Raw genomic sequence first — 230,686 nt, 5'->3', positions numbered from 1 at the left:
ACCAATTCAGGAGGTAAAAACCGTGGTGTTGCCGCGTATTTCTGTCACAATTCGTATGTGGCCAATGTGGTTGACATTGCCAACAAAGATGGAATGCCGGTAATCGAAAAAGTATATGCTTCGGTAGATTGCGGAATTGTAGTCAATCCCGATGCTGCTGTGAATATGACGGAAGGAAGTATTGTGGATGGAATCGGTCATGCGATGTACAGTGGGTTGACTTTTAGCGAAGGTCAACCTGAACAAAACAATTTCGACATGTACCGGATGATCAGGCACGGCGAGGCACCCAAAGAAATTGAAGTACATTTTGTAGAAAACAATATCGACCCAACCGGATTGGGAGAACCACCTTATCCGCCGGTAATGGGAGCGCTTGCCAATGCTTTGTATAAAGCTACCGGCGATCGTTATTATCATCAGCCATTTGTAAAAAACAGTATTGGAATATAGATCTGTTCAAACATAAAAGATGACAACTGCAAAAATAACATTCGGTAGACGTTCATTTATTAGAAATACGATACTTGCTGGTGGTGGATTGACACTTGGTTTTAGTATGTTGTCTTCATGCAATGCAAAAGCTGAAGAAGGTCTGCAAATGCCAGATGAATGGTTTGAGATAAATGCCTATTTAAAAATTGGTGAAAATGGCGTAGTAACCATAATGTCAACAAATCCTGAATTTGGTCAGGGAGTTATCACTTCTATGCCGATGGTTGTTGCCGAAGAATTGGATGTTGACTGGAAAAATGTAGTTGTTGAACAGGCTCCATTCAATACCGATATTTACGAACGCCAGTTTACCGGTGGAAGTCAGGCATTACGTCAGGGCTGGCCGGGATTACGAATGGCCGGAGCAACGGCGCGGCATATGTTAAAAGAAGCTGCTGCAAAAGCATGGAACGTTTCCGTTGCGGAGCTAACAACTGCTGCCGGAGTGATACACCACGAGCAGAGTGGTAAATCAGCAGGTTATGGCGAAATGGCTTCGGCAGCTGCACAAATTTCTGTTCCGGAAGAAGTGGAATTAAAAGAACCGAAAGACTTTACAATTGTAGGATCTTCACGTAAAAATGTTGAAGGACTAAAAATTGTAACAGGAAAACCAATGTTTGGTATGGATGTGAAAAGGGAAGGTATGTTATACGCCACCGTTGCATTTCCTCCTGCATTTGGAATGAAACTTAAGTCGTTTGATGCCACTGAGGCAAAAGCAATGCCCGGGATAAAAGATGTTTTTTCATTTAAAACTTACAACGACGATTATAAGAGAAACGGTTTCGACACCGACGCATTTACCGAGCTAATTGCCATTGTTGGTAATTCAACATGGGAAGTAATGACCGCCAAGTTGATGCTGATGGCCGAGTGGGAGCCGTTTGCTGATTACCAGTATACATCCGCAGGGTGGGGAGGAGAGACTATTGTTGATGTGCCTGCCGGGTTGGAAAGTACTGCAGATCATATCTCGAAAATGAAAGAAGCAGCTGCCAAACCTGGTCGGGTGGTTCGCAAAGACGGAAATCCGGAAGAGGCCTTTAAAAATGCAGCAAAAGTTATTGAAAGTACTTACACTGCGCCTTACCTGGCTCATTTTATGATGGAACCGATTAACTTTTTTGCTGATGTAAAAGATGATAAAGTAGTAGTTGTAGGTCCTACACAGGCTCCTGAATTTGTTGAAGGAACGATAGCTGCAAGACTGGGAATACCGGTAGAAAATATTGACGTACAAATGACCCGGATGGGTGGTGGTTTCGGACGTCGTGCGTATAACCACTATGCAACCGAGGCTGCTGTAATTTCGCAGAAAGTGAAAGCCCCGGTAAAATTGGTCTACTCGCGAGAAGATACTACCCGTTTTGGCGTTTTTCGTCCAACATATCATGTAAAGTATCGCGCAGCCCTCGATGAAAATAATAACCTGATTGCTTTTCACGCAAAAGCCGGTGGAATACCTGAAAGCCCGTTACATGCCAACCGTTTCCCGGCAGGTGCGGTTGATAATTACCTGGCTGAAGAATGGTCGATAAACTCCAACATAACCATTGGAGCATTTCGTGCTCCCCGGTCAAATTTTATTGGCCCGGCAGAACAAATGTTTTTGGATGAAGTGGCCGAAGCAGCAGGAAAGGATCCGATACAATTCCGTCTCGACTTATTAAAACGTGCACAGGAAAATCCGGTTGGCGAACGTAATGACTACGATGCAGCCCGTTATGCTGGTGTTCTCGAACTGGTTCGCGATAAATCAGGCTGGGGAAAAGAATCATCGGATAAAAAGCGCGGTGTGGCAGCCTATTTTTGCCATAATAGTTACGCTGCCCACGTAATTGATGTGGTTATGAAAGATGGTGAGCCGAAAGTGGAGAATGTGGTTTCGGCAATGGATTGTGGAATTGTGGTAAATCCTGATGCCGCAAAAAATATGGTAGAAGGAGCTGTCGTTGATGGTATAGGAAATGCCTTGTATGGCGAGATGACATTTGTAAACGGAGAACCGCAACACGAAAACTTCGATAGCTACCGTATGATTCGATACAAGGAAGCCCCGGACAATATTGATGTTCATTTTGTGAAAAACGAAATTGCTCCAACAGGATTGGGTGAACCTCCGTTTCCACCTGCATTTGCTGCATTAGGAAATGCGCTTTACAAAGCCACCGGAGAGCGCTATTACCATCAGCCATTTGTCAAAAACACTTTTGGGTAGTAGCTGACTTAATAGTATTGTCCACTAATTCCACGAATATCAATTCGATACCCCGGCCCCAAAGGGTGCGAATTGATTGTCACTGCTCCCTTTAGGGTTGGGGTGTTCAGGGAGAATCAATTTGCGAACGGGTTGTATAACAAGGAATTCATAAATCAAATTCTAAGAAATTAGTGAAATTCGAGATATTGTGGACTTTTAACAGAATCATTTTTTGAGATAAACAGAGTAGGAATTTTAAAACCGAAACACATTAAACCGGTTATCGCGGATATTAAAAACCAATAGTTTTCCGCTGAGTACCTCTCCGTAACCTGTGACTATTTTAATGATTTCATTGGCTTGTAATGTTCCGGTAATTCCGGGTAAAACACCTAAAAGGCCAATGTCATCTTCCTTGTAAATACCGTCTTTTGGGGTGGTCGGAAACAGATTGGTATAAACAGGACCGTTCTGATAATTAAATACGCTGATTTGCCCCTCGTAATTGAGGACCGAAGCAAAAGCCAGCGGTTTGTTAAGACTTGCCGATTTTAAACCGATCAGCTGGCGGGTTTTATAATTGTCGGTGCAGTCGGCAATCACATCATATTGCTGAAAAAGGTCTTCAGCATTGGTTTCATCCAACCTGGTATCAAATGGCTGAATCTCAATTTCCGGATACAAAGCTTTCATTTTTTGAGCAGCGATCTCCACCTTTTTTTGCCCCACTTCAATTGAGGTATAAAGAATTTGCCGTTGCAGGTTCGATGTGCTTACCACATCGTCATCAACAATGCCAATACTACCTATTCCGGCAGCTGCCAGGTAGACGAGCAACGGACTTCCCAATCCACCGGCACCAATTACCAGCACGTGCGCATTTTTCAGTTTTAGCTGGCCGGTAAGGCCAATTTCCGATAAGGATAAATGACGCGTAAACCGTATCCGGTCTTCATTATTCAGCTCTTTCATAATTGTGATGATGATGGTGGTGATGGTTATCGTCGGTAACACAATCGCAGTTTTGGCCCCATTCGCTGGTGCCGTCAGCAAAAAACTCGTGCTTCCAGATGGGCACTTCATTTTTCACGCGGTCGATGATGTAACGGTTCGCTTCGTATGCTTCTTTTCGGTGGCCGGAACCGGTGATTACCACAACCGCACAACCACTGATTTCAACACGGCCAACTCGATGAACACAAGCTGCCTGATTGAGATTAAAACGCGATTTGGCTTCTTCCAATATCTCACCGATCATTTTATTTGCCATAGGCTCGTAAGCTTCATATTCCAGATGCGTCACGGCTCGGCCTCTGTTGTTATCGCGAACCTCGCCGCTGAACAGTACCACTGCACCACTTTGCGGGTGCCTGAAATCATCAAACAGGTCGCTATAATTAATCGCTGTATTTTGAATGTGCTTCATATCGTTTGATTTATCCTCCGCTTGATGGTGGAATTAAAAACAATGTTGTTTGGTCTTTTATCGTGTCGTTTAAGGGCACAAATTCTTCGTTAACGGCAATCCTGCAGCTGGCCAGTACTTCTTTTGCTTCCGGGTTTAATTCCCCCAGTTGTTCAAGCAAGCCGGCATAACTTTCTCCCGACGCCACTTCAACGCTGGTTTCGTCGCCAAAGAACTTTTTTAGTCCCGCAAAGCATACAATCTTTCTATTCATTTTAGCCTCCTATATTTCTCATTGATAATTCGCTACCATGGAATTTTACCGCTTGTTTAAGCAGTAGTAATCCTTTTAGCTTTTCAGTTAGCAGTTGATCGTTATCGATAAACGGCATCAGTTTTTCGCCATGTGCATTACTCAGGCAACCAAAAAAGTAGCCGTTGCTGTCTAATCGTAAGCGGTTGCAGTCGTGGCAAAAGGGTGTCGACTCGTTAGCGATTATTCCAAAAACTCCACCCTTCGAGGTGCGCCAGTAATGTGCGGTTGAAGCCTGTTCTCGCTTAATTTTTTCAATCTCGTATTTTTCCTGAATCGTTGAAAGTATTTCCTTTTCCGGAAAGAAAAGCCCGTTCTCAGAATGGTATAAATGCCCCATTTTCATCAACTCCAGGTAGCGGATTTTTACTCCCAAATCTGTTGCATAATCAAGCAGCGGAACAATTTGTGAATCATTTTTCCCTCGCATGATAACAGCGTTCAGTTTAATATTCAATCCGGCATTTACTGCTGCTTCAATTCCCTGGAATACTCTCGATGTATCCGCCCGGCGAATAATTTTTCCAAAGGTTTTGTTGTCGATGGCATCCACCGAAATGTTGATTGATTTAACACCGGCACTCACCAGTTTTTCCGCATTTTCTTTTAGAAAAAAGGCATTGGTGGTCAGGCGAATATCGTTGATGCCAAGTTTTTTAATGTTTTCAATAAGCGGGTAAAGATCGGAGTAAAGCAATGGTTCGCCACCGGTAAAGCGAACACTTTTTAGCTTCGTTAAGCGGTGCACCGCCTGAATTGACTGCGTAAATTCTTCTACTGAAATTGGCTTATCAGCGCCGTTTTGATCGAGTTGAAAGTCTGTGTTTTTTTCAAACTCATTATCAACGCAATAAACGCACGAAAAATTACACGAGTTAAGCAGACTTATTCTCAGCTTTTCAAACCTTCTGCCCAGCTTATCTTCAATTTTCAACATGCTTAATTAACTAAAAAACTACTGATTTGTTCAGCTAATTCATACTATTAGGTATTTTGATTACAGCTATCTGAGCTAAGCCGAAAATTTATCCATTTCGATAGGACGTTTTATTGAACAGTATTAATCCTTTTCTTGTTATAGTGTTGGTTTATAAATATTTGATGTATTTTTATTTAGGCGAATCAAAATTTGCCTAACGAAACTAACCTTTAAAAAGTTCAAAAATGACGCACGAGCTGAAACTACTGTTCAACACTCTTAAAACATGGCAGCAACAGGGAAAAAAAGCTGTATTTGTTTCGGTGGTCGATCTGGATGGTTCTTCATACCGCCGGCCCGGTGTTCGGATGCTTATTCGTGAGGATGGCGAATATGCCGGAGCAGTAAGTGGCGGCTGTGTTGAAAATGAAATTGAACGCCAGGCGCAAAGTGTTTTTCGGACCAATAAACCAAAAGTTATTACTTACGATGGTCGTTACCGAATAGGTTGCGAAGGCGTTATTCATATTTTAATAGAACCGGCTTTTTTATCCGATGAACTTTTGGAGGCATTTGAAAATCAATTGGAGAACCGTAAGTCCTTTCAAATGGATTCGTTCTTTTATTCAGAAGTGGGAGAGTACGATGATGTAGGTTCGGTACTTCGTATTAATGGCACTGATTATTCGCTAAATCCCAATTTTAATGGTAATGAAACTGGAAGTCAAAAGTGTTTCTCACAAACTTTCGAACCTTTATTCCAGCTGTATATTTTTGGAGCAGAACATGATGCTGTTCAGCTAAGTCAGGCCGGGAAATTGCTGGGGTGGGAGGTAACAGTAGTAGCTTCTCCGGAAGAATCGAAATCGTGTGATTATTTTCCCGGAGCAGTATCATTAATCACCCCGTCGTTTGATGCTATCGACACGTCAGCCATTGATGAACAAACCGCAGTGGTTTTAATGACACACAGCTTTAATAAGGATGTTCAGTATTTAATGGCTTTAAAGGATATCAATCCGGCCTACATTGGTTTGCTGGGTTCTGTTAACCGAAGGGAGCGAGTAATATCGATGTTACTGGAACAGGTTCCTGATCTTTCGCTGGAGTTTATTGAGCAGATTCATGGTCCGGCAGGGATAAACATTGGAGCTGAAAATGCAGCTGAAATATCCGTTTCTATTCTGGCAGAAATTTTAACTGTGGTAAGGAAACAAAAGCCCGTGGCTTTACGCGAAAAAGTGGGTGCGATTCATGAATAATATTCCAATATTATTGTTGGCAGCAGGTGCTTCCTCAAGAATGGGGCAGCCAAAACCTTTATTGCCCTGGGGCGAAGAAACACTAATCGAACACCAAATAAAAACCTTATCAGCGACAGGGAATCCGGTGGTAGTAGTTTTAGGAAATCAGGCTGAAAGTATTATTCCCTTCATTAAAGATTTACCCGTAAAATTCACTATAAACGAAAGCTGGGAGCAGGGCATGGGAACTTCTATTGCAGCAGGAGTTAAATTCGTAGAACAACAGTTTCCTGAGAGTAAAGGTGTGTTGATTACTTTAATCGACCAGCCGTTGATTACAACTGCACATTTAAACGATTTGATGTTGAATTTCGAGCAGGACAAACAACAGATTATCGTGTCGGAAGCTGATTCAGGCTGGCAGGGAGTTCCGGTATTATTCGATCGATTTTACTTCGATGAACTCTCAAAACTGGGTGGATCAAAAGGTGCAAAAACAATCTTCCGGAATTTCACGCAACATGTAAAAGCTTTACGGTGTGGTGAAATTCCGGAAGATATGGATACGCCCGAAAGTTATCAGCGATTACTTAACCGGGTAAAAAATTCGTAATCGATTTATTTCTATAAACTGATTTCGGTGCTTAGTTTTTTATCTCTCGATGAAGCAGCTGCATGAATATGATAAGTACCTTCTTCAAGGTTCCATTTATTCTCTGATTCGCTCCAGTACGAGAGGTCTGAAATATTCATTTCCAAAGTAATTTCTGCTGTCTCTCCACTTTGCAGCCGCGGGGTTTTGGCAAATGCTTTCAACTCCTGAACTGGCCGGTCAACTTCTGTCTCCGGTTTCGAAACATAGATTTCCACTACTTCTTTTCCGGGCAGATCACCGGTATTTTTCACCTGAACAGTCATTGTTATTGTTTGATCGTTAACCTCAACATTCAGGTTTTCATACTCGAAAGTAGTGTACGATAAACCGTATCCAAATGGATAGGAAACTTCCAATTCTTGCTTGTCGAAATGACGGTAACCCACGTAGATGCCTTCTTCGTAATTGGTATAATCTTCATTCTTTATTAGTTCCGATTCGTCTTTCTCATCACCCGACGACATCATACCCATTCCCATTGGTTTTCCTTCCATTGGGAAGTTAGCACTCGAAGCATGATCTTCCAATGCAATTGGGAAGGTCATCGGAAGCTTTCCGCTTGGCGTAACAGCTCCGCTTAAAATATCAGCAGCCGAATTTCCACCTTCCTGTCCGCCTTGCCATGCCAGCAAAATTGCATCAGGTGCATCTTTCCACGAGGCTGTTTCAATTACTCCTCCAATATTCATCACAACCACTACTTTTTTCCCTGCCGCATGAAATTGATCACAAACTTCAGTAATTAATTCCTGTTCTTCTTTCGAGAGGTTAAAGTCGTTTTCTTTTACACGGTCTGCGCCTTCGCCACTGTTTCGTCCGATGGTTACAATGGCAATATCAGCTTCAACAGCTATTGTTTTCAGCTGGTCGCCGGTTGGTAGAAACTCCGGCGGATTATATGCATTCATCATGGCCTGCAAGGTTCCTTCCGGTTTTTCAAAGGCTTCGGCATTGGCAGCTTTATGCGCCATAAAAGCATCTTTTGCAGTCTGGTTAATCTGATAACCGGCATTTATTAATCCATCTTCAAGCGAAATGGTGTAAGCTTCGTTTACGTCGCCCGAGCCTGTTCCACCGGCAATAAAATCGTAGGAAAACAGACCGAACAAAGCCACGTTTTTGGCAGCTGTCATTGGCAGAGTTGCTGCTTCATTTTTAAGAAGTACCATTCCTTCTGTCGCTGAATTTCGGGTAATGGTGGCGTGCGCTTTTAAATCAGGAGCATCGCTATAAGCATATCCTTCCATTTTCTTCGACTTCATTATTAGTGTAAGGATGCGTTTCACAGCAGTGTCGATATCTTTTTCAGAAAGTTCTCCGCTTTCGGCAGCTTTCATCAGCGATTTATATTGATTTTTGGTTCCCGGTTCAAACAAGTCGTTTCCGGCGCTAAGTTCAACCGGAGGATTGGTTCCGCCAAACCAGTCGGTCATTACAATACCTCGGAAACCCCACTCATCGCGCATAATATCTGTCAAGAGATCTTTGCTGGCAGCTACATAAGTTCCGTTTACCAGGTTGTATGACGACATGATTGTCCAGGGTTGCGCTTCTTTTACAATGATTTCGAAACCTTTTAAATAGATTTCGCGCATGGCACGATCGGAAACAATCGCGTTGTTTTTGTTCCGATTCGTTTCCTGGCTATTGGCAACGAAGTGTTTAACCGATGTTCCAACTCCGTTTGATTCGATACCATTTACCATTGCTGCACCAATTTTACCGGTAACAACCGGATCTTCGGAGTAATATTCAAAATTTCTACCACAAAGTGGATTTCGGTGAATATTGGCGCCGGGTCCTAAAATAACATCAATTCCATATTCACGTGTTTCATTTCCCATGGCCACACCAACTTCTTCTACTAACTCTGTATTCCATGTTGATGATAACAAGGAACCGATTGGGAAAGCCGTACAATATTTGGGATCTTTATTCTTTCCGCCAAAAGTAGTCAGACGCAAACCTGCAGGACCATCCGACAGAAATAGACGGGGTAATCCCAAACGCGGAATGGGAACAATCGTGCCCACAGCACCGGGAATACCGTCTTTTGATCCGAGGCCCATTGCCGAACCCATGCCCGATCCTTTTACCAGCCTGATTTTTTCTTCCAGTGTCATTTGCGACAATACATCGTTTACCCGTGCATTAATATCTTGTCTGGAGTCTTCGTAAATATCTAATTCACCATTTCGGTTGCGGTCTTTAAAAGTGTAACCATCAACCGTAATTTCCTTGATTTCAGCTTTGCTGTATTTGTCTTTTTTATCGATGTTGAGGAAATTCTTGTTCATATAAATGGCTCCAACAAGGGCCACAATAATGAGAAGACCAACAATAACCAATACAATCTTTAAAAGAATTCTGAAGAACTTTTTCATATCAATAAGTTTAAATTTGTTTCAAAAATATGATTTAATTTTTCATTTGAGGCATTATGCCTCAAAAATTAGTTATATTGTAAAATATTTATTTATAGCAGGATGCAAGAAAAAGTTACGGATATACTCAAGAATTATTTTTCTGATGGGATGGATGCATTGCTTCCGCACGTATCAATTAATGTTGTGGTATTTGCTTATGACGACTTTAAATTGAAGGTTTATTTGAAGAATATTTCTCCGTTAAAGAGTTGGTTGTTGCCCGGGGGGCATGTGCGAAAGGATGAAAATCTGGAGGAAGCAGCCTATCGTAATCTCTCGCTTTTTGGTTTGAACAATGTTTTTATCCGGCAAATTAAAAGCTTTGGTGATGTTGATCGTGTGGCAGACATCGTTCCTGCAGATTACAACGCAGAGTTAGTGACAGAAGAATTTGCCAAATGGGCAACGCAACGTTTTATATCGGTGGTTTATTATGGATTGGTCAGACACAACGAGGTTGAACCGGTTACCAGCGATTTTTTGGGAGAAAGCAAATGGATGGATGTGAAGGATCTTGAACCTCTGGCGATGGATCATGCTGAAATCATTCTCGAAACGAAAAAGTTGTTGATCAATGAATTGCTCAATCATCCGGTTGCATTTAACCTCTTACCCGAAACATTTACTTTAAATGAATTAAGAGGTTTGTACGAAGCTATTCTCGACCGCTCTATCGACAGGGGAACTTTCAGAAGAAAAATGCTGAAACAGGGTACGGTAGAAAAGGTAGATTTGCGAAAAGATGCTTTGGGGCGTCCGGCACACCTTTATCGGTTTAATAAGGAGGTTTATTTTAAATCGCTGGACCAGGAAGCTAAGTTTGGATTTTAAAAGATTGATCAACTTCTGATAAAAGTAAAGCGGGAATCAGTTTTCAGACCGATTCCCGCTTTACTTTTAAAGAGGTTTTGCCGTTTATAATATGGAGTTAAGCTCTGAACTGTTTACTGAAAATTCCGGATCAAATGTCTCTGATTCCATATAATTGAGGATGGATTTGTAAAGCTGTGCAGCTTCCGGTTTATCCTTGATTTTATTTAATTGAGACATACAAACCAACAATTTTCCATCGCCAACTTTCAGTTCAAAAATTAGCCCCAGTTTGTGGTTGCGCTCCAGGTTATCTACTACCTGAACGATTGGATAATAATCAGTTGGGAGTTCATCCAAAACAAGTGAATTACTGGCTTTAATAATCGAGAACCATTGCCAGTTGGTATGGAAATCAGTTGGAAAGGCAGTAAACAGCGGGTGTGTTGGATCGGTCAATAAGCCCAGGGTTCCAGGAGAAATCGGTGTTCCGTTATTCTCACAGATGGATTTAAACATTCCGTAATTCCAGAAATCAGGAGGGAATAAACCCGGGAAGCTTTTATCTTTTACATCGGCAGTTTGTGGAAAGAGTAATACTTTTCCTCCGTTATTCAGCTCGTTGAGTACTTTTTTGTCGGCCTTTGTTGACACAAAAATATCTTCAGGAATGTCCAACTCGTTGTCGGCAGGATACACCCAAATCGGATAATCGTTGGAATAATCACTTCCGGCAATAGAAATATGCAGGTGTAGCTTTGCAGCTTGTTTAACCGACGAAAGATTCGCAGTTACATTGCCAAGGTCGGATAGTCCTCCAAAAGGTATTTCAGAGCCTGAAAATGTACCTTCTCCAACCACAGTTCCATCTTCTTGTTTTATTGTCCACGAAATAGCACTTGAAATCGCGTTGTTCGAGTAGTTAGCCACAACGGCTTTGGCATTAAAAGATTCGTTGTTGGTATAGCAGTATTTCGGGAATTCCAGCAACAAAACCACATCGTTACACGATTGTTTCCAGGCTTCGGGAGTGATTACATTTTTGCTGTCCATAAAGGCATCCAGAATACCCACAAGCGCTGTTCCCTGACCCGGGAAATCCTGCAAGTCGAGCAACTGAAATCCTGCAAAACCTTTGGTGCGGATGGCAGCTTCCATCTCGGCTTTGTAACACAGTGCCGACCAAACGCCTGTTGCCTGCTGAAAAATACTGTCTTTGTCGAACATTCCGGCTTTTTCCAAACGGCTTTTGAATATTTCGAGATTGGTAGCTTTTAAAACACCTGTATATTTTTCTATTTCATCGTAATCCGGGAATATCTGGTATTGCCCAATTTCGTGACTGATTATTGGCATATTCATGTGCTCAACCGTATAGCTGAAATCAAAATCGGTTGACGGAGTTACTGCGTTTAACCGGGCTCCCTCTCTTGAGTCGGCAAATGCATGTGTTAATCGTGTGTGCGTAAGAATGGTGTCGTGGGCATAAGATGTACGTGCGCCAACAAAGAATTCCGTAGTTGGAGTTGGTGGAATATAGCCGATGCCGTTGTTGCATCCCATGGTGTAAAGCGGTCGGTCGTCATATGCTTTTAAGGCGGCAATATTGGCCTCCACATTATCAAGGCCTCCCCAAATTTCATTTCCGTGCGAGAACAGTACAAACGATGGGTGGTTGGCATAAGCATTCAACATAGCAAAACCTTCCTCAAGCAACTGAATTGCAATGTTTAAGGAATCTAAACCTCCCCAAAACGGAAGCTCGGGTTGCAAATAAATTCCCTCCTGGTCGGCAGCAATAAAAGCCGCTTCGGGCGGGCAGTACGAGTGAAAACGATAATGGTTGATACCGTAGTTTTTGGCAATTTTAAATACACGCACCCAACCTTCAACATCCATTGGCGGATGTCCGGTTAAAGGAAAAACGCAGGCTTCGTGTTTTCCGCGAAGGAAAGTGGTTCGGCCGTTAATCGAAAATTGTGTTCCGTCAACAGCAAATTCGCGCATACCAAAGGTTTCAGCTTTTGTGTCCTGAATTCCTTCTCCGGTAACAACGGCGGTAAGTTTATAAAGAGGCTGGTTGTATTCGTCCCACAATTGACAACCGTCACCAAAATTGTATTCCAGTTGAATTTTGTCTTGTGCACTCACTGTTGATTTTAATGTTTTTAACTGAGTCTTTTTTCCATTCTCCGTTTTTTCAACATAGAGCTCAATTGCTAATTCTCCTTCCGGCTGATTTTCAATTTTCAGATCAACGAGGGCTTTTTTATTCTGAACATCAGGAGTGATGCGCAAGTCGGAAATATATGTTTTTGGAGTAGCTTCAATTTGGATTTTTCCGATAATACCATTCCAGTTGGTTTGCGTTTCGTCGGTATAAATGTGCACATTTCCGTAGGGCGTTAATTTTAAATCGTTGTTTACCAGTATGGTTATGAAGTGATCGCCGGGAGTAAGAAACTCCGAAAGATCGAACTTTTGCGTTGATTGCAATAAGAATGACGAACCAACAAATTGATCATCAATCCATACTTTCGACGGTTTGGTACGTTCCAGTTGAAGCTCCAGCCGTTTATCCTTCAGGTTTTCAGGAATGGTAACTTTTTTACGGTACCAGGCCATTCCCTCGTAAGTGTATATCCGGTTGAGGTGCATCGTGGTCGGATGTTGATTCAAAAAGCCTTTTTGGTTTGAATCAGTCGTTCCGGGCAACACTACCGAATCATCAAAATCAGAAAGGTACCATTGTTGTTTTTCACCGGTGTTTGCGGTGTCGAGTGCAAATTGCCATTCGCCCTGCAAATCAATTGTAGTTCGGTAATTGGGTGTTTGAGTTGTACACGAAATTATCGCCAACAGAAAAATCAGATAGTAGTTCTTCATCAGTTAAATTTTTAGGACAAAAGGCCCTGTTTTTTATAGCTTATTGTAAAAATAACAAAATAAGTGTTTCTATTCATTTATTTTAATAACGCTCCATCCATTTGAATTACCTATATTTTTTGTGATTAGTTTGTTCGCATCAGTGAAAATAAAAAAAGCAACCCGTTTAATATTGATAACGAGTTGCTTATAAATGGAGTCATATTTTAGTATTCACTATTGCAGCGCTGTTTCTTTAAGTTACAATAGTAGAATATCCGAAACAATTAAGTTTGATCTAGTATCATGTTCTTTTTGTTATTTAACAAAATTAGCATTGTTTAGATACTTAAAGCTTTTGGCAATATCAGTTAAAGCTTTGTCCAGATCATTATCTTCTGAAAGAAACAATTTCATGTATTTATCAGGAATAGGTTCGTTGGTTTTAACACTGTTGAATGACCATTTGGCAACTTCATCAGCCATTTCAATTCCCATATCATTTTCCATTTCCACGTAAAAATCACTATTCCCGTTTTTGTAGAACTGGTCGAAAATACTTTCGTAATCAATTTTTCCACTGGCTCCAATCACATAGTAATCCTTAATGTGTAAAATTTTAATTCGCTCAGGATATTTTTGTAGCCATTTCACCGGATCTTGTCCTCCCTGATAAGCCCAGTAAACATCCATTTCAAAACTTACGTATTCAGGATTTGTATGCTGAATAATGTAATCTTCATACTTTATTTCACTGTCGCCAATTGTGTTGAACTCCGAATTATGGCTGTGATAAGCAAACATCAATCCTTTGTCGTTAGCGAGTTTCCCGATTTTGTCAAACATCTCGCAATTGGCCTGAACAGTTTCTATATCATTTCCCCATTTGTGCGAAGGAATGATAACATATTTGCATCCCATTGCCTTGTGATCATCCAACAGTTTATTCCATGCCGAAAGTGTACCGGCTTCGTCGTTTAAATCAAAAGTAGTATGAGTATGCGACGAAGTAACAGTTAAACCAAGGTCAGACAAATACTTTTTAAAATCGGCTGGTTTCCTACCGAATATTTCTCCGTTTGCATATTCACATATTTCAACGGTACTAAAACCTATTTCCGAGATCGCTTTGAATGCTTTTTCAGGATTATCCCGAATGCCCTTTACCGAATAAGTGGCTAAGCCAATTTGTTTTTGTGCAGTAGCTTGTATGGCAATAAAAAATACAAGACAGAAAGAAATAAATAGATAAGTCTTTTTCATTGTTTTATAGATTTAGTTGGTATGGTAAATATAGAAATCAAATGAATGATATCGATAAAAGCTTAGTACTATTTTCAATTGTTAATATTTTGGGAAAGAAGGTTACTGGCTGGTTAATAAAATAGAAACACATGATTGAATAGGAAAGATGAATAAAAAAAGCCCGATCTGTCAGGAACGGGCTTTCTATTTGAGAAACAATTAAGTTGTTATTTTACAAATGAAGCATTTTTCAGATACACTGCACTTTCAGAAATGGCTTCAAGCGAAACTTTGAGTTTTGCAGGATCAGGAGCACCAAATCCCGGCATTGAACCTGGTTTTGGTCTGAATTCCTTTCCTTCGGCCTGTGCTTTTCTCATTTCTTCCATGAATTTAGCGCGCTGAGCTTTTTCCTCGTCAGTCAGTTTGGCTTCAATCTCTACAAACCAATCCTTGTGTCCGTTTTTGTAAAATTGTTTAAAGATCGCTTCGTAATCAATCTCACCACTTGCACCAATTACGTAGTCATCTTTAATATGAAGCACCTGAATGCGTTTTGGATATTTTTTCAGGTATTCAACCGGATCTTGTCCACCTTGAGTAATCCAGTAAACATCCATTTGGAAAAATACTTTGTCAGGATCAGTATTCGCGATCAAATAATCTTCAAGAATCTGGTCACTGGTTCCGATTTTTTCGAATTCGGCACTGTGGTTATGGTACCCGAATTTCATGCCTAATTTATTTGCTTCAGCACCTATTTTATTCATCAAGTCGCATTGTGCTTTCACGCCTTCCAGGGTATTATCCCACCTGTTTGAAGGAAGTATAACGTATTTGCAACCGGCTGCTTTATGATCCTCAAAAACTTTTTTCCAGGCTGCCAAAGTTCCGGCTTCATCAGCTACATCAAAACTTGCACGTACATGGCTTGAAATTAAATCGATACCATATTTGTCGACAAGTGCTGCATAATCTGTTGGAGAATATTCACCAAACTTTCCAGCCTGAGCATTATAACTAGCAGATTCTGCAACAACATATCCATCATTAGATACTGATTTTAATGAACCTTCCATATCAGAATCCATACCTTTTACAGAATAAAAGGCGATTCCTAATTGTTTGCTTTTAGCTTTATTACCTGCTGTTACACCGGCAGAAAATGACAACAGCACCAAGGCTGCAAATAATAATTGAATTGATTTTTTCATGTATAAAAATTTTAGTTTTGTTTAGATTCTATGTGATTTATTACAATTTCCATCCGTTACGGTATTCGTAGTGGAAGTAGTTATTTGCCTCTTCACAGTTGGTGATTTTCATATTCTCAGCATCGTATTCCAGTGTCTTATTCAGCTGTTGCGAAACCACTGCAATGTTGGTAAGAAGCATTATCTCTGTCAGTTTTGAAGAAATTTCGAAATCGTTGGCAGCTTTGCGGCCTTCTTTAATGGCTTCAATAAAGTCAACATAAACACTGCTCGGACGAGGTAAAGTTTTTTCAGGCTCTTTAAAACCAGGATCTTCCGGAATCAATTCAGGTGCTGCTCCGTGAGTTCCGTGCATCATCATTCCTTTATCGCCAATATAGAGTGCTTCGCGCAACTGGCGGTCGGCTTCCAGTTCGGCAGGACGGGCAGGTTTAATACCACCGTCGCTCCAGGTTACTTTTACCGGAGGCATATTTCCGCGGGCAGGGAATTCGTAAGTTACGCTTTCTGCCTGTGGCAGATAAATACCATTAAAAGGAGTAGTGGTTGCCTGAATTTTTGTTGGCATTCCAAGGTCCAGTGCCCAGATAGGAGCGTCGAAAGTATGTGCGCCCATGTCTCCCATTGCGCCTGTTCCGTAGTCCCACAATCCGCGCCATGCAAAGTGTGTGGTTTCAGGACTGTAAGGTGCATCAGGAGCAGGCCCTAACCAAAGGTCGTATTTCAGATTGTCGGGAACAGCAACGCCTGCCGGACGATCGATATAACCTTGCTTCCAAACCGGACGGTTCGACCACATGTGAACTTCCGATACATTTCCGATAGCTCCGGAGCGGATCCACTCAACGGTTTGCATTGTACCTTCAATGTTGTGTCCCTGATTACCCATTTGACTAACAACACCGGTTTCTTTTGCCAGATCGCGGAGGAAACGTACTTCGTGGATTGTTTTTGCCATTGGCTTCTCTACAAACACGTGTTTGCCTGCACGCATGGCATACGCTGCGATCACTGCATGTGTATGGTCAGGTGTTCCGATCAGCACAGCATCAAGTTCTTTTTCCTTATCGATCATTTCACGGAAATCGTGGTATTTTTTTGCTTTGGGATAACCAGCCATTATATGGCCCGCATAATCGTGATCAACATCGCAAAGGGCATAAATATTGGCATGTTTAAACGATTTGTCTTCGGCAGCATCTCCCATTTGTATCGGAGCATCGGAGTTTGCTACACCACCTCTTTGTCCAAATCCTCTTCTTTCAGGCTTGATACCAGAATAAGGCTGCATTAAGAAGCCGCTCATACTAAATGCTCTTTTGATAGGAACATCGGGAGTGGCAATGTTCTGAATGTCGCCGCCACCCTGGCTACCGACACCGATACCGGCAATGTTTACCATATCACTGGGAGACATGTAACCTGTGCCACCTAAAACGTGACGCGGAACGATTGTAAAACCTGCAGCAGCTGCAGCTGTAGTACCAATAAAAGACCTTCTGGAAAAGTTTCCGGAGTTTTGATTTTTTGCTTTCATTAATTTATGGTTTAGTTACTAAAATGATTTGTTCTGAATACTAATCAGATTATGAGAATGTTATTAGGTTTAATTGTGGTCATATGTTGTTGAACATTATGTGCAAAAAAATGCGAGAGAAGTATTCATTCAATAAAAAAGGCTGCCCTGTACTAACAGAGCAGCCTTAATATTCTGGAATTTTGTTTCGTTTAATTCTTCAGGTATTCAATCCAGTCGAAATCGGCGTTGGCTTCCGATATTTTGCCATTTCCGGTGGCGTACAAACCAACATAAATACCGGTAAAGAAACCAACTGTTTCGGTGGCCAGGAATTTGGCATCGGCGGTTTCAATTGCGGTAAATTCGTCGTTGCCTTGTGCAAACGAAAAGGTGAATGTGGACTTATTTCCACTTACCCGCAGTTTAACAGGACCGGGCTTCAAAGTATATTCTTTTGAAGTGTAAATGGTTTGGCCAAACTGTAATTTTACGGTCAGAATTCGGTCATTTCCTTTTTTGCTCACCAAAATATCGAAGTGCGAGCCGTTGTTTAGCAAGATCAATCCGGCTTCTTCATTTTCATTTTTAGGATCGAATTCCAGTTGAGTAGTAGCAGTAAAATAATGGTCTTTTAAACGGCGTCCAACAAAGGTTGACGGTTTGTTGGTACTGATGGTCTCAGCCGCTCCTTTGAGGCGTAAAAATCCGCTTCTTTCGGTAAGTGAGAAGTTACTTTCTACCGGAGCCTGAATATAGTTCCAGTCTAAACCAAGCTTGTCGCCATCAAACTCAACTTTTGATGGCGGCTCAGCAATCTGTTTCAATGGCAGGGTAGGGCAGGTCATATCAACATCAACTGTTCCGTTGCCGTTAACTACAGGCCAGCCGTTTTTCGGCCATACAACAGGAGCAAGACAAGTCTCACGTCCTAGTATGTGGTGCGTTTTGTCGGAGATATTTCGGTAGCCATGGAAAACGATCCACCACGAATTGTCGTGCGCCTGAATAATATCGGCATGGCCAATTCCCTGTATAGGTTTTCCCTGCCCGGCGGCGTTACATTGCGTAAGAATTGGGTTGGCCGGATTATCGGTGTACGGTCCCCAAATGCTGTTACTGCGTGCAATGGTTTCTGAGTGAGCTTCTTCGGTTCCACCTTCGGCTGCCATCAGGTAATACCAGCCGTCTTTTTTGTAAATGTGAGGACCTTCAGCATATCTGCCACCGGTTCCGTTCCACACTTTCTTACCTTCCGACAATTCACCTGTTTTTAAGTCAACTTCGTACAAAATAAATGGTGAACTGATGATGTAAGCTTTTCCGTCTTCGTCCCAAAACATGTCGGGATCGATTCCCGGAACATCAACCCAAATTGGATCGGACCAGGGGCCGGCAGGGTCTGTTGCTGTTACAAAAAAGTTTCCGCCACCGGTAATGTTGGTAGTGATCATATAAAATGTTCCGTCGTGGTAACGCAGTGTGGCCGCAAATATGTTCAGCCCGTTTGGTATTTGTTCTTTCCGGTGGATACAATGACCGATCTGTTCCCAGTTTACAAGGTCTTTACTGTGGAAAATAGGTACTCCGGGAAAGTATTCAAATGTGCTGGTGATGAGGTAATAATCGTCGCCAACGCGGCAAACACTTGGATCGGAATAGAAACCCGGAAGAATCGGATTATTGTAGGTTACAGTTGCATTTGGCTCGGGTGCTTTTGCAAACGGATTTTGTGCGACTTGCGCAAACAGGTTAAAACTCAGACATAGTGCGATTAACAGGATAAAACCCTTTAATCCTGCTTTAGAGTTCGATTTAGTTTTGTTCATGGTTGTAATTATTTTTAGCCGGTTGTCTAATTTGACAATTCTAAAATACTAAAGTTAAACAGATAAGCGAAACTAATGCTTATTGTATAAACTACAAAATAAGATTAACAGGTTTTAACCGCAGTCCGGTTAGAATAGGCAGGTATTTTAGAAAGAGCATTTCTTAAATCAATAAAACTTATCCTGTTTACCGATTTAAGAAATGCAGCTTCCAATAATTGTGCAGGGAAACTTACCACTAAAAAGTAGCTGTTTTTAGCAGTTTATTTGTAGTTGGCTACACGTTCGTCGTTAATAACCCCACTCCAGTTTAATCCGAAAGCGAAGTCGTAAGTATTACCTTCGGTATCAACGTAACATTCCATGTCTCGCGGAACATCTTCAAACTGTTCTTCAACGGTTTTCATGTTCGCCGGCATTTGCATTGGTAATAGTCCGGTAGGCTCTGCTTTACCACTAATAATATCCATGATGGCCTGATCCTGAACGCCAAAACTTACAACAATTGCGTCAGCCGCTTTTTCAAATTCGGCGAAAACCATCGGGTTGGAAACATTTACCACTACAATTACAGGTTTGTCGCCCATTGCTTTTTTAGTTTCTAAAACAAGGTCGAGATCGCTGGTGTTTGTTGCTGTTGTGGTTTTTCCTTTGTACGAACGGTTGGTAAAATCTTCCAACGGATCGCCACCCGCAATACTTACTTCGCGGGCATTTGTGGCTGTATATTTGCCGTATTGTAAACTAATCGGCACATAACCGTTTCCACCGTCTTTCGCATCTTCCGGGCTGTATCCGCTTCCTCCGTTCGGACTGTCGATAAATACCAGTGCATAATCGGCATCAGCAGCCGTTTCGGTTACCGGCGCATATTTCTTTACAATATCAAGGCTAACCGGGTAATCCCATCTTGCTTCCGAGCCGCCAAAACCGAACATTCCCTGACTTGGTGCATAATATTTTTGCGGCACATATACTTTTGTTTCCGCTTTTATCGGAAGGCTGCTTTGTGCGTTTTTAAGCATCACCACCGACTTAAGTTGTGCCTGGTAACCGGCAGTCATAAATTCAGCTTTACCAACAGTTTCTTCGGTTTTAGCTACTTCCAGATATGGATTTTCGAATAAGCCGGTGCGAAAGATATTTTTCAGTAAACGTACTGCAGATTCTTCAAAACGTTTACGCATAAATTCTTCACCGTGTTCTTCCACGCCCATGTTGTAAGCCTCAATAACAGGGCCCATATCGTTGTTACCACCAAACTGATCGACACCGGCCATAATAATTTTGTAATGTCTTTCTGCTACTGATAAATGCTCAGCTCCCCACGAAGTAGTTCCAAAAGAGTTAATGGCCAGGTTATCTTTGGTAATTCCCCAATCGGTGCACAAAACTCCGTCGTAACCGTATTTGTCGCGCAAAAGATCCTGGATGATATATTTGCTGTAGCTGTTCCCAACATTTTCACCGTTTTCCTGATCGATTCCGAACGAAATGGTGTAGTAAGGCATTACTGCCGATGCCATTCCTGTTGCTCCATCCAATTTGAAAGCTCCTTCAGTAAAAGGAATCAGGTGTTCATCAAAGTTGTTTCCCGGGTAAACGGCGTATTTTCCGTAAGCAAAGTGTGCATCGCGACCGCCTTCTTCAGGTCCGCCACTAGGCCAGTGTTTCACCATGGCGTTTACACTGTTGTAACCCCAACCTCCAGCAATCTCAGCATCTCCTGCTGAAGTTTGAAATCCATCGACATAGGCACGGGCCATATCACGATCAAGCTGCGGATCTTCTCCAAAAGTTCCGTTAAAACGTCCCCAACGAGGTTCAGTTGCAAGGTCGATTTGTGGCGATAATGCAGTGGCAATACCCAAAGCACGGTATTCAACTGACGCAATTTCTCCGAAATTTTTCACCACTTCAGGATCGAAAGTTGCAGCCATTCCCAATGACGTTGGCCACATGGAAATTTGTCCGCCTGCACCTTCGTTAAACTCGGCATCAGCAGAAGTGCGGTGACGTGGATCGGAACTGTTGTTACCAGGAATTCCCAAACCGATACCTTCAACCAGTGCCTGCATGTTGTTGTTCCATTTAGCAGCAACTGCGGGCGATTCCACTGAGGTAACCAAAACATGGCGTAGATTGTCGTCGGTAAGGAATTTTACTTGCTGATCGGTGAGATCGCTGGATTCGGCACCACTTTCGGCCAGTGGTTTTCCGTTGTATGTGGATCCGCCAAAACCTCTTCGTCCTCCACTTCTTCCCGGAATAGATTGATGGGCACTGTACAACATCAATCCGGCAATTTGCTCAACCGACATTTGAGATGCCAAATCCTGAGCTCTTTCGTCAAACGATAAACGCCAGTCTTCGTACTTGTCGAGCGCACCGTTTTTATTCAGGTCTTTAAAAGCAAAGCCTTTATTTTCGATGATACTTACACCCGATGAGGGAGAATAACCAAGGGTTTGACCTCCTTCGTTATAAACCAGGTTGAATCCTTCTTTTTGCTCCTCCGTCCATTTTGATCCACAGCTAAACAGCAGGAATGAAAGGACAACTAATGAAAAGTTTTTGATTGTTGATTTTGAAAATGTTTTCATATAAATAGTTTGATATTAATTAGTTATAAGTATTAAGACCTAAAAATGAACGTGTAGTTAAAGCTGCCAAAAACTTACATAAAATCAGGCACCTGATCCATTCAGGCACCTGATTCGCTTCAACTAAACTAAACCATCCCAAAAGGGATTTTCACTGTTCCCATACACCTTTTTCAATTTTGTTTAGAGAGCCCTATATTCAACACTGACTTCTTGTCCATCACCATTAATCTTTAAAAGGAATTCATTTTCGCCAATCTGCTCAATAGTGCCAACATCGGTTTTTGGTTGTTTTTTACTCGTAAAGATTAAACTACCTTCTCCTTCAGAAGCCTTAACTTTGATTTTATTTTTATCAGCATAGACCTTAATATCTCCATTGGGAGTTGGTATGCTGCTTTCAAACCATTCAAGACCTCCGAGCACCGGTCTGATCTCAAATTCCTGATACCCCGGTTTTGTAGGTTTTACTCCAACAAAATATTTACCCAAAAGGTAGATCGGACTTGCACCCCATGCATGGCAAAGGCTTTTCCCGAAAGGACGTCCATACATAGTATAATGCTCCAATCCTTTGTGCTCAGGATTGTATTTTTCCCAGAATGTGGTGGCGCCAAGTTTCAACATTCCACCCCAGTAGTCTTTTATTTCGGATAAAACATATTCCTGTTCGTTAAGCGAACACATTGCCTCCAACTCATAAAAACGCATATAAGGAGTTGAGATGGCCGGTATATTCGGATTTAAAATGACCGATTTTTTAATTTCTTCTTTTTGTTCAGTTGATACGTAGTCGTAAAAAATAGCAAACATATTGGCATGCTTGGTAACCTGATCGCTGTTCACTCCGTCTTTTCGATTAAAAATAAAAGCTTGTTTTTCTTCGTTCCAGAAGTCACTGAGCTTTGAGCGAACATCTTTTGCCAGCGCATCGTATTTTTGAGCTTCACTGCCAATCCCCAATATTTCAGAACAGAGTGTCATGGTTTCGAGGCTTTTGCAGAATACGATTTGCTCAAAACTCACTTCTCCGGTAATATCTACCTGGTCGTCGAACCAGTCGATATACACCCAGTCGCCTTCAAGCCCTTCCACCAAACCACGATCGTTTCTGCGGTCCAACACAAAATCCATCAACGATTCCATTTTAGGATAGATCTGCTTCAGAAAAGCTACATCGCCGGTGTATTGGTAATAATCGTAAATTCCCATAAACCAGTAGAAAGAATAGTCGAGAATGTTGTTTAGGTGAACCATTACCGGTTCGGAGCCACGCAAAGTGTACATGGTACGTTTGGTGGTTTCAAGGTCGAAAAACATGTAGTAATTCATCAGGTAGCTTTGGTAAGCATCGCCCGACCACGCCCAACGATCGCGTTTTATGCCGTCGATAAATACTTCGCGGGTGGTTAGCTGAAGCGTGTATCTCCCAACTTCCCAAATTTTATTTACCTCTTCATCGTTGCACTTAAAACTTGCACGATATTCAACCGGTGCATATTCGTACAACAAAGAAACATCATCGTATTCAGCATTCTCGGCAGCCACAAAAATGTATCGCAGTGCATTCGACCGCGGCATAGTATAATCCGACTTTCCGGCGGGAATATCTACAATATCGAAGGTTTCGCAATGTTCAGCATCAAGCGCTTCTTCAGCCGTTTCACCATATTGCAGGGTGAGTTTTCCTGTCCCGGAGAGCTGATGGAATTTTACAAATCCAAAGGTTTCTATTCCAAAATCGAATAGTGTTCCCCCTTCCATTTGTTTTGCCTCCACATATTTCATTGGTTTGGTGGGTAATTTGAATTCAGAGGGAAGCGAATTGGGATCATTCAGATTCCCTGTTCCGGCATTCATGAAGTATCCCGATGGAGAATAGGGGTGTTTCATATTTTTTGTAGCGTAGCGGGAGTCAAGAGGACTGGTTATCCAGGTGTCGTCCGAATTGATTGTTTTTCCTTTTACAAAGAGGGCAGGGACCTTTGCATAATTGAGTACTTTGATTTTGATTTCATTTTTACCTGCAGGAACAACCACTTTTAGTGGTTCATTTTTAATTCCCTGGTATTTTATCCTCCAGCCAATTGTAATAATGAATTCACCTTCGGCATAAACTTCTATTTCCTCAGGCTCTTCCAGGTCAACTGTTTTGGTGAAAATCATCAGTGGTTCATGTCCGTCGAGTTTCCATTGAACAGGAATTGTTACCCCACGTTCTGTACGGCGGTTATTCATTTGATTACCCAACCAGTTTTCATAATCGCCCGGAAACCAGATCCAGGTTTGGGCGGAGGCTGATAGCAAAAGTGTGATGAAAAACAGCGTTAAAACAGTCCTGGTAATTTTCATAATTTAGTTTTCAATAGTCGTTCATTTTTACTTATAAGGCACTTGTTTTTGAGTCGTCCGGAAAAACCGAACGTTCATCATTTCTTAGCCTTCTTAGAATATTTTCAAGGTCTATAAAGTTCCTATAAGTTGTACGGGTCCTAATAGTCCGGAAGGCAATAACTGTGAATTTGCCTGGTAAAACGGCATTGTAGTGTAAGTAATCTTCTCACTTACATCTGGTTGAGCATCACCGATTAAACGATTCACCCATAGGTTAACTACTTTTATTTCAAGCTCATTTTCTCCGGCCTGAACTGCATCTTTTATATCGAGCCTAAACGGTTTTTTCCAGATCACGCCCAGCTTTTTACCGTTTAAGGTAACTTCTGCCAAGTTTTGTACATCACCTAAATCCAGGCACAGGTCTTCATTGGCTAAGTCTGCTTCTGAAATTTGGAAGGTGTTGGTGTAAGTAGCTGTTCCCGAAAAATACTTTATACCTTCATCTTCATTTTCAGTATATGATACCAGTTGGTCGAAAGTTGCTTTCGCAGGTGCTCCCCGTTCAGGCTGAAAGGAAATATCCCAGGGACCTTCAACGGTAAGCAATTCTTTTTCCTGAACAACGGGAAGCTCGAGTTTTGTTTTATTCGTTGATTGAGCAAACACAACAAATACAGCATCATTTGGCTTCAAGTTGAGCGAAACAGTGGTTTCTCCGTTTTTCATCTGATACGACACTTCGGATTTTTCGCCTGTCTCGGGTTGCCAGATTTCAGGTTTTTTACCGTCAACCCTGAAAGTGGCCAAAACTGACTCAGCCTGGTCGCTTCTGCTGTTTACCCAGTAAATATCAATATCTCCAAGTTTTCGGTGAACATTTAAGATTTCAGCGTTATTTTCTGAAGTATAGCTAAAGTCGGGGTTCAAGTTCAACGAGGCCAAAACTTGTTGTATACTTTCATTTTCATGAATGTTTTCCTTTCCAGACTTCCATATTTCATCCACCAGTTGATTAAATTCATCCAAATCTCCCTGAAGACTGGCTTTAAATTGTGGACGTTGACCTACAATTATGGCACCATCCTCAGCCAATTGAGCCAATTTTCGTAAAACCGGAAGTGACATTCGTTTTGTGTTTTTGTCGAGTGCCAAAATTTTGTAGCTCATACCACTTGGCGTGGTTATTAAATTGTTGTTTACAACCAGAACATTTACCAAAGCATCGGCATTCACAAAGTCGTAGTTATATCCTTCAGGAATGTCAGGCATTTTTGCTCCAAAAAGTGCGGTAATGTTGTTGTCTTCGCCGTAATAATAAACGATATCGGCAACAAATTTTCCCTGTTGCAGCATGTAACAGCTTCTAGCCAGATAATCCATCCAGGGCTTGGCTTGCTCGGCCCAGGTTTCATGACGTGTAAACCACTGTCCAAAAGGTCCAAGTCCCAGACCGGGGATTTTATCGTCGACGGGCTGATGAACCGATGTATGAATAACAAAACGGTTTAATCCGCATGCCAGTTCCATGTCGGCAGTGGGTTTTAGGGTTTCAGGCGACCATGCCCACGCTGTTCCAATTGCGGTCATCGATTCGGCAGCAACAAGATTTTGTCCGTAAATATGCGATACCGACGCTGATTCACGAACATCGGCTTTGAAGCGTGTTTGTACTTCTGTCTCGTTTCCGGTGGGCGTCCACGTGGCACTCATTGGAACATCTGCACTGCGTTTCACTTCCATACCATCGCCAATAAATGCGCGCATATCTTCATGCGATTCGGAATAGCGTCCCATACCACGTTCTTTTAGAATATCAGTTAAGAGATCGTAATGGTTTTCAGTAGTCAGGTCGGCGATCGTTTTTCGAAGATCCCAAAGGAAACGTTCGCTTGCTTCCGAACTTTGGATAATGTGTCCGGCAACAACCGGCAGCCATGGAATAATGTCGTAGCCCCGTTTTGAAAGAAAATCGGCCGGCATGTTGTCGGTCCAGTTTTGTGTTCCGGCTTCCCAACTGTCGGTGATAATGTACTGCAATCCGTTTTCTCCCATTAATCCGCCGGTAGCATCTTTGTACATGTCGAGGTACTGCGTGAAATAGCTGGTTACATGTTCAGCACTCAGTTTGTCAACTTCCAGACCTGTTGCTTCGGGCGATGCCGGAGAGTTTTTGTGGCCGGTAAGTGTGTAGCCAAATCGCATAATGTTCCAGTTTCCGGCCGGTGCATCCCATTCGATTGTCCCGTCGGCATTCATTTTCGATGTGAGATCTACGATATCATCTTTTGATATAACGGTGGAATTATCAACCGGCTTTGTCATAAGAGAAGCCAGATCCATGTTGACAGTGAAAGCTGCTTTTTCTTCGAAACGGTTGATTTTAGGAGCAGTGTGCAGCACAAGTTCCGCTACATCGGTTCCTTTAGGCTCGGCTGGACCTCCACCCATTCCCATGATCGCTGCCATACCGTTACGACCTGCCGGAAGTGTTTTAAATGCGAAGCGGAAATATTTAGCTGTAACAGGATCGAAAGTCTCGGTTACCTGACCAATCCGATTATTATAAATGCCGGTAACTTTTTCAAAAGTTTTACCATCCTGGCTCGATTCCAGAATAATATTCTCAGGATTTCCGCTTGTCCCAAAACGACCACTGTTTACTCCACCCACGATGGTCAGTGAAAAAATGGTTTCCGGCTTTTCGAATTCATACTGAATCCAGGCTCTTTGTCCAACTTCAACGGGCGGCAAATAAGCAGTCTTTACTAAATCTCCATCAGTAAGCATTTTCAGATTGAAATTACCTCCACTCGATGTTATTTTGGGTTGAAGTTCTGTTAGCGAAATATTCGTCTCGGGAATACGATAAGCAACAACGGCTGCATCGGCATAAAATCCAGCTTCTTTTTCAGCTTCTCGTTCTTCACCAGGCATAAAATTCTCGTTCAAAACCATATTTTGAAAAGGACCGGTTGCAGTAGGAGGATGAGGTAAAGTTCCTGAGAAATATTTTCCACCTTCAATCGGCATTTCGCTCCACACCAGTTTTTTCATGGCCTGCCCAGGTTTAACCCAGGGGCCTCCACTTTCGCTCCAACCCGGTGAACCGGCGATGGCCATTTCAAGCTCCAGCGAATCGGCAAGTTGTGTTGTGAACTGAAAGGCATCTTTCCATTCAGGTGCCATATAAACCAATCTCTTTTCTACGATTTGGGGTGTCATAAATGCGGCGTCGAAATTCTGAAATCCACCAATACCAACACGGTTCATCCACTCCAAATCTTTCTGAATTCCATCTTTGGTAATGTTCCCGTTCATCCAGTGCCACCAAACACGTGGTTTGGCTTCATTTGGCGGATTCACAAAACCGTCTTCCAGGTTTCCCTGAGTATCGGTGTCGCTCATTTTACATTGGGTATTGATTCCCAGAAAGAACAATACTAAGAATACACAGTTAAGTATTTTTTTCATAAGAATAATTGTGATTAATCTTGGTTGATTCAGAAATCGATTTAATTTCAAATTACAAAGCGCTGACGAAACGGTAGTTCCCAGACTTCAACTGGTAAACAGCTTTACCATTTTCGAATTTAAGCAATTCACAACCGTCCGCATCAATCACATCATTTTCAGATTTTGCAGGCAAATACAAGGTTGCCGAGGTATTTGCCGGAACAGTTGCCGTGTAAGTCAGCTGGCCGTTTTCAACTTCCCATTTGCTCTGGATTTTTCCGTACATCGAGTCGTAATAACCTTCTGCCCACTTCATTTCTTCACTTGGATCGGGTGTTGGCTGCAGAATGAACTTCTGGAATCCCGGCTCATCGCGCTGGATACCCAGCGAGTAAGCCATCATCCATTGTCCAACAGCTCCAAACGAATAGTGGTTAAATGAGTTCATGCTGTTGTTGCCGCCAAAACCATTTTCAACGGTGTAACCATTCAGGCGCTCCCATATGGAAGTCGCTCCCTGATCGATGGAATATAACCACGATGGGTACTGATTATTTTGTAGCAATTTATAGGCTTGTTCGTTATAACCGTTATCAGAAAGGGCTTTGCTTACCCACGCAGTTCCGATAAATCCGGTCATTAGCGAATATTCCGGACGAAGAACACCATCATCATCTGTATTTTGTCGTTCGATGGTTGTGGCCAGATTTTTAGCCATTTCTGAAATTACGTTGTCATCAAAAGCTCCCAACGCCAAACCAACCGCATATGAAGTTTGTGTATCGGCCAGTTTAAATTCAGGTTTTGCAGGACCCATTGGCCCAAAACCACGACCGCCACCTACCAGTCCCATGGTTTTTCCGTCTTCGTTAATAAAGGTTTTATTGAAGAAGGCTTTTCGCTCGTTGTACATATTTTCAAAACGTTTAGCATCTGCATCTTTTCCCAAAACGTCAGCTATGTTTTTCATGATATACAAATCGAAAACATGGTAAGCTGTTGTAAGGAAAGGCGTTCCAAGTGCATTATTTTGAGGCCCGAGCCAGTCGCCCAGCTGCCCGTCGCTGGTAATTCCGGTTTCAGGATCTAATGTCGTTTCAAGGTAATCGATATAGGCTACCATTGCATCGTAATGCTCCTCCAACATGGCTACATCGTTGTATTGCTGATAAGCTTCCCAGGGAACGGTAATACCTGCACTTCCCCAAAGTACACCGCCAAAACCACCACCAATTGGTGCTACATCGGTAAATTTTCCGCTAGCCTTTTGCACATCGCGCATGGCAAACATATGTCGGCGCAAAAATTGGTTGGAATTGGAAACATAAGTTGCAGTGCGTGAAAATACTGAGATATCGCCCGACCAGCCCATTCGTTCGTTTCGCTGAGGACAATCGGTTGGTATGGTTAGGAAGTTATCTACGTTCGACCAGGTCAGGTTCGACCACAACTGATTTACCTTCGGATTCGAAGTGTTGTATTCTGCGGTAAGATCCAAAATGGAACTGATTGCAACACCTTCAACAGCCTCCAGTGGCAGCGGTTCATCAATGCCTGTAATTTCTATAAGCTGGTAACCACGAGAGGTAAATTTAGGTTGGAAAACCTGAGCTCCGTCTTTCATAATATAAATGTCCTGACAAAGCGCTGCCCGGTAATTTTCCGTCATTATCATTCCCACGTTGTCTCCTGATTCAGGAAGATCGGGGTATAAAATCTCAGCAACACGTAATACCAGTGTGTCTCCTGCTGTGCCATTGGCCAGAGTAATTTTCGGAACACCAACGAAGTTTTGTCCCATGTCGTACACATATACGCCCGGACGAACCTCTTCAACACTTTTGGCAACCAGTTTTTTGAACTCGCCTGCATTGTTGCCAATCTGTCCGATCAGTTTAAAATCATCGTAATTAAAATAGCTTACTGCCCCGGTAAACTCGCGCTCTTCTCCTGAAAACGATGTTCCTTCAAGCAGAACTTCAGAAGCTTGTTTCCAGTTTGAATCGTCGAAACCAACGGTTGACCAGCCATCGATAGAAGCTTCTTTTGTGGCATCGTAAATTTCACCCAAATCTAAACTGCTGTATTTGATCGGGCCTTCGTTGTAATATTTCCAGTTTTTATCGTTTGAAGTAATCAGTTCTTTTGTTCCGTCCGAGTAGCTGATTTCGAGTTTAGCCAGTAAAGACTGGCGATCACCAAAGTGATTCCAGATAGAACCGAAACTAAGTAAACCACTCCACCAACCTTCGGCTAATAGAGCTCCCATAGCATTATCGCCACTTTGGATCATATCGGTTACATCGTAAGTTTGATAAAAATGCGATTTGTTGTATTGCGTTTGACCCGGATTGTAGTAGTCGCTGCTAACCTTTTCACCATTGATAAACACTTCGTAAATACCCCGTGCTGTGACGTATAAACGAGCTGATTTTACCTTTTTAGCTGCTGTAAATTCGGTGCGTAACATAGGTATTGAATTACGGCTTGGATCGGCAACAACAAACATTCCTTCAGTACCGCCGTCAACTATGTAAGCATTGTTTGAAACCTCAACATTACCCACAAAAATACCGTTGTAATCGCCAGAAAGGCTTTCTTTAAAAAGGGTATTATTGGGCATTCGATCGTTAAAAACTTCAACATCAGTAAAGCTTGCTTTTTGGCCGGCATCTGCTGCAAATCCCATATCGCAAACCATGCCAAATGGAATGTAATTTCCGCCCGATCCTACAGGATTGAGATTTACCGATGCTCCACGGTTACGTCGCATAAAAGCCGGCATTCCACCCTGCGGTTCATCTGTTTTTTCTTTTACAAAAAACTCATCGTTACCGTCAACGCTTATGGTAATTTGTCCGAATGTACTTTTAAATTCAATATTGTGTTTGGTGTATTTATTTCCCGAATTGATTACTGTAGGTTTTATATTGAAGGTTTTAAAAGGTACATCAGGATTGTCGGTTGGATGATAACCGGCGCGGTACACATTAAATTTTGCCAATCCACTGGCCGAACCGTTAACGTCAGAAACATCAAGCTCAAGTTTAATGTAGCTCTCATTTTCTTTGTTTTCAAGCTGGTAAATATTTTTGTATTTATCCATTAGTCGCATGTCGTTGGCACCATAAACCAACGCTGCCTTCGAACTACCTTCACTAATGGTGATTCCATATTTAATCCTGAATATCAGTTGATAATCGGCACTGAATACAAGGTCGTCATCTCCTCCACCAATCCATTGGGCACCTTCCCAGGCTGAAATATCCGGATTCATCAGGCCGGTTTCAAACCACGAAGTCGCCGAATGCTGTTCTCCGTTGTTATCCCAAACTGTTGCGGTCCAGTTGTACTTCGTTTTTGCCTGGAGTTTTTCTCCTTCATATTTTATTGCCAACGCAGTACTTCCGTTTACTTTTCCGGAATTCCATACTACATCGCCTGAAGGATTTTTCACTTCAAGTTGATAAGCCGTTTGGAACATACCACGCACACCTTCAGGTGCCTGCATTTGCCAGCCAAAGCGCGGATTTTCCACGTCGATTCCAAGAGGTGTGGCTGTGTATTCAACAGTTAGATTGTTGACTATATTTTGGTTATTGCTACATCCGAATAAGGTTGAGAGCGTTACCAAAATAATTACGGCATGAATAAAATTAGTTTTTTGAAGGCTGACGAGAAGATTCTTATAGTTCATAATATGGGTTTAATATAGTTTAGGTATTCTCTGAATATCTATTTCCCAAAGGGAAAAATTAATTGTTTTGATGGATCTGATAAAGAATGGTTTAAAAAGAAAAAGGGAATTCTCCCTTTTTCTTTTATAAACATATTAATCGATATTTGGATTATACAGTTTTTCGCTGTCTGGTAATTCAAACTTCGTTCTTGTGTCGGTGAAGGCTGTTGCCACCGGAAGATAACCTCCCTGGAAATAATAATTTTCAGGATTGGCTATTACCCGTGCGCCGTAAGCAGAAATAACTGACTGCATTCTGCCTGTTCGAACCAAATCCCACCAACGTTTTCCTTCAAAGGCAAATTCAACTTGTCTTTCATTGATAATAGCATCCCGAAGGTCTGCTTGCGAGGCAGCCGTTGTATTCGCTAAACCTGCTCTGTTTCTCACCTGGTTCAAATAACCTTGTGCCTCCGCTGTCCGTCCTTGTTCGTTAGCCGCTTCAGCTAAATAAAGCAGTACTTCCGAATAACGGTAGATAGGCAGGTTATCATCCGATTGCCAGTATGTTGAATGCGGATGTAAATATTTGATACACATCGGGAACGTTACACCATTTGCATCATCGATATACATGATAGATGCTGCAAATCTTTCATCTCCATCTTCGTAAGCAGCAATCAATTCTGGAGTAGGAGTATTAAACATTTCTCCCCTTGTTAAGTCCTGCGGATTGCTGATTCCGGTCCATTCAGCCAAGACATCTGCTGAGGTTGGATAAGGGAAATACATGTAAGTAAAGTAACTCGCATAATCGGTTGAGGATGATGAGAACTGAATTTCATAAAGGGATTCGGAATTGTTTTTATTTGCCGGATCAAAAATGTCGGCATAATTATCCATTAACGAATAGCCACTTATGTTTTTTAAGGCAGTTTCCGCTTCAGCCCATTCGCTGTACCACATATGCAGATCAGCTAAAAGCATATAAGCTGTGCCACTGGTTACTCTACCGGCTTCCTGCTCAGCTTTTCCTGGTAATAAACCTGCAGCTGCTGAAGCATCAGCAATAATTTGCGCTTTAATTTCCGACTCCGAAGACAAGGCCTTGCTGGTTTCGTCAAGCGTAGAAACGGGATCGAGGTGAAGGATGGCATCTCCGTACAAACGAACTAACCACCAGTAGCTGTATGCTCTCATAAAAAGTGCCTGACCTTTAAGGTTGGCTTGGGCATCAGCATCAATTTCTACCTCGTCGATTCTGGCGATAATCTGATTACATCTTGAAATCCAGTTATAGAAATCGTTCCAATAGCTTGAGAACATGGTAATTTCAGGCACAAAGTCTGCTGAAGTTTCCGGTCCGGTTGTGGCACGATAGTTTGGATTAAGTGCATATCTTGAATTATCGGAATGAATATCGCCAATAAGGATCAGAGGTGTAGTTGACACATCTCCTCCGGAACCAAACCATTGGCGCATAGCTGCATATGTTCCGTTAACAGCAGCCTGAAAATCGTTCTCCGTTTGAAAATATACGGTTGTTGTTAAAGCCTCTTCAGAAGGAATATCCAGAAAAGACTCGCTGCAGGAGGTAAATAGAATGGCTAAAAGTCCTGCCAGTATTATTTTAACTTTCATCTTTTTCATTTTTTTAAATTGTACCATTTAATTCTATTAATTAAAATCCTACATTAATACCAAAAGTCCACGTACGAGGCACAGGGTATGATGAACGGTCGTCACCAAGATAGAGTACACTGGTTCCTCCATTTGAATCCAGGTCACTTACTTCAGGGTTATTACCTGAATAACCGGTAAATGTGTACAACTGTTGTACACTACCATATACTCTCAGATTTTTAATAAAGCTGATGCGGTTTACATCCACATTATAACCCAATGTTACGTTTTTAATGGTAAGGAAGCTACCATCTTCTATGAAGCGGCTGTTGAACCAGTCGCGCTCCATTCCGGTATTGTACATTGTTGTTCCGTATAAACCAGCTCCAACATTATCAGGAGAGCGCCATCTGTCTTTTACTTCACTTAAAACGTTGAAAACTCCATCGAGGTTAGTTGCTCCGGTTTCAAACCTGTTGGCAATGTCATTTCCGTATGAGCCGGCCATGGTAATTGCCAAATCAAAGTTTTTATAGTTAAAGGTGTTGGTCATACCAAACAGGAATTTTGGAGTAGGATCACCTATAACTGTGCGATCGCCGCCGGTGTCTGTATTCAAGATCTCTCCATCGTCGTTAACATCTTTAAATTTAACAGTACCTACTGCTGATTGTGATGCTTTGGCCGAGCTGTCGTATTCTTGTTGATTATCGTATACTCCATCGTGTACTAATCCCCAGAATAAACCAATTCTGTCTCCAACACGTGTAACGTGTCCTCCGCCATAAATGGCATCAACATTATCAGCCAGCGAAACAACTTCGTTGTCGTTGAATGATATATTAAAATGAGTATTCCATTTAAATTCGCCTACAAGGTTTCTGGACTGGATAGAAATTTCGTGTCCCCAGAATTTAATTTCGCCGGAATTACCCATGAATGAACTAAACCCTGATGATTGAGGAATGGAGAAACTGTACAGCAAGTCGGTAGTTTTTTTATGGTAATAGTCGTATGCCAGATCAACTCTGTTATCGAATATTCCAATATCAATACCAATGTCCAGCTGGTTTGTAGTTTCCCATCCCAGTTCAGTATTGCTAAGGTTTTCTACATAAGATCCAGGTTCGACGTTACTGCCAAAGATCGCATTTTCACCGAGGGTTACCAATGCAAACTGGGTATAGTTACCAATGTTATTGTTACCGGTAACACCCCAACTGGCGCGCATTTTACCCATAGAAATCAGACCTCCCTGAGGGAAGAAACCCTCTTCGGAAAATACCCATGAAGCAGATACTGAAGGGAAATATCCCCAGCGGTTATCTGAACCGAATCGAGAAGAGCCATCAGCTCTGATTACTGCCGATACGTTATAACGTCCCTGATAACTGTAGTTGGCACGTGCCAGGTAAGAGATCAGCGCCCATTCATTATATGAACCATCGGTTCCGTCTTCCAACAGATTTACAGCTGCATCAACATCATTAATCCTGTCATCCGGGAAGTTCTGGGCAGCTATTGAATTTACTTTAATTTTATTTTTCTGAACCGTGTAACCACCAAGAAGATCAATATTATGATCATCAATATCCAGGTTGTAGGTTACCGTATTTTCATTTAACCACGACTGGCTCCAAACATAGCCTAAATTAAGGAAGTTTGTTACCGGTGGTGATGTAGCAAAACCGGTAGATGCAGTGGATGGGTTCCATAGTTTTGACTTTTCAACATTCATTTGCAAGTTGATTGACGATTTAAAAACCAGGTTTTTAACCGGCTCAACTTCAATGTATGCATTCGAAAGCAGTCTCAGATTGTTGGTATTATTTTTAATCTCCTGAGCTCCGCGATAATAGTTAGGAGTTGGGAAACCACCATTTGCCGGACTCCACGCTGCTAATGGCAATGAACCGTCTGCATTTTTGTATTCGTAGATCGGCCAGGCCAGTAAGGCGTTATAGGTTAAGTTACCGGTCCAGAAGTTACCCGATGTATTTGGTGAAAAATCTTTGCTTAACGATGGTGCTACATTGAATCCAAAACGCAATTTTTCGTTTACATCGAAAGTAGAGTTCATACGTAAAGAAAAACGCTCGTAGCCCGAATTCAGCAAAATACCCTCCTGGTTGAAATATCCGGCAACAACCGAAGTGCTAAACCTTTCGGTTGCACTCGACAATGTTAATGTATAATCCTGAATTGGTGCGGGATCAAACATAACATCGTACCAGTCGGTGCCTTCGCCGTATTGCGATGGATTTTGAAACGCTGCAGGAACATCCTGACCTAAATCTTCGTAAGATTCTTTTTTGAATTGGGCAAATTCTGTAGCATTCATTAAATCAGGACGTCCGGCTTGTGGTAAGGTTTGAACACCATAATAAGCCGATAGTTCCACATTTGTTCTTCCTACTCGTGCCTTTTTTGTTTCGATAAGCACAACTCCATTGGCAGCTCTTGAACCGTAAAGTGCGGTTGAAGAAGCATCTTTTAGGATGGTAATATTTTCAATTTCGTCGGGATTAATACCTGACAGGTCGCCGGTAATCGGGAATCCGTCAACTACGTATAGCGGTTCGGTACTTGCATTAATAGACCCGGCTCCTCTGATACGGATGGATAAGGCTTCACCCGGGATACCTGTTCTTTGATTGATCTGAACACCCGTAACTTTACCCTGAAGTGATTGTGCTAACTGCGCCGAAGGAATATCTTTTAAATCTTCTGCGTTAACGGTTTGTATCGAACCGGTTACAGTTCGTTTGGTTTGTGTACCATAACCAACAGCCACCACTTCTTCCAGTCCGATGGTTTCTTCTTCAAGACTCACATAAAATTCAGTTGTTGAACCAATGGGCAGCTCCTGCGCTTTCATTCCTACAAACGATACCTGAAGTATCTCTGCATCTTCTGGAATACTCAATATAAATTTGCCTTCAAAATCGGTTACTGTACCAACTGTAGTTCCTTTTACAACAACAGTAACACCGGGCAAAAATTCGCCTGTGCTTTGTGATGTAACCGTTCCCCGAATTTCCTTCTCTTGCTGAGCAACCAAAATGCCCGTATTTGAAGTTGGTTTTAGAATAATCTGCCTGTTACTGATTTCGTACTCTACATTTGCGGCAGAACAAATGCTTTCAAGGATTTCTTCAACAGTTACCTCTTCCTGGTTGATAGAGTAGTTTTTGGTTTCGTCTAAAATTTCGTCGCGATAAAGAAAAACATAATCAGTTTTGTCTTCGATGGTATTTAAAATCTCTTTTAATGTTGCCTTCCGGAAATCAAGCGAAATCTTTTCTTGTGAGAAACTATTCCCGAAAGAAACAAATACCAGCAGTGTTAGAATTAGTGTTAGTTTCATTTTCCTTAATTGTAGGCTTATATCTCCCATACACGGGAAATATAATTCTCGTTTTTTTTTCATAAGTTTGAACTGTTAAATGGTTATTAAATAAAATTTTAATGCCAAAAAACCGGAGGGTGGTAGTAGACTTTCCGGTTTTTCCGTTTTAATTGGTTATTTCATAGAAATTCTCTCCTTTCCTGTTTATTTTAACTGATGCTGCTGTGGCCACTCTTTGTAAAACTTCCTCGCGGTTATCATCCAAATCGAGTTTCCCTGAAATTTTAAGGGTTCCCAACATTACATCGTTATATTTTATTTGAATATTATAGAAACGTTCAAGCTTTTTAGTCACACGATTTAAATCGGAACTGTCGAATTTAAAGATCCCTTCCTGCCACAAAATGTAGTTCTCTACATCCACATCTTTTACCTTTGTTTCTCTCAAAGTACGATTGAATGTAGCTTTTTGGTTAGGTTCTAAATCAATGGTTTCATCAAAAAGACTGGATTGATTTTGGCGTATTCTAACTTTTCCTTCGGCTAAAACGGTTTCGTAAATATTATCTCCGGCATAAGCCGATAAGTTGAACCTGGTACCCAAGACCTCGATATTGATGTCGGTGGTTTGCACAACAAACGGGTGATCAGCATCTTTATGAACATCGAAGAAGGCCTCTCCAACAAGAAATATTTCGCGTTTTGCTTTTGAAAACTGATCAGGATAAACCAGTTTACTTCCTGCATTTAATGTTACTTTCGTTCCATCGGGCAAGATTAATGTTGTCATTTTACCATGCGGAATAATGAGTTGATTCAATGCATTTTTAGCCTTCTTTTCCTTAGGTTTTGATTCGAGTACATTATTGTTAACTATTACTTGTCCGTTGCTTTTATACTCAATGGTTGACTTTTCTTCTTCGATAATCACATTTTCACCATCAGATCGAATAAGTTGGGCATTATTATTCGCTGCCGGTTCAGAAAAACTCTCGCTAAAAAACTGATGGTTGAGGCTATCTTGTTTGTAAAAAATAATCACTCCAAGCGAGAAAAAGAGAATGGCAACAGCAGCATACCTGGTAAGTACCAGTAATGGTCGTATTTTTTGCTTCCTCTGTTCTTTTGCTTCAACCTGCTTTAAGATTTGTGCAAATAGTTTTAGCTTTTCATCCTGGCTGAGTAGCCTTTCTTTTGTATCGAATTTTTGAAGAATGTTTCGGGCTAAAAGTATGTTTTGTTTTTCTTTTGGATTTTTTATTTCGAATAGTTCCCACCAACTTTCCAGTTCAGGTGTAGGGTTAAATATCCAATCAACAAAATTCTTGTCTTCAAGATATTGGCTGATCCGTTTCATTGAAATCGTTTAGTTTCTATAAAAGGAAACGAATGTGCCGGATATGGACACTATTATCATAAAAAATATTGACGAAATATGTAAGAGTCAGAAATACAGTGCATTAGGTGGTAGAGGAATTCGGCGTGAAAAGCAGAAAAAAATTGATATTCTCGCTTTTTAAAAGTTCTTTTACCGATTTTATAGCCCTGTAAATTTGTTTGCGGGCCGATTCAACAGAGATATTTAACACCTGGGCTACCTCGGTATATTCAAGTGCCTGATTAAATCGCAGGTATATGGCTTCTTTTTGTTTTGCAGGAAGTTGGCTAAGAAGCTTGTTTATCCTCCTGTTTATCTCTTCTTCCTGCTCTTTGTCGATAATCCGGGTTTCGATGCTGTATTCGGGAACAAAATCAATTTCGTTGGTTGTTTCAGTAAAACGCCGTTCTTTTTTTAGTCGTTTTATCAGGTTTCTTTTTAGCGCAAGCAGCAGGTAAAATTTCAATCTGTAGGGATCAGCCGAGTTGGAATTACGTTTAAGGTACAGGTCGAGAAACACTTCCTGAATGGCATCTTTTACCGAATCTTCGTCTGCCATTATTTTAATTCCGTACTGAAAAAGTGCGTCGATGTGAAGATTATAAAAGTAAGCAAATGACTCCTTATTGCCTGAGAGAAAGGCATTCCACTCCAATTCAAGAAGATTTTTGTCACTATACTTCATGCATCGTTTACTCAAAAGTTCCAGGTTCGTCGCAAACAAAATTAAAAATATAGCAATAGGAAACAACCTTTTTTAGGACATAAAAAAAGGAAGCAATTGCTTCCTTTTCTATTTTATAAAACGATATCGCTTATTGTAATTGTACTAAAACAACTGATTTCGATGGTAGCTCAACGGTTAATTTACCGTTTTTAGGTTTTGCTACATCAAAGTCTTTTAAGGTTACCGTTTCCTGCCTGCCAAAATCGTTATAGTTATTCATTTTGTCTGAAGTAATGATCTGTCCTTTTGCTGAAGAAAAGTCATCTCCTGTTACTTCAATTTCGATTGTTTCGCTTTTGTTTGGATCCAGGTTACACAATGTAATTGAAACCACACCGTCTTTTGTTGAAGCCGATGTATGAACTGCCGGTACTGATTTTCCGTCGAATTCGTATTGTTCTGTTTTCAGGTTCGTCGGGATCAGTTTTGCATCCTGGTGAACGCTGTACATTTTGAAAACGTAGTAAGTTGGAGTCAACACCATTTCGTCTTCTTTGGTAAGAATAACCGATTGCAAAACGTTAACAGTTTGTGCAATGTTACTCATCTTTACACGGTCGGCGTTGTTGTTAAAAATATTCAGGTTGATACCGGCTACCAACGCGTCGCGCAAAGTGTTTTGCTGGTAAAGGAAACCTGGATTTGTACCTTCTTCAACGTTGAACCAGTTACCCCATTCATCAACGATCAGACCAACACGTTTTTCAGGATCGTATTTGTCCATAATAGTTGAATGACGGTTAACCAGTGTTTCCATATTCAAGGTATTGTTCATTACCGAAATCCATTCTTTTTCGCCAAAATCAGTTGCGTGTCCTTTGTCTTCCCACGAGTTGGTGAACGTGTAAGCGTGTAACGAAACTCCCTGTACAAGGTGCGGATGACGCATGGTTTTTTGCATTACAACTTCCATCCAGTTGTAATCGGCGATGTTTGGTCCGCCGGCAATTTTATATTCTGCACCACCACAGTAGCTGGCAAAACGGTTGTATAAATCCGAATAATATTCAGGAGTCATGTTTCCACCACATCCCCAGTTTTCGTTACCGATGCCCCAGTATTTTACATCCCATGGCTCTTCACGGCCGTTCTTTTTACGCAAGTCGGTCATTGGGCTAACATTCGACGATGTAACGTATTCTACCCATTCAGAAGCTTCCTGAACGGTTCCTGAACCAACGTTGATGTTGATATAAGGTTCTGCGCCAATAATCGAACAAAAATCAAGGAATTCGTGTGTTCCGAAGCTGTTGTCTTCAGTAACTCCACCCCAGTGAATGTTCACCATCGATGGGCGATCTTCTTTTGGACCAATTCCGTCTTTCCAGTGGTAAGTATCACCAAAACATCCTCCAGGCCAGCGTAGAATCGGAATTTCCATGTCTTGCAATGCACCGATTACGTCGTCGCGGAAACCACGAATATTTGGAATTTCAGAGTCTTCACCCACATAAATTCCGCCATAAATACAGCGGCCAAGGTGCTCGGCAAAGTGCCCGTAAATCTCTTTGTTGATTTGTGTTTCTGCCTGATCGGTGTGTAAAGTAAGTGTACTTTGTGCAAACGACACCGACACCGCTAAAAGAAGCAATGCAGAAAACGTGATTTTAATTTTTAACATGATATAGGTATTTAATATTTGTTTGAACTAATTATTGGCTTCACACAGGTTGTTATGTGATTAATTCCGGAAAACAAAGTTAGGCTTTCTTAACGATGATTCCCAATTGTAACGCTCGCGAACAATGTATTTTAGCTTACGAATGTCCCAGATTTATTCGCGAAGAATTACCGGTTTAACATACCCGTGATCGGACGCTACAATTTAACGACAGGCCAGTTTTCCTTATCCCATTTTATTTCGGTGATAATCAATTTTTGTCGTGCATTGTCGTGTGTGTCGTAGCCATGACAAACCAGGTAGTCGGTGCCGTTAAAAGTATAAGTCGCATTGTGTCCGATAGCATACCAGTTTTTATCTCCCTCAAGCACCAGTGAGCCTCCTCCTGCTTCCAGTGATTTTCCTTCTTTATCAACATACGGGCCTTCAATATTTTTTGAACGACCTACCATAATTTTATAAGTACTTTCCGGTCCGCGACAACAATAATCGAACGACACAAAGAGGTAATAAAAGCCATTCTTTTTGAAAATATAAGGAGCTTCTATTGCGCCGTCTCCGGCTTCGGTATCGTCAATGTCGAAACTTCTTTCACGTTTTGCAATGGTGTACCATTCTTCAGGTTGAGCAATGGTTTTCAGGTCGTCATTCATTTTTACCAGTTTCAAACCATTCCAGAACGAACCAAACGACATCCAAGGTTGCCCGTCGTCATCGAATGCAATGGCCGGATCGATGGCATTCCAGTCATCCCGTCCGGGTACCGACTGAATAATTTTTCCGTGATCAACCCATTTATAATCCGGGTCGTTGGCATCGAGTGTTTTTGTGGTGGCTACACCAATACACGAACTGTTTTTTCCAAACGCAGATACTGAATAGTACATGTAGTACAAACCATTGTGATAAATGATATCAGGTGCCCACATGTGGCCTGCGAAATCATCAATCGATGTATTAACCCACTCCGGAGTTTCTTCAAAAACACGGCCTTCTTTTGTCCAGTTTTCCATATCCGGAGACGACCAGATGGTAATTCCCAACCCGGTACAAAAGAGGTAATAGTTATCGTTTTCCTGTGTAATAACAGGATCGTGAACAAAGATTTGCGAAAATACCTTTCCTGAAAAAAGGATTAAAGCTATGAATATGAAAAGAGTTTGTTTCATTTCGATGTATTTATTGAATTCCTTCAGAGGTCATTACAACCCGCTGCATTGTTCCATCTTCGTTATAGTAAAGTGGGTCGATACAAACCGATCGACGGAAACTTCCGCCATTAGGTTGAATACCGCCTGTGTGGTAGAAGTAGTACCAGTTGTTTTTAAATTCGATAATGGCCTGGTGGTTTGTATTTGAATTACCGGCAAGCTCATTTAAAATGCCTTTGTACTCCCAAGGACCGGTAATCGATTTGCTCATTGCATAAGCCGTTTTTTCAGGAAACTGGTAGGCGTACGACAGGTAATACCAGTCGCCACGTTTATGAATCCATGGAGCTTCGGTGAAATTAGGCAACTCAACAGTGTGAATCTCGCCATCCAGCTCTATCATGTTCTCTTTTAGTTTGGCCCAGTAACAAACGGTATTTCCCCAGTACAGATAGGCCTGACCATCGTCGTCGATATAAACGGTCGGGTCAATGTCGTCCCAGCCAATCTGAGTATATTCAGTTGTCATGTCGTTTGTTACCAGCGCTTTTCCCAAAGCATCTTTAAACGGACCAATCGGGCTGTCGGCAACGGCTACTCCAATCGCTTTTCCGGGAATACTGCCGTGCTCAACGGTTACGTACCAGTAAAATTTGCCATCGCGCTCAATTACCTGAGCGGCCCAGGCGCTGTGTGCTGCCCACTCAAAATCGGAAGGTTTTAATGGTACCGGATGTTCTTCCCAGTTTACCAAATCGGTGGACGAGTAAACTAGCCACTCGTTCATCTCGTAAAAGTTCTTTTCCACCGGAGCCTGATCGTGGCCGGCATATAAATAAACCGTATCGTTGTATACCAAAGCGGCAGGATCGGCAGTGTATTTATCCGTGATTATTGGATTGTTTATCTTGAGTTCCTGTTTTGGGGAGGTAACTGCAACTTGTTGTTTTTCATCTTTTGTTTCCGGGGCGCAATTCCACAGAACTAAACCAAAAAGACAAAGTGTTGCTAAGTTTTTTAATGCGTTCATAATTAAATTTTGTACCAACTGAAACCTGCACTTTTTATGATAACTTGTACCGGCTTCAAAGATTTATTAATAATGGTTCGATTATTCTTTCAAGTAAAAATGTTGATGTTTAACTTATTAGTCTGTACAGCATAACATGCTTAATTTCTACTTCAAAGATTCAAAACAAAAATTATAAACAGGTGGAGTTTTAAATAATCGAGGTGGAGTTTTGGATAAAAATGGGTATAAAATTCATTTTCATCTTACCTTTAAATTACCTGTCTTTATTAAGAATTCAGTCCGATTTTTATCAGCCTGATTGTCAGTCGTAAACGATTATTTTTGATGGTTGTAAAAAAACAGCTAACCGGTAATCAAAGTCTGCTCAAACTTAAATTGAGCAGACTCTGAATTAACATGCATTTACCTAAAAATAATCTCTACCCGAAAACAACATTATTTCGACTTTTTGCCCCAATATGTTGCGTTCAGATTTTTTTCAGTTCCGGCGTAAACTAAGGTTACACGTCGTGGAGATGCTTCCCAGTCAACTTCGCGTTCAACGCAAACAATAACATTGCCCAGCGTAAGTTGCTTTTTGCTTTCATCGTAACTCCAGTTACCTGTTAATGCCCCCGACATTGTTCCGTCAGCTTTCAAGGTTAAGGATGTAGCACCATCTTGCTGAGCATACTTGTATGAGAGGTTGATATGCTCCCATGTTCCCACAAGAGAGTCTTGAGTAATAGTACCGTAATCTGGTACGCCTGCGTAACGTTCGGGCAATGCAATCGGCCATAAATTGTCGGGTTCGTTTACTGATGCAGGACACCAAACAATACGACGTACATGACCCATCATAATGGCATTGGCGTAGGCGTTACCTCCGGCATTAGCCGGTAAACGTCCCTGCGACATGTAAAACCAGTCGTCGGTATCTTCTTCCTGGAAAATACAGCAGTGTGCAATACCCACCCATCCGTTGCTCAAATTGAATTTGTATGGATGCGTAACGATAGGGTAGCAGTCGCCGTTTCCGTTGGTAAAATTACGTCCGGTAATATCGTAGTACGGACCTTCGATATTTTCGCTTCGTACTACACGTGTGTTGTACGGAACATCAAGTCCATCGTAAGCCATAAACAAGTAGTAGTATCCGTCTTTGTAAATTATTTCGGGCGCTTCGCTACCTTGCCAGCGCGATCCGTTGGTTCGTGTTCCAATTCTAACACCATAGCGCGATGTTAGCTCGCTTACACTGTTGGCCCAAGGATTTCCAAGTTCGTTAACCGGTTTTCCCGTGGTGGCATCAACCTGCAACAATGCAAAGCCGCTGTGCCACGAGCCGTGTATCAGGTAGTGGTTTCCATCGGGTGCCACAATATATGTCGGGTCGATGGCATTGTAGTAGAAATAACCACTCCAATCCGACAAACTTGAACGACTGTAGTCTAAACCAAGATCAGACGATGAACAGGTAACAAAACCTTTATCTTCCCAAACAGCTCCGGCCGGATCGCTTGATTCGCACATTCCGATAAATGCACGTTCTGTCCAACTGTTATCGAAGTTTGAAGAGGTGTTTACAGCACCGGTTTTAATGTAGTTATCGATTACAATGCTGTAATACATACGCAACACCTCTTGTCCGCCAACATTAACGCGGCGCACTACAGGTGCCCAGTAGCCATACGAAATGTTTTCTTCGGCAATGGCATCAAGCCCCATACGCGAACGAATCGAGTTCAGCGAGTCGGCTACCCAGGTAGGAGCGTCATAAAATGGTCCGCCTACCCATTCCCAGTTTACCAAATCGGTTGATCGTTTACCCTGAAAATGACCATGTCCCATGGCTTCGTTGCCATACGAGGCATCGGTACCGTACATGTAGTAATATCCATTGTAGTACGCAACTGACGGATCGTGAACGTTGGCCAGGTTCCACTGGTTTCTGTTCGACCAGGACGCGATCGACGAATAATCATCGGCATACGATGGTATGGTGAATTCTGTATCCGGGTCCGGATCAGGATCTTCACCTCCTCCATTTGGTTCAATATCATCTTTGCTACATGATGCAAAAATAAGGGTGGTTAGGCTAATGGCTATAATCGATAAATACTTACGTGTCATGTTTAATTTGTTTTCAAATGAAAAAAAACTTCCTTATCTACACAAAAAATATGCCGATAAGGAAGTCTCTAAAATAAGAGAATAATTCCTAGTCCAAATCTACAACCGGACGAACAGTGTACCCTTTTTCAAAGAAAGCAGGTCCGTTGTCTTCGTTGTTATTTGCTGAGTTACCTACCAAATTAGGGTTGGCATCAAGCGTTGACTGGTATATCGGGAAATATTCGTGTCCTTTATAGTAGTACTGGTACGAAGAACCGCTTGCAGTTTCGGCAGTAAGCTCATCTGTGTTAGCTGTGCCATCAAGCAAATAATAACCGTGTTCAGTAATCTGGTTCAAACGATCAGAGCTGTAGAAGAATCCCCAGCGAAGCAAGTCGATACCACGACCGTTTTCGCAACCAAATTCTTTCGGACGTTCAACGTTTGCAATCTGCTCGAACAATGCATCGGCAGAAGGGAAGTCGGAAAGTTGAAGATCTTCAAGTGCAACACGGTTACGCACCTCGTTAATGTAATCGATAGCTGTTTGTGTTGGACCATTGATTTCGTTTTCGCATTCTGCAGCACGAAGCAATACGTCGCTATAACGCATCATTCGCAGGTTAACACCGCAGTGCAAACCGTTGGTAATAGAAGCGTAGATATTGTTTCTTGCATTGGTAAATTTAGCGATTGATACACCTCCCTGAGAACTGTTCGACAGTGGAGTTGCAGTGATTTCCGCCTGGTAAACAACGTTGCTACGAGGATCGCCATTTGGATATGCATCAGTTTTTAATCCGGTGTAAGTATTATACTCCGGTTCGTAAGTTACCAGTGTCCAGTATAAACGTGGATCAAGACGGCCATCGGTACAATTCTCTTTTTTGAACAGGTTGTACAACCATGGAGAACCTGCAAGGTCACCCCAGCTACCCAGTTCCTGAGAAGCGTAGTTACTTTCTACTGCATGACCCTGAGTTGCTTCAGAGCTGATGTTTACAGGAGTCCACTCTTCGTCGGTACCACCGGTTCCGTAGTCCAAAAACTGAACTTCGAAAAGGCTCTCAGAGTTGTTTTCAGTGTCTTCTTTGAAGTTATCACCATAGTCGGCAGTCAATGCATATTGTCCGTAATTTCCGGCGATGATGTTTTTCAATACGGTATATGCGGCATCGAATTTATGACGGAACATTAATGTACGTGCCAAATATCCGGCAGCAGCACCACTTGTTGCACGACCTCCGGCCCACTCGCCACCTTCATCTTTCGATGGTAACATTTGCATAGCCGAAGTAAAGTCAGCTTCAATTTGGTCAAGAATTTCGTCTTGCGTATTGTTAGCTGCATACATGGTGTTGATATCTGCGTAATCTGCATAATCAGTAATCAGTGGTGCAGTTTGGTAATACGTTGTCAATTGGTAATAAGCCAATGATCTCAGGAACAAAGCTTGTCCGGCAATCTCATTGTACGAATCCTGCGACATTTCAACAGCATCAACTTTCGACAAAACAAAGTTGGTACGGTTAACCACATGGTATAAGTCGCGCCAAGGCCACTCAGCCATAAAGAAAGTAGCCGGACCATTCAGGTTGTCAGCATCTAAATACCACTGTTGAGATGAGTTCCATACTTCGTCGCCACGCACAGCATCCATTGTGTAGCCAACACGTGCAAAAGTACCTTCCAGACGAATACGGTTGTAACACGCAATAATAGCTTCCTGAAGCTCTGATTCAGTATTACCAAAATCGTAAGTAGTCTGGTTATTTGGGTTCGTAACATCGAGTTGGTCATTGCAGGCAGTTATACCTACAAAAAGCGCCAACATTGTTAGAAATATATTTATACGTTTCATGTTTTATACCCTTTATAAGATTATATTTTTAGAATGAGAAGTTTACTCCGAACATTATGGTTCGTGGTGTTGGATACGATGCATAGTTGTAACCCGGGGTGAAAGTACCTCCGGCAAAGTCTACATTGTAACCTTTGTACTTAGACAATGTGGCTAAATTTTGACCTGATGCATATAAACGAACGTTTGTAACATAACCTTTAAACCATTTGTCCGGGAAATTGTAACCCAATTCAACATTGGCAATTTTAAGGTATGTTGCGTCTTGTAAGTAACGCTCGCTGAACATGTCGTTGGTAATTGAACCTGTTGATTTAAATGCTACACGAGGTACATCGGTGTTAGTGTTTTCCGGTGTCCATGCATTCAGTAATTCAGTGCTTTTGTTCAATGCACCATACGAGCCGTTTAATGTCATGTCAACAAAGTCAACCGCTTTAAAACCGGCAGCTCCGTTTGTTGCAATACTCAGGTCGAAACCATTCCATTCGGCACGTGCGTTAAAACCAAAGTTTACACTAGGCAAACCGCTTCCCAGGTAGGTACGGTCGTCGCTGGTAATTTCACCGTCGTTATTAAGGTCGGCATATGCAACGTCTCCGGGCTGTGCACCGTTTTGAGTAATGAACATACCTTCATCGTTCACACGGTTATCAATTTCTTCCTGCGACTGGAAGATACCTTCGTAAACGTAACCATAGAATTCACCAACTTCGCGACCTACTTCTGTACGGCAGAAACCATCGGTACGAGGTTCGTTTGAAACACCTAATTTGGTTACTTCGTTGTTTAAGGTAGATAAATTGGCCGAAAGGTCGAACTTAACAGCGTGCTGACGATTGTGGTAAGCAACCAGGAACTCAAGACCTGAGTTTACCATTGTTGCAGCGTTCATCGTTACTGTTCCGTTGGTAGCACCAGCGTTGGCCGGTACAGCTACACTGTAAAGAAGATCTTCTGAAGTTGATTTATACCAGTCGAAAGTAAATTCCAACATATTGTTGAACATTCCCATGTCAAGACCAAAGTCAAGGGTTTTCTTTTTCTCCCATCTGATGGCAGTATTTACATAGTTTGAAATGGCCGATCCGGTAACTTTATTGTTATCGAAGCTATAAGTATAGTCGCCACGCGCCATAACATCCATGTATTGGTACTCTCCAATGTTTTCGTTACCAAGCTCACCGTAACTACCACGAACTTTCAACAGGTTGATGATTGATTCGTCGATTGCGAAGAAGTTTTCACGCTCCATACGCCAACCGGCAGATACAGATGGGAACCAGTCCCAACGGTCGTCTGAAGAAAGACGACTTGAACCATCGCGACGAACAGTTGCCGAAAGCAGGTATTTATCATCGAAGTTGTAGTTGATACGACCGATGTAAGAAGCTAATACGTGTTCAGTTTCCTGGCTGTAAGCCGAAGTTTCGGCTGCGTTACCTACTTGCAGGTAATATGGTTCCGGCATGTTAACACCTGTACCTGTTAGTGTGTGGAACAGTTCGCGCTGGAAAGTCTGACCACCAAGTACATTAACGTGGTGACGACCAAAAGTACCATCGTATGTTAATGTGTTTTCGATAAGTGCATCGCTATAGCTGCGGTAACCTTGTGTCAGGTTCTCGTTACTTTTCGACAGGTAGTTTGTTGTACTCTGGATAAATGCAGGAACAAACGTAAAGTCTTTAGCAATGGTTTTGCTGTACGACAAGTTAAGGTTGTAGTTTAACTTGTGATTTTCGTTTAATTGTCCAACCATATCCAACAGGTCAACGTTTGCCGATCCTGATGCTACAATACGGTCAACTACTGAGTTACGCTCCAACAAGTTGTTGGTAAGCAATACGTTTGTTACACGCAAGTCGCCGTGTACATCGTCGTAGTAAGTTCCATAACCGTAAGAGTCGTATTGGTATTCTGACGCTGCAGAAATTTTGTCGTCCAATACCCAGGTCGATGCGTCGTAAGCTTTAATACTCGGAGGTAAAAGCAGTGCTGAAGCCATTACCGGATATTGTGCACCGTAAAGACCCTGAACATACTCGTTGGCGTTACTAAGCGCCATATTGTCCTGATCGCTGTGGCTGTATACAATGTTTGTTTTGAATTTGATGAACTTCACATCCATTGTATTATTTACACGTGCAGTGTAACGTTCGAAGTTAGGGCCTGCACCTTCCATTGTTCCTTTTTGACTGTAGTAGTCGAGCGCAATGTTGTAAGTGTTGTTTTCGCCACCACCCGAAAGGTTAATGTTGTGGTTTTGACGAACACCTGTTTTAAATGTCTCGTCGAACCAGTTAGTGTTAATCTCGTTCGGATCAAGGTAATTTTCGCTTGTTGGATCATATCCTGAAGGAACGTCCATGCCACTGTTTCCAAATGCCATTGTAACATACTCGGCATATTGTGTAGCATCCATTACTTCGTATACATCTTTTTGTACCTGGTCGATACCCATGTAACCTTTGTAATCGATCTTCATCGGCTGGTTTTTCTTACCTTGTTTTGTAGTAATAATTACCACACCGTTTGCAGCACGCGAACCGTAGATTGCGGCAGCCGAAGCATCTTTAAGTACCTGAAGTGTTTCGATATCGTTTGGCGAGAAATCGCGGATTGTTGTTCCCATTGGTACTCCGTCAACCACATAAAGTGGCGAAGTGCTACCAAATGAACCAATACCACGAATACGTACTGTTGGATCGGCTCCCGGTTGTCCGTCAGATGTAATCTGTACACCCGATACTTTACCCTGAAGCATGGTTGAGATGTTTGAGTTTGATACTTTTTTCATCTCCTCAGCATCTACTACTGCAACCGAACCGGTAAGGTCAACTTTACGTTGTGTACCGTAACCAACAACCACTACCTGCTCGAGTCCGATCATATCGGGAGCCAATGTGATGTTTCCAAGGTCAGCTTTTCCTTCAACGCTTACTTCAATACTTTTGTATCCGATAAACGATACAAGAAGTGTAGCATCCGAAGGAACCGAAAGAGTGAAGTTACCATCAATGTCGGTAATGGTACCATTTGTTGTATTACTCTGAGATATTGTTGCGCCCGGAAGAGGTTCTCCGCTTTCGTCAACGATTTTACCTTTTACTGTTATGTTCTCTTGTTGAGCCGTTGACATCTGGTCGGGATTACCGTTTCCTTCTGCATAAGCAGCGGTTCCGAATGTCAGTAATCCCAACAGGATTAAATATAAATATTTCATAATTTAAATATGTTTTATCTTATTGATTATTCTACAATTACGAGATATGACACCTCTGTTACAAGTGCACAATTCAAATCAGCACTGTCAACAGTAATTCCTGCATACTTTTGGAAATGTGTTTCACCATTATTATAGGTTACATTGTAAAGTATATCCGCAGTATTGTCACCGTTGTTTGTTACAGTAATAACTACTTTAGAACCATTAATGCTTGATGTGAATATATCCCAGTTCCAGTCAGAAGTTACGGTGGCTGTAGCATAACCGTCGCCCCATCCGAAACTGTCCATTCGAACTACAGCGTTTTCTGTCAAATCTGCTTTGCGAAGAATAGTACATGGACTGTGCCAGTTCGCAAGATTATCTGAGTAACAATACATGGTAATTGTTTTACTCGAACCTGATGGAACATTATAATCATCAGAGAACTGTGTCCACCAACCTGTAGAGAAATCGTAAGCACCTACCTGGCCAATACCTTTTACAAGGTTTACTGAACAAGTTGTAGTAACTGTGCTTGTAGCTCCAACATACGAAATAGTAGCTTCCTGAGTACCTTCGGCAGGTGTAATTCCGCCAAAATTAAGTGATTCGTTTGATAACACTCCTGTTGTACCATCGGAATAATGAGCTGTTACAACTAAACCGGCAGTATTGAAAATAATATCCATGGTGTCGTTGTAGAAGTAATATGTCTGAATGTCAGGCAAAGTAGTAATCTCAAGGCTTGAAACCGAGTTGGTTACTTCCAGCGTATAGTAGGTTGACACAGCTTTAGTGAATTCACCTTGTTTTGTTTTACTGTACGAAACCAGTACTGTTTTTTCTCCAAGCGTAGTCATATCAGGAATTACGTTGAAAGAAAGATCAGCAGTATCAACTTCAGTAGAAGAACCATCGGCAAATGTAACAGTTGCTACACCGTCGCCCCAGAAGTCTTCATCGCCCAATTCAACAAACTCAGGAGTTCCTGAAATTGAAATTGAAACCGGCTCAACATCTTCTACTACAGTCATTTTAGAAGGCAGTAGGTAAGCGTTTTTCATTTCAAACCAGCTCGCGTCGCAAATTAGGAAAACGTTAAGGTCGGCACTGGCAGAAACCGGTTGCTGATAGGTTTCAGTCAGCACGGTACCATTTGTTCCAACAGCAGTTGCTGTTACATAAACATTACCGGTAACCGAATGATCAATTTCCATAGTAACGTTAGCACCGTCCATGGTAGTACGGAAATCGTTCCAGATATCTTCGTCACCGTCAGTGTCGGGATAATCCTGAGTGATCATAGCTCCGTCGTAATCATCGTTACCCCAACCATAAGCGTCAGAACGCAGAACAAAATACTCTGCGTAATTGTCTGCATCGCGATCGCCAGCTTCGTTGGTTACTGCTAAGTTCCAGTTGTTCCAGTTACTTGCGCTACCTCCGTTGTGGTTAATAAATTCCAACACCAATAACTTATTGGTAGGTACAGTAAAGTAATCAGAGAATGCTGTCCACCAGCCTGAACTGTAATCTTCAGCTCCAACAATTGCTGTAGTGATGTTTACATAAGTGGTGTCACCTGTATCGATACTTGCTTTTGCATCTGCTATTGAGTCAATCCTGCTCTGCAGGTCAGAGGGTGCATCAATTGAATAAGTATCCAATTCCTCACACCCAACCAAGCCAAATGCTGCTAAAACTGCTACGCACAAGGCGTATCTAATCAGTTTAGATGTTTTCATAAAATTAAATTTGATTATATTCATTCTTATTGTATTAAAAGATTCTTCGTAGATTTTACGTTCTGAAATTGATTTCAACAAATTACTTAAGCGATTCTAGATGCAATCACCGTGATGAAATCACCATCGATAACTGTCGCTTTTGTTTTGCTAATTTCTGAAAGTGTGGTATTGATTCCGGCATCGAATACTGCGCCGGTTTGAGTGTGTTGTGTAAAACTTACTCCCACAGAAAAAAGGAACAAGCACACAAACAGATAAGTTAAGTTCTTCTTCATAATTAATTAAATTGGTTTTCAAAAAATTCTGTTGGTAAAATTAAATAAGGCACCTGATTGCCGGGTGGACAATTGAATATGCTTAGTGGACGATTGTGGAAAACTGATTTGGAGAGGTATTCCCGGTGTTTAAAGCTGTAATCAGGTCTTTTTTAGATAGTCGCGCGGGCTTATTCCGTAGAATTTCTTGAAGATACGACTGAAGTATTTTGGGTCGTTAAAACCGGTTTTAAAGGCTATTTCGGATATGGATTGATCGGATGATTTAATCAGTTCAACCGATTTTTTCAGTTTGTATGAATTAATAAAATCGGTAATGTTCAGATCGGTTAGGGCCTTGATTTTTTTATACAACAAACTGCGACTTACAAACATTTCGCGTGCAAATTGTTCTACCGAAAAGTCGGGTTCGCTGTAATTTTTCTCCAAAATCTGGTAAGCTTTTGTAATAAATTCCTCATCCAGTTTATTCAACGAAATCTTTTCGGGAGCAACCTCTTCCGGACCACTAAACAGGGTTTTAATTTTTCTGCGCGATTCGATGAGGTTGCGCATTTTTAGTTGCAGAATTTGCAGGTTGAAAGGTTTTGGAATGTAGTCGTCGGCACCGGTTTCCAATCCTTCAATCCAACTTTCCACCATGTTTTTTGCCGTTAGGAGAATAATCGGAATGTGGCTGGTTTGGATGTTCTTTTTCAGTCGGCTGCACAATTCAATTCCGTCCATAACGGGCATCATCACATCGCTGATAATCAATTCGGGTGAATACTTTTTAGCCATTTCAAGGCCAATTTTACCGTTCTCGGCACCCAAAACACGGTATTCCGAGCGCAGCGTTTGCATCAGGAAACTGCGTAAATCGAAATTGTCTTCAACAATTAAAATGGTTGGTTTTGTTTTGTTGTCGCTTGCTTCTTCTTCGTGTTCGTATCCGCTACTGCGGGCAACAATGTGCTCCGAAAGTACATTCACCCGGCCTTCAAGATTAATTTCGGTAGGTACACTGGTTTCGTTAATGTCTTCCGGTTTAAAACGTTCTTTCGAATAAGGCATACAAACCGTAAAAATACTTCCTTTCCGCGGTTCGCTTTGCACTTTAATTTCGCCGTTTAGAGCCTGAACGATTTCGTAGGTAAGTGCCAAACCGATTCCCGAACTGGTAAAATCGGTTTCTTTTCCCGATTCCGCATCTTTATAAAAGCGGTTAAAAATGTGTGGTAAATGCTCTTTTGATATTCCTCTTCCGGTATCGATAATGCTGATGGCTACAAATGGTGCAGCTATGCAGTTCTCACGGCTTTCGAAAATCTTATCAATTTTTAAGGTAATCGATCCTGTAGGAGGGGTGTTTTTAAACGCATTGGAAAGCAGGTTGTAAAAAATGTTTTCAATTTTCTCGGCGTCAAACCAGGTTTCGTCGCTAATGTTGGTTTGTACAAACTGGTAGTTAATTTTTTGGTGTTCTGCCAGGTCTTTAAACGACTCGAAAATGCCATGTAAAAATTCCTGCAGATTGCCTTTACTGACGTTCAGTTTTAGTTTTCCGGTTTCAATTCGGCGGAAATACAGCAGCTGGTTAATCAGGTGCAACAAGCGTTGTGCGTTGCGGTTGATAATGCTTAAAGTGTTGTGTGTATTGGTATCGGCATGCAGGTTTTTCATCAGTTGCTCCAGCGGGTCGATAATCAGTGTTAACGGTGTGCGGAATTCGTGCGAAATATTGGTAAAGAATCGCAAACGCAACTGGTTTACCAGCTTTACTTTTTCGTTCAGAGCGATCACCTCATCGCGTTGTTTGGCAATTTGCTCGTTTTGTTTTTCAAGCTCTTCTTTTTGCTCTTCGATTTTATGGGTGCGTTCGCGTACCTGTTGTTCCAGCTTACGTTTTTGTTCTTTTAAGAATTGTGTTCGGTAACGGATGTAGATTAAAACCAGCGTGATAACCAACATTATTGCCAGCATTTGAAACCATGCCGTTTCCCAAAATGGTGGCACAATGGTAATCGTAAGTGCCGTATAATTCTCCGACCAGATTCCGTCGCTGTTGGCTGCTTTTACTTTAAAAGTGTATTCGCCTCCCGAAAGGTTGGTATAGTTGGCAAAGCGACGGGTAGAAGGCACTTCAACCCAGTCCTGATCAACGCCTTCCATTTGATAGGCGTATTTTATTTTGCCCGGCTGGAAATAATCCAACGCCGAAAATTCGATGGAGAAAACAGCATCTTTATAGGAAAGTGAAATTTTATCGGTTTCGCTTATTGGTGCGTCTAAAAGAACTTTTGAGTGGTATTTCTCGCCAATAACCACCGGATCGCTAAATACCGAAAACTGTGTAAATACGGGTTTCGGAATGTTAGGATACGATTCGAATTCTGCCGGATTAAAATAGTTCAGACCTTCAACACCTCCAAAGTATAAATTTCCCTGCTCGTCGCTGCACGACGACGACCAGTAAAACTGATCGCTCAGCAAACCATCGCTGGAATAGAAATTCTGGAAAGTTTCAGCTTCAGGACTAAATTTCGACAAACCGTTATCTGTCGAAATCCATAAATTACCCTGAGCATCTTCTTCAATGCCATAAGCAACATTATTGCACAAACCGTTTTGTTCGTTATAAGTTACAAAACCACCATTTTCTCCTTCGGTAAACTTACAGATACCGTTTCCGTAGGTGCCCAGCCAAACGGTTCCATCGTGCCCTTCAAACAGCGAAATGACATAATTGCCCGGTATTGAGGCTGAGTCTGCCGGATTTGTTACGTACTTCTCGAAATCGATTTGTAGCGTATTTTCATTAAAAGCGAGTAAATCGGAACGGTTAAAACGGTACAAACCATTTTCGGTACCCACCCAAACCCGGTTTTTGCTGTCGGTTAAAAGGCATCCGATTTCAAGGTCTTCGTCGATGTTCATTTTTTCGTGAACATGCAGGAAAATGCCATTTTCAGGATTGTAAATATCGAGTCCGCCACGTGTGCCGATTAAAATGTTTTTATCGTCGAGGTATTCCAGACTTGATATAAAGCTGCTGCACAACGTTTTTTCGTCGCCGGGAATGTTTACCAGTATTTCGAAACGATTTTGTTTTTCCGACAGCAATTTGTTTAAACCACCACCCCAGGTTCCCACAAGCAGGTGATTTTGGCTATCGCGAAGAAACGAAGTAACAAAGTCGCTGTTTATGCTTTGACTGTCATTGGTAAAATGCCTGAAACGGACAGTTTCGCGGCCATTTTTGCTAATGCGGTTAAGGCCGCCACCGGCTGTTCCAACCCACAAAACATCTTTTTCAGAGTATACCGAGTTAATGGTATTGTGGCTTATGGAATTGGGATTCGACGCTTCGTGCGTAATCGCGTTAAAAGGTTTCTGATAAGAATTGTAGTGGTTTATTCCGCCTTTTTCGGTACCGATCCAAATGTTGCCCAGTTCGTCGGCATAAAGCGAGTTGATAAACGGGTTGTTCAGGTATTTTCGCTCTTCAGTGCTTGCAGGCAGACTCGTAAACCGTTGTGTGGCCGGATCGTAAAAGTTTAAACCGCCCAATGTACCCACCATTATAATTCCGTGACGGTCTTCAATAATGTCGTAAACCGACAAGTGATTCAGGTCGTTTGGATTGTTGTTGTCGGCGCCGTAGTACGTTAGGTTAAGCGTGCTGGTACTGTAATGATACAATCCAACATCAACGGTGCCCAGCCAGATGTCTCCACTTCGGTCTTTAAGAATGGTTAGTATGTTTAAACCGCCAATCCCTTCAGTGTATTCGTAAAGGCGTTCCCACACCGGTTTGGGTTGTGCCCCCGACAAATTAATTACCGTTAATCCGTTGTTGGTGCCGGCCAGCAGATGGTTGTCGGGCAACAGGCATAAAGTATTTACATTTTTATCGGTCAGCTGGTTTTCAAAAACCGATTCAACCGAGCTTATCGTTTGCTGTTCGTAGTTGATTTTCCAGATCCCTTTTCCGGCTGTGGCCACCCAGATGGTATTATTGTGGTCGTTTATAATGTGCGTGATGGATGTTCCGCCGAGTTTCTCTGTTAGTTGTGGTTCTTTAGTAAATTTTAGCCGCGAATAGTCGAAAAAAGCAAGTCCTTTGTTTGTGCCCACCCAGAGGTTTCCGTTTTGGTCTTCGCAAAGTGTTTGTATAAAATTTCCGGGGAGCCACTTTTCCTGCTGGCTCTTAAAAATCTGGAAAGTATACCCGTCGAAACGGCAAAGTCCGTTCCAGGTGCCAAACCACATAAAACCCTTGCTGTCTTTTAAAATGCAGTCGATGGTGTTTTGTGGCAGACCTTCGTTTGTAGTGAGGTAATTCAGGCGGGGTTGTTCAAGAACAGTACTGTTTTGTGCTTCAAGGCCAAAGCAAATACGAAAAAACAGAAAGAAAAGAAAGCCGTATTTCAACACATTTTGCATTAGTACTATTCGTGTAAATTGTTGTCTACAAAACTATGTATTTAAATGAGATTGGGCAAGGAGCTTGGTTAGTAGTGCGTTTTTAAAGATATGTGCAAGTTTTCGAGCTATTTGTTTTAATAATACTTAGTCAATCATTCAGAAAGGGCAGGAGTTTGTTCTAATTTTGAGATAAGCTGTTCAGTGTTTGTTTTCAGTGGATGAATTGAACAGCAAAACTACAACCTTAGCTAAAATGAAAAACTTAAAAAAGAACAACAGCCGCCGAAACTTTATAAAAAAGACGTGTATATCAGGAACCTGTTTTTGTGGCTTTTTATCTGTTGCAAATACTGGTAGGGCAGAAGAATCCGCCAATCCTGAAAAATTACTGATGCAACAGTGGATTTCAGTACTTTTAAAAAGCATCGACGATAACACCAAAGTTTCGCAACAGATTTTGAAAAATTGTGCCCAGGTACATTTTCAGCATTTAGAAATGGAAAAAATACTAAAATCCTTCCGGGGCGACCTTGATAAATTCAATACATTTCTGGAGAACGAGTGGGGCTGGAAGATTGATTTTGATAAAGAGAGCGGAGTGCTGTTGGCCAACGAAAATAAGGACTATTGTGTTTGTCCGATGGTAAATCAGGAAAAAGGAGTGGACTCATCGATTTTGTGCTATTGTTCCGAAGGTTTTGCCGAGCGCATGTTTTCATTTGTTACCGGGCATGAGGTAAAAGCAGAGGTAATATCATCGATACATCGCGGAAATAATACCTGCATTTATAAAGTGCAGATCTAGTCAACGCCGGTTGCCTTTAACGAATATGTACAAGTTTTTACCGATTTGTCCACATAATTTGACCTAAAAGTGCCCGCTGAAAATAAGAGTTTGTTTTACTTTTGTTATGCCAATTGTTTCTCAGAGTGAGTTTTAAGCGAAACGATGAGATTACAATGGCAAATGCCGATAGTAAAATCAAAGAGGCTTTGGGAATGCATGACGCAAAGGCTCAATTTTATTTCTAATCGGTGTTACCATGCGTCAAGCGAATGTTTTGTAAATAAATTCAATAAAAATATGAAGAACTTAAAACTACTATCTATTGCAATTTTCTTTGCACTTTTTGCATGTAACAATCAGAAACAAGTTGAGCCGTTTGCCAAAGGCGAGTTTAAAACCTGGGCCGAAACGCCACCAATGGGGTGGAACAGTTGGGACTGCTACGGGCCAACCGTTGAGGAACACGAGGTAAAAGCCAATGCCGACTACATGGCCGAGAATATGAAGGATTACGGTTGGGAATACATTGTGGTTGACATCCGTTGGTTTGTTGAGAACGACAAAGCCGGTGGTTACAACCAAACCGATCCGATTTATGTAATCGACGAATACGGACGTTACCAACCTGCAGTTAACCGTTTCCCGTCGGCTGCCGATGGAAAGGGTTTTAAGGATCTGGCGGAATACGTGCACGGCAAAGGATTAAAATTTGGTATCCACATTATGCGCGGTATTCCAAAAGTTGCAGTTGAAAATAAATTACCGATTTTAGGAACCGACGGAATCACTGCCGATCAGATTTATTCTACAGAATTGCAATGCCCTTGGTTACGCGATAATTACACCATTGTTGCCGATAAACCAGGCGCGCAGGAGTATTACAACTCGATTATGAATATGTATGCCGACTGGGGAGTTGATTTTATCAAAATCGACGACTTGTCGCGCCCATACCACCAGGGAGAAATTGAACTGATCAGAAACGCTATCGACAATTGTGGCCGCCCGATCGTTTTAAGTACATCGCCGGGTGCTACACCAATTTCAGCTGCCGACCATGTAAAAGAACATGCCAACATGTGGCGTATGGTCGACGATGTTTGGGATTCGTGGTGGCATTTCGATCACCTGATAAAAGTGACTGAAGGATGGTATCCACACATTGCAGCCGGTACCTGGCCTGATTGCGATATGATTCCACTGGGTCGTATTTCGATTCGTGGCGAACGTGGCGAAGATCGTATGACACGTTTAACTCCGAATGAGCAATATTCATTCATGACTTTATTTACCATTTTTAAATCGCCATTGATGTTTGGCGGCGACCTGCCAAGTAACGATGAGTTCACCCTGTCGTTGTTAACCAACGAAGATGTGCTGAAAATGCACCGCGAAAGCGCCGATGTGAAACAACTTTTCCAGGATGAAACGAAAGTGGGTATCACCTCAAAAAATCCAAATACCGGCGAAGTTTACCTGGCATTTTTCAATCTTTCTGATGGCGAAGAGCCGTTAAATGTAGGTGTTGAACTTTCAGCCCTAGGTATCGATGGCGAATGTTCTGCAGTAAATATGTGGACGGGAGAAGACCTTGGAAAATTCTCCGGTTCCATTGATAAAAATCTTTCGGCACACGAAAGTATCTTGTTGAAACTACAACAGTAATCTATTTAAAATGAAGTATACAGCGTTATTCGTATTGTTATTTTTTGCCCTGAATTCATGTGTTAAAGAAGTTGATAATTCGCCGGTTGAGTATTTTAATCTCGGCGATGTAAAACTGCTCGATAGCGAATTTAAAAACGCGCAGGAGCTGGATAAACAATATCTGTTAACGCTCGAACCTGATCGTTTGCTGGCCCCGTTTTTACGCGAAGCCGGCCTCGAAACCAAAGCTGAAAGTTATCCGAACTGGGAAAATACCGGTTTGGACGGGCACATCGGCGGACACTACCTAACAGGTTTGTCGTTGATGTACGCAGCTACCGGCGATAAGGAGATTAAACAGCGATTGGACTATATGATCTCAGAACTAAAACGTTGCCAGGATGCCAACGGAAACGGCTACATTGGTGGTGTTCCCGGTGGACAAACAATGTGGGACGAGGTTAAGAGTGGCGATATCAGGGCCGGAGCATTTAGTCTGAACGAAAAATGGGTACCGCTGTATAATATTCATAAAACCTACGCCGGATTGCGCGATGCGTGGTTGTATGCCCACAGCGAAACAGCAAAACAGATGCTGGTCGATATGACGGATTGGATGCTGGATGTGGTAGCAGCATTAAGCGATGAGCAGATTCAGACCATGCTGAACAGCGAATACGGTGGTTTGAACGAGACTTTTGCTGATGTAGCCGAAATTACCGGCGAGGAGAAATACCTTGAATTGGCCAAAAAGTTCTCACATCATGTAATTCTCGATCCTTTAATTGAGCATCGCGATGATCTGGATGGTAAACATGCCAACACACAAATTCCAAAAGTAATCGGTTACCAGCGTGTTGCCGAATTGGGTGGCGATGCCAGCTGGGCTGATGCGTCGCTGTTTTTCTGGGAAGACGTAGTGAGCGAACGCAGCGTGTGTATCGGCGGAAACAGTGTTCGTGAGCACTTCCACCCGAGAGACGATTTTTCGGGAATGATGAATTACGTGGAAGGCCCCGAAACATGCAATACTTATAACATGCTGAAGTTGACCAAAATGTTGTACAAGGACAATGGCAACGACAGCCGTTTTATGGACTACTACGAAAAAGCATTGTACAACCATATTTTGGCATCGATCAATCCCGATAACGGCGGGCTGGTTTATTTTACGCCCATGCGCCCGAATCATTACCGTGTGTACTCGCAGCCCGAAACCAGCTTTTGGTGTTGTGTAGGTTCCGGTATCGAAAACCACGGAAAATATGGCGAGATGATTTATGCCCACACCGATGAGGCTTTGTTTGTAAACCTCTTTATCCCGTCGGTTCTAAACTGGAAGGCGAAAGAAACCGAAGTGGTTATGGAAACGCAATTTCCGGATAATGACAAAGTTTTCCTGACCATCAATCCAAAAGAAGCCACTAAATTCGAATTGCGTTTGCGCTACCCGTCGTGGGTGGAAGAAGGTGCGTTGAAAGTGTTGGTAAACGGAAGTGAAACGAACTACATCGTTGCTGAAAATGGCTATGCTATTCTCAACAGAAAATGGCAAAAGGGCGATAAAGTGGAGTTGGTTTTACCAATGAAAATTACGCTGGAGCAAATGGAAGACGGCAGTAATAACTACTCTTTTGAATACGGTCCGATTGTTTTGGCTGCAAAAACCGGCACCGAAGATATGGATGGTTTATACGCAGATGCAAGCAGAATGGGACACGTCGCACAAGGTACAATGATTCCATTAAAAGATCGTCCCGTAATTGTAGCATCGGTTGATGATTTGCCGACGACGCTGGCGAAAGAAGCAGGGGACAAGCTGGTTTTTAAACTGAATGGTTTGTATCCCGAAACATATGAAACAGGATTGGAATTGTTGCCGTTTTACCGCGTGCACGATTCGCGCTACAACATCTACTGGCCGTGTGCAACCGAGGACGAATTAAGCGATATGATCAGTGCTGTTGAAGAAGCTGAAAAAGCCCGCATTGCCTTGGACGAAATTACTGTAGATAAAGTGGGGTGTGGCGAGCAGCAACCGGAATCGGATCATTTTATAAAATTTGATGATTCGTGGACAGGTTACTGGAACGATTCACATTTCAGGGAAGCACGCCGCTGGTTTAGTTATAACTTAAAAAATACCGACACAAAAGGTCGCTTTTTATACCTGAAGTATTTTGATAAAGAGGTGGCACGTTCGGCAGAAATTTTGGTGAACGAAACACCCGCCGGAACAATAGAATTAAATGGCGAGGGTGGAAACAATTACCAGGAAAAAGTGATAGCGATTCCGGAGAGCGAAACCGGCAAGCAGGAATTGATCTTAAAAGTTTCAGGTTTAAATAACCACTTTACCATGCAGCTTATTGAAGTGCGGTTGTTAACGAAAAACGAAATTCCATAACCATCAATTTATCAAAAACCTTAACTATGAAAACCAACATTATAACCTTTTTTTTGCTGTTTCTGGCAACTGTATCGTTGCGCGCCAACGAGCCTGATTCGGCCTATGTATTTTCGTATACCTGCGGAAAAAACAACAACACCGCCGGCCTGAATTTTGCCTGGAGTGTCGACCGTGAAAACTGGCATGCAATTGGCCCGGAATTCCGGTTTCTGGCAAGCGATTTTGGAACCTGGGGCGGGCAAAAGAAAATGTTCGATCCGTTTTTGATCCAGGATAACGATGGCTTGTGGCATTGCCTGTGGACACTGAATGTCGACATCCAACAGTTTGCACACGCCGCTTCAACTGATTTATATAACTGGAAACGCCAGTCGTACCCGGAAGTAGTTGAAGAAGGAAATGTTAACAACATTGAAGTTCGTTTTGACGAGCAAACCAAAGTTTATACGATTACCTGGATCAACGAAATCAACGGAGTAGAAAAGATCTTTAAGACGACCACAAACGATTTTAAAACCTATTCGGAAACCGAAGAAGGCGGTGAGGCTGATCGGTTGAATTTGCGCGAAACCGTTCGTATTGATGGTATAGAGCAAACCGGAATGATCAACAAATTATCGTGGAATGAAATCGATGCCTTGATTAAATGGAATGAATGGAGCCGTTTTCACGAGCAACAACGGGCAGACAATACTTCGTTGGATGCGGAGCGGTTTAAGAATCTGAACACTGTGGAAGCAGAAATCTCGGTTCTTCTTGAAAAAAGCAAGGCCATCAGCGATTTGCTGATTGGGATATTTTTCGAAGACATTAACTACGCTGCCGATGGTGGCTTGTATGCCGAACTGGTTCAGAACCGTGGATTTGAATACCAGCTTTCCGACAGAAAAGGAAGCGATCCAACGTGGAACGCCAAAAAAGCATGGAGTTTATCGGGCGATGGAGCAAGTTTTTCCATTGATTCGGTTTCTCCAATCCACATTAACAATAAACATTTTGCAGTGCTCGATATTGAAAAGTCCGGAGTTGCATTGGTGAATGATGGCTTTAATGGAATATCTGTTAAACAAGGTGAGAAATACAATTTTTCTGTTTTTGCAAAAGTGTTGGATGAAGCAAAAATTAACTTACATGTGGCGCTGGTTGATGAAAATGGCGAAGTGCTGACGGAGGTGAAAACAAAATCATTTGCCGGCGATTGGAAAAAGCTGGAAGCACAACTGACAGCAACTAAAACTGTCGCAAAAGCGAAATTGCAGGTCATCCCTCAAGATGCAGGGAAAGTGGCTTTAGACATGATTTCTCTCTTCCCCGAAAACACTTTTCGAAACCGCAAAAATGGTTTGCGTGCCGATTTGGCGCAGACAATTGCCGATATGAAACCACGATTTGTGCGTTTCCCCGGAGGTTGTGTGGCGCATGGCGACGGTCTGGAAAATATCTATCACTGGAATAATACTGTCGGGCCGCTTGAAGCGCGTGTCCATCAGCGAAACATCTGGAATTACCACCAATCTGCAGGATTGGGATATTTCGAGTATTTTCAGTTTTGCGAGGATATTGATGCAGAACCTGTGCCTGTATTAGCAGCTGGGGTTCCTTGTCAGAATTCGTCATGTGGCGGTCACGGACAACAAGGTGGAATCCCGATGTGCGACATGGATGCTTATGTGCAGGAAGTGCTCGATCTGATTGAATGGGCAAACGGCGATGCGACTACCAAATGGGGAAAAGTACGTGCCGAAGCCGGACACCCGGAACCGTTCAATCTGAAATACATTGGTATTGGAAATGAAGACCTGATCACAGATGTTTTCGAAGAGCGTTTTACCATGATCTACAAAGCTGTTCGCGAGAAATATCCTGAAATTACGGTGATCGGAACAGTTGGGCCGTTTTACACCGGAACCGACTATGTTGAAGGTTGGGAGCTGGCTACAAAACTCGAAGTTCCCATGGTTGACGAGCACTACTACCAGCCGCCGGGTTGGTTTATCCACAACCAGGATTATTACGATCGTTACGACCGGAGCAAATCGAAAGTTTACCTCGGAGAATATGCAGCACATTTACCGGGTCGCCCGAACAATATTGAAACGGCACTTTCAGAAGCCCTCTATTTAACCGCTGTTGAACGAAATGCCGATGTGGTTACCATGACTTCGTACGCGCCACTGCTGGCCAAAGAAGGATTTACACAGTGGAATCCTGATCTGATCTATTTTAACAACGAGGAAGTACATCCAACCGTGGGATATTATGTGCAGAAACTATACGGAAACAACGCCGGCGATTCATATATTCCTTCCGAGATCAAACTTTCAGATAACCGCGAAGCCGTTAAAAAACGAGTGGCCATTTCGGTGGTGAAAGACAGTGAAACCAACGATCTTATCGTAAAGTTGGTTAACCTGCTTCCTGCAGAAGTTGATGCTGCTATCGATCTTTCAGGCTTTGAAATCTCAGATTCAGAAGCAGAATTGTCGGTATTAAAAGGCAAACCGGATTCTAAAACTGCAAAACCTGTTGAGAGTAAAATAAGCGTTTCTGAGAAATTTGATTATTCGCTGCCGGCTTATTCTTTTTCAGTGATCCGAATTAAAAACCAATAAAATAGAAACCAATGAGACTCACCTTTCCTGTTGCGATTATCTCTTTATTCTTTATAGTGAGCTGTTCAAGTCAGCCGAAAGAAACAAAATCGGAGCATGCGGAATACCCCATAAATGGGGTGTCGTTTAGCGATGTTCAGGTAAACGATATTTTTTGGTTGCCAAAGATTGAAACCAATCGTAAAGCAACGATACCGGCGTCTTTTCAGAAATGTGAAGAGACCGGTCGCCTCGAAAATTTCCTGATTGCCGGTGGCAAAATGGAAGGCACCGTACGTGGAGATATGCCTTTCGACGATACCGATGTTTATAAAATTATTGAAGGAGCAGCTTATTCGATGACAACCATTCCTGATCCGAAACTGGATGCATATGTTGATTCGTTGATTGAAATTATCAGCATCGGGCAGGAAGAAGATGGTTACCTGACTACCTGGAAAACCATCGATCCAACACATTCACCCGCCGAATGGTGTCCTCCGGGAGAGCGCTGGGAAGGCTTGGCCTGGAGTCATGAATTGTACAACGCCGGTCATATGTACGAAGCTGCCGCAGCACACTATCATGCTACCGGAAAAACAAACTTCCTGGATATTGCCACAAAAAATGCGGATTTACTGGTTTCTGTTTTTGGAGCCGATAAAAATCCGCAGGTGCCGGGGCACCAGATTATTGAAACCGGCCTGATCAAACTGTACCAGATAACCGATAAAAAGGAATACCTCGATTTGGCCAAACATTTTCTGGATTTCAGGGGAGACAGCACCAAGCGTGAGCTTTATGGGGCTTATAATCAAGATCACGTGCCGGTTGTTGAACAGGACGAAGCTGTTGGTCACGCGGTTCGTGCAGCTTATATGTACGCCGGAATGACGGATATTGCCGCCCTATACAAAGATGCGGCTTATGAAAATGCTGTTGACAAACTTTGGGACAATGTGGTGAATAAAAAGATCTATATCACCGGAGGAATCGGTTCGAAACACGATGGTGAAGCTTTTGGCGAAAACTACGAGTTGCCAAACCTTACAGCGTATAACGAAACCTGTGCCGCCATTGCCAATGTGTACTGGAATTACCGCATGTTTTTGCTGCATGGCGATTCAAAATACATCGATGTACTCGAGCGAAGTTTGTACAACGGTGTAATTTCGGGAGTGGCTCTTGATGGAACGAATTTCTTCTATCCAAATCCGCTGTCGTGCGATATGCACTATCATTTTAATAGTGGTGGCAGTCTCACCCGCGAGCCTTGGTTCGATTGCTCATGCTGTCCGTCAAATATGTGTCGTTTTATGCCATCGGTTCCCGGGTATATTTATGCCCAAAAAGACAATGATATCTATGTGAATCTGTTTGTTCAAAGCAGTACTTCAGTAAAAATGGCTGGTTCGGAAGTAAAAATAAATCAGGAGACAAAGTATCCGTGGGATGGAAAGGTGAAGATCTCGGTATCCCTTGAAACAGCGTCGCAGTTTGCTGTGCGTGTTCGTATTCCGGGATGGGCACAGAACCAACCTTTGCCGGGAGATTTATACCGATACGAAAATGTTGCGGCCCAAAAACCCGAAATATTGGTTAACGGCGAAAGTGTAAGCTACGAAACAGAACAAGGCTACGCTGTGTTAGACCGCGAGTGGAACAGCGGCGATGATGTGGAATTGAGTCTGCCAATGCCGGTGCGCACGGTAAAAGCCAGCGAGCTTGTAGAAGCCGACAAAGGAAAAGTTGCTATTGAAAGAGGCCCGATTGTGTATTGTGTGGAAGAAAAGGATAATCCTGAAATTGAATCAATCAAGGTATCTGAAGCAACACAATTTGAAAGCAATTATGATGCTGATTTGCTGGCAGGAGTTGAGGTTATAACAGCTTCGGGCAAAACAAAAGCAGAAACATTTACCGCTATTCCGTATTACGTTTGGAATAATCGTGGGGCCAATAAAATGGATGTTTGGCTTTCGAAAATTGATTAATTCTGTTTTACAGATTCAATAAATTATTGATAAAATCAATCTGTTTTACCCTGAACCCTGAAGGGAACCAGATTGCTTTTTAGGATTTCACCCTTCAGGGATGGGGTAAAATTCCTAAAAAGCATATTTGAAAGATACTCTGTTAAAACAGAATTATAAAGAGTAGATATATAGAGAAAGCCCGTTAACTTACTATTAACGGGCTTTCTTATTAGTTGTGCCAACAATTTTAGTTTGCAGTTGTTTGGGGTAAAAAATATATACGCTATGAAAAAGTTATTTCAAACAAAATTGAACAATACAAGTGTTCACATATCGCTGTTGCTGCTGCGTTTGGCAACGGGAGGATTTATGCTTACCCACGGAATTCCAAAGTTGCAGCGCCTTTTAGCCGGCGAAATGAGATTTGGAGATCCGCTTGGTTTAGGACCTGAAGTTTCGTTGGTTCTGGCTGTTTTTGCCGAGGTTGTTTGTTCCATTCTTATTGTACTTGGATTAGGAACTCGCCTGGCTGTAATTCCATCAATCGTTACCATGGCCGTTGCTGCCTTTATTGCACATGGAGCCGATCCGTTTGGTCGTAAAGAACTCGCTTTGCTGTACCTGGTAGGTTATGTTGTTTTGTTGCTTTCGGGTAGCGGGAAATTTTCGGTTGACCGCTTGATCAGCAAGAAATAGAAGAACAGAATCGATATAATTAGCTGTTTATTTCATTTGTAAGAGGTGTGATTGGTACTTCTTTTAAATAGATTGACTTTTCGCAAATTTAAACTGAATGTAGAAAGAATCAGTTTGTATTTCATAAGTTTATATTTTCTTTGTTGAAAGAACTTATGGAGGATAAACCAAAATACCTACTGAAGAAGCTGAAGTCGGGGGACGAGGGAACTTATATTTCACTTTTTGAAGAGTATTATGTTGGTTTGTGCGCTTACTCCAGAAGATATGTGGGTAGAAAAGACATTGCGGAAGACATCGTTTCGGAGACCTTTTTTAAGATTTGGGAGAACCGCAAAAAGCTGGAAATTACCGGCTCGGTAAAATCATATTTGTTTCAGGCGGTAGCAAATAATTCGCTGAATCATTTGCGAAAACTAAAGAAAGAAGAAAAGTTAGAAGATTATTTTTCGGGCACCGATAATGAAAATATTGGCTTTAAAGAAGTGGCGGAAAGTGTCACCGAAAATAGCCTTTTGATAAAAGAACTGAACTCAAGAATTGAAGAAGCTGTTAATCTTTTACCGCCCCAGCAACAAATGGTTTTTCGGCTAAAAAGATTTGAGGGCAAAAAGAACAAAGAAATTGCAGATGAGATGGGACTGGCTGTAAAAACAGTTGAAATGCACCTCTCAAAAGCGGTTATTTCGTTACGGAAAAACTTACAGGATTACCTTCCGGCTTTTCTTCTTTTTATGCTTCTTAAATAATTTTTTTCAAAAAAGTTTATCTTCCATACAGGGTTTTTTCTCCTCAATGCATCATGGCAATAGAAACACAAAATTTATGTTGGAAGAAAACATACATAATCTGATTATTCGTCTGTTTAGTGGAGAGGCAACCACTAATGAAAAAGCTTCGGTTCAACATTGGATTAATGAGTCTGATGAAAATCGGGAAATGTATGTTGATTTGCAGGAAATCTGGTTAGCAACCGGAGGTCAAAACGAATACAACACCGAAAAAGCCATCCTAAAATTCAAGGATGAAATCCATCAAGAGCAGAAAAAGAATTTCAGAATAGGTGAAGTTTTAAAATACGCGGCTATTGCCGTGCTGCTTATTTCTCTGCCATTTATTTATTTCCTCGGTAAACAGCAAAACCTTAGCGAACCAACATTCACAACTATAACTTGTGCTTTGGGCGACAAATCAACGGTTACGCTGCCCGATGGCTCATTGGTTTACCTGAATTCAGGAAGTGAGCTGCGTTTCAACAATAATTTTCAGCAGGATTACCGCGAAGTGGCAATTAAAGGCGAAGCTTATTTTGAAGTGGAGAAAAACAAGAAGATTCCGTTTCGGGTTGAAGCCGGCGCTGTTACTGTGGAAGTGTTGGGTACCGAATTCAATTTAAAAGCATATCCCGAAGAAAATACCATTGCAACCACTCTGGTGGAAGGAAGTGTGCAGATTAAGAGCGCCTCGCAGCAAGCGATAATGAAGCCAAATCAGAAAATTGTTTTCGACAAGGAAACCAATAAGATGACACTTCAAAACTTAAAAGATGTTGATCCGGAAACCGAATGGAAAGAAGGAAGATTGGTGTTCAGAAATGAATCGTTGGGAGATTTGGAGTTGAAGCTGGAACGCTGGTTTGATGTTGATATCGAATTCAGTGACAATGAAGTAAAGGCCAGACGTTTTACCGGAATTCTGGAGAGAGAAAGTATTCTGGAGGCTTTGGCATATTTCAGTATTTCGGAACGGGTTGGATATAAAATAAACAACAATGAAATAACTTTTTACACTAAGAACTAAAAGAGAGAATAGGATTGGTTTAAAAAAAAGAGGAAGTGTTCCCGCACCTCCCCTTAGTAAAAATTAAACCTAAGTTTAACTTTAAGACAATCAAATTTATGAATTTAAAACGAATTCTTTGGCCCTGCCATGGGCACAAAGTGAAAAAGTATGTACGAATTATGAAATTAACGTGGTTTCTTGTTCTGGTCTTTACCTTACAAACCAATGCCAGCTTGTGGTCTCAAACCACAAAAATGGATGTTAATGTACAAAACACGACTCTGCTCGAGCTGTTTACACACATCGAGAAAAACAGCGAATACCGTTTCTTTTATAGTAATGATGAAGTTGATGTAAATCAGCGCGTTACTTTGCATGCCGAAGACGAAGTGATTGGTGATATTCTTAAATCGGCTTTCGTGGATTTACCATACTCTTTTAAAGAGCTGCAAAGTAATATGATATTGGTTGAGCTAAAAGAAGAACCGGCGCAATCGGGTGCTCAGCAAAATGGCGTGCGCGGATCGGTGAAAGATGAGGCCGGACTGCCACTTCCGGGAGTAACGGTAATTGTAAAAGGAACTACAAACGGAACTGTAACTGATATTGACGGAAACTTTTCGTTGACAGGTGTTGATCAGGGAACAGTCCTGCAAATTTCGTTTGTGGGAATGCGCACTGTTGAACTTGAAGTTGGCGATAAAACGGTTTTTGATGTTACCATGACCGAAGAAAACATTGGTATTGACGAAGTTATTGCCATTGGTTACGGATCACAATCAAAGAGAAATATTACCGGTGCTGTTCAGAATTTAAGCACCGACGAAATTGCCGATATCCCAACAGCACAGCTTTCGCAAAAACTGCAAGGTAAACTGGCCGGTGTTCAAATCAATCAAACATCGGGTATTCCGGGACAGGGAATGTCGATCCGTATTCGTGGACAGGCTTCTATCTCAGCAGGTAGCGATCCCCTTTATGTGGTAGATGGTTTCCCAATTACCGGCGATATCTCAAATATTAACCCGGATGAAATTGAAAGTATTTCGGTTTTGAAAGATGCATCTTCTACTGCACTTTACGGATCGAGAGCTGCAAACGGTGTGGTAATGATTACCACAAAGCAGGCAAAGTTTGGCGAGTCGAAAGTAGATGTAAATGTTTACCAGGGACTTCAGCAAATTCCGGAATACCTGTTGCCGGAAATGATGAATGCAAGAGAATTTGCCCAGTTTAAGAAAGAAATTAATGAGGAAAATGGTTGGGGAGTTCCTGAGATGTTCCAGAATCCGGAACAATACGGAGAAGGCACCGATTGGTTAGATGCAATAACCAGAACGGCGTTAATTCAGAACTACTCAATTCAATACAGCGCAAGTAAAGATAAATTCAAATCATCGGTTGTTGGTGGATTTTTCAGCCAGGAAGGTGTTTTGTTGAACTCAAAATTCAACCGTTTCTCGCTGCGTGCCAATTCTGAATACCAGTTTAACGACCGCATTAAAGTGGGTGTAAACCTTTCGAATACTGTTACGCACAACAAAACTCCTTCCAGCGATGGTGTTTGGTACGAAACAGGAGGTATTCTGCAGGGAGCATTGTTAACTTCTCCATTGGCGCCTTATATTAACGAAGACGGAACAATTCCGATCAATGCAGGAGAGTGGGGAAACGATTATGGCTCAATGCCCGGGCCAAACTGGTACAACCAGGTTCAGGTAGTAAAAAATACAGCTAAAAATATTGGTGTTCTCGCCAATGCTTTTGTTGAAATCGATCTGTGGAAAGGTTTAAAATACAAATCTTCAGTAGGTGTTGATTTGGGAAGTAATGTTGCCGATTCGTTCACTCCTTCTACTGCCGGTGGTATTTTCAATCCTGGTAACGCGACTGATTTCTCACGTATTTCAGGTTCGCATTCCAACTCATTTGGTTACTCGTGGTTATGGGAGAATATCCTGACCTACAAAAAGAGTTTCGACGATCATAATTTCGATGTTTTGGCCGGTTACTCATCGCAAAGTGCACACGGCGAAAGTGGTGTGATGTATGGATCGAGCTATCCTGATAATAATATCGAAACGCTGAATGTGGCAAAAACAATTACCGGTACAACCGACAGACAAGACTGGTCGCTACTTTCATTGATTAGCCGTGTAAACTACAACTACAAACAGCGTTATTTGGTTTCGTTGGCTTATCGTCGCGATGGTTCTTCAAAGTTCGGGTCTGATAACCGTTGGGGAGATTTCCCTTCGGCATCGTTAGGCTGGGTTGCTTCTGAAGAGGAGTTTATGAGCGTAGTTCCTAAAATGTCGTTTTTGAAGTTACGTGCGAGTTATGGTGTAACAGGTAACAATAATATTGGTAATTACACACAGTATGCAAGTATGGTTGCAACCAACTCGCCAATGAACAATGTTTTGGTAAGTGGAAAAAGTCTTGATGGCTTAAACAACACCGAACTGGGATGGGAAAATACTTCGGAATTTGATGTTGGTTTCGATATTGGATTCTTCAATAACCGCGTTTACCTGATTTACGATTACTTCCACAGAAATACCGACAACCTGTTGTATACTGTTGATATTCCGATTTCATCAGGTTTCTACAATTTTACGACCAACATTGGCGAGCTGGAATTTTGGGGACACGAATTTACTGTCAACACCAAAAACTTAACCGGCGAGTTTAAGTGGAGTACTGATTTTAACATCTCTTTCAACCGCAATAAGGCGCTGAAACTGGGTACCTCGAATGCTGCTATTTATGGCGAAAACACGATTACCGAAGTGGGTCAGCCAATTGGTCAGTTGTATGCCTTAAAATGGGAAGGATTGTATTATACACAAGAAGAAATTGACGAAGTTGGCAGAGACGGAGCCCAGGTGGGAACCGTAAAATTTGCCGATAAAGATGGCGACGGCTGGGTGAATAACGACGACCGCGATAAATATGTTCTCGGAAGTTCTGCTCCAAAAGCAACTTACGGTATTACTAACACTTTCAATTATAAAAACTTCGATCTTTCAATTGTTGGTCAGGGAGCTTATGGTCACAAGATCTTCAACCACATCGAGCGTTTTTCAACGAACCTCGACGGTGCATTTAATGTGCTTGAGGCAGTTTCACGCAGATGGCGTTCGCCGGAAGATCCGGGTGATGGCATTTATGGTAAAGTAATCTCGGGAACAACAGGTTACGAGCGCGACTGGATGAGTTCGAAATTCTTATACGATGCAAGTTATTTTGCTATTAAGAACATCACTTTAGGGTATCAGGTACCTTTTAAAAATTCAGGAATTGTAAAAGGCTTACGCGTTTACGGAAGTATTCAGCAAGCTTATGTTTTCACCAAGTATCCGGGTAATAACCCCGAGGTATCAGCAGCCGGTGGTTTGTATGCCGGTAACGATAAAACCGCTTACCCGGTTCCTCGAACATTTACTTTGGGTCTTAACTTGAACTTATAATCCTAAAATGATCAAAACAATGAAAAAATATAATTTAATATACCTGATAATTGCTGCCTTACTTGGAGCAACTTCATGTAACGACGACTTTTTAACGAACCTGCCGGAAACAGTGGTTTCGGCCGGAGATTTCTACAAAACTGAATCCGATTACGCACAAGCCATTATTGGTGTTTATCAGCCGGTGCGCTCACTTTATAACACCGGACTGGCAGGTTACGGCGCCTGGGCGATGGGCGAAATGCGATCGGATAATACCACATTTAGCTACAACGTATCGAACCGTGGTTATGCCGACAGAGAATATGTTGATTTGTTTATTGACGATTCGAATGGCGGATCAACATCGAACAAATACAATAACAACTACATCATTATCGGAAGGGCTAACCAGATTTTGAGTCAGATTGATGATGCAGAAATCAGTGAAGCTTCGAAAAACAATTATAAAGGACAAGCTTTGTTCCTGAGGGCCTTTGCACATTTCGATTTGGTTCAGTATTTCGGCGATGTGCCGTTAATGACTGAGCCTGCAACCAGCTACGAGGAAACATTGAAAAACAGAACGCCTAGAGCAGAGGTGTTGGCACAGATTGTTGCTGATGCTGCACTGGCTGCCGAGTTGTTACCGGCTAAAGATGCGCAGTCAGCAGGTTATGTGGCAAACGGTGCCGCCTATACTTTATTGGGCAATGCATACCTTGTTATGGAAGACTGGGCGAATGCCGAAGCTGCTTTAAAAAATGTTACCGGTTATTCCTTGTTATCGGATTATGCAGCAATCTTCAATCCGGGTAATAAAAACAATGCAGAAATGATTTTTGAAGTTCAGTTTACCGACGATCCAACAGCAGGAGCAGCAAGTAACTGGGCATATAATTTCTTGCCAATTTTAACCAATCCGGGCGTTATTCCAGGATTTCCAAGCGGAAGTACAAACAACTATGCCGGTTGGAATACTCCAACCCCGGACTTGTTAGCAGAATACGAAGATGGTGATTTACGTCTCGACGCATCAATCGGTTTCTACACCGGCGAAGGTTATGTTGATCGTCCTTATGTGAAAAAATATGTACACGGTGCGCAAATTGCACCAAATACAAATAACGACTGGCCGGTTTATCGTTATGCCGAAGTGGTGCTAATGTTAGCAGAGGCATTAAACGAACAAGGCGAAACCGGCGATGCATTGACTTACCTGAATATGGTTCATGCCCACGCCAGAACCGGACTGAGTGAGTTGTCATTGAGCAGCCAGTCGGAATTGAGAGAAGCGATTATGAAAGAAAGACAAATTGAGTTGGCTTTCGAGAATAAACGCTGGTTAGATTTGGTACGTTGGGGAACCGCAGTAGAAGTAATAAATGCTCAGGGAGCAAAAATCAAAGCAAATCCACAGGCGTATTATTATCCTGAAGGTGTTTCGCCAATTAACGAAGCTTATAACGTAACAAGCGATCGTTTGCTTTTCCCAATTCCTGAAAGAGAATTACGTTTGAATCCGGATATGGTACAAAATCCGGGATATTAATTTGTAAGTCTAAAGTAGCGTAAGCAACCGGAGTATGAAAGCATACAATGGTTGCTTACTTTATTTATATTATACCCTCAAAATTTTTCCTGATAATTTCGGCAGTATGTCATCTTTAAAATGGTAAAAATGAAAAAGTTAATAGCAGGAATTATTGTTGCGGTGGTTGGACAATTATTGATTTTCGATCAGGCCTGTTTTGCACAATTCACTTCTTCCGATTTTCTAAAAGCCGCGGGGCCCGTTATCCGCAATCAGTCGGGCGAAGGTGATGTTGTTGCTTTGCGCGGAACAAACTTTGGGTCGTGGCTAAGTATGGAACACTGGATCGGGCCATTGGGATACGGATTGATCAATCGCTCGGAATGGACGATATCGGCTTCTGCCAATGTTTCCGGCGACAATCTGAATTATATCATCGACGGAGATGAAACAACACGATGGAACTCATCAACCAATCAAACTTCGGTGGTTGAACAGTCGCTAACTTTCGATCTTAAAGAGAAAGTTGTTTTCGATAAAATTAGCCTGGTGGGTGGCGACAATGCAAATGAATCGCCATCGCAATACCGCATCGAAATTTCCTCAGATGGAACAAGCTGGACTGAAATTACTTCGGGAAGTGGTTCCTCCAGTATAGTTGTTGATATTGAAATTGGCGCTGTTGAAGCTCAGTACTTGAAAATCACGCTAGCGGCTAGTACGCTTAACACCTGGACCATTTCGGAATTGTACCTTTTGATGAATGACGATTATTCGGTTCGGAACGCGATGTACGATCGTTTTGGTGTGGCAAAAACCGATTCGCTTTGGGATTACTACCAGGATTTGTGGATTACCAGCACTGATTTGGATAGTATAAAAGCAATGGGAATGAATATGGTTCGCGTGCCATTTTACTGGATGGAAGTGATGAACAACGACGGAACCATTAAAGAGATTGCCTTTACCCAACTCGATTGGGTGGTTGAGCAGTGTTCGCAAAGAGAAATTTATGTGATGCTCGATTTGCATGGTGCGCCCGGCGGACTGGATGGTTATATTACAAGTGGACAAGCCGTAACTAATGAATTGTGGAGTAATCAGACTTACCAGCAAATGACTGTTGATCTGTGGAAAGCCGTGGCCGAACATTTTAAAGGCGAACCGGCGGTTTGTGCCTACGATTTTATGAATGAACCGGTTAGTAATAATTCGTCGTTTTCAACCAGTGCCATGTACGATAAAATTTATCAGGCAGTGCGCGAGATCGATCCCGACCACATTATTTCGGTTCAGGCATTTTATAATTTCGATATGATTGATGCTCCCGTTGCCAGAGGCTGGGAAAACGTGTTGTACCAGGCACACTATTACAATACCGATTTTTACAACTGGGATTCACAAAACGGATTTATCCAGTATGCTTTATCCGATATGTCGTGGCACCAAATGCATTGGAATGTGCCTGTTTTGGCCGGCGAGTATAACTTCTGGACGCATCTCGATCTTTGGAGCAAGTGGATGCGGGGGATTAATTCTTTTAGCGGATCGTGGTCGAACTGGTGTTATAAAAACAATACCAGCGAAAAAAACTGGGGATTATACCTGGGTAATTTTAATCCTGCGCCCGATTTGAACTTTGATACCGAAGAAGAGATAAAAGCAAAGTGGGATAAATTTACGACTTCCAATTTCCGGAGAAATGATGATTTGATCGACACCATTGTAAACTTCACGCAAACCGATTCTTACATTGGAATGGGAGATATGGTGTGGTTTGAAGCCTACAATGGCAGTTTCATCAGTTCTGGGAATGGAACATCGTCGATGACCTGCAATACTTTTACTGTTGGCGAAACCGAGGTTTTTACAGTTGTTGATGCCGGCGATGGCAAAATTGCACTGCTCGGAAACAATGGGAAATATGTGAGTTCGAATAGCGGCACCATTTCAATGACTTGTGATAAGGATGAAATTGGCGAAACGGAAAAGTTTTATTGGATAAACCTTTCAGATGGAAAAATGGCACTGTTGGGACAAGGTGGTTTTGTGTCGATGGAAGGTGGAAGTAGTCCGATAAATGCCAATCGAAATGTCATCGACGGATGGGAAATTTATTCGTGGGGTAAAAAGGATGTTCAAACATCCGTAATTGAATACAATCAGTCGATCGATATTTTTCCAAATCCGTTGGGAGATGATCGATTGCTTAATTATAATCTTCAAAACATCAACGATATTCCAATTCATATTTACAATTCGAAAGGGCAAAAAATATATACTGAAAATCTCTCCGGAAGTGGAGTAATCAATCTGTCTTTTCTGTCTTCGGGCACATATATAATTGGTCTTGGTTCAAAAAGAGAAAAACTAATTGTCAGATAAAAAATCAGAAATGAATAAAACTCGAATCTTTACAAAGCATTTAACGGCGTATTTACTGGTAGTGGTTTTGGCTGCTATGTTTGGCTGTTCAAAAGAAAAAGTAGCAATTGATAAGCTTACCGTTGAGTATACGCCAACTCCGTTGGGAATTGATGTTGAACTTCCACGTTTCGGATGGCAAATGAATGCTCCCGAAAATCAACGCGGAGTTTATCAAACTGCCTATCAGTTGCAGGTTAAAAGTGCTGATGGCGAACTCGTTTGGGATTCGGGAAAGGTCGACAATGTAAAAGCCTTGGCGATAACATATGAGGGCAAACCATTAAAAGCCGAAACAAGGTATAACTGGACGGTGAATGTGTGGGATCAGAATGATGAAATGCACACGGCAAGTTCGTGGTTCGAAACGGGCATGATGAATCCAGATATTGCAGCCTGGGACGGTGGCGACTGGATTGGTGGAAGTGACGATGATCTTGTTTTCTTTTCGGATTATCAGTTGCTTTTTGGATTAAAATACAATGTGGCGATTGAAGAAGGAAGTACAAAAGCCGGTTTTGTATATGGCGCCAACGACCTTCGTTTAATGGACAAATACAAAAATATTTACCAGCTCGAAAACAAACTGAACGAAAGTTATATCAAGCTCGAGTTGGATATTTCAGACCTTGAAAATTCGGCAAATGGATCGGCCAAATTGAATATTTACCGTGCAGGTTATACTCCCAACGATAACGCAAACGAACCGTTTAAAACATTTAAAATTAAATCTTCTGTCATTAATTCTGCAACTAAATATGCCCCACACAATATCGCATTCATTAGTGAATACGGAAAAATTTCAATTAGCATTGATGGAGTCGATGAGTTTTTTGTATCAGATAAACCAGACCGCCCAATGGGTGGAATGCCGCCGTTTATGCAACAAAACAGGGGCGCAACTGTAATTCTTAATCCAATAGGATCGAATCACGACTACATTCCGTTCGGAATGATCTGCGATATGGGCTTTTCAATGGAGGCCGGTCAAAAAGCTACTTTTTCCGATCTGAAAATTTTTAATCACAGAACACCAAATAATACCTTGTTTCAGGAAGATCTTTCGGGCAATTACGAAGGAATTTTTGCAGGTAAATTGAAAGTGAAAAACGATGCATATGTTGTTGAAGGAGGCGAGGACGGTAGTTTTATTGTAGCCGATCCGAGTCGTAACTCAACCCCCATGTTGCGCACCGAATTTAACTTGAAAAAAGGAATTGAATCAGCACGTTTATATGTTACTGCCCGCGGTATTTACGAGGTTCAAATAAATGGAGAAAAGGTGGGGAATGATTATTACAATCCAGGGCAGACACAGTACAATAAATCGCATTTTTATCAAACTTACGATGTTACCGATCAGTTGAATGAAGGTGCAAATGCCATGGGAGCCATGCTTTCTGAAGGTTGGTGGAGCGGTCTGCTAAGTTTTGGTTCGTATTGGAATTATTTTGGCGACCGTCAGTCGTTGCTGGCAAAACTAGTAATTACCTACGACGATGGTTCTACAGATATGATTACATCGAACGATAAAGACTGGCAATATTACAACGACGGCCCAATTCAATACAGTAGTCTCGATCTTGGCGAAATTTACGATGCAACAAAGGACGAAAAAGTTACAGGTTGGTCGAAACCCGGATTTGATAATTCTGCATGGAAAACAGCTTCAATTGTTCCTTTGGAAGGCACAACATACTCGGGCGAAGAAAGAGATTTTACCGGTGCTGTAACCCATTTCAATTACGATGAAATGAAACTGATCGGTCAGATTGGAAACAATGCAGGACAATTTGCCACTTTAACAGCAAAAAGTATGGAAGAAGTTCGGCCTGGCGTTTATGTTTACGATATGGGACAGAACTTTGTAGGTGTTCCAAAAATAGCTATTGCAAATGGTGCATCCGGCGATACTCTGATTTTACGATATGCCGAAATTCTTTATCCTGACCTGGACGAATCGGGCGATAATGTGGGAATGATTATGACTGAAAATTACCGTGCTGCCATTAGTCAGGATATGTATATTATGAAAGACGGTACGCAGGTATTTCAACCCAAATTCACCTCGCATGGTTACCAGTATATCGAAATTACCGGTATCGACGAAGCACTTCCAATCGAAGCTGTTCAGGGTGTTTCTATTAGTTCCGTTGTTGATTTGACAGCCGATTATCAAACTTCAAATGCAAAAGTAAATCAACTTTGGTCGAACCTCACATGGTCGAACGTCGACAACTTTTTAACACTACCAACCGATTGTCCTCAGCGCAATGAGCGCATGGGCTGGTCAGGCGATATCTCTGTTTTTTCACGAACTGCGACATACGTTTCCAATACAGCACAGTTTTTGCGCCGACACATGATTGCTATGCGCGATGTTCAAAAAGCAAGTGGTAAGTTTACCGATATTGCTCCGATTGGCGGTGGTTTTGGCGGTCTGCTTTGGGGAAGTGCAGGGATTACCGTACCTTGGGAAGTGTATCAGCAATACAACGATGAAGCTTTGCTGGCCGAGCATTACGATGCAATGGTAGCTTACATCGATTACCTGGAAACGACAATTGATCCCAAAACCGGAATTACCACCGATGGTCAGCTGGGCGACTGGCTCGGGCCGCAAAACAATAAACTGGGCACACCATATTTAACCACTGCCTATCATATTTTCGATTTGTGGATCATGAAAAACGTGGCTGATATTCTTGGAAAAGAAGCAGATGCGGCACGTTTCGAAAAATTATACAGCGATCGCAAAGCATTCTTCAACAAGACTTTTGTGAACGACGAAGGAAAAACCATGGGCTTGATCGGTGGAGGAATGGCATTTGGTCCACGTCCTGCCCCGGCACCTGAATTAAAGCTGGCCGACACACAGACTTCTTATGCGGTTGGTTTGGCTTTGGGAGCTTTTAATGATGATATTACTCCTGACATGGCAAAAAATCTGGCAACAGCCATCGAGCGTAAAAACACTGACGACGACGGTATTGAACGCCCGGAATATTCTTTAATGACCGGTTTTATCGGAACTGCATGGGTGAGTAAAGCACTTTCGGATTATGGGTATAATGAGCAGGCCTATAAATTGCTGCAGAACAATCAGTATCCGTCGTGGTTGTATTCCATCGACCAGGGAGCAACAACAATTTGGGAACGACTGAATGGTTACACCGTTGAAAATGGTTTTGGTGGAAATAACAGCATGAACTCGTTTAACCACTATTCGTTTGGCGCCGTTGGACAATGGATGATTGCATATTCTCTGGGTATTCAAAGAGATGAACCGGGTTTCCAAAAGTTCATTTTGCAACCAACACCCGACCCAACAGGAGAGATGAAATGGGCAGAGGGTTACTATGATTCGATGTACGGAAAAATATATAGCAAATGGGAGATTGATGGTGGCCAGTTGACTTACACAGCAACTGTTCCTGCCAACACTTCAGCAACCTTGTTTTTGCCTGCAAAATCGGAAAATGATGTTATTGATGCCAATGGTTGTGAGCTGGTTAAGTTCGAGAACGGGAAAGCGGTTTATTCGCTAAAATCCGGCAATTATCGTTTCGTTACAAATTTGTAACCGGAATTTCCATCAACTTTTGGAGTTGGAACCTTGAAAAAGAATACTAAAATGTATAGAACTTACCTGAGTTTATTATTAATATTTCTTCTGAGTCAGTGTAAATTAACGGATAAAACGGAGAATCCTGATTATGCTGATTTGGGCGAAAATGCCTACCTGTTTTCACCCGAAATGGAAATGGGAACGATTCAGCATTTAATCGATTCAATATATGCCATTCAAACCACTAATGAGAGTGAATTTAACGAGAATCGCATAGCTTTTTTGTTTCAACCGGGCGAGTATAAGCTAGATGTAAAAGTTGGATATTATACGCATGTTATCGGGTTGGGACAATCTCCCAATGATGTTACTATTAATGGTTCGGTAACAGCAGTTGCACCACCAACCTATAATGGCAGCGTACTAATAAATTTTTGGCGTGCAGTTGAAAACCTGACGATAAATCCATCAATAGATTCGACTAATGTTTGGGGAGTTTCACAAGCGGCTCCGATGCGTAGAGTTCATGTAAAAGGTAATTTACAGCTTCATGATAATGGCGCTGCAAGTGGTGGTTTTTTAGCCGATTCAAAAGTTGATGGACAGGTAGTTTTTGGGGGCCAGCAACAGTGGTTTTCACGCAACAGCGAATGGGAAAGTTGTACAGGAGGTTTGTGGAACATGGTTTCTTTGGGTGTTGTTGGAGCACCTGAGGCAGATTGGCCAGCCAAACCATATCTTTCGATTAATGAAACGCCATTTGTTCGTGAAAAACCGTTTTGGACGATGAATGACGCGGGCGAAATGTGGCTTGAGGTTCCGGTACTAAAAGAGAAGACAAAGGGTGTTAGTTGGGAAAGTGAGGAAAATGGTAACAACACTAAAATTAATAGTTCAGAATTTTATATAGCTAATCCGAAAGTTGATAATGCGGAAAGTATAAATGCCGCCTTGGCGCAGGGAAAAAATATTCTTTTTACTCCCGGAATTTATTGGCTGAAAAATAGCATTGAAGTAAAAAAACCGGGTACAATATTAATTGGAATGGGAATGCCGTCTTTAATTCCCGAAGGAGAAAATCCGGTGATAAAAATTGCCGATGTTGACAATGTAACTTTAAGCAGTATTCTGATTGATGCCGGTTTATTTAAAACAGATCAGCTGATTCAGATTGGGGAACCCGGTGCGGATTCAGATCACAGCGAAAATCCAACTTTCATTTACGATCTTTTTATTCGTGTAGGTGGTTTTCATGCAGGAACAACAAGAAACTGTGTAACCATAAACAGTAACAATGTTGTGGTTGATCATGTTTGGTTGTGGCGCGCAGATCACGGAAACGGCGTGGGTTGGGATATTAACAAGGCGGCTAATGGTTTAACTGTTAACGGCAAAAATGTTACTATTTATGGCTTGTTTAACGAGCATTTTCAGGAATACCAAACGATATGGAATGGCGAAAATGGAACGGTATATTTTTACCAGTGCGAAATGCCTTACTATGTTCCAAGTCCTGAAGCCTGGCAACACGATGGTAAAAATGGATATGCATCGTATAAAGTAGCTGATCATGTTACTAACCATCAAGCGTGGGGACTGGGGATTTACAACGTATTTTTTAACAGTGCAGCCCTTGTTGATTATGCAATTGAAGCGCCACAGAATTTGGAACAAAACTTTCATCAAGCTACTACTATTTGGCTTGGTGGTAACGAGGGAAGTGAAGTTAAAAGTATTATCAACGGTAAGGGAGCAGCCGTAAATAAGGGCAACAGAAAAGCAACCTGGTAGTGCCTCTGGTTTCAAATGCAAATCGCAGAATATAGTTTTCAAAAATAGATAGTTTAGTTAAAGGGGAGGTTGTCGGTTTGGCAACCTCTTTTTTTGGACTAAAATACCAATACAGCCGAAGTATATTTACCGGTAACTGAGCTCACTTTTAGGCTGCCACCGTGTAATTGCATAATCTGTCTGGAAATACTGAGCCCGATGCCGGAGCCATTCTCTTTTGTGGTGAAAAAGGGAACAAATATTTTATCCATCAGCTCATCCGAAATCCCGGGACCATTATCGGTAACTGAAATGGTAGGATGACCGGCGTCATTAACCGTTGCTTTTATCTCGATTCGTGCATTTTTATTGCCATCGTTGGCCTGGTAGGCATTTTTCACGAGGTTGATCAGTACCTGCGAAATCTGCTTTTCGTCGGCGTGTAATTCCAGTTCTTCAGGTGTAATATTACACGTTAATTCAACATGGTCGGCGTTCTCAAACGAAGACGATAGAATACGAATATGATCGATCAGGTTTTTGGCCTGGAAAACTTTCTTTTCAGGAGCCGGAAGTCGTGTAATCTTTCTGTACGACTCCACAAAATTTATCAATCCTTTACCTTGTTCGCGAATAACCTCCAGCCCGCGAATAGTTGTCTCAATCGTTTTTGTATTGATGTCTTCTGGCGCTACCATTGCACCGTCTTTATAAAAATATCCGGCCAGACTTTCTGATAACGAAGTAACAGGAGTAATCGAGTTCATAATTTCGTGCATCATTACACGAATTAGTTTACGCCACGATTCCAGCTCTTTTTCATCCAGCTGATTTTTAATGTCGTGCACCGAAATCAGCATCAATTCATCCTTCTCCGAAATAAATGAGTTCGACTTGATAAGCAGTTGAATAATACCGCTTTTTAAATGCAGTGTTATCAAACGCTGTTCCGTTGGTTGAATTTCTTTTATCGTCTGAAAAAGTTTGGGATCAATGCGTTCCAACTGGTTAATGTGCGTTAGAACATCCACCTCGAAAAGTTGCCGGGCCAGGTTGTTCGAATGCAGAATAAATCCTTTTTTATTAAAGGTAAACATACCTGTGGCAGCATGTTCGAGCAGGGCCTGAAAATACTGTTCCTGCTTTTGGTTTTCGAGGTAGATTTGTTGGATTTGTGAGTTTACTTTTTGCAGACTTAAATTGAGGTCGGTAATAACTTTGTTATTGATGTTATTCGGAAATCGAAGTGTTGAATCTTCGTTTCGTATGGCATCGAAAAAGTAAAATATCCGGCGGTTAATGCGGTTCAGGAAATAGATGAGGTTAATGGTAACACCTAGAATAAACAGCGAGGGGATGATGGCAAAAACATAGGCTTGCTGATCGAAGATCAGCCAACCCAAAAAGAGGGCACTTGCCAGTAAAAGCAGAATACGAACAAGGATTTTAACGTATAAACTTTTGCTGATCATATCCCGTATTTTTTAATTTTATTGTACAGCGTTTGGCGGGTTATGCCAAGCTTCTCGGAAGCCAGACTCATGTTTCCTGCATTTTTATCGATGGCCGAAACGATCATACGTTTTTCCATCTCTTCAATCGTCAGAAGCTCGTCTTCAAACTTCGACGATAAAACCTGTTTGAAAAAGAAATCCTCGGATTTTAGTACCGATGAATCACTTAAAATAACTGCTTTCTCGATGGTGTGTTGCAGTTCGCGAATGTTGCCGGGCCAGTTATATTTCAGTAATTTCTCCTGTGCAGGCTGATTAATTTTTAATCCGTGTTTTTCGTACTTCGCAGCAAATTTCTTTAGAAAGAAATCGGCCAGAACAATGATGTCGTCGCCTCTTTCGCGCAGTGGCGGAACTTCTATTTGAATGGTGTTGATGCGGTACAGCAAATCTTCGCGAAACAAACCTTCGCCTACCATATTTTCCAGGTTTTTATTGGTAGCGCACACCAGCCGGATATCAACCGGAATAGGTTTGTCGGAACCAAGGCGCATAAACTCGCGGTTTTGGATGGCGGCCAGCAACTTGGCCTGCAAATGAAACGATAGGTTTCCGATCTCGTCGAGAAACAGTGTTCCTTTGTGCGCCGTTTCAAATTTCCCGGCGCGGTTTTCACGGGCATCGGTAAAAGCCCCTTTTACGTGGCCAAATAGTTCGCTTTCAAAAAGTGTTTCGCTAATGGCTCCCATGTCAACACTCACCATCACTTCGTTTCGTCGTTGCGAGAGTCGGTGAATTTCGCGGGCGATCAGTTCTTTCCCTGTTCCGTTTTCGCCGGTAATCAGAATATTGGCATTGGTTTTTGCCACTTTACGCACCATGTTCATCACCTGCGTGAGTTGTGGCGACGAGCCAATAATAAACTTCTGGTCGCGGTTGAGCTCCTGTTTTAATCCGGCCTCTTTTTGTTTGAGTTTACCGACTTCGGTTTTCGAGAAGTTAAGCTGAACGGCAGCTTTTATAGTTGCCAGCAATTTGCTGTTGTCCCACGGTTTTGGCACAAAATCGGTAGCTCCCTGTTTTAACGCTTTTACGGCCAGTTCCACTTCGCTATAGGCCGTAATCAGCACCACCGAAATGTCCGGGTAACTCTTTTTAATCTGTTCGAGCCAGTACAAACCTTCGTTTCCGGTATTTATTCCGGCTTGAAAATTCATGTCGAGAATAACAACATTATAATTGCCGGTCCTGAGTTCATTGGGAATAAGGTTCGGGTTGGTAATTCCTTTTACGGCATCGAATTCCTGCCCCAGCAAAATTTCCAGGGTGCTGATGATGCTTTTGTTGTCGTCTACTATTAAGATGTTTCCTTTTGGCATGAGCTTTTTTAATTTGCCCCTTCAGGGCGCTGTTTCTTGTTCGTTTTGTTATCCCAATGCGTTGCATTGGGCTGAAATGAGTTGCCACTTCGTGGCGTAATACGTTAATCTAATTTTGTGTTAGAAAACCACGTTTTATTTTTTCGGGCTGAAAGCCCAACTAAATTAAGCCCGATGGCATCGCCTCGGGAGATTGATCGCAGCACAAAAAAGCGGGCTGAAAGCCCAGCTTAAGGTATTAAGGTCAATCTCTCCAAAGGTATTTTTCATCATATTCAATTCCATATTCTTTTAAAAACAATAAATATTCTTCCTTAAAATTCATTTTTCTGTGATGTTCTTCTTGGTTTTGTATGTATGTTTTGGTTTTGTTGTGAATAGAAGGACTAACAGAAAATCCACCATAACCCCCTTGCCATGCAAAATATTTATAATGATCTCCTTTTGTTTTAATCCATCTGCTGCTGTGACGTTTAATTTCTTCAACCAATTTTGCAAGAGCAATATTTTTCGACATCACACAAAGAATATGAACATGATCTTCAACGCCATTTATAATTATTGGAATTGAATCATTGTCTTTTATAATGGCTCCCATATAAGCATATAGTTCAGAGGAATCTTCTCTCTTGATTTTGACATCATTATTTTTTATATGAAAAATGATGTGTGTAAATAATTTTGAAAGAGATTGTGCCATGATAGCCCTTTAAATTGCCCTTGCAGGGCGTTTTGATATTTGTTTATATTATCCCAACGCGTTGCATTGGGCTGAATTAAGCTGCCACTTCGTGGCGTTTTCGATCAAATGTCTATGTCTATCGGGCTGAAAGCCCAAATTATTTTAGCCCGGGGACAACGCCCCGGGAATTAAGTTTCAGCATAAAAAAGCGGGCTGAAAGCCCAGCTTAATGCTTATGTTTCTCCAATCCAAAATTAGACCAAGCTAAAACCAATTCCAATCAACTGTAAAAATATTTTACAATATTCTGTAAATAATTTTAACGATTTTGAATGTCATGAGTTTTTAAGTGTCACTAAATCAGCAATTAAGCTTTGTGGCATTATTATGGCACTTAATAATGAAACAATTTTATACGATGATTAGAATAAGAATAGCTCTCATTATAATTTTTTATTTGATTATTGGAAATACGGTTCAGGCCCAACAGAATTGGAGCCTGAGCCAATGTATTTCTTATGCCATTGAAAACAACATCAATTTAAAGGACTACGAGATTCTTGAAAAACTGTCGCTGGAAGATGCGCAGCAGGCCAAACGCAATATGTTGCCGGGTATTAGTGCTTCAACCAGTGCGGGATTAAGTTTTGGTCGTTCGGTGGATCCGAATACCAACGCCTATATCAATACCGAGTTTTTTAATAACAGCTACGATTTGTCGTCGTCTATAGCTGTTTTTGATGGATTTCGTATTCAGAACCAGATAAAATACCAGAAATTTAGAAAACAGGCCTCGGAATACAATCGTATAAATGCAACCGACCAATTGGCGTTTGACGTAATGGTGGCCTTTTTTGATGTGGTTTATTATAATGGAATGCTCGGCATTGCCAACGAGCAGGTGGAAGCCTCAAAGCTAAGTTTGAAAACAACAGAAAAGAAAGTGGAAGTCGGGTTAAAAGCCAAAACCGACTTATTGGAAATGCGCGCCAATCTGGAGCGTGAAGAACTCAACAAAATTCAGATTGAAAACTCTCTGGAAACGGCTACATTAACACTAAAGCAGTTGATGAATTTTGTTTCTGCTGAGGAAATGGAACTGGTAGATGAATCGTCGGTGGTAATAAATGAGCAGGTAGCTCAGCCGCGCCAACTTTTTGAGCAGTACACCGGTTGGTCGCCGTATTACCAGTCGATTTATGCCAACGTGAAAGCTACGGAAAAAGGTCTTGCCTTAAGTCGGTCGGCACTTTATCCGTCGATTTATGCCAGTGGATCGATAGGTACAGGTTTTTACGAAACCAATACCGATGGAGATGGTAATACCCTGGCATTTAGCGATCAGTGGAAAAACAATAAAAGCCAGTATGTGGGAGCCTCGTTAAATATCCCGGTTTTTAGCCGATGGGGCAATCGCTCCGAGGTGAAAAAAGCAAAACTGGAATTGGAACGTGCTCAAAATAACCTCGATGATAAACGTCAGGAACTGTTTTTCGAGATGGTGACTAACCTTACTGAACTGGAAGCTTTGTATAAAGAACACAGTCAGTATGTAAAACGCACCGAGGTCGATGAGCTGGCTTTTCAGGCTGCTGAAAAGAAATTCGACCAGGGACTGATTGACATTAACGATTACTACATAGCTAAAAACCGCCTGGCAAATACACAAAGTCAGGTTTTACGCTCGCGCACGCAGTGGGAGATAAAAATGAAAGTACTGCAGTTTTACCGCGGACAGCGCTTCTGGGAATTGGAAGAAGGTTATTAGACATTGGTCATTAGAAAGAAAACCAATGACGAATGACCAGTGACAAATTATTGAAATAAAATAAAAACATATCATAGGAAGTACGGCGCTTTGCCCTCTGCTCCATGCACAAAGCAGGTATATCATGGGAATGGATAAAAAAATTGAAAAGAAGAAAGGCTTAAAAGCCAAGCACATTATTTGGATTGTTGGCGGATTGGCGTTTGCCTTCCTATTGTATAAAGTCGTTTTAGGAAGCAGCGGTTCGGTGTTTCGGGCCGAGAAAGACAAGCTGACCATAAGTTCCGTAACCGACGGCGAGTTTAACGACTACATTACCGTAATTGGCCAGGTGGAGCCCATTACAACCATTTTCCTGGATGTGGAAGAAGGCGGAAAAGTGGAAGAGATTTTTATTGAAGAAGGTGAGATGGTAAAAAAAGGTGACGTTATTCTTCGTTTGAAGAACAACGACCTGAATACCACCATTATGAACAGTGAGTCGGATATGGCTTACCATTCAAACGAGCTGCGGAATACTCAAATAACAATTGAGCAACAGCAGATCAGTAATCAGCGTGCTAAGTTGCAGGTCGACCTTCAGGTAACACAGGCCGAGCGAAAGTACAAACAATATGAAGCCTTGTACGACGATGACCTGATCGCACGCGAAGAATATCTGCAAGCCAAAGAGGACTACGAACTTACTCTAAAAGAAAAGGATCTTACCTATCAGAAGTTTGAACAGGACTCGATTTTCCGTGGCAATCAAAAGGAAAACATGGACGAAAGCCTGGAAAACATGCGCAATAACCTGATAATGGCGCGTATGCGTTTAGATAACCTGAATGTAAAAGCGCCTGCCGATGGACAACTTGGACTTTTAAATGCTGAGATTGGCGAATCGATAGGACGTGGTCAGCGAATAGGAATGGTGAACATTTTAACCGACTTTAAAATCAACGCACTTATTGACGAACATTATATCGATCGAGTGCGCCGTGGATTAAATTCATCGTTCGACCGCAGTGGTGAAAATTACAACCTTACCGTTAAAAAGGTATATCCTGAAGTACGCGAAGGTCAGTTTGAAATTGATATGATCTTTGAAGGTCCAAAACCGGATAACATTCGTACGGGTCAAACCTACCATACAAAATTACAGCTTGGTCAGCCCGAAAAGGCAGTATTGATTCCAAAAGGTGGTTTCTTTCAAAGTACCGGCGGTCAGTGGGTTTATGTGCTAAACGATAACGGAACAGAAGCCGAAAAACGCAGCATCCGGATCGGTAAACAAAACCCACAGTATTACGAAGTACTGGAAGGATTAACACCGGGTGAGAAAGTAATTACTTCCAGCTACGATTTATTTGGCGATAACGACAGGATTGTGTTTAAATAGGAGCAGAGGGCTCGGAGGAAAGCGCTAAGCGATTCGTAGAACATTCAAATGATGTAAGTAAGAAACATTAAATATTTCGACATGGCACATTTTAGGTTTATGGATTTAGACATCTGGAAAGAAGCTATTGTGTTAAACGATGAGCTTTATGATTTGGCGGAAATCTTGGAGCAGGCAAAACATTATAGAATGGCGGAACAATTAAGGGCTGCGTCATTAAGCGTTTCCAATAATATTGCCGAAGGTGCCGGCTCTTTTTCTGACAAGGATTTTGCTAATTTTTTAAAGTTTGCCCGACGTTCAGTTTTTGAAACAGTCAACATTACTTATGTCGCTTTTCGAAGAAAATTTATTACGGAAGATGAGCTAAACAAAAAGCTGGATGACATGGATAAATTGAGTAGAAAAATAACAAATTTCAGAAAAAAGATACTGAGCGAATAGCGCGAAGTGAAAGGTGCTCAGCGCAAGGCAAATTACAGCGGCATACAATTCTTGCTCTTTTCGCCATGCGCCATGCTCTCTGCACTTAGCTAATTGGTTAAATAACAAAACAAAAATATCATGATAAAGACGGAAAATCTGACAAAAGTATTTCGCACTGAAGAGGTGGAAACCAGTGCATTAAATGAAGTAAGCCTGCACGTAAAAAAAGGTGAGTTTGTGGCTATTATGGGACCTTCGGGTTGTGGAAAATCAACCTTAATGAACATCATCGGATTACTGGATAATCCTACCAGCGGTAACTATTATTTCGACGGTTCGGAAGTTGGTCAGTTAAAAGAACGCAACCGCACAATGTTGCGTAAAGGAAATATAGGTTTTGTATTTCAGAGCTTTAACCTCATCGACGAACTGAATGTTTACGAAAATGTGGAGCTTCCGCTGATCTACCTGAAACTAAAAGCCCGCGAGCGTAAAGAAATGGTAGAGAAAGTACTGGAACGTATGAAAATTGCGCATCGTGCAAAACACTTTCCGCAACAACTTTCAGGTGGTCAGCAACAGCGTGTGGCCATTGCCCGTGCGGTAGTTGCCAATCCAAAGCTGATTCTTGCCGATGAGCCTACCGGTAACCTCGACTCGAAAAACGGTTTGGAAGTAATGAACCTGCTTACTGAATTAAACCGTGAAGGAACCACTATTGTAATGGTAACGCACTCGTTGCACGATTCTGAATTTGCCCATCGTGTTGTTAACCTGTTCGATGGTATGATCATTACCGAAGAGGTGAAAAAAGAGATGGGAGAAATCCTGTTGTAATAGATTGAATATTAGGGGTGTCAAAAAAATTACTGCAGAGTGTCATTCTGAGCGGAGTCGAAGAATGTATGACATTAAATACAAGATGTTTCGACTACGCTCAGCATGACGTACTAATTATTTATTTTTTGAATAACCCTGATTGACTATAAAATGATACCCGCCATGAAAAACTTACGATTTATATTCAGAATGTTTCGGCGAAATCCCTTGCTGGTTTTTGTAAACCTGCCCGGATTGGCCATCGGATTAAGTGCAGTTTTGCTGTTGTCCGTTTACCTGAAACACGAGCTAAGTTACGACCAGCATTTTCAAACAAAAAACAATGTTCTTCGTCTTTACAATGCAGTTACCGAAAATGGAAACACCACCAATTACGCCATTTGTTTGCGCAAAGCTTACACCGAAATTCCTTCGCGGGTTCCGGAAATAAGATCGGCAACTCAGATTTATAATGGCTGGAATACGACTGCAGAATTTGAGAAGCAAAAATTCCCGAACGTTCATATGTTATTTGCCGACAAGGATTTCTTTGATGTATTCGGACTGGAGCTGATTCAGGGAAACACCGACGATGCTTTGGTAGGTGAAAACAACGTGGTGATTACCCGGTCAACGGCACTAAAAGTATTCAATACCACGGATTGTATTGGCAAGGTTTTGAATGTTTCGGAAGATCCGGTTACTGTAACGGGGGTAATAAATGATTTACCAAACAACACGCACTTTAATTTCGATTTGCTGGTGTCGATGCAGACAGTTCATCCCGAAAACTGGGGAGGACTGGAACTGTACACCTATTTCAGAATTGATGATAATGCCGATTTAGCTTCAGTTGGTGAAAAAATAGCCGCTGCAAACAACGAGCTTATGAAACCGTGGGGAGAGCCATTTAATCTCACGGTGGAAACAGGAACTGAGCTGCTGGCAGACCTGCATTTGCATACCGTTGTTGATTTCGATCTCTCGCCAAAAGCCAATTTAACGCACGTGTTTATTATTGCCGGTATTGCCTTTTTGGTGCTGCTTATTGCCATGGTAAACTACATTAACCTGTATGTTTTGCATGGCGAAAAACGAATTGCCGAAATTGCGTCACGAAAATCGTTGGGAGCAACGCAAAGCACGCTGAGTCGTTTATTCTTTACTGAAACATCAGTAATCAGTCTATTGTCGTTTGTGCTGGCGTTGGGACTAACAGCGCTTGTTCAGCCCGCGTTTGCCCGTTTAATGAAAAGTCAGATCGAGCTGTCGGACATGTTTTCCTTTTCCGGCATTTTGCTGGTGTTGGGCATTCTTGTCGTTTTGATACTGGTTTCGGGTGCTTATCCAAGCTATTATTTGTCGAAACTGAACCTTGTAAATGCGCTTAAAGGAAAGTCTTCGAAAGTAAAGCGCAAAAGCACGTTGTCGCGCATTGCGGTTATTTCGCAGTTTTCCATATCGGTTTTTCTCATTAGTGCACTGGTAATTGTTTTTGCCCAGGTGAACTATTTAAAGGAAGTGCCACTTGGTTTTAATCCCGAGAATGTAATCGGCATTACCAACCTTAATAACGAGGTACGAAGAAGTTCGTCGTCTATCGCTGATGAATTGTCGCAACTGGCATTTGTCGAGGATGTGGCGTCTTCCGATCATGGCATGGGACAAGGCTCAAGCGGACAGGGAATTAAAAAATATGGCGCTCCCGGGAATTTTAAAAGTATTGATGAATACCGTGTACATCCCGGATTTGCAAAAACCATGCAGCTGGAATTGATCGACGGTCGTTATTTTAATAATTCGGAAGCTGATAAAAGGGCAGTAATTCTTAATGAAGCTGCGGCAAAAATGCTGGGTCCCGATGTAAAAGTGGGCAGCTTACTTGATATGTTCGATGAGCCTTTAACGGTAATCGCCATTGCAAAAGATTTTTACTACATCGATCATCCGGGGGCACCAATTGGGCCACTTGTTCTTACCAACTACCGAGGCAACGTAAACAACATGTATGTGCGGACAAAAGCGGGAACTACACCTGCACAACTGGCCCAAATTGATGAGGTGATTAAAAGTTATTCGCCGGAACTTATTATCAGTAAGTTTCAGCTAACCGATGTTTACGCCAATAAATACACCAACGAAGAGCGCATGATAAAACTGGTTACTACCGGTGCCGGACTGGCCATCATCATCAGTTTTATTGGATTAATGGCGCTTTCGGTGCTGAATGTGAACCGACGAAGAAAAGAGATTGGAATACGAAAGGTAATTGGCAGTACCGAAACGCAGGTTGTTCGCGAGTTACTGAAAGAAACGTTTGTCCTGGTGCTGATTGCTATTGTTATCGCTTTTGTTGGCAGCTATTTTACCATGCATCAATGGTTACAACATTTTGTAAACCGCGTATCCATCAGTCCTGTATATTTTCTGGTTAGCGCTGCTTTTGCACTGTTTATCGCCTTTCTGGCAGTGGGCTGGCAAAGTTGGCGGGCAGCTACTCGAAATCCTGTTGAGGCGCTCAGATATGAATAAGCTAGTTTTTACCCCAAACCCCTAAAGGGGCTTTTGACCGGAGTAAAAAGTGAATATTTGAATTTAAAATGAAACAAAATAGAAAAAAGGAGATTACACCAATCGGAGATACGAAAAAGTCCCCTTTAGGGGATTTAGGGGTAAATGTAACTGGAGAGTTGGCGAGTTGAAATGCGAAATCCCGATCGAAGTTCTCCGGTATGAGTAAGATTAAAAAACGAAAGATTATATATGAGTTTTAAAAATAACCTGATAGTAAGTCTGCGGCATTTAAAGGCCGATAAAACAAATACCTTCATTAGTGTGTTCGGATTAATTCTGGGACTGGGAATTGTGGCCGTGATTTTGGTTTATGTGCTGAACGAGTACGGATACAACTCGTCGTTTGCCAATAACGACCGTATTTACAGAGTCTTAAATTATAGTAAAAATGATAACAATACCTGGGCAAATACACCATTTGTAATTGGCGAGACAGCCAAAGAACGTTTTGCCGAGGTAACCGATTATGCACACCAGTACAACATTGGGAATATTGATGTGAAAAAGAATTCCGAGTTTATTCCCGAGCCGGATGTTATTTGTACCGAAAGCTCATTTTTTAGCATGTTTGGTGTTGACATTTTGCAGGGGAGTCTGGATGATTTCGACGATACCGAAGGCCAGATACTTCTGAGCAAAAAAATGGCGGAGAAGTATTTTGGAACTGAAGATCCGCTTGGAAGAACGCTTACTCTTCGTTATAACGGCAAAGAATCGGATATGGAAGTGGCGGCTGTTTTCCGCGACATCCCGCAGAATTCAAGTATTAAAGCAACATTGGTGACCAGTATTGATTATGGGATGAAACATTTGGCCGATAACATAACCACCAATGGCGATACTCCTGATGAAGCAAGTTTTAGAGAGGCATGGCAGGGTGTGTATTTTACCAATTATTTATTGCTTAAAAACGGCACTGATATCGATGCCCTCGAAACAAAAATTAAAGAAGCGGGAAAAGAGTATTCAACTGATAATTACCCGATTTCTCTTTCGCTTCAGGCCTTAAATGATATTTATTTTGGTTCGGAAAAGATTGTGGACAATAACCGCAAAGAACAGGGGAATTTGTCGATGTTGTTTGTTCTTTTGTTTATCGGGATACTGATTTTACTCACCGCCTCCATTAATTATCTGAATCTGGCTTCGGCTAAAGCCATGACTCAGGTGAAAACATTTGCAGTAAGAAAAGTATGTGGTGCTCAACGGAAAACTATTATTGGGCAAATGATTTTCGAATCGACTTTAATTACACTTATTGCCTTGCCTTTTGCAGTGATTGCTGCGTGGTTGGCTTTGCCTTATTTAAGCGACATGCTTGGTAAAGATTATGCCATAGAAATGAGTGGGCAAACCGCAACCAGTTTTTCAATTCTTGCACTTATAACTCTGGCAACCGGCATATTGTCAGGCAGTATTGTTTCATTCAGGGCTTCCCGGTTTGGGTTGGTAAATGTATTGAAAGGCAATAAAGTGGAAAGCGGAAATAAGCAGTATGCCCGAAAAGCCATGGTTGTATTTCAGATTACCATTTTTATCGCCTTGATTTCGACCATGATGCTGGTGCAAAAACAAGTGCGTTATGCCTTTAATAAAGATATGGGATTTGCCAAGGAAGGATTAATCCGTGTGCCATTGGGCGATCATAATCTTGATTTGTTTAAAGAAGAAATTGCAAAAAATCCGAACGTGTTAAGCGCCAGCGGAACTTTATGGATGCCACCCAGCGATAATAAAATGTATATGAGCATTCCCAAAGTTAGCAACCGCACAGAGTCGGTGAAGGTGAACGGACTTTTTGTTGATTATGGATTTGCCGAAACAATGGGCATGAAAATTATTATGGGTGCCGATTTTGATAAGCAGAAAAATAACAATGGTGTATTAGTGAATGAATCGGCCATAGAAACGCTCGGACTTACAGACGTTTTGGGCGAAAAAACTGCCTTTGGGACAGTGGTAGGAGTCGTAAGTGATTTTAATATGTTTTCCATTCACGAAGCTATAACTCCAATGATTATTGGCCTGAATCCAGGAATGAGCCAAAATATTGCCATCCGCTTGCGAACAGAAAACCTGCCTGAAACCATTAAATTTTTGGAAAATACCTGGAAGAGAACCGGTGGGACAAGCACCTTCACGTTTGACTTTACCAACGATATTTTGCGCGAGATGTATGAATCGGATATCCGCTTTTCGAAGATGATTGGATTGCTGGCTGTTATTGCCATTTGTATTGCCAGCCTTGGATTGTTTGGCCTGTCGTTATTGATGGGAAAACAGCGCATTAAAGAGATTGGCGTTCGCAAAGTGAATGGCGCTAAAGTATCCGAAATATTAAGCATGCTCAATAAAGACTTTGTTATTTGGGTGACAATTGCTTTTGTGTTGGCCACCCCAATTGCCTGGTTTGCCATGAACAAGTGGCTCGAAAACTTTGCCTACAAGACTTCCTTGAGTTGGTGGATTTTTGCACTGTCCGGTCTGATGGCATTGGGAATTGCATTGTTAACTGTTAGCTGGCAGAGTTGGAGGGCGGCTACGCGGAATCCTGTTGAAGCCTTACGATACGAGTAAAAATCCAAAGACACAATTATGATACGTTTTTTCAGACTTTATTTAAGGAAATTTAGAAGTAATTTACAATATTACAACATAATAACTGTTGGACTCGGACTTGCGTTAACTGCAGCACTTTTCATCTTTAATTTTGTTTCACACGAATATTCATACAATAAATCTGTACCAAAATGTAAAGATATTTACAGGGTTTTGGAATATTCAAAGGGAAGTGCCTCATACAGGTCAGACACATTTGATCCGCTTAGCAAATTATTAAAAGAAAAAAGTCCTTATGTGGCTGAAGCTATTCGTTATCATGGAAGTAGGTACGAGTTCGACGTAAATAGTGAAATTTTTGCAGAAGATGGAATCTTAACCGATCCTTCATTTTTTAGCATTTTTGATGTTCAGGTGATATCCGGCTCTGTAGCGAAGTTTGAAAATACTCCGGAGAGTGCTTTTATCTCAGAAAGTCTGGCCAATAAATATTTTGGATCAGAAAATCCGGAAGGAAAAATAATAGCTTATTCAAGACAACCAATGCAAGCAAAAGATAAATTGGAGGTTGTTGGAGTATTTAAAGACCTGCCAGAAAATTCTACGATTACAGGAAATATCGTAATTAATATGGCAGTAGAAGATCAAAAGAAGGAATACGCAGATTGGCAATATATTAATGAAACCTATGTCTTAATTCCTGAAAAGAATAATGTAAAAAGTGTGGAAAATAGTATTGTTTCAATTCTGAAACCTGCACTTGACGCTGACGGACTTGGCAATTGGATAAAAGAAGATGGTTTTAAGCTTCAACGTTTTGATAGGATTTATTTGTACTCAAAAAATGTAGAAGATTTTACTGTAAAAGGAAACCTAACGCTTCTGAAAATATTGATAGTTGTTGGGTTGTTGATATTGCTAATGTCTGTCTTTAATTTTTTCGCCATCCATTCCGGCTTGCTCATAAAACGTTTAGGGAACTTTCAGACCATGAAATGTTTTGGGGCTTCACCGAAAAATATTATGCGGGAAATTGTTCGGGAAAATATTGCCAGTATTAGTATTTGTGCAATATTGTCTATTGTATTATTTCTTATTATTAATCCTTCGGTACAGAGGTATTTGGGTATCAATTCCTTCGATCTGCCTTTTATTCGCTTGCTATCATTTGTAGTATTTCTTTTAATTCTTGCAGTATCATCAGGAATCCTTCAGTATTTATTCTTTAAAAAGGTAGCCCGGAACAAAATAAAAACATTTGATTTTAGCTATAGAAAGGTTCTCACCGTTGTTCAGTTAACAGCTTTTCTTTTGATAATTAGCTCGTTGTTTGTGATTTCAAGACAAGTGTCGTTTATGAAAAATACAGACTTGGGTTTCGATATGGAGAATACGGTAAGTATAATGCCATATGGAGCAGAAAATGGGGAGTATTTGCTAATGAATTTGTTTTCGAATAAAAGCTATGTAAAGTCTGCTTCATTTGGTTGGAGTATTTACAATGAAAAATCAAATGCTTCTACCGTTAAAGTTGGTGATGAGCAATCGGAAATACAATCAATAATTAAGCTGGGTGATCGTAATTATATTAATACGTTTGAATTAACACTTGTTGAAGGAAGGAATATCAATACTGAATTTGTTTCGGGAAATAGTGAGCAAAGAAGTAAAACAATTACGGAGATTTTGGTGAATGAACAATTTGTGCAAGAAGCGGGGTTGGAGAATCCTGTTGGGACGATAATTACTAACAACCAAATGATTGGAGAAATTGTAGGTGTGATTAAAAACGTTTATCAATCGGCATTTTTTGAACCCATAAAACCCATGATAATTGGGAATATTCCTTTTCGCCAAACCTATTTGGTGCTGAACCTTGCTAAAGGTTCTTTCCCGGATTTTTATACCGACTATAAAGCCTATTGCGAGAGTATTGGGATGGGAGACTATACCGAATATCTTTATACTAAAGAGGATGCGAGCCAGGTTTTTGCCAAAGAAATAACGCTAATAAAGTTGTTTAAGATTTCATTCGTCATTGCTTTCATTATCCTAAGCCTTGGATTATTTGCTATGAATTTGTTCATCGTTGAATCTAAAACCAAAGAAATCGGCATCAGAAAAGTAAACGGTGCCAATGTATCCGAAATATTATCAATGCTGAATAAAGACTTTATAAAATGGGTGGTAATCGCTTTTGTGATTGCAACACCTATTGCGTACTACGCCATGAATAAATGGCTCGAAAACTTTGCGTACAAAACCACATTAAGCTGGTGGATTTTTGCACTGGCCGGAGTGCTGGCTTTGGGAATTGCATTGTTGACTGTTAGCTGGCAAAGCTGGCGGGCGGCTACGCGGAATCCTGTCGAAGCATTGAGATATGAATAGCGTTTTACCCCAGACCCCTGAAGGGGCTTTGGGCCAGAGTAAAAAGTGAATATTTGAATTTAAAATGAAACAAAATAGAAAAAGGAGATTACGCCAATCGGAGATACCAAAAAGTCCCCTTTAGGGGATTTAGGGGTAAATGTAACTGGAGAGCTGAAGCACTTCGATATGAGTAACAAAGCCTACAATGAACCTTTTAGATGAGATTAACGGTTAGAAAATAATGAATTAGAACACCCAGATAAAAGAATTTGAAAGATGAAAAAATTGCGCACCATTATTATTCGTTTTATAAAACGAAATCCTTTGTACACCTCCATTAATTTTACCGGGTTGGTTATCGGTTTTGTTTGTGTTGTTTTTATTGGCCTGTGGATAAAAAATGAACTGAGTTACGACCGGTTTCACAAAAATGCCGACCAGATTTACCGTGTCCATCGCTACTTCTACGATAATAACGGAACCGAAAACCTTCATTTGCCTTATGTGGCTCCTCCCGTAGCACCGTTATTGAAGGACGAATTTTCGGAGATTGAAAATATCGCACGTGTAGCTCATTCCGGAATGTTATTTCGTTTAAACGATCAAAAGGTAGCCGAACCCGATGTTTGTTTTGCTGAGCCCGATATTCTGAATATTTTCTCTTTCGAGGGGATTTCTGCTGATAACGATTTGCTAAACGAACCGTTAACTGCAGTGATTTCGGCAACTATTGCCAGTAAGTATTTTAACAACGAATATGCCGTTGGTAAAACAATGGAGTTTTTCGATGAAAATGCCAACAGCTATAATTTAAAAGTTACCGGAGTTTTTAACGACTGGGGGCAAAACAACCATTTCCGACCTGAAATCGTTATTTCGTTTTCTACCTATGCAAGTGCAGTTGGCGAGAGCGAATTACAGGATTGGGGTAGCAATAATTACGAAACGTTTGTGTTGATGAGGAACGTACCTCAGCAATTGGATTCGCGCCTCGATGAATTCATTAACAAACAGTTTGAAAACGGAACCAGTTGGACCAAAATAAGGATGGAGAAATTAGCCGATATCCATTTTAACTGGTATGGAAGTCGCTCGAGTATTTATGTGTTATTGTCGATTGCAGTTTTAATCCTGCTTTTGGGAAGCATCAACTACATCAACCTGAATACGGCTATTTACACCAAACGAATTAAAGAAATTCAGATTAAAAAGGTTATAGGGGCAACTGCTAAACGCATCTTGTCGTTGCTAATGCTCGAATCTGTTTTGTTCTGCATTTTTTCGTTGATTGTTGCGCTCCTAATTGTAAGTGTGGCCATTCCTTATTTGGCCAATCTTTTTAACAGTAACCTGGCATTTTCGGTGGGTGAAAACCTGTCGCTAATAGCTGTATTTTTTACGCTCTCAATTTTTATCGGATTGATATCAGGCGTGTATCCGGCCAAAATTTTGCTTACCAGTAAAAAATATAATTCCACACCCGGCAAAATGTCGTTTCGTAACGGGATGGTTATTTTCCAGTTTTTTGTTTCAATTGCCCTGATAATGTCATTCCTGACGGTGAATAAACAGTTGAACTATTTAAATACAAAAAATCTTGGCCTCAATCAGGAGAATGTGATTACAGTGAGTGCCTCGCCCAATCATATTGAAAAGCTATATGTACTTCGCGAACAGCTAACTAAAAATCCGAATATTATCGATGTTTCCGGTTCAAAAAGAATTCCATCGCAACGTTTGGCCGACAGTAACCAAATGAAAGCTTCCAACAATGGAAAAATGGAACCGCTTGGTTTTCGGGTAGCCAATATTCGGGGCGACGAACATTTTGTTTCAACCTACGAAATGAAACTGATTGCGGGGAATAATATTAGCCCTCAAACAAAAGAAGAAAAGGAATATTTGGTCAATCGTTCGGCTGTGGAGAAAATTGGCTGGGAATCGCCCGAAGCAGCAATCGGGCAGTTTGTTGAGTACGGAGATGAAAAAGGCAGAATAGTTGGCGTGCTGGAAAACTTCAATTACGAATCGTTGCACAACGCCGTATTTCCGATCATTCTGTACAAAGATGCTTCGAGCTACAATCGTATTTCAATACGCGTAACACCATCGAATTTGTCAAACACAATAGAGTTTATAAAAACAACGTGGCAGCAATACGATTTGGCAGGTTCTCCGTTTTCCTATCAGTTTATCGACGAACGGTTTGAACGATTATATCAATCGGAAAAATATACGAAAACAATATTCACCTGTTTTATGGTGTTGGCAATATCAATCGCTATTTTGGGATTAATAGGCTTATCGCTATTTGTAATGGAACGACGTACCAAAGAAATAGGTGTGCGAAAAGTAAACGGAGCCAAAGTTTCGGAAATCCTTTCCATGCTGAATAAAGACTTTGTGAAATGGGTTGCCATTGCTTTTGTAATTGCCACACCAATTGCCTGGTTCGCCATGAATAAATGGCTCGAAAATTTTGCTTACCGAACAAACCTGAGCTGGTGGATTTTTGCACTGTCCGGGCTGATGGCATTGGGAATTGCGCTGTTAACCGTTAGCTGGCAAAGCTGGCGAGCGGCTACACGAAATCCTGTTGAGGCGCTCAGGTATGAGTAAGCTCTTTATCACCCCAAACCCCTGAAGGGGCTTCTGGGAGCGAGCAATGAACAAGATTTGTGAAGAGAATGAAAGTTAAGTACGAAATAGAAGGTCAACTAATCGAAGATAAGAACAAGTCCCCTTTAGGGGATTTAGGGGTAGCCGAAGGAGTTGGAATGCCACGGAAAAAGCGGTTTCTTTTTCACCCCAAACCCCTAAAGGGGCTTTTGGTCAGAGTATAAGAGAATATTTGAGTTAAAACTGAAACAAAATAGAAAAAGAAGATTACGTGCTGAGATACGAACAAGTCCCCTTCAGGGGATCTAGGGTTGGAAAACAACAGAAAGAATAAAATTATATAAATGACAATAAGCGATAATGTTTCAATGTTTTACGGGGCAAAGGCGCATATTTTCGAAAAGGCTAAACTTTTACGAAATAATATGACCGTGGCTGAACTTTTGTTGTGGGAGCAACTAAAAGGGAAGAAGGTTTTGGGATTACGTTTCCGGCAACAGCATCCTATTGACATTTTTATCGCCGATTTTTATTGTCATCCAATTAAGCTCGTAATTGAAGTAGACGGAGGCATTCATAAATCAAGAGATCAAAAGGAATACGATATTGGAAGAACCGGTGAATTAAATTATTGGGATATTGAAGTGGTTCGATTTACGAATGAAGAGATTGAAAAAGATATAACACGAGTTATTGAAGTTATCAAGCAGAAATGTCTCTCTCGCCAATCGGAGATAGCAAAAAGTCCCCTTTAGGGGATTTAGGGGTAGCCGAAAAGAAGTGGAAAAGCCACGGTAAAAGCAGTTTGTTTTCACCCCAAACCCCTAAAGGGCTTTTGGTCAGATTAAATAGGAGAATATTTGAGTTCAAACTGAAACAAAATAGAAAAAGAAGATTACGTGCTTAGATACAAACAAGTCCCCTTCAGGGGATTTAGGGGTGAAGAAACTTGGTGTGAATTAAAAAACGAAAACTATGTTACGATTTAAAATAAAACTGGCATTTAGGAATTTGTTGAAGAATAAGCTGTATTCATCGCTTATTATAGGTGGGTTTGCCATTGGTTTTACGGCCTGTATTTTAATAGCCTTGTTTTACAGCGCCGAACACAATGTGGACAAACACTTTGCCCGGCATGAAAATATTTATCGCCTCTATGATGCTAAAAACAATGAGTCGGGACTCGATTACAAAATCAACGCTGTAATTGCAGAACATTACCCGGATGTTGAAAAAGCTTGTCCACTTGGATTTTCTTATTTTCCAATTACACTTAAAGACCCTGAAACACGAAGTTACACACGAGTTGAGTACATAGTTTCCACCAATAATTATTTTTTCGAAGTATTTTCAATACCCGTTATATCCAAATTGGAAGAAAAGCCTTTTAGTCAATTGAATTCGGCAGTAATTTCTGAGTCGGTGGCCAAGAAGCTTTTTGGGAATGAGAACCCGCTGGGAAGAACAATTAAAGAAGAATTCTTTACGGCAACGGTCACCGCGGTTATGCAGGATCTGCCGGCTAATTCGAGCTTTAAAGCCGAGGTTCTTCTGAATAGCGAGAATGAAGAGTATCAGATGGCACAAGCATGCAATAACGGTGTTTGTATATTTCCTACCGAGCACTTTCTCTTGTTAAAAGACGATATTAAACCTGATGATTTCTCCCAAAAAATGAATGCTTCCATCGGGCAATTTAATACCACTACCGACAGTCTGGCGCTGCAAAATTTATCCGAAATTTATCTTTCTCCAACAAAATTGGGTTGGACCGATGAGCATACCAAAGGCAATTCAAAAATGCTGTTCATTTTTATGGCAATTTCTATTCTGATTATTCTTCTTTCCAGCATTAATTACCTCAATTACACGGTTTCAATGCAGTACGCAAAAATGAAAGAAATTGGCATCAACAAAACCAATGGTGCAGGGAAACCTCATTTGCTCATCGATTCGCTGATTGAAGTTACCTTAGGAATTTTTATTGCGCTAACTATTTCAGTAGTGTTGGTGTCGCTGCTTTTACCGGCAACTGGGACGTTTTTTGGACGAGAAATTCATATTTCCGATGTTAATCTTCAACATTTGCTGCCTGTTTTTCTGGGGACGATAGCTGGTATTATTTTTCTGAACAGTTTAGCGCCAATCTATATTTTATCGCAGTTTAATATTACCGATTTTCTGCAAGGAGGACGGAGAAGGAACGGTAAACAATTTGGGAAACAGCTTATGCTCACCTTTCAGTTAACAGTTTCCATTGCCCTGATTGCTGTTGTTATGCTGATATTTAAACAGTTACAATACGTAAAACATTATGATTTAGGTTTTAACGAAGAACACCTGTTGAGGATTGAACTTCCGTGGCTGAGCGAAAACCAGACAGCATTGCGAAATGAATTCAGCGATCTTTCTTTTGTAGCAAGCAGTGCATTAAGTAACGGTTATCCCGGGCACATTAATATGAGCATGGGAAGTGGGGTACAAGACGATGAATTTATGGTGGAATGTATTTACGTAACTGAAAATTTCCTGGAAACAATGGGCGTTCAGCTACTTGATGGACGAAATTTTTTGTCGGGCGATAAAGGTAAGGCCTGTTTAATGAATGAAGCTGCGGTAAAACGCTATGGCTGGGAAAATCTCGATGGCAAAAAATATAATAACGGCAGGGAAGGAGGCTACAACGTAATCGGTGAAGTGAATAACTTTAACGTGGAATCGTTACATTCTGCATTAAGTCCGGTGGCTTTGATTTACGAATCCGACCGTGAGTATAATACCCTTTCACTGCGACTGATTCCCGGAAACGTTGGGCAACAAATAAGTGAACTTCGGAAAGTTTGGGGGCGACTATTACCGGATGATCCCATGGAATTTACATTCTACGACGACCAGTTTCAAGCCATGTATGTAAAAGAAGATAAATTGGCCAAATCCATTACTTTCTTTTCAATAATTGCAATTGTACTGACTTGCATGGGAATTCTGGGGCAGATTTTCCTTATCAGTCTGAACCGGACAAAAGAAATTGGTGTACGAAAAGTGAATGGAGCAACTGTTTCTGAAATTCTGGTTTTGCTGAATAAAGATTTTGTGATCTGGGTAGTTGTGGCTTTGGTTATTGCCTCGCCAATTGCTTACTACGCCATGAATAAATGGCTCGAAAACTTTGCCTACAAAACCACACTGAGCTGGTGGATATTTGCCCTTGCCGGAGTAGTGGCTTTGGGAATTGCTTTACTAACTGTTAGTTGGCAAAGCTGGCGGGCAGCTACTCGGAATCCTGTCGAAGCTCTCCGATATGAATAGAGGAGAGCGGAGATCCTCGATAGCGAAGCGTATCGGGATTGAGGCCTGGCGTGATTAACAAATATCCAATACAATTAAAAATCGATTAAAGATTTTTCCGAGGTGAAACAAAGTCGTATTTATCACTATATTTCGAGATAAAATTTACCAACTAAATGAAGAAAATAGCTTTGTTTCTCACCATTCTGTTTTGTGTTTATGGTTTTACTCAGGCTCAGAATAGTACAAATCCCGAATTGAAATTTAACGCTGAGGGCAAGTTCAAAATCCTTCAGTTTACCGATATCCATTTTAAATATAATTCCTTTCGTTCGGATAGTGTTTTGTTATTAATGAAAGCGGCGGTGAATGACGAAAAACCTGATCTGGTTGTATTAACCGGCGATGTGGTTTGTTCAAAACACACCAAAAAAGCCTGGCTGAAATTGGCAACAATCTTTACTGAAGCAGAAGTGCCGTGGGCCGTTACTCTGGGAAACCATGATATTGAAGAAGAACTCACCGGAAAAGAAATAATGGAAACAATTTGCGATCTCCCATACTGTATAACGGAAGACGGACCGGAAGAAATTTCAGGAAACGGGAACTATGTTTTAAAGGTAAGATCGCATTCGTCGGAAAAAACGGAGGCCGTTCTGTATTGTATCGATTCTCATTCGGGATTAAAAAAAGAAGCAGGATTGGGAAGTTACGACTGGATAAAATGGGATCAGGTGAACTGGTACCGAGAACAAAGTCGGAAACTTACTGCTGAAAACAACGGAAATCCTTATCCTGCACTGGCGTTTTTTCATATTCCGCTGCCCGAGTATAACCAGGTTTGGGGAATGGAAACAACGATTGGCGTAAAGAATGAAAAGGTTTGTTCGCCCGATATTAACTCGGGTATGTACAATGCTTTTGTTGAGTCGGAAGACGTAATGGCAATGTTTGTTGGGCACGACCATGTAAACAATTATATTGGCGAATTACGCGGAATTTGTATGGTTTACGGGCAGGCAACCGGGAGAGAAACCTATGGCGGAATTCCCAAAGGTTACCGCGTAATTGAACTTTACGAAGGGCAGCGAAAATTCGATACCTGGGTGCGCGAAAAATACGAGTGCGACAACGATAAAGGTATCTGGACTCCCGTAAATAGCCGTGAGAAAAAGTATTTTGTTACTTATCCCGACTCATTTGCCGGAAAATAAATACAATTCGAAGAAGTCATTCTTATAACACTCCGTCTTTATTGATTTCAGAACTATATTTACGGTTAATGTTGAGCAATCCCCAAACCATTGACAAAAAATCTGACACCTTTTGTCTAAAATATTTACACCTGTTTTTTGGTTGTTGATCTTAATTGTCACTATGTGAGGTGTTTGTGATTAAGGCATTGTTTTGGTAAACCATTTCTTTATAATTTTAATGGGCAATGTCAGCAAGATGTCCGGACCGGAATGCTGGTTAGTTTCTTTCCGGTTTTAGCGGTGACTATTGGATACTTCGAAATGTACGCAGCAGCGTCAAAGACCTCGTTGTGGATTTCGAGGAAAAACCTTGAGAGAAGTATGTTCAGATATTCATAATGTGAAGGAGTTGCCAAAATTAAAAACTAAAAATGTTACAATACTTTTTCAAACTCGGATGGCGGAACTTAACCCGAAATAGGTTTATCTCGGTATTAAAAATATTAGGATTTGTAATTGGTTTATGGGTCTTTATGGTTACGGGTTATTACGTGTTGCACGAAACCAGTTTCGACCATTTTCAGGAGAATGCAAACAACAAATATATGCTGGATGCCCGCGATCAGTTTGGCGATAACTATTTTGCATTTAGTTTGCCCTTTCCGTTAACCAAAACCTTGCATGAACGTTACGCGGAGGTTGTTCAGAATGTTTCTTTCGAAAGCCGCGAAAACTCGATATTTATTAAGGAGCCAACCCGGATTATAAAATCGGATAAAACAAATATGGCCTTTGTAAACGAAGACTTCTTTAACTTTTTTGCCTACGATTTTATTGCCGGGAATGCACAGAACAGCTTTACTTTTTCCAATCCGCTTATTATTTCGGAGGACGTGGCAAACAAACATTTTGGTGGTCTTAATGCCGTTGGGAAAACCGTAAAAATAAGTCTGGAAGATCATCTTTATGAGTTTAATATTACGGGTGTAGTAAAAAATCCGGCTGATAATTCGAACGTTAATTTTCACTGGATAGCAAGTTTGCCGCAATTTATGAAAGAGTCGGGGAACGCGGATTACGAGGCTGACTGGGATTTTAAGTGCCGAAGTTTTATTGAGCTGGCACAGGGTGTGAATCCAGATGATTTTATAACAAAACTTACGGAAGATTACGTTGAGCAGGCAAAACTTGAAAATGCACCAACGCTGGTTGCAACTGGGCTCACTGAAATTCACAGGAGCAAAAATGTGCAAAAAAGGGTACGAATATTTTCAGCTCTGGGGGTGTTGATTTTGCTTATTTCTATTGTGAATTACGTGTTGCTCTCCACCGTTGAAAGCACGCAACAGGTGCGTTCTCTTGGCATCGAAAAAATTTCGGGTGCGCGGCCGGCCGATTTTCTGACAAAAAACGTTATTTCCATTGTGATTTACACGGTTTTATCTTTTGTACTCACAGTCGGATTGTTTTCGCTTTCAAAACCATATTTCAGGAACTTTTTCGAAGGATCATTTTCTTCGAATCTCGACCTGACAGTTGTAATCTTATCGGGATTGGGAGTCCTTTTTAGCATCATCTTTTTGGCCGCTTTCATTAACCAGGTTATCAACGGAAGTCAAAAACCACTCGATATTTTAAAGAATAAATTCAGCAAAGGGAAAACCGGGAAGGTGGTTTTTAATTCCTTGCTGACCTTTCAGTTGGTGGCTTTTATTGCCTTGATATCGTGTTCTGTAATCGTTCAGAAACAATTGGGTTTTATGCAGAAAAGCGAGCTCGGGTTTAATCAGGAATCATTAATCAGCATAAAAGTTGCCCCGGAAGATGTAAAGTCTCATCAGGCGTTTAAAGACGAACTGTTGCGTCATACTTCCATGTTAAAAGTGGCAGGTACCAGTGCTACGCCGCTTTCAAGCCGGAGATCGATTTTCGGATTTGTAAACACCGACAGTCTGGGAAATAAAGAAATTAAAGTGATCGATTATGTGAATGTTGATCGCGATATTTTTGAAACCCTGGAACTTAAGTTTAAAGAAGGTTCGGGATTTCCTGAATCGGCAGCCGGATATTGTGTGGTTAACCAAACTTTTATCGATGAACGAAAAATAGAAAATCCGTTTACCGACAAGATTGAACTGGGCGGAAGCGAATACAGGATTTGCGGAATTATGGACGATTTCCATTATCAATCGATGCAGTCGGAGATTACGCCATTTGTGGCTTTTTTAAATCCCGATCAGATTGCTTTTTCTGTTATTCGTTTTAACGGAAATCCGGCGGAGGCAGTAAATTTATTACGCGAAACCGCTTCAAACTACTTGCCCAACACCGTTTTCGAATACGAATTTATGGACGAAAAAATCCGGTCGGCCTACAATGCGGAAATCCGGTTTAGTAACATCATCCGGATTTTAACCTTCTTGTCGGTGCTGATTTCTGTTCTGGGCCTATTAGGTTTATCCTATTTCGCATCGCTGGTAAGGATTAAGGAAATCGGCATCCGAAAAGTAAACGGCGCAAAGGTGTTTGAAATCCTTTCGATGTTGAATAAAGATTTTGTAAAATGGATTCTGGTGGCTTTTATCATTGCCACACCGGTTGCGTATTACGCCATGAATAAGTGGCTCGAAAACTTTGCCTACAAAACAACTTTAAGCTGGTGGATTTTTGCTTTAGCGGGAGTGATGGCTTTGGGAATTGCGTTGTTAACGGTTAGTTGGCAAAGTTGGCGTGCCGCAACACGAAATCCTGTTGAGGCGCTGCGTTATGAATAAATAAAAGCAAGTATAAAAACGAGTTCAAGTGATTAAAATATAGCGCAAAAAATAAAAAAACCATGATAAGAAACTACTTGACCACAGCTCTTCGCTTTTTAAAACGAAACAAACTTTTTGCCGGAATCAACATTATGGGGCTTTCGCTCGCACTGGCAGCTTCGTTTGTTATTTTGTTATTTGTGATCAACGAGTTGAGTTACAACACCTGCTTTAAAAGCCGGAAGCAGATTTATCGTGTGCTGAATTATAATTCCGATGTAAAAGTGATGGATGAAGGTGCGCCCTATGTTCTTACAAAGCATTTAAAAGACGATTTCCCGCAGGTAAAATACGTGGCGCCAACCTTTCTTATGTCAGGAGTGAGTGTAAAAGTGAATGAGGATTACATTCCTGTTGATCGAGTAGTTGGGACGGATTCAGACATATTTGATGTGTTCGATATTGAAGTTCATGGACAGCAGGCGAATATTCTCGACGAACCCAATTCCATTGTCCTTTCAAAGGAACTGGCACAAAAACTTTTTCCGGATAAAGATCCTGTTGGAGAAAATTTAGTTGCCACGATTAATAAGAAAGACGAAGTTCTCGGAGTAAAGGGAGTTTTTGATGACATTCCTGTAAACTCAACTTTTCAGGCCGACTGTTTTATTCATGTAAAGTGGACGCTGGAGCGGATGAATTCGAGGGTTAAAGAGCGGGATGTAGAAACAGATTGGCGTTCGATGTATTGGCAAACCTGGTTAATGCTGGATAAAAGCATTGGCGGAGATTCTCTCGATGAGCAGTTTCGGTCTTTGGAGAAAGAGGTTTTTGGTGCTGAGGACATATACGATTTCTCCCTCCAATGTTTATCTGATGTTTATTTTGGGTCGCAGGAAATTAATAGTGGATTGCCACAAGGCAACCTGAAAAATATTAAGATTTTTTCGGCTATTGCTTTGCTCATAATCCTAATTGCAGCACTTAACTATATCATACTTTCAACAGCGGTTTCAACCGGCAGGTCAAAAGAAATTGGGATTCGGAAAACCAATGGTGCCGGAGCAAAATTAATTCGCAGGCAATTGCTGAACGAATCAATGATCCTGTCGATTCTGGTTTTACCTGTTGCACTGTTTTTAGCCTGGATGGGGAAACCTTACGCCGAAGAACTGTTTCAAACCAAACTATTGATCCTTCGATCAAATATTGCCATTTATATATGTATTTATGTGGTGCTTACCCTGTTAATAGGAGTGGTGTCTGGACTGTATACCTCGTCGTATTTGTCAAAATTGAATGTGATCAGCATTTTAAACAATTCAGTACGGGCAGGAAAACGAAAGACGCGTGTACGTTCTGCTCTGATTGTAGTTCAGCTGGTGATCTTCTGCATTTTTGTTTCGAGTACGCTTATTATCTATTCTCAATACAAGTATGCGCTGGAGAAAGATCCGGGTTATTACAACGAGGATGTTTTGTTTGTTGATATGGGATCAAATTCTCAGAGCTCAAAAACGTTTATAAATAACATTAAGGCTTATCCTGATGTGCTGGCAGCCGGAGGCGCAATGGATGCTTTACCCATGACCACTTTTTGGCCTTATCCCATAGAAATGCCTGGCGATAAATCGAAAAAAATACCTATCGAACTTCTGGCAGTTGATTACAATTTTTTGGAGGCCATGGGAATTCAAATAATAGACGGAAGAGGTTTTTCTCAGGAACTTGGAGATGATGAAAACTCGTATGTAATCAACGAAAATGCGGTTAAAGCCCTTGAATTGACCGATCCGGTTGGGAAGAAAATTGATGTAGTTGATGGGACGGTTATCGGAGTTGTCAAGAACTTTAATTTACACTCATTCCACAGTGAAATTCCGCCATTATTAATGCTTGCATCAGATGACTTTGTAATGCAGGTTGCCATTCACTACAAAGCCGGAACACTTAAAAGTGTGCTGCCTTTAATTAAATCCGAATGGCAAAAGATCGTTACTGACGTGCCCATGAATTTCAAAACCATGGACGAATTTTTAAAGGAGGTTTATTCCGAAGAGAAGAACCTGAGTGTGATTGTTTCAGTGTCAGCATTTTTTGCGCTGTTAATTGCTTCGTTTGGGCTGTTTGGTTTAACACTTTTCATTATGAAATCGCAAACCAAAGAAATTGGAATTAAAAAGGTTTGTGGTAGTTCCGGACAAGGAATTGTCCTGTCGTTTCTGAGGAAGAATTTTATAATGGTAGTTATTGCAACGCTGCTTTCGGTTCCGCCTACAATCTTTTTAATGAATAAGTGGTTAAACAATTTTGCTTTTAAAACCGATATTTCCTGGTGGGTGTTTGTAATCACATTTGTTTTTGCGGCAATAGTGGCTTTGTCAACCGTGTTGTTTCATTCTTATCGCGCTTCACGAATTAATCCTGTGGAAGCCTTACGGTATGAGTAAGGCGAAGATCCTCGATAACGAAGCGTATCGGGATAGAGGCACTTCGATATGAGTGACGACCTGCCTGCCGCAGGCAGGAATCCCAATTGAAGCACTCCGATACGAGTAGACACTTTTTTCCAGATAAAACCTAAAAAACAACTATAACCGATGAATATTAATTATTTAAAACAAGCCGCAAGGGGAATTCGATCCCAAAAATTTTATTCGCTTATTAACCTGCTGGGTTTAACGGCAGGTATCACCGCTTTTATCCTAATTGCCCTTTGGGTATACACCGAGCTCACCTTTGATAATTTTCAAACCAAGGCCGATCAGATTTACCGGATCGATTACAAGTTGTACGAAGAGGATGTGCTTGAACAGTACTCAGCTTCGGCAGTTCCGGTAATTGGTCCGATGTTGGAAAAAACCTATCCGGAGGTTGAAAACTATACCCGTTTTAAAAAAATTGAAGGAGTGGTAAAACACGGCGACACTTTTTATAAGGAGGAAAATATATTTTACGCCGAGTCCTCTTTCTTCGAGCTTTTTGATTTTAAACTCGAAAAGGGTGAAAAAAACAATACCATACTAGACGTAAACAAAGCTGTAATTACACAACAAGCCGCGAAAAAATATTTTGGCAACGAAAATCCGGTGGGTAAATACCTCGAGCTAAATGGTTCCGACCGTTATTTTATTTCGGCTGTTGCTGCCGATATTCCTAAGAATTCGCACATCAAATTCGATATACTGCTTTCGTACGAAAACCTGATCAACCAGGTTCCTTATTTCGAAGACGGGTGGTTTGTGGAAGAGTTTTATACCTACGTAAAACTTTTGCCGGGTACCGATTTTAAAAAGCTGGAAGCCAAAATTCCTGAGATTGTTGAGCAACATTTGGGCGATTTTATGAAAGAAGCATTATTTCTGGCCGAGTTTAAACTGCGTCCTTTTAACGAAATCCATTTATACTCGAACCTGAAAAATGAACTGGAAGTTAATGGTGATATCAACCAGGTAAAATACATGTCGGTAATTGCTGTTCTAGTGCTGGTAATTGCCCTCATCAACTATATAAATCTGTCAACTTCGCATTCGGCACACCGTGCCTCCGAGGTTGGTGTACGAAAAGTGTTGGGTGCTTTCCGAAAACATCTTTTTGGGCAGTTTTTAACCGAATCGTATTTAATCAGTCTGCTAGCTTTTATACTCAGTGTTGGACTGGTCTTCCTGCTGTTACCGTCATTCCGGGCACTAACCGGCAGCCCGGTAACAATAAACCGTAGTTTGGTTCCTCTTGTATTGCTTGTTTTGTATTTGGGCTGCAGCTTTCTTACCGGAATAATTCCGGCTTCCATTTTAATGCGTGTCAATCCTGCTACCGTGTTAAAAGGGAAAAGCAAAGGTCATTCAAAAACGATAGGAAAATTCCGAAACGGGCTCGTTGTTTTTCAGTTTACCATTTCTGTAATTCTTATTGTAGCCACCTTGTTTATCAGTAAACAAATGACTTTCCTGCAAAAACAAAACCTCGGAATTGATATTGACCAGGTGTTGGTTGTTGAGGGGCCACAGGAGGTAAACAGCGAAACAGTGAACACCGAATCATCGGCTTTCAGAAGTGAAATGCTGAACCTGGCAGCGGTTAAAAACATGACGGTTTCGACAAATGTTCCCGGTGAGGAAGTGATGTTTCAACCGGTGTACGGGAAACTTATAACCGGTGTAAATACCGAAAAGAAGATCAGAATGATTGGTATTGACCAGCATTTTTTTGATACTTACAACCTGAAGCTTTTAGCCGGTCGGAATTTTGATGAAAACTACAATCCGGAGATCAGGGAGGTTGTACTTAACGAATCGGCGTTGGAATACCTCGGGTTCGAAAATGAAGAACAAGCGATTGGGCAAAAACTCACCGGCGATCCGGGAGAGGCGCGGGTAATTGGTGTAGTGAACGATTACAACCAAAAGTCGTTGCGCGAAAAACCCGGTCCGATGCTATTTTGTAACAAGGCTGAGAGCTCTTATTATTCTTTAAAAATTAATGCGGCAGAGGCCAACCAGGTCATTGCCGAATTAGAGGAGCTGTGGAATAAAAAATTTGCCGGAAACCCGTTTCACTATTTTTTCCTCGATGAGTATTTTAACAAACAGTATGCTGCCGATTTAAAATTTGGATCCTTATTCCTGATCTTTTCCATCATGGCTATTTTTATTGCTTGTCTTGGTTTGTTGGGATTATCCGCCTATTCAACAGCACAACGCACCAAAGAAATAGGAGTGAGAAAAGTAAATGGTGCCAAAATTTCGGAAATACTCACCATGCTGAATAAAGATTTTGTGAAATGGATTCTTGTGGCTTTTATGATTGCCACACCGGTTGCGTATTACGCCATGAATAAATGGCTCGAAAACTTCGCCTACAAAACCACATTAAGCTGGTGGATATTTGCTTTGGCGGGAGTGATGGCTTTGGGAATTGCGTTGTTAACTGTTAGTTGGCAAAGCTGGCGTGCCGCAACCCGAAATCCTGTTGAGGCGCTCAGGTATGAGTGACGAAATCCCGATCGAAGCATCGGGGTCGAAGCTTTGCGGTACGAATAAAATAATAGTAACTATTCCAAAAGTTTGTCGTCTTATAACTAATAATCAGATTAACAATTAAATCAAGCGCATTATGAAAACTCAGAAGAACTTCAAATTTTATACGTTGATTGTGCTGTTCATGGTCGCATTTTCGTGGAATGGATTAGCAAAAGACGGCGAACCGACAATCATAAAAACCTTCGATTTAAACCAGCCGGGGCAGCTTAATGCTTCATCGTCGGGAGGTGGCGTGACCGTGCAAACACACGATCAGCCTAAGGTAATTATTCAGGCCTTTGTTCGAAAAAACGGAAGCGTATTATCACCATCCGACAGAGAGTTGGATGAGGTTTTAGACGACTTCGATATCGATTTCTCAAAAAGCGGATCTACAATTACGGCAGTGGTTAAACGCAGGGGACAAATGAACTTCTGGAGAAACAATGTGGGGATAGCATTAACCATTATCGTTCCCGAAGAAATGTCGTGCGATGTATCGTCAAGCGGCGGCGGCCTGAAAATATCGGGCGTAAAAGGAACACACGATTTTTCGAGCAGTGGCGGCGGAGTAAAACTGGAAGATACCGGAGGTACTACAAAAGCAAGCTCATCAGGAGGTGGTGTTCATGTATACAAACACAAAGGCGATATTAAACTGACGTCGAGCGGTGGCGGTGTTACGCTTGAAAAAGCCAAAGGAAATGTATATGCACGCAGCTCGGGTGGCAGTGTGAAACTCGAAGATATTAATGGCGACGTGGATGCAAGTAGCAGTGGTGGCGGAGTTTATGTGCAGGGAGAAGCGGGTGTGGTTAAAGCCAAATCAAGTGGCGGATCGGTGAAGGTTAATATTAGCAATTTAACTGAAGAGTTATATCTGCAATCGAGTGGTGGCGGTGTTTCTGCTGTTATTCACGATGGCGAAAAACTGGGTCTTGATTTGGATTTACGTTCAGGACGGGTGAATATCGATCTGCATAACTTTAATGGTACTTCCGAAAAAGACCGCGTAAAAGGCAAAATGAACGGGGGCGGAATTCCGGTTTATGCACACGCTTCAGGAGGCAATGTTAACATCTCTTACGAGGATTAGGAGCTATTCAACAAACGTTGCAGGCAGGCTCATTAGTTGATATTGAATTGTTTTTGCCAGACGATAATTTCCTAAAGAATTGGGATGTAAACGGTCGGTTTTGCCGTTCATAAAATATTTGACATTCGAATCTTCCATTGGATAAAGGCCACTGATTGAATACAAGTCGATCAGTGGAACGGCCCAAACGGAAGCCGCTTGTTTTAAAGTTGCCACATAATCATCGATGTAAAGACCAAGATCGTTGGAAAAACTTTCTTCGGGCTGAACATTGGTTTCGCTGAACGTTGAGAATCCTCTGTGAATCGGTGTCATTATAATAATCTGCTGATCGGGATAATTTGCTTTTAAAAAGGCCATTACTTTGTTTACCCGGCCACAAAAAGTATTGTCATCTTCGTTCAGCGTTCGGTATTTTCGGGTAACCATTGTTCCGTTAAAATTCGTCTCATTAGCTGTTTCAGTATAGAAATTCCCCAACGGGATGTTGTGGTTATAGTCGTTGGTACCTGCAAAAATCAAAATGGCATCCACATCCGATCCGTGCTCTTCTTTCAGTTTCAGAGCCTGTCCGTAAACGCCTGTCCACTGATGACCGCTTATTCCGTAAACATACGGCTCAATGCCCATCATTTTGGTCAGGTATTCCCAGTAAACTGTGCGTGGCGTGTTATCTCGTTCCCATTTTTGAGTCATCGAATCGCCAAGAAAAGCTACTTTTTTGTTTTTCCATTGAGAATCATGAAAGCTTGGCTCTTGCCCGTATGCTGACAAGATCATAGCAGAAAATAAAAGGATGGCAGTGGTTAAAGTTTTCATCGTAAAGATTTTTGCTGAGATTGATTTTAAGGATATAAAATTAATCGAATTTATGTATTCCAAAAGGAGATTAAGGTAGTGATGATCTGATTTTTACAACTATTCCGGCTTTATCGTTGGAATTTTAAGGTGGTAAGAAATTATACAGTTTTTGTCAAAAAAATTTACACAATAAAATTCGTATTTTTGTTAAGTGTCTAAAAAACAGACATTAGTAATTCGGGCACGGAGTTGGTTATTAAAAGGATAAACAATATTACCGGCAAATGCCGACACTAAAATACCAGTAAATGTATAACCTGAAAATTACGATACGCCGCCTTTTTAAAGACAAGGCTTTTTCGCTGATCAACATCTCTGGATTGGTGATCGGTATTTCGTCTTTCCTGGTTTTATTCATTCACGTATCAAACGAAAAAAGTTTTGATAAACATTTTGCCGGACACCAGAATATTTACCGCGTAACCTCGGTTCCCGGGGGGCTCGAAAATACGGCGTGGGCTCGTAGTATGGGAATTGTTTATGCAGCGTCCGAGGAAATTCCCGAAGTGGAGTTAGCTACCCAGTTTTCGCATTGCGATGAGGGAACCATAAAAATGGGCGAGACTTCCATTGCGCAGAAGAATATTATGTCGGTTGATGAGGCATTTATGGAACTGTTTGAAGTAGAGCCGGTGGTGGGAGATTTGGCAGAGATTTCGAAACCAAATACGGTTTTTATTACGGAGGATTTTGCCCGGAAATATTACGGTAATTTAAATCCCGTAGGGCAGACTATAACTATTGAAGCACTGCAATATTCGAGAGATTTGGGCGATTACGAGATTAGAGGAGTAGTAAAAAATACCCATCCGAAAACTCATTTCAGATACGAGTTGCTCCTCTCTCAAAAGGGCGGATTGCAGGAGCGTTTTGAATCGCTTCCCAACCGAAAAATACAGTGGACTTACAACTATTTCAAACTTCAGAAGGATACTGATCCAAAGCTGGTAGCCGAAAAAGTAACTGCTTTTTATGACAACAGCAGCCTGAAAACAACACCCGGTCCGCAGGAATATGGTTTTGCCTTGTTCCCGATGGACAATATTCACTTAAAATCGGATTACCGTTTCGAGCTGCGCGAAAGTTCAAGTAAGATAAATATTGGTTTGTTTATCCTTATCTCATTCGTAATTCTGACGATCTCGTTGTTGAATTTCACCAATCTTTCCATTGCTAAGTTGATAAAACGCTCAAAAGAACTGGGCCTGAAAAAATCGATAGGAGCAACCAAATCACAGTTGATTAAACAAGTTCTGATGGAAGTGATTTTGGTTTGTCTTATGGCAATCAGCATTTCGTTGCTTACGATTGAAGGATTAAAACCTGTAATTAACCGTTTATTCGAGATTGAATTCGATATATATTTTTCGGAGCCGGTTGTATATCTCACGATCATTGGCGTTTTGCTTACCTGTTTATTGCTGTCTGCATTTTTTGTGGCGATATTTTTACTGGCACGCAGTTCGGCCATCGATATTCTGGCCGGGCGCAATAATTTTTCAGGAAGTTACGTGTTGAAATCGTTGCTGGTTGTGCAGGTAACAATTGTAATCGTCCTTATCTCAGGTACCTTCCTGGTGAACAAACAAATTGACTTTGTTTTAAATAAACCGCTTGGTTTCGACAAAGAAAATGTGGTTGTTCTGCACTTAACAGACCTTTCCAAAGATCCGGCTGTATTTGCCCGCGAACTGGAAAAACAAAGCCAGGTGGTTTCGGTTGGAATGACCGCTCAGCATTTTGGTTACCCGGCGCAGGCGTATGATCTGGAAGGACTGGGACTTGATGGTAATGCAGAATTTGTTTTTGCGAACTACGACTACCTCAAAACCATGAATATTAAACTCATTCAGAATTGGATAAAACCGGATGCCGATACTGTGCGGGGAATGGTAATTAACAATCATTTGTACCAGCGACTGATGGAGAAACACGGAAGCATGGAAAATCTTTTGGCCTATTCAAATGCACAGCCGTTGGGACCGGGAGAAACACGCATTAATTACATCGGAGTTGCTGAAGATTTTAATTACAGTTCAGCTCATGAATCGATAGGTGATTATATGTTTTGGCTGGATGAAGGAGGAAACCGGGCACGTTTTACCCACATACGCATTAACAATGTGTACGCCGGAATGGAAGCAATAAAACGAACCTGGAATGAATATTACCCGAACCAGGAACTCGACTACTTTTTTATTGACGAAAAAATTGCTCAGCAATACAAGGCAGAAACTATTTTGAGTAGAATTCTTTTTGCTTTTTCAACCATTGGAATTCTTATCAGTATTATTGGAATCAGTGCGTTGGCCTTGTTTATTTCGCAGCAACGCACCAAAGAAATTGGTATCCGAAAAGTGAACGGGGCGACAGTTTCAGAAATATTGGGATTGCTGAACCAGAGTTTTGTAAAATGGGTGCTGATTGCTTTTGTTATTGCTACTCCGCTTTCATTTTATACCATGAGTAAGTGGCTCGAAAACTTTGCCTACAAAACCAACATGAGTTGGTGGATTTTTGCACTGGCCGGCGCGCTGGCACTGGTATTTGCATTAATAACCGTAACCTGGCACAGCTGGCGTGCTGCCACACGCAATCCGGTTGAAAGTTTGCGATATGAGTAAAAAATGTCGGAATCAGGATGTGCAGGATTTTAGGATAAACGGGATTTGAAAAAGAAATGATAGATGATGACCTGACATATAGAATTATTGGTTGTGCAATGAAAGTTCACAACACGTTGGGGAATGGATTCCAGGAGGTAATTTACCAAAGATGCTTGGCTATTGAGTTAGACAAAGAAGGAATTGCGTATCAGCGAGAACAAGAAATGCCCATTTATTATGAAGGTTACGAAGTTGGCACTCGCAGAGCAGATTTTATTATTGAAGAGAAGGTAATGGTTGAATTGAAAGCCATAATTAACCTTGAGGATGTTCATCTCGCTCAAGGCTTAAATTATCTAACGGCTTACAATTTAGAAACAGGTTTGCTCATTAATTTTGGCTCAACGAGTCTGCAAACCAAACGATTGTACAAAAAACATTAATCCTGAAAATCTTTAAATCATGATTATCCGGATTCAGACAATGATTAGAAAACAACGACCATGATTAAACATTTTATATTAATAGCCTGGCGCAATATCAGAAGGAGGAAAACACTTTCGGCTATCCAGATTTTGTGCCTTTCGGTGGGGCTGGCAGCTTTTATATTAGTTGCACGCTATGTTCAGTATGAAAAGGACTACGATAAGTTCAATGAAAATTTCGACAGGATTTATCGCGTACAGTCTTACAAAATGAATGACAGAATGAACGATGGAGCGCAGGTTGTCGTTCCTCTGGCGAAATACATACGCGAAAATGTTCCGGAGGCTGAGAATGCCATTGCTACCAATGAAGCGTGGGACGAATATTTATCGCCCGATGAAGATCGTGTATTTAAAGAGCAAAAAGGAATTATCGCACCGTCAGTTATATTCGATTTCTTCTCGTTTAAATTAATCCGGGGAAATAAGACGAATGTGCTCGACGATCCGAATTCAATTGTATTAAGTGAATCGATGGCCGAAAGATATTTTCCCGGTGAGGATGCGATGGGAAAAATAATTCTTGATGAGAAAAAGAGAGAACTTCGTGTGACCGGAATTATGGAGGATATCTTAGAACAGTCATCGATAAGTGCAACATATTTTCGTTCGAATGCAAATCTGATAAAAAATAGGGCCGATAACTGGACTAATAGTTCTTATGAGATTTATGTATTGTTAAAACCCAATGCTTCTGCGCAGTTGGTATCCGAAAAAATTGAAGGTGTTCTTCGTGAATACGACAAAGAATCGAAGCAGGTTTTATACCTTCATCCCTTAAGTAAGTTACATTTGAACGAGTATGCGCAAGACGATAAAGGCTCACTTATTTTTTTCTTTTCGTTTCTTGGAATTTTAACGCTCTTGCTGGCTTGTGTAAGTTTTATGAATCTCACCACTTCGTTTTCTACCATGCGCGCTGTTGAAATTGGTATTCGCAAAGTGTCAGGTAGTAACCGAAATATTTTACGTGTACAGTTTCTTACCGAGGCGGTGCTAATTGCCCTTATTTCGCTTGCCTTTGGAGTGTTTTTGGCCTACCTCTTATTGCCATTGTTTAACACCGTAGTAAACCGCAACATCGATCTTCAGTTACTGCAAAATCCTTTGTTTGTGCTGTTTTTGTTGGCAACGGTTGTCGTCACAGGGTTCATTGGCGGAAGCTATCCCGCCTTGTTTATTTCGCGTTTAAAACCTGTAAATGTTTTAAAAGGAAGAGGTTCTTTTAACAGAGGGAAAGTGCGTGGATTAACTGCTATGGTTTATCTTCAGTTTATTCTTTCTGTTGTGTTGTTAACTTCAAGTATCTGGATGTATAAACAGGTTACATTTCTGAAAAACAAAGATCTTGGTTACACAAAAGATAACCTGTTGTATTGTCAGTTGCCGAGTGTTAAAACAACGGTTTCTTACCGGCAGATTCGGGAGCGGATTCTCGATAATCCCGGAATCGAGAACATGTCCCTGTCGATTAATTCGCCGCTGCATTCAAGCTGGGGAACACGTGTTCATTACGAGGGAGGTCCGACCGACGATCACGCTTATGCACGATGGAACGAAGCCGACGAAAATTACCTGAACACCATGAGCATGACGTTGGCAGAAGGACGAAACTTTTCTACCGACTATTCGGCTGAAACAAAAACGTGTCTGATAAATGAAACTGCTGCAAAACAATTTAGTTGGGACGAACCAATAGGGAGGTGGCTTGAAATGAATGGCGGTCGGTATACTGTAATCGGGGTGTTAAAGGATTTTAACTGCGACGATGTGCATAATCCGATAATTCCTTACGTGTTGTTGTATCGCAATGAAGGTTTTGCAAGTAATAACGACCTCACTTTTAAAGTGAATCCGAATACAATGACAAGTAGCCTGGAACATATTAACGCGGTTTTAAACGAGGCTTTCCCGAATATTCTTTTTGAAGTAAACGGCTATGATGTTGGAACTTACCGGATAGCTCTGAAAATATGGACAAGTGCTAAAAATACATTTGCCTTTTTTACCATCATGGCGGTGTTGATCGCTGCGATGGGATTATTTGGCTTGGTTGTTTTTGCCTCTCAGCGACGTGTAAAGGAAATTGGAATTCGGAAGGTTCAGGGAGCGCAGGCTGCACAAATATTGCCTTTAATTACCCGACAGTTTATTATTTTGGTCGTGGCGGCAAATATTATTGTTTATCCACTGGCCAATTTCCTGAAGAACGTAACTCCCGGGCATTTTAAATACCAGTTTACAGTTTTCGACTTGCTGCTTGTGTTGGGAATTTCCGTTGTTGTAACTTTATTGTCGAGTGGCTATCAGGCATTAAAAGCGTCGCTGTTAAACCCGGTCGAAGCACTCAGATACGAATAAGTTTTTGGTTTACCCCAAACCCCTAAAGGGGCTTATGGGCCAGAAAGTATTGAAAGCTTGAAATGAAAATAGAGAAATTTTTAATTGAAAATATGCTATACGAGGGTAAGGCAAAGTCCCCTTTAGGGGATTTAGGGGTGTAAGAAGCATTCTAAGAATATTATCCTGAAAATATTTAGATTTTGATTATCCGGATTCAGACAATGATTGACAAGAAATAAAGAATATGTTTAGAAATTACCTTAAAGTAGCACTTCGTAGCTTGTTGAAAAACAAGCTTTTCACTTTTATAAATATTACCGGTTTAGTAATTGGCATGGTGGTGGCCCTGCTCATTTTTAACTATGTTAGTTTCGAGCGCAGCTACGACTCGATGCATAAAAATGCCGATCGTGTTTATCGCGTGGAAAGTAAATTTTACGAAGGCGAAACACTCACCGACGATTGGGCAACGGCATCGTTTGGTTATGCAAGTGCCATGAAAGAGAACATTCCCGGTATTAAAGATTATGTGCGAATTGCCATAAACAGCACCGAGCAAATGGTAAGTTACGAGGAGGATAAATCGCGCGAAAGTACTGTTGCGGTTACCGAACCTTCCTTCTTTTCCATTTTTTCGTTTAAGTTGATAGATGGGGATGCATCAACGGCACTAAGCAGTCCGAACAAAGTAGTGATCTCGCAACTGGCCGCCCATAAATTTTTCAAGGATGAAAATCCGCTGGGTAAAATTCTAAAGTTCAGAACACTGAATCAGGCCTATGAATGCGAAGTGACAGGAGTACTGGAAAATATCCCGTCGAATAGCCATTTTAATTTCGATTATTTTGTGTCGTGGGATACGCAACCCGACTGGATTAAAAATTTCTGGTACCTGCACGAAACCTACTCGTATGTGCAGTTGGAACCGGGAATTTCACCTGCAAGTATCGAAAAAGCCTTCCCGGCCATGTCGGAGAAATACAAAACAGCCGATGCCTTAAAAAATAAAACCTGGGCCATTGAATTACAACCGCTGACTGATATTCACTTGACACCGCAAAAACAATACGAACGCGAAGCCAAAGGAAACGAAAAAGCCGTAAAGGCACTGATTTTAATTGCGCTGGCAATACTTCTCATCGCCTGGATAAATTACATCAATCTAACTACCTCTCGTTCGCTGGAACGTGCCCGCGAAGTGGGAGTGAGAAAAGTGTCGGGTGCACAGAAAAAGCAACTGATCATCCAGTTTTTAATCGAATCGACTCTGGTAAATGTTATTGCGCTGGCCGTTTCAATTGGATTGTTTCTGATGTTTATTCCGTACTTTAATTCGTTTATCGGTAAAAATATCGGATTCTCGATTTTGTATATGCCCCGTTTTTGGGTGTTAATCACGCTGTTTCTTTTAACGGGGATTGTACTTTCCGGACTGTATCCGTCGCTTGTGCTTTCGAATGTAAAACCTGCAATTATTTTGAAAGGGAAATACCTGAACTCGCAAGGTGCAGGAATGGTACGAAAAGGTTTGGTGGTTTTTCAGTTTGTGGCGTCGCTGGTTTTAATTTGCGGAACCCTGATTGTTTATGCACAGCTAAAATACATGCAGAATCAGTCGCTTGGCATCAATATCGATAAAACATTGGTGGTGAAATTCCCGGCGCAAACTCCTAATTTAATGGAGAAAGTGATGAGTTTTAAACGCCAGTTAAAAGAGTTGCCCGATATAAAAAATGTGACCATTTCAAACGCAGTTCCGGGAATGGAAGTGGCATTTTTCGCCTCGAATCGCTTGTATGAAGATGCCGCCAAACAAAACCGCCTGTACGAAATGCAAACGGTTGACTACGATTTTATTGATACTTACGGAATGAATATTCTGGAAGGACGAGGTTTTGACAAAACGTTTACCAACGATAATAGAAAGGTGATTCTGAATGAAGAAACAGTGAAGCAACTTGGCTTTAAAACCAATGCCGATGCCATTGATCAGAAGGTTTTGATGGAAGGAGAAGCAGAACCTTACCAGGTAATTGGCGTGGTTGAAAATTACCATCAGCAGTCGCTGAATAAAGCGTACACGCCGATTATGATGATCATGTACAATAGCATCGGGTGGCTGCCGCCAAAATATTTATCCATGAAAATTTCGGGAGCCGATGTTGCTTCTGCTTCGGGAGAGGTACAAGATGCCTGGAATCAGTTTTTTCCTGAATCTACTTTTGATTATTTCTTCTCCGATCAGTTTTACGAAGCACAGTATTCGCTCGACCGGAAATTTGCTACCATTTTTGGGCTGTTTGCACTAATGGCCATTTTTATAGCTTGTTTGGGTTTATGGGCACTGGCCTTGTTTGCCGGATTGATCCGCAAAAAGGAAATGGGAGTGCGAAAAGCTTTGGGTGCTTCAACCCCGAGTTTGTTTTACAGCCTTTCCAGCGAGTTTATTTACCTGACATTGTATTCGGCAATTTTAGCCATTCCGCTGGCCTTTTTTATTATGAATGAATGGCTGAAGTCGTACGCGTTCAGAACCGAAATGAGCTGGTGGTTTTTTGCTTTACCAATTGTAGTGCTGGTGTCCATCGCATCGTTAACCGTAAGCTACCAAACACTAAAAACAGCACATTCGAGTGCGGTGGATAGTTTGAAGTATGAATAAAAAGTGTCTGAATCAGGATGGGCAGGATTATAGGATTAACAAGATTTAGAAAAAGAAAATGACGAAAATAGATGATGACCAGACATACAAAATTATAGGTTGTGCAATGAAGGTTCACAACATTTTGGGAAATGGATTCCAGGAGGTAATTTATCAGCGATGTTTGGCTATCGAGCTGGATAATGCTGGAATTGCTTTTAAGCGAGAACAAGAAATGCCCATTTATTATGAAGGATATGAGGTTGGTAAACGCAGGGCCGATTTCATAATTGAAGAGAAAGTTATGGTTGAATTAAAAGCAATAATAAACCTCGAGGATGTCCACCTTGCTCAGGGCTTAAATTATTTAACGGCCACAATTTAGAAACCGGTTTGCTCATTAATTTTGGTTCCACCAGCTTGCAAACTAAACGATTATATAAAAAACACTAATCCTGAAAATCTTTAAATCTTGACGATCAGGATTCAGACAATTAATAAGCTAGTAAAATGATACAACTAAAAAACATTGACAAATACTACGATGCAAAGTTTCAGCGAACTTTTGTATTAAAAGGAGTAAACCTTGATATTAAACAAGGCGAATTTGTTTCAATTATGGGGCCAAGTGGTGCCGGTAAATCAACCTTACTGAATATTATCGGTTTTCTGGATGAGCCCAACGAAGGCGAATATCTGTTCCTCGATCAGCCGGCCAACCAGTTAAAAGAAAAACAGAAGGTGCAGTATCACCGCAGTCACATCGGTTTTATCTTTCAGGCTTTTCACCTGATTGAGGAAATGAATGTATACGAGAATATCGAAACGCCGTTGGTGTATCGCGGGGTGAAAGGCAAAGAGCGTAAAGCTATGGTTGCCGACATGCTCGACCGTTTTAACATTGTGGCCAAAAAAGATTTGTTTCCAAGTCAGTTGTCGGGTGGTCAGCAGCAGCTGGTAGCTATTGCACGTGCAATTGTAGGTAGCCCGAAACTTTTACTGGCCGATGAGCCTACCGGAAACCTGCACAGCGAGCAGGGACAAATGATTATGGAACTCCTGAAAAAACTGAACGATGAGGGAATGACGATCATCCAGGTAACGCACTCCGAAGAAAATGCAAAATACGGGAACCGTATCGTTCGTTTAAAAGATGGTTATTTGAAAGAAGACGAATAAGTATTCGGCCCTCCATGAGGAAGGAAAATAACAGGCAAAATGAACCTTTTTGAAAGTGCGTGTATAAGCACTAAATTAGTTGGGTTATTCAGCGCAACCATACAAGTACATAATTATGCCTCTTATGAATCTTAAAGTCGTATTTCGAAACCTGCTAAAACATCCTTTTTTAAACCTGGTAAAAGTTATCGGGTTGAGTCTGGCTTTAGCAGGTATTATTTTTATTTCGTTGTTTCTGAAAAATGAGTTGACTTACGACTCATATCAGCGGAAATCGGCTTGGACCTATCGTTATACAATAACAGATCCCGATTTTTTTAGCGGGAAACATTTTGCCCGGATTATCAATCCCGGATATGTAGCAGAAATGAGTGATGCGCTGCCGGAACTGGAAGATTTTGTCCGATTGCGTCCGGTGCGTGGCGGGCTGATGAAATACGGCGATAGATACTACAAGGTTAACCAGGCATTTGAATGCGACAGCACTTTTTTTAATGTTTTTGATGCCGAATTGTTGGTGGGAGATAAAAAAACGGCACTCGAAAATCCGGCTTCCATCGTTATAACCGAAAGTTTCGCCCAAACAATATTTGGAAAAACGAATCCTATTGGAGAAGTGTTAACTCTGCCTTCCGGGCAGTACTACGGCGAAAATCAGGACTTCACCATTTCAGGAGTTATGAGTAATTTCCCGGCAAACAGCCATATTCATCCCGATTTTGTTGCAACACCGGTTAGCGACCGGTTTACCTATGGATGGGCGTGGACTTACCTGGTTCTGGCCGAAAATACTTCTGTAGAGAATGTGAAGGCAGGAATTTACAATTACTTGAAAAATAATGAGGAGACGAACCCGGAGGAAATGGACACCGAGGTGCACCTGCAAAAGATCTCCGATATTCATTTAAACTCACATAAACTCCGCGAAATTGAAGAGAACAGCAACATCCGAAATGTATACGTGCTGGCCATTGCTGCAATCATTTTACTGCTGATTTCAATCAGTAATTACGCCAATCTGAATATTGGAATGGCCGGATTTAGTGCGAAATACCTTTTTATCAATAAGCTACTCGGTTCGTCGAGGAGTGCTGTTGTCAGCTATTTCTTTTTCGAAGGACTGTTTATTGTTATAGTAACCTTGTTGTTCACCGTTGTACTTTCGATACCTGTTAATGTTGTAATTGCCCGGTTTTTCAATCTGAATCTGCTAAAAGGTAATTTCGTTTTTACGATGCTGTTGATTTTTGGATTTTGTATTCTCACTCTGGGTTTTGGGATGCTTCCGGTGCTAAAGTCGGTGTTTGCTTTTGTAAGTACACGTTTCAATCGTGGATCTTCGCAGTCGTTCAAACGGGTAGGTATTAGCCGCGTTTTGATTGTTTTTCAATACGCCTTTTCCATTGCATTAATTGTGACTGTAATTGTTGTTTCGCGACAAACAAATTATGCTTTAAACAGCAGTTTGGGCGTTCAGGAAGACAATGTGATTTGTTTTGAATCGGTTCATGCCAGTATTCAGCAAAAGTTTGGTGTATTTAAGGAACAGCTGCTTCAATACAACAGCATCGAATCGGTTTCGGCCATGATGGAACCACCCGGTGGCGAGGCCAACGATATGTTTCCTTTTGAAATGGAAGGGTATGAAAGCGAGAATCCTGATCAAGGCCTCGACGGCATTGGTGTTTTTCCATGCGATTATTCTTTCGCATCCATATTCAAGCTGCAGTTTCTGGCCGGAACCAATTTTTCGGAAAACAATAACGATAACGAAGGATCGGGCGAATACATCATCAACAAAGCAGCCATGAATCGTCTGCATTATTCCAATCCGGATGAAATTGTCGGGAAGGATTTCAAGCTGAACTTTACATCTCCGGGATCGGGAATTACCATTCCAAAAGGAAAAATTATTGGCGTGGTTGAAGACTTTCATTTATCGAGCCTGAGGAAAGAGGTGGAGCCTTTGGTGCTTTTTAAGCGCGACAAGTTATGGCTGATCAACTTTGTAGTTTCATTTCAACCGGGCATGAAGGATGAGGCGCTGGCCGACATGAGGAAAGTGTGGAACGATTTATTTCCTGAATATCCTTTCAAGTACGAACATGTTGATGCCATGTACCAAAAGGTGTATAAAGCCGAATTGTTGCAGGCACGTTTGCTGTCGGTGTTTACTGTTATCGCACTTTTTATCTGTTCCATGGGTTTATTTGGATTGGCGCTGATTATTACACAAAACCGGACTAAAGAAATTGGTGTACGGAAAGTGAATGGTGCCCGTGTGTCGGAAATACTAATGCTGTTGAATAAGGACTATATCAAATGGGTGGCAGTAGCCTTTGTTCTCGCTTGTCCGGCGGCCTGGTTTGCCATGGAGAAATGGCTGGTAAACTTCGCTTATAAAACCAGCTTAAGTTGGTGGATTTTTGTGATTGCAGGAATTGTGGCTTCGGGTATTGTCTTGCTCACCGTATCCATTCAAAGCTGGAAAGCGGCAACACGAAATCCTGTCGAAGCACTTCGATACGAGTAAAGTCTGAAAAACGTACGTATAAATCTTGTCCAAAGTATTCGCCGGATTAAGACAAAATAAAGAAGCCCAAAGTTGCAATAACTCCGGGCCTCTTGAAAATATATGAAATTGGTTTTTACCTCTGATTCATCATTTTCTCCATAAGAGGAGCGTATTTGTTCATCAAACTTTCGTTGATATCCAGCGGTGGAACAGCATCTTCAGGTAAGAATGGTTTGTAAGGATGTTCTTTGCTGTATGCCGCAAATTCGTCTTTTACTTTTTGTAAATCCTTTGGTTTTGTTAGCAGGTCAATGGCGGTTGCAGCCATCGCTTTTGCCCCGGTGTTTAATCCTTTCCAGGCCAACGAACCATAGTTGCAGGTTACGGTTGACCAGTGGTGACCGATGGCACCCGGTACAACACCAGGGAAAACAATAGTTGCTGTTGGAGCTACCAGTGTAACATCTCCATGGTCAGAAGAACCACCACCGACGAAAGTTTCAGCCGGCAATTTTATTTTTTCCGGTTCGGCCGGCATGCCTTTTTCTTCTTTCTCCAGCGATTTTTGCAGTGCCTTTGCAAATTCCTGTTCTTCTTCCGTCCATTCCGGCATTCCTATTTCCTGGATGTTGGCATCCATAATTTCAGCCAGCGACTGGTTTTCGTGTTGCTGGTGAGCAGCTGCCATAACTCGAACCTCAGAAAGCTCGGTACCTGAAGCCAGAGCAGCTCCTTTGGCGCAATTCATTACCCTGTCGTACATGTCTTCCATTCGTTCATCGGTATTTCTGATAAAATACCAAACACTTGCTTTGTCGGGAACAACGTTTGGAGCTTCGCCACCCTCAGGAATCACATAGTGCATACGGTGCGTATAAAAAAGGTGCTCACGAAGGAAGTTGGTGGAGATATTCATGAGTTCAACGGCATCCAATGCGCTTCTGCCACTCCATGGACTTCCTGCGCTGTGGGCTGTCTTTCCGGTAAACGAATAGATCACCGAAATCATTGCATTTCCCGATACGCCATAACGGGTGCCAAAACTACTTGAAGTGTGGTTGTTAATCACCGCGTCAACGCCTTCGAACAAACCGGCACGAACCATGTACGGACGACTGATCAGCATCTCTTCGGCAGGCGAACCAAATACTTTTATTGTTCCTTTTAAACCGTATTCTTCCATTGCCTTTTTTGTTGCAATAGCCGCTGCCGTTGCCGCCGTTCCCATCAGGTTATGACCGCAACCATGTCCGGGCGCACCTTCTACCAGCGCATCCTGTTCCGGCGTCCGGGCGGTTTGCGAGATCATCGGTAAAGCATCGTACTCGGCTAAAATTCCAATAACCGGTTCTCCCGATCCATAGGTAGCCACAAAACAGGTTGGCATTCCTGCCAGGTCTTTTTCAATCGAGAATCCTTCTTTTTCGAGCGTTTCAATAAGAAGAGCGGATGATTTGAATTCCCGTAAACCCAATTCGGCAAAGCCCCAAATCTGATCCGAAATCTCTCCGAAATCTTCTACTACTTCGGGCTGACTCAGCCAGTCGAGTGCATATTTTTTCTGTTTTTGACCAAAAGATTGAGAGCTTATGCAAAGAATCGCACAAAGAATAAAAGGCATAAATTTTTTCATAGTTAACTTATGTTGGTTTTGGCTTGAATATAATCTGAATAATCGTTATAAAATCATTCATAAATAAAACAATATGAATATTTAATATTGATTTATCTGACAATATGAAATTAAATGACATAAGTCATAAACATTGGAGGGTTTTAATAGAAATGTTGGAATGAAGTAATTTGTCTAGCTCACGCCGTTGTATTTTTTACGGTATTTGCCGGGAGTAGTACCTTCGATTTCTTTAAAAACACGCGAAAATGAAGCGACAGAACCAAAACCTGCCTCGCGCGCAATATGTTCCATGGTGTAAATATTATTGGCTTTTGAAACCATAAGGCGTTTGGCTTCATCAACCCGGTACTTGTTTGTAAACTCATTAAAATTCATTCCGAATTCGTCGTTTATGAGTTTCGAAATGTAGGTGCGGTTGGTATGAAGCGATTCGCAAACCGTGTTTATCCGCAAATCGTTAAGCTGATAGATTTTTTCGGTTTCAAATAAATTGATGAGGCGATTTTTTAATTCTTCTTCCGATGAAACTGTAAATTCTTCTTTTGGTTTGTCGTTCTCGTACAAACTCTCAACTATTTGATGCTGTTGATTTCCCTTGAATCCGATAAGAAAGAATATTGTCGAGAAAAAGGCGGATGGTGCCAGCAGCGAAAGGTTGTGATGAATAAAATAACTTCGGCCCAATAATGCAAAAACAATCGCCATACCGGATACAATAAAAGCGGTAATACTTAGGTTTCTTACCCAGTTCATCTTTTTCCCTTCGGTGTTGGAGAAATAGTTGTTGATGGTTTGATTGTGTTTATTGGCAAGCCGGATTATCAGTGCCAGGTAAATAAGCGTTTGAGCTATAAAAACGATTCGGCTGAGTAAGAAAATCCAACCTTTAATTCCGGGTAAAGTGTTTAGGTTGACACCTTGTAGGTTGGTTTCAATTAATATGTATTTAACGTAGTATATACGTTGTTCGTGCGAAAGAAAAAACGTGATGATCAAACTTATTAGTCCAAGCAGAATTCCGGGAATAAAATGAAAATAATGTCGGGGAAGTTTCAGTTTTATGGTCGTTAATTTAAGAATATACGTGTAAAAGAGTGGGTAAAGCGAAAGTCCGGAGTAGATATAAATGCTCTCGAAAAAGGAATAAAGGAAATACATCCGCGAAAAAAATATAGCATGAGAAACATAAAGTAGTGCTGCCAGCAGCATATAAATGCCAAGAATCCATCGGGGGGGATTAGCCGATTTCTTTTGGGACAGAAAAAGAATACTCCAAAATACAGTAACATATATTGGAGATAATAATGCTATGGACGTGGTCATTGGAAAACAATATTATGTACGTGATAAATGTACAAAGTTATGTTGTATAAAGTTTTGCTTTTTTACAATATGAGCATCATTTTTACGTTTTGAACCTGTATTTATTCGTAGGAAAAACGAAATTCGTAGGACGTTAATTTCAATTCTTGAAAACATAGGCTGATGTAAGATATTTGGCCGTTCTTCAGTAGATTTTTTCGCTGCTGTAAACAGCCAACCCTCCTCTTTTTAATAAAACTTAATGCAAAAAGAAAAGGTGGTCCACTAGCAGACCACCTTTTTCAGTATCTGTTTTTTAATCGTTTAAACGTCGAAAGAATCGGCTTTTCGGTAAGCCTCAATAAAAGCTAATTCGCCTTCTTTTCCCGGAATACTTTTCCCGTGTTCGGCACAAATTGTACCGTTGTAGCCTTTGTCGTGCATATGTTTGAAAATATTGACGAAGTTAATTTCTCCGGTTCCCGGTTCTTTACGTCCCGGGTTGTCGCCGCAATGGAAAGCACCGATATAATCCCAGCAGATATCCATGTTCATGATGAGGTTGCCTTCGGTAATTTGCTGGTGATACAGATCGTCGACAATTTTACAGCTTGGATGATTAACGGCAACACAAATCATTTTCGCCTGAGCCATTTTTGTGAGGAATAGTTTTGGGTGGTCGACCTGGTGGTTGAGTGGTTCCATAACCATATCTAGTCCGCTTTTTCCGGCAACCTCACAACAGGCGCGCATATTGTTGATTACATTAATGGTTTGGTAATCCCAATCCATTTTTTCGTCATAAATACCAAATGTTATCAATCCTGTTTTTGCACCGGTTCTTTTTTGTGTCTCGAGTGCTTCTTCTGTTTTGCCTACCAGCATTTTAGTTACTTCAGGATCGTCGGTAACGGCGTATTTGGCTCCATGATCGGCATAAACGATAAACGGGCCGATATCGAGTCCAAGTCGTGCTGCTTCGTTACCAATTTTTTCCTGCATTTCGGCCGGTTTCCACATCAGTCCGTTGTCGAAAAATGCAGTAAATCCCTGATCGGCAATAAACTTTAAATTTTCGATTGGGTCTTCGCCAACATGTTCGCGGAAGGTTCCAAGACCCGGAGCGTACTTCAACTTAAATTTAGCTGAGTTTGACACTTTTGAATCCGTTGTTGTGGCATTTGCAATTCCGGAAATACCGCTGAAAGCCATGCTGCCTGCAACAGTGTTTCGTATGAAGTTTCTTCTTTTCATGGTTATGTGGTTTAAATTAAATGCTTTTTAGCTGTCGTTTATAAGGCATCAAAACCGATGCTCTTTTTATATGACGTAAAAGTTATGAAATATGACTAATTCTTTTGCTTAATCGATGGTAATTTTACTTCCCCACCAGTTATTACCCGGCTTAAAATCTTTCGAAAGCATCTTTTTTCTTTGTGCTTCCAAGGCTGGCCATCTTTTATCAATTACGTTTTGCAGGTGCGCTTTTTCACGTTCTGCAGTCCATGTTGGGTCTTCAGTCGGATAACGAGCACCCATTTCATCCAACAGTTTAAAAAGCTCCTGGTTCAGTTCGTCTACTTTATCCGGATAATCAGCAGCAAGATCATTTGTTTCGCTCAAATCATCTTTCAGATTATATAAAGATTTCCGGCCGTCTTCGTAATAATGAATGAGTTTCCAATCGCCCAAACGGATGATCGATGATGGTTCGCCGCCCTGATTTCCGTAATGTGGGTAATGCCAGATTAAGGGACGCTCGGCAATTGTTTCGCCTTTCAATAGCGGAACCAGACTTACTCCGTCCATATGTTCTTTCGGTTTAAGATCGGCACCGCAAAGTTCGAGAATTGTTGGGTAGAAATCGGTTCCTGTGACAGGCGCACTGCATGTCTGTCCATTCCCAAGTTCGGGAACTTTTATAAAAAATGGTTCGCGAATTCCACCTTCAAACTGATACCCTTTTCCGCCACGCAAAGGTTTATTCGATGTGGCAAATGCATCGCCGGCAGCCACGCCTCCGTTATCGCCGGTAAAACAGATTATCGTATTTTCAGAAAGACCTAATTCATCCAATGCGTTTAATACATATCCAACCGCATCATCGGTGCTTTCAACCAGCCCGGCATAAATCGGGTTGTCCTGGTGTTGGCGGATGGGCAGAAAATGGCCCATTTCAAATCCGGTTTCGGCTATTCCCAATGCTTCTGCTTTATCGCGGTATTTTGCCCATTTTTCCTGCGTAGTTTGAATAGGGCCGTGTACCGCATAAAACGACAGGTAGGCAAAAAAAGTAGTGTCCTTGTGGTTTTGTATAAAGTTGACTGTTTCTTTTGCCAATCGCATGGTGAGGTTTTCTCCGTCAGGGCCGCTTTGCAGATTTGGATTTTTCCAGGGAGCATAATAACCGCCAATCGGACTCCCCACATCCCAGCCACCTTTGTTGATGTCAAAACCATGATCTTCGGGCCACGATCCTTTTTCGCCAAGATGCCACTTGCCGGCAAAAAAGGTGGTGTAGCCAGCCTCTTTTAAAGCTTCGGGAAGTGTGGTGTAGCTGTGTTGAAGATGATCTACATATTCAGGAGGTAGTAGTTTTGTCGCCCGGCCTGTTTTACTCCAGTCTTCGCCGGTAGGTGCTCCAATCCAATCGGTAATGCCATGTCGGGCCGGAAACTTACCACTCAAAATGCTGGCTCGCGAGGGGCTGCAAACCTGACAGGCAGCATAACCGTCGGTAAATAACATTCCTTCGTGGGCAATACGATCGATGTTGGGCGTTTCGTAGTACTTACTCCCCATAACACTGCAATCGGTGTAGCCATAATCGTCAACCAGAATAAAGAGAACATTCGGTTTTGAAACTTCCTGTTTTGTAGATTGACACGAAAAAAATGTGGCGGCAATAAGTGCCAGAAATACAATCTTTGTACTCATAATGGTATTTATTCTTCGTTACCGAATTTGAATAGATCGGATTTGGTATGTGATTTTTCGATTAGCGCACTCAGTTCCTCAACCAGCGCAGGATGATCGGAGGCAACATTTTGCTCTTCGCCAGGATCGGAAGCCAGGTTGTATAGTTCTGTGGTTGTTTTATCGGGTGTGAACACATTGTAACTAACCAATTTCCAGTCGCCTTTTCGAACCGCCTGTCGTCCTCCCATTTCATGGAACTCCCAATATAAATAATCGTGTTGAGCAGATTGTTCTTTGCCAAGCAAAGTTGGTAAAAACGAAATGCCATCAATCGAATCAGGCGCAGAAATACCGGTAATTTCGGCCACGGTGGGGAATACATCCCAGAATGCCGAAATATGATCAGACGAACTGCCGGCAGTAATTTTTCCGTCCCAAACGGCGATCATTGGAACACGAATACCACCTTCATACAAATCGCGTTTGTAGCCTTTTAGTGGTCCGTTTGAGTTGAAATAATCCGGATCGGCACCACCTTCCAGATGCGGCCCGTTATCGGATGTGAAAATGATTAGTGTGTTTTCGTAAATCCCCAGTTCTTTCAGTTTGGCAACAATCTCTCCAACCTGCATATCAAGATAGTCAACCATTGCTGCAAAGGCTGCGTGCGTTTCTGTTTGTGATCCGTATCCGCCTTGTTTATATCGTTCTCCATCGTCAACACCCTCGTATTCTTTTTCAGGCTCCAGTTTGCCACGGTATTTAGCAATATATTCTTCGGGAGCAAACAACTCGGCATGAGGAATTATCGAGGGATAGTACAAAAAGAAAGGCTGGTCTTTATTGGCTTCGATAAAATTGAGCGCTTCGGTATGAATGAGTTCCGGTCCGTAAGCTTCCGTTTTTTTACCGGAATTACCTTCAAGAATTACCTTTTCCTGGTTATGCCAAAGATGATAAGGGTAGTAGTTGTGCCCCATTCGTTGGCAGTTGTAGCCATAAAACTCGTCGAAACCCTGCATGTTTGGATCGCCTACCGAACCCGGATAATCCAATCCCCATTTGCCAAAAGCACCGGTTGTGTAACCAGCTTCTTTTAAGGCTTCGGCCACGGTGACGGCACCGGCCGCGATTGGATATTGTCCTTCGGGTTTCCACTCTTTGTTGCCTCTAACCGGTGTGTGCCCGGTGTGTTGCCCGGTCATTAACGCCGAGCGTGAAGGAGCACAAACCGTAGAACCCGAATAATGTTGGGTAAAGCGCATTCCGTTTTCAGCCAGCTTATCGATATTTGGCGTTGAAAAATGAGTTTGCCCGTAGCAACTCAGGTCGCCATAACCCAAATCGTCGGCCAGAATGTAAATAATATTTGGTCGGACGGGTTCCGTCTCCGTGGTTTTTGGTTTTGGCTGGCAAGCCAGCAATAAAAAGCTTAGAATAGTTGGTAAGATTAGTTTTCTCATAGTTTGGTTAGTCGTATTAAATCGCTTTTGTTTGAATGAAAATTGTTGCAGGTTCAAGTCCTTCGCCACTCACTTCCAATTGCATTTCTCCGGCCTCTTCAAGCGATTGAACGGTTACAACTAATTTACCGCTAAAAGCTTTCATTGTTGGCAAGTGGAACAACTCGATTGATGTAGCATCGCCATTACAAACGGCTTTGTATTTCCCGGCACCGCTAACTTTAAAATTCAGTTGATTGGTAGCAGTGGGGCAGAAGTTTCCGTCTTTGTCAACCACTGAAACAGTGATGTAGCTGAGGTCGTTTCCATCGGCCGACATCTCATCGCGATCGGCGGTTAATTGCAGGTGATGAGGTGCTCCGGCAGTATGAATTTCCTGTTCTGCCACGGTATTTCCGTCATCGTCGAAAGCAACCACTTTTACGGTTCCCGGTTCGTATTTAACATCCATCCACATCAAACGGTTTCTGTTCAATAGAGTTTCTTTGCTTTTCTTCCGAACCCCCTGACTTTTGCCATTTACAAACAGCTCGGCGCTGTTGTAGTTGGTGTACACAAAAACTGGAGTAGTTTCTCCTTCGCGACCGTCCCAGTTCCAGTGCGGAAGAATGTGCAGCGTTTCGTCTTCGGTATTCCAACGGCTGCGGTACAGGTAGTAGCGGTCTTTTGGTAAACCAGCCAGGTCGCAAATCCCAAAATACGAACTGCGCGATGGCCATGCTTCGTTGTATGGCGTTGGCTCTCCAAGGTAATCAAATCCGGTCCAGACAAACTCCCCGATTACCCATTCAAAATCGTCCTGCCAGTAAAAATCTTCATCCGGGATGTTCGACCAGTAGCAAGCTTCCAAATCGTACGACGAACTTTGGAAATCGTCGTATCGTTTCATTTTAGCCTCTTCAACCGGAAATTTGTAAATACCGCGAGAACTTACTGTTGAAGCAGTTTCCGAGCCCAAAATGAATCCCTGAGGGAAACGCTCGTATGCCTCGTCGTACAAATGCAAGCGGTAATTTAAACCGGGGATATCCATAATGGCGCCAAACCCGTTTTTCAGGGTGTTACCCACCTGGTCCATTCCAACGGTTACGGGGCGCGTTCCATCTTCGCGATGGAAAATATCCTGCAGCCATTTGGCCAGTTTTACTCCTTCGTTACCCCACTGATCGGGAACTTCGTTACCCGAACTCCACATAACAATACAAGGGTGGTTGCGTGTTGCGCGAACCAGGTTTACCACGTCTTTTTCGGCCCAGTCGTTAAAATACAAGTTGTAGCCATTTTCAACTTTTGGTTTGGCCCACTCGTCAAAACTTTCGGCAAGGAAAAGAAATCCCATTTCGTCGCAAAGTTCAAGCTGCTCCATCGACGGCATATTGTGCGACGAACGGATGGCATTACAGCCCATATCTTTTAATATTGTGAGTTGGCGTTTCAAGGCAGCTTTGTTTATAGCGGCCCCCAGCGGCCCCAAATCGTGGTGCAGACAAACACCTTTAAACTTGGTAACTTCGCCATTTAGTATCAAACCTTTGCCACGCTCGTAAACAACACTTCGTACACCAAAACGAATATTCTGTTCGTCTTTTAGCGTGTTGCCTTCGTACAATTTCATGTTCGCGGTGTACAAGTATGGCGATTTGGTATCCCAAAGTTTTGGATTAGGAATGGCGATGTTTTGTTCTGTTTTGTTGCCAAATAGTTCGTTGGTAGTGTTGGTTGCCACCACGTTTCCATCGGCATTTTTAATTTCGGTAACCACTTTAATGTTGCTACCGTTAATTTCAGCCTTCAGGTTTATCTGCGCTTCTTCTTCCGAAACAAAAGGCGTGGTTATAAACGTTCCCCATTGGTTAAAATTCACCTCGTTTTCTACAATAATCTGCACTTTGCGGTAAATTCCTGCGCCGGGGTACCAGCGCGATGATGATTCTTTATTTTCGAGGCGAACAGCCAGCAGGTTTTCTTCGCCGGTATTCACATAGTCGCTAATGTCGAAATAAAAATAGCTGTAGCCGTAAGGGCGGTTACCCACTTTTTTACCGTTTACATAAACTTCGGCATTGCTCATGGCTCCATCGAAAACAAGCAGTGCTTTTTTTCCCGGGCCAAAATCTGGCAATTCGAATGTTTTGCGGTACCAGCCAATTCCAATGTGTGGCAATGCGCCGGTACGACCGGTACGCAGGCGAGCCTCTTTTTCCATGTCCTGCGTAACCAAAACTTCCTGGGCATCAATTTCTTTATCAAAAGGTCCTTTAATGGCCCAATCGTGCGGAACTTCAACCGTTTCCCAATTTGTTGTTTCGGTTTGTGGCAGCTGGGCATCTGCAACTTCCTGGTTCATGAATTTCCAGTCTTTTGTGAGTGTTTGTACACTTCGTGTTTCGCTGCTTGTTTCAACACAGGCCGAGAAAAGAAATAGGATGAAGATGAAGGATAATAAAGATTTCATATGCTATAAATTGTTTGTTATTAGTAGATAATACGCTAGGTATTACAACGAGAGAACATGTATTTTGTAGGTTGCTTTACGAATTAAAGTATGTTCTTTGTGTTTCATTGCACTCGAATTTCAACGGTTCTTTCAATTAACTGACGCATTTTTCAATACTACATACATACGCTTGAATTAAAATATTTGTTGCTACAAATTCTAATTTTACTGGTAGGTACTGGTATGGTGCAAATATGCAAAGAAATCCGATAATTCAAATTATTGCGGAACCTATCCTGCAACAGGATTTTATAGGAAAGTGCACTATGACAGTGAAAGAGGAAGGCTGAAATGGAAGCTGGTGCCTTTGTCTTTTTCGCTTTCCACCCAAATTTTTCCGCCGTTTATTTTTACGAACTCCCGGCAAAGAATTAAACCTAATCCCGTTCCTTTTTCTTGGGCGGTACCCTGGCGTTGTACCGACATCTCAATTTTAAACAGCTTTTCAATCATTTCCGGAGTCATTCCGATACCGTTGTCTTTTACCGTTACAATAAGCATCTCGCCATCCTTATCGGCAAGTAATTCAATCTTTCCGTTTCGGTTCGAGAATTTTATGGCGTTGTTCAGCAGGTTGCGTACAACAAAATTTACCATGTCAAAATCGGCATAAACCATTGCTTTCTTTTTCGAAATCTCGATGCTGATATCCTTGGTTTTTGCCGTTCCGAGATTTAAATCCATGTTGATTTCGAAAACTTTATGGATGAAAAATGATTGTGGCTCAAATTTGATGGTGCCGGTTTGGGTACGCGACCACTCCAACAGGTTTTCCAGTAGTTCGTATCCACTGGTGGCTGCCTGATGCATACCGTCGATAAGCACATCAAAATCATCCGAGTTTTTTGTTGCTTTTTCGTTCCGCAGTAAATCGGAAATGCCGATTAATACATTAAACGGATTCTTTAAATCGTGCGCTATTATCGAAAAAAACTTGTCCTTGGTGGCATTCAGTTTTTTTAGTTTGTTTTCGTCTTCAGCAAGTCGTATCAGGTTTTCTTCGAGCAGTAATTTCTGAAGGTTAATGGTGTCGTAATTGGCTTTAAGTTCGTCGGTGTGTTTTTTGCGAAGAAATAGAAAAAAGCTGAGTGCCACCAGAGATAGCAAGAGGACAATAATGGCTAAAGCAGCTTTTACACGAAATTTGAACTGATCGCTTTCGGTTTTAGCAGTCTCCAACTCTTGTTCGAGCATTACTTTTTTCCGTTCAGCCCTGGAAGCTTCTTCTGCTTCGAAATTTCCCAAAGCTTCAATAACTTCATCAGGTTTTAGCATTTCAAATGCCTCGTCGCCTTTTGAAATCATTTCGTAAGCTTTTTCGTACTGTTTTAGTCCGGCATAAGCTTTTCCTTTTTCGTTGTAATAGTCCGAAAGGTAGTCGAATTTATCCAGCTCAATACTCTTCTCTATTGCTTTGTCGAAATAACGAATCGCGGATTTGTATTCTTTCTTTTTCAGGTAATATTTACCTTGTAGAAAATGAATTTCGACGGCGAGTTTTACAAACTGATCCCGATTGGTACTTGCCGATATTTTATCGAGATAAGCCTTTGCTTGTTCCAGGTCTTCGGTTTCAATATAATAATTGATAAACCCTAGCATAACCTCTGTTTCGCGCTGTTTATCGGCAATTTTAGGCACAAGTTTTTGGGCTTCCTTTAAGTGGAAAAGGGCTTCGTCGTTTCGGTTTAGTTTTATATAGTTGGTGCTCAGCGATATGTGGCTAAGGCTTTCATTACCAATGTTTCCGGTTCCTTTGTCTACCTCGAGTGCTTTTTCGTAATATATCAGGCTACTCCGGTACTCTTTTAAATATTCGTAATACGAGGCAATGTTGCTATAGGCTTCAGACAGCGCATAGTTTTTGTTCATTTCTTCGCTCAGGTACTTCGCTTTAATAATGTATTTGAGGGCCAGTACCTGGTTTTTGCCATACGAATATAAAACACCAAGATTGTGGTAACAGGCCACCAGCGAAGTAGAGTCGTTGGTCTGGGTAAATATTTCAATTGCCTGTTCGAGGTTTGATATCGCAGGAAGCCAGTTTCCCGACTGATCGAAAATATAACTGATTAGAAACAGTGCGGTTCCTTCGCCCTTTTTATAATTTACTTGTTGAGAAAGATCAAATGCTTTTCTTGCATATAGGAGCGAACTGTCTGCGTCGCCGTATATAAACTGGCCTGAAATGTCGATATAGGTATCAACAATTTTTTCGGCATCAGTTTCAGTTTTTATCAGATTTTTAAGCGAGTCGATTTTGTTTGTTTCGTTCCCGAAAGCTGTCAGAAAACCGGAGATAAACATCAAAAATAAACTCAGCAGTATATTTTTATTCGTTATTTTCATAATCATTGCACAGGAAGGCAAATATAATTAAATCAATTATATGCGACAGAAATTTAGCTGAGGTAGTAACATTTTAACAAAATCCGGAATTCGTTGTCGGTTTATTTTTCGTTAATATGAAGGCGAAGCCTATAGGAGCAAAAAACTGATATTTTTCATATTTCTAATTCTTTTTCTACCTTGTAGCTATAAGATTGTTTTGTAAAACCATGAGATGTATGATAAAACATTGTTTTGGTACGCTTTGCATTGTCTTGCTTTTTATAGTGGCTGCATGCACCTCAAAAAAACACCCAGAAGACATAAAAAAAGAACATCGCCCGGTTGTCGATCGCGATTTACCCGAAATTTTGGATGATGGAGTGTTGAATGTTGTTACTACTTACAGCAGTACCAGTTATTTTCTGTATCGTGGCCAACCCATGGGTTACGAATACGATTTGTTGAAACGTTTTGCCAAACATTTAGGTGTTGATTTTAAAATTGAGATTTCGAACGATTTCGAAACCATGTACAACATGCTGATGGATGGAAAAGTAGACCTGATTGCGCATGGAATAACAATCACCGGCAAGCGAAAGGAGCTGGTACAATTCACCGATTATTTATACCTCACTCACCAGGTTTTGGTGCAAAAAAAGCCCGATAACTGGCGAAAGATGAAATGGAGTGCAGTGCAAGGTTCGTTAATTCACGATGCCATTGATCTGATTGGCGACACCGTTTCGGTGCGTGCAAGCTCCTCGTATTTAAACCGGGTTGAAAACCTGATGGATGAAATGGGAGGTAAAATTTATATTGATACGCTACCCGGTGATTTATCGACCGACAGAATAATAGAAATGGTTGCCGACGGCGAGATCAAATACACTTTTGCCGATAATAATATTGCCACCATAAATGCATCGTATTATCCCAACCTTGATGTTCGTGTGCCGGTAAGTTTTTCGCAGCGAATGGCCTGGGCAATCCGGCCCGAATCGGATGAGTTGTTAACGGAGCTGAATACCTGGATCGATTCGATGAAAAGCGGCGTGGCCTATTACGTCATTTACAACAAATACTTTAAAAACGAACGTTATTTTAAACGACGCGAAAACAGTGTTTTCTACAGTATTAATCATAACCGGATAAGTGAATACGACGATTTGCTTCAGGTGCACGCCGATACACTGGGCTGGGACTGGCGGCTATTGGCTTCGATGGTTTACCAGGAATCAAAATTTAATCCGGTTTCGGAGTCGTGGGCCGGTGCGCAGGGATTGATGCAAATGATGCCGCAAACGGCCGAACGTTATGGTGTTATCGACAGAACCGATCCTGAAGAAAACCTCGAGGGTGGTGCCAAAGTATTAAAAGTTTTATGGGACCGTTTTATTGATATTCCCGATTCGGTGCAGAGGATAAAATTTACAATGGCGGCCTACAATTGTGGTTATAGTCATGTGCTTGATGCACGTACCCTGGCCGAGAAGGAGGGGATTGACAGTTATCGATGGGACGAATGCACCGAAGAGTCGATGTTAAAACTCAGTTATCCTGAAAATTATAATAAATCGTTTATAAAATACGGTTATGTAAGAGGTATTGAGCCGGTTACCTACGTTAAACAAATATTTAGTCGTTACGAGCATTATTGCCAGTTGGTGGAATAAAAAAACCGCTTCCCAAACGAGAAACGGTTTTAGTATTTTATATCGAAATTTGTTCTTACTGAACGTCGATAGCATTTAAATCTTCAAAAGCCTGCTTCAAACGGGCAATCATAGCTTCTTCTGCTTTACGCAACCAAACACGTGGATCGTAGAATTTTTTGTTTGGTTTTTCGTCACCATCAGGGTTCCCAATTTGTCCCTGCAGGTAATCGTGGTTCGCAGCTTCGAAAGCACGAACACCATCCCAATATGCCCACTGTGTATCGGTATCGATGTTCATTTTAACAACACCGTACGAAATAGCTTCGCGAATTTCTTCGTGTGTTGAACCTGATCCTCCGTGGAATACAAAGTTTACAGGTTTTTCAACAGTTGAATGTTTCTCCTGAATGTATTTCTGTGAGTTATCAAGAATTTTCGGAGTCAATTTAACGTTACCTGGTTTGTAAACACCGTGAACATTACCAAACGATGCAGCAATAGTGAAGTTTGGCGATACTTTGCTCAACTCTTCGTAAGCATAGCAAACTTCTTCAGGTTGAGTGTAAAGTTTAGATGCATCAACATCGCTGTTGTCAACACCGTCTTCTTCACCACCGGTAATACCCAATTCAATTTCAAGAGTCATACCCATTTTGGCCATGCGCTCCAGGTATTTTTTGCTGATTTCGATGTTCTCTTCAAGTGGCTCTTCGCTAAGGTCAAGCATGTGCGAACTGAAAAGTGGTTTACCAGTTTCGGCAAAGTGTTTTTCGCTGGCATCTAACAAACCGTCAATCCATGGTAACAATTTTTTTGCTGCATGGTCGGTGTGAAGGATAACACGTACACCGTAAGCTTCGGCTAAGGTGTGAATATGTTTTGCACCTGCTACAGCACCTAGAATAGCTGCTTCCTGGCCTTCAAGTTTTAAACCTTTACCGGCGTTAAATGCAGCACCACCGTTCGAAAATTGAATCATAACTGGAGCGTTTACCTCTTTGGCAACTTCCATAATTGCATTAACTGATGAAGAACCAACAACGTTTACTGCCGGCATGGCAAATTGTTTGGCTTTTGCTTCTTCAAAAATAAATTGTACGTCAGCACCGGTTACTACTCCCGGTTTAACGTTTTCGGCTATTTTTCCCATAATAAAATCGTTTTACTTTTATATCAAATATGAATAAGAACACAAAATTACGATTTGAGTTTAGCTAAACCAATTTTTCCTTGTTAATGATAGTGAAAATCGGACAAAATTATCTGAAAATTAACGCTGTACGATTTTCTTATTTAACGTTAAATATTGTTGCCGCCATTTAACGAAACCAACTCATTCTTTGTTTTTTATTTATTTTCACGGCGCAAAAAAAAATTAAAACCAAAGATTAACTCGAATAAAAATGGCAGTAAGTTACAAAGACTTAGGCTTGGCGAACAGTAAAGAGATGTTTGCAAAAGCTGTTGAAGGCGGATATGCTATTCCGGCCTACAATTTTAACAACCTTGAGCAAATGCAGGCAATTCTGCAGGCTTGCGTTGAAACAAAATCACCAGTAATTCTTCAGGTATCATCAGGTGCACGTAATTATGCTAACGCTACTTTGTTGCGTAACATGGCGCGTGGTGCTGTTGAGTACGTAAAAGAATTGGGTTGTGAGATTCCGGTTGTTCTTCACCTGGATCATGGTGATACATTCGAATTGTGTAAAGACTGTATCGATAACGGTTTCTCTTCAGTAATGATCGATGGTTCGCACCACTCATACGAAGAAAACGTAGCGTTAACTACAAAAGTTGTTGAATACGCACACGCTAACGGTGTAACTGTTGAAGGTGAGCTGGGTGTTTTAGCAGGTGTTGAAGACGATGTAGTTGCTGAAGAGTCGACTTACACGAGACCGGAAGAGGTTGAAGATTTTGTAAAACGTACAGGTGTTGATTCATTGGCCATCTCTATTGGTACTTCTCACGGAGCACACAAATTTACTCCTGAACAGTGTACTAAAAACGAAGATGGCGTATTGGTTCCTCCTCCATTGAAATTCGATATCCTGGAAGAAATTGAAAAACGTATTCCTGGTTTCCCAATCGTTCTTCACGGTTCTTCTTCTGTTCCAATGGATCAGGTAGAAATTATCAATGCAAACGGTGGCGACTTAAAAGCAGCTGTTGGTATTCCTGAAGAGCAATTGCGCAAAGCAGCTGCTTCTGCAGTTTGTAAAATCAATATCGACTCTGACGGTCGTTTGGCAATGACAGCTGCTATTCGTAAAACAATGGCCGAAAAACCGGGTGAGTTCGACCCACGTAAATACCTGGGACCAGCTCGCGACTCGTTAAAAGAGTTGTACAAACACAAAAACGAAAACGTTTTGGGTTCGGCAGGTAAAGCTTAATTAGAGCAATACAAAATACTATAGAAAAGGATGGCTGGTCAGTCATCCTTTTTTTTTGTGGTATATACTGATATAACTCCCGTTATTACAGCATGTGTAGTCTTCATGAGCCTGATAGATAGCAAGATGTATTCATAATAATTTGTATGATATCGTTTTATTTCTTAAGTTAGCGGCTCTTTATACAGAACGTATTTGAAGAAGAGTCCCTTATCCCGCCATTAAAATCGTCTTCGTATGTAAAAGAATTGTTGCAGATTGTTAAACTAACTGCACATGTTGTATTAATGATATCAAAACAGGGTAAAATAGATATTGTAGGGTCGGTATTTTTGCTTCTTTTTTGGGCCGGGTCTGTTATGGCTCAACCCAAATACCTTCAACTGAACCAATACGGCCTCGACGATGGTTTGTCTTCATCGATAATTACTTGCATCAACCAGGATAAGAATGGATTCATTTGGATAGGTACGCGCGATGGTCTGAATCGTTTTGATGGAGATCAGTTTAAAGTGTACAAGAATAATGAAGATGAAGATCAGGTACATACGCTGCCCGATAATTTAATTCTCGATTTGTGTCTCGGTAATGAAGACCAGTTATATGTCGGCACAACTTCCGGACTCGGTGTCTACGAACCGGAACTAGACAAATTTCATAATTTTAAGAACGACTCCACGTCTTGTTTGTTTGAGCTCCCAATGCAGGCCCGGGCTGTCCTGGTCGACAGTGTTGGTAGTGTGTATATCTGCAGTACAAATGGACTTTATTATTTCAATACGAAACAGAATACTTATCACCAGTATACAACTGAAGATGGGTTTATTAGCTCGGTTATTAACGATGTTTTTCTAGCTGCCGATAACCGTTTGTGGATTAGTTCCAACCGGGGGCTTTATGTCTTGAATACGAAGACAAATGAGTTAGAACATATTAATATCGGGCTTAATGATGAAGATTATTCGAATGTGAGGTTTGAGAAGATTGTTGCCGATCATTCAGGAATAATTTGGGTGGCAAGTTATGCCGATGGGCTTTTTATGGTTGATCGAAACGGAGAAGGAAAAGAGCGGTTGAAAAATTTTGCTCACGATCCGAACGATCCGAATTCTATATCGAAAAACCGCTTGTTGGGTCTCGAAGTCGACCGTTTTAACAACCTGTGGATGGGTGCCGAAAACGATGGAATTTATTGCCTGAACGAGGACCGAAAAACCTTTAAGCACTACCTGTCGTCGAAAACCGATCCTTTGGTTGCAAAAACGTACTCGGTTGAGAGTATTTTTATCGATTCGGGGGATAATATGTGGATTGGAACATACGCAAACGGATTGAATGTTGCACCAAAAAATAGCGAGTCGATTGTGTCGTTCACCCAGTTTAAAGGCGGCGATCCGAACAATTCCAACAACGTGGTAAATGCATTCTATGAGCTGAACGACAGTATGATTAGTATTGCTACAGATGGAGGAGGGATCAACATTTTTAATAAAAAAACTGGATTCTTCGAAAGCGTGAATACCTCAAATTCAAAGCTGCCAAACGATTATATTTTGTCGATAGCCGAAGATAACAGAGGTAATTACTGGATGGCAACCTGGGGAGCAGGGCTTTTATATAACGAGGCAGGAACCGATGAACTTACCGTTTACAACTCAACGAATTCTCCGTTACCCGATAATAATCTTTTTCATGTTTGTGCCGGTAATAATTCAGATGTATTGATTGCAACTTTTTACTCGGGTCTGGTGTATTTTTCGCCCGAGCTTAACAAGTGGGAGATCTATAACTCCGGGAACAGTTCATTTCGGGGAAACTACGTCAATGTTATTCGAAAGGCAGATGACGGATCGTTTTATGTGGGAACAAATTCGGGACTATATCGCTTTTACCCCGACAGAAAAGAGATGCAGGAATGTGTGCATGGAGATGAAATTGAAATGCTGCAAACTGCACATGTTTACGATGTTTTTGTCGAAGATAATACTTCTGTTTGGGTAGGAACATTAACCGGATTGATACACTTTAATCCCAAATCCGGAGATAGCCGAATGTTTACAACAAACGAAGGTTTACCGGCCAATACGGTAAATGGTATTTTAAAAGATGCCAATGGATTTATGTGGTTTTCAACATCAAAAGGAATTTGCAGGGTGAATGAAAACTACGATAAATTCGACACTTATTATAAATACGATGGTTTACAAGGCGATGAATTTCGCCCAAGGAGTGTTCTCATCGATTGCGATAATAACCTCTATTTTGGTGGAGTTAATGGTTTTAGTATCATTTTCCCCGACAAGCTAAAGAAGAATACACGGGCTCCTGAAATTAAGTTCACCGAATTGGAAATATTCAACAAACCTATTTTGCCAAATGAATCCGCTTCGCCATTAAAAAGAATACTGGCAGAAACTCAGGAGTTGAAACTGAATTTTTCACAGTCGGTTTTAACTTTCCATTTTAGCGTTCTGGATTATACAAATCCTGAGAAAAACCAGCACGCTTATTTGCTGGAGAATTTCGACAACGATTGGACGTATTGCGGAACGCGGCGACAGGTTACTTATACCAATCTCGACCCGGGTAAATACATTTTACGCGTAAAAGGCGCCAACAGCGATGGAGTGTGGAATGAAGAAGGTATTGCTTTAGAAATTACGATTGTACCTCCGTGGTGGAGAACATGGTGGTTTATTGTGATTTTGTTTGTCTTTGTTGTCGGATTGTTTTGGTTTGTAAACCATGTTAGAATTAATGCGCTTGAAAAACAAAAGCAGAAACTGGAGCTGGCTGTAAAAAACCGGACAAAGGAACTTGCCGAAATAAATGCCACCAAAGACAAACTGTTTTCGGTTATTGCTCACGACCTGCGAAATCCGTTTAATGTTATTCTTGGCTACACTGATGTGCTGATTGAAGGCTACGATAATTTCGATAAAAAAATGATGAATCAGATTCTTGCCAATCTGAAATCGGCCGGAGACAGTGCCTTTGCATTACTCGAAAACCTGATGAGCTGGTCGAGGTCGCAACGGGGAATTATCGAGTTCTTACCCCGAACTGTGGTGTTAACCGATTTTCTCGATTCGGCTTTACTTGAAGTTGATGCTGTGGCGAAGAAAAAAGAGATAAATGTAATCGACCAGGTAAAGGATGAGACGATAAGTATTTATGTTGATTACAACATGATGTTGCTGATATTTAGAAACCTGCTTACCAATGCAATAAAATTCAGTAAACTCGGAACTGAAATTCTGATAAAAACCGGGGGGAATGATGGCAGGTTTATTACAATCGGTATCGAGGATCAGGGTATAGGAATGGATGCGGAGGCGATTCGTGTATTATTTCAGCCGGGAAAACTGCAGACTTCCATCGGTACAAAAGGCGAAAAAGGTAGTGGACTGGGTTTGATGCTTTGTAAAGAATTTATAGAAAAACATAAGGGGAAAATATGGGTGGAGAGCACGTTGGGAAAAGGTTCGGTGTTCTGGTTTACAATGCCGTTAACCGAAAAAGTGTTTGAGAAGTAAAAAATGGCATCCGCTTTTAGCGGATGCCATTGTAAAACCTCAACCAATCTGTCCTCTTGTTTAAGGTCTGTCCCTCTCTCTCTTCAACTTTTATGCTACTGTCATAAATAATTCCAAATCTTTTTCAACCTCAGTAATACCACCAATTCCAAAGTTTTCAACCAATACATTAGCAACATTTGGCGAAAGGAATGCAGGAAGTGTCGGTCCAAGGTGAATATTTTTTACGCCTAAGTGTAACAGTGCCAGCAATACAATAACTGCTTTTTGCTCGTACCAGGCAATGTTGTAGGCAATTGGTAACTCATTAATATCATTCAATTCGAATACCTCTTTTAATTTTAAAGCAATAACCGCCAGCGAGTAGGAATCGTTACACTGTCCGGCATCGATTACGCGTGGAATGCCGCCGATATCGCCCAAAGGCAATTTGTTGTATCGGTATTTTGCACATCCGGCGGTAAGAATCACCGTGTCTTGTGGCAGTTGCTCGGCAAATTGTGTGTAATAATCGCGGCTTTTCATACGCCCGTCGCAACCGGCCATTACAAAGAATTTTTTGATAGCACCCGATTTTACGGCGTCAACAATTTTATCGGCCAGTGCAAATACTTGTGCGTGTGCAAAACCACCAACGATCTCTCCTGTCTCAATTTCCTGAGGTGCGGCACATTTTTTAGCGTGCTCGATAATCGCACTAAAATCTTTCATTTTACCATCTTCGCGATCCGGAATGTGGATGGCTCCGTTAAGACCTGATGCGCCGGTTGTATAAATACGGTCGGTGTAAGTTGCCGACGATTTTGGCGGAACAATACAGTTGGTCGTAAACAGAATTGGTCCGTTAAAACTTTCGAATTCGGTATTCTGTTTCCACCATGCATTTCCGTAATTACCCACCAGGTGATCGTATTTTTTGAAAGCCGGATAGTAGTGAGCCGGCAACATTTCGCTGTGTGTGTAAACGTCAACTCCGGTTCCTTCAGTTTGTTTCAGCAACTCCTCCATGTCTTTCAAGTCGTGACCTGAAATAAGAATTGCCGGATTATTGCGAACGCCAATATTTACTTTTGTAGCTTCCGGATTTCCGTAAGAACCTGTGTTGGCTGCATCCAATAAGGCCATTACATCAACTCCGAATTTTCCGGTTTCCAATGTTAAGGCAACCAATTCGTCAACACTCAAATCTTCGGTGGTGGCAACCAATGCACGTTGCATAAAAGCAAAAATCTCATCTTTCCGGCTATCTAAATTGTAAGCATGTTCAGCATAAGCCGCTAATCCTTTTACGCCGTAAATGATCAACTCGCGTAACGAGCGGATGTCTTCGTTTTCATTACTCAGTACACCAACTTCCTCAGCTTTTGCTTCAAACTCTTCTGTTGTGTTTCCTGTCCAGGTGGCAATGGCCGGAAGTTCTTCGGGTAAAACAACACCTGCTTCCTTGCTCAATACGTGCAATTCGTTTCTCAGCTGGAGTGCTTTAATGATGCGTTTGGTAAACACTGCAGCATCAAAATTGGCGTTGGTGATGGTGCTGAACAAACCGTCGAAAACGAATTTGTCAACTTTTTTAGGGTTGGCACCAACTGCTCTTAATTTTTCGTTATACCAGCTAACGCCTTTCAGAACAAACAATAAAGTATCCTGTAGATTTGCTACATCACTGGTTTTTCCGCAAACTCCTGCTATGGTGCAACCGGTTCCTTTGGCTGCTTCCTGACATTGAAAACAAAACATGCTCATTACAATATTTTTAAATGATTAATTCTTCGAATTTGGGTGAACGAGGGCCCTGGTTTTATCACAACTTAATTAGGTATCTTAAATCCATTCTTCAGAAAGAACATCCCCTTTTATTCCGATTACAACTTCTTTAACGGGTACTTTTCGCGATGCCATTTGAGTGGCGCGGGTTACCATTTGCGACAATCCGCCACAACATGGAACCTCCATAATTACCACAGTGATGGTGTTCACTTTGGCTTCCTCAATTAGTTGCATTAATTTATAAATGTAGGTGTCGGTGCTGTTATCGAGTTTTGGGCAGGCAATTACCATTTTACGGCCCTTAATAAAGTCGTTGTGGAAGTTGCCGTAAGCAAAACCGGCGCAGTCGGCTGCGACCAATAGATCGGCGCCTTTAAAATAACTGGCTGCCGGATTGATCAAATGCATTTGCACCGGCCACTGCGTAAGTTCCGATGGTGTTTCTGTTGCCGGAGCGGCCATTTTTAAACCACCTGCATCAAACGACATTGGTGCTGATCCCGGACATCCGCCAGTAGTGCAACCACCACCTGAAGCTTTTTCTTCTTTGGCTCCGTGAAGCAGCTCGTGTACTTCGCTGATTTCGAAAGGCATGGCCTCGCGATTGGCTTTAATAAAACCAAGGGCCTGCTGTAAATAGCCGGTTTCGTTGTGGTCCTGCAAATGTTTTAAATGGGCAAACATGGTGGCTTTTCCTTGTTTTACCATTTGCGAGATAGTGGCAATTTCGTCGTAAGCATCGGCTTCGCGCTCTTCAATAGTAATTGCTCCTTCGGGACAATGTCCAATACAAGCGCCCAGACCATCGCACATTAACTCGCTGATCAGACGTGCTTTTCCGTCAATTATCTGCAGCGCTCCTTCGTGACAGTTCGGAACACAAATTCCGCATCCGTTACACAAATCTTCGTCAATTTTAATTATCTCTCGTATCATCTTTCTTGTTCTTTTCTTTAAGTTTACGCAACAAAAGTAAGCCACCGGCGTTTGGCAAAATGTACCAATTGTTACAAAATGAAGGATTATTCTTTAATCGCAAAAAGCCCTCTTTTTAGAGGTATCCCGGAAGAGGAATGTAAAGCATTATTTTCAAAGATTCATTACCAGGTACGCAAATTCGGCAAAGACGAAATTGTTGTTCAAGGTGGCGAAGAGGTGAAAAGTTTGTTGATTGTGGTTTCGGGAAGTGTTCGGGGCGAAATGATCGACTATTCCGGTAAAACGGTGAAGATTGAAGACATTGAAGCGCCGCGCCCATTGGCAGCTGCTTTTTTGTTTGGTAAAGAGAATAAATTTCCGGTAACAGTAACGGCTAATAACAAAGCCGAATTGCTTGCGATTCCTGTTGCCGAGTTTTTAAAACTGTTGCAGTTGAACACCAATCTGCTGCGAAATTACCTGAACAGTATTTCTACACGGGCACAGTTTTTATCGCAGAAATTACATTTTCTGAGTTTTAAAACCATAAAAGAAAAGGTTGCGCATTTTTTGCTTCAGCAAGCCGGCGACAGGTTTCATTCGTTCGAGCTAAAAAATACACAGCAGCAACTGGCCGAATTGTTTGGGGTTACACGACCTTCGCTGGCACGTGTGCTTGGCGAAATGCAAAGCGAGAACCTGATTAAAATTGAAAAGAAAACGGTTACTTTGCTCGACAAGCAGGGACTGAATAATTTACTGAAGAATGGATAAAAAACCGGATTTGATCCGCTACAATATTTTCGAACCTTTTACAAATCTTTGTGCTTTTACTACCACTAAAAGCACTTTGCCAATAGAGAATATCAGGTACAGCAATGTTCCTGAGAATAAAGCAAAATTGGCCAACGCGCTGGCTTTGGAAGTTGGGCAAATGGTTTATCCCGATCAAACACACAGCAGCTGTGTCGTAGATGTGAACGAGGTTCCCGACAAGGTAATTTCAGAAACTGATGCACTGGTTACCAGTCAATCCGAATTGTGTTTGTGTGTACAAACTGCCGACTGTGTACCGGTTTTGTTGTTCGATCCGGAAGCAAAAGTCGTTGCTGCCATACATGCCGGATGGCGGGGAACCGTTGGTGGAATTGTTGAAAAGGCGCTTGTAAAAATGACAAATTACGGTGCTTCTACCGAAAATATAGTTGCCGCAATCGGTCCGTCTATAAGTTCTGAAATATACGAAGTGGGCGATGAGGTGGTTAATGCCGCAAGAGAATCGATCCCCAATGTTGAATTAACTCTTCGCAAAAATGGCACGGGCAAAACTCATTTTAATCTTTGGGAAGCCAACCGGCAGTTGTTGTTGAAAAACGGAGTGCCTGCACAAAATATTGAGGTGCTCGGAGCATGTTCGTTTTCGGAAGACGAAAAGTACTATTCGGCACGACGGGACGGGGTTAATACAGGCAGAATGGTGTCGGGGATAATGCTAAAACCTCAAACTCGCGTTAATAAGGCTTAAATTGCCCCACAACTTTCTGAGTTTTCAGCAAAAGCCTTATCTTCGCAAGGATTAAAAATTTCGAACTTTTACGCTTTCAGAAATCATTTGAAAATGAAGCAATACAGATTGTTTAATATCGTTTTTGGCTGGGTTAGTTTTGTAATTGCAGCCATTGTTTATTTAATGACCATTGAGCCCACTGTAAGTTTTTGGGACTGTGGCGAATTTATTACAACAGCGTTTAAATTTGAAGTAGGTCACCCGCCGGGTGCACCGATCTTTATGATAATTGGCCGCTTTTTTACCCTTTTTGCCGGAGCTGAAGGAGCAGCAAAAATGGTAAATATTATGTCTGCACTGGCCAGTGCCGGAACTATCATGTTCTTGTTCTGGACCATCACCCACCTGGCAAAAAAGCTGGTGGTAAAAGCCGAAGAAATTTCGCTGGGACAAACCATTTCCATTACCGCCGCAGGTTTGGTTGGTGCGCTGGCATATACTTTTTCCGATACCTTTTGGTTTTCGGCCGTTGAAGGCGAGGTTTACGCCAGTTCATCGCTGTTAACAGCAGTGGTTTTCTGGGCCATATTAAAGTGGGAAAACGTTGCCGACGAACCGTATGCCAATCGCTGGCTGATATTTATTGCCTATGTAATTGGCTTGTCAATCGGAGTTCACTTGCTGAACTTACTGGCGATTCCGGCCATTGTTTTTGTTTATTATTTCAGAAAATACGAAGTAACCCGAAAAGGAATTATTTGGGCTTTGATAGCCTCGGTGGTTGTACTTGGAGGTGTGATGTATGGTATTATTCCGGGATTTGTAAAAATCGCTTCGTGGTTTGAGTTGATGTTCGTAAATGGTTTTGGTTTACCTTATCACTCTGGAGTTTTCTTCTACGTAGTGCTGGTAATTGCAGCCATTGCATTTGGTATTTATTATACCCACAGAAAGAATATAGTGGTATGGAATACCGTTTTGCTCGGCATTGCGGTAATTCTTATTGGTTACTCCTCGTTTGCAGTGATTATTGTTCGTTCATCGGCGCAGCCGCCAATGGATCAAAACAGCCCGAACAATATGTTTTCGCTGTTGAGTTACCTGAACCGCGAACAATACGGATCGCGTCCGTTGTTTAAAGGACAATACTATAATTCGCCCTATAAAACAGGAGACCGTTTTTCGGAAGGTAGCCCGGTTTACTCGCAAATCGACGGGAAATACGTAATAACCTACAATCGATTTAATCCAAACTACGACGAGAAATTTACTACGATATTCCCGCGTATGTGGAGTTCGATGGATCCACAACATGCTCAGGATTACCAGCAGTGGGCGAATATAAAAGGAACACGTATTCAGCACCGCAACGACCGCGGCGAGAATGAGGTGATTGTAAAACCTACCATGGGTGAAAACCTGCGTTTTTTCTTTTCGTACCAGGTTAATCACATGTACTGGCGCTATTTTATGTGGAACTTTGTTGGGCGCCAAAACGATATTCAGGGACACGGAAACGTGTTGCACGGAAACTGGTTAAGCGGTATTAAGTTTATCGATGAAGCCTTTTTGGGCGACCAGGATAATTTACCTGAAAAACTGGCGAATAACAAAGCCCGAAATACTTACTACTTTTTACCCTTGCTGCTCGGAATATTGGGTATCTTTTTCCAGTACAACCGCGGGAAAGAAGGAAAAAAAGGACTTTGGGTGGTATTCTTGTTGTTTGTGTTAACCGGACTGGCAATTGTAATTTACTTGAACCAGTATCCGCACCAGCCGCGCGAACGCGATTATGCCTATGCCGGATCGTTTTATGCTTTTGCCATTTGGATTGGTTTGGGTGTACTCGCAATTTCGGAGGCGCTGAAAAAATATATACCTGAAACGGTTGCCGGAGGAATTGCCGGACTGGCAGCACTTATTCTGGTTCCGGGAATTATGGGTGCACAAAACTGGGACGATCACGATCGCTCGGGACGTTATACTGCCCGCGATTTTGGAGCCAATTACCTAAAAACATGTCAACCCAATTCAGTGATATTTACCAACGGAGATAACGATACTTTCCCGCTGTGGTATAACCAGGAAGTGGAAGGTGTTCGCACCGATGTTCGTGTTTGTAATCTAAGTTATCTGCAAACCGACTGGTATATTGATCAGATGCGAAGAATAGCTTACGATTCAGAGCCAATCGAGTTCTCTTTAAAATCCGATCAATACCGTTTGGGAACACGCGATGCGGTTTATCTGCTTGATGATTCGCGCATAAAACGCGATTATGTTGGACTGGATGAAGCGGTTGAATTTATTGCCAACGAAAATCCTGCAACGAAACTTTCGCAGGCCGACAATGCATCTTATCTTCCGAAAAAGAAAATTCACTTTAAAGTTGATAAAGAAGCGGTTATCAGAAACAAGGTGGTTGCGCCCGAAGATTACGATAAAATTGTTGATGAGATTGTGATCGATCTGTCAGGAAAAAACATGTTGTCGAAAGATGAGATGATGATTCTTGATATGCTGGCTAACAACGATTGGGAGCGCCCAATTTACTGGTCGATCACAGTTGGCCGCAGCAAATACATGAATTTAAGCGACTATTTCCAGGTGGAAGGTTTTGCATTCCGACTGGTACCGATTAAAACCCAAAGTAATCCTCAGGAGTTGAAATTTGGCCGGGTAAATACCGAGATCATGTACAATAACCTGATGAATAATTTCAGCTGGGGAAATATGAACGATCCGCATGTTTATCTCGACGAAACCAACACCCGCATGATGACCAACATCAGAAACAGCTTTAACCGTCTGGCATCGGCGTTGGTTGAAGAGGGTAAAATGGATTCAGCCATTGCTGTAATCGATCGTTGTAACGAGTTAATTCCGAACAGCGCCGTGCCGTACGAGTATTTTGCCATGGAACTGGCCGATAGTTACATCAGTGCAGGTGCCAACGAAAAAGGGCTGGAAATGATTGAAACGGCTTATGGTATTTTTAACGATGAACTGAATTATTACTTCTCGATGCAACCTAAATATCTGGTGAGTATCGGCGATGAAATTCAGCGAAATATGTTCTATTTACAAAAAATGCAACGCTCGGCTCACAATGCCGGAAACGCTGAGTTGGCAGAACAAATAGGAGCGAGCTTACAAAGTTATTTCGAACGCTATAATAACATGTAGCAGTAAAATTTTAGAAAATTAATTAGCAGTATACAGATGAATATTTTAATTGTAGGATCAGGAGGAAGAGAACACGCTTTGGGATGGAAAATTAAACAAAGCGATAAAGTTGAGAATTTATTTTTTGCACCCGGAAACGCGGGTACATCGGAATTGGGAACCAACCTGGATGCAGGTGTTTCTGATTTTCAAAAAATAAAAACACTTGTGCTCGAGAACAATATCGACCTGATGCTGGTAGGACCGGAAGTTCCTTTGGTAGAAGGATTAAGCGACTTTTTTGCTGCTGATCCTGAGTTGGCTTCGGTAAAAGTTGTGGGTCCGAAAAAGGCAGGTGCCGAACTGGAAGGAAGCAAGGATTTCGCAAAAGCGTTTATGGATCGCCATGCTATTCCTACTGCAAAATATTTTACTGTTACTCCTGAAAATATTGATAAAGGAATTGAATTTCTAACTACAATGACAGCGCCTTACGTGCTGAAAGCCGATGGTTTGGCTGCCGGAAAAGGTGTGTTGATCATCGACTCGCTGGAGGAAGCACAAAACTCGCTAAAAGTAATGCTCGACGGGCAGTTTGGCGAAGCCAGCAGCAAAGTGGTTATCGAAGAGTTTTTGAGCGGAGTGGAAGTTTCGGTATTTGTTCTTACCGATGGAAAAGACTATAAAATCCTTCCTGAAGCAAAAGATTATAAACGAATTGGCGAAGGAGATACCGGATTAAATACCGGAGGAATGGGAGCAATTACTCCTGTGCCATTTGCCGATGCCGAATTTATGGATAAAGTAGAAAAGCAAATTATTGCTCCTACGGTTTCCGGTTTGGCAAAAGACGGCATCGATTACTGCGGATTTATCTTCTTCGGATTGATAAACGTAAACAACGAACCGTATGTAATCGAATACAACGTTCGTATGGGCGACCCGGAAACGGAGGCCGTAATGTTGCGTGTAAAATCAGACTTCGTTGAGTTATTGGATGGTGCTGCAACAGGAACACTGGGTGAAAAAGAAATTGAATTCGATGACCGTGCTGCCGTTACCGTGATGTTGGTGTCGGGTGGATATCCAGGCGATTACGAAAAAGGGAAAGTAATTACCGGAACCGAAAATGTAAGCGACAGTATCGTTTTCCATGCCGGAACAAAACAAGCAGGTGATGATGTTGTGACTGCAGGTGGACGTGTAATTTCGGTTAGTTCGTACGGTAGCGACATGAAAGATGCGTTGGCAACTTCATTCAAAAACGCTGCTAAAATCGATTTCGAAGGAAAATATTACCGTAAAGATCTGGGTTTCGACTTATAGTCGGAACCCCATAAATACTTATTTTGGAGGGAGGTTCAAAGTCCCGGATCTCCTAAAACTCTGAATAGTTGAGAAGCAAAATGGCATGATATTAAAAAAGCTTAAGTCAAACAATTCTGTAAGTCTGATTCTGGTGCCCTTGGTAACACTGGCATTCTGGTTGAAGAGTTTGCAGCATCCGTTTGCTTACGACTATTTTCCGGGCGAGCAGCAAAACTTTCTTTTTAAATTCATTTATGTCCTGGTTGACGGCAAACCGATGATTCAGGTTATCATTGGGATTTTTCTGACGATAATTCTGGCCTACCTGGTGCAGCTGGTAAACGACCGGTACATGTTTATTCGCATAAAGAGTAAACTGCCGGCTTTGTTATTTGCTGTAATTGTTGGTGGTTTTGTACCCATGCACACCCTGCACCCGGTATATTTTGGTGCCATTTTTATACTTTTTGCTGTTGATCGGCTGTTTGCCGTGTACGAAACAAAAAGGGCCTATTCTTCTACATTCGATGTTGGATTTATATTGGGAGTTGGAGCGCTCTTTTATTTCAATCTCGTGGTTTTCGTACCTGCTTTTGTAATTGCAATTGCATTGCTTGGCCGCGAAACCGGATGGCGCGAATATGTTACTTTATTTCTCGGATTTTTGCTGCCCTTTGTTTTTGCATCGGCCTTTGCCGTTTTAGGCGACCACTTTATTGGTACAGTTACCATTTTGGAGCAAAACATCGTCACTCCTGTTTCCCATTTTCGTTCAAATATTCCTTTACAGGTATACCTGGCTACACTCATTCTTTTTACCATTACCGGAAGTATTGGGATGTTTAAACAGTACGATACTAAAAAGGTAAGTTCGCGAAAATACTTCACCGTATTTTTCTGGATCTTTATTTTTTCACTGGCAAGTTTTACTTTCATTCCGGTTACATCGCAGGAAATGCTGGTGATAACGTCAATTCCCGTAACCTATCTTATTGCCAATCTCTTTGTATTTATGAAAAGCCGCTTTTGGAGCGAATTACTTTTTATACTATTAGTGCTTATAGTCGTTTCCATGCAGTTTTCATTTGATTTATTCTGATGTACAAAAACAAGCCCACTTTAGCGATTTATGGTATTCAGGATCGGTTCGATTATGAACACCCGTTTTATGTGCACGATCATAACCTGGCATTCATGCACAATGGAAAAGTGGAGTGGTTCCTACAGCAAGAACGGATTTCGCGCCGCAAACGAGACAATTCACTTCATATTCATCTAAAGGAGATATTAAAGGAAAAGAAATTACTGGGTAAAGATTACGACCTGGTTTTTGTGGATAATGTTGTTGGGCGGACTTTTTTGTTACAAAACGGAGAAGTACGTTTTGAAGCTCCTTTAAATTCGGAATTATCCACTGGTTTGGAGAAAGGAAAATGCTGGTGGTTTGGCGAAGAAAAAGAAGCCTGGGTGTTGAATCATGAAATGGCGCACATGTTTTCATCTCTTCCGTTTTTTGGAGATTTGAAAGAAAACAGTCTGCTGGTACATTTTGATGGTGGGGCCAGTTTGAGCAACTTTTCGGCTGCCGTTTATAAAAATGGCCGTTTGGAATGGCTGGAATATCACTGGGATTTAAAACCGTATTCAACCCTGTTTAATGCCAATGCCCTGGTGTTTGCAATTATTGGAGCAAAATTACCAGAACAAAATGCTGTTCCGGGGAAATTTATGGGATTTTCAGGACTTGGTACCTACCGCCCCGAGTTGGGCGATTGGCTGAAAAACAACAATTTCTTTCAGGATATTTGGGGAAAAACATCGGTGTTTTTTGATGCTGCAAAAAAGGATTGGGGCGTCGATCTGAAATCGTTTAACCAAAAAGATCCGTTTATTCAGGATGTAGCTGCTACGTTGCAGGAGCTTTTCACCCAGGAAATTCTAAAAAAACTACAGGAGCTACAACAGGAAACCAGTGCTGAAAATTTATACTACACCGGTGGATCGGCTTTAAATATTGTAGCTAATACGCGCATTGTAAATAGCGGCTTATTCAAGCAGGTTTTTATCCCGCCGTGCACCGAAGATTCGGGTCTGGCACTGGGCGCAGCTGCTTTTGCCGAGTGGATAAAAACCGGGAAAATTGAGGTTAATTCAGCCTATTTAAACAATTGGGGCATTGAAAATTATTACGCTGATTTTTCGGAACAAACGATTAACGAAATAGCTGATCAACTGGCTGCAAAAAAGCTGGTTGGCGTGTGCAACAACTTTGGAGAAGCCGGGCCGCGTGCACTTGGAAACCGAAGTATTTTGGCATTTGCCGGATCGAAGGAATTGTCGAAAAAACTGAGCATGGAAAAGAAAGGCCGCGAGTGGTATCGTCCGCTGGCGCCTGTGGCTTTGGAGGAGAATATAAAATACTTTACCGGGCAGTCAGAAATTCATTCACTGGCGAAATTTATGTTGCTCGATTTTGCTGTTCTGCCCGAAAAACAACAGGAAATTGCCGGAGCAATTCATGCCGACGGGACGGCACGATTTCAATCCATTTCAAAAGAAACAGATAATCCGTTTTTATTCGCTTTATTAAAAAGGTTAGATGAAAAGTACGGTATAAAAGCACTTATCAATACTTCATTTAATGCCGGAGGCGAGCCAATCGTTCATACTGAAGAGGATGCGTTACGGTCGGCAAAAGAAATGCAGCTCGACGGAGTGGTTATCAATGGTAAGTTTGTTCAGCTTTAACTATTTTTGTAAAAGTTTGTTATAAAGATTCTAATGGCAATTATTTTAAATATTGAAACATCAACCGAAGTGTGTTCGGTTTCACTGGCAGAAAATGGTAAAACGCTTTTTCTAAAAGAAAGCGATGAGGGATTAAATCATTCGAAGTTACTGACTGTTTTTATCGAGGAACTTTTTAGTGAAAATAATTTCGACATCAATAACATCGATGCGGTGGCAGTGAGCAAAGGACCGGGATCGTACACCGGTTTGCGTATTGGTGTGTCGGTGGCAAAAGGACTTTGTTACGGATTGGGTAAACCACTTATTGGGATTGGTTCGATTGAAGCCATGGGACATTATGTTGCCAAAAATGTTGGTGATTTTTATACATCGGCCGACGGGGAAGAGCTTTTGTTTTGCCCCATGATCGATGCCCGCCGCATGGAGGTTTACACAGCCTTGTTTAACGAAGAAGGGAATGCGGAGAACGAGGTAACTGCCGAAATTATAGATGAAAATTCGTTTGCAAATTCGTTGAACAAGAAAAAGGTCTTATTTTTTGGAAATGGTGCCGATAAATGCCGCGATAAAATAACACACGAAAATGCCGTGTTTAACGGACCCGACAAAACAACGGCACGGTTTATGCAAAATCTGGCAGAAATAAAGTACAACAAAAGTGAATTTGAGGACGTTGCTTATTTCGAGCCCTTTTATTTAAAGGATTTTGTAGCAACCATTCCAAAAAATAAAGTATTAAAATGAACAAGTTATTCTCCATACTAATTGTTTTCCTCTTTGCAGCACAATCGTTAGCTGCCGAAGAAATCTCGATAAAATTTCATTTAAAATTCGGATTTGTAAAAGGAGGAGAGGCCGAAATGACCATCAGCGATACGGTTTTTAACGACCGTCCCGCAATTCATTATCACGTGATGGGGAAAACAACAGGCCTGGCAAATAAACTGTATGGAGTTTACGATATTTACGAAACCTACGTTGATGCCGAAACACGACTACCCGTAAAAACCATCAGAAACGTTAAAGAGGGCAGTTACCGACGTTATACCGAAACACTTTTTTACCACGACGTTGATTCGATTAACAGCACCCGAAGTGGTTGGCGTGCTGTTCCTGATGATCTGCTCGACCTGATTTCGGTGTTCTTTTATTTTGTACACAAAAATCCTTTCGAGAATCTTCAGCCCGGCGATGCAGTGGTTTATCCAACCATAAATGCCGACAAAATATCTGATGTTTCCATTAAATATCTGCACGACGAGAAGATCGAAACTGATGTTGGCAAGGTAGACTGTCATGTGTTAACACCAACAGTTCGGAAAGGAAAAGTCCTGGAAAAATCGGATGGTGTAAAGTTTTACCTGGCTAAAGAAGAAAAAGTACCTGTATTTATTGAATTTGAGATGCGGGTGGGGTCCTTAAAAGCAGTAATTCAACATTACAAAATTGATGGTGTTGAGCAGACATTGCACTAGATTTCCGTAAAAAAATCAAAAGCAACTAGAAATGCTTGATTTTTAACGGATTTAATTATTTTTGCAGCGGTTAAAAAAAGAAAAAGATTTATCATGGCTTCTACAGCAGACTTTAAAAACGGAATGTGTTTCATATTCAAAGGTGAAATTTACACCATTGTATCATTCCTTCACGTGAAACCGGGTAAAGGTCCGGCTTTCGTACGTACAAAACTAAAAAATGTAAAAACCGGAAGGGTTATCGAAAATACATTTAATTCAGGTGTTAAAGTTGATGACGTTCGTGTTGAGCGTCGTGCATACCAATTCCTTTATCGCGATGATATGGGATTAAATGTAATGAATAACGAAACTTTCGAGCAGATTTCAATTCCTGAAACAATGGTTGAAAACAACGACCTGATGAAAGAAGGTCAGGTAATTGAAATTCAGTTTCATGCAGAGGAAGAGCTGCCGTTAACAGCAGAAATGCCCGACAAAGTTGAGTTAACAGTAACTGAAACTATTGTTGGTGAAAAAGGAAACACTGCCAGTTCAACTGCATTAAAACCGGCTACCGTTGAAACAGGTGCTGAAGTTATGGTGCCAATGTTTATTAACGAAGGCGATGTAATTCGTGTAAGCACTGCAGATCGTTCGTACAGCGAACGTGTAAAACAGTAAGAAAAGCTTTTATATAGAAAGAGGCCGTTGCCGGAATAATTTCCGCTACGGCCTCTTTTTTTACTAACTACCTAACTAAAACTGTGTCTTCTGTTCGTTTTGCTTATTTCCAATGCTTTCTTACACTCATCCAGGCATGAAGTTCATGATGAGCGTGTGTTTCGTGTACATCCCAGGTTTCTAAATCTGTCATCCAGTTTTCTACTTTCATCGCTGATTCCTGCTCGTTACAAAAGTCAGAATTAACTTCCCAAATTTTATTGTCTGTCATCCATGCTTCAACTTCGGGTGTTGTTTCTGTTTCCAAGGCAAAAAATTCCATATCTGATGTGTTCCAAACTGTTTCGTCGGTCATCCATTCCTCGAGTTGCAGACTTGTTTCGGTGGCTTTGTAAACCGAATGTTTTGTTGTTGTTCCTTGTGCCTGTACACCAATGGCGATTAAAAAGAGTGCGATAAATGTTGCTGTTGTTAATTGTTTTACTGTTGTTTTCATGGTATATAATTTAATTGTTCGATTCAAAACTAGGGCTAAAACAACAATAGGGAAAACGAAATAGAAGAACCGGCCGATTTTATCGACGGATTGGGAATTTATGAGTTTTGCAATGCGCGAAATGGCATGGTTTTTAACCAGTTAATTGCGATAGAATCAAGGCTGCGCATGCCTGTAAATGCTATGAAAATTCCGAAAATTTATCCTGTTATAGCATTTATTTGTCGTTTGATTTATGAATTGATTAAACCTTCCGGTATTTTGGGAATCTAACTGCTTTATTCATTTGTAATTAATTATAAATGAATAGCGGAAAAACCGTAATTACATTTTTTAAGAACAGGAAGTAAACTAACGACTTCCGGCCTAAAAAAACCAAATGAACCGAACTAGAACTTATGGATTAAAAGCCTTGCTTTATCTTCTTTTAGCGACAATCACCATCTTCGAACTTAATGCTCAGGACCGTTTTGAGCTTTCATTAATATCCCGGTCAAAAGGAAAACGTATCCCGGAGAAAACTCTTCAGATTTCCAAAACTGATGCAGAAATTACCATCGACGGCGTGCTCGACGAGGCCGTTTGGCAAACAGCCGACAAAGCGAAAGATTTTCACCGGCAGTATCCGACAGATGATACAACGGCATTCTCAAAAACCGAAGCCAGCATTACTTTCGACGATAATAACCTTTATGTGGGAATAACCTGTTACGACGAGCTGGAAGGAAATTACGTAGTTGAGTCGCTGCGAAGAGACTACATGGAGCGCAATAATGATTATGTGATGCTGGTACTTGACCCGTTCGATGACCTGACAAATGGTTATGCGTTTACAGTCACTCCATTGGGTGTACAAATGGAAGGATTGATTACAGGAGGTGGAGGTGGTTTTATGGCCATTTCAAGTTCGTGGGATAATGTGTGGTATTCAAAAACAAAAAAAACCGATGAAGGCTGGACAGCTGAAATAAAAATTCCTTTTAAATCGATCCGTTACGCAGATGATATCAGTAACTGGAATATTCAGTTTGTACGAAATGATTTGAAACGTAATGAACGTTCAACCTGGACCACTGTTAAACGCCAGTATCAGCCTACATCATTAACTTATTCAGGAGAAATGAAATGGGAGGGAACACCTCCTGAAGCAGGCTCAAATATTAGTATTATTCCTTATGTTTCGGGTTCTGCCACTCAGGCGGATCTATCTAGTAATAACAATGTCGACTGGGATTGGAATGCAGGTTTCGATGGCAAAGTGGCATTATCAACTTCAATGAATCTGGACCTTACTTTAAATCCTGATTTCTCAACTGTTGAGGTCGACCGGCAACAAACCAATGTTACCCGTTTCGAACTGTTTTACCCCGAACGACGCCAGTTTTTTATCGAGAACAGCGATCTTTTCAGCGATTTTGGCTTTCGTCAGTCGCAGGTATTTTTTTCGCGCAGGATAGGCTTGTCGTCACCTATGATTTTTGGAGCACGTTTAAGCGGACAGGTGGGAGACGGGTTACGTGTAGGGCTTTTAAATGCACAGACAAAACACCAGATGAATGATGGTTATGACGATACTCCGTCATATAATTATACTGTAGCCTCTTTTAAGAAACAGGTGTTTGGACGTTCCAATATTTCAGGAATTTTTGCTGCAAAACAGGGAATTAATTTCTCGAAAGATCAGGACGATGGTTATGATTTTGGAACACAGAATGAATACAACCGTGTTTATGGTCTGCAATACAATTTATTGTCGGCCGATGATAAATGGGATGGAAGTTTCTACTACTTTAACTCCGACGATCCGGTGCATACTTCAAAACACTGGGCGCATGGTACAAGTGTAAGATATAATACCAGGAAGTTGATGGCATTCTGGACCCACGAATATGTAGCAGAAAATTTTAATGCAGAAATGGGATTCTTTCCACGTACGGGATATATTACGTTTGGTCCGTTTGTTACCTACAGTTTCTATCCAAAAAGCAAAACCATCAACAGGCATGGTCCGAATTTCCGGTCAAACTACTACCTGGACACGAATTGGGAGTTTACAGACAAAAACACGCAGGTTGGATATAGTATTTCTTTCTTAAACTCAAGTCGTGTTAGTGTTGAATGGGAAAACACCTACGTAAAACTTTTTAATGATTTTGATCCGACCTGGCAATTTAAGTCGGGAACTGAACCATTGCCTGCCGGTAGTGAATATACCTGGAATCAAATGAATCTAAATTATTCGTCAAACAGTAGAAAGGATTTTTCTTTTACTTTCCGGGGCGGAATCGGAGGTTTTTATAATGGAAACGGAACAAATATTTCGGGAACTTTTCGCTACCGGGTGAAGCCAATTTTTAGCCTGGCAATGAACTATTCGTACAATAAAATTGATTTACCCGATCCAAATCCAAGTGGATCATTTTGGTTGGTGGGACCGCGTATCGACCTCACATTCACAGAGAAAATTTTCTGGACCAACTTTATTCAATATAACCAGCAGGCCGACAATGTCAACATTAACTCGAGGTTGCAGTGGCGATTTGCTCCGGTTTCTGACCTGTTCCTGGTTTACACCGAAAACTTTTTACCCGATGGGATGGTTTCAAAAAACAGGGGTTTGATTTTAAAAATGTCGTACTGGATTAATCTTTAACCATATGAATAATAAACTATCATTCAGTTCCGCCCGGCTCACACTTTTAATTGCTGTAATTTTCATCATGTTGTCGTCGTTTTCTGCAAAAGCGGCCGATCCCTTATTTGTGGTGGTAGAATACATTAAAGTAAAACCCGAAGATCATTCGAAATACCTCGAAGTTGAGCAGAAGATATGGAAACCCATGCACCAGGAAAGGATTAACCAGGGGATTATTGCAAGCTGGACTTTGTATGCGGTGGAATTTACCGGTTCGGCCGATAGTTACAACTATGTGGCAATAACCACTTACAACGACACAAAGAATCTTGAACACCCGTGGAATGCAGAAATTCCGGCCAAAGTTCATGGGAATATGGGTTTGAGTGAAATGATGGACCGTACTAACAAAGCGCGCGAAATTGTTCGCTCGGAGTTATATAACAGTGTGGCCTCCATTCCTGAAATACCTTTTAAGGAGCCGGCACCGTACATTCAGGTAAATTATATGCATGTGGAACCGGGAACAGGTTCGCAATACGAAGCATTGGAGAAGGAGGTGTGGATGCCGATTCACGAAGAGTCGATACGCTCGGGGAAAACAGCGGGATGGGGACTTTGGGAGGCTATGTTTCCGCGAGGAGCAGCGCGGCCCTACCAGTATGTAACTTTAAATACGTTTTCGGATTATTCCTATGTTTTCGAACTCGATTTTTCAATACCTTTTCAATCGATTCATCCCGAATTGGATTTTAGCGAGATGACCCAAAAAACACGCGAAGCCAGAACCATTGAACGTATTGAACTTTGGGATCTGATTGATTATGTTGTGCAGTAAAGCGACTACATTTATTATATTTTTTGAGATTTACAAAGCCGGAGGATTAGTTCTTCGGCTTTTTGTTTTTGCACTTATTCATTAAAAAATCAGGATTAGTTTTTTATAACCCGGAAAGAGAATAATCGTATAAACAAAAGCAACAAGTGCAAAGGGGCTTGTGGGCAATTTTTTCATAGTAAGATCCTGGTTTAGTTAGATTAGGTGATTGAGCATCCCTGCAGAAGCAGGGATGTTTTGTTTGTGGTAATAAAATAAAAAAAGCCAGAAGAAATTTTCTTCTGGCTTTCTGAGTAGCGGGAGCCGGACTTGAACCGACGACCTTTGGGTTATGAGCCCAACGAGCTACCAACTGCTCCATCCCGCAATATATCTTTATTTCTTTTGAAATGTCTTCTTGAACGCGGGTGCAAATATAATACCTTTTTTTAAAACTACAACTTCTCGCAAAAAAATTGAATAAAAAAAGGACGGCACAAGTACCGTCCTTTAGGCGTATATTAATACTTACCCTCGGAACTAGAGTCCGAAAGTCTCTTTAATCGTATCAACAAAATCGAGTTTTTCCCAGGTAAACAGTTCCAGTTCTTTGGTAACTTTTCCGCTGTATGGCGACTCGAAAGTTTTAGTAATTGTTTTTGGCTCACGTCCCATGTGACCGTAAGCAGCTGAATCCAGGTAAATTGGATTACGTAGTTTCAATCGTTCTTCAATAGCTGCCGGACGAAGATCGAAAATTGCTTTTACTTTTTCAGCAATTTCGCCGTCAGAGATTTCTACATTCGAACGACCGTAAGTATTTACAAAAACACCCACCGGTTCGGCAACGCCAATGGCATAAGCCAGTTGCACCAAAATTTCGTCGGCAACACCTGCAGCAACAAGGTTTTTGGCAATGTGGCGTGATGCATAAGCTGCCGAGCGGTCAACTTTCGACGGGTCTTTTCCCGAGAAAGCACCACCACCGTGAGCACCGCGTCCGCCGTATGTGTCAACAATAATTTTTCGTCCGGTTAATCCGGTATCGCCGTGTGGTCCACCGATAACAAATTTACCTGTTGGGTTAACGTGGTAAATAATATCGTCGCCAAACAAAGCCTGCACCTCTTCCGACAATTGCGCTTTTACACGTGGAATAAGAATGTTGATCACATCATCCTTAATTTTTGCCAGCATTGGTTCGTCGGCATCAAATTCGTCGTGTTGAGTCGATACTACTATCGTATGCACTTTTACCGGTTCGTTTGAGTCGTTGTACTCAACAGTTACCTGCGATTTTGAATCCGGACGCAAATAAGTCATCACTTCGCCTTCGCGACGGATAACCGCCAGTTCCTGCAAAATTTTGTGCGACAGATCAAGCGTTAGCGGCATAAAATTCTCGGTGTCTTTACACGCGTAGCCAAACATCATTCCCTGGTCACCTGCACCCTGCTCGGTTTTTTCTTCACGGTCAACTCCACGGTTAATGTCGTCGCTTTGCTCATGAATGGCGGTTAAAACACCACACGAATCACCATCAAAACGGTACTCTGCTTTGGTGTAACCAATTTGGTTAATAACGTTTCGTGTTACTTCCTGCACATCAACATAAGCCTGCGATTTAACCTCGCCGGCAACAACTACTTGTCCGGTTGTTACCAATGTTTCGATGGCCACTTTTGAGTTGGCATCAAAAGCCAGAATCTGGTCGAGCAGTGCGTCTGAAATCTGGTCGGCTACCTTATCAGGATGGCCTTCCGATACTGATTCACTTGTAAATAAATAATTCATAAAATCCCTTTTTAAGCTGAAGTAATCAGCACATTGTACATTAAATTTTAAACTGCGGGATATTCGATTGATATTGAAAAATGCGATTGTTTTAGCGTTTTTTTCATGTGGTTGCAATCAATCTCAAATCTTTCCACGTAGCGCCGGCAAATGTAATAGCTTTATTTTGAATAAAAAAGAACTTGTTTAAAATTGTTCTTAATAAGAAGAATCCGAATTACCCCATCAAAATAAAATCCTTGCCCTCGTTATAGTTTCTGAGTTTTAAGAAATCGTGTATTTTTTCTCCGGCACCGGTATTTGTTACCATCGACACAATAAATAACTGCCCCGGTTGGGGAAGGTCTTCGTAAAACAGGGCATCGGGTTTTGATTTTTTGATGTCGATATAACCCTCGATAATTAAGCCTTGTTCTTGTAGAAATGTACTTCGTTGACGGGTTTTTCGTCCGGCTCCCCAAATCCAGATGTTGGGGTGAAACGGGTTGTGTTGTTCAGACCACTTTCTAAAATAGATGGCTTTCGTTTGAAAAAAGGCTTCGGTGGAATAACGATCGTCGGTGCGGGTTAGCCGGGTAGAGTAGTCGTGCCACTCGAGCAGTTTTTCCGGCAGTTTAGCCATTTTGGCTCCATTACTCAGGTAACGTAATTGCATTTCGTAATCTTCGGGGAAATTACCATCCAGACAACCACCAAAATTTTCGTACCACTTGCGGCGAAAAAAGATGGTCGGATTAACAACCGGAATTTCAATAAACTGTTTTAGCACAATTTCTTCGGGCGAGTGAAAGGAGTTTGTCCAGTTAACAAAACGCCGGAATCCTTTATTCTCTGCAATGTGAGGAACATACTCTACTTCGCTGCCTACAAAATCAATTGAAGGATTATCTTTAAGGGAAGTATATTGTTTTTCCAGCCTTTCGGGGTGAGCCACGTCGTCGGCATCCATTCGCGCTACAAACTGTCCGCAGGCATTTTTTAATCCGCAGTTCATGGCGTTGGCAACGCCCGGTAATGTCTCGTCAAGTAAAACAATCCGCGGATCGTTTTGCGTTGCGTGCCTGGCAATTTCGTTGCTTTTATCGGTGCTGTTGTTGTTTATCAAAAGCAGTTCGAAGTTGGTAAAAGTCTGTTTCAAAATACTGTCGATAGCGCGCTGCAATGTAAGCTCGGCATTAAAATAGGGCAGTATTACTGAAACTTGAGGATGCATTTTCAGTTGCAGGATGATTTACCGGGTGAGTTGGTGGAAAACGTTTTCGAGGTTCTGTTGCTTTTCGAAAAGGGTGAGCAATGTGAGTTTTTTGTCAACGGCAAACTGAAAAATGCTCTGACGGATGTCGGTTTCGTTTCCGGCTTCGATTTCCCATCCGCTTTCCATTTTGTTGGCACTTTTAATTCCCGGAATTTGTAACAACTGATTTTCCGAAACCTGTTCTTTAAACTCCGCAACTACCACCTGGTTTTGGATGTTGATCCCGGCTTTTACAGCCGAAATATCGCCATCGGCCACAATTTTGCCTTTGTTGATTATCAGCACACGGTTGCACACAGCCTCAACTTCCTGCATAATATGCGACGACAGAATTACGGTCTTTTCTTTGCTGATCTCGCGAATTAAAGCACGAATTTCTTCCAGCTGGTTGGGATCGAGTCCGGTTGTTGGTTCATCCAAAATCAAAATCGACGGATCGTGAATAAGTGCCTGTGCCAAACCAACCCGTTGCCGGTAACCTTTCGAGAGTGCTCGTATTTTTTTGTGTTGCTCAAGACCCAGACCGGTTAATTCGATCATTTCGGCAATCCGCTGCTTTTTATTTTTCAGGTGGTAAAATCCGGCAGTTACTTCCAAAAATTCCTTCACATAAAGGTCGGTATACAGCGGATTATGCTCGGGTAAATAGCCAATTTGCTTTTTATATTCGAGGTTTTGGGCAGAAACTTTGGCACCGTCGATTAAAATATCGCCTTCATCCTGAGGAAGAAAGCCGGTAATAATCTTCATGGTTGTTGATTTTCCTGCACCGTTCGGGCCCAGAAAACCAACGAGTTCGCCTTTGTTTACAGTAAAACTAATAGCATCTAAAGCTTTCTGCTTACCAAACAATTTTGTGATATTCCTTGTTTCAACAATCATAATAAAGAATGCAAAACAAAAATAGAGGATTCTTTTTATTTTAGAAGCATTACTTTAAATTTGCAGTCAGCTTAACAGATTATTTGATGAAGGATCGTAATTTCAACTATATTAAAGATTTAACCCGCTATAAACGACAAGATACATTGGAGGTGAATATTGGGGGAGTTCCTGTTGGTAGTAATAATCCAATCCGGATTCAAACAATGACCGATACCAATACCACGGATACGGAGTCTACCATCGAGCAGATTATCCGTGTGGTTAAAGCCGGTGCCGACTATGTTCGTGTAACGGTTAAGGGGATGTCGGACGCGGAAAGTCTTAAGGTAATTAAGAAAGAATTGGTCGACCGAGGCTACAATACGCCTCTGATTGCTGATATCCATTTCAACCCGAAACTGGCAGAAGTGGCAGCTCAGTACGTGTCGAAAGTACGTATCAATCCCGGAAACTTTTACGATAAACGTGCCCAGTTCAAAAATAAAATCTACACCGATGTAGAATACAACCAGGAACTGGCCATTATAGAAAAGCAGTTTATTCCTTTTATTCAGATGCTGAAAGAAACAAAAACAGCATTACGAATTGGTGCCAATCACGGATCGCTTTCGGATAGGGTAATGAGTCGTTATGGCGATACGCCTGCCGGAATTGCCGAATCGGTGATGGAATTTCTGCGTATTTGTAAAAAGGAAGATTTTAATAATGTAGTCGTGTCGATTAAGTCGAGTAACACGCGTGTGATGGTTTACACAGTTCGTTTGCTCAACTTTAAAATGCGTCTTGAAGACATGAAATTCCCGATCCACCTTGGTGTTACCGAAGCCGGTGAAGGTGAAGACGGACGTATAAAATCGGCTGTTGGAGTAGGAGCTTTGTTGGCCGACGGAATTGGCGACACGGTGCGTATTTCATTAACCGAAGCGCCACTGAACGAAATCCCAGTGGCATTAAAACTGGTGAATCATTTTAAACGTTACCAGAATCACGAGCCAATCGAGGCACCACTTATTGCACAAACTAACCCGTTTGAATACGAGCGCCGCGATACACGTCCGGTGTTAAATATGGGCGACAAACAACTGCCTGTTGTAATTGCTGATTTGGGCGACAGAAGTTTGCGCGAAATGATTCCTATCAGAGGGAAACTCGTTCCCGACTATTTCTTGTCGGGAAATAAAATACTTGATATTGAAGGCGAAGAGTATCCGGTAATTACGCTTGAAGAATATTTGTTTGAAAGTACCCGTTGGGGAAGGATGAAATTCATCCGCACAAATAAAGCGGAGTTCGACCATTTTATGGATATGCACCCGGAGATCATCATGAAGCTGAAACAGACCCGCAAAACGGTGCTTATTCTGGAAAGTTATAACGCTAATCCGATGGCAGAACTGCGAGCATTCTTTATGTCGCTGGAAACGCACATTTGGAAGGTGCCTGTTATTTTGTACCGCAAATACAACGAAAGTAAACTGGAGGATCTGCAGATTACTGCTGCAGCCGATTTGGGTGGTTTACTTATCGATGGTTATGGCGACGGAGTTTGTATCACCAACGAGAATGAAAACATCACGTTTACCGAACTGAAAGATTTGAGTTTTGCCATTTTGCAGGCCAGTCGTATGCGTGTTTCGAAAACTGAATTTATATCGTGCCCGGGCTGCGGACGAACGCTGTTTAACCTGCAGGAAACCACCCGCGCTGTAAAAGAACATTTTAAACATCTCGACCACCTGAAGATTGGTATTATGGGTTGTGTGGTTAACGGACCCGGCGAGATGGGCGATGTGGATTACGGTTTTGTGGGAGCGGGAAATAATAAGGTAAACCTGTATAAAGGTTTGAAGCCGATTAAGCGTCATATTCCATACGAAAATGCTGTGGAAGAACTGGAGCAACTGATCCGTGAAAATGGCGACTGGAAAGATCCTGAAGATTAATAAGTACATTATATAATAGCAAAGGATCCGATCTTTAAAGATCGGATCCTTTTTTTTAGCGCCTTTTCGATGGAACTGTGTTGATTTTCGTCCGGAACAAACATCAGCGTTGAACGACTTTCTTCGCCGGACGATTTAAATGACGTCCTTTTACCCGGGGCGACGCAATTCGAAGAATTACTTTGCCCCGGGCTAAAATATAACGCACTTTCAGCGCTCGTTTTCAAAAGCCCCAAAGGGGCGACAGGCAATAACCCGGTGCGACTGACGGTAGTCAGGAAGCGCCGGGAAAGAGAATGAGTTAGAACTCGTCCGGCGAAGTAAGCTGGATAGCGGTAGTTCGCAGTCCCGGACGAAATAAATCGAAAGCAATGTACTCAGTACGTTTGAGGAAATATGGCCAGGTGAAGCAATGTACTTTGTACATTTACAGAAATGCCTGTTGGTGGAGTAATGTACTCAGTACGTTTGGCGAAAAACCTTTTGGGGAAGTAATGTACTTAGTACATTTGAAGAAAGTTTGAAAAGGAGAGCAACGTACTAATTACATTCAATCGAAAATGATAGGGGATATTAACAAAAGCCCCGTATTTACTATCTTTGAGTAGAACTTGATAAAATAGAAGATATGGCACGAACGTACTGGAAACCCGGAACAATTGTTTATCCCTTGCCTGCAGTAATGGTAAGTTGTGGCGAAAATCCAGAAGAATATAACATTATAACCATTGCCTGGACTGGCACCATTAACAGCGATCCGCCCATGTGTTACATTTCGGTTCGTCCGGGGCGGCATTCGTACGATATTATAAAACGCACCGGCGAGTTTGTTATCAACCTCACCACCGAAAAGCTGGCAAAAGCAACCGATTGGTGTGGCTGTCGCTCGGGCCGCAAGTACAACAAATGGGAAGAAATGAACCTGACTCCTGCACCGGCAAAAGTGGTTAATGCACCAATTATCGAGGAGTCGCCGGTGAATATCGAATGCCGGGTAAAAGATATAGTTGAACTTGGTACGCATCACATGTTTATTTCCGATGTTGTGAGTGTTTCGGTCGACGATACTTATATGAACGAAGAACAGGCTTTTAGTTTCTCAAAAGCCAATCCGTTGGTTTACAGTCATGGCCATTATTTCGGCATGGGAAAACGTATTGGCAAGTTTGGCTGGTCGGTTGAGAAGAAGAAGACCAAAAAGAAACGTAGGAAGAAGGACTGAAAGTTGTAACGGTTTAGCCCCGTTTCGGCCTTGCTGGAGCCGGTAAATTCGAAGAATTATCGGAGGAAGCTGGGGGGTACAGCACATTTTAATCTTGCATATCGAATGAAATAAATCATTCTTTTTAAACAATTTCCGCTCTTTTTTTGTAATCCTTTAAACTTTCTGAAGACTATTCAGAATAATATTTAATTGTGATAAAATGAAGAGTATCTATTTATTAGCAGTAATTTTTTTAATGAATTTAGGAATGGCAACAGCACAAACAAATCCGCTACTTAGCGATTTTAATACACCGCACAATGCGGCACCTTTCGACAAGATTAAAAACGAGCATTTTATGCCCGCTTTCGAGGAAGGAATAAAACAAGGCAAGGCCGACGTGGAGAAAATCAAAAATAATCCGGAGGCCCCAACTTTCGAAAATACCATCGTTGCGTTAGACGAGGTAGGTCGTTTGTTAACACGTACATCGGGTGTATTTTTTAACCTGTTGAGCTCGGAAACCAACGACGAATTGCAGAGCATTGCACAGGAGGTATCGCCTTTGCTTACTGCTTTTCAGAACGATATTTCGTTAGATCCTGTGCTTTTTGAGCGCGTGAAAGCCGTGTACAACAAAAAAGATGAGCTGGATTTAAGCATCGAGCAACAAACGCTTCTGGAGAACAACTACATTGGTTTTGTTCGTAGCGGAGCAAATTTGTCGGATGCCGATAAAGAGAAGTTTCGTGAGTACAGCACCGAGTTGTCGAAATTGAGTCTTGATTTTGGTGAGAACGTATTAAAAGAAACCAATAACTACGAGTTGCTTATTACCGACGAAAGCAAACTGGCAGGAATGCCGGAAGGCGCTTTGGAAGCTGCAGCCGGAAAAGCTAAAGCAAAAGAGCAGGACGGTTGGCTTTTTGATATTTCGATGCCAAGCTACCTGCCTGTAATGAAATATGCCGATAACCGCGATTTACGAAAAGAATTGTACATGGCATACAGCTCGAAATCGTTTAAAGGCGATGAGCTGGATAACCAGGAAAATGTAAAACGTATTGTTGAACTGCGTCTTGAAATAGCGAAACTTTTAGGGTATAAAAACTATGCCGATTATGTTTTGGAGCGCCGAATGGCAATGAATGCCGATGGCGTTTACGGTTTGCTGAACGACTTGTATGCCGCCTCGTACAAAGTGGCAAAAGAAGAAAAAGCGGAGATTGAAAATTACGCCCGAAAAAGTGGATTTGAAGGTGATTTAATGCCTTGGGACTGGAGCTACTACAGCGAAAAACTAAAGGTGGAAAAATTCGATCTGAACGACGAAATGCTAAAACCTTATTTTGAGTTAAGTAGTGTTGTTGACGGCGTTTTTGGTTTGGCTACCGAACTTTTTGGTATCACTTTTAAAGAAAACAAAGACATTCCGGTATACAACGACGAGGTTACTGCTTATGAAGTGTTTGATGCTGATGGTACTTTCCTTTCCGTATTTTACACCGATTTTCACCCGCGCCCCGGAAAACGTGGTGGTGCCTGGATGAACGACTTTAAAGGTCAATGGATGGAAAATGGTGTTGATTCGCGTCCGCACGTAACCATCGTAATGAACTTTACCCGTCCAACTTCAAGTAAACCGGCCTTGATAACGTTTAGCGAGGTGGAAACATTTATGCACGAATTTGGTCATGCGCTGCACGGAATGTTGGCAAAATCAACTTATGCAAGTTTGTCGGGAACAAATGTTTACCGCGACTTTGTTGAGCTTCCTTCGCAAATTATGGAAAACTGGGCAGTTGAAAAAGACTTCCTCGATCGTTTTGCAAAACACTACGAAACAGGCGAGCCGATTCCCGCAGAGTTGGTTCAGAAAATTGTTGATTCGCAAAATTACCTTGCCGGTTACCTTTCAATTCGCCAGTTGAGTTTTGGTTATCTAGATATGGCCTGGCATACGCTTGAAAAACCTTTCGAAGGCGATGTAAAAGCCTTTGAAGAAAGTGCGTGGAAGAAAGCACAGATCTTCCCTGAGATTGACGGCGTTTGTATGAGTACACAATTCGGGCACTTGTTTGCCGGTGGTTATGCAGCCGGATATTACGGTTACAAATGGGCCGAAGTGCTGGATGCCGATGCATTTAGCGTGTTCAAAGAAAAAGGATTATTCAATAAAGAAGTGGCAGCTTCATTCCGTGAAAATATTCTTGAAAAAGGAGGAACAGAGCACCCGATGATTCTTTACAAACGTTTCCGTGGTCAGGAACCAACTGTTGATGCGTTACTTGAACGCAGCGGATTGGTTGAGGGTCATAAAACTGTAAATCCGTAAGGTTAAACAGAAAAGATATTGCAAAAGGCATCTCCCTGGGAGCTGCCTTTTTTTGTGGAAATATTTTTGAGTGCCATTAGAGTTTATTAGTGCTCAGTAGCAGAAAGTTTTGGTCGTGATAAAGTTGTAACATTTGTATCTTTATTAATACTAATACTCAACACAAACAATGAAAGCCAAAATGAAACAAATGCACCGGGGTCTTACAAAAAACGACAAAAAGAATTTACGAAATCAATGTAAAATGGGAATGGGTTTATCATTGCTGGTATTTGTTTTTGCAACAATTATTGGAGTGACAATTTACGAGTTATTCATTGACTCGGATCCAAATGGACTGAACATTAAAATGACAGGTTTAATTGCAATCGGAACATTCAGTTCTTCAGTTCTTCTTAATCTTCTGATATGTAATAAATACTATCGCGATTTGCAATTCAATGAAAAAGTTCAGGTAGTAAAAACATTGGTGAACAAATCAAAATCAACTATTTATCATGCCTCTGCACCGGGTAGCAATATTTCTAAGGCTTATACTGAAAAATTTGAGTTCGTTGTTGAGGGTATAAAGTTCAATGTTGATAAAGAGCTGTTCGAGTATTGTGCCGAGGGAGATCAATTGATTTTTAATTATGCTCCGAAAAGTGAATACCTGTTGAGTGTAGAAAAGAAGTAAGCTATAAGATTTAGATCGATTAAATACTATTGAAAATGGCATCTCGCTTTGAGGTGCCATTTTTTATTGAGTATTAGCTATGCGCTGTAGTCAACGGAAAATCCCTGATCCAGATATCTGCCAGAAAAGCATCTTTTAAGAACATCTATCTCCTTTTCATAGGATAAATAGTGTGATTGTAAACCTATTTTATTGGTGAGTAAAAATAAATTAGGGGTATATGTAATCCAGTCTGTATAACAAAGTGTGAAGCCTGGAAATAAATTATAAACTGGAGTGAGAAAGGCAATTTCTTACTCCATAATTTTTTACAAAGTTATGAGAAAAGGAATTCTGGTTGTATTGTTATTTATTAGTTCGTTGTCTGTTTTTTCCCAATCGAAATTCGAGATGGGTTTAACCACTGAAGCATCGTGGATAATGAAAAATGAATTAACAATGAGCGGACACGTTGGTGAGAAAGACAGCTGGGGCACAGGTCTGGGATTATATGCAGCCTTGCCGGTTTGGTGGCGTTTTTCGCTTTCAAGTGGTGTGGGATTGCGTTATGCCCAAATGCAGAAGGGAACTGCAATTTATACAACGTCCGGGGATAGTGAACGGTCTGTTTTGTCGGGCTACGATTTTACGCAATACGATCGTTATTATACCGTGGTTCCTTTAAATCTTAATTTTCGGGTGGCAAAAAGCGTAATGCTCAGTGGTGGTATTGAATATTGCAAAATGTTGGATAAAGGCTTAAAAAGCGACTCCGAATACAATTGGGCGACCGGTATTGGCAGCCATATCTACAAACTGAAATGGAATATTAAATACCTCTACGGTTTTAACGAACATCAGGTAAGTGAATATTATACCGAAACCGATGGCAGTCAGCAAACACTGAAGCTGTACCGTTACAGAACCAGCCGGGTGCAGTTAAACCTATCGTATCCGCTTTGGAGTAAATAACGTAGGGAAATAAAGCCACTCTTTTTTGAATTTGAAGACTTTTGTTTGATGCGGGAAAGCTATTTTTGAAATTAAAAGAATAGTTTATGATCGACATTTTAAGAAAACGAAGGAGTATTCGGAGATATACAAGCGAGGTAATTGAGCCAGAAAAGATTGAATTACTGAAGGAGGCTGTTTTACGTTCTCCCTCCTCAAAAAATATAAATCCCTGGGAGTTTGTATTTGTGGATGATAAGGCATTGATTGAAAAGCTAAAAAGCTGCAAACCTCATGGCGTGGCACCGCTTTCAACTGCCCCGCTCGCTGTTGTTGTTTGTGCTGACGAAACTAAAAATGATGTTTGGGTGGAGGATTGTTCCATTGCATCTGTTTTGTTGCAGTTAACCGCGCAGTCGCTGGATTTGGGAAGTTGCTGGGTGCACGTTCGAAAACGTATGCACAACGAGACTGTTTCGGCAGAAAAATACATTCAGGACTTGCTGAATATCCCTGAGAATTTCAGGGTTTTAAGCATTGTAACTATTGGCTATCCGGAAAAGCAGCGCGATGGAAAACCTTTTGATGAGTTGCAGTTTGAGAAGATAAGAAGTAATAACTTCTAATAGCAGGCAAAAAAAGAACCGACCCTTTTTGCAATGGATCGGTTCCTTCAGTAATATTCAAATTTCATTAAAAGAAATCGTTGAAATCTTGCTGTGTATTGTTCTTTTTCTCCAGCTCGTCGCAATCGAGGTTGATGTTAAAGTCGGCAGGTTTTTTGAATTCCATTTCATCTTCCTTGAAGCCGATAGATTCGTCGGCCAAAACTTTCCTGTAAAAGTAACCCCAGATTGGCAGCGCCATATTTGCACCCTGTCCTGATGCGATCGTTTTAAAGTGGATGCTTCGTAAATCGGCCCCGGTCCAAACACCGGCAGTAAGTTTTGGTGTTGTACCAATAAACCAACCGTCAGAGTGGTTTTGGGTAGTTCCTGTTTTTCCGGCAATTGGCATGCTAAAACTTCCGTAGTCGGTTGTTACCCTGTCGCGAAACAAATTCGAAAAGCGTAAACGGACTCCGGTTCCTTCGTCAATAACTCCTTGTAACAAGTTAAGCATCAGGTAGGCAGTTTGTTCATCAATGGCCTCGTGGCGTTCAGGAACAAATCGTGCAATTACGTTGCCATGGCGATCTTCAATTTTTGTTACAAAATAGGGTTTGATAAATACGCCAAGATTTGCATATGTATTAAATGCTCCAACCATTTCGTATAAAGTAACATCCGAAACGCCAAGGAACATCGAGTTTACCGGGTCGATAGGGCTGTAAATCCCAAGATGTTTCATTACATCAACCACAGCCTGCGGGTTATATTGTTTTAATACCCACGCCGAAATTCGGTTTTTCGAGTTGGCCAGTCCCCATTTTAAGGTTACCATTTGCCCGTCCATTTCTTCGTCAACATCCGAATCTTTCGGTTCGTAAATAGAACCGTCCCACTGAATAAATTGCTGACTTACGTATGGCACTTTGGTACACGGTGTAAGGCCGTTTTGCATGGCCAGCGTGTACAAGAATGGTTTTACAGTAGAACCAACCTGGCGTTTGCCGCCTTTAACCATGTCGTACATAAAATGCTTGTAGTTAGGGCCGCCAACATAGGCTTTTACTTTCCCCGATTCGGTATCCATGGCCATAAACGACGAGCGGAAGAACTTCAGGTAATATTTGATCGAATCCATCGGAGTCATCAGGGTATCTACTTCTCCGCTCCATTTAAACAGGGTCATTTCTGCCGGTTCGTTAAACGTTTTCTTAATCTCCGAAAAGCTTTTCCCTGCCTGGTTCATTACACGGTAACGTTCGCTTTTTCTGATTTCCCTATTCAACAGATCGTCAACATCTCCCGAACTCATGTTATTGGCAAAAGGCGGATTTTGCAGGTCCGACATACTTTCGTCGAACAACGGTTGCAGGTCGTAACGCAAATGTTGCTCAACCGCTTCAACCGCATATTTCTGCATGCGCGAGTCGAGCGTTGTGTAGATTTTTAACCCGTCGGTATAAATATTATAGGGTTCGCCATTGGGTTTGGTGTTTTTGTTGCACCAGCCAAACAGCGGATTGTTTTCCCATTCATCAAGGTCTTCAATGTATTTTTGTTCCTGCCACGAAGCATAATTTTCGCGTTCCGGTTTTTTTGCGGTAAGTGTTAAGCGCAGGTATTCACGGAAATACGGCGCCGGCCCCAGTTTGTAATCTACCTTTTTATATTCCAGATCCAGAGGAAGTTGTTTTACCGAATCGGCAACTTCGGGAGTTATGTAGCCATATTTTTCCATTTGGCTTAACACAACATTTCGGCGTTGCAGTACCATTTCCGGGCGGCGAACGGGATTAAAAAGCGAAGAGTTTTTGGCCATTCCAACCAACATGGCTGCCTGGTGAAGCTGGAGCGAATCGGGCTGAACATTAAAATAAACGTCGGCTGCCGATCGGATTCCTACCGCATTGTTCAGGTAGTCGTATTTATTCAGGTACATCAGAATAATCTCTTCTTTGGTGTAGCTGCGTTCGAGTTTTACTGCAATTACCCATTCTTTAAATTTTCGAAGTACCAGTTCCAAACTACTTGAAAAACTATCACGCGGGAAAAGCATTTTTGCCAGCTGTTGACTAAGTGTACTTCCTCCGCCTGAACTTGTATCATTTGTAACAATTCCTTTAAATACACGAATTAGTCCGCGAAAATCAATTCCAGAGTGATCGTAAAAACGAACATCTTCGGTTGCAACAAGTGCATTGATCAAATGCGGAGGCAAATTCTCATAATTTACGAAGGTGCGGTTCTCCTGATTGAAATATTTATCAATGGTCGGGCCATCTTCAAAATAAATCTCCGACGCAAGGATATTCTGCGGATTTTCCAGGTCTTCGAAACTCGGCATAAAACCCAGCTTTCCCTTGGCAATCATAGAGAATAGAAGCACGACTGCAATCAAACCAATTGCAACAAAAGACCAAAAAATGAGGATGTATTTTTTAAAATTATTTTTCGTTTCGCTCATCAACTTTGCGGATTTTAATGTGGCAACAAATATATACCATTCTGTTCTCGGAACAATCTATTTAACGCCCCGAAATTGGTTAATATTTTATTTTTTAAAAAATAAAATCATCATTTTCAATTATATAGAAAATGAAAAAATAGGTGATTAAATTTTGAACTTAGCTTATCATTTTCTTTAATTTGCAGAATTTTTAGAACGGATTAGAAAGAATATGCACAAAAACCTGGTTATAGTCGAGTCTCCTGCAAAGGCGAAAACAATAGAAGGATTTCTTGGAGAAGGATTTGTTGTGACCTCAAGTATGGGGCACGTTAGAGACCTGGAAAAGAAAGATTTCGGGATTGATATTGGTAATAATTATCAACCCAGATATATCGTTTCTTCGGATAAGAAGAAAATAGTTTCAGAACTGAAAAAGTTAGCGAAGGATGCCGAAACGGTATGGCTCGCTTCCGATGAGGACCGCGAAGGAGAGGCTATTGCCTGGCACCTGAAAGAGGTACTGAAACTAAAAGATGATAAAATAAAACGTATTGTTTTTCACGAAATCACCAAGGACGCAATTACGCGTGCCGTTGAACATCCGAGAGATATCGACGAGCATTTGGTAAATGCACAGCAGGCCCGCCGTGTTTTAGACCGAATTGTAGGTTTTGAAGTTTCGCCGGTTTTATGGAAAAAAGTAAAACCCTCGTTAAGTGCCGGTCGTGTGCAGTCGGTTGCTGTTAGGTTGATTGTTGAACGCGAAAGAGATATCCGTAATTTTAAATCGGAAACCTGGTTTCGTGTAAACGGATACTTTTTGGTACCCGATGAAAATGGAAATACCACCGAATTAAAAGCAGAACTTTCAAAACGTTTTGAAACCCGCGATGAAGCCAACGCTTTCCTCGAAAAATGCAAAACAGCAGAGTTTACGGTAAGCGATGTGGTTAAAAAACCAGGGAAAAGAACACCTGCACAACCGTTCACTACCTCAACCTTGCAGCAGGAAGCTAGTAGAAAGCTGGGATTTTCTGTTTCGCAAACCATGGCAGTTGCCCAGCGTTTGTACGAAAGCGGTAAAATTACATACATGCGTACCGACTCGGTGAACTTATCGAGCCTGGCAATTAATACATCAAAACAGAAGATTGTAGATTTGCACGGTGAAAAGTATGTTCAGATCCGCAAGTTTAAAACCAAGGCAAAAGGTGCGCAGGAAGCTCACGAAGCTATCCGCCCAACCTACATGGATAATGAAACGGTTAACGGATCGGCACAGGAGCAGCGTTTATACGAATTGATTTGGAAACGTACCATTGCCTCGCAAATGGCCGATGCAATTCTGGAGCGTACAAATGTTACCATAAATGTGTCGAATGCAACGGAAAAGTTCCAGGCAACCGGAGAAGTTATTGTTTTCGACGGATTCCTGAAAGTTTATATTGAGTCGACTGACGATGAAAATACAAGCGGAAACGGGCAAACACTGATTCCGCCGGTACATGTTAACGATGTACTTTCGATGACTTCGGTTGTGTCAACTCAACGTTTTTCGCAACGTCCGGCTCGTTTTACGGAGGCCTCGTTGGTTAAACGTTTGGAAGAACTTGGTATTGGCCGTCCGTCAACTTACGCGCCAACCATTACTACAGTTCAAAACCGAAACTATGTGGTAAAGGAAGAGCGTCCCGGTGTAGAAAGAAATTACACGGTGCTAACGCTTGAAAATGGCCAGATAAAAGAAGAAGAGAAAACCGAAATTACCGGTGCCGAAAAGAATAAACTGTTCCCAACCGATGTTGGTATTGTTGTAAACGATTTCCTGATGGACAATTTTGACCAGATAATGGATTACAATTTTACCGCCAACGTTGAAAAAGAATTCGATGATATTGCCGATGGCAAAAAGGTTTGGAACGAGATGATCGACAAGTTCTATCAACCGTTTCACGGCAAAGTAGAAGACGCATTGGAGAATGCCGAGCGTTCGAAAGGTGAGCGTATTTTAGGAATCGATCCAAAAACGGGTAAAGAAGTATCTGTAAAAATTGGGCGTTTTGGTCCATTAGCTCAATTGGGTGAAGCATCGCAGGAAGAAGGTGCTGAAAAACCTCAGTTTTCAAGTTTGCGCACCGGACAGCACATTGAAACAATTACGCTGGAAGAAGCACTCGATCTTTTCAAACTTCCACGCGACCTTGGCGAATACGAAAACAAAAAAGTGACTGTTGCCATTGGTCGATTTGGTCCTTACGTACGCCACGACAATAAATTTGTTTCGCTTGGTAAAGAAGATGATCCTTATTCAGTAGTTCTGGATCGGGCAATTGAGCTGATTGAGGCGAAACGTGAAAAAGACCGGAAGGCTGTAGTGAAATTATTTGAGGAAGATGCAGAACTTCAGGTGCTTAACGGAAGATGGGGGCCTTACATTAAACATGGCAAAAAGAATTATAAAATACCAAAAACGACTAAGGCAGAGGAGTTGACATTCGAGGATTGTATGAAGATTATCGAAACGGCTCCGGAGCCAAAATCCAGACGTGGTAGAAAAAAATAAAGAATAAAGGCAGATGATTTGATCATTTGCCTTTATTTTTAAAAGCAAAAAAATGAATTTGTTCCCTTACTTCGATGCGGTTGATTTTTCGCAGTATGTTGATGACGTGCCGTTTGCCTGGAAATATTCGGTGGGTGCAACCATTGAAAAGAACACTTTAAAACTTCAGGAGGGCAGGCTTAAAAATATCGAGCTTGCTATTGTTGGTGTGCCATTTAACAGCGAGGATGATGATTTTAAAAGAACAACAACACCGGATAGCTTACGTCGGGCATTCTACAGTCTAGCGGGAGTAGGGAAATTAAATATAATCGACTTTGGAAACCTGAAAGCCTCAAGCAGTCATAAAGGAAATTACCTGGCGCTGCGCGATGTGGTTGATTATTTGAGCGAATTAGGCATTGTTACAATTATCCTCGGCGGAAGCCAGGATTATTCGTACGGTGTTTGCCAGGCTTTTCGGTCTGATCCTTTCTTTTCATTCTGTTCTGTTGATGCTTTTCTCGATGTAAAAAAGGGCGTTGAGTCGCTAAGTCCGGAGAATTATTTGTCGCAGGTGTTTAAAACTATCCCCGATTTGTTTCAGTTTAGTTTGCTGGCTTATCAAAGTCATTATGTTCCTGAGATTTATTTTGAGAAGACAAAAGGAATCGGGCCTCACGTACGTTTGGGTAAGTTAAGAGACGATTGGAGTTCGGCTGAACCTGTTTTCAGAAACTGCGATTTTTTGAGTTTCGATATGTGTGCACTGAAACATTCGGAAGCACCGAATAAAAACCTTCAACCAAACGGTTTATATGCCGATGAGGCATGCCAGTTAATGAAGTTGGCTGGTGCAAGTAACCGAATGAAAGTATTTGGGTTATTTGGTATGGAAGATCAGCCCGATGAAGAAAGTTTAACTGTGAATCTGGCGGCACAGTTAGTTTGGTATTTTATTCAAGGGTATCTGATTCGGGATAAACGAAAACCGGAACAAGGCGATGGATTCTCAACGTTCAGTGTGGAAATCGCAGAATTGTCGGCACCGCTTGTTTTCTGTAAAAACGAGACTACCGGTCAATGGTGGATTCGGGTGCAGGCTATAAACAACGAAATAAAATATTTTGCCTGTTCAGAAAAGGATTACCAGAATGCGACTGACAACGAAATTCCGGAGATTTGGTTGAAATATGTTCAAAAAACCGATGAGTTATTAAAATAATACCCCTATAAAAACGTTCTTTGCATACCTTGTTAACAGTTGATTGTTACAAACAACATAATTTTGTTTCTTTGCCGCAGCAGAGAAAACGCTAAATTGCCCTATGAAAAGAGAAGTATGAAGAAGGCTGTATCTTTTTTATTTTTTATAATGTCGGTTACAATAGTAAGTTACGGTCAGTTAGATCCACAATACACCAACAATATGTACTATAAACTAGGTGTAAACCCTGGATTTGCAGGTACAGGTGATGCTATTAACGGCTTAATGATTAACAGGTATCAGTGGTCGGGGAGCAGCAAAGTGCTTGTATTTAGTGCCGATGCTGCAGTAAATGCATTTGGAAGATCAGAAGGTGTTGGAATAAGCGTATTGAGTGACAAGCTTGGATTTTACGACAATACCTGGGTTACTTTTAGTTTGGCGCACAAAGTAACCACCTCAATCGGAACATTGGGATTAGGTTTGTCGCCCGGCATTTTTAATTACAGCGTTAACGGCGAATGGGAAATTCCCGAAGGAGACATGTACACACAGCCTGAATCTGATCCTTCGATTCCGCAAACTGAAGTCAGTCAGATAGCGTTTGATGTAGGTTTTGGAGCCTTCCTTTATACGAACAATTATTATGCTGGATTTTCAGCAACACATCTTAATCAGGCCGCTGTAATGTATGATGATGTTGCAACTGATTATCTGGCAAGGACTTATTATTTAATGGGTGGGTACAATATTAAGCTCTCCAATCCGTTGTTTGAATTGTGGCCGTCGTTTTTGGTTAAAACTGATTTGGCTGGAACTGAGTTCGATATAAATGCAAATGTTGTTTATAACGAAAAAATATGGTGCGGTCTTTCCTATCGTCACCAGGATGCAATAGCGCTGCTATTGGGAATGGAGTTGTTTAATGGAATGCGAGTAGGTTATTCTTTCGATTTTACCACCTCCGTAATGAGCAGAAGTGGTTTTGGATCGCATGAAATATTTATAAGTTATTCGATCAATTTAGAGAAAAATAGAAACCAAAAGTATAAGAGTATTAGATTTTTGTAAATAATACAGGAGTTGAATGAATAAAAGAGCTAAATATTATATTTTATTATTTCATTGTTTCTCCTTATTTTTAACGACCAATCAGAGCTCGTAAAGTATAAAAGACACATTATGAAAAAACTACTTTCAATTGCAACCGTATTCTTGATTGCACTTAGTTTTACCGGCTGCCTCGGCGGTGGCTCAGGTGGAAACGGTGAGTTAACAGGAGTACAACGAAGGCAGCGATTTAAAGAAACACAGCCGCTTGGAATGGTTTACGTTCGAAGGGGTAGTTTCAATATCGGGCCAAGCGATGAGGACGCAAGTAGGTCAGGTGTTCCCACAAAAACAGTATCGCAAGAGCCGTTTTGGATGGACGATACCGAAATCACCAATAACGAATACCGTCAGTTTGTCGATTATGTGAAGGAATCAATGGCTCGTCGTATGTTAGGCGACCAGTACCCTGAATTCCTGATCACAGAAGACAGAGACGGAAACCTCATTGATCCGCCGGAAATAAACTGGAAAGAAAAGATCGACTGGGAAGACCCTGACATGCAAATGGCTATGGAAGATCTTTACGTTCCTGAAAACGAACGTTTCTTTGGGAAAAAGGAAATTGATTCGCGCAAGCTGGTTTACGAATACTGGTGGGTGGATTTGAATCAGGCTGCTCAAAGAGCTAACAGTTTTAACTACGAAACACAACGTTACGAAGGTAATGTTTACAATATTGAAGGCGACCTGGTACCAATCGAAAACCGATCGTCATTTATGATGCGCGATCAGGTTCACGTTTATCCCGATACACTTTGCTGGATCAGGGATTTTACTTATTCGTACAACGAGCCGTTGGCAACCCGCTATTTCTGGCACCCAGGCTTTGATGAATACCCGGTTGTTGGTGTAACCTGGAAACAGGTGAATGCTTTCTGTAACTGGCGTACAAAAATTCAGTCAGATTATTTAGAAGAAAGAGGAGAACCAACATTGATGACCTATCGTTTACCAACCGAAGTGGAGTGGGAATATGCCGCCAGAGGTGGAAAAGAATTTTCGATGTATCCGTGGGGTGGTTATTATACCCGCGACGACAAGGGAGTATTTTTAGCCAACTTTAAACCGCTTCGTGGTAACTATGTAGAAGATGGTTCGATTGCAACCATAAAAGTAGGAAGTTACGATCCGAATGAATACGGATTATACGATATGGCCGGTAACGTAGCAGAATGGACAAGCACTGCGTACGATGAAGCTGGTTACAACTATTTCAGCGATTTAAACCCAACTTTTACATACAATGCCCGCAAGGATGACCCTCCCGTTATGAAACGTAAAGTAATCAGAGGTGGTTCGTGGAAAGATATTTCGCAGTTTGTTCAGGTTTCAACCCGTAATTACGAATATCAGGACACAACTAAATCGTACATTGGTTTCAGATGCGTTCGCTCTACATTTGGCGAAGAATTTTAACACTAATATCAAAACTTTATACCAAACGATATGAATCTGGGAGAACTCTTTAAAACTAAGCGCTGGAAAACATTCATGGGATTTGTTTATGGATGGGGTGCTGCAGTCGTTATGGTTGGCGCCTTGTTCAAACTTGAACACTGGAAAGGTTCCAGCGAGTTATTAACCGTAGGTTTGCTTACTGAAGCATTCATTTTCTTCCTTTCAGCATTTGAGCCGCCAGCCAATATTCCTGAATGGGAGAAGGTGTACCCAGAGTTAGGCGAAGATTATGAACTGGAAGAGATGAGAGAGTTGAAATCCAGTAAAGGTGGTGGTTTAGAAACTCTTTTTGGCAGCTCAGAACTTACACCTGAATTAATGGATCGTGTAGGTAAAGGATTAACAGAATTGAGCAACACTGCCAGAGGAATTAGCGATATTTCGTCGGCAACACTTGCTACCGATATGTATGTTAAAAACCTGGGCTCTGCTTCCGAATCGATGAACTCTTTTGCCGAAATAAACAATAAGGCAAACGAAAGCATCGATAAATCGGTTGGTACCTTAATCAGCTCTTACTCGCAGGCTGCCACTCAGCTTAGTGAAACAGGTAAGAATCTTTCAGCTGTTTATCAAAAATCTTCAGACGTGATATCAGGCGAACTGGAAAACATTGGTAGCAGCTCAAAACAATACTCAGGTAACCTGGAAAGACTTAATAAGAATTTAGATACGCTCAACAGCAGTTTCGAAAACCAATTGAAAGATACACAGGATCAGTTCAAAGCCAACCAGAAATTTAATCAGGATCTGGCACAGATGAATACTATTCTGACCTCTTCAGTTGATGAGTTGAAAAAATACAAAGAGAATGCTGAAATGCTCAACAAAAACCTTGAAGCCTTAAATACAATTTATGGCAACATGTTGGGTGCAATGAGCTATAAAAAGTAAAGTCCGAAGCGTATGGGTGCAAAGAATTGTCCGGAAACCCCGAGGCAAAAAATGATAAACATGATGTACATTGTACTCACTGCGATGTTAGCTCTTAACGTTGCAGCTGAGGTACTTGAAGCGTTTCGCGTGGTAGACAGTAGTTTACTGCAAACGCTCGAGGCAGTGGACGTGCAAAACAAGCAGATTTATTCAGCATTTGAACAAGCATATATCGAAAATCCAACCAAAGTTCAGGAGTGGAAAGATAAATCGGATCAATTGAGGGATAAGTCGCATGAAATGATCACCTACGTATCGGCATTAAAGGATGAAGTGATCGCTTACTCGGGGGAGAAGCCGGTTAACGAGGATAATCCGATGTATGAAGAAGGACTTTATCATACAAAACTGGATGGATCGGTTGTTGAAGTTGCAAAGAAGGATGACCTGAATGGACCATCAGAATTGATGATAACCCAGAAAAGAGCGACTGATCTTAAAAATGCGATTAACGAATACCGTACTTTCATTTCTACGCTGATAAGCGAGGATGACACTGAACTCCGCGAAACTATTTTAAGTGAGCTTAGAACTTCTGATCCTGAAAAAGGAGCCAAAGGAGAAGGAAATTATACCACCTGGGAGTCAGAGCATTTTGAGGATAAGCCTTTAATTGCCGTAATGACGTTGCTATCCAAAATTCAGATCGATGTAAAAAACTCTGAAGCGTACGTTGCAAAATATTTGTATGCAGAGATTGACGAAGGTTCGTTTAAATTTAACCGTTTAGGAGCCCGTGTTATCGCCAATTCGAACGTGGTTTTAATGGGCGACGAATATAAAGCTGAAGTTTTCCTTGCTGCTGAAGATACAACTCAACAACCGGTGATCATGATTAACGGTAAAGAGGTTGAAGTTAACGACGGTAAAGCAACTTTTATTGGAAATACCAGTCAGGCCGGTAAATTTACCTGGAGCGGTTTAATAAAATATAAAACGCCCGGAGGTATCATTAAAAGCTATCCTTTTGAACAGGAATACCAGGTTTCGGAGCCAACTGTAACCATGTCGGCTACAAAAATGAACGTATTCTACAGAGGTTTACAAAACCCGTTTGATGTAGGTGGAGGAGCAATTCCGAATGAAGACCTTGAAGTACAAATGACCAATGGTAAGGTTACGAAACAAGGTGATGCCTATTTAATTGAACCTACTGAACTGGATGAAATGGGGCGTAAAACTAAGGTAAGTGTTTACGCAACAATTAACGGAAGCCGACGTTTGATTGGTACAACCGATTGGCGTGTGAAGCGCGTTCCCGATCCTGTAGCACAAATCGATGGTAAGTCGGGAGGTGACATCCGCAAGGAAAGATTAAAGATTCAGGACGGTATTTTAGCCGTACTTGTTGATTTCGATTTCGAATTTAAGTATACCATTACTCAATTTACAATGGAAACAACTGGTCAGGGAGGTTATATCAACCGTTATCCTGCCAATTCAAATCGATTCACACCGGAACAAAAAGCTGCTTTAGAAAGAGCAAATATTAATAGTATAGTTTATATAGCAGATATTAAGGCTGTTGGAGACGATGGAAGTACCCGTGATCTGGATCCAATATCATTTAAGATAAAATAGGAAATTATGAAGAAGATAGTTGTTTATATAGGAATCGTTGTTTTTGCGTTAGGCATTCTGCATAAAAATGCTGATGCCCAAATCGTAAATGGAGCGTATAAACAAAACGATATTTACGAGAAAAAACCAATGCCATTGGTATCGGTTCGTGAAGCGGATGTATTTTGGCAAAAGACACTTTGGCGTGTTATCGACTTACGCGAAAAGATGAATATTCCATTGTACTATCCAACTATAGCAATTGCCGATCGTACAAATCTCATCTCGCTTTTGTTGAAAGGAATTGAAAGTGGACAGCTTACACCTTATGATGCAAAGACTGATGATGATTTCAAAATTCCGATGAGCTATGCGCAGGTAAAGGCAGAGTTTGGAGCAGAAGCTACCACAGAAGAAAAAATTGATTTCGACACCGGTGAACGTACGACTGTTCAGGTTCAAGGCGAAATTCGTCCAACCGAAATTAAGCAGTACATGCTTAAAGAGCAGTGGTATTTCGACAAACAAACCTCTACTTTGAATGTACGGATTCTGGGTATTTGCCCGATACGTGAGTACATGCGCGAAGGAGATACTTCAGGTCAGGTACAACGCCAAAAAGTATTTTGGATTTACTATCCGGAAGCTCGTCCGTTGTTGGCAACCAATTTGGTGCAAAATCCATACAACGAAGCTCGTCAGCAATCGTTCGACGATATGTTTATCAAGCGAATGTTTAACAGCTATATCGTAAAAGAGTCGAACATGTACAATAATCGCGACATCAGCTCTTACCTGATTGGTAAAGACGCAATGTTAGAATCAAAACGAATTGAAGACGAAGTTTTCAATTACGAACAAGATCTTTGGGAATACTAATTTGATAAATAGCATAAAAAGAAGCCTTATGTTGCCATAAGGCTTTTTTTTGAAACAATTTAAAAATTGATCGGGCGTTTATAAAGTTAGCATCGAATAACAATTAATGAGAAAAACCATCACATACTTGTTTATACTTGTGCTCTTTCTGGCATCGTGCAGAAACGAAAACAACAAGTACCTTACTTTGGGTAAAGGAACAAGAGAAAAGTGGTTTGAGCCAACGCCATTTGGAATGGTTTACGTTGAACGTGGATCCTACACAATTGGATCGAACGACGATGAACTTTATGAAACTTCGCATTCAAGAACCGTTTCAACTGAAGCGTTCTGGATTGACGATACCGAAATTACAAATAACGAATATCGTCAGTTTGTATATTGGGTACGCGATAAAAAAGCCCGCGAATTGCTTGGACAAACGTATACCGATTTTCTTATAATGGAAGATAAATACGGTGCCCCGCTTGAAGAACCAAAAATAAACTGGGACGAACGAATTGAGTGGGACGATCCGGAGTATCAAATGGCAATGGATGAATTGTATATTCCGGAGAACGAACGTTTTGGATTCAAAAAGGAAATTGATGCCCGTAAGTTGGTTTACGATTATTATTGGGTGGACTACAAACAAGCAGCAAAACGAAGTAATGCGTTCAATTACGAAACCCAGCGCTACGAAGGAAATGTAATTAATTCGGATGGAGAACTGGTGCCAATTGAAAACCGAAGTTCTTTTCTGATGCGTGAATCAGTGCCTGTGTATCCCGACACACTTTGTTGGATAAGGGATTTTGCCTACACCTACAACGAACCTTTTACCATGAAATACTTTTCGCATATAGGTTTTGATGATTATCCGGTAGTAGGAGTAACCTGGAGCCAGGCAAAAGCATTTTGTGATTGGCGTACTAACCTGAAAATTACAATGGTCGACCGGTTTAATGAAACTCCGGCACATGATTTCCGCTTGCCCACCGAAAGTGAATGGGAAATTGCTGCACGTGGAGGAATGCACAACAATATGTATCCGTGGGGAAGTTATTATACACGTAACGTAAACGGTTGTTTTGTGGCCAATTTTAAACCCTTGCGCGGTAATTATGTAGCGGATAGTCCAACCACCACCACAACAATGAAAGTGGGGCAGTTCGATCCAAATCCATACGGAGTATACGATATGGCCGGTAATGTTGCAGAATGGACTTCAACCGCTTTTTATGAGGCAGGTTACAACACCATAAATGATCTTAATCCCGAAATTCAGTACGATGCCAAACCCGACGATCCAGCGGTAATGAAAAGAAAAGTGGTGCGTGGCGGTTCGTGGAAAGACATTGCCTATTACATTCAATCCGGAACACGGTCGTTCGAATATCAGGATACCGCAAAATCATATATCGGTTTTCGTTGTGTTAGATCTTCTTTCCGCGATGATCTGGGTGGTCGCCGTGGTATTCAGGAATAGGCGTGTTCACAATAACCTTTTTAGAACATCAGACTCAATCCGCCAAACATGGTAGCTTCCGGCATGGTATAATAGCGGTTAACCGCGTAATCAGTACTCAGCAAATTTTCTCCGCTAACATATAGTTTTACATTTCTTGTCAGGTTATAGCTGGCTTTTGCATTTACTAAGGTGTAACTTTCGAGGTTGGTAACTGCTGTTGGATCATTATCCAGTCCCGAAATATGTTGCACATTAGCCACCAGTAAGAGTTTTTTTAATCGGTAGGATGCATTTAAGAAAAGGTGATGTTCAGGAGTGGCATAAACCGGATTTTTCATGTTGGTATAACTGTATGTAGCATTTAAAGTCAGATCCTTTGTCGGTGTTGCATCCAGCGAGAATTCAATTCCGTTATTCGAAACCTCTCCCGTATTTTGATAACCGTTGGGTTGACCGGTATTCACGATCAGGTTATCACCTTTTACAAGAAAGGCAGTAAGTTCTACCTGCATTCCACCTTCGAAAAATACTTGGATTAGTCCTGTTTCGTAATTCCAGATCGATTCCGGGTCGAGGTTAGGATTTGGTCCCCACATAAACAATTCGCGCATTGTAGGGCTTCTAAAACCTTTTGAGATGGTTCCCTTCCATGTAGTTGAGGGCGAAAATGAATTGGCAAATCCTACGGAAGGAATCCAAACTGAACCGTATTGGCTGTGATGATGATAACGAAGACCGGCATTAATTATCAGTTTGTCTCCAAAACTTTGTTGAGAAAACAGATAGGTGCCAATTTCTGTAACGGTGGTGTCGGCGAATGTCAGGCCTTTCCCTCCCATTGCAAAGGTATTTTCTGCCTTTCCTCCGTAATTCATCAGGTCGATGCCGGCGGTAAGGTTGTTTCCTTCAAATAGCTGAAACGTTTCATAAAGGTTCAATCCGTAATTGTGGTCGTTGGAATGAAAGCCGTCAGTAATTTCGTGCTCACCAAAATTATAGAAAAACTTCATCGCACCTGATGCTTTTTCAAAGTTGTTACGAAGCGAAAACGATCCGTAACCGCGCAATATATCTATCGTTTCTCCGGGCGATGCATTTAGTGTATCAGGGCCCGGATCAGAAGCATCAAAAGCTGCTACACTAAAATCAGCTGAAGCATCAAAATGATCACTGATCCGGTAGCCCAACTTCAGGTAACCGTTTGTTATTTTAAAATCGGAATTGGGGCGGTGGCCATCCGTCTGGTCATGATTTCCTGAAATAAATACACTGAATTTATCCTTTTTAAAACCAACCGAGCCCATGTATTTCTGCGTATTGTATGAACCGTACGAAATGCGGGCATTGCCATTCCAACCATCCACGTCTTGTTTTTTTGTGATAATGTTGATAACACCACCCATAGCATTTGATCCGTAAAGAATTGAAGCAGGACCGCGAATAACCTCCACCCGTTCAACATCAGAAGCTACATACGAATCGGGGAGTGGATGCCCCATTATTCCCATAAACTGGGGGTGGCCATCAATAAGCATTAAAACTCCGGTAGTCGGGCTTCCGCCAATACCTCTTATTGATATCTGACCGGCTGATCCGGCTGCAACACCAAAACCGGTTATTCCGCGCTCGGTAACAAACAAACCCGGTACCCGGCCATTTAGAATCGGTAAAATTGCCGACTCATCGCTTTCTTCAATTTGAGTGCGGTTTACCACCGAAACGGCCATTGGAACATTGTTGCGGTTCACCTGAACCTGTGTTCCGGTAACCACCACTTCATTAATTTTTATAGTATCATTGGTGGCAAAGTGCATTTGTGCGTTCGCAATTCCGTGAGTGAAGAGAATTATGATAAAACTTAAGATAAATAGTCGCATTATTATAGTTTATTGTGTTACGTATTGTTTTAAACGTGTTACCATTTGGTCAAAAAAATTATTCGGCTTTGCTCATTACCAATTTTCCATGCTGGATTCCTTTTAGGCTGATAAGCTGATCTGAAATTTCAGTGAGTTTACGCGAAGGACCTTTCACTGCAATTATTTCCATGTAGTTTTTGTCGTTTAAATGGAAGCCTTGCGACGAAAGAACAAACTCCTTGTGATCGTATTGGATCTCTGCCGATTTTTTGCGTATTTCCTTTTTTTCGTGATTAAAAACCAGGATAACGGCTCCGGCCACAATGTTATCACACTTCCATTTTTCTTCCACGAGATTCTTCTCGATAAGGTGACGAATTGCGCGCGAACGGTTCGCAAAAGCATTGTCTTCAACATACTTGTCGAGTGCTTCAAGCAGTTCTTCATCCAACGAAACGCCAAACCTGGAAACGGCCATGGTGATACTAATTTTAAAATTCGTAACACGAATGTATGAAAATCGGACGAATCTATCGCCGCAAAACCCGGATTGTTCAAAATGCTTTATCTTTAAACAACCAAAAAATAACGTAGTATGACAACGATAAAAACTATTTACCTGGGCGAATTACGCACCGAAAATGAGCACCTGCAATCGGGCAACAAAGTAATAACCGATGCGCCAACCGACAACCGTGGAAAAGGAGAGTATTTCTCGCCAACTGACCTGTTGGCAACAGCTTTGGGAAGTTGTATAATGACGATTATGGGAATTAAAGCCCGTGATAACGGGATCGATATTGAAGGCACGACAGTTGATGTTACAAAAATAATGGCTTCCGATCCACGGCGAGTGGCCGAGGTGGTGGTCGAATTCACCTTTCCGACAAAAAATTACACCGACGAAGAAAAGCAGCTGGTAGAAAGTGTTGCAGGGGTGAGCCCGGTACCGTTAAGTTTACATCCCGACCTGGTACAAACGATTAAATTCAACTGGTAGATTTATTGTTTCACAAAACGGCTAAGAAATACTCCATCCGGGTGTTCGGCTTTTAGTAGATATACTCCGGGAGCAAGCACTGAAATAGACAGTTTTTCCTGCTGCGTGGAGAACTGTTTTACTTCGGCTCCGTTCATATCAAAGATTCCGACTCCGACTATCTGTTTCCCCGAAGGAATTTGAATTGTAATTTCAGTAGTGGCCGGATTGGGAAATATCTCAATCGATTGTGTGAGGAGTTTGTTGGGAACATTCACAATATCGTGTGTTTCAGAAATTAGCCAGAGATCAGGATCAATTACTAATTCGGAAACCTGAAAATCGGTGTCAATGATAAATTGTTGCAGATTGTTGGTATGGTTCAGTCTGACATTGAGCGAATCCGTTCGGCCGGCACTGTATAAACGCACAGGTACAGGCATTTCAAAAAAATCAACTGATTCGTGTGTCGTCGTTTGACTCAAGGTTATCAAGATTTTTTCTTCATCTGCAGGTTTAAAACTGGCCGAGTAAACCGGGTAGCCCTCACCATAAAGCCAGTCGTTAAAGAATTCCATTAAACTGGTGTCGGCGGCTTGTTCAAAATGTCTTATTACATCCTCCGAGCGTGCAAATCCGTTGGCAATTACCGGATCATCGAAATAGTTTTTAAGGCCCTGGAAAAAGGTATCATCACCGATTACCCAACGCAACATGTGCAGCAAATATGCCCCTTTTGCATAAGACAGGCGGCTGCTAAAAACTCGGGAAACAGAAGTGGTATCGGTAACATAAACTGCACCATCGGGTTCTTGTTTTATCTTATCGGAATGTACTTGTTTCCAGACCGGCCACCATTCGGTATTAATGTTCTCGTACGAAAGGCCGGTCAAATAGGTAGCAAAACCTTCGTTTAGCCAGATATCCTGCCACGAGGCCAGCGTAATATAGTTGCCAAACCATTGATGGGCCAACTCGTGAGCAATTAATTCGTAGCCAAAACTGCCCATAAAACTCATGGTCTGATGTTCCATTCCTCCACCCCAGCCAAACTGTGCATGGCCATATTTTTCCAGCGCAAAGGGATAATCTCCAATCAATTCCTGATACAGTTGCATAATTTCAGCAGTAACCGGTGTTTTTTCTTTGGCTTGTTCAAGGCTTTCAGGATAAACGTAATTTAGAATTTCAATGGAATCGCCATTTTCGGTTTCCAGGTAATCGGAATAACACTCATAGTTGGTAACTGCAATGGCAACCAGGTACGTGGCAATCGGGAAACGATGTTTCCAGTGCATGATTCTGGTGGTATCGTTTATTTCTTCCGAGACCAAAATTCCGTTGCCTGCAGTTTTGTATTGTTCGGGCGTGGTTACGATCACGTCAATCGAATCAATTTTATCTGCCAGCGATTGTTTACAGGGCCACCATTCCATAGCTCCATATGGTTCGGAGAGTGTCCATAAAAGGGGAGTAAATTCGGTACCGTGGTTACTTACAGCAAAAGAACCAAAACCGGATGAAGGTGGAGTCCCCCGATAATAGATAGAAACAGAATCGATCTGATCCAAAACAAGTGGTTCAGTCATTTCAATGCTGATTTTGTTATCCTGATGAGAAAATGGAACGATGGAATTTCGAATCGTAATGGAGTCAACAGATAATGAATCGCTAAGATCAAATTCTAAAGTTTCCAGCGACTCAACATTACTTTTAAAATAAGTAGTGACTTTTCCTGAAATGTATCGAACTGCCGGGTCGACCTGCCATTCCATTCGTTGGTAAATAAAATCAGTTTGATTATAGTTTTGACTTTCTGCAAAAGATGATTTGAGAAGAAAACTCCGGCTTTCCTCCAATGCTATTTTTTCGGAAATAAATAGTTCGTCATTCTGCGCCTGCATATTCAGGCATAGGCCAAGAAAAAGAAGTATGTTGATTAAGCGGATCATTGCTTAAAGATACAATTCTGAGCGAAGAGTAGCGGCACAAAAAAAGCGAACCATAATGGTCCGCTTTTCATACCCTTATTTTTTATCAAGAATCAATTTACGTACAATCTGATGCTGGTTTATTTTTAATAGCACCAGGTACGATCCACTAGTATGTTCCGATAAATCGAAAACAATCCTCTGATTATTCTGATAAGTTTTTCTAAATACTTCGCTTCCTATAATGTTTGTAACCAGTAGTTCAATCTCTCCTGCAGGTACATTTTTTAGGTCAATATTAACCTGCCCTCGCGATGGATTCGGATAAAGATTTATTTCGAACTCATTTTCAGTAAGTTGGATAACCCCAACTTCCAATGGATTGATACATACATTAAAGGTATCGCTGGCCAGATCACCCGCCTGATCCTGAATATTTACAATTATATCGAAGCAACCGGTATCGGCAGGAGTAGGAATAAATGTAATGATATACTGTTCCAAGTCTTCGTTGATTTTAATCCAGTCGGGGATGTTGTTACCGTTCACCGATAAATTAATCAGCAGATCGCTGTCGTCGGGATCGTCGAAAAATTCGCCTGGAATTTTACTAAGATAGAGTGTCGACGAATCTCCGGCAACCATTGTTCGGTCTTCGATGAATTGTACGAATTCAGGAGGATCGTTCTCGGTAGTTACCGTTAAAATGAAGCCGATGGATGTTTGATTACCCAGCGAATCCCGCACTGTTACTGTAATGCTGTCAGTTCCGAATTGTTCTGCAAATGGAACAATTTCTAATATCGCCGTGCTGTTGTAGGCCAGATAATCGATAGTCAGACTACTTACAAGTTCTTGGTTGCTGTGTTCGGCGAGCACGCTTACCTCCTGTTCGGCACAAGATGTTCCACCGGAAATACCTGAGAGTGTCAGCATTAGTGTGCTGTCTTCGCTAATTATTTGGTCTGGAACTTCATCGATTTCGGGATCTCGCACTACGTCCACAACCCGAACTGAGGTTTGGCAGTTTGCTTTGTTTCCGGCGGCATCGCTTACCTGAACATTAACAGTATTTTCGCCAAGATTACTACACGTAAATGTTGAAGGAGTAACCACAATTGTCAGATCTTCGAATGCACTTACATCATCGCATGAACCTTGTGCAATTTCAGAGATGTCAGTTTTACTCAATTGGTATGTTCCATCTTCCGCTAGCTCAATTTCAATAGCTTGACATTTAGCCACAGGAGGAATATCATCTTTTACCAACAGGTGCAGAGTAATTACACTATCACATCCAAAAACGGAAGTGAGAGTGTTGGTATAGGTTCCTGTTTTGGTCAGATTTTTCGATGCAAAAACATATGGAAGTTCCGATGGACTCACCGTTTTGTAAATAGGAGTATTGTAACTGTCGTGAACTGTAAGGCTGAGTGTTACCAAACTGTCGCAACCATTTGTCGCCGCAAATACCTCCTTAAAAATGCCACTTGCCGACAACGACTGCGTACCGAAAATATACGGGAGGTCGTTTTCGCAGATCGTGTCGGAATACGCTGATTGGGAAGTATCGCTAATTGTAAAATACAAAGTTACGGTACTGTCGCAACCGGCCGAAGAAGTAAACACTTCGGTGTAACTCCCTTCAACAGTGAGTGTTTGTGATCCAAAAGCAAAGGGCAAATCATTCTCGCAAACCGCGAGTGTGTCTTTTATATTGAAAGTATCGTTCACTGTTAATGTCAGAATAATTATACTGTCGCAACTATTAAGAGATTGCAGGGTATCTCGGTAAATACCACTTTCAGAGAGAATATCTCCTCCGAATGAATAAGTGCTGCCAATGCAAATTGCTGTGTCGGCAGGAATTTCATAAACCGGATACACAGAAAGGTTTAATACAACTACACTGTCGCAGTTTGAAACAGATTGCAGAGTGTCTTTATAGATGCCTGAAGCAGTAAGTAATTCTTCTCCAAAATTATAACTGTCTCCTTCGCAGATGCTGGCGTCAACAGGTATTTCGTAAGTCGGATTAACAGTCAGGTTAAGCGTAACGATACTATCGCAACCATTTGCTGAAATTAGCGTGTCTTTATATTCTCCTTCGTTTGTAATATCGGTTCCTGCAAACAGGTACGAATTGCCCTGGCAAATTGCCGTATTTAAAGTCTCGTAAACGATTGGATTAACTGTAAGCTGAAGCGTAACCACACTGTCGCAACCTGTAGAAGCGGTTAAAGTATGCATATAATTTCCGGTTGTACTATATTCTGTTTCGCAAAAAGTAAAACTATCACCTTCGCAAATTGTAACCGCAGTTGAATCGCTGTAAACCGGATTAACCTGCAAGTTTAACACAATAACACTGTCGCACATTAATGCTGATTGCAAAGTATCTTTATAGATGCCCGATGTGGTAAGTGTTTCTTCTCCAAAAATTACACTTTCTCCTTCACAGATTGTAGAGTCGATCGGAATCTCATAAACCGGATTAACCGTTAGTGTAAGTACCACAATACTGTCGCAGTTGAAAACCGTTTGCAATGTATCGCGGTAAATCCCTTCAGCAGAAATTGCATCCCCGGCAAAATTGTAGGAGTCGCCATCGCAAATGCTGGCTTCTATCGGAGTTTCTGTTGCCGGATCAATAGTAAGCGCTAAAGTTAAAATACTGTCGCAGCCGTTTATCGTTTGCAATGTGTCTTTGTAAACTCCTTCGGTGGTTAGTTGGCTACCGTTAAAAAGGTAACTGTTGCCATCGCAAATGCTCGCTGTAAGGGGGATTTCGTATGTCGGATTTATAACTAATTTTAACGTAAGAATACTATCGCAACCATTTACAGTTTGCAGGGTGTCAGCATGAATTCCAGGCATAGTTAGTGTTTCTGTGCCGAAAATATATGAGTCTCCCTGGCATATTACGACTGAATCAAGTTCTACCTCAAATACCGGATTAATTTTAAGATTAAGAGAAACTACACTATCGCAACCGTAGCTATTTGTAAAGCTTTCAGAATAGAATCCTTCAGAAGTTAAAAGCTGGCCTCCAAGTTGATAGGGTAAATCTGTTTCGCACACTTCAAAATCACCTTTTTTAGTGAGAAGGATATCATCAAAGAACATTTTTGTAGTACCGCTATTTCCAGCGCAAAGCATAACGTCAATTGTTTCAACTGTTGGGTGCATCGGGAAATCGGAAGTAGTTTCGCCACCGCTGGTACCGGATACTTTTACATTGTTGATATAAACCTGGTACGAACGGTTAACAAGATCATGTATCATTTTTACATGGTACCACTGTCCGGGTGTATAATCCATAATTTCGTAGGTCGGGCCATCAGAATAAGTAGCAGAAATTTTTCCGTCAAAAAACTGTAAACGCGAAGTTCGTGTTCCCCATGATCCAATATTGAAATTGCCCACACCAATACTTCCGGCTATGCCGGAGAGGATCTTCTCGCAATTTACCCAGGCTTCGAGCGTAATTTCTGTGGGCATTGTTACAGGCCTGCGATAATATTCTGAAGCCCAGCTGGAAGCGCCTTCCATCTGGAATGCTTTTATTCCATATTTTACAGGATTGTCTACAACAATTTGATTCGCAGTACCGGTTCCGTCGTATTTTTGAATCCAACCAGATGGTGCAGTGTTTAAATTATCACCTTCAAAGGAACTAAAGAATATTGTATCAACATCACCCAGCCAAATATTTTGTGACGGGTAAACAGTTATTCCCCCAACAATGGTGTCGTTGGCCGATTTTGCACTGTCGGTGTGTGTAACTATTGCAGAAACTTCAAAGGTTCCTGCATCGGTATAAATGTGTTCGGGCATAATTTCCAGCGAAGTTGTTCCATCGCCAAACTTCCATTCAATAACATCCGCATCAGCTATATCCGCATCGAAAGAAATGGGTGTACCTAAACAAACTGTTGAGTCATCAGCCGAGATAACAACCTTAGGTTGAACTTCTTTCGAAATGGTTTTGCTAATTGCGCTGCTCCAATTTCCTTGTGCATCAACAAACTGAAAACTAGCAACCGGTATTCCGCCTGGGAAGTTAGCAACATCAACCAATTCATCTAAAATCAGCGATTTTACAGGTGTTGCCAAAGTTACTTCTGTTGCCGAAGCCATATCATTATTGGGCCAGTAGCGGTAGCCTGCAATTTTATTGTCGGTAACTACCACATCATTTTCAAATTTGTTAAAGAGAGCGGAAATAGCAGCACTCCATTTTCCAGCTTCATCCTGAAAACGATAACTTAGAGTGTGAAGTCCGTTGCCTAGAGTCGAAACGTCAAGTTGGGTGTCCAGCAAATATTCTGATCCGGCAGGAACAGAAGTTACTGTACTTGATGAAATATCACCGTCGATCCAGTACTCTACTGCCATTAATTTTTGCAGAACAACAGCCGGTTCCGCCGGGTATTTTACAAACAACTGCGAATAGGCCGAACTCCATTTTCCTGCCTCATCGCCGTAGCGTGTACTCACAATATGCAGCCCGTCGCTTAGAGCCGAAACGTCGAGTGAGGTATTTACATTCAGTTGAGAAGTTGCTGTTACCGCGTCGATTTGAACCGAAGAATAATCGCTATCGAACCAGTATTCCTTTGCAGTAATCTGGTGCAAAACAGGTGTTTCATCATCATACTTGGTAAAATACCAGCTAGCAGGTGCATTCCAGTTTCCACTTTCATCTTTTAACCGGAGACTGAAAAAGTGAAGGCCGTTAGTCAAGGCGGAAACATCGATTTGCTGGTTCATATTATAAAGGGATGTGGCAGCAAAGGTTTCGGAAACTTTACCGGCATAATCATTGTCGAACCAATATTCGAGTGCAACCAGTTGTTTTAATCCTGTGTTAGCTTCCACTTTGAAAAAGCGAGTCAGCGGAGCACTCCATATTCCCCGGTCGTCTTTAAAGTGACACGATACAGTATGCAGGCCATCGATAAGAGAGCTTACATCGAGCAAAGTGTTCCAGTCTACAGATGTACCAGAAGCCAGAGAAGTTTCAACGGCTGTTGAATAATCACCATCGTACCAATATTCAACATCGGTGACCAGATGTGGCCCCGTATTATCCGAATAGTGGGTAAAGAATTTTGTGTGTACCGAGCCCCAAACACCTCTCGAATCCTGAAAACGGATAGTAAATGTGTGCAGACCCTGTTCAAGTGAGCTTACATCCAGCAAATCGGAATAGTTCACTGTGGAACCTGTTATCGTTTGCCGGCTGGCTGTGCTATAGTCGCCGTCGTACCAATATTCCATCGCCGAAATATTGATTTGTGCCGACAGCCATGCAGGAAGCAAGAGCCAAATGAGTAAATATATTAATCGTCTCATGTTCATTTTTTTTCAGTTTAAACCTGAGCGATTAGCGGCTTTGAGCGGCTGCATTTATATTAACTCCCAGTTTATCGTTTGCTGCTTCGGAAGCAATGGTTGCTGTGTTGATGTGCGGATAGTAAGGAATGACTTTATATGGAGTTGTTGTTCCGTAAATACCAGCATTGGTTCCATCGCTGGCTGATGACAAAATACTGACGGTTGATGCGTCGGACTCAGCAGTTCCGGTGGAGCTTGTGTTCAAATGGTAATCGTTTTCGTATTCAAAAGTGTAAATGTTGCCAATAATTGTTGTGTAAATATTGGCAGTTCCTACACTGTAAATATTATCGGATCCACCGTTGGTGCTACTAGTGTTGTATGGTAATGGTTCTGCAAAAATGTTGTTGTACAGATTGTTGCTGGTTGAAGTATAGAGTCCTCCTTTGACTCCAAATGCATTATTGGTAAATGTGCAATAGTCTGAATATCGTACTGCTGAATAACCATAGGATGAAGAGCCATTTACATTGATCGAATTATGATCGAAATTCGATTGATAGAACTTATCAATGTAGGAAAATATTAACGATTTTTCTATTGTGCAGTTACTACCATAATTTCCATTAACGCCTTGTAGTACACATTCACTAATTTGAAAATTTAAATCCGGATTGCCGGTGGTTGCACTACGAAGAGTAAGCGTGTTGATTACCCTGCATCTTTTTAGCTTTATATTAATTGCTTCATCATCGGAGCTACCAAAATTGAGGCTGCTTGTGAATAAAATTCCTTCAAATGAACTGTTGTCGCAATCTCCGGTAAAAACTAATCCGGTAGTAATTCTTGTTTGCATGGTTGCTTCCGTTTCGGTAGGATAATGTCCGTGCCCAACCCAATGCAGTGTTTTTTCAATGGTTGCATCGGTAATGCTAAATCCTCCACCCGGTAAATACAATGTATCGCCTGCAACTGCATTTTCAATAGCAGTATTTATATTATTGTAAACTTCGGTTTTGGTGCCATTTTGCACGATAAATTGTGCCTGTCCCCAGCTAATGAATGTAAGGAATAAGAGCGGAAGTATGATTATTTTTTTCATGATATTCGGTTTTTGTATTAATGCGTATTAAGTACTTAGAATTTCACTGGGATTAGCGTTCTTGTGCTGCTACATTAATTTGTACACCCAGGTTTCCTGATACAGCTTCGTTATCAATATTGGCTGTTTGAATGTGAGGAGAATAAGGAACGGCTCCTTCTTTGTAAGGCAGCGCAGTTCCGTAAACTCCGGGATTAGTACCATCAGTTGCATTGCCAGTTATACTTACACCGGTATTTCCATTCTCATCGGTGCCTGTTGTTGAGGTATTTAAATGGTAGTCGTTATCGTACGAAAAGGTGTAAATATTAGCACTGTTCGATATGTCCTCATAAATATTTCCCGATCCGATATTAATAATATTACCGGAGCCGGTAATCGTTGAAGTTGTTGGATCGTAAGGTAAAGTTGATTGAAAGAGGTTATTTTCGAAATTGCAGTTGTAAGTGTAATAAAGACCGTAGGAATATCCAAAAACATTGTTTGTAAACTGGCAGTTCTCGCAATACCTGATAACACGATTATAGCCGTCGTAATCGTTTAAAGAATTATGATTAAAGAACGATCGGTTGAAATTATTTAATGTGCTGAAAATTAAATTTTTTTCCACACGAGCATTCATGCTGTAACGAGCATCAAGTGCTTGAGTAACACATTCTGTAAGGTGAAATCCCAGGTCTGGAGCTCCAGTACTAATATCGGTAGTACTTCTCATATAAAGTGTTCCCCAAACCCGGCAACGTTTCATTGTTACGCCCGTACACTCATCGTCGTTCGAACCGAAAGTGACAGTGGTCTGAAAGTATATGCCTTCGAACGTGCTGTTGTCGCAATTCCCTGTGAAATTTACAGCATTTGTAATTTGCGTGTGGCCTGTTGCTGCAGTTGAATCGGGATAGTGTCCTACTCCGCGCCAGTGTAAGGTTTTGTCAATGGTTGCAGGGTCAATGTAAAAACCTCCACCGGGAAGGTAGAGTGTATCGCCGGCTGATGCGGCTGCAATAGCATCGTTAATATCGTCGAAAGATTGTGCAGTGCCATTTTGCACTACAAATTGTTTTTGGGCGAATGTGGTAATCCCCATAAATAGGAATAGTAGAAAGAAAAGATTTTTCATGGTTATTGAATTTTTGTTTGTTTTTTGAGCAGAAAATGGTGCTTGGTAACACTGTAATAATGGCAGTTTTGAAACTAAAAATAATTCGAATATTCCTTATTTAAAGGGAATTATTGAAGGAGTCAGCCAACTGTAGTGATGGAGCAATAAATGGTATGTTTATGTCAACTAACCGTATAATATGTTTAGTAAAAATAGGCGAGTTTGGGAAAGATTTTAGTCGAGGGTTTTGTATGCAAGAATTCTGTTCTGAACATCTTTCCGGCGATCGCGGGCAATATCGAGTTTTGTTCCCTGGTATAATTTTAAAGTCCTGGTATTGTACGATTGTACCTGATCCATATTCACTAAATACGATTTGTGAATGCGAATAAATGGGTAGTCTTCCAACTCGCTTTCCCAGTATCCCAAATGTTTGGAGGTAATAAGTTCTTTTGGTTGGTTGAGTTCGTTTATAAAATGTACCGTCGAATAGTCTTTTTCTGCTTCGAGGTATAAAATACTTTTTGCTGGTACAAACACTGTTTCGTGTTGGCCTTTTATGGCAACCTGGCGTTTCCTGAAAGCCTGTATCGTTTTAAATAATTCGTCCAGTTCTTTTTTTCTGAAAATATGGTGTCTGGCTTTATTAATTGCCGATATCAGATCGTCTTTATCAATAGGTTTGGTAACATAATCAATGGCATTGTGTTTAAATGCTTTTAGGGCATACTGGTTGTAAGAGGTTACAAAAATTACATGTAGTTGATCGAATTGCCATGTGTTTAACATTTCAAAAGCATCGAAATTATCGTTAAACTGAATATCAAGAAAAAGAAGATCGAATTCAATTTGGGGAAGTTTTTCCAGTGCTTTACGACCGGATTCAAACACTTCGACAATTTGTACGTCGTGTGTATATTTTTCGAGAAGTTCTGTAAGGTTTAATACCGAATATTTTTCGTCTTCAACAATTACTGCTTTTATCATTTTTAATTATGCTATTCCGGGTTTATACAAATATAACCTTCTGTGTTAAAATTTGTTATGTATTATTAATAGTGGAATTTCAAATTTTATTTCAACGCCGGGATTTCTGTCTGACATTTCGAACTTAATGTTACTTTTCTTTTGAAGCAGCTCAATCCGTTCGCGCGTAATTTGTGTACCTAAACCTGTTCCGCTTGTTTCTTTATTTGCTTGTAAACCCTTACCATTGTCGGCAATCGAAAACCTGAGTTTCCGATCTTCGGTTGTAATGGTAATTTGTATTTTTAATTCTCTGTTGTTTACATCCGAAAATCCGTGTTTGATTGAATTTTCAACCAAAGGCTGTAGCATCATCGAGGGTACAGAGATTGTTTCTGTCGAGCAGTTTTCAGGAAGTACAATTTCGTATGAAAAACAGTCGTTACATCGGAACTGTTCCAACTCCATATATTTTTTTACAATTTCCAATTCTTCGCTCAGACTAATCGATTCTTTTTTAATGCTTTGCAGTATAACGCGTAAGAGTTTCGAGAATTTTACAATATAAGTATTGGCTTGTTCTTTATGGCCGGCATTCACCAAACCACTAATATTATTTAAACAGTTCATTACAAAATGAGGGTCAAGCTGGGCGGCCAGTGCCTCGCTTTTTAATTGCATTAATCGTTGACGCGTTGCTGCTTTCTGCTGTTCCTTTTTTCTGAAAAACTGGACCAGAAAATACACCAGTAATGCTAACAGTATTATTTCGGAAAGAATAAACCACCATTTTTGCCAGAATGGTTTCTGAATTTCGAAATCAAAAAATAATGTGTCAGAACATGCCGAACTTACACCGGCATCAGCTTTAACAAGAAAACGATAAGTGCCGGGTTTTAACTGATAAAAAGTAACCTCGTTAATTTCTGAAGCCGGCAACCAGTCGTCTTGTAAACCTTCTAATTTGTAGTAAAATCGGATATTTCCGGCATTGGCAAACGAAATTACGTCAACCAGAAAACGGATGTTGTTATGGTTGAAATTAAAAGAATTATTTCCGGTTGAATTCAGGTTTTGCCACCTGATATTATCAGGAGAAACGGTTGTGTTTAAAAATATACGAGGCGATGTAATTTTCTTATCAATCAGTTTTTTTGGGTCGAAACGCGTTACCAGGTCGCTTGTTGGTATCCATATCATTTCTTCGGAATCGGTAAAAAAGCCGTTTTGCCCACATTCTAATCCGGTAAAACCACTCGACTCGTTGTAAAGCACAGTTTCAAAGATTCCGTTTTTGTAATAATCATCCAGATTGGCAACATATAAACCTTTAATTCCGCCCATGAATAAATAATGTGGCGCAACAAACAGAAGCGAATAAAAAGCTTCTTCTTCCTTCTGTGCAATTGGTATAATTGTGTCGTTGGTATAGAGGTTTAAATTTTTTATCCCGCCTATCCAAATGTTGTTTTTATGGTCTTTTGTGGTACTGTAACTGCGCCTGACATTATCTTGTTGATACCGGATAATACTGTCGTTTGAAACAACTGCTACTCCGTTTTTACCAACTGCAACAATTCTGTTTTTTGTGTCGGCTTCAACACTTAAAATACTTGAAACGCCAACACTGTCGCGGCTCCGGTATTTTATGTTTCCGTTTGGTTTTTTTATAAACAAACCGGCAAAACCAGCAAATATCATCGTACTGTCGGGTAAAGCTTTTGTAATCTGATATGGGAGTTCGAGCAGGTCTTCAACCGGCGAGAATGTGTCGTTTTTGTATTGTAATACATTGCATTCGGTTGGAAAATACAACGTGGAACCCATTCTACTGGCACCCATATAATAGCGGTACATCTTGTGTAAGTCGGTATTAGCGATGTGATGTTTCAGGTTTGTATTCAATAAATCGGTGTAATCAGTAATCGATTCCCGGTCCCATTTCCACAAACCATTTTGGTACGACGCAAACCAAAAATTGTTATTATCGTCTTCAATTACCGACCAAACCCAGTCTTTATTTCCTTTCGAAAAAGTATAGTTTACAAAGTTGAGCTGAAAGAAGTTATACAGTCCTTCTTCGGTAGCTACCCACAGATTGTCTTCGTAGTCGAATAGAATATCACGAATCGAAGTAAGATTTTGTTTAATCGGTACCAGCTTGTCTTTGTAATAGAAAATATCACAGTCGGTTTTTATTATCAGCGCATCATTCGATGGAGTTTGAATAATTTTAAAAAAACGGACAGGTGGCTGTATCTGGAATAGAAAATGAAATGTATTATTAATTAATTTGAATACCTGATAGTTATTATTTACACCGATATAATCGTCTCTCCAGCGAATAATTTGGTTAATTGAATATGGATTGGCCAGTGTTTTTACTGTTTGTCGTGTTTTTAATTCGGAGATGTAAATGGAATCGAAATCGGTTTGCCAAACCAGATTCTCGACACTTTCGCTTATATAAATAACTTGTCCTGCATTGTTATTAACCGGATAGCTAATTAAAGAATCGGTATTTGCATATGATAGAATTTCAATTTGTTTTTTGTTATCGGGAAGAAATCGATAAATCTCCTTAAGCTTTTTCTTTGGACAAAAATAAGCGAGAGAGGAGCTGCTTTGATTGTCGGGATAGTTGTATATCTCCACTGAGCCGTCCTCAAGTTCAGCGAAGTTTGATGGCCCGAAGAGAAGCAGATTTCCCGCTTCGGTTTCTCCCATAGTGATAATATCAAAACCTGCAATCTTAATATCATCGGTGTAATTCTTAAAATGTTTGCCATCGAAGCGGCTCAGGCCTGCTTTGGTGTAAGACCATAAATACCCTTTACTGTCTTGGAATAACGACATAACCTGCATTTGCGCAAGTCCGTCGTGTATTGTATAATGTTTTGAAGTATATTCCTGGTGGAGTTTTTGGGCGTGAAGTTGATTAACCGAAAAAATAAAAACAATCATCCAACTCAATAAGGTTGTCAACTTGCATTGTATTGTGTGGTCTTTTGAGATTGGCATTTTCGGTTTTATCGGTACTGGCTATAAAAATAAGATAATCATATAATTGTACATTGTTTTATTGTCAAAAAAAACAGGAACCAAAATGGCTCCTGTTTAATTTATATGATCTGCGAAAATCTATTTTTCCAGCTCTTTCCAAGCCAATGCGCTTGCTCCAACAATTGCAGCGTCGCCAGGCTTAAGTTCCGATGGAAGAATTTTGATCTTATCTTTAAAGATAGGAAGTAAGTGTTTCTCCATGTGCTTCTTAGTAGGTGCGAAGATGTAATCGCCTGCAGCGGTAGGACCGCCAAACAGGAATACTGCTTCAGGACTCAGGTGGTGAACGGTATCGGCCAATCCTTGTCCTAACCATGCACCTGTTTTTTCGAATACTTCCAACGCAATTTTGTCGCCTTTTTCAGCAGCTTCGTAAATCATTTTCGAGTCTAACTCGTTAAACGATTTGTCGGCTAAAACACTGTCGGTAGCATTGTATTGAACCATCAATTCAAAAGCAGTACGTTTCATACCCGGTGCCGAGCAATAAGCTTCCAAGTGGCCCAATGCTGTACATCCGCACAAACGACCGCCAGGAATAAGCGTAGTGTGACCACATTCGCCGGCAAAACCATCGTGACCGTAAACAAGGTCGCCATTTACAACGATACCACTACCAACTCCGGTTCCCAAAGTAAACATTACAAAGTTTTTCATGTCTTTGGCACCACCGTAGATCATCTCGCCAATAGCTGCAGCATTTGCATCGTTTGTTAATGCCAGTGCTTCCATCTCAGGAAAATGTGCACGTAGCAACTCAACTAATCGAACCACGCCTTTAAACGACAGGTTTGGAGCATATTCTATTGTCCCACTGTAGTAATTACCGTTTGGAGCGCCAATTCCTATACCTACAACTTCAAGGTTTTCGTTCAGTAACTTAACTGATTTAATCAATTCTTTAATGGCCGCTGCCAAATCTGAAATGTATTGGTCGATATCACCATGTGAGGGCGTAGAAATATTGTCTTTTACCATCACGTGTCCTTCTGCGTCAACTACACCAATAGCAGTATTGGTACCGCCTATATCAACCCCAATTGCAACTTTTTTCATCGTGTTATTATGTTTATTAATTTAGATATTGTCTGTCTATCCATGTATCTTAGCAAAATTAAAAATATTATGCAATTGACATTGATACGTACCAATGTTTATGGCTATTTATTTTGAATTCAATTAAGCTTTAACGTTTTTTAGTACGATTCAGTAATTTGGGGTACAAAACAAGGATAAAATTTAATCGTACATTTGCTGCCGAATAGTATGAAAGCAATTGGAAAAGCAATTCTGAAGTTTTTGGGGTGGATACTTTTAATCCCTATTTATATTTATAAGTATGCGATTTCACCGTTTACCCCGGCATCGTGCCGGCATGTCCCCACGTGTTCAGAATATGCTGTTCAGGCGATAAAGATTCACGGACCGTTTAAAGGTTTTGTGTTGACCTTGAGGCGCCTTTCAAAATGTCATCCCTGGGGAACGCATGGTTACGATCCCGTTCCGCCAAAAGATCCGGGCGCAAAAAAGTTTTAAGTCCGATCGTTTTATTTAATCCAAAACATAAAACTAAATTTGTGGAACGTTGTTAAAATGAGACACTAAAAAATATATTGATGAAGAGAATTATGCTTTTGTTGATTCTGGCAAGCTTGTTTGTTGCGTGCGGGAATCAAAAAAAAGAGAAAAAAGAAGCAGTTGCAGATGTGGTTACCGTTAGTATTTTACCGCAAAAAACTTTTGTAGAAAAAATAGCTGGCGACGATTTTGAGGTGAATGTTCTTATTCCACCAGGATCGAGTCCGGCAGCTTATACACTTTTGCCCTCGCAACTTAAAGATATTTCGCGTTCAGCCATTTGGTTCCGTATTGGTTACATTGGTTTTGAACACTCGTGGAAAGACAAAATTGAACAGGCCAACACAAAAATGAAAGTGGTAAACATTTCGGAAGACCTCGATTTAATAGCCGATCATATTGAACAGCATGGCGACCACGTGCACATCGACGGGATTGATCCTCATGTTTGGCTTTCTCCAACTTTGGTGAAACAAATGGCGAAGGTTATTCTCGATGAGCTTTCGGCACTAAAACCTGAAAAGACCAATGATTACAAGGCCAACTACATGCGTTTTGTAAAAGAATGCGATCAGCTTGATGTCGATCTTAAAAAGCAATTAAAGGATTTTGAAGGGAAAAAATTTATTGTTTTCCATCCAAGTCTTTCGTACTATGCACGGGAATACGGGCTGGAGCAGTTCTCGCTCGAAACCGGTGGAAAAGAACCAACTCCGCAACAATTGCGCGAAGTTGTTGACATGGCTAAATCAGAAGGAATAAAAGTTATTTATATTCAGAGTGAATTTGATCGTGAACATGCCCGCGTTTTTGCCGACGAAATTGGTGGTGAAATTGTTGAGGTGTGGCCGCTTAATCCCGAATGGGAGGAAAACCTGAGACAAATGACTCAAATTCTGACAGATAATTTTTAATGGATCCACTAATAAAAATAGAGCAGCTTACGGTTGGTTACGACAAGGTTCCTGTACTCGAAAATGTAGATCTTGAAATTAGCGACAGGGATTTTATTGGAGTAATCGGTCCAAACGGTGGCGGAAAAACAACCTTGTTAAAAGCCATTTTGGGTTTGCTAAAACCTGAATCGGGCCATATTCATTTCTCGAAAGAAATGAGTGGCCGGAAAAAACCAATTGGCTACCTGCCACAGGTACGACATATCGACCGGAAATTTCCGATTACTGTTTTTGATGTGGTACTGTCGGGCGGAATTATGCAAAACCGCCAAAAAACAAAAGGCGAAGTCAGAGAAAAAGCTGAGGGCCTGTTGGAAGAAATGGGTGTGGCCGGAATTCGTAACAAAGCTATTGGCGAATTGTCTGGCGGCCAAATGCAACGTGTATTTTTATGCCGTGCGTTACTAAGCGAACCAAGATTACTTATCCTTGACGAGCCGGATACTTTTGTGGATAACCGTTTTGAAGGGGAACTTTACGACAAGCTTCAAAAGCTAAACGAAGAGCTTGCTATTCTTTTGGTTTCGCATGATGTGGGTACCATTACCAGCTGCGTAAAATCGATTGCCTGTGTAAATAAATACCTGCATTATCACCCGAGTAATGTAATTTCGCAAGAACAGCTGGCCAATTATAATTGCCCGATTCAAATCATTTCGCATGGCGAAATTCCTCACACCGTTTTAAAGCACCATCATCATTAATATGAATGCAATAATAGAATTATTTTCATACGAATTTTTTCAGAAAGCCTTTCTTGCCGCGGTATTTGCAAGTATTTCGTGCGGAATAATTGGAGCTTACATCGTGTCACGACGTATCGTTTTTATCAGTGGAGGAATTACTCATGCATCGTTTGGAGGCATCGGACTGGCATTTTTTCTTGGATTTAATCCATTGCTGGGCGCGGTACTTTTTGCGGTTTTATCGGCTTTGGGCATACAATTTTTTACCAAAGTTGCCGAAATCCGGGAAGATTCATCCATTGCAATCTGGTGGTCGCTCGGAATGGCACTCGGAATAATATTTGTCTTTCTTACACCCGGATACACTCCAAATTTAATGAGTTACCTGTTCGGAAATATCCTCACCGTAACAACTTCAGAACTTTGGTGGATGTTTATGCTCAACCTGGTTGTGGTGCTTTTCTTTTCCGTTTTCCTGCGAAAAATACTTTACATCGCTTTCGACGAAGAATTTGCACGCACAGCTGGTTTACCCGTTAATTTGTTTAACTATCTCATTATTGTGCTCATTGCGCTTACCGTAGTTTTAAACATCAGGGTGGTTGGCATCATTCTTATTTTATCGTTGCTCACCATACCGCAGGCATCGGCCAACTTATTTACCAAAGATTTTAAACGTTTGCTGGTACTCTCCTCGCTGTTTGCATTTATCGGTACAATTGCCGGATTATTTATTTCGTATTTTCTGAATATTCCATCGGGGGCCGCCATAATTTTTACGCTGATCATTATTTTCGGAGTGCTTCGGTTGGCGAAATCACTATTTTGATGCTGGGGCAGAAAAAGGAAAAAATATACACCTGTTCAAACTGTAATTTTCAGTTTTCGAATCTTGATGTTTCACGAACGTGTAGTAACTGTTTTGCCTGTACCGGTTGCGAAATTTATATCTGTCCACAGTGCGGGGAAGAGGTGGTAATAAAGCCGATAAAGAAAATGGAAAGGAAGTGATACCAAGCCAATTCCGTACGAAAAATTCAACTTCTAAAATATGTTTAAAAAATGCTGGAATCGGGCTTTTCAGGTTTGGTTCAATTGAAAAGAAAATGTATTTTCGGAGTGTGATAGTCACAAATCAATTCGGGATTATTAACACAACTGCCCGCTCTGAATTATCAGGCGGGCAGTTTTAATTTATGAGATCCAGTTGGTTTAAACTGATTCTTTAAAATATTTTACTGTTCCTACTTTAAGTTCCATTGTAGCTTCTTCGTCGCAAACAATAATACCGTTCGCATGCATTTGTAATGCCGATAATGTCCACATGTGATTAATGCCGTTTTCCACCACATTTTGCAAGGCACGTGCTTTTTTGTATCCGTTTACCAAAACCAGTACTTCTTTTGAATCGAGTACGGTTTGAACACCAACAGTTAAAGCCTGTTTTGGAACAAGTTTTAAATCGTTGTTGAAGAAACGCGAGTTGGCAACAATCGTGTCGTAGTTCAGGTCGACCAAACGGGTGCGTGACTGAATCGACGATCCCGGAATATTAAATGCCAGGTGGCCATCGGCGCCCATTCCTCCCATAAACAGTTCAATGCCTCCGTACGATTCAATTTTTGCTTCGTAACGTTCGCATTCGGCATCTAAATCTGCTGCGTTTCCGTCGAGAATATTGATGTTTTCTTTCGGAATATCGATGTGGTTAAAAAAGTTCTCGAACATAAAACTGTGATAGCTTTCCGGATGATCTTCAGCAATACCTACATACTCGTCCATGTTAAAAGTAACCACATTTTCGAACGATACTTTTCCTTGTTTGTATAAGTCGATCAGTGCTTTGTAAGTTCCCAGCGGCGTTGATCCGGTTGGTAAACCCAGCACAAAAGGTTTTTCTGCTGACGGATTAAAATCAATTATTTTTTCGGCAATATGGTTTGCAGCCCAAATGCTTAATTCATCGTAGTTGTTATGAATAACTAGTTTCATATATTCTGGTTTTTTAAAGTATATTTTCCATTGCTTTTCCCAGTTTCTGGGCTTCTTGCAGGAATTGCTTAACAGTTAGTTCGCGGTGGTAAATTACACCGTGTGTGGCGCGCAACAGTGGCGATTCGTTTTGGTAAAAGAAATTTTTACCCAGCAATAATTGAATTTGTTTGTGCTGATCGAACCAAACACGTTGTGTCAGGTCGCTGAATTTACCATCCAACTGGTAGCTCGGGAACGAAGCATTAACCTGTGTAATGTAACATTCTGAGAATGATTTGCCCAGTGTTGCCAGCGAGTTCAGCGAAACAGGAACGATTACTTCTACATCCCACGGGTTGTATTTGAACCACACGTTGCGGTAACCAACAATTCGCAGGTTGCTCAAATCTTCCTCTTTGCTCCAGTCTTCAACAGCCTTTGCAATGGCCATCAAAACTTTGTAGTGTGTATCCGGACCACTTCCCTGCGGATCCATGGCCAAACTAATAACCGTTGGCTTGTATTTTCTGAAATCTTCCAGAATGGGAAGGATGTCTTTCTCGTAGTTTGATTCGCCCGAGTAAAAGCCCAAACGCAGGTGGTGAACATTTTTCACCATAATTCCGTAGTGTGCCCAAACCAGTTCCTCTTCAAACTCTCGGATCATTCCTTTTAGCTTCTGCACTTTTGGTGGATTTTTACCTCCGTCGTAACAGTTTTTCAGAATGGTAAGAATTTCAAAAATGGTCTCCAGCAGTTCAGCTTCGTTGTTAATCTCCCAAATCGATACCAGCGCACGCACAACACGGTGGCAAACTCCACGGCGTTTTTCTTCTGCATCTTGTGCGGCAATGTTATCCAGGTAGTGGTAAATGTCTTTGTCCCACTTGTATTTATACCCGTCTTTAAAAAAGTCGGGGAAGTTGATCATTTCAATTTTTCCCTGGTTAATCAGGTCTTTTGTGTCAACCAGCAAGTTGTATAAAAAGGTGTTTGTTACCGCCGTAAAACCCGATGTTGCCACCGAAAAATGCAGTTCGTTGCTGGCATCGCGCGATTGGCGGTTGGTCGATGGCATAATGCCAAGCATAATATCGTCGTGGTGCGGGCCGGTGTGGTAATACACCTGATCCACCTCTTTTTTCATTCCTTTTTGCAGTTTGGCTAAAATAGAATCGATAACCGACTGAACCGTATTTTCGTTCAGACCGGGAATCATACTACAGTATTTGTCTGCTTTCAGATCTTCCAATTCCAGCTTACCACCAAACTTGTTTATCTTTTTACAAAGCTCAATAACCGCACGTTCTGTTTTTTGATGCGTCCATGGCGAGCAGGTGTAATAACTTTCAATGCTATCTTCCAACGAAACGGCTGCTCCTTCAGTCAGATAAAAGCGTGCATTCTCCAATTTCTGAAGTGCTGTTGCCGGATAAGTTACACACGGATCGTTTTCCAGCGACGCTTTTATGGTATCGGCAATAGCCTCGCCTGCTGCGTAAACAATGGCTTTGTTTTTTGAATTGAAAGTAAGTGTTCCCAAACCAATGGTAATTACCAAACGGTTTTTCGACACCTCAATTCCACCCAGGTCGGCAGCAGTAATTGCCTGCGTTTCAAAGTTCGTTTCAGTCAAACGTGTTGAGGAAAAATGGTCGGATCCGCGAGTGTTAAATGCGATCAATCCGTCAGGACCAATGCCGCTCAAGAAGAAGCCGATTCCACCTTTTTCGCGAATTTTATTTTCGTAGGCTGTACACCAGTTATCAATTTTAAAAATAGATTGTTGTTGCAGCTGCTCCTGGTGTGTTTTGGCTTCGCGGTAACGTAACGAAAGATCGATTTTAAAGTCAGGGAAAATTTCAGAGAAATGTTTGCCTTCTGCCAGTTCAATTTCTTCCGAATTTATCAGCAGCGCTTTATCTTTTTTAAAGCCCAGCCCGTCGATATATTGTTTTTGTGCGTAGTTGTAAAGGCTGTTGTGTTGCTCCGGATTAATGGGGAAAAATTCGCCCATTTGGACATACGAGAGTTCTCTCAGATCAGGCTTTTTTACATCGGCCAAACCATATTTCTCCAAGAAGTCTTTTCCTTTTTTATTGTTCCAGTTCTCCAATAAAAGATGTGTGAAATCAAGAAAATACTGGGCTGTTTTTCCGGTTGGCAAACTTACCACGCCGTTTGGATTTTTACTGGCCCATTCCAAAAAACTCAATGCCGAAAGTAGCCCCAGCTTTGGAAAGCTTTCGGTAGTAATATAAGGAGTTTTAGTGGTGATCTTTTGAGACTTTGTTTCTTCGAAAAATGCTTCTTCAACCTTTGTAAAATTGACTGTCATTAGTTATTGTTTTGAAATTCGTTCAAGCGCATAAGCGGCCGCTCCCATCGTTCCTGCTTTCGTGCCCAGCTCCGAAAACTGAATTTCAGTTTCGTTACTGATATCGCGGTTGCTGAATGTATGGATTGCCTGTTGTATCGGAGCCAGAATAAACTGGCTGGCCACTGCTACTTGTCCTCCAATTATTATTAATTCCGGATTAAATATCTGAATCAGATAAGCCATTCCGCGTCCCAGCCATTTTCCTACTTCTGAGAAAAGTGAAATGGCAAACTGGTCGCCTGAATTGGCCGCTTGTATTACTGTTGAAATATCTATTTTATTTAAATCGCCCGCTACCAGGTCTTTTATCAGCGACGAACTACCTTGCTGAATTCCTTCGCGGGCCTGCCTTGCAATGGCGTTGGCCGAAACAATGGTCTCCAAACAACCCTGTTTCCCGCAAACACAAAGCACTCCGTTGTCGGCCAGTGGTATGTGCCCGAATTCGCCCGAGTAGCCCGATTTTCCGGGATAAAGTTTTCCATTAATGATGATGCCAAGTCCTAAGCCCCAGTCAGCCTGCAGCATAAGTACATTTTTTTTGCCTTTCGCCAAACCGAAATGTTGCTCGGCGAAAGTGCGTACTTTTGCATCGTGATTAACAAAAACCGGGATACCAAATATTTTCTTAAGCTCATCAAACAGGTTTTCCACTTCAGGGAAATACGTCTGGTTAATTCCCTCTTTTTGGTTAATTAATCCCGGCAATTCAAGTCCGGCAACCAAAATCTTGTTGTGGTCGATATTGCTTTCTTTTATAACTTTTTCAAGCTCTGCATTAACCTGATTAAACAGATTAATATCCGACGACATTTTTATTGGGAAATAATGTGGGCCGCTAACTTCCTGGTTACAACTATTAAAAATCGAGATAATCGTGCGGGTAACATTAATAGTAATTCCAATTACGTAAAAACCGTTTTCAACCAACCCGTAAATGTTCGGGCGACGGCCACCACTTGAATCTCCCCGTCCGAGTTCAGTAACCAATTGGTCTTCTATCAGCTCAAGCAGAAGACTGTTGATTTTTGGTGTACTAAGTTTGATTTGTTTGGCCAGCTCAGAATTTGAAAGCGGGCCGTTAAAATAAATTGAACGAAGGATCTGTTTTTTCTGTGCAGTCTTTTTTTGCTCAACTGCCTGACTTTGATTTCCTGTGGTTTTAAATAGTTTTTCCATAACTGTGTCTGCAAAAATCAGAATAAATTTTATATGAAACAAGAATCTTTTTAAAAAAATTAAAAAGAATATTATAATTCTTCTAAATTTAACTATTCATTTACAATTCATAAAAAATTAATATGAAAATATTTTATTGTTGGTTATTTTCGGGGATATTTAAAATCGGGTTAAATAAATAAACGTATCCACATGATAAAAAGACAAGCATTTTTTATTGTCATGCTCGTGTTATGCAGCGAGTTACTAAGTGCACAAACACGGCAAATAATCAACATTCCGGATATTGAAGGCTATCAAACATTAAAGTGCGATTTTCATATGCACACGGTATTTTCTGATGGGACCGTGTGGCCAACTGTTCGGGTGGAAGAAGCCTGGAAAGAAGGCCTGGATGCCATTTCAATAACCGATCATATTGAATACCGTCCGCATTCGATTGATGTGGTGGCTGATCATAATCGTTCATACGATTTGGCAAAACCTTTGGCCGACCAGTCGGAGATTTTACTGATTAAAGGAACCGAAATTACACGTGGCATGCCGCCGGGACACTTAAATGCCTTGTTTATTACCAACGCCAATTTACTGGAGCTGGAAGATGTGCGGGCAGCGGTAAAAGAAGCGCGCGACCAGGGCGCATTTATTATGTGGAATCACCCGTGCTGGGATGCACAGCAACCCGATTCGGTAGTGTGGTGGGACGATCATTCCTATTTTTTCGAAAACGATATGTTACACGGAATTGAGGTGTATAACTGGGAGTTTTGTCCGGAAGCGATGGATTGGGCTAACGAAAAGAACCTAACCATGATGGGGAATTCTGATGTTCATGATCCAATGGAAGTAAATGGCGGACACCGTCCAATGACACTTGTTTTCGCCAAAAGCCGTACCATCGGGGGGATTAAAGAAGCATTGTTTGATGGCAGAACGGCTGTGTATTACGATAACACAATTGCCGGACGATCGGAATTTCTGGAGCCATTGTTTTTCGAGTCGTTAGACTTTTCAAAATCACCTTTACGCTTAAAAAACAAAGAGTCAAGGGTGATAAAGATTACGAACAACTCGGATGTTGATTATGAACTGGAACTGGTTCAGCCGGGTGTTGGCTTTGATGCACAGGAAAACATAACGTTAAAAGCGCATCATGTTACGGCGTTGAGTTTAACCGGCAACTCCGATGAGGTGGCAAATGCAGCCAACCTGAACGTTTATTACCGCATAAAAAATATGCTCACCGGAGTTGACGAAAGCCTTGTAATAACATTCACTTTCCGAAACAATTAGGAGGTAGTTTTGTTAGGGTGCTTTGAGTTTTTATTCGAATATAAATGTCAGCAAGAACAAAAAAAGAACCACCATTAATCCGACAGGTTGTTACTAATAACGAAGAGATTTCGCCGGGTGTACATGTGATTTCGTTTCGCAGGAATTTTGATTTTTTACCCGGGCAAGTAGTAAAAATTGGTGTCGACACTGAACATCCGCCACGAATTTACAGCATTTGCAGCGGTAATCAGGAAGACGAACTCCGAATTCTGTTCAACATAAAAGACGATGGTTTTTTAACACCAAAAATGGCAGCTATGATTCCGGGCGACATACTTTTTGTTTCGGAACCGTACGGAAGTTTTTTGGGAACAAACGATCCGGCCTGGTGGATTGCCACCGGAACCGGTATTGCTCCTTTTTATGCGATGTTCCGATCTGGTAATTCCGAGAATAAAACACTTATTCACGGCGTTCGGCACTTAAACCAGTTTTATTTCGAAGACGAGTTGGAATGGTCGTTGGGTAAAAATTATGTTCGATGCTGCTCTCAGGAAGAATCGTGCGATGTTTTTCCGGGTCGTGTATCGAAATACCTGGAAGAATTAGACGAACTACCCGACGTAAAATTCTACCTGTGTGGAAAAGCGCTGATGGTGGTTGAAGTTCGTGATTTGCTGATTGAAAAAGGGGTTGACTACGGGAATATCATTGCCGAAATATATTTTTGAAACGAAGTGTAATATTTGTATTTTAGTGATACCAATTATGTACACTTAGTTGAAAAACATAATCAAAAACGAAACAAGTATTTAGCGCGTAACTTAAACAGTGGTGCTATTTTATGTCAATTACCTTTACAAAATTAAAATCAAGAACGAATGAAACGTATTTTTTTCTTAGCCGCCTTAATGCTTTTTGCATTAATCAACACACAAGCACAATCGCTTGACAAAGTATTGGACAGTTACTATAAGGCCAATGGCCTGGATAAAGTTGGCGATGTTAAAACATTTGACATTAAAGCCAAAATGAGCATGATGGGCATGGAAATGCCGATGCAGATTAAAGTAAAAAAACCTAATAAATTCAGGGTTGATGTGGAAATGATGGGACAAAAAACCGTTAGTGCTTTTGATGGTGAAAAAGGCTGGATGAAGAACCCGATGATGGGAGACGGTGTTCAGGACCTCGACGGAGCGCAGTTGCAACAGGCAATGGGTCAGGCCGATATGGAAGGCGCACTTTATAATTATGCAGCCAAAGGAAGTACCATTGAAATGCTGGGTAAAGTTGATGCCGACGGGGCAGAAGCTTATAAGCTAAAACTTACCGACAAAGCCGGAACTGTACAAACGTATTACATCGATGCCGATACTTATATGGTTACAAAAGTGGAGTCGAAAGTTGAAGCAATGGGACAAACCATGGACATTGTAACTAAGATGTTGGAGTATAAAGAGGTAAAAGGAATTAAAATCGCCAATAAAATAGAAGTGGAAATGCCGATGGGAAAACAGTCGGTGATAATGGAAGAGATTAAAGTTGACGAACCTCTTGACGATGCACTTTTTGCACGACCTGCAAATTAGTAGTTACTACATACCAGATATTAAGGGTGGATTTCCACCCTTTTTTTATGCCTGAATTTTGGCAAACGAAACATAAATTTACAATTGAAACCACTCCTTTAAGTTTGTTAACGATTACGCCCTTTAAGTTTAACGTCTTTTACGAAAATCGGCACAATATTTCGTTGACCTTTGAGCAAAATCAAAAAAATTACACGAATGAAAATAAAATTACTCTTGTCGGCTCTTATTCTCTTTTCAGCCGTATCGATTACAAAAGCACAACAAACCTTAAAGATCGGGCATGTAAATATTCAGGAACTGGTGCAGAAACATCCGTCGATGGATAGTCTGAGCGCTATTCTTGAACAGGAGACAAAAGATATGCAGGAGATTTACCAGGAAATGATTGAAGAGCATGAAGCTGCCATTGAAAAGTTTGAGGCCGAAAGCGAAACATATTCCGATTTTGTGAAACAAACGCGGCAAAACGAAATTCTGGAGCAGTCGCAAAAAATACAGAATTACAACCAAACCGCACAGCAGCAATTGCAGCGCCGTAACATGGAACTCATACAGCCAATATACGCCGAAATAAACCAGCAAATCAGCAATATTGCGGGAGCGCAGGGACTCTCATATGTTCTTGATGTAAGTACCGGTGCCGTGGCATACGTTTCTCCTGAAAGCGAGGATTTAACGCCGTTGGTTCTGGAGGCGATAAAAGGTGAATAAAGCATTAGTTTGTTTTAGTAATTTGAGGTATGGCACAACGAGTATAGTAAATTGGTTTTATGCACTGGCGTACTCAAAAACCGACGGCGGGACGCTCGAACTTTCAAACGGCGACCGAATTTTGATATCGCGACGGAGAAAGGACGATGTGCTGCAAATGTTAAAAACTTTAATTGCCTAGCTATTTAAGGCGTCCTTTACTAACTTGCTAAACAAAACTATAACCATGAAATCAATAGTTGTTTTGATGTTTGTTTGTTGTTTAAGTTTTACTTCGATAAGTCAAAATGATTTTGCGATTAAACCACTTCCACGTATTGATTTTGATGATTTTCGACAACAGCAGCAACCCAATTATTTTACCATTTCTCCTGAATTAAAACTGGATGATCAACGAACTCAGCCATTTGTTGTGGATGAGAAAGCAGAAAGCACGATCGATAATTCGTATATAAAATCAACCACAGATGTATTTTTTGCCTTTGGTGATAATATGCCGGTTGCAAAACCTTCGGGTGATTATTGGAATATGCCAGTTGCAGTGCCCGATTCAAGCTTCGTTTATTTTATAAAAGAAAAACGACTTAGTGGAAGTCCTTCAATTTTGCCGGGGGATAAGGATTTCCGTTAATCAACTGTCTGTATTTTCAGGATGTCCGAAAGGAACGAACCGTGCAACAACAAAAGCCGGAATAGTGGCTAATAATACCAATGAGAAAAATAATTTATAACCCAGCCAATCGCTAACATAGCCGCTCAGCATCGACGGCACCATAAATCCAAGGTTCATAATTCCGGTGGCAAAGGCATAATGAGCCATTTTGTACTTTCCGGGAGCCACCTGTTGCATCATAAACAACATCAGTCCAACAAATCCAAAACCATAACCAAAGTATTCGAAAACAACAGCAGCACCTACCAGGTAGAGGCTCGATGGTTGATAATGAGCTAGCAAAGCATATACCAGGAACGGAATGTTAAAGGTGCTGATCAGAATTAAAAGTGCTCGTTTTAATCCGCGTCGGGCAATAAAATAGCCTGCAAGTAACGAACCCACAACAAATGCAGAAGTTCCCAGTGTTCCGTAAACCACTCCAATTTGGGTAGTCGATAGTCCAAGTCCGCCGGAAGAAACATCAGCTTTAAAAAACAACGGTGCAATTTTTATGGCAAATCCTTCGGCAAAACGGAACAGTATAATAAAGGCGATGTACCAGTAAATATATTTTTTCTGAAAGAAGGTTTTTAGTACATCCCAAAGTGTAACAAATCCTTCTCTTAAACTTTTAACTTCCGAGGTTGATGCTTCTCCACCGGGTAACATTCGCGAATGATAAAGGCCTACAAGCGCCATAACGCCTCCAATTCCAATCATAACAGCAACCCATGCATTTACTACACCCAACTGTTTTTCCAGAATTCCGGCTATTGTAACAAATCCTCCGTAGGCTAAAAATTTCCCCACGTTATACGATGCGCCCTGCCAGCCAATGTAGCGTGCCTGATCTTTTGATGAGAGGACACTGAGGTAAACGCCGTCGGTGGCAATATCGGTGGTAGCTCCGCTAAATCCAATTACTCCCAGCAAAGCAATGGAGTAGGCAAAAAAGTTAGGAAGTGGGAGGGAGAAAGCAATCAAAACAAAAGTGATGGCGGTAATAAACTGGCTGGTAACAACAAAGAATTTCTTCGATTTGAACATCTCTAAAACCGGGCTCCAAAGTGGTTTTAGTGTCCAGGGAAGCATAATCAATGAGGTCCAGAATGCAATTTTTGCATCGGAGATCCCCATATTTTTGTACATGATAGTTGTTGATTGAGCCAGAACCATGAAAGGTAATCCCATTGCAAAATAGGCTGTTGGAACCCACATCGCCGGATTAGTGACTTTATTTTCCGCTTTTACCATCGGTGGTTTTTGTCGTTATAGATTGATGATCGAAAAATAGTGTTTTTATTTTTTTACCGCCGCAGGAATTACTTTAAATAGCTTGACGGGCAAATATTTGTTCAAATGATTGAAGGATCGAGTCAATGAAACGGAACAATCAAATTTCTATTTCTGCGTAAAAAATGAAAATAAAAAAGGCCTCCGTCAACCGACGAAAGCCTTAATACGAAAAATTGTATTCCAGTTGAATTATTTATAAAAAGGTAGTACTACGTAGGTGTAAATGATGCAGCCCATACAAATGCCCAGCGCAAATTCCAGGGTTGCAAAAAATATCAGCATTCCTGCAACAACCATTGCTGCAGTGTGAAGCTGAGCCAGAAATAAACCAACAATTACCAGCGACATAAAAAAGCCCAGTCGGGCAGCAAATATCTTAGGTGCTTTTGCTATTTGTTTCTCCTTTAAATTCAATGCATTCGACAAACGATAACTGACATAGCTGACCGGACTATATTTTACCTGGGTAAAAGCACGCATAAAAAAGTCGGCCATCAGTACAATCAAAAAGATCGACGAGTTCATCACAAAACCGGTAATCACCAGTAAAATTCCAATCAGTGCGTTTATTCGGGTAGTTTTTTCATCGACTTTATCTGTCGATATCGGGCAAACTAATTGTCGCATAGCTGTCGTGTTAAATCTTGCGACAAATAAAATACAAATAGATCTTTTAATTTAATAAAAGATGAATTACACTTTAATTCCTCACAAAAAGTTAACAAAGTATGTCATTCGTCATCAAATAAAGGTTGAGGCTGGTTATATTTAGCAATTCAAAAAATATTGGGTGTCACCCCTTTTTTTGAGGGTACATCATAAAAAAAACTGTAATTAATTAGTCCGGGGCAATGTTTTATCCCACCAATTAGCGGGCTGAATAAAATTTTGAAAGAATGAAGAGTAGTAAAAAACTGATTTTAAGTGTTGTCTGTTTACTTGTTTTTCAGTTGTGGTATGTTGATAGTTCTGCACAACAAGAGCCGGGCAAACCTTTTTTTAAGGATGGCGAGGCGCAAATCGTAAAAGCATTTGAAGATCCGGATTACTGGATCCGTGAAGACCTGTGGGTAGAAACTGAATTCGATACAGATGGCGATGGCCTGTTAGACCGGATGCATGTTGACGTAACTCGTCCGCGACAAACTGAAAGCGAAGGATTAAAACTTCCTGTTATCTATAATTCGAGCCCGTATTTTGCCGGTGTTGCCGGAAACAATCCCGAATTTTTCTGGGATGTTAAACAGGAAATAGGTGAAGAACCAAAACAACATGTTCACCCGCCGGAAATTCAACGTCGTGGAGAACGTCCAATTATTTCAAAGGCTCAGATAAAAACATGGGTTCCGCGTGGTTTTGTTGTGGTGCATTCGTCATCTCCGGGAACAGGATTGTCTGATGGCTCTCCAACAGTTGGTGGCGACAACGAATCGCTGGCTCCAAAAGCAGTTATCGACTGGCTTTGCGGACGTGCAAAAGGATATAAAACCCGAAGAGGAAATGAAGAGGTAGACGCATACTGGTGTACTGGCAAAGTGGGTATGACCGGTACTTCGTACGAAGGAACGCTGCCACTGGCTGCCGCTACAACCGGTGTTGAAGGTCTGGAAGCTATTATTCCGGTGGCGCCCAACACTTCATATTATCATTACTACCGCTCAAATGGTTTGGTTCGCTCTCCGGGGGGTTATCTTGGTGAAGATGTGGATGTGCTGTTTGACTTTATTCACAGCGGTGATTTGGATAAAAGAGCTTATGCACGAGAACATGTTCGCGATACAGAAATGAAAAATGGCCAGGATAGGATTACCGGCGATTACAACGACTTTTGGGCCGGACGTGATTACCTGAATGATATGGGCCCGATGAAAGCTGCAATGTTAATGTCGCATGGTTTTAACGACTGGAATGTGGTGCCTGAGCATAGTTTGCGTATTTATGAAGCTGCCAAGGCGAAAGGTATTCCTTGTCAGATTTATTACCACCAGGATGGTCATGGCGGACCTCCACCACTTAGTATGATGAACCGTTGGTTTACTCGCTATTTGTTTGGTATTGAAAATGGTGTGGAAAACGATCCAAAGGCATGGATTGTGCGCGAAGACGCTGATCACGATCACCCAACATCTTATGCCGATTATCCGAATCCGGATGCAAAACCGGTAACTTTCTTTCTGACTTCGGGAGCACCTGAGAAAGGCGGATTGGTTACTGAAAAGCCGGCAAAACAAGCAGAAGAAACGCTGGTTGACAACTATTCATTTTCGGGTGAAGCGCTGGCACAAGCTGAAAATACAGAGCATCGTTTAATCTACTTAACTCCGGAATTGAAGGAGGATGTTCATATCTCGGGAAAAACCAAGATTACAATTAAAGCTGCCAGTAGCAAGCCGGCTGTTAACCTTTCGGTTTACCTGGTTTCGTTACCATGGAATAATTCACGTTGGCGCAAACCAAAAATTACTGATAATCTGATTACCCGTGGTTGGGCTGATTTGCAGAACTATAAATCACTGCGAGAAAGTGAGCCGCTTAAACCGGGTAAATTCTACGAAATGACTTTCGAATTACAACCCGACGATCAGGTAATTAAAGCTGGACAACAAATTGGACTGATGATCTTTTCAAGCGATAAAGATTTTACACTTCATCCAAAACCCGGAACAGAATTAACTGTTGATCTTGACGGAACAAGCATCGAGATTCCTGTTGTGGGTGGAGTAGATGCTTTTAAGAAAGCTGTTGAATAGAAAGGGTTCACGAAAAGTTTGTAAGTAGATGAAACATAGCTTATTTATGGCTGCACTATTTGTCGTTCTGGCATTTAGTGCAAGCGCACAAAAAACAAATTTTACGCATCAGGATTCGTTGCGCGGTAGCATTACGCCCGAAAGAGCCTGGTGGGATCTTACTTATTACCATCTGGATGTAAAAGTTGATCCGGCTGACAGCACAATTTCCGGCAGCAATCTAATTCAATACAAAGTCGTTGAGTCGAACCAGCTAATGCAGATCGATCTTCAACCGCCGATGAAGATTTCGCGAATTACGCAAAACGGAAAGGAACTCGGCTATACACAAGATGGAAATGCCTGGTTTGTAGAATTGGAAAAACAGCAAAATCCGAATGACGTTAACGAATTGATGGTTGAATATGCAGGAAAACCAAAAATCAGCCGAAGACCGCCATGGGACGGAGGTATTAGCTGGAGGAAAGATGAAAACGGCAACGATTTTATTGTAAATACCAACCAAGGCGACGGTGGTAGTTTGTGGTGGCCGTGTAAAGATCATCCAGAGGATGAGCCAGACAGCATGCTGATAAGTGTTACGTTTCCGGAGCATTTAATGGACGTGTCGAATGGCCGCTTGCGCAGCGTGGAGCAAAATGCTGACGGAACTAAAACGGCGCACTGGTTTGTGAATAATCCGATAAACAATTACGGTGTAAACATTAATATTGGAGATTATGCCCACTGGCACGAAGTTTTTAAGGGCGAAAAAGGCGATTTAGACTGCAATTACTGGGTGTTGAAATATAATTTGGAAAAGGCAAAAGAGCATTTTAAACAGGCACCGATGATGCTGGAAGCATTTGAGCACTGGTTTGGCCCGTATCCGTTTTACGAAGATGGATACAAGCTGGTGGAAGTGCCTTATCCGGGAATGGAGCACCAAAGTTCGGTAACCTATGGAAATGGTTACAGGAATGGTTATAGTGGTCGCGATATCAGCAGTTCAGGCTGGGGAGAAAAGTTCGATTTTATAATCATTCACGAGTCGGGGCACGAATGGTTTGCCAATAACATTACCAACTGGGATGAGGCGGATATGTGGATTCATGAAAGTTTCACCAATTACTCTGAGAATCTGTTTGTGGAATATTTCTGGGGCAAAGAAGCCGGTTCGCAATATATCCGCGGTAGTCGCCTGAGTATTCTTAATGACCGCCCTGTTATTGGTGTTTACGGTGTAAATTATCCGGGATCGGGAGATATGTACCCGAAAGGAGCAAACATGTTGCATACTTTAAGACAGGTGGTTGACGATGATGAAAAGTGGCGTGGTATTCTGCGTGGTTTAAACGAAGAGTTCTATCACCAGACTGTTAAAGCCGAGCAAATTGAGGGCTACATTATAGAACATACCGGACTGGATTTACAAGGCTTTTTTAATCAGTACCTGCGCGATACACGAATCCCAACTTTTGAGTACGCCTTGGTGGACGGAGAGCTTCGGTACCGATGGGCAAATTGTGTTGACGATTTTAAATTACCCTTGAAAGTTGAGATCAACGGAAAAATAAACTGGGTACACCCATCAAAGTCGTGGCAAACGTTTGACTCTGATGAAAAAGTACGCAAAGTAGAAGTCGATAAAGATTTTTATGTCGCCAGTTTTAAGGTTGTAGATTTATAAAAAACAAAAGAGCCTTGCATTGATCTTTACAGTCAAGTAAGGCTCTTTTTATATTCAAATTGGTTGGTGCCAAGTCACGCATAATCTATCGCCCCAAGCCTTGTTCTTTTTCGGTTTTGTTTCGTCATAAAAAGACTCGCGTAGCTATGGCTATGCTTACTTTTTCTAACTTCACAAAACACAAAAAAATAACTTCGGCTTAACCAATACCTTATACTTGATTTGACACTAGGAAACCGGAACTGATATCTCTCCATCCATAAAAACTTCCAGTAAATCGCCTGATTCATTAAACACAACAATTCGTTGTTTCTCTATCCACATAGCACAGAGTGATCCGCAATAGTCCGTCCAGTATAAATCGAGTGTGACTACATAAACCGATTCAAAACTTTGAGGCTCCACTGCTTCGCCCATCGAATTTTTATCGGGCGAGGTATAGTTGTCATGAAAAGCTACATTAGCCGAATAGGTAAATTCAGCAGTATAAAAGAAAACATCTTCTCGGTTTGCATTATACATGTCTATTAAATCCGAATAATAATCAATGGCGTCGATGGTAATGCAGTAAGGAATTGGCACGCCATCAAAAGAATTATAATACCAATAGGCTGTTTCAGGCACTTCCATTCCCGACCACTCTGCGGCATCAATAACCTCTTGCCTTGAAGGATAATACGACTCGGCTTTAGTGATCAATTCGGCTTCAAAAGTATTATCCGAATTGCGTTCGATAAGTTTGGTATAACTACGTTCTGGCATCTCCAGTTCGTTGTCATCAGAACTGTCGCTACACGAAACAAAAGCCAGCATTAACAGGCTTGGCAGGAAAAAATTATTAGCTTTCATTGTCTTTTGTTTAATTAACAGATGCATAAAGCCAATTAAAGGTTGCTTAACTTAATGTTTTTCTGTCATAAAAAATTCCAGCTTTCCACCTTTCATCAAATCTTCGTGCGAAAAGAATGGCTCTTCAAGTGTTTCGCCGTTGAGCAAAACTTTCTCGATGAATCTATTCTCTTTTGAATTGTTGTGCGCGATGATTTCAAAACTTCCCCCCGGTACTCTAATCGAAGCTTTGTAAACAACCGGACGTCCAATCGTATAAGTCGGATCGCCGGGGCAAACCTGGTAAAAACCAATTGCGTTTAATACATACCATGCCGACATTTGGCCGCAGTCTTCGTTGCCAATTATTCCGGCAGGTTCCGGCAAGTAGAAATCGTACAATACATGGTCGAGGTATTTTTGTGTTTTCCACTTTGCATTGGTGTAGTTGTATAAATAGGCCATGTGGTGACTTGGCTCGTTTCCGTGAGCGTACTGCCCGATCAATCCGGTGATATCTGCCGATGCATTTTCACCCAGGATCTCGGAGCTGGTAGTAAATAAACTGTCCAGACTTGATTCGAAAGCATCCTTTCCGCCAAACAAGTTTACCATTCCATCCATATCGTGCGGAGCAAAATAGCTCCACTGGTATGCATTTCCTTCTGTGTAATCGGCATGATTGTGGTCGGAATATTTTGGATTAAAAGGTGATCGCCAGCTGCCATCACCGTTTTTGCCACGCATAAATCCTGTTGAGGCATCAAAATAATTTTTGTAGTATTTCGACTTTTTGTAGAATTCATCAGCTGTTTTGTCGTCGCCGGCGGCTTTGGCAATTTCTGCCACGCACCAATCGTAATAAGCCATTTCAACACCATACGAAACAGAGGCAGTGATTGAATCAGAAGGAACAAAGCCATATTTTTCTTTGTAATAAATATGCTTCATCATTACTTCTGCTCCGCGCGTGCCTTTATGTTCCTCCAGCCATTCAGGTTGCCAGGTCGCTGATTTTACGGCAGCTTCTTTCCAGTCGTTCAGATCGGCATTTGGCACCAATCCTTTTGCCAGCGCGTCGGCCATTACCGATGTTGCCGGGTAGCCCACCATTGTTCCGGTGTAATTCGATGCCAGTGGCCATTTCGGAAGGAGACCGCCTTCGCGGTATTTTTGTACTAGCGCTTCTGCCCATTCACCAGCTTTTTCTGGTCGGATAATGGTAATGAGCGGATGAAAAGCCCGGAATGTATCCCACAACGAAAAAACGGTGTAGTTGGTAAATCCTTCCGGCGCCTGGCGGATGGTTTTGTCCATGCCGCGGTAACGGCCGTCAACATCCTGTGCCGTAAATGGCGACATCATACTGTGATAAAGAGCCGTATAAAAGTTGGTTTTTACTTCTTCATCATCCGTTGAAATAGTAATTCCCTGCAGGGCTTCGCGCCATTCTGTTTTAGCTTGCTCAACGGTTTTGTCAAAATCCCATCCGGTAAGTTCCGCCTGCATATTTTTATTGGCGCCTTCTTCGTCAACCACCGATAAAGCTACTTTTATCAGCAGTGATTTATCGTTTTTCGGAAATTTGAAATGTAATTTTATGTCTTTTCCTGTCAGACTAGTTTCAGTAGTCGGTTCGCCTTCAACAAATGTTTTTAGCTGATTAAAAGCTTCTGAAAATTCAATTCGATAAGCCACCAAATGATCTTCTGCCCAGCCTTTTGTATGCTGAACTCCTTCAAATGTTTTCTCATCAACCTGGTGAATGGTATTTTCTTTCATACTGTGTCCCCAGTTTGGTTGTAGAATGTGCCCAAGGTCGAGCATTACATTTCTGTCGCTGCTGTTGTCAAACGAATATTTATGAAAGCCAACACGTTTGGTAGCCGTTAATTCTGCGGTGACATTCAGGTTTTTCAGGTGTACTTTATAATAACCGGGAGAGGCTGTTTCGTCTTTTTTATCAAACAGTCCGATCGGTTTTAACTCGTCGGAATTAGAGTAGGGGACTAAAAGTACATCGCCAAGATCGCCAATACCGGTACCACTCAGGTGAGTGTGACTGAATCCGTAAATGGTTGAATCCTCGTTGTGGTAACCACTGCTGGCATCCCAACCCATAATATGCGTATCCGGACTCAGTTGAACCATACCAAACGGAGTGGTTGCTCCGGGGAAGGTATGCCCGTGAAAACCTGTCCCGATAAACGGATCAACGTAGTTTAAAATATCCTGTTCGGTTTGGTTTTGCTCTGAAACGCAGCCCGAAAGAAACAAAGTCAGGGCAAATAGTACAGTTAGTGCTCTCATTTTCTGTTGATATAAATTTTGCGCAAAGTTACTTTTTAAAAATTTTAAAAAGAAGAGAAATCGTAGGATTTGATTCATTTATTGGGTTTAATGTTTCGAATGAATTAATGTGAAAGCAATTCGAACATTTGTCATAGTCTGAAATTGAGAATTTACTACATTCACGTTCTCATAAAAAATTGCATAAATGTTTCAGAAAGAGATTTACATAGAACGCAGAAAAGTTCTAAAGGAGAAAGTTGGGGAAGGATTGATTTTGTTGTTTGGAAACGACGAATCATCGATGAATTATGCTGATAACACTTACCATTTCAGGCAAGACAGCACGTTTTTGTATTTCTTCGGAATTCAGCATCCGGGTTTGGCTGCGGTGATCGATATTGATAACGATAAGGAGATAATTTTCGGAAATGATTACACCATCGACGATATTGTGTGGATGGGGCCACAACCAACCATTGCCGATCGTGCTGCTCTTTGTGGTGTATCAACCGTGTTTCCGATGAAAGAATTGGCTTCGGTTGTGGAGAAAAGTAAAAAGATACATTTCTTACCACTGTATCGTCCGGAGAATAAGATCAAGTTGTTCGAACTGATCGATGTGGCACCCAAAGATGTTGCCAATACGTACTCGCTGGAGCTGGTAAAAGAAGTTGTCAGTCAGCGCGAGATAAAAAGCAAAGAAGAGATCGAGCAGCTACATCAGGCGGTGAACGTTTCGGTTGATATGCATGTGGCGGCCATGAAATTTGCACGCCCCGGAATGACAGAGGCACAGGTAGCATCTGAAATTCACAAAGTGGCGCTGGCAGCCGGTGGAAATATTGCTTTCCCGATAATTGCCACCAAAAACGGGCAAACATTACACAACCATTTTCATGGTAACACCATAAAAGAGGGCGACTTGTTTTTGGTTGATGCCGGTTACGAAAACGAGCTGAGCTACTCAGGTGACTTGTCGAGTACTTTTCCTGTAAGCATAAAATTTACTCCCGAGCAAAAGGAGATTTACGAAATTGCACTGGCTGGACACGAAGCTGCCATTCGTGCGCTCGAGTTTGGCAAACCATACAAAAACGCTCACATTGCAGCAGCTACCACCATTTTTGATGGATTGAAATCGATGGGTTTCACCAAGGGAAATGCGATGGATGCATTTGATGCAGGCGCGCATGCTTTGTTCTTCCCTTGCGGAACCGGCCACATGATGGGAATGGATGTGCACGATATGGAAGATCTTGGCGAAGTTTGGGTGGGTTACGATGGTCAGCCAAAAAGTACGCAGTTCGGGTTAAAATCGCTTCGTTTGGCAAAACCGTTGAGAGCGGGCCATGTGTTTACCATCGAACCCGGGATTTACTTCATTCCTGAATTGATCGACCTGTGGCGAGGACAAGGCAAATTCAATGATTTTATCAACTGGGAAAAGGTTGACAGCTACCGGAATTTTGGAGGAATCCGAAACGAAGAAGACTTTGTAATGACCGAAAACGGTGTTCAGTTGCTGGGTAAACCAAAACCAAAAACCGTTGAAGATGTAGAAGCGCTGCGAGGATAAACGATTGATAGCTACAGGTTTCATGTTAAGGATGTTTGCCGTTAACATGAAACCTGCAGGCATCAGCGATCCGAAATGAATAAAAACTTTACTTTTGCCCCAAATTAACAACAATGAAGAGGGGAAGTATTCTTGCGGTTTTGTTATTGAATTCACTTTGGCTCTTGGCCCAGAACGAGGTGGGCCCCGAAGGACATAAACTGCTGTGGGTATTTCTGTTTCTTGCTGCAATTACAGTAGCTTTTATTGTTAGCGGCCGTTCTTTTAACAAGAAAACAAAAAAGGAGAGACGGCCATTTTTACAACTTCAAAAGCTAAGTATCAAACTGGAGAAGGATGCAAATTTCTATCCGGATAATTTAATTCTTACCGTAAAAAATAATGGCTCTACGGCGATCGATATGGATCAGCCGCTGCTAGTATTCGATAATTTCTGGCTGAGACGGAAGTTCAAAATAAAAGGAATGGATAACTACAGTTTTTATCCATTGTACCTTGAAAGCGGGAAAACACATCAGCTAAAAATTGATCTGAATCGCTTTTACTCACACGATAAATCGTTGAAAAAATTTCCAAAAGCAAAGATTTATCTGAAAGATGTAAAAGGTAAAAAGCTTGGAAATAAAGCTGTTTTTTTACGGAAAACACTTGTTAGATTTTAATGCGCAACTGGAAATTTAATCATATCGATTTTTCAACTTACCCAGGATACAAGGGTAAGGATTTGGGTGTTTTTTGGTCGCCTGAAAAGACAACCATCAATATTTGGTCGCCAACTGCACAGATGGTGGAATTGCGTCTGTACAAAGATGGCGTACGGGGCGAGGCCTATTATAAAACCAACTTGCAGAAAAAGGAGGACGGCATTTGGGGAACGGTTCTTAGCGGCGATTACGAAGGTAAATTCTATACTTTTAGAGTTAACGACGGTGAATGGTTGGATGAGGTAGCCGGAATTTATGCCCGCTGTGTTGGAGCGAACGGTTTGCGCGGAATGATCTTTAATCCGAATACTACTAACCCGGAAGATTGGGTGTACGACAATGGTCCGCGTTACAACAATTTTACCGAGGCGGTGATTTACGAAACGCATGTTCGTGACTTTTCCATTGCAGAAAATTCGGGGATTGAAAACAAAGGCAAGTTTCTGGGATTTACGGAAGAAGGAGCTCGATCGCCTGAAGGTGTAAAAACCGGTATAGATCATTTAAAAGAGTTGGGCGTTACGCATGTTCATTTGTTGCCGGTGAACGATTTTGTAACTGTTGACGAAGAAAAACCACTTGAAAAATATAACTGGGGTTACGATCCCATGCATTACAACGCTCTTGAAGGTTCGTATGCAACGGATGCCTACGACGGAAGAAAGCGGATTGCTGAGTTCAAAGCTCTGGTAAAAGCATTGCATGCCAATGGAATTGGTGTGATTATGGATGTGGTTTTCAATCATACCTACTACGCCAAAGAATCGGTATTTAACCAGGTTGTTCCGGGTTATTTCTATCGTCAGAAAGAAGACGGATCGTTTGCGAATGCTTCAGGTTGTGGAAACGAGCTGGCATCGGAACGCGAAATGGTGCGAAAATACATTATCGATACCTTGAAATACTGGGTTGAAGAGTTTCATGTCGATGGATTCCGTTTTGACCTGATGGGAATTCATGACTTAAAAACCATGAAAAAAATTCGGAAGTCGCTTGATAAGATCGATCCGGGACTTTTCTTGTATGGCGAAGGTTGGGCTGCCGATCAAAGTCCGATGCCGGAGGAGAAACGTGCCGTAAAACGTAATACTTCTCAGTTGCCCGGAATAGCCAGCTTTAACGACGATTTTCGCGATGCACTTAAAGGAAATCATGGCGACAAAAGATCAAAAGGTTTTGTTAGTGGTCTTGGTTTGCGTGAGGAAGCTGTGAAGTTTGGAATTACAGCTGCAGTTCATCATCCTGAAGTGAACTACGGATATATTGATACCGTCGATTCAGCCTGGGCTGCCGAGCCTGATCAGTGTATTAACTACGTTTCGTGCCACGATAATTACACACTTTGGGATAAGCTGAAACAAAGTTTGCCAAAAGCCAGCGATGAGGAATTGCGCAAACGTGTAAAACTTGCGGGAGGCCTGGTCTTAACTTCTCAGGGTGTGCCTCTTTTGCATGCCGGTGTGGATTTTTGCCGAACAAAAGGGGGAAACGGAAATTCGTATAAATCACCTGATTCGGTGAACCAGATCGACTGGAGCCGCAAAAATGAATATATCGATGTTTTTGAGTACTTTCAGAACTTGGTTCAGTTGCGTAAAAACCATCCGGCTTTTCGTTTAGCTAAAGCCGAATTTATACGACGTGACCTGCATTTCTGTGCAGAATATCAGATCGGTGTTGTTTCTTATTGCCTCGACGGGACTGAAGTAGGAGACAGTTGGTCGAAAATATTTATGTTGTTTAATGGTAACACCGAAGAAATGGAAATTCCTTTACCTGATGGTACATACAACGTGGTAGCCAACGCCAACAACATTAACGAAGAAGGAATTGAGCTGGTAGAGGAGAAAGTTCTGGTGGAACCTTTAACCGCAATGATCCTTGTTCAGGCAGAGAAGGTGTGAATGTTACGCGAGAAATACCCCGAAAATCCCATTAGTGAATAAGCCGATCGTAAAAGCGGTTCCTTAATAAAAAGCGAACTGTAAATGTGTTTTGTGGAGTTGCTCTCCACATCGCGTACAAATGGTTCAAATGTTGTCTGATTTAGGATCAGGTGATCAACATCTTCGAAGTCGTTGGGCTGGGCATCAAAAAGTTCGCCTTCAGCAATTATCTTTTTCCCGGCATGTTTACATTTATCAATAAATCGTAATGTCGAAGACCGTTGTTTTAATCCGGCTTTTATAACTATGTAATCTGCCCACTGCAAAAGCTTCGAATCTAATTTTTCCTGGTTAAGGTCCACTAACTTTCTTTCCCATGTTATGGGTAATTGAATCGACACCTCGATCAATTCCCGAGGCTCTTCCGTTTCATGTTTCAAGAACTGTTGAAATAAGGCTGAAAAGCCTTTAGTTTGTTTGTCCGTTTTCGGATAAATTAATAGAATATTCATGGTGCTAAATCTTATCTGTTTTCTACGCTTTCAAATAAACGACCATTTTATTCGAAAAAAAAGTTTTTGGGATTATCGACTTGTAAAAGTGATTATCTGCGTTAATCTGGGGTTTTTGTCATTTATCCGGGATTAACGACAGTTATCCCAGATTTCGCCTATATCAACTGTTCTAGGCTAAAATATTCAAGTAGAAGATGAAAATAGAAAAGTGAATTGGGATTTTAGGCTGTTTTAAGTGATTCTTTTAAACGAAGTACATATTGCCTTGAAACCGGTATTTCTTGTGGATAATCAAATAAATTGAGTGTTAATCCGTCGGTACCACGCGATACTTTTTTGATGTAATTTTTATTTACCATACACGAACGGTGGCAACGAACAATCTCCGCATACTTTTTGAGCAAGTTCTCGGTGGATTTCATGGTACTTCTGATCAGCTTTTTCTTGATCTCGTCGTTTTGTTTGTAAATGATTTCGATGTAATTATTTGCCGACCTTATCAAAATCAACTGTTCCAAAAACAGGGTAAAATATTCGCTTTTGTTCTCCGATTCAAATTCAATTTCTTCAGGAATTTCAATGGTTTCTTTTGCATTCGTTTCTTCCAAAGGTATCTCCAGCTTTTGTACTTTCTTTTTCAGCAGGTAAAACTGGTTAGTCACAACCACCACCGCTGCAGCTGTTATCGAGATGATCACGATGTTGATCACGATTGGGAAAGTCATTGGGATGCGACCTACATAACGTGCAAAAAACGCAAAAGCTACCGAGTTACAAATCACAAAAAGAAGATCTATAAGAATCTCCTTTAAGATTGTCCAGCGTTCTTCCGAAAAAGCGGTTATAAAAATAGAAGGTATCACCAAACGAAATATGCTTAGCAAAACAAGCGTAATGGCTCCAAAAGTTGCCAGTATAATCAGGCGGTTGTTAAAATCGGGGTTTTGAACCTGAAAGGGCTGAAAGAACAACAGAAACAAAAAAATACCCAGACTCACCGCCGCGATGGAGCGTGTATTTACTTT

General features: G+C 41.4%; 148 protein-coding genes and 1 tRNA gene (2 of these 149 running past the window's edge). 84 read left to right on the top strand and 65 right to left on the bottom strand.

What is annotated here, in order from left to right:
- Both SLH46_RS01265 and SLH46_RS01260 read left to right on the top strand, forming a co-directional pair.
- Positions 1-453, top strand: the 3' end of a protein-coding gene (locus tag SLH46_RS01265) for a xanthine dehydrogenase family protein molybdopterin-binding subunit (RefSeq protein WP_320279322.1). Its footprint begins 1,767 nt before the window's first position; only the last 453 of its 2,220 coding nucleotides appear in the window; its start codon lies beyond the left edge, outside the window; its stop codon occupies positions 451-453.
- 19 nt (positions 454-472) lie between these two features.
- Positions 473-2,716 (top strand): xanthine dehydrogenase family protein molybdopterin-binding subunit, encoded by a 2,244-nt coding sequence (locus SLH46_RS01260; protein ID WP_320279321.1) that lies wholly within the window; start codon positions 473-475, stop codon positions 2,714-2,716.
- Positions 2,717-2,953: 237 nt separating this feature from the next.
- Here SLH46_RS01260 and SLH46_RS01255 read toward each other — a convergent pair whose 3' ends face one another.
- The 4 genes from SLH46_RS01255 to SLH46_RS01240 are packed head-to-tail and all read right to left on the bottom strand — an operon-like array spanning position 2,954 to position 5,353.
- Complete coding sequence (locus tag SLH46_RS01255; RefSeq protein WP_320279320.1) at positions 2,954-3,712, bottom strand: HesA/MoeB/ThiF family protein; 759 nt, start codon at positions 3,710-3,712, stop codon at positions 2,954-2,956.
- Positions 3,654-4,124 carry a molybdenum cofactor biosynthesis protein MoaE gene (locus tag SLH46_RS01250; RefSeq protein WP_320279319.1) on the bottom strand — a complete coding sequence of 157 codons (471 nt, stop codon included), beginning with the start codon at positions 4,122-4,124 and terminating at the stop codon, positions 3,654-3,656. Before SLH46_RS01250 ends, SLH46_RS01255 begins: the two co-directional genes overlap by 59 nt.
- A 10-nt stretch (positions 4,125-4,134) precedes the next feature.
- Positions 4,135-4,377, bottom strand: a complete 243-nt coding sequence (locus SLH46_RS01245) for a MoaD/ThiS family protein (RefSeq protein ID WP_320279318.1) — start codon at positions 4,375-4,377, stop codon at positions 4,135-4,137.
- Position 4,378: 1 nt separating this feature from the next.
- Positions 4,379-5,353 carry a GTP 3',8-cyclase MoaA gene (locus SLH46_RS01240; protein WP_320279317.1) on the bottom strand — a complete coding sequence of 325 codons (975 nt, stop codon included), beginning with the start codon at positions 5,351-5,353 and terminating at the stop codon, positions 4,379-4,381.
- 227 nt (positions 5,354-5,580) lie between these two features.
- On the opposite strand from SLH46_RS01240, the gene SLH46_RS01235 reads away from it, so the two are divergent.
- Positions 5,581-6,597: an XdhC family protein gene (locus tag SLH46_RS01235; RefSeq protein WP_320279316.1), complete on the top strand. Its 1,017-nt coding sequence runs from the start codon at positions 5,581-5,583 to the stop codon at positions 6,595-6,597.
- Positions 6,590-7,192 (top strand): nucleotidyltransferase family protein, encoded by a 603-nt coding sequence (locus tag SLH46_RS01230; RefSeq protein WP_320279315.1) that lies wholly within the window; start codon positions 6,590-6,592, stop codon positions 7,190-7,192. Before SLH46_RS01235 ends, SLH46_RS01230 begins: the two co-directional genes overlap by 8 nt.
- An 11-nt stretch (positions 7,193-7,203) precedes the next feature.
- On the opposite strand, the gene SLH46_RS01225 is transcribed toward SLH46_RS01230, so the two are convergent.
- Positions 7,204-9,618 carry a glycoside hydrolase family 3 C-terminal domain-containing protein gene (locus tag SLH46_RS01225; RefSeq protein ID WP_320279314.1) on the bottom strand — a complete coding sequence of 805 codons (2,415 nt, stop codon included), beginning with the start codon at positions 9,616-9,618 and terminating at the stop codon, positions 7,204-7,206.
- Between the two features lie 102 nt (positions 9,619-9,720).
- Between SLH46_RS01225 and SLH46_RS01220 the strand changes: the two genes are divergently transcribed.
- Positions 9,721-10,491 carry an NUDIX hydrolase gene (locus tag SLH46_RS01220; protein ID WP_320279313.1) on the top strand — a complete coding sequence of 257 codons (771 nt, stop codon included), beginning with the start codon at positions 9,721-9,723 and terminating at the stop codon, positions 10,489-10,491.
- An 84-nt stretch (positions 10,492-10,575) separates the two neighbouring features.
- On the opposite strand, the gene SLH46_RS01215 is transcribed toward SLH46_RS01220, so the two are convergent.
- The 22 genes from SLH46_RS01215 to SLH46_RS01110 all read right to left on the bottom strand — a co-directional run bounded on the left by SLH46_RS01215 (position 10,576) and on the right by SLH46_RS01110 (position 55,698).
- Positions 10,576-13,356: a glycoside hydrolase family 2 protein gene (locus tag SLH46_RS01215; RefSeq protein ID WP_320279312.1), complete on the bottom strand. Its 2,781-nt coding sequence runs from the start codon at positions 13,354-13,356 to the stop codon at positions 10,576-10,578.
- A 297-nt stretch (positions 13,357-13,653) separates the two neighbouring features.
- Positions 13,654-14,598 (bottom strand): sugar phosphate isomerase/epimerase family protein, encoded by a 945-nt coding sequence (locus SLH46_RS01210; protein WP_320279311.1) that lies wholly within the window; start codon positions 14,596-14,598, stop codon positions 13,654-13,656.
- Positions 14,599-14,807: 209 nt separating this feature from the next.
- On the bottom strand, positions 14,808-15,794 hold the full coding sequence (locus SLH46_RS01205) for a sugar phosphate isomerase/epimerase family protein (protein ID WP_320279310.1): 987 nt from the start codon (positions 15,792-15,794) through the stop codon (positions 14,808-14,810).
- Positions 15,795-15,834: 40 nt separating this feature from the next.
- Entirely contained in the window at positions 15,835-17,331 is a 1,497-nt protein-coding gene (locus SLH46_RS01200; RefSeq protein ID WP_320279309.1) for a Gfo/Idh/MocA family protein, read from the bottom strand.
- A 191-nt stretch (positions 17,332-17,522) separates the two neighbouring features.
- Complete coding sequence (locus SLH46_RS01195) at positions 17,523-19,139, bottom strand: glycoside hydrolase family 43 protein (protein WP_320279308.1); 1,617 nt, start codon at positions 19,137-19,139, stop codon at positions 17,523-17,525.
- Positions 19,140-19,402: 263 nt separating this feature from the next.
- Entirely contained in the window at positions 19,403-21,742 is a 2,340-nt protein-coding gene (locus SLH46_RS01190) for a glycoside hydrolase family 3 protein (protein WP_320279307.1), read from the bottom strand.
- Between the two features lie 183 nt (positions 21,743-21,925).
- Entirely contained in the window at positions 21,926-24,094 is a 2,169-nt protein-coding gene (locus tag SLH46_RS01185) for an alpha-L-rhamnosidase-related protein (protein ID WP_320279306.1), read from the bottom strand.
- A 111-nt stretch (positions 24,095-24,205) separates the two neighbouring features.
- Entirely contained in the window at positions 24,206-27,550 is a 3,345-nt protein-coding gene (locus SLH46_RS01180; protein WP_320279305.1) for a glycosyl hydrolase, read from the bottom strand.
- 52 nt (positions 27,551-27,602) lie between these two features.
- Complete coding sequence (locus SLH46_RS01175; RefSeq protein ID WP_320279304.1) at positions 27,603-31,229, bottom strand: family 78 glycoside hydrolase catalytic domain; 3,627 nt, start codon at positions 31,227-31,229, stop codon at positions 27,603-27,605.
- Positions 31,230-31,364: 135 nt separating this feature from the next.
- The gene (locus tag SLH46_RS01170; RefSeq protein ID WP_320279303.1) at positions 31,365-32,852 is read right to left on the bottom strand and encodes a RagB/SusD family nutrient uptake outer membrane protein; all 1,488 of its coding nucleotides are present in this window, start codon (positions 32,850-32,852) and stop codon (positions 31,365-31,367) included.
- Between the two features lie 40 nt (positions 32,853-32,892).
- Entirely contained in the window at positions 32,893-36,201 is a 3,309-nt protein-coding gene (locus SLH46_RS01165; RefSeq protein WP_320279302.1) for a SusC/RagA family TonB-linked outer membrane protein, read from the bottom strand.
- Between the two features lie 148 nt (positions 36,202-36,349).
- Positions 36,350-37,540, bottom strand: a complete 1,191-nt coding sequence (locus SLH46_RS01160) for a FecR family protein (RefSeq protein ID WP_320279301.1) — start codon at positions 37,538-37,540, stop codon at positions 36,350-36,352.
- 103 nt (positions 37,541-37,643) lie between these two features.
- A complete protein-coding gene (locus SLH46_RS01155) occupies positions 37,644-38,246 on the bottom strand; it encodes an RNA polymerase sigma factor (protein ID WP_320279300.1) in 603 nt (200 codons plus the stop codon).
- 130 nt (positions 38,247-38,376) lie between these two features.
- Positions 38,377-39,909: an alpha-N-arabinofuranosidase gene (locus tag SLH46_RS01150; RefSeq protein WP_320279299.1), complete on the bottom strand. Its 1,533-nt coding sequence runs from the start codon at positions 39,907-39,909 to the stop codon at positions 38,377-38,379.
- Between the two features lie 197 nt (positions 39,910-40,106).
- Positions 40,107-41,078, bottom strand: a complete 972-nt coding sequence (locus tag SLH46_RS01145; protein WP_320279298.1) for an arabinan endo-1,5-alpha-L-arabinosidase — start codon at positions 41,076-41,078, stop codon at positions 40,107-40,109.
- Positions 41,079-41,088: 10 nt separating this feature from the next.
- Complete coding sequence (locus tag SLH46_RS01140) at positions 41,089-42,090, bottom strand: glycoside hydrolase family 43 protein (protein WP_320279297.1); 1,002 nt, start codon at positions 42,088-42,090, stop codon at positions 41,089-41,091.
- Positions 42,091-42,528: 438 nt separating this feature from the next.
- Positions 42,529-44,205, bottom strand: a complete 1,677-nt coding sequence (locus SLH46_RS01135; protein WP_320279296.1) for an arabinan endo-1,5-alpha-L-arabinosidase — start codon at positions 44,203-44,205, stop codon at positions 42,529-42,531.
- Between the two features lie 88 nt (positions 44,206-44,293).
- Positions 44,294-46,048, bottom strand: a complete 1,755-nt coding sequence (locus SLH46_RS01130) for a RagB/SusD family nutrient uptake outer membrane protein (RefSeq protein ID WP_320279295.1) — start codon at positions 46,046-46,048, stop codon at positions 44,294-44,296.
- A gap of 28 nt (positions 46,049-46,076) precedes the next feature.
- Positions 46,077-49,274, bottom strand: a complete 3,198-nt coding sequence (locus tag SLH46_RS01125; protein WP_320279294.1) for a SusC/RagA family TonB-linked outer membrane protein — start codon at positions 49,272-49,274, stop codon at positions 46,077-46,079.
- 26 nt (positions 49,275-49,300) lie between these two features.
- Complete coding sequence (locus SLH46_RS01120) at positions 49,301-51,004, bottom strand: hypothetical protein (protein ID WP_320279293.1); 1,704 nt, start codon at positions 51,002-51,004, stop codon at positions 49,301-49,303.
- An 86-nt stretch (positions 51,005-51,090) separates the two neighbouring features.
- A complete protein-coding gene (locus tag SLH46_RS01115; protein ID WP_320279292.1) occupies positions 51,091-51,282 on the bottom strand; it encodes a hypothetical protein in 192 nt (63 codons plus the stop codon).
- 141 nt (positions 51,283-51,423) lie between these two features.
- Positions 51,424-55,698, bottom strand: a complete 4,275-nt coding sequence (locus SLH46_RS01110; RefSeq protein ID WP_320279291.1) for a hybrid sensor histidine kinase/response regulator transcription factor — start codon at positions 55,696-55,698, stop codon at positions 51,424-51,426.
- Positions 55,699-55,942: 244 nt separating this feature from the next.
- On the opposite strand from SLH46_RS01110, the gene SLH46_RS01105 reads away from it, so the two are divergent.
- From SLH46_RS01105 to SLH46_RS01045, 13 genes are all read left to right on the top strand, one after another.
- Positions 55,943-56,494: a DUF6144 family protein gene (locus SLH46_RS01105; RefSeq protein WP_320279290.1), complete on the top strand. Its 552-nt coding sequence runs from the start codon at positions 55,943-55,945 to the stop codon at positions 56,492-56,494.
- A 279-nt stretch (positions 56,495-56,773) separates the two neighbouring features.
- The gene (locus tag SLH46_RS01100) at positions 56,774-58,141 is read left to right on the top strand and encodes a glycoside hydrolase family 27 protein (RefSeq protein WP_320279289.1); all 1,368 of its coding nucleotides are present in this window, start codon (positions 56,774-56,776) and stop codon (positions 58,139-58,141) included.
- A 10-nt stretch (positions 58,142-58,151) separates the two neighbouring features.
- Positions 58,152-60,530 carry a glycoside hydrolase family 127 protein gene (locus tag SLH46_RS01095; RefSeq protein WP_320279288.1) on the top strand — a complete coding sequence of 793 codons (2,379 nt, stop codon included), beginning with the start codon at positions 58,152-58,154 and terminating at the stop codon, positions 60,528-60,530.
- 26 nt (positions 60,531-60,556) lie between these two features.
- On the top strand, positions 60,557-63,145 hold the full coding sequence (locus SLH46_RS01090) for an alpha-L-arabinofuranosidase C-terminal domain-containing protein (RefSeq protein WP_320279287.1): 2,589 nt from the start codon (positions 60,557-60,559) through the stop codon (positions 63,143-63,145).
- Between the two features lie 11 nt (positions 63,146-63,156).
- Entirely contained in the window at positions 63,157-65,118 is a 1,962-nt protein-coding gene (locus SLH46_RS01085; RefSeq protein WP_320279286.1) for a glycoside hydrolase family 127 protein, read from the top strand.
- 267 nt (positions 65,119-65,385) lie between these two features.
- Positions 65,386-65,796, top strand: coding sequence for a DoxX family protein (locus SLH46_RS01080; RefSeq protein ID WP_320279285.1), 411 nt, complete (start codon positions 65,386-65,388; stop codon positions 65,794-65,796).
- Between the two features lie 155 nt (positions 65,797-65,951).
- Positions 65,952-66,545 carry an RNA polymerase sigma-70 factor gene (locus SLH46_RS01075; protein WP_320279284.1) on the top strand — a complete coding sequence of 198 codons (594 nt, stop codon included), beginning with the start codon at positions 65,952-65,954 and terminating at the stop codon, positions 66,543-66,545.
- Between the two features lie 76 nt (positions 66,546-66,621).
- Positions 66,622-67,596: a FecR family protein gene (locus SLH46_RS01070; RefSeq protein ID WP_320279283.1), complete on the top strand. Its 975-nt coding sequence runs from the start codon at positions 66,622-66,624 to the stop codon at positions 67,594-67,596.
- Positions 67,597-67,694: 98 nt separating this feature from the next.
- A complete protein-coding gene (locus SLH46_RS01065; protein ID WP_320279282.1) occupies positions 67,695-71,051 on the top strand; it encodes a SusC/RagA family TonB-linked outer membrane protein in 3,357 nt (1,118 codons plus the stop codon).
- A 19-nt stretch (positions 71,052-71,070) separates the two neighbouring features.
- On the top strand, positions 71,071-72,582 hold the full coding sequence (locus SLH46_RS01060; RefSeq protein ID WP_320279281.1) for a RagB/SusD family nutrient uptake outer membrane protein: 1,512 nt from the start codon (positions 71,071-71,073) through the stop codon (positions 72,580-72,582).
- Between the two features lie 129 nt (positions 72,583-72,711).
- Complete coding sequence (locus SLH46_RS01055; RefSeq protein WP_320279280.1) at positions 72,712-74,949, top strand: cellulase family glycosylhydrolase; 2,238 nt, start codon at positions 72,712-72,714, stop codon at positions 74,947-74,949.
- Positions 74,950-74,959: 10 nt separating this feature from the next.
- Positions 74,960-78,571, top strand: a complete 3,612-nt coding sequence (locus SLH46_RS01050) for a family 78 glycoside hydrolase catalytic domain (protein WP_320279279.1) — start codon at positions 74,960-74,962, stop codon at positions 78,569-78,571.
- A gap of 51 nt (positions 78,572-78,622) precedes the next feature.
- A complete protein-coding gene (locus SLH46_RS01045) occupies positions 78,623-80,347 on the top strand; it encodes a coagulation factor 5/8 type domain-containing protein (protein ID WP_320279278.1) in 1,725 nt (574 codons plus the stop codon).
- A gap of 98 nt (positions 80,348-80,445) precedes the next feature.
- Here SLH46_RS01045 and SLH46_RS01040 read toward each other — a convergent pair whose 3' ends face one another.
- From SLH46_RS01040 to SLH46_RS01030, 3 genes are all read right to left on the bottom strand, one after another.
- Positions 80,446-81,798, bottom strand: a complete 1,353-nt coding sequence (locus tag SLH46_RS01040) for a sensor histidine kinase (protein WP_320279277.1) — start codon at positions 81,796-81,798, stop codon at positions 80,446-80,448.
- Positions 81,795-83,159: a sigma-54-dependent transcriptional regulator gene (locus tag SLH46_RS01035; RefSeq protein WP_320279276.1), complete on the bottom strand. Its 1,365-nt coding sequence runs from the start codon at positions 83,157-83,159 to the stop codon at positions 81,795-81,797. The genes SLH46_RS01040 and SLH46_RS01035 overlap by 4 nt, the downstream gene beginning before the upstream one ends.
- A gap of 244 nt (positions 83,160-83,403) precedes the next feature.
- Positions 83,404-83,859, bottom strand: coding sequence for a transposase (locus tag SLH46_RS01030; protein WP_320279275.1), 456 nt, complete (start codon positions 83,857-83,859; stop codon positions 83,404-83,406).
- 400 nt (positions 83,860-84,259) lie between these two features.
- Here SLH46_RS01030 and SLH46_RS01025 point away from each other — a divergent pair, with 400 nt between their 5' ends.
- From SLH46_RS01025 to SLH46_RS00955, 15 genes are all read left to right on the top strand, one after another.
- Positions 84,260-85,609 carry a TolC family protein gene (locus tag SLH46_RS01025; RefSeq protein WP_320279274.1) on the top strand — a complete coding sequence of 450 codons (1,350 nt, stop codon included), beginning with the start codon at positions 84,260-84,262 and terminating at the stop codon, positions 85,607-85,609.
- A gap of 124 nt (positions 85,610-85,733) precedes the next feature.
- Positions 85,734-86,990, top strand: coding sequence for an efflux RND transporter periplasmic adaptor subunit (locus tag SLH46_RS01020; protein ID WP_320279273.1), 1,257 nt, complete (start codon positions 85,734-85,736; stop codon positions 86,988-86,990).
- An 81-nt stretch (positions 86,991-87,071) separates the two neighbouring features.
- On the top strand, positions 87,072-87,434 hold the full coding sequence (locus tag SLH46_RS01015) for a four helix bundle protein (RefSeq protein WP_320279272.1): 363 nt from the start codon (positions 87,072-87,074) through the stop codon (positions 87,432-87,434).
- A 120-nt stretch (positions 87,435-87,554) separates the two neighbouring features.
- Positions 87,555-88,253 carry an ABC transporter ATP-binding protein gene (locus SLH46_RS01010; protein ID WP_297094828.1) on the top strand — a complete coding sequence of 233 codons (699 nt, stop codon included), beginning with the start codon at positions 87,555-87,557 and terminating at the stop codon, positions 88,251-88,253.
- 165 nt (positions 88,254-88,418) lie between these two features.
- Complete coding sequence (locus tag SLH46_RS01005; protein WP_320279271.1) at positions 88,419-90,767, top strand: ABC transporter permease; 2,349 nt, start codon at positions 88,419-88,421, stop codon at positions 90,765-90,767.
- Positions 90,768-90,998: 231 nt separating this feature from the next.
- Positions 90,999-93,386: an ABC transporter permease gene (locus SLH46_RS01000; RefSeq protein WP_320279270.1), complete on the top strand. Its 2,388-nt coding sequence runs from the start codon at positions 90,999-91,001 to the stop codon at positions 93,384-93,386.
- 18 nt (positions 93,387-93,404) lie between these two features.
- Positions 93,405-95,759 (top strand): FtsX-like permease family protein, encoded by a 2,355-nt coding sequence (locus tag SLH46_RS00995; protein WP_320279269.1) that lies wholly within the window; start codon positions 93,405-93,407, stop codon positions 95,757-95,759.
- Positions 95,760-96,017: 258 nt separating this feature from the next.
- Complete coding sequence (locus SLH46_RS00990) at positions 96,018-98,360, top strand: ABC transporter permease (RefSeq protein WP_320279268.1); 2,343 nt, start codon at positions 96,018-96,020, stop codon at positions 98,358-98,360.
- 344 nt (positions 98,361-98,704) lie between these two features.
- Entirely contained in the window at positions 98,705-99,115 is a 411-nt protein-coding gene (locus SLH46_RS00985; protein WP_320279267.1) for an endonuclease domain-containing protein, read from the top strand.
- Positions 99,116-99,335: 220 nt separating this feature from the next.
- On the top strand, positions 99,336-101,669 hold the full coding sequence (locus SLH46_RS00980; protein WP_320279266.1) for an ABC transporter permease: 2,334 nt from the start codon (positions 99,336-99,338) through the stop codon (positions 101,667-101,669).
- Between the two features lie 155 nt (positions 101,670-101,824).
- Positions 101,825-102,862: a metallophosphoesterase family protein gene (locus SLH46_RS00975; protein WP_320279265.1), complete on the top strand. Its 1,038-nt coding sequence runs from the start codon at positions 101,825-101,827 to the stop codon at positions 102,860-102,862.
- A 413-nt stretch (positions 102,863-103,275) separates the two neighbouring features.
- Positions 103,276-105,618 (top strand): ABC transporter permease, encoded by a 2,343-nt coding sequence (locus SLH46_RS00970; RefSeq protein ID WP_320279264.1) that lies wholly within the window; start codon positions 103,276-103,278, stop codon positions 105,616-105,618.
- Between the two features lie 62 nt (positions 105,619-105,680).
- Positions 105,681-108,050, top strand: a complete 2,370-nt coding sequence (locus tag SLH46_RS00965; RefSeq protein WP_320279263.1) for an ABC transporter permease — start codon at positions 105,681-105,683, stop codon at positions 108,048-108,050.
- A gap of 150 nt (positions 108,051-108,200) precedes the next feature.
- Positions 108,201-110,594: an ABC transporter permease gene (locus SLH46_RS00960; protein ID WP_320279262.1), complete on the top strand. Its 2,394-nt coding sequence runs from the start codon at positions 108,201-108,203 to the stop codon at positions 110,592-110,594.
- Between the two features lie 121 nt (positions 110,595-110,715).
- Positions 110,716-111,717 (top strand): DUF4097 family beta strand repeat-containing protein, encoded by a 1,002-nt coding sequence (locus SLH46_RS00955; RefSeq protein WP_320279261.1) that lies wholly within the window; start codon positions 110,716-110,718, stop codon positions 111,715-111,717.
- A gap of 3 nt (positions 111,718-111,720) precedes the next feature.
- Here SLH46_RS00955 and SLH46_RS00950 read toward each other — a convergent pair whose 3' ends face one another.
- On the bottom strand, positions 111,721-112,536 hold the full coding sequence (locus tag SLH46_RS00950) for an SGNH/GDSL hydrolase family protein (RefSeq protein WP_320279260.1): 816 nt from the start codon (positions 112,534-112,536) through the stop codon (positions 111,721-111,723).
- 290 nt (positions 112,537-112,826) lie between these two features.
- Here SLH46_RS00950 and SLH46_RS00945 point away from each other — a divergent pair, with 290 nt between their 5' ends.
- The 7 genes from SLH46_RS00945 to SLH46_RS00915 all read left to right on the top strand — a co-directional run bounded on the left by SLH46_RS00945 (position 112,827) and on the right by SLH46_RS00915 (position 124,365).
- Positions 112,827-115,202: an ABC transporter permease gene (locus SLH46_RS00945; RefSeq protein WP_320279259.1), complete on the top strand. Its 2,376-nt coding sequence runs from the start codon at positions 112,827-112,829 to the stop codon at positions 115,200-115,202.
- A gap of 56 nt (positions 115,203-115,258) precedes the next feature.
- Positions 115,259-115,627, top strand: a complete 369-nt coding sequence (locus tag SLH46_RS00940) for a GxxExxY protein (RefSeq protein WP_320279258.1) — start codon at positions 115,259-115,261, stop codon at positions 115,625-115,627.
- A 60-nt stretch (positions 115,628-115,687) separates the two neighbouring features.
- Complete coding sequence (locus SLH46_RS00935) at positions 115,688-118,030, top strand: ABC transporter permease (RefSeq protein ID WP_320279257.1); 2,343 nt, start codon at positions 115,688-115,690, stop codon at positions 118,028-118,030.
- A 226-nt stretch (positions 118,031-118,256) separates the two neighbouring features.
- Positions 118,257-120,674: an ABC transporter permease gene (locus tag SLH46_RS00930; RefSeq protein ID WP_320279256.1), complete on the top strand. Its 2,418-nt coding sequence runs from the start codon at positions 118,257-118,259 to the stop codon at positions 120,672-120,674.
- Positions 120,675-120,732: 58 nt separating this feature from the next.
- Positions 120,733-121,038 (top strand): GxxExxY protein, encoded by a 306-nt coding sequence (locus tag SLH46_RS00925; protein ID WP_320279255.1) that lies wholly within the window; start codon positions 120,733-120,735, stop codon positions 121,036-121,038.
- 125 nt (positions 121,039-121,163) lie between these two features.
- Positions 121,164-121,832, top strand: coding sequence for an ABC transporter ATP-binding protein (locus SLH46_RS00920; RefSeq protein WP_320279254.1), 669 nt, complete (start codon positions 121,164-121,166; stop codon positions 121,830-121,832).
- Between the two features lie 124 nt (positions 121,833-121,956).
- Positions 121,957-124,365, top strand: a complete 2,409-nt coding sequence (locus SLH46_RS00915; protein WP_320279253.1) for an ABC transporter permease — start codon at positions 121,957-121,959, stop codon at positions 124,363-124,365.
- 115 nt (positions 124,366-124,480) lie between these two features.
- On the opposite strand, the gene SLH46_RS00910 is transcribed toward SLH46_RS00915, so the two are convergent.
- The 7 genes from SLH46_RS00910 to SLH46_RS00880 form a co-directional block, all read right to left on the bottom strand.
- On the bottom strand, positions 124,481-125,980 hold the full coding sequence (locus SLH46_RS00910) for an amidohydrolase (protein ID WP_320279252.1): 1,500 nt from the start codon (positions 125,978-125,980) through the stop codon (positions 124,481-124,483).
- A 174-nt stretch (positions 125,981-126,154) separates the two neighbouring features.
- Entirely contained in the window at positions 126,155-127,306 is a 1,152-nt protein-coding gene (locus SLH46_RS00905) for a helix-turn-helix domain-containing protein (RefSeq protein WP_320279251.1), read from the bottom strand.
- 303 nt (positions 127,307-127,609) lie between these two features.
- On the bottom strand, positions 127,610-128,539 hold the full coding sequence (locus SLH46_RS00900) for a hydroxypyruvate isomerase family protein (protein ID WP_320279250.1): 930 nt from the start codon (positions 128,537-128,539) through the stop codon (positions 127,610-127,612).
- A 108-nt stretch (positions 128,540-128,647) separates the two neighbouring features.
- Positions 128,648-130,222, bottom strand: a complete 1,575-nt coding sequence (locus SLH46_RS00895) for a sulfatase (protein WP_320279249.1) — start codon at positions 130,220-130,222, stop codon at positions 128,648-128,650.
- 8 nt (positions 130,223-130,230) lie between these two features.
- Positions 130,231-131,667 (bottom strand): arylsulfatase, encoded by a 1,437-nt coding sequence (locus SLH46_RS00890; protein ID WP_320279248.1) that lies wholly within the window; start codon positions 131,665-131,667, stop codon positions 130,231-130,233.
- Between the two features lie 16 nt (positions 131,668-131,683).
- Entirely contained in the window at positions 131,684-134,122 is a 2,439-nt protein-coding gene (locus tag SLH46_RS00885) for a DUF4982 domain-containing protein (protein WP_320279247.1), read from the bottom strand.
- Between the two features lie 306 nt (positions 134,123-134,428).
- Complete coding sequence (locus tag SLH46_RS00880; RefSeq protein ID WP_320279246.1) at positions 134,429-136,513, bottom strand: ATP-binding protein; 2,085 nt, start codon at positions 136,511-136,513, stop codon at positions 134,429-134,431.
- A gap of 218 nt (positions 136,514-136,731) precedes the next feature.
- Here SLH46_RS00880 and SLH46_RS00875 point away from each other — a divergent pair, with 218 nt between their 5' ends.
- Positions 136,732-138,168, top strand: a complete 1,437-nt coding sequence (locus SLH46_RS00875) for a transporter substrate-binding domain-containing protein (protein WP_320279245.1) — start codon at positions 136,732-136,734, stop codon at positions 138,166-138,168.
- A gap of 55 nt (positions 138,169-138,223) precedes the next feature.
- On the opposite strand, the gene fbaA is transcribed toward SLH46_RS00875, so the two are convergent.
- Positions 138,224-139,300: a class II fructose-bisphosphate aldolase gene (gene fbaA / locus SLH46_RS00870; RefSeq protein WP_320279244.1), complete on the bottom strand. Its 1,077-nt coding sequence runs from the start codon at positions 139,298-139,300 to the stop codon at positions 138,224-138,226.
- Positions 139,301-139,553: 253 nt separating this feature from the next.
- On the opposite strand from fbaA, the gene SLH46_RS00865 reads away from it, so the two are divergent.
- Together SLH46_RS00865 and SLH46_RS00860 are read left to right on the top strand one after the other, a co-directional pair.
- The gene (locus SLH46_RS00865; RefSeq protein WP_320279243.1) at positions 139,554-140,549 is read left to right on the top strand and encodes a class II fructose-bisphosphate aldolase; all 996 of its coding nucleotides are present in this window, start codon (positions 139,554-139,556) and stop codon (positions 140,547-140,549) included.
- 287 nt (positions 140,550-140,836) lie between these two features.
- Positions 140,837-144,085 (top strand): ligand-binding sensor domain-containing protein, encoded by a 3,249-nt coding sequence (locus SLH46_RS00860; RefSeq protein WP_320279242.1) that lies wholly within the window; start codon positions 140,837-140,839, stop codon positions 144,083-144,085.
- A 90-nt stretch (positions 144,086-144,175) separates the two neighbouring features.
- On the opposite strand, the gene hcp is transcribed toward SLH46_RS00860, so the two are convergent.
- Entirely contained in the window at positions 144,176-145,831 is a 1,656-nt protein-coding gene (gene hcp, locus SLH46_RS00855) for a hydroxylamine reductase (protein ID WP_320279241.1), read from the bottom strand.
- Between the two features lie 78 nt (positions 145,832-145,909).
- Positions 145,910-146,791 carry an ATP-binding protein gene (locus SLH46_RS00850; RefSeq protein ID WP_320279240.1) on the bottom strand — a complete coding sequence of 294 codons (882 nt, stop codon included), beginning with the start codon at positions 146,789-146,791 and terminating at the stop codon, positions 145,910-145,912.
- A gap of 78 nt (positions 146,792-146,869) precedes the next feature.
- On the opposite strand from SLH46_RS00850, the gene SLH46_RS00845 reads away from it, so the two are divergent.
- The 9 genes from SLH46_RS00845 to efp all read left to right on the top strand — a co-directional run bounded on the left by SLH46_RS00845 (position 146,870) and on the right by efp (position 157,645).
- Positions 146,870-147,547, top strand: a complete 678-nt coding sequence (locus SLH46_RS00845; RefSeq protein WP_320279239.1) for a Crp/Fnr family transcriptional regulator — start codon at positions 146,870-146,872, stop codon at positions 147,545-147,547.
- Complete coding sequence (gene pgeF, locus SLH46_RS00840; protein WP_320279238.1) at positions 147,540-148,298, top strand: peptidoglycan editing factor PgeF; 759 nt, start codon at positions 147,540-147,542, stop codon at positions 148,296-148,298. The genes SLH46_RS00845 and pgeF overlap by 8 nt, the downstream gene beginning before the upstream one ends.
- A 93-nt stretch (positions 148,299-148,391) precedes the next feature.
- Positions 148,392-151,469 carry a DUF2723 domain-containing protein gene (locus SLH46_RS00835; RefSeq protein ID WP_320279237.1) on the top strand — a complete coding sequence of 1,026 codons (3,078 nt, stop codon included), beginning with the start codon at positions 148,392-148,394 and terminating at the stop codon, positions 151,467-151,469.
- Between the two features lie 36 nt (positions 151,470-151,505).
- On the top strand, positions 151,506-152,774 hold the full coding sequence (purD, locus tag SLH46_RS00830) for a phosphoribosylamine--glycine ligase (RefSeq protein ID WP_320279236.1): 1,269 nt from the start codon (positions 151,506-151,508) through the stop codon (positions 152,772-152,774).
- An 85-nt stretch (positions 152,775-152,859) separates the two neighbouring features.
- Complete coding sequence (locus SLH46_RS00825; RefSeq protein WP_320279235.1) at positions 152,860-153,855, top strand: DUF6427 family protein; 996 nt, start codon at positions 152,860-152,862, stop codon at positions 153,853-153,855.
- The gene (locus tag SLH46_RS00820) at positions 153,855-155,504 is read left to right on the top strand and encodes a carbamoyltransferase C-terminal domain-containing protein (protein ID WP_320279234.1); all 1,650 of its coding nucleotides are present in this window, start codon (positions 153,855-153,857) and stop codon (positions 155,502-155,504) included. The genes SLH46_RS00825 and SLH46_RS00820 overlap by 1 nt, the downstream gene beginning before the upstream one ends.
- 33 nt (positions 155,505-155,537) lie before the next feature.
- Positions 155,538-156,251, top strand: coding sequence for a tRNA (adenosine(37)-N6)-threonylcarbamoyltransferase complex dimerization subunit type 1 TsaB (gene tsaB, locus SLH46_RS00815; RefSeq protein WP_320279233.1), 714 nt, complete (start codon positions 155,538-155,540; stop codon positions 156,249-156,251).
- Positions 156,248-156,982 (top strand): DUF3108 domain-containing protein, encoded by a 735-nt coding sequence (locus SLH46_RS00810; protein WP_320279232.1) that lies wholly within the window; start codon positions 156,248-156,250, stop codon positions 156,980-156,982. The genes tsaB and SLH46_RS00810 overlap by 4 nt, the downstream gene beginning before the upstream one ends.
- Positions 156,983-157,075: 93 nt before the next feature.
- Positions 157,076-157,645: an elongation factor P gene (gene efp, locus SLH46_RS00805; RefSeq protein WP_320279231.1), complete on the top strand. Its 570-nt coding sequence runs from the start codon at positions 157,076-157,078 to the stop codon at positions 157,643-157,645.
- A 103-nt stretch (positions 157,646-157,748) separates the two neighbouring features.
- On the opposite strand, the gene SLH46_RS00800 is transcribed toward efp, so the two are convergent.
- A complete protein-coding gene (locus SLH46_RS00800; RefSeq protein WP_320279230.1) occupies positions 157,749-158,141 on the bottom strand; it encodes a hypothetical protein in 393 nt (130 codons plus the stop codon).
- Between the two features lie 379 nt (positions 158,142-158,520).
- Here SLH46_RS00800 and SLH46_RS00795 point away from each other — a divergent pair, with 379 nt between their 5' ends.
- Positions 158,521-160,794 (top strand): DUF5916 domain-containing protein, encoded by a 2,274-nt coding sequence (locus SLH46_RS00795; RefSeq protein ID WP_320279229.1) that lies wholly within the window; start codon positions 158,521-158,523, stop codon positions 160,792-160,794.
- Positions 160,795-160,798: 4 nt separating this feature from the next.
- Positions 160,799-161,614: a hypothetical protein gene (locus tag SLH46_RS00790; RefSeq protein WP_320279228.1), complete on the top strand. Its 816-nt coding sequence runs from the start codon at positions 160,799-160,801 to the stop codon at positions 161,612-161,614.
- Between the two features lie 294 nt (positions 161,615-161,908).
- On the opposite strand, the gene SLH46_RS00785 is transcribed toward SLH46_RS00790, so the two are convergent.
- From SLH46_RS00785 to gldA, 4 genes are all read right to left on the bottom strand, one after another.
- Positions 161,909-161,981 (bottom strand) — tRNA-Met (locus tag SLH46_RS00785).
- A 152-nt stretch (positions 161,982-162,133) separates the two neighbouring features.
- Positions 162,134-163,387 (bottom strand): methionine adenosyltransferase, encoded by a 1,254-nt coding sequence (gene metK, locus SLH46_RS00780; RefSeq protein ID WP_320279227.1) that lies wholly within the window; start codon positions 163,385-163,387, stop codon positions 162,134-162,136.
- Positions 163,388-163,604: 217 nt separating this feature from the next.
- Positions 163,605-164,600: a glycosyltransferase family 2 protein gene (locus tag SLH46_RS00775; protein WP_320279226.1), complete on the bottom strand. Its 996-nt coding sequence runs from the start codon at positions 164,598-164,600 to the stop codon at positions 163,605-163,607.
- Between the two features lie 18 nt (positions 164,601-164,618).
- Complete coding sequence (gene gldA, locus SLH46_RS00770; protein ID WP_320279225.1) at positions 164,619-165,524, bottom strand: gliding motility-associated ABC transporter ATP-binding subunit GldA; 906 nt, start codon at positions 165,522-165,524, stop codon at positions 164,619-164,621.
- Positions 165,525-165,610: 86 nt separating this feature from the next.
- On the opposite strand from gldA, the gene ispG reads away from it, so the two are divergent.
- From ispG to SLH46_RS00740, 6 genes are all read left to right on the top strand, one after another.
- Positions 165,611-167,470, top strand: a complete 1,860-nt coding sequence (gene ispG / locus SLH46_RS00765; protein ID WP_320279224.1) for a (E)-4-hydroxy-3-methylbut-2-enyl-diphosphate synthase — start codon at positions 165,611-165,613, stop codon at positions 167,468-167,470.
- 628 nt (positions 167,471-168,098) lie between these two features.
- Complete coding sequence (locus tag SLH46_RS00760; protein ID WP_320279223.1) at positions 168,099-168,692, top strand: flavin reductase family protein; 594 nt, start codon at positions 168,099-168,101, stop codon at positions 168,690-168,692.
- A gap of 250 nt (positions 168,693-168,942) precedes the next feature.
- The gene (locus SLH46_RS00755; protein WP_320279222.1) at positions 168,943-171,009 is read left to right on the top strand and encodes a M3 family metallopeptidase; all 2,067 of its coding nucleotides are present in this window, start codon (positions 168,943-168,945) and stop codon (positions 171,007-171,009) included.
- A 190-nt stretch (positions 171,010-171,199) separates the two neighbouring features.
- Complete coding sequence (locus tag SLH46_RS00750) at positions 171,200-171,685, top strand: hypothetical protein (protein ID WP_320279221.1); 486 nt, start codon at positions 171,200-171,202, stop codon at positions 171,683-171,685.
- Between the two features lie 318 nt (positions 171,686-172,003).
- Positions 172,004-172,636 carry a hypothetical protein gene (locus SLH46_RS00745; RefSeq protein ID WP_320279220.1) on the top strand — a complete coding sequence of 211 codons (633 nt, stop codon included), beginning with the start codon at positions 172,004-172,006 and terminating at the stop codon, positions 172,634-172,636.
- A gap of 86 nt (positions 172,637-172,722) precedes the next feature.
- The gene (locus SLH46_RS00740) at positions 172,723-173,241 is read left to right on the top strand and encodes a nitroreductase family protein (protein ID WP_320279219.1); all 519 of its coding nucleotides are present in this window, start codon (positions 172,723-172,725) and stop codon (positions 173,239-173,241) included.
- 67 nt (positions 173,242-173,308) lie between these two features.
- On the opposite strand, the gene SLH46_RS00735 is transcribed toward SLH46_RS00740, so the two are convergent.
- Positions 173,309-175,687, bottom strand: coding sequence for a transglycosylase domain-containing protein (locus SLH46_RS00735; protein ID WP_320279218.1), 2,379 nt, complete (start codon positions 175,685-175,687; stop codon positions 173,309-173,311).
- 214 nt (positions 175,688-175,901) lie between these two features.
- Between SLH46_RS00735 and topA the strand changes: the two genes are divergently transcribed.
- From topA to porK (SLH46_RS00695), 8 genes are all read left to right on the top strand, one after another.
- Positions 175,902-178,235 (top strand): type I DNA topoisomerase, encoded by a 2,334-nt coding sequence (gene topA / locus SLH46_RS00730; protein WP_320279217.1) that lies wholly within the window; start codon positions 175,902-175,904, stop codon positions 178,233-178,235.
- A 52-nt stretch (positions 178,236-178,287) separates the two neighbouring features.
- Complete coding sequence (locus tag SLH46_RS00725; protein ID WP_320279216.1) at positions 178,288-179,439, top strand: arginase family protein; 1,152 nt, start codon at positions 178,288-178,290, stop codon at positions 179,437-179,439.
- 117 nt (positions 179,440-179,556) lie between these two features.
- Positions 179,557-180,492, top strand: coding sequence for a PorP/SprF family type IX secretion system membrane protein (locus SLH46_RS00720; protein ID WP_320279215.1), 936 nt, complete (start codon positions 179,557-179,559; stop codon positions 180,490-180,492).
- A 111-nt stretch (positions 180,493-180,603) separates the two neighbouring features.
- A complete protein-coding gene (gene porK, locus SLH46_RS00715; protein ID WP_320279214.1) occupies positions 180,604-181,950 on the top strand; it encodes a type IX secretion system lipoprotein PorK/GldK in 1,347 nt (448 codons plus the stop codon).
- Positions 181,951-181,980: 30 nt separating this feature from the next.
- Positions 181,981-182,886, top strand: a complete 906-nt coding sequence (gene porL, locus SLH46_RS00710) for a type IX secretion system motor protein PorL/GldL (RefSeq protein ID WP_320279213.1) — start codon at positions 181,981-181,983, stop codon at positions 182,884-182,886.
- A gap of 12 nt (positions 182,887-182,898) precedes the next feature.
- Positions 182,899-184,509, top strand: coding sequence for a type IX secretion system motor protein PorM/GldM (gene porM / locus SLH46_RS00705; RefSeq protein ID WP_320279212.1), 1,611 nt, complete (start codon positions 182,899-182,901; stop codon positions 184,507-184,509).
- Positions 184,510-184,515: 6 nt separating this feature from the next.
- Positions 184,516-185,367 (top strand): type IX secretion system ring protein PorN/GldN, encoded by an 852-nt coding sequence (porN, locus tag SLH46_RS00700; RefSeq protein ID WP_320279211.1) that lies wholly within the window; start codon positions 184,516-184,518, stop codon positions 185,365-185,367.
- A gap of 106 nt (positions 185,368-185,473) precedes the next feature.
- A complete protein-coding gene (porK, locus tag SLH46_RS00695) occupies positions 185,474-186,835 on the top strand; it encodes a type IX secretion system lipoprotein PorK/GldK (protein ID WP_320279210.1) in 1,362 nt (453 codons plus the stop codon).
- A 20-nt stretch (positions 186,836-186,855) separates the two neighbouring features.
- On the opposite strand, the gene SLH46_RS00690 is transcribed toward porK (SLH46_RS00695), so the two are convergent.
- Positions 186,856-188,694, bottom strand: coding sequence for a TonB-dependent receptor plug domain-containing protein (locus SLH46_RS00690; protein ID WP_320279209.1), 1,839 nt, complete (start codon positions 188,692-188,694; stop codon positions 186,856-186,858).
- Positions 188,695-188,752: 58 nt separating this feature from the next.
- Positions 188,753-189,154 carry a nickel-responsive transcriptional regulator NikR gene (gene nikR / locus SLH46_RS00685; RefSeq protein WP_320279208.1) on the bottom strand — a complete coding sequence of 134 codons (402 nt, stop codon included), beginning with the start codon at positions 189,152-189,154 and terminating at the stop codon, positions 188,753-188,755.
- Positions 189,155-189,271: 117 nt separating this feature from the next.
- Here nikR and SLH46_RS00680 point away from each other — a divergent pair, with 117 nt between their 5' ends.
- Positions 189,272-189,676, top strand: coding sequence for an OsmC family protein (locus SLH46_RS00680; RefSeq protein ID WP_320279207.1), 405 nt, complete (start codon positions 189,272-189,274; stop codon positions 189,674-189,676).
- Between the two features lie 2 nt (positions 189,677-189,678).
- Here the strand turns inward: SLH46_RS00680 and SLH46_RS00675 are convergent, their stop codons facing one another.
- From SLH46_RS00675 to SLH46_RS00645, 7 genes are all read right to left on the bottom strand, one after another.
- Positions 189,679-191,607 (bottom strand): M1 family aminopeptidase, encoded by a 1,929-nt coding sequence (locus SLH46_RS00675; protein WP_320279206.1) that lies wholly within the window; start codon positions 191,605-191,607, stop codon positions 189,679-189,681.
- 75 nt (positions 191,608-191,682) lie between these two features.
- Positions 191,683-196,944, bottom strand: coding sequence for a T9SS type A sorting domain-containing protein (locus SLH46_RS00670; protein ID WP_320279205.1), 5,262 nt, complete (start codon positions 196,942-196,944; stop codon positions 191,683-191,685).
- 31 nt (positions 196,945-196,975) lie between these two features.
- Entirely contained in the window at positions 196,976-198,028 is a 1,053-nt protein-coding gene (locus tag SLH46_RS00665) for a hypothetical protein (protein WP_320279204.1), read from the bottom strand.
- Between the two features lie 52 nt (positions 198,029-198,080).
- On the bottom strand, positions 198,081-199,145 hold the full coding sequence (locus SLH46_RS00660) for a hypothetical protein (RefSeq protein WP_320279203.1): 1,065 nt from the start codon (positions 199,143-199,145) through the stop codon (positions 198,081-198,083).
- A gap of 216 nt (positions 199,146-199,361) precedes the next feature.
- Complete coding sequence (locus SLH46_RS00655) at positions 199,362-200,114, bottom strand: LytR/AlgR family response regulator transcription factor (protein ID WP_320279202.1); 753 nt, start codon at positions 200,112-200,114, stop codon at positions 199,362-199,364.
- Positions 200,115-200,159: 45 nt separating this feature from the next.
- The gene (locus SLH46_RS00650; RefSeq protein ID WP_320279201.1) at positions 200,160-203,057 is read right to left on the bottom strand and encodes a sensor histidine kinase; all 2,898 of its coding nucleotides are present in this window, start codon (positions 203,055-203,057) and stop codon (positions 200,160-200,162) included.
- Between the two features lie 177 nt (positions 203,058-203,234).
- Complete coding sequence (locus SLH46_RS00645) at positions 203,235-204,212, bottom strand: ROK family protein (protein WP_320279200.1); 978 nt, start codon at positions 204,210-204,212, stop codon at positions 203,235-203,237.
- 210 nt (positions 204,213-204,422) lie between these two features.
- On the opposite strand from SLH46_RS00645, the gene yidD reads away from it, so the two are divergent.
- The 4 genes from yidD (at position 204,423) to SLH46_RS00625 (ending at position 207,205) form a co-directional block, all read left to right on the top strand.
- Complete coding sequence (gene yidD / locus SLH46_RS00640; protein WP_320279199.1) at positions 204,423-204,692, top strand: membrane protein insertion efficiency factor YidD; 270 nt, start codon at positions 204,423-204,425, stop codon at positions 204,690-204,692.
- Between the two features lie 80 nt (positions 204,693-204,772).
- The gene (locus SLH46_RS00635) at positions 204,773-205,648 is read left to right on the top strand and encodes a metal ABC transporter solute-binding protein, Zn/Mn family (RefSeq protein WP_320279198.1); all 876 of its coding nucleotides are present in this window, start codon (positions 204,773-204,775) and stop codon (positions 205,646-205,648) included.
- On the top strand, positions 205,648-206,394 hold the full coding sequence (locus tag SLH46_RS00630; RefSeq protein ID WP_320279197.1) for a metal ABC transporter ATP-binding protein: 747 nt from the start codon (positions 205,648-205,650) through the stop codon (positions 206,392-206,394). The genes SLH46_RS00635 and SLH46_RS00630 overlap by 1 nt, the downstream gene beginning before the upstream one ends.
- A gap of 1 nt (position 206,395) precedes the next feature.
- The gene (locus SLH46_RS00625; RefSeq protein ID WP_320279196.1) at positions 206,396-207,205 is read left to right on the top strand and encodes a metal ABC transporter permease; all 810 of its coding nucleotides are present in this window, start codon (positions 206,396-206,398) and stop codon (positions 207,203-207,205) included.
- Positions 207,206-207,588: 383 nt separating this feature from the next.
- Here the strand turns inward: SLH46_RS00625 and nagB are convergent, their stop codons facing one another.
- The 3 genes from nagB to SLH46_RS00610 are packed head-to-tail and all read right to left on the bottom strand — an operon-like array spanning position 207,589 to position 211,909.
- Positions 207,589-208,368 (bottom strand): glucosamine-6-phosphate deaminase, encoded by a 780-nt coding sequence (gene nagB, locus SLH46_RS00620; protein ID WP_320279195.1) that lies wholly within the window; start codon positions 208,366-208,368, stop codon positions 207,589-207,591.
- Positions 208,369-208,381: 13 nt separating this feature from the next.
- Complete coding sequence (locus tag SLH46_RS00615) at positions 208,382-210,688, bottom strand: glucosamine-6-phosphate isomerase (RefSeq protein ID WP_320279194.1); 2,307 nt, start codon at positions 210,686-210,688, stop codon at positions 208,382-208,384.
- A 3-nt stretch (positions 210,689-210,691) separates the two neighbouring features.
- Positions 210,692-211,909, bottom strand: a complete 1,218-nt coding sequence (locus SLH46_RS00610) for an ROK family transcriptional regulator (RefSeq protein WP_320279193.1) — start codon at positions 211,907-211,909, stop codon at positions 210,692-210,694.
- Between the two features lie 192 nt (positions 211,910-212,101).
- Between SLH46_RS00610 and SLH46_RS00605 the strand changes: the two genes are divergently transcribed.
- The 6 genes from SLH46_RS00605 (at position 212,102) to SLH46_RS00580 (ending at position 216,121) form a co-directional block, all read left to right on the top strand.
- Positions 212,102-213,202 (top strand): Sb-PDE family phosphodiesterase, encoded by a 1,101-nt coding sequence (locus tag SLH46_RS00605; protein ID WP_320279192.1) that lies wholly within the window; start codon positions 212,102-212,104, stop codon positions 213,200-213,202.
- 44 nt (positions 213,203-213,246) lie between these two features.
- Positions 213,247-213,915, top strand: a complete 669-nt coding sequence (locus tag SLH46_RS00600; protein WP_320279191.1) for a ferredoxin--NADP reductase — start codon at positions 213,247-213,249, stop codon at positions 213,913-213,915.
- Between the two features lie 150 nt (positions 213,916-214,065).
- A complete protein-coding gene (locus SLH46_RS00595) occupies positions 214,066-214,776 on the top strand; it encodes a hypothetical protein (RefSeq protein WP_320279190.1) in 711 nt (236 codons plus the stop codon).
- A 198-nt stretch (positions 214,777-214,974) separates the two neighbouring features.
- Positions 214,975-215,490: an OmpH family outer membrane protein gene (locus tag SLH46_RS00590; protein WP_320279189.1), complete on the top strand. Its 516-nt coding sequence runs from the start codon at positions 214,975-214,977 to the stop codon at positions 215,488-215,490.
- Complete coding sequence (locus SLH46_RS00585) at positions 215,483-215,671, top strand: hypothetical protein (protein ID WP_320279188.1); 189 nt, start codon at positions 215,483-215,485, stop codon at positions 215,669-215,671. The genes SLH46_RS00590 and SLH46_RS00585 overlap by 8 nt, the downstream gene beginning before the upstream one ends.
- Positions 215,672-215,716: 45 nt before the next feature.
- Positions 215,717-216,121, top strand: a complete 405-nt coding sequence (locus SLH46_RS00580; RefSeq protein ID WP_320279187.1) for a hypothetical protein — start codon at positions 215,717-215,719, stop codon at positions 216,119-216,121.
- On the opposite strand, the gene SLH46_RS00575 is transcribed toward SLH46_RS00580, so the two are convergent.
- The gene (locus SLH46_RS00575) at positions 216,122-217,399 is read right to left on the bottom strand and encodes an MFS transporter (RefSeq protein ID WP_320279186.1); all 1,278 of its coding nucleotides are present in this window, start codon (positions 217,397-217,399) and stop codon (positions 216,122-216,124) included.
- 231 nt (positions 217,400-217,630) lie between these two features.
- Complete coding sequence (locus SLH46_RS00570; protein WP_320279185.1) at positions 217,631-218,068, bottom strand: DUF4395 domain-containing protein; 438 nt, start codon at positions 218,066-218,068, stop codon at positions 217,631-217,633.
- Between the two features lie 269 nt (positions 218,069-218,337).
- On the opposite strand from SLH46_RS00570, the gene SLH46_RS00565 reads away from it, so the two are divergent.
- Both SLH46_RS00565 and SLH46_RS00560 read left to right on the top strand, forming a co-directional pair.
- Positions 218,338-220,191 carry a Xaa-Pro dipeptidyl-peptidase gene (locus SLH46_RS00565; RefSeq protein ID WP_320279184.1) on the top strand — a complete coding sequence of 618 codons (1,854 nt, stop codon included), beginning with the start codon at positions 218,338-218,340 and terminating at the stop codon, positions 220,189-220,191.
- A 46-nt stretch (positions 220,192-220,237) separates the two neighbouring features.
- On the top strand, positions 220,238-221,860 hold the full coding sequence (locus SLH46_RS00560) for a M1 family metallopeptidase (RefSeq protein WP_320279183.1): 1,623 nt from the start codon (positions 220,238-220,240) through the stop codon (positions 221,858-221,860).
- Between the two features lie 228 nt (positions 221,861-222,088).
- On the opposite strand, the gene SLH46_RS00555 is transcribed toward SLH46_RS00560, so the two are convergent.
- Positions 222,089-222,709 (bottom strand): hypothetical protein, encoded by a 621-nt coding sequence (locus tag SLH46_RS00555; RefSeq protein ID WP_320279182.1) that lies wholly within the window; start codon positions 222,707-222,709, stop codon positions 222,089-222,091.
- A gap of 51 nt (positions 222,710-222,760) precedes the next feature.
- The gene (locus SLH46_RS00550; RefSeq protein WP_320279181.1) at positions 222,761-224,998 is read right to left on the bottom strand and encodes a GH92 family glycosyl hydrolase; all 2,238 of its coding nucleotides are present in this window, start codon (positions 224,996-224,998) and stop codon (positions 222,761-222,763) included.
- 187 nt (positions 224,999-225,185) lie between these two features.
- On the opposite strand from SLH46_RS00550, the gene SLH46_RS00545 reads away from it, so the two are divergent.
- From SLH46_RS00545 to pulA, 3 genes are all read left to right on the top strand, one after another.
- Entirely contained in the window at positions 225,186-226,556 is a 1,371-nt protein-coding gene (locus SLH46_RS00545; protein ID WP_320279180.1) for an aminopeptidase P family protein, read from the top strand.
- Between the two features lie 113 nt (positions 226,557-226,669).
- Entirely contained in the window at positions 226,670-227,218 is a 549-nt protein-coding gene (locus tag SLH46_RS00540) for a hypothetical protein (RefSeq protein WP_320279179.1), read from the top strand.
- The gene (gene pulA / locus SLH46_RS00535) at positions 227,218-229,164 is read left to right on the top strand and encodes a type I pullulanase (protein ID WP_320279178.1); all 1,947 of its coding nucleotides are present in this window, start codon (positions 227,218-227,220) and stop codon (positions 229,162-229,164) included. The genes SLH46_RS00540 and pulA overlap by 1 nt, the downstream gene beginning before the upstream one ends.
- Here pulA and SLH46_RS00530 read toward each other — a convergent pair.
- Complete coding sequence (locus tag SLH46_RS00530; RefSeq protein ID WP_320279177.1) at positions 229,146-229,658, bottom strand: hypothetical protein; 513 nt, start codon at positions 229,656-229,658, stop codon at positions 229,146-229,148. The two genes, pulA and SLH46_RS00530, sit on opposite strands and share 19 nt — an antisense overlap.
- A 224-nt stretch (positions 229,659-229,882) precedes the next feature.
- Positions 229,883-230,686, bottom strand: the 3' portion of a protein-coding gene (locus SLH46_RS00525) for a LytTR family DNA-binding domain-containing protein (protein ID WP_320279176.1). The gene runs 45 nt beyond the window's last position; the window shows 804 of its 849 coding nt (coding positions 46-849); its start codon lies off the right edge, out of view; the stop codon is at positions 229,883-229,885.

The sequence above is a fragment of the Draconibacterium sp. IB214405 genome, assembly GCF_033963885.1.
Taxonomy (GTDB): Bacteria; Bacteroidota; Bacteroidia; order Bacteroidales; family Prolixibacteraceae; genus Draconibacterium.
This window is presented reverse-complemented; position numbering and strand designations above follow the sequence as displayed.

Bases quoted from the DNA above. Each gene is read 5' to 3' on its own strand.
- SLH46_RS01260 (WP_320279321.1), top strand. From the start codon at position 473: ATGACAACTGCAAAAATAACATTCGGTAGACGTTCATTTATTAGAAAT.
- SLH46_RS01250 (WP_320279319.1), bottom strand. From the start codon at position 4,124: ATGAAGCACATTCAAAATACAGCGATTAATTATAGCGACCTGTTTGAT.
- SLH46_RS01245 (WP_320279318.1), bottom strand. From the start codon at position 4,377: ATGAATAGAAAGATTGTATGCTTTGCGGGACTAAAAAAGTTCTTTGGC.
- SLH46_RS01240 (WP_320279317.1), bottom strand. From the start codon at position 5,353: ATGTTGAAAATTGAAGATAAGCTGGGCAGAAGGTTTGAAAAGCTGAGA.
- SLH46_RS01235 (WP_320279316.1), top strand. From the start codon at position 5,581: ATGACGCACGAGCTGAAACTACTGTTCAACACTCTTAAAACATGGCAG.
- SLH46_RS01230 (WP_320279315.1), top strand. From the start codon at position 6,590: ATGAATAATATTCCAATATTATTGTTGGCAGCAGGTGCTTCCTCAAGA.
- SLH46_RS01225 (WP_320279314.1), bottom strand. From the start codon at position 9,618: ATGAAAAAGTTCTTCAGAATTCTTTTAAAGATTGTATTGGTTATTGTT.
- SLH46_RS01220 (WP_320279313.1), top strand. From the start codon at position 9,721: ATGCAAGAAAAAGTTACGGATATACTCAAGAATTATTTTTCTGATGGG.
- SLH46_RS01215 (WP_320279312.1), bottom strand. From the start codon at position 13,356: ATGAAGAACTACTATCTGATTTTTCTGTTGGCGATAATTTCGTGTACA.
- SLH46_RS01210 (WP_320279311.1), bottom strand. From the start codon at position 14,598: ATGAAAAAGACTTATCTATTTATTTCTTTCTGTCTTGTATTTTTTATT.
- SLH46_RS01205 (WP_320279310.1), bottom strand. From the start codon at position 15,794: ATGAAAAAATCAATTCAATTATTATTTGCAGCCTTGGTGCTGTTGTCA.
- SLH46_RS01200 (WP_320279309.1), bottom strand. From the start codon at position 17,331: ATGAAAGCAAAAAATCAAAACTCCGGAAACTTTTCCAGAAGGTCTTTT.
- SLH46_RS01195 (WP_320279308.1), bottom strand. From the start codon at position 19,139: ATGAACAAAACTAAATCGAACTCTAAAGCAGGATTAAAGGGTTTTATC.
- SLH46_RS01190 (WP_320279307.1), bottom strand. From the start codon at position 21,742: ATGAAAACATTTTCAAAATCAACAATCAAAAACTTTTCATTAGTTGTC.
- SLH46_RS01185 (WP_320279306.1), bottom strand. From the start codon at position 24,094: ATGAAAATTACCAGGACTGTTTTAACGCTGTTTTTCATCACACTTTTG.
- SLH46_RS01180 (WP_320279305.1), bottom strand. From the start codon at position 27,550: ATGAAAAAAATACTTAACTGTGTATTCTTAGTATTGTTCTTTCTGGGA.
- SLH46_RS01175 (WP_320279304.1), bottom strand. From the start codon at position 31,229: ATGAACTATAAGAATCTTCTCGTCAGCCTTCAAAAAACTAATTTTATT.
- SLH46_RS01170 (WP_320279303.1), bottom strand. From the start codon at position 32,852: ATGAAAGTTAAAATAATACTGGCAGGACTTTTAGCCATTCTATTTACC.
- SLH46_RS01165 (WP_320279302.1), bottom strand. From the start codon at position 36,201: ATGAAACTAACACTAATTCTAACACTGCTGGTATTTGTTTCTTTCGGG.
- SLH46_RS01160 (WP_320279301.1), bottom strand. From the start codon at position 37,540: ATGAAACGGATCAGCCAATATCTTGAAGACAAGAATTTTGTTGATTGG.
- SLH46_RS01155 (WP_320279300.1), bottom strand. From the start codon at position 38,246: ATGAAGTATAGTGACAAAAATCTTCTTGAATTGGAGTGGAATGCCTTT.
- SLH46_RS01150 (WP_320279299.1), bottom strand. From the start codon at position 39,909: ATGTTAAAAATTAAAATCACGTTTTCTGCATTGCTTCTTTTAGCGGTG.
- SLH46_RS01145 (WP_320279298.1), bottom strand. From the start codon at position 41,078: ATGAAACAAACTCTTTTCATATTCATAGCTTTAATCCTTTTTTCAGGA.
- SLH46_RS01140 (WP_320279297.1), bottom strand. From the start codon at position 42,090: ATGAACGCATTAAAAAACTTAGCAACACTTTGTCTTTTTGGTTTAGTT.
- SLH46_RS01135 (WP_320279296.1), bottom strand. From the start codon at position 44,205: ATGACACGTAAGTATTTATCGATTATAGCCATTAGCCTAACCACCCTT.
- SLH46_RS01130 (WP_320279295.1), bottom strand. From the start codon at position 46,048: ATGAAACGTATAAATATATTTCTAACAATGTTGGCGCTTTTTGTAGGT.
- SLH46_RS01125 (WP_320279294.1), bottom strand. From the start codon at position 49,274: ATGAAATATTTATATTTAATCCTGTTGGGATTACTGACATTCGGAACC.
- SLH46_RS01120 (WP_320279293.1), bottom strand. From the start codon at position 51,004: ATGAAAACATCTAAACTGATTAGATACGCCTTGTGCGTAGCAGTTTTA.
- SLH46_RS01115 (WP_320279292.1), bottom strand. From the start codon at position 51,282: ATGAAGAAGAACTTAACTTATCTGTTTGTGTGCTTGTTCCTTTTTTCT.
- SLH46_RS01105 (WP_320279290.1), top strand. From the start codon at position 55,943: ATGAAAAACTTAAAAAAGAACAACAGCCGCCGAAACTTTATAAAAAAG.
- SLH46_RS01100 (WP_320279289.1), top strand. From the start codon at position 56,774: ATGAAGAACTTAAAACTACTATCTATTGCAATTTTCTTTGCACTTTTT.
- SLH46_RS01095 (WP_320279288.1), top strand. From the start codon at position 58,152: ATGAAGTATACAGCGTTATTCGTATTGTTATTTTTTGCCCTGAATTCA.
- SLH46_RS01090 (WP_320279287.1), top strand. From the start codon at position 60,557: ATGAAAACCAACATTATAACCTTTTTTTTGCTGTTTCTGGCAACTGTA.
- SLH46_RS01085 (WP_320279286.1), top strand. From the start codon at position 63,157: ATGAGACTCACCTTTCCTGTTGCGATTATCTCTTTATTCTTTATAGTG.
- SLH46_RS01080 (WP_320279285.1), top strand. From the start codon at position 65,386: ATGAAAAAGTTATTTCAAACAAAATTGAACAATACAAGTGTTCACATA.
- SLH46_RS01075 (WP_320279284.1), top strand. From the start codon at position 65,952: ATGGAGGATAAACCAAAATACCTACTGAAGAAGCTGAAGTCGGGGGAC.
- SLH46_RS01070 (WP_320279283.1), top strand. From the start codon at position 66,622: ATGTTGGAAGAAAACATACATAATCTGATTATTCGTCTGTTTAGTGGA.
- SLH46_RS01065 (WP_320279282.1), top strand. From the start codon at position 67,695: ATGAATTTAAAACGAATTCTTTGGCCCTGCCATGGGCACAAAGTGAAA.
- SLH46_RS01060 (WP_320279281.1), top strand. From the start codon at position 71,071: ATGAAAAAATATAATTTAATATACCTGATAATTGCTGCCTTACTTGGA.
- SLH46_RS01055 (WP_320279280.1), top strand. From the start codon at position 72,712: ATGAAAAAGTTAATAGCAGGAATTATTGTTGCGGTGGTTGGACAATTA.
- SLH46_RS01050 (WP_320279279.1), top strand. From the start codon at position 74,960: ATGAATAAAACTCGAATCTTTACAAAGCATTTAACGGCGTATTTACTG.
- SLH46_RS01045 (WP_320279278.1), top strand. From the start codon at position 78,623: ATGTATAGAACTTACCTGAGTTTATTATTAATATTTCTTCTGAGTCAG.
- SLH46_RS01040 (WP_320279277.1), bottom strand. From the start codon at position 81,798: ATGATCAGCAAAAGTTTATACGTTAAAATCCTTGTTCGTATTCTGCTT.
- SLH46_RS01035 (WP_320279276.1), bottom strand. From the start codon at position 83,159: ATGCCAAAAGGAAACATCTTAATAGTAGACGACAACAAAAGCATCATC.
- SLH46_RS01030 (WP_320279275.1), bottom strand. From the start codon at position 83,859: ATGGCACAATCTCTTTCAAAATTATTTACACACATCATTTTTCATATA.
- SLH46_RS01025 (WP_320279274.1), top strand. From the start codon at position 84,260: ATGATTAGAATAAGAATAGCTCTCATTATAATTTTTTATTTGATTATT.
- SLH46_RS01020 (WP_320279273.1), top strand. From the start codon at position 85,734: ATGGGAATGGATAAAAAAATTGAAAAGAAGAAAGGCTTAAAAGCCAAG.
- SLH46_RS01015 (WP_320279272.1), top strand. From the start codon at position 87,072: ATGGCACATTTTAGGTTTATGGATTTAGACATCTGGAAAGAAGCTATT.
- SLH46_RS01010 (WP_297094828.1), top strand. From the start codon at position 87,555: ATGATAAAGACGGAAAATCTGACAAAAGTATTTCGCACTGAAGAGGTG.
- SLH46_RS01005 (WP_320279271.1), top strand. From the start codon at position 88,419: ATGAAAAACTTACGATTTATATTCAGAATGTTTCGGCGAAATCCCTTG.
- SLH46_RS01000 (WP_320279270.1), top strand. From the start codon at position 90,999: ATGAGTTTTAAAAATAACCTGATAGTAAGTCTGCGGCATTTAAAGGCC.
- SLH46_RS00995 (WP_320279269.1), top strand. From the start codon at position 93,405: ATGATACGTTTTTTCAGACTTTATTTAAGGAAATTTAGAAGTAATTTA.
- SLH46_RS00990 (WP_320279268.1), top strand. From the start codon at position 96,018: ATGAAAAAATTGCGCACCATTATTATTCGTTTTATAAAACGAAATCCT.
- SLH46_RS00985 (WP_320279267.1), top strand. From the start codon at position 98,705: ATGACAATAAGCGATAATGTTTCAATGTTTTACGGGGCAAAGGCGCAT.
- SLH46_RS00980 (WP_320279266.1), top strand. From the start codon at position 99,336: ATGTTACGATTTAAAATAAAACTGGCATTTAGGAATTTGTTGAAGAAT.
- SLH46_RS00975 (WP_320279265.1), top strand. From the start codon at position 101,825: ATGAAGAAAATAGCTTTGTTTCTCACCATTCTGTTTTGTGTTTATGGT.
- SLH46_RS00970 (WP_320279264.1), top strand. From the start codon at position 103,276: ATGTTACAATACTTTTTCAAACTCGGATGGCGGAACTTAACCCGAAAT.
- SLH46_RS00965 (WP_320279263.1), top strand. From the start codon at position 105,681: ATGATAAGAAACTACTTGACCACAGCTCTTCGCTTTTTAAAACGAAAC.
- SLH46_RS00960 (WP_320279262.1), top strand. From the start codon at position 108,201: ATGAATATTAATTATTTAAAACAAGCCGCAAGGGGAATTCGATCCCAA.
- SLH46_RS00955 (WP_320279261.1), top strand. From the start codon at position 110,716: ATGAAAACTCAGAAGAACTTCAAATTTTATACGTTGATTGTGCTGTTC.
- SLH46_RS00950 (WP_320279260.1), bottom strand. From the start codon at position 112,536: ATGAAAACTTTAACCACTGCCATCCTTTTATTTTCTGCTATGATCTTG.
- SLH46_RS00945 (WP_320279259.1), top strand. From the start codon at position 112,827: ATGTATAACCTGAAAATTACGATACGCCGCCTTTTTAAAGACAAGGCT.
- SLH46_RS00940 (WP_320279258.1), top strand. From the start codon at position 115,259: ATGATAGATGATGACCTGACATATAGAATTATTGGTTGTGCAATGAAA.
- SLH46_RS00935 (WP_320279257.1), top strand. From the start codon at position 115,688: ATGATTAAACATTTTATATTAATAGCCTGGCGCAATATCAGAAGGAGG.
- SLH46_RS00930 (WP_320279256.1), top strand. From the start codon at position 118,257: ATGTTTAGAAATTACCTTAAAGTAGCACTTCGTAGCTTGTTGAAAAAC.
- SLH46_RS00925 (WP_320279255.1), top strand. From the start codon at position 120,733: ATGACGAAAATAGATGATGACCAGACATACAAAATTATAGGTTGTGCA.
- SLH46_RS00920 (WP_320279254.1), top strand. From the start codon at position 121,164: ATGATACAACTAAAAAACATTGACAAATACTACGATGCAAAGTTTCAG.
- SLH46_RS00915 (WP_320279253.1), top strand. From the start codon at position 121,957: ATGAATCTTAAAGTCGTATTTCGAAACCTGCTAAAACATCCTTTTTTA.
- SLH46_RS00910 (WP_320279252.1), bottom strand. From the start codon at position 125,980: ATGAAAAAATTTATGCCTTTTATTCTTTGTGCGATTCTTTGCATAAGC.
- SLH46_RS00905 (WP_320279251.1), bottom strand. From the start codon at position 127,306: ATGACCACGTCCATAGCATTATTATCTCCAATATATGTTACTGTATTT.
- SLH46_RS00900 (WP_320279250.1), bottom strand. From the start codon at position 128,539: ATGAAAAGAAGAAACTTCATACGAAACACTGTTGCAGGCAGCATGGCT.
- SLH46_RS00895 (WP_320279249.1), bottom strand. From the start codon at position 130,222: ATGAGTACAAAGATTGTATTTCTGGCACTTATTGCCGCCACATTTTTT.
- SLH46_RS00890 (WP_320279248.1), bottom strand. From the start codon at position 131,667: ATGAGAAAACTAATCTTACCAACTATTCTAAGCTTTTTATTGCTGGCT.
- SLH46_RS00885 (WP_320279247.1), bottom strand. From the start codon at position 134,122: ATGAAATCTTTATTATCCTTCATCTTCATCCTATTTCTTTTCTCGGCC.
- SLH46_RS00880 (WP_320279246.1), bottom strand. From the start codon at position 136,513: ATGAAAATAACGAATAAAAATATACTGCTGAGTTTATTTTTGATGTTT.
- SLH46_RS00875 (WP_320279245.1), top strand. From the start codon at position 136,732: ATGATAAAACATTGTTTTGGTACGCTTTGCATTGTCTTGCTTTTTATA.
- fbaA (WP_320279244.1), bottom strand. From the start codon at position 139,300: ATGGGAAAAATAGCCGAAAACGTTAAACCGGGAGTAGTAACCGGTGCT.
- SLH46_RS00865 (WP_320279243.1), top strand. From the start codon at position 139,554: ATGGCAGTAAGTTACAAAGACTTAGGCTTGGCGAACAGTAAAGAGATG.
- SLH46_RS00860 (WP_320279242.1), top strand. From the start codon at position 140,837: ATGATATCAAAACAGGGTAAAATAGATATTGTAGGGTCGGTATTTTTG.
- hcp (WP_320279241.1), bottom strand. From the start codon at position 145,831: ATGAGCATGTTTTGTTTTCAATGTCAGGAAGCAGCCAAAGGAACCGGT.
- SLH46_RS00850 (WP_320279240.1), bottom strand. From the start codon at position 146,791: ATGATACGAGAGATAATTAAAATTGACGAAGATTTGTGTAACGGATGC.
- SLH46_RS00845 (WP_320279239.1), top strand. From the start codon at position 146,870: ATGAAGGATTATTCTTTAATCGCAAAAAGCCCTCTTTTTAGAGGTATC.
- pgeF (WP_320279238.1), top strand. From the start codon at position 147,540: ATGGATAAAAAACCGGATTTGATCCGCTACAATATTTTCGAACCTTTT.
- SLH46_RS00835 (WP_320279237.1), top strand. From the start codon at position 148,392: ATGAAGCAATACAGATTGTTTAATATCGTTTTTGGCTGGGTTAGTTTT.
- purD (WP_320279236.1), top strand. From the start codon at position 151,506: ATGAATATTTTAATTGTAGGATCAGGAGGAAGAGAACACGCTTTGGGA.
- SLH46_RS00825 (WP_320279235.1), top strand. From the start codon at position 152,860: ATGATATTAAAAAAGCTTAAGTCAAACAATTCTGTAAGTCTGATTCTG.
- SLH46_RS00820 (WP_320279234.1), top strand. From the start codon at position 153,855: ATGTACAAAAACAAGCCCACTTTAGCGATTTATGGTATTCAGGATCGG.
- tsaB (WP_320279233.1), top strand. From the start codon at position 155,538: ATGGCAATTATTTTAAATATTGAAACATCAACCGAAGTGTGTTCGGTT.
- SLH46_RS00810 (WP_320279232.1), top strand. From the start codon at position 156,248: ATGAACAAGTTATTCTCCATACTAATTGTTTTCCTCTTTGCAGCACAA.
- efp (WP_320279231.1), top strand. From the start codon at position 157,076: ATGGCTTCTACAGCAGACTTTAAAAACGGAATGTGTTTCATATTCAAA.
- SLH46_RS00800 (WP_320279230.1), bottom strand. From the start codon at position 158,141: ATGAAAACAACAGTAAAACAATTAACAACAGCAACATTTATCGCACTC.
- SLH46_RS00795 (WP_320279229.1), top strand. From the start codon at position 158,521: ATGAACCGAACTAGAACTTATGGATTAAAAGCCTTGCTTTATCTTCTT.
- SLH46_RS00790 (WP_320279228.1), top strand. From the start codon at position 160,799: ATGAATAATAAACTATCATTCAGTTCCGCCCGGCTCACACTTTTAATT.
- metK (WP_320279227.1), bottom strand. From the start codon at position 163,387: ATGAATTATTTATTTACAAGTGAATCAGTATCGGAAGGCCATCCTGAT.
- SLH46_RS00775 (WP_320279226.1), bottom strand. From the start codon at position 164,600: ATGCATCCTCAAGTTTCAGTAATACTGCCCTATTTTAATGCCGAGCTT.
- gldA (WP_320279225.1), bottom strand. From the start codon at position 165,524: ATGATTGTTGAAACAAGGAATATCACAAAATTGTTTGGTAAGCAGAAA.
- ispG (WP_320279224.1), top strand. From the start codon at position 165,611: ATGAAGGATCGTAATTTCAACTATATTAAAGATTTAACCCGCTATAAA.
- SLH46_RS00760 (WP_320279223.1), top strand. From the start codon at position 168,099: ATGGCACGAACGTACTGGAAACCCGGAACAATTGTTTATCCCTTGCCT.
- SLH46_RS00755 (WP_320279222.1), top strand. From the start codon at position 168,943: ATGGCAACAGCACAAACAAATCCGCTACTTAGCGATTTTAATACACCG.
- SLH46_RS00750 (WP_320279221.1), top strand. From the start codon at position 171,200: ATGCACCGGGGTCTTACAAAAAACGACAAAAAGAATTTACGAAATCAA.
- SLH46_RS00745 (WP_320279220.1), top strand. From the start codon at position 172,004: ATGAGAAAAGGAATTCTGGTTGTATTGTTATTTATTAGTTCGTTGTCT.
- SLH46_RS00740 (WP_320279219.1), top strand. From the start codon at position 172,723: ATGATCGACATTTTAAGAAAACGAAGGAGTATTCGGAGATATACAAGC.
- SLH46_RS00735 (WP_320279218.1), bottom strand. From the start codon at position 175,687: ATGAGCGAAACGAAAAATAATTTTAAAAAATACATCCTCATTTTTTGG.
- topA (WP_320279217.1), top strand. From the start codon at position 175,902: ATGCACAAAAACCTGGTTATAGTCGAGTCTCCTGCAAAGGCGAAAACA.
- SLH46_RS00725 (WP_320279216.1), top strand. From the start codon at position 178,288: ATGAATTTGTTCCCTTACTTCGATGCGGTTGATTTTTCGCAGTATGTT.
- SLH46_RS00720 (WP_320279215.1), top strand. From the start codon at position 179,557: ATGAAGAAGGCTGTATCTTTTTTATTTTTTATAATGTCGGTTACAATA.
- porK (WP_320279214.1), top strand. From the start codon at position 180,604: ATGAAAAAACTACTTTCAATTGCAACCGTATTCTTGATTGCACTTAGT.
- porL (WP_320279213.1), top strand. From the start codon at position 181,981: ATGAATCTGGGAGAACTCTTTAAAACTAAGCGCTGGAAAACATTCATG.
- porM (WP_320279212.1), top strand. From the start codon at position 182,899: ATGGGTGCAAAGAATTGTCCGGAAACCCCGAGGCAAAAAATGATAAAC.
- porN (WP_320279211.1), top strand. From the start codon at position 184,516: ATGAAGAAGATAGTTGTTTATATAGGAATCGTTGTTTTTGCGTTAGGC.
- porK (WP_320279210.1), top strand. From the start codon at position 185,474: ATGAGAAAAACCATCACATACTTGTTTATACTTGTGCTCTTTCTGGCA.
- SLH46_RS00690 (WP_320279209.1), bottom strand. From the start codon at position 188,694: ATGCGACTATTTATCTTAAGTTTTATCATAATTCTCTTCACTCACGGA.
- nikR (WP_320279208.1), bottom strand. From the start codon at position 189,154: ATGGCCGTTTCCAGGTTTGGCGTTTCGTTGGATGAAGAACTGCTTGAA.
- SLH46_RS00680 (WP_320279207.1), top strand. From the start codon at position 189,272: ATGACAACGATAAAAACTATTTACCTGGGCGAATTACGCACCGAAAAT.
- SLH46_RS00675 (WP_320279206.1), bottom strand. From the start codon at position 191,607: ATGATCCGCTTAATCAACATACTTCTTTTTCTTGGCCTATGCCTGAAT.
- SLH46_RS00670 (WP_320279205.1), bottom strand. From the start codon at position 196,944: ATGAGACGATTAATATATTTACTCATTTGGCTCTTGCTTCCTGCATGG.
- SLH46_RS00665 (WP_320279204.1), bottom strand. From the start codon at position 198,028: ATGAAAAAAATAATCATACTTCCGCTCTTATTCCTTACATTCATTAGC.
- SLH46_RS00660 (WP_320279203.1), bottom strand. From the start codon at position 199,145: ATGAAAAATCTTTTCTTTCTACTATTCCTATTTATGGGGATTACCACA.
- SLH46_RS00655 (WP_320279202.1), bottom strand. From the start codon at position 200,114: ATGATAAAAGCAGTAATTGTTGAAGACGAAAAATATTCGGTATTAAAC.
- SLH46_RS00650 (WP_320279201.1), bottom strand. From the start codon at position 203,057: ATGATTGTTTTTATTTTTTCGGTTAATCAACTTCACGCCCAAAAACTC.
- SLH46_RS00645 (WP_320279200.1), bottom strand. From the start codon at position 204,212: ATGAAAAAAGTTGCAATTGGGGTTGATATAGGCGGTACCAATACTGCT.
- yidD (WP_320279199.1), top strand. From the start codon at position 204,423: ATGAAAGCAATTGGAAAAGCAATTCTGAAGTTTTTGGGGTGGATACTT.
- SLH46_RS00635 (WP_320279198.1), top strand. From the start codon at position 204,773: ATGAAGAGAATTATGCTTTTGTTGATTCTGGCAAGCTTGTTTGTTGCG.
- SLH46_RS00630 (WP_320279197.1), top strand. From the start codon at position 205,648: ATGGATCCACTAATAAAAATAGAGCAGCTTACGGTTGGTTACGACAAG.
- SLH46_RS00625 (WP_320279196.1), top strand. From the start codon at position 206,396: ATGAATGCAATAATAGAATTATTTTCATACGAATTTTTTCAGAAAGCC.
- nagB (WP_320279195.1), bottom strand. From the start codon at position 208,368: ATGAAACTAGTTATTCATAACAACTACGATGAATTAAGCATTTGGGCT.
- SLH46_RS00615 (WP_320279194.1), bottom strand. From the start codon at position 210,688: ATGACAGTCAATTTTACAAAGGTTGAAGAAGCATTTTTCGAAGAAACA.
- SLH46_RS00610 (WP_320279193.1), bottom strand. From the start codon at position 211,909: ATGGAAAAACTATTTAAAACCACAGGAAATCAAAGTCAGGCAGTTGAG.
- SLH46_RS00605 (WP_320279192.1), top strand. From the start codon at position 212,102: ATGATAAAAAGACAAGCATTTTTTATTGTCATGCTCGTGTTATGCAGC.
- SLH46_RS00600 (WP_320279191.1), top strand. From the start codon at position 213,247: ATGTCAGCAAGAACAAAAAAAGAACCACCATTAATCCGACAGGTTGTT.
- SLH46_RS00595 (WP_320279190.1), top strand. From the start codon at position 214,066: ATGAAACGTATTTTTTTCTTAGCCGCCTTAATGCTTTTTGCATTAATC.
- SLH46_RS00590 (WP_320279189.1), top strand. From the start codon at position 214,975: ATGAAAATAAAATTACTCTTGTCGGCTCTTATTCTCTTTTCAGCCGTA.
- SLH46_RS00580 (WP_320279187.1), top strand. From the start codon at position 215,717: ATGAAATCAATAGTTGTTTTGATGTTTGTTTGTTGTTTAAGTTTTACT.
- SLH46_RS00575 (WP_320279186.1), bottom strand. From the start codon at position 217,399: ATGGTAAAAGCGGAAAATAAAGTCACTAATCCGGCGATGTGGGTTCCA.
- SLH46_RS00570 (WP_320279185.1), bottom strand. From the start codon at position 218,068: ATGCGACAATTAGTTTGCCCGATATCGACAGATAAAGTCGATGAAAAA.
- SLH46_RS00565 (WP_320279184.1), top strand. From the start codon at position 218,338: ATGAAGAGTAGTAAAAAACTGATTTTAAGTGTTGTCTGTTTACTTGTT.
- SLH46_RS00560 (WP_320279183.1), top strand. From the start codon at position 220,238: ATGGCTGCACTATTTGTCGTTCTGGCATTTAGTGCAAGCGCACAAAAA.
- SLH46_RS00555 (WP_320279182.1), bottom strand. From the start codon at position 222,709: ATGAAAGCTAATAATTTTTTCCTGCCAAGCCTGTTAATGCTGGCTTTT.
- SLH46_RS00550 (WP_320279181.1), bottom strand. From the start codon at position 224,998: ATGAGAGCACTAACTGTACTATTTGCCCTGACTTTGTTTCTTTCGGGC.
- SLH46_RS00545 (WP_320279180.1), top strand. From the start codon at position 225,186: ATGTTTCAGAAAGAGATTTACATAGAACGCAGAAAAGTTCTAAAGGAG.
- SLH46_RS00540 (WP_320279179.1), top strand. From the start codon at position 226,670: ATGAAGAGGGGAAGTATTCTTGCGGTTTTGTTATTGAATTCACTTTGG.
- pulA (WP_320279178.1), top strand. From the start codon at position 227,218: ATGCGCAACTGGAAATTTAATCATATCGATTTTTCAACTTACCCAGGA.
- SLH46_RS00530 (WP_320279177.1), bottom strand. From the start codon at position 229,658: ATGAATATTCTATTAATTTATCCGAAAACGGACAAACAAACTAAAGGC.